Annotated in this window: 174 protein-coding genes and 6 tRNA genes; 80 read left to right on the top strand and 100 right to left on the bottom strand. The window is 70.4% G+C overall.

What is annotated here, in order from left to right:
* On the top strand, positions 1-365 hold a 365-nt coding region (locus FHP06_RS14315; RefSeq protein ID WP_147687470.1), incomplete at its 5' end, for an integrase core domain-containing protein.
* Here FHP06_RS14315 and FHP06_RS14310 read toward each other — a convergent pair.
* Positions 362-805, bottom strand: a complete 444-nt coding sequence (locus FHP06_RS14310; RefSeq protein WP_147687469.1) for a MarR family winged helix-turn-helix transcriptional regulator — start codon at positions 803-805, stop codon at positions 362-364. The genes FHP06_RS14315 and FHP06_RS14310 overlap by 4 nt on opposite strands.
* A 46-nt stretch (positions 806-851) precedes the next feature.
* A tRNA-Arg gene (locus FHP06_RS14305) sits at positions 852-927 on the bottom strand.
* Positions 928-1,115: 188 nt separating this feature from the next.
* Between FHP06_RS14305 and FHP06_RS14300 the strand changes: the two genes are divergently transcribed.
* On the top strand, positions 1,116-2,945 hold the full coding sequence (locus tag FHP06_RS14300; RefSeq protein WP_147687468.1) for a phosphoenolpyruvate carboxykinase (GTP): 1,830 nt from the start codon (positions 1,116-1,118) through the stop codon (positions 2,943-2,945).
* Between the two features lie 116 nt (positions 2,946-3,061).
* On the top strand, positions 3,062-6,889 hold the full coding sequence (locus tag FHP06_RS14295; protein WP_147687467.1) for an SGNH/GDSL hydrolase family protein: 3,828 nt from the start codon (positions 3,062-3,064) through the stop codon (positions 6,887-6,889).
* Here the strand turns inward: FHP06_RS14295 and FHP06_RS14290 are convergent.
* Positions 6,886-7,422: a hypothetical protein gene (locus tag FHP06_RS14290; RefSeq protein ID WP_147687466.1), complete on the bottom strand. Its 537-nt coding sequence runs from the start codon at positions 7,420-7,422 to the stop codon at positions 6,886-6,888. The genes FHP06_RS14295 and FHP06_RS14290 overlap by 4 nt on opposite strands.
* 44 nt (positions 7,423-7,466) lie before the next feature.
* On the opposite strand from FHP06_RS14290, the gene FHP06_RS14285 reads away from it, so the two are divergent.
* Positions 7,467-8,627, top strand: a complete 1,161-nt coding sequence (locus tag FHP06_RS14285; protein WP_147687465.1) for a CDP-glycerol glycerophosphotransferase family protein — start codon at positions 7,467-7,469, stop codon at positions 8,625-8,627.
* On the opposite strand, the gene FHP06_RS14280 is transcribed toward FHP06_RS14285, so the two are convergent.
* The 9 genes from FHP06_RS14280 to FHP06_RS14240 form a co-directional block, all read right to left on the bottom strand.
* Positions 8,624-9,418 (bottom strand): MBL fold metallo-hydrolase, encoded by a 795-nt coding sequence (locus tag FHP06_RS14280; protein ID WP_222706490.1) that lies wholly within the window; start codon positions 9,416-9,418, stop codon positions 8,624-8,626. The two genes, FHP06_RS14285 and FHP06_RS14280, sit on opposite strands and share 4 nt — an antisense overlap.
* 8 nt (positions 9,419-9,426) lie before the next feature.
* On the bottom strand, positions 9,427-9,669 hold the full coding sequence (locus FHP06_RS14275; protein ID WP_147687464.1) for a hypothetical protein: 243 nt from the start codon (positions 9,667-9,669) through the stop codon (positions 9,427-9,429).
* An 82-nt stretch (positions 9,670-9,751) separates the two neighbouring features.
* Positions 9,752-10,870 (bottom strand): glycosyltransferase, encoded by a 1,119-nt coding sequence (locus FHP06_RS14270; protein WP_147687463.1) that lies wholly within the window; start codon positions 10,868-10,870, stop codon positions 9,752-9,754.
* A gap of 46 nt (positions 10,871-10,916) precedes the next feature.
* Positions 10,917-11,705 (bottom strand): class I SAM-dependent methyltransferase, encoded by a 789-nt coding sequence (locus tag FHP06_RS14265; RefSeq protein ID WP_147687462.1) that lies wholly within the window; start codon positions 11,703-11,705, stop codon positions 10,917-10,919.
* 19 nt (positions 11,706-11,724) lie between these two features.
* Positions 11,725-12,942, bottom strand: a complete 1,218-nt coding sequence (locus FHP06_RS14260; RefSeq protein ID WP_147687461.1) for an acyltransferase family protein — start codon at positions 12,940-12,942, stop codon at positions 11,725-11,727.
* Positions 12,935-14,317, bottom strand: a complete 1,383-nt coding sequence (locus tag FHP06_RS14255) for a hypothetical protein (protein WP_147687460.1) — start codon at positions 14,315-14,317, stop codon at positions 12,935-12,937. The genes FHP06_RS14260 and FHP06_RS14255 overlap by 8 nt, the downstream gene beginning before the upstream one ends.
* Entirely contained in the window at positions 14,314-15,417 is a 1,104-nt protein-coding gene (locus tag FHP06_RS14250; protein ID WP_147687459.1) for a glycosyltransferase, read from the bottom strand. Before FHP06_RS14250 ends, FHP06_RS14255 begins: the two co-directional genes overlap by 4 nt.
* Positions 15,410-16,597, bottom strand: coding sequence for a polysaccharide biosynthesis C-terminal domain-containing protein (locus FHP06_RS14245; protein ID WP_187271953.1), 1,188 nt, complete (start codon positions 16,595-16,597; stop codon positions 15,410-15,412). Before FHP06_RS14245 ends, FHP06_RS14250 begins: the two co-directional genes overlap by 8 nt.
* Entirely contained in the window at positions 16,594-17,247 is a 654-nt protein-coding gene (locus tag FHP06_RS14240; RefSeq protein WP_147687457.1) for a YveK family protein, read from the bottom strand. The genes FHP06_RS14245 and FHP06_RS14240 overlap by 4 nt, the downstream gene beginning before the upstream one ends.
* 113 nt (positions 17,248-17,360) lie before the next feature.
* On the opposite strand from FHP06_RS14240, the gene FHP06_RS14235 reads away from it, so the two are divergent.
* Positions 17,361-17,447, top strand: a tRNA-Ser gene (locus FHP06_RS14235).
* A gap of 87 nt (positions 17,448-17,534) precedes the next feature.
* Here the strand turns inward: FHP06_RS14235 and FHP06_RS14230 are convergent.
* From FHP06_RS14230 to FHP06_RS14215, 4 genes are all read right to left on the bottom strand, one after another.
* Positions 17,535-18,131 (bottom strand): hypothetical protein, encoded by a 597-nt coding sequence (locus tag FHP06_RS14230; protein ID WP_147687456.1) that lies wholly within the window; start codon positions 18,129-18,131, stop codon positions 17,535-17,537.
* Positions 18,132-18,161: 30 nt separating this feature from the next.
* Complete coding sequence (locus FHP06_RS14225) at positions 18,162-18,629, bottom strand: hypothetical protein (RefSeq protein WP_147687455.1); 468 nt, start codon at positions 18,627-18,629, stop codon at positions 18,162-18,164.
* Between the two features lie 290 nt (positions 18,630-18,919).
* Positions 18,920-19,591 (bottom strand): VIT1/CCC1 transporter family protein, encoded by a 672-nt coding sequence (locus tag FHP06_RS14220; RefSeq protein WP_147687454.1) that lies wholly within the window; start codon positions 19,589-19,591, stop codon positions 18,920-18,922.
* A gap of 49 nt (positions 19,592-19,640) precedes the next feature.
* Positions 19,641-20,129: a DUF2231 domain-containing protein gene (locus FHP06_RS14215; RefSeq protein ID WP_147687453.1), complete on the bottom strand. Its 489-nt coding sequence runs from the start codon at positions 20,127-20,129 to the stop codon at positions 19,641-19,643.
* A gap of 277 nt (positions 20,130-20,406) precedes the next feature.
* Here FHP06_RS14215 and FHP06_RS14210 point away from each other — a divergent pair, with 277 nt between their 5' ends.
* On the top strand, positions 20,407-21,081 hold the full coding sequence (locus tag FHP06_RS14210) for a BON domain-containing protein (RefSeq protein ID WP_147687452.1): 675 nt from the start codon (positions 20,407-20,409) through the stop codon (positions 21,079-21,081).
* Between the two features lie 64 nt (positions 21,082-21,145).
* On the opposite strand, the gene FHP06_RS14205 is transcribed toward FHP06_RS14210, so the two are convergent.
* The 6 genes from FHP06_RS14205 to FHP06_RS14180 all read right to left on the bottom strand — a co-directional run bounded on the left by FHP06_RS14205 (position 21,146) and on the right by FHP06_RS14180 (position 29,550).
* Positions 21,146-21,478 (bottom strand): cupin domain-containing protein, encoded by a 333-nt coding sequence (locus tag FHP06_RS14205; RefSeq protein ID WP_147687451.1) that lies wholly within the window; start codon positions 21,476-21,478, stop codon positions 21,146-21,148.
* A 20-nt stretch (positions 21,479-21,498) separates the two neighbouring features.
* Positions 21,499-22,227, bottom strand: coding sequence for a respiratory nitrate reductase subunit gamma (gene narI / locus FHP06_RS14200; protein WP_147687450.1), 729 nt, complete (start codon positions 22,225-22,227; stop codon positions 21,499-21,501).
* The gene (gene narJ / locus FHP06_RS14195; RefSeq protein WP_147687449.1) at positions 22,227-22,928 is read right to left on the bottom strand and encodes a nitrate reductase molybdenum cofactor assembly chaperone; all 702 of its coding nucleotides are present in this window, start codon (positions 22,926-22,928) and stop codon (positions 22,227-22,229) included. The genes narI and narJ overlap by 1 nt, the downstream gene beginning before the upstream one ends.
* A complete protein-coding gene (gene narH, locus FHP06_RS14190; protein WP_147687448.1) occupies positions 22,925-24,583 on the bottom strand; it encodes a nitrate reductase subunit beta in 1,659 nt (552 codons plus the stop codon). Before narH ends, narJ begins: the two co-directional genes overlap by 4 nt.
* A 1-nt stretch (position 24,584) precedes the next feature.
* Positions 24,585-28,256 (bottom strand): nitrate reductase subunit alpha, encoded by a 3,672-nt coding sequence (locus FHP06_RS14185; RefSeq protein WP_147687485.1) that lies wholly within the window; start codon positions 28,254-28,256, stop codon positions 24,585-24,587.
* Positions 28,257-28,380: 124 nt separating this feature from the next.
* Positions 28,381-29,550: an MFS transporter gene (locus FHP06_RS14180; RefSeq protein WP_147687484.1), complete on the bottom strand. Its 1,170-nt coding sequence runs from the start codon at positions 29,548-29,550 to the stop codon at positions 28,381-28,383.
* A 241-nt stretch (positions 29,551-29,791) separates the two neighbouring features.
* Here FHP06_RS14180 and FHP06_RS14175 point away from each other — a divergent pair, with 241 nt between their 5' ends.
* Positions 29,792-30,235 (top strand): pyridoxamine 5'-phosphate oxidase family protein, encoded by a 444-nt coding sequence (locus FHP06_RS14175; protein WP_187271951.1) that lies wholly within the window; start codon positions 29,792-29,794, stop codon positions 30,233-30,235.
* 3 nt (positions 30,236-30,238) lie between these two features.
* On the opposite strand, the gene FHP06_RS14170 is transcribed toward FHP06_RS14175, so the two are convergent.
* On the bottom strand, positions 30,239-31,087 hold the full coding sequence (locus FHP06_RS14170) for a universal stress protein (RefSeq protein WP_187271950.1): 849 nt from the start codon (positions 31,085-31,087) through the stop codon (positions 30,239-30,241).
* A 313-nt stretch (positions 31,088-31,400) separates the two neighbouring features.
* On the opposite strand from FHP06_RS14170, the gene FHP06_RS14165 reads away from it, so the two are divergent.
* Entirely contained in the window at positions 31,401-31,814 is a 414-nt protein-coding gene (locus tag FHP06_RS14165) for a pyridoxamine 5'-phosphate oxidase family protein (RefSeq protein WP_147687445.1), read from the top strand.
* Between the two features lie 3 nt (positions 31,815-31,817).
* Here the strand turns inward: FHP06_RS14165 and FHP06_RS14160 are convergent, their stop codons facing one another.
* The 7 genes from FHP06_RS14160 to FHP06_RS14130 are packed head-to-tail and all read right to left on the bottom strand — an operon-like array spanning position 31,818 to position 38,749.
* Positions 31,818-32,630: a universal stress protein gene (locus FHP06_RS14160; protein WP_147687444.1), complete on the bottom strand. Its 813-nt coding sequence runs from the start codon at positions 32,628-32,630 to the stop codon at positions 31,818-31,820.
* Entirely contained in the window at positions 32,627-33,562 is a 936-nt protein-coding gene (gene arcC / locus FHP06_RS14155; RefSeq protein ID WP_147687443.1) for a carbamate kinase, read from the bottom strand. Before arcC ends, FHP06_RS14160 begins: the two co-directional genes overlap by 4 nt.
* Positions 33,559-34,566, bottom strand: coding sequence for an ornithine carbamoyltransferase (gene argF / locus FHP06_RS14150; protein ID WP_147687483.1), 1,008 nt, complete (start codon positions 34,564-34,566; stop codon positions 33,559-33,561). Before argF ends, arcC begins: the two co-directional genes overlap by 4 nt.
* Positions 34,567-34,609: 43 nt before the next feature.
* A complete protein-coding gene (locus FHP06_RS14145) occupies positions 34,610-35,833 on the bottom strand; it encodes an arginine deiminase (RefSeq protein WP_147687442.1) in 1,224 nt (407 codons plus the stop codon).
* Positions 35,830-37,254, bottom strand: coding sequence for an amino acid permease (locus FHP06_RS14140; RefSeq protein ID WP_147687441.1), 1,425 nt, complete (start codon positions 37,252-37,254; stop codon positions 35,830-35,832). The genes FHP06_RS14145 and FHP06_RS14140 overlap by 4 nt, the downstream gene beginning before the upstream one ends.
* Positions 37,255-37,314: 60 nt before the next feature.
* Positions 37,315-37,896 carry a flavodoxin domain-containing protein gene (locus tag FHP06_RS14135; RefSeq protein ID WP_147687440.1) on the bottom strand — a complete coding sequence of 194 codons (582 nt, stop codon included), beginning with the start codon at positions 37,894-37,896 and terminating at the stop codon, positions 37,315-37,317.
* Between the two features lies 1 nt (position 37,897).
* A complete protein-coding gene (locus FHP06_RS14130; protein ID WP_147687439.1) occupies positions 37,898-38,749 on the bottom strand; it encodes a universal stress protein in 852 nt (283 codons plus the stop codon).
* A gap of 171 nt (positions 38,750-38,920) precedes the next feature.
* On the opposite strand from FHP06_RS14130, the gene FHP06_RS14125 reads away from it, so the two are divergent.
* Complete coding sequence (locus FHP06_RS14125) at positions 38,921-40,606, top strand: sensor histidine kinase (RefSeq protein ID WP_147687438.1); 1,686 nt, start codon at positions 38,921-38,923, stop codon at positions 40,604-40,606.
* Positions 40,607-40,608: 2 nt separating this feature from the next.
* Here FHP06_RS14125 and FHP06_RS14120 read toward each other — a convergent pair whose 3' ends face one another.
* Genes FHP06_RS14120 through FHP06_RS14110 form a run of 3 tightly spaced genes read right to left on the bottom strand, consistent with a single transcriptional unit; the run spans position 40,609 to position 44,484 of the window.
* Complete coding sequence (locus FHP06_RS14120) at positions 40,609-41,250, bottom strand: response regulator (protein ID WP_147687437.1); 642 nt, start codon at positions 41,248-41,250, stop codon at positions 40,609-40,611.
* 49 nt (positions 41,251-41,299) lie between these two features.
* Entirely contained in the window at positions 41,300-43,963 is a 2,664-nt protein-coding gene (locus tag FHP06_RS14115) for a cation-translocating P-type ATPase (RefSeq protein ID WP_147687436.1), read from the bottom strand.
* Positions 43,963-44,484, bottom strand: coding sequence for a universal stress protein (locus tag FHP06_RS14110; RefSeq protein ID WP_187271949.1), 522 nt, complete (start codon positions 44,482-44,484; stop codon positions 43,963-43,965). The genes FHP06_RS14115 and FHP06_RS14110 overlap by 1 nt, the downstream gene beginning before the upstream one ends.
* Positions 44,485-44,660: 176 nt before the next feature.
* Between FHP06_RS14110 and FHP06_RS14105 the strand changes: the two genes are divergently transcribed.
* Positions 44,661-45,497: a hypothetical protein gene (locus FHP06_RS14105; RefSeq protein ID WP_147687434.1), complete on the top strand. Its 837-nt coding sequence runs from the start codon at positions 44,661-44,663 to the stop codon at positions 45,495-45,497.
* Here FHP06_RS14105 and FHP06_RS14100 read toward each other — a convergent pair.
* Positions 45,481-45,981, bottom strand: coding sequence for a pyridoxamine 5'-phosphate oxidase family protein (locus FHP06_RS14100; RefSeq protein WP_187271948.1), 501 nt, complete (start codon positions 45,979-45,981; stop codon positions 45,481-45,483). The two genes, FHP06_RS14105 and FHP06_RS14100, sit on opposite strands and share 17 nt — an antisense overlap.
* Positions 45,982-46,112: 131 nt before the next feature.
* Here FHP06_RS14100 and FHP06_RS14095 point away from each other — a divergent pair, with 131 nt between their 5' ends.
* The 8 genes from FHP06_RS14095 to FHP06_RS14060 all read left to right on the top strand — a co-directional run bounded on the left by FHP06_RS14095 (position 46,113) and on the right by FHP06_RS14060 (position 52,961).
* Entirely contained in the window at positions 46,113-46,529 is a 417-nt protein-coding gene (locus FHP06_RS14095) for a hypothetical protein (RefSeq protein WP_147687432.1), read from the top strand.
* A 38-nt stretch (positions 46,530-46,567) separates the two neighbouring features.
* Positions 46,568-47,038 (top strand): GNAT family N-acetyltransferase, encoded by a 471-nt coding sequence (locus FHP06_RS14090; protein ID WP_187271947.1) that lies wholly within the window; start codon positions 46,568-46,570, stop codon positions 47,036-47,038.
* Positions 47,031-47,876 (top strand): universal stress protein, encoded by an 846-nt coding sequence (locus tag FHP06_RS14085; protein ID WP_147687430.1) that lies wholly within the window; start codon positions 47,031-47,033, stop codon positions 47,874-47,876. The genes FHP06_RS14090 and FHP06_RS14085 overlap by 8 nt, the downstream gene beginning before the upstream one ends.
* 20 nt (positions 47,877-47,896) lie before the next feature.
* Positions 47,897-48,799: an ABC transporter ATP-binding protein gene (locus FHP06_RS14080; protein WP_147687429.1), complete on the top strand. Its 903-nt coding sequence runs from the start codon at positions 47,897-47,899 to the stop codon at positions 48,797-48,799.
* Positions 48,796-50,382, top strand: coding sequence for an ABC transporter permease (locus FHP06_RS14075; protein WP_147687428.1), 1,587 nt, complete (start codon positions 48,796-48,798; stop codon positions 50,380-50,382). Before FHP06_RS14080 ends, FHP06_RS14075 begins: the two co-directional genes overlap by 4 nt.
* A gap of 98 nt (positions 50,383-50,480) precedes the next feature.
* A complete protein-coding gene (locus tag FHP06_RS14070) occupies positions 50,481-51,041 on the top strand; it encodes a flavodoxin domain-containing protein (protein ID WP_147687427.1) in 561 nt (186 codons plus the stop codon).
* The gene (locus tag FHP06_RS14065) at positions 51,038-51,922 is read left to right on the top strand and encodes a universal stress protein (RefSeq protein WP_147687426.1); all 885 of its coding nucleotides are present in this window, start codon (positions 51,038-51,040) and stop codon (positions 51,920-51,922) included. Before FHP06_RS14070 ends, FHP06_RS14065 begins: the two co-directional genes overlap by 4 nt.
* Positions 51,923-51,926: 4 nt before the next feature.
* Positions 51,927-52,961 carry an NAD(P)-dependent alcohol dehydrogenase gene (locus tag FHP06_RS14060; protein ID WP_147687425.1) on the top strand — a complete coding sequence of 345 codons (1,035 nt, stop codon included), beginning with the start codon at positions 51,927-51,929 and terminating at the stop codon, positions 52,959-52,961.
* Positions 52,962-52,965: 4 nt separating this feature from the next.
* On the opposite strand, the gene FHP06_RS14055 is transcribed toward FHP06_RS14060, so the two are convergent.
* The 9 genes from FHP06_RS14055 to FHP06_RS14015 all read right to left on the bottom strand — a co-directional run bounded on the left by FHP06_RS14055 (position 52,966) and on the right by FHP06_RS14015 (position 58,908).
* Positions 52,966-54,216 carry an NRAMP family divalent metal transporter gene (locus tag FHP06_RS14055; protein ID WP_147687424.1) on the bottom strand — a complete coding sequence of 417 codons (1,251 nt, stop codon included), beginning with the start codon at positions 54,214-54,216 and terminating at the stop codon, positions 52,966-52,968.
* The gene (locus FHP06_RS14050) at positions 54,213-55,016 is read right to left on the bottom strand and encodes a PRC-barrel domain-containing protein (protein ID WP_147687423.1); all 804 of its coding nucleotides are present in this window, start codon (positions 55,014-55,016) and stop codon (positions 54,213-54,215) included. The genes FHP06_RS14055 and FHP06_RS14050 overlap by 4 nt, the downstream gene beginning before the upstream one ends.
* A 19-nt stretch (positions 55,017-55,035) precedes the next feature.
* Positions 55,036-55,659: a hypothetical protein gene (locus tag FHP06_RS14045; protein WP_147687422.1), complete on the bottom strand. Its 624-nt coding sequence runs from the start codon at positions 55,657-55,659 to the stop codon at positions 55,036-55,038.
* The gene (locus FHP06_RS14040; RefSeq protein ID WP_222706489.1) at positions 55,656-56,060 is read right to left on the bottom strand and encodes a hypothetical protein; all 405 of its coding nucleotides are present in this window, start codon (positions 56,058-56,060) and stop codon (positions 55,656-55,658) included. The genes FHP06_RS14045 and FHP06_RS14040 overlap by 4 nt, the downstream gene beginning before the upstream one ends.
* A 101-nt stretch (positions 56,061-56,161) precedes the next feature.
* A complete protein-coding gene (locus tag FHP06_RS14035) occupies positions 56,162-56,566 on the bottom strand; it encodes a hypothetical protein (RefSeq protein ID WP_147687421.1) in 405 nt (134 codons plus the stop codon).
* A tRNA-Ser gene (locus FHP06_RS14030) sits at positions 56,566-56,657 on the bottom strand. Before FHP06_RS14030 ends, FHP06_RS14035 begins: the two co-directional genes overlap by 1 nt.
* A 20-nt stretch (positions 56,658-56,677) precedes the next feature.
* Positions 56,678-57,727, bottom strand: coding sequence for a hypothetical protein (locus tag FHP06_RS14025; RefSeq protein WP_147687420.1), 1,050 nt, complete (start codon positions 57,725-57,727; stop codon positions 56,678-56,680).
* Positions 57,721-58,500 carry a carbon-nitrogen hydrolase family protein gene (locus tag FHP06_RS14020; RefSeq protein WP_147687419.1) on the bottom strand — a complete coding sequence of 260 codons (780 nt, stop codon included), beginning with the start codon at positions 58,498-58,500 and terminating at the stop codon, positions 57,721-57,723. The genes FHP06_RS14025 and FHP06_RS14020 overlap by 7 nt, the downstream gene beginning before the upstream one ends.
* A 42-nt stretch (positions 58,501-58,542) precedes the next feature.
* Positions 58,543-58,908 carry an antibiotic biosynthesis monooxygenase family protein gene (locus tag FHP06_RS14015; protein WP_147687418.1) on the bottom strand — a complete coding sequence of 122 codons (366 nt, stop codon included), beginning with the start codon at positions 58,906-58,908 and terminating at the stop codon, positions 58,543-58,545.
* An 82-nt stretch (positions 58,909-58,990) separates the two neighbouring features.
* Here FHP06_RS14015 and FHP06_RS14010 point away from each other — a divergent pair, with 82 nt between their 5' ends.
* Positions 58,991-59,608: a TetR/AcrR family transcriptional regulator gene (locus FHP06_RS14010; protein ID WP_147687417.1), complete on the top strand. Its 618-nt coding sequence runs from the start codon at positions 58,991-58,993 to the stop codon at positions 59,606-59,608.
* Between the two features lie 9 nt (positions 59,609-59,617).
* The gene (locus FHP06_RS14005; protein WP_147687416.1) at positions 59,618-60,598 is read left to right on the top strand and encodes an NAD(P)H-quinone oxidoreductase; all 981 of its coding nucleotides are present in this window, start codon (positions 59,618-59,620) and stop codon (positions 60,596-60,598) included.
* Here the strand turns inward: FHP06_RS14005 and FHP06_RS14000 are convergent.
* Positions 60,579-61,622, bottom strand: coding sequence for an acyltransferase family protein (locus FHP06_RS14000; protein WP_187271945.1), 1,044 nt, complete (start codon positions 61,620-61,622; stop codon positions 60,579-60,581). The genes FHP06_RS14005 and FHP06_RS14000 overlap by 20 nt on opposite strands.
* 97 nt (positions 61,623-61,719) lie before the next feature.
* On the opposite strand from FHP06_RS14000, the gene FHP06_RS13995 reads away from it, so the two are divergent.
* Positions 61,720-62,226, top strand: coding sequence for a bacterial proteasome activator family protein (locus FHP06_RS13995; RefSeq protein WP_147687414.1), 507 nt, complete (start codon positions 61,720-61,722; stop codon positions 62,224-62,226).
* 77 nt (positions 62,227-62,303) lie between these two features.
* On the top strand, positions 62,304-62,807 hold the full coding sequence (locus FHP06_RS13990; protein WP_147687413.1) for a helix-turn-helix domain-containing protein: 504 nt from the start codon (positions 62,304-62,306) through the stop codon (positions 62,805-62,807).
* Between the two features lie 134 nt (positions 62,808-62,941).
* Here the strand turns inward: FHP06_RS13990 and FHP06_RS13985 are convergent, their stop codons facing one another.
* Positions 62,942-63,724 (bottom strand): HAD family hydrolase, encoded by a 783-nt coding sequence (locus tag FHP06_RS13985; protein WP_147687412.1) that lies wholly within the window; start codon positions 63,722-63,724, stop codon positions 62,942-62,944.
* Positions 63,721-64,989, bottom strand: a complete 1,269-nt coding sequence (gene serS, locus FHP06_RS13980; protein WP_147687411.1) for a serine--tRNA ligase — start codon at positions 64,987-64,989, stop codon at positions 63,721-63,723. The genes FHP06_RS13985 and serS overlap by 4 nt, the downstream gene beginning before the upstream one ends.
* Positions 64,990-65,054: 65 nt before the next feature.
* Here serS and FHP06_RS13975 point away from each other — a divergent pair, with 65 nt between their 5' ends.
* A complete protein-coding gene (locus tag FHP06_RS13975; protein ID WP_147687410.1) occupies positions 65,055-66,731 on the top strand; it encodes a phosphatase PAP2 family protein in 1,677 nt (558 codons plus the stop codon).
* 2 nt (positions 66,732-66,733) lie between these two features.
* Here FHP06_RS13975 and FHP06_RS13970 read toward each other — a convergent pair whose 3' ends face one another.
* From FHP06_RS13970 to FHP06_RS13950, 5 genes are read right to left on the bottom strand one after another with little or no spacing between them, the layout of a single operon-like run.
* A complete protein-coding gene (locus FHP06_RS13970) occupies positions 66,734-67,315 on the bottom strand; it encodes a dihydrofolate reductase family protein (protein WP_147687409.1) in 582 nt (193 codons plus the stop codon).
* Positions 67,316-67,359: 44 nt separating this feature from the next.
* Positions 67,360-68,361, bottom strand: a complete 1,002-nt coding sequence (locus FHP06_RS13965) for an adenosine deaminase (protein ID WP_230973526.1) — start codon at positions 68,359-68,361, stop codon at positions 67,360-67,362.
* A complete protein-coding gene (locus tag FHP06_RS13960; protein WP_147687407.1) occupies positions 68,358-68,792 on the bottom strand; it encodes a hypothetical protein in 435 nt (144 codons plus the stop codon). Before FHP06_RS13960 ends, FHP06_RS13965 begins: the two co-directional genes overlap by 4 nt.
* A gap of 23 nt (positions 68,793-68,815) precedes the next feature.
* Positions 68,816-71,308 (bottom strand): glycoside hydrolase family 65 protein, encoded by a 2,493-nt coding sequence (locus FHP06_RS13955; RefSeq protein ID WP_147687481.1) that lies wholly within the window; start codon positions 71,306-71,308, stop codon positions 68,816-68,818.
* A 53-nt stretch (positions 71,309-71,361) separates the two neighbouring features.
* Complete coding sequence (locus tag FHP06_RS13950; protein ID WP_147687406.1) at positions 71,362-72,072, bottom strand: HAD family hydrolase; 711 nt, start codon at positions 72,070-72,072, stop codon at positions 71,362-71,364.
* Positions 72,073-72,120: 48 nt separating this feature from the next.
* On the opposite strand from FHP06_RS13950, the gene FHP06_RS13945 reads away from it, so the two are divergent.
* The 5 genes from FHP06_RS13945 to FHP06_RS13925 are packed head-to-tail and all read left to right on the top strand — an operon-like array spanning position 72,121 to position 76,221.
* Positions 72,121-72,651 carry a dihydrofolate reductase family protein gene (locus FHP06_RS13945; protein ID WP_147687405.1) on the top strand — a complete coding sequence of 177 codons (531 nt, stop codon included), beginning with the start codon at positions 72,121-72,123 and terminating at the stop codon, positions 72,649-72,651.
* Between the two features lie 54 nt (positions 72,652-72,705).
* Positions 72,706-73,434 carry a DUF2786 domain-containing protein gene (locus FHP06_RS13940; protein WP_147687404.1) on the top strand — a complete coding sequence of 243 codons (729 nt, stop codon included), beginning with the start codon at positions 72,706-72,708 and terminating at the stop codon, positions 73,432-73,434.
* A gap of 1 nt (position 73,435) precedes the next feature.
* Complete coding sequence (locus FHP06_RS13935; RefSeq protein ID WP_147687403.1) at positions 73,436-74,098, top strand: Pr6Pr family membrane protein; 663 nt, start codon at positions 73,436-73,438, stop codon at positions 74,096-74,098.
* Between the two features lie 9 nt (positions 74,099-74,107).
* Positions 74,108-75,325 carry an arginine deiminase gene (locus FHP06_RS13930; protein WP_147687402.1) on the top strand — a complete coding sequence of 406 codons (1,218 nt, stop codon included), beginning with the start codon at positions 74,108-74,110 and terminating at the stop codon, positions 75,323-75,325.
* Positions 75,304-76,221: a sigma-70 family RNA polymerase sigma factor gene (locus FHP06_RS13925; RefSeq protein WP_230973525.1), complete on the top strand. Its 918-nt coding sequence runs from the start codon at positions 75,304-75,306 to the stop codon at positions 76,219-76,221. Before FHP06_RS13930 ends, FHP06_RS13925 begins: the two co-directional genes overlap by 22 nt.
* On the opposite strand, the gene FHP06_RS13920 is transcribed toward FHP06_RS13925, so the two are convergent.
* Positions 76,211-76,807, bottom strand: coding sequence for a carboxymuconolactone decarboxylase family protein (locus FHP06_RS13920; protein ID WP_147687401.1), 597 nt, complete (start codon positions 76,805-76,807; stop codon positions 76,211-76,213). The two genes, FHP06_RS13925 and FHP06_RS13920, sit on opposite strands and share 11 nt — an antisense overlap.
* A 153-nt stretch (positions 76,808-76,960) precedes the next feature.
* Positions 76,961-77,833: a DUF5926 family protein gene (locus tag FHP06_RS13915; RefSeq protein ID WP_147687400.1), complete on the bottom strand. Its 873-nt coding sequence runs from the start codon at positions 77,831-77,833 to the stop codon at positions 76,961-76,963.
* 79 nt (positions 77,834-77,912) lie between these two features.
* Between FHP06_RS13915 and FHP06_RS13910 the strand changes: the two genes are divergently transcribed.
* On the top strand, positions 77,913-78,512 hold the full coding sequence (locus FHP06_RS13910) for a TetR/AcrR family transcriptional regulator (RefSeq protein ID WP_147687399.1): 600 nt from the start codon (positions 77,913-77,915) through the stop codon (positions 78,510-78,512).
* A 2-nt stretch (positions 78,513-78,514) separates the two neighbouring features.
* Positions 78,515-79,624, top strand: coding sequence for a glycosyltransferase (locus FHP06_RS13905; RefSeq protein ID WP_147687398.1), 1,110 nt, complete (start codon positions 78,515-78,517; stop codon positions 79,622-79,624).
* A gap of 3 nt (positions 79,625-79,627) precedes the next feature.
* Here FHP06_RS13905 and FHP06_RS13900 read toward each other — a convergent pair whose 3' ends face one another.
* Positions 79,628-80,026 (bottom strand): ATP-binding protein, encoded by a 399-nt coding sequence (locus tag FHP06_RS13900; RefSeq protein WP_187271944.1) that lies wholly within the window; start codon positions 80,024-80,026, stop codon positions 79,628-79,630.
* 163 nt (positions 80,027-80,189) lie between these two features.
* Between FHP06_RS13900 and FHP06_RS13895 the strand changes: the two genes are divergently transcribed.
* A complete protein-coding gene (locus FHP06_RS13895) occupies positions 80,190-80,498 on the top strand; it encodes a rhodanese-like domain-containing protein (protein WP_230973524.1) in 309 nt (102 codons plus the stop codon).
* A gap of 59 nt (positions 80,499-80,557) precedes the next feature.
* Here FHP06_RS13895 and FHP06_RS13890 read toward each other — a convergent pair whose 3' ends face one another.
* The 3 genes from FHP06_RS13890 to FHP06_RS13880 all read right to left on the bottom strand — a co-directional run bounded on the left by FHP06_RS13890 (position 80,558) and on the right by FHP06_RS13880 (position 82,597).
* Complete coding sequence (locus FHP06_RS13890) at positions 80,558-80,836, bottom strand: HU family DNA-binding protein (RefSeq protein ID WP_147687396.1); 279 nt, start codon at positions 80,834-80,836, stop codon at positions 80,558-80,560.
* Between the two features lie 103 nt (positions 80,837-80,939).
* Complete coding sequence (gene aat / locus FHP06_RS13885) at positions 80,940-81,587, bottom strand: leucyl/phenylalanyl-tRNA--protein transferase (RefSeq protein WP_147687395.1); 648 nt, start codon at positions 81,585-81,587, stop codon at positions 80,940-80,942.
* Positions 81,584-82,597, bottom strand: a complete 1,014-nt coding sequence (locus FHP06_RS13880) for a phosphotransferase (protein WP_147687394.1) — start codon at positions 82,595-82,597, stop codon at positions 81,584-81,586. The genes aat and FHP06_RS13880 overlap by 4 nt, the downstream gene beginning before the upstream one ends.
* Before the next feature lie 23 nt (positions 82,598-82,620).
* On the opposite strand from FHP06_RS13880, the gene FHP06_RS13875 reads away from it, so the two are divergent.
* Positions 82,621-83,295 carry an EcsC family protein gene (locus FHP06_RS13875; protein ID WP_147687393.1) on the top strand — a complete coding sequence of 225 codons (675 nt, stop codon included), beginning with the start codon at positions 82,621-82,623 and terminating at the stop codon, positions 83,293-83,295.
* 38 nt (positions 83,296-83,333) lie between these two features.
* Here the strand turns inward: FHP06_RS13875 and FHP06_RS13870 are convergent, their stop codons facing one another.
* From FHP06_RS13870 to FHP06_RS13860, 3 genes are read right to left on the bottom strand one after another with little or no spacing between them, the layout of a single operon-like run.
* Entirely contained in the window at positions 83,334-84,260 is a 927-nt protein-coding gene (locus FHP06_RS13870) for a hydroxymethylglutaryl-CoA lyase (RefSeq protein ID WP_147687392.1), read from the bottom strand.
* Entirely contained in the window at positions 84,257-86,107 is a 1,851-nt protein-coding gene (locus FHP06_RS13865) for an acetyl/propionyl/methylcrotonyl-CoA carboxylase subunit alpha (RefSeq protein ID WP_147687391.1), read from the bottom strand. The genes FHP06_RS13870 and FHP06_RS13865 overlap by 4 nt, the downstream gene beginning before the upstream one ends.
* 3 nt (positions 86,108-86,110) lie before the next feature.
* Entirely contained in the window at positions 86,111-87,655 is a 1,545-nt protein-coding gene (locus FHP06_RS13860) for a carboxyl transferase domain-containing protein (RefSeq protein WP_147687390.1), read from the bottom strand.
* A 57-nt stretch (positions 87,656-87,712) separates the two neighbouring features.
* Between FHP06_RS13860 and FHP06_RS13855 the strand changes: the two genes are divergently transcribed.
* Both FHP06_RS13855 and FHP06_RS13850 read left to right on the top strand, forming a co-directional pair.
* Positions 87,713-88,264 (top strand): TetR/AcrR family transcriptional regulator, encoded by a 552-nt coding sequence (locus FHP06_RS13855; protein ID WP_147687389.1) that lies wholly within the window; start codon positions 87,713-87,715, stop codon positions 88,262-88,264.
* A 9-nt stretch (positions 88,265-88,273) separates the two neighbouring features.
* Positions 88,274-88,792, top strand: coding sequence for a hypothetical protein (locus tag FHP06_RS13850; protein ID WP_147687388.1), 519 nt, complete (start codon positions 88,274-88,276; stop codon positions 88,790-88,792).
* Here the strand turns inward: FHP06_RS13850 and FHP06_RS13845 are convergent.
* The 3 genes from FHP06_RS13845 to FHP06_RS13835 are packed head-to-tail and all read right to left on the bottom strand — an operon-like array spanning position 88,789 to position 92,800.
* Complete coding sequence (locus FHP06_RS13845; protein ID WP_147687387.1) at positions 88,789-90,375, bottom strand: FMN-binding glutamate synthase family protein; 1,587 nt, start codon at positions 90,373-90,375, stop codon at positions 88,789-88,791. The genes FHP06_RS13850 and FHP06_RS13845 overlap by 4 nt on opposite strands.
* Positions 90,376-90,420: 45 nt before the next feature.
* A complete protein-coding gene (locus FHP06_RS13840; RefSeq protein WP_147687386.1) occupies positions 90,421-91,269 on the bottom strand; it encodes a hypothetical protein in 849 nt (282 codons plus the stop codon).
* 19 nt (positions 91,270-91,288) lie between these two features.
* Positions 91,289-92,800: an MFS transporter gene (locus FHP06_RS13835; protein ID WP_147687385.1), complete on the bottom strand. Its 1,512-nt coding sequence runs from the start codon at positions 92,798-92,800 to the stop codon at positions 91,289-91,291.
* A gap of 73 nt (positions 92,801-92,873) precedes the next feature.
* Between FHP06_RS13835 and FHP06_RS13830 the strand changes: the two genes are divergently transcribed.
* Entirely contained in the window at positions 92,874-93,401 is a 528-nt protein-coding gene (locus FHP06_RS13830; protein WP_147687384.1) for a TetR/AcrR family transcriptional regulator, read from the top strand.
* On the opposite strand, the gene FHP06_RS13825 is transcribed toward FHP06_RS13830, so the two are convergent.
* Entirely contained in the window at positions 93,398-94,486 is a 1,089-nt protein-coding gene (locus FHP06_RS13825; protein WP_147687383.1) for a pyridoxal-phosphate-dependent aminotransferase family protein, read from the bottom strand. The genes FHP06_RS13830 and FHP06_RS13825 overlap by 4 nt on opposite strands.
* 49 nt (positions 94,487-94,535) lie before the next feature.
* On the opposite strand from FHP06_RS13825, the gene FHP06_RS13820 reads away from it, so the two are divergent.
* A complete protein-coding gene (locus tag FHP06_RS13820; RefSeq protein ID WP_147687382.1) occupies positions 94,536-95,003 on the top strand; it encodes a GNAT family N-acetyltransferase in 468 nt (155 codons plus the stop codon).
* On the opposite strand, the gene FHP06_RS13815 is transcribed toward FHP06_RS13820, so the two are convergent.
* The 4 genes from FHP06_RS13815 to FHP06_RS13800 are packed head-to-tail and all read right to left on the bottom strand — an operon-like array spanning position 95,004 to position 99,069.
* A complete protein-coding gene (locus FHP06_RS13815; protein ID WP_147687381.1) occupies positions 95,004-96,032 on the bottom strand; it encodes a Vgb family protein in 1,029 nt (342 codons plus the stop codon).
* 38 nt (positions 96,033-96,070) lie between these two features.
* Positions 96,071-97,483: an FAD-binding oxidoreductase gene (locus tag FHP06_RS13810; protein WP_147687380.1), complete on the bottom strand. Its 1,413-nt coding sequence runs from the start codon at positions 97,481-97,483 to the stop codon at positions 96,071-96,073.
* A gap of 2 nt (positions 97,484-97,485) precedes the next feature.
* A complete protein-coding gene (locus FHP06_RS13805; protein ID WP_147687379.1) occupies positions 97,486-98,256 on the bottom strand; it encodes a class I SAM-dependent methyltransferase in 771 nt (256 codons plus the stop codon).
* Positions 98,257-98,265: 9 nt separating this feature from the next.
* Positions 98,266-99,069, bottom strand: coding sequence for a crotonase/enoyl-CoA hydratase family protein (locus tag FHP06_RS13800; RefSeq protein ID WP_222706488.1), 804 nt, complete (start codon positions 99,067-99,069; stop codon positions 98,266-98,268).
* A gap of 121 nt (positions 99,070-99,190) precedes the next feature.
* Here FHP06_RS13800 and FHP06_RS13795 point away from each other — a divergent pair, with 121 nt between their 5' ends.
* Positions 99,191-99,475: a WhiB family transcriptional regulator gene (locus FHP06_RS13795; RefSeq protein ID WP_147687377.1), complete on the top strand. Its 285-nt coding sequence runs from the start codon at positions 99,191-99,193 to the stop codon at positions 99,473-99,475.
* 141 nt (positions 99,476-99,616) lie between these two features.
* Here the strand turns inward: FHP06_RS13795 and FHP06_RS13790 are convergent, their stop codons facing one another.
* The gene (locus FHP06_RS13790; RefSeq protein ID WP_147687376.1) at positions 99,617-100,069 is read right to left on the bottom strand and encodes an RrF2 family transcriptional regulator; all 453 of its coding nucleotides are present in this window, start codon (positions 100,067-100,069) and stop codon (positions 99,617-99,619) included.
* 137 nt (positions 100,070-100,206) lie between these two features.
* Here FHP06_RS13790 and FHP06_RS13785 point away from each other — a divergent pair, with 137 nt between their 5' ends.
* From FHP06_RS13785 to FHP06_RS13765, 6 genes are read left to right on the top strand one after another with little or no spacing between them, the layout of a single operon-like run.
* Positions 100,207-101,247 carry a sulfate ABC transporter substrate-binding protein gene (locus tag FHP06_RS13785; protein ID WP_147687375.1) on the top strand — a complete coding sequence of 347 codons (1,041 nt, stop codon included), beginning with the start codon at positions 100,207-100,209 and terminating at the stop codon, positions 101,245-101,247.
* A 1-nt stretch (position 101,248) separates the two neighbouring features.
* Positions 101,249-102,100, top strand: a complete 852-nt coding sequence (cysT, locus tag FHP06_RS13780) for a sulfate ABC transporter permease subunit CysT (protein ID WP_147687374.1) — start codon at positions 101,249-101,251, stop codon at positions 102,098-102,100.
* Positions 102,090-102,905: a sulfate ABC transporter permease subunit gene (locus FHP06_RS13775; RefSeq protein ID WP_147687373.1), complete on the top strand. Its 816-nt coding sequence runs from the start codon at positions 102,090-102,092 to the stop codon at positions 102,903-102,905. The genes cysT and FHP06_RS13775 overlap by 11 nt, the downstream gene beginning before the upstream one ends.
* Positions 102,905-103,879, top strand: coding sequence for a sulfate/molybdate ABC transporter ATP-binding protein (locus tag FHP06_RS13770; protein WP_147687372.1), 975 nt, complete (start codon positions 102,905-102,907; stop codon positions 103,877-103,879). The genes FHP06_RS13775 and FHP06_RS13770 overlap by 1 nt, the downstream gene beginning before the upstream one ends.
* A gap of 25 nt (positions 103,880-103,904) precedes the next feature.
* On the top strand, positions 103,905-104,222 hold the full coding sequence (locus FHP06_RS16060; RefSeq protein WP_187271943.1) for a hypothetical protein: 318 nt from the start codon (positions 103,905-103,907) through the stop codon (positions 104,220-104,222).
* Positions 104,216-105,001 (top strand): HTTM domain-containing protein, encoded by a 786-nt coding sequence (locus FHP06_RS13765; protein WP_187271942.1) that lies wholly within the window; start codon positions 104,216-104,218, stop codon positions 104,999-105,001. Before FHP06_RS16060 ends, FHP06_RS13765 begins: the two co-directional genes overlap by 7 nt.
* Before the next feature lie 6 nt (positions 105,002-105,007).
* Here FHP06_RS13765 and FHP06_RS13760 read toward each other — a convergent pair.
* Positions 105,008-105,093, bottom strand: a tRNA-Leu gene (locus tag FHP06_RS13760).
* 125 nt (positions 105,094-105,218) lie between these two features.
* Here FHP06_RS13760 and FHP06_RS13755 point away from each other — a divergent pair.
* Genes FHP06_RS13755 through pknB form a run of 6 tightly spaced genes read left to right on the top strand, consistent with a single transcriptional unit; the run spans position 105,219 to position 112,326 of the window.
* A complete protein-coding gene (locus FHP06_RS13755; protein WP_147687478.1) occupies positions 105,219-105,947 on the top strand; it encodes an FhaA domain-containing protein in 729 nt (242 codons plus the stop codon).
* Positions 105,947-106,432, top strand: coding sequence for an FHA domain-containing protein FhaB/FipA (locus FHP06_RS13750; protein WP_147687370.1), 486 nt, complete (start codon positions 105,947-105,949; stop codon positions 106,430-106,432). Before FHP06_RS13755 ends, FHP06_RS13750 begins: the two co-directional genes overlap by 1 nt.
* A 3-nt stretch (positions 106,433-106,435) precedes the next feature.
* Positions 106,436-107,698: a PP2C family protein-serine/threonine phosphatase gene (locus tag FHP06_RS13745; RefSeq protein WP_147687369.1), complete on the top strand. Its 1,263-nt coding sequence runs from the start codon at positions 106,436-106,438 to the stop codon at positions 107,696-107,698.
* Entirely contained in the window at positions 107,695-109,071 is a 1,377-nt protein-coding gene (locus FHP06_RS13740) for an FtsW/RodA/SpoVE family cell cycle protein (protein ID WP_147687368.1), read from the top strand. Before FHP06_RS13745 ends, FHP06_RS13740 begins: the two co-directional genes overlap by 4 nt.
* Entirely contained in the window at positions 109,068-110,540 is a 1,473-nt protein-coding gene (locus tag FHP06_RS13735) for a peptidoglycan D,D-transpeptidase FtsI family protein (protein WP_147687367.1), read from the top strand. Before FHP06_RS13740 ends, FHP06_RS13735 begins: the two co-directional genes overlap by 4 nt.
* 52 nt (positions 110,541-110,592) lie before the next feature.
* Positions 110,593-112,326, top strand: a complete 1,734-nt coding sequence (pknB, locus tag FHP06_RS13730; protein ID WP_147687366.1) for a Stk1 family PASTA domain-containing Ser/Thr kinase — start codon at positions 110,593-110,595, stop codon at positions 112,324-112,326.
* On the opposite strand, the gene FHP06_RS13725 is transcribed toward pknB, so the two are convergent.
* Entirely contained in the window at positions 112,323-113,063 is a 741-nt protein-coding gene (locus FHP06_RS13725; RefSeq protein ID WP_147687365.1) for a DUF881 domain-containing protein, read from the bottom strand. The two genes, pknB and FHP06_RS13725, sit on opposite strands and share 4 nt — an antisense overlap.
* 74 nt (positions 113,064-113,137) lie before the next feature.
* Between FHP06_RS13725 and FHP06_RS16055 the strand changes: the two genes are divergently transcribed.
* Positions 113,138-113,605, top strand: a complete 468-nt coding sequence (locus FHP06_RS16055; RefSeq protein WP_187271941.1) for a cell division protein CrgA — start codon at positions 113,138-113,140, stop codon at positions 113,603-113,605.
* Between the two features lie 177 nt (positions 113,606-113,782).
* Here FHP06_RS16055 and FHP06_RS13715 read toward each other — a convergent pair whose 3' ends face one another.
* Positions 113,783-114,646: a rhomboid family intramembrane serine protease gene (locus tag FHP06_RS13715; RefSeq protein WP_187271940.1), complete on the bottom strand. Its 864-nt coding sequence runs from the start codon at positions 114,644-114,646 to the stop codon at positions 113,783-113,785.
* A 7-nt stretch (positions 114,647-114,653) separates the two neighbouring features.
* Complete coding sequence (locus FHP06_RS13710; RefSeq protein WP_147687363.1) at positions 114,654-115,175, bottom strand: peptidylprolyl isomerase; 522 nt, start codon at positions 115,173-115,175, stop codon at positions 114,654-114,656.
* A gap of 99 nt (positions 115,176-115,274) precedes the next feature.
* On the opposite strand from FHP06_RS13710, the gene FHP06_RS16275 reads away from it, so the two are divergent.
* Positions 115,275-115,406 carry a hypothetical protein gene (locus FHP06_RS16275; protein ID WP_269140144.1) on the top strand — a complete coding sequence of 44 codons (132 nt, stop codon included), beginning with the start codon at positions 115,275-115,277 and terminating at the stop codon, positions 115,404-115,406.
* Positions 115,403-116,176 carry an enoyl-CoA hydratase/isomerase family protein gene (locus tag FHP06_RS13705; RefSeq protein ID WP_230973523.1) on the top strand — a complete coding sequence of 258 codons (774 nt, stop codon included), beginning with the start codon at positions 115,403-115,405 and terminating at the stop codon, positions 116,174-116,176. Before FHP06_RS16275 ends, FHP06_RS13705 begins: the two co-directional genes overlap by 4 nt.
* Here the strand turns inward: FHP06_RS13705 and FHP06_RS13700 are convergent.
* The 3 genes from FHP06_RS13700 to glyA are packed head-to-tail and all read right to left on the bottom strand — an operon-like array spanning position 116,173 to position 118,462.
* Positions 116,173-116,508 carry a DUF3817 domain-containing protein gene (locus tag FHP06_RS13700; protein WP_230973522.1) on the bottom strand — a complete coding sequence of 112 codons (336 nt, stop codon included), beginning with the start codon at positions 116,506-116,508 and terminating at the stop codon, positions 116,173-116,175. The two genes, FHP06_RS13705 and FHP06_RS13700, sit on opposite strands and share 4 nt — an antisense overlap.
* On the bottom strand, positions 116,505-117,191 hold the full coding sequence (locus tag FHP06_RS13695; protein ID WP_147687361.1) for an SURF1 family protein: 687 nt from the start codon (positions 117,189-117,191) through the stop codon (positions 116,505-116,507). The genes FHP06_RS13700 and FHP06_RS13695 overlap by 4 nt, the downstream gene beginning before the upstream one ends.
* A complete protein-coding gene (gene glyA, locus FHP06_RS13690; protein WP_147687360.1) occupies positions 117,188-118,462 on the bottom strand; it encodes a serine hydroxymethyltransferase in 1,275 nt (424 codons plus the stop codon). Before glyA ends, FHP06_RS13695 begins: the two co-directional genes overlap by 4 nt.
* A gap of 129 nt (positions 118,463-118,591) precedes the next feature.
* Between glyA and FHP06_RS13685 the strand changes: the two genes are divergently transcribed.
* The 5 genes from FHP06_RS13685 (at position 118,592) to FHP06_RS13665 (ending at position 126,330) form a co-directional block, all read left to right on the top strand.
* Entirely contained in the window at positions 118,592-120,181 is a 1,590-nt protein-coding gene (locus tag FHP06_RS13685; protein WP_147687359.1) for an ABC transporter substrate-binding protein, read from the top strand.
* A 134-nt stretch (positions 120,182-120,315) separates the two neighbouring features.
* Positions 120,316-121,413: an ABC transporter permease gene (locus FHP06_RS13680; RefSeq protein ID WP_147687358.1), complete on the top strand. Its 1,098-nt coding sequence runs from the start codon at positions 120,316-120,318 to the stop codon at positions 121,411-121,413.
* Positions 121,413-124,091 (top strand): ABC transporter ATP-binding protein/permease, encoded by a 2,679-nt coding sequence (locus tag FHP06_RS16240; protein WP_147687357.1) that lies wholly within the window; start codon positions 121,413-121,415, stop codon positions 124,089-124,091. The genes FHP06_RS13680 and FHP06_RS16240 overlap by 1 nt, the downstream gene beginning before the upstream one ends.
* Positions 124,092-124,198: 107 nt before the next feature.
* On the top strand, positions 124,199-125,056 hold the full coding sequence (locus FHP06_RS13670; RefSeq protein WP_147687356.1) for an oxygenase MpaB family protein: 858 nt from the start codon (positions 124,199-124,201) through the stop codon (positions 125,054-125,056).
* A 77-nt stretch (positions 125,057-125,133) separates the two neighbouring features.
* Positions 125,134-126,330 carry an ATP-binding protein gene (locus FHP06_RS13665; protein WP_147687355.1) on the top strand — a complete coding sequence of 399 codons (1,197 nt, stop codon included), beginning with the start codon at positions 125,134-125,136 and terminating at the stop codon, positions 126,328-126,330.
* Here FHP06_RS13665 and FHP06_RS13660 read toward each other — a convergent pair.
* Positions 126,327-129,755: an Ig-like domain-containing protein gene (locus tag FHP06_RS13660; protein WP_187271939.1), complete on the bottom strand. Its 3,429-nt coding sequence runs from the start codon at positions 129,753-129,755 to the stop codon at positions 126,327-126,329. The two genes, FHP06_RS13665 and FHP06_RS13660, sit on opposite strands and share 4 nt — an antisense overlap.
* A gap of 23 nt (positions 129,756-129,778) precedes the next feature.
* Complete coding sequence (locus tag FHP06_RS13655) at positions 129,779-133,576, bottom strand: beta strand repeat-containing protein (protein WP_147687353.1); 3,798 nt, start codon at positions 133,574-133,576, stop codon at positions 129,779-129,781.
* Between the two features lie 237 nt (positions 133,577-133,813).
* Here FHP06_RS13655 and FHP06_RS13650 point away from each other — a divergent pair, with 237 nt between their 5' ends.
* Both FHP06_RS13650 and FHP06_RS13645 read left to right on the top strand, forming a co-directional pair.
* Positions 133,814-134,269, top strand: coding sequence for an SRPBCC family protein (locus tag FHP06_RS13650; RefSeq protein ID WP_147687352.1), 456 nt, complete (start codon positions 133,814-133,816; stop codon positions 134,267-134,269).
* A 34-nt stretch (positions 134,270-134,303) separates the two neighbouring features.
* The gene (locus FHP06_RS13645) at positions 134,304-134,681 is read left to right on the top strand and encodes a protoporphyrinogen oxidase (RefSeq protein WP_147687351.1); all 378 of its coding nucleotides are present in this window, start codon (positions 134,304-134,306) and stop codon (positions 134,679-134,681) included.
* Positions 134,682-134,796: 115 nt separating this feature from the next.
* On the opposite strand, the gene FHP06_RS13640 is transcribed toward FHP06_RS13645, so the two are convergent.
* The 4 genes from FHP06_RS13640 to FHP06_RS13625 form a co-directional block, all read right to left on the bottom strand.
* Positions 134,797-135,279 (bottom strand): GNAT family N-acetyltransferase, encoded by a 483-nt coding sequence (locus FHP06_RS13640; protein WP_147687350.1) that lies wholly within the window; start codon positions 135,277-135,279, stop codon positions 134,797-134,799.
* A 25-nt stretch (positions 135,280-135,304) separates the two neighbouring features.
* A complete protein-coding gene (locus FHP06_RS13635) occupies positions 135,305-136,459 on the bottom strand; it encodes a PP2C family protein-serine/threonine phosphatase (protein WP_147687349.1) in 1,155 nt (384 codons plus the stop codon).
* A gap of 83 nt (positions 136,460-136,542) precedes the next feature.
* A complete protein-coding gene (locus tag FHP06_RS13630) occupies positions 136,543-137,625 on the bottom strand; it encodes a sensor histidine kinase (RefSeq protein ID WP_147687348.1) in 1,083 nt (360 codons plus the stop codon).
* The gene (locus tag FHP06_RS13625; RefSeq protein ID WP_147687347.1) at positions 137,618-138,292 is read right to left on the bottom strand and encodes a response regulator transcription factor; all 675 of its coding nucleotides are present in this window, start codon (positions 138,290-138,292) and stop codon (positions 137,618-137,620) included. Before FHP06_RS13625 ends, FHP06_RS13630 begins: the two co-directional genes overlap by 8 nt.
* 85 nt (positions 138,293-138,377) lie before the next feature.
* Here FHP06_RS13625 and FHP06_RS13620 point away from each other — a divergent pair, with 85 nt between their 5' ends.
* Together FHP06_RS13620 and FHP06_RS13615 are read left to right on the top strand one after the other, a co-directional pair.
* On the top strand, positions 138,378-138,992 hold the full coding sequence (locus FHP06_RS13620) for a M15 family metallopeptidase (RefSeq protein WP_147687346.1): 615 nt from the start codon (positions 138,378-138,380) through the stop codon (positions 138,990-138,992).
* A gap of 24 nt (positions 138,993-139,016) precedes the next feature.
* Positions 139,017-139,595: an LOG family protein gene (locus FHP06_RS13615; protein ID WP_147687345.1), complete on the top strand. Its 579-nt coding sequence runs from the start codon at positions 139,017-139,019 to the stop codon at positions 139,593-139,595.
* A 9-nt stretch (positions 139,596-139,604) separates the two neighbouring features.
* Here the strand turns inward: FHP06_RS13615 and FHP06_RS13610 are convergent, their stop codons facing one another.
* The 6 genes from FHP06_RS13610 to gyrB all read right to left on the bottom strand — a co-directional run bounded on the left by FHP06_RS13610 (position 139,605) and on the right by gyrB (position 145,708).
* Positions 139,605-139,997 carry a hypothetical protein gene (locus tag FHP06_RS13610; protein WP_147687344.1) on the bottom strand — a complete coding sequence of 131 codons (393 nt, stop codon included), beginning with the start codon at positions 139,995-139,997 and terminating at the stop codon, positions 139,605-139,607.
* A gap of 39 nt (positions 139,998-140,036) precedes the next feature.
* Positions 140,037-140,112, bottom strand: a tRNA-Ala gene (locus tag FHP06_RS13605).
* Between the two features lie 156 nt (positions 140,113-140,268).
* Positions 140,269-140,343 (bottom strand) — tRNA-Ile (locus FHP06_RS13600).
* Positions 140,344-140,450: 107 nt separating this feature from the next.
* A complete protein-coding gene (locus FHP06_RS13595; protein WP_230973521.1) occupies positions 140,451-141,065 on the bottom strand; it encodes a DUF3566 domain-containing protein in 615 nt (204 codons plus the stop codon).
* Positions 141,062-143,635: a DNA gyrase subunit A gene (gene gyrA, locus FHP06_RS13590; protein WP_147687343.1), complete on the bottom strand. Its 2,574-nt coding sequence runs from the start codon at positions 143,633-143,635 to the stop codon at positions 141,062-141,064. The genes FHP06_RS13595 and gyrA overlap by 4 nt, the downstream gene beginning before the upstream one ends.
* Positions 143,636-143,710: 75 nt before the next feature.
* On the bottom strand, positions 143,711-145,708 hold the full coding sequence (gyrB, locus tag FHP06_RS13585; protein WP_147687342.1) for a DNA topoisomerase (ATP-hydrolyzing) subunit B: 1,998 nt from the start codon (positions 145,706-145,708) through the stop codon (positions 143,711-143,713).
* Positions 145,709-145,922: 214 nt separating this feature from the next.
* Here gyrB and FHP06_RS13580 point away from each other — a divergent pair, with 214 nt between their 5' ends.
* Positions 145,923-146,723, top strand: coding sequence for a phosphatase PAP2 family protein (locus tag FHP06_RS13580; RefSeq protein ID WP_147687341.1), 801 nt, complete (start codon positions 145,923-145,925; stop codon positions 146,721-146,723).
* Here FHP06_RS13580 and FHP06_RS13575 read toward each other — a convergent pair.
* The 5 genes from FHP06_RS13575 to dnaA form a co-directional block, all read right to left on the bottom strand.
* Positions 146,714-147,220 (bottom strand): DUF721 domain-containing protein, encoded by a 507-nt coding sequence (locus FHP06_RS13575; protein ID WP_187271938.1) that lies wholly within the window; start codon positions 147,218-147,220, stop codon positions 146,714-146,716. The two genes, FHP06_RS13580 and FHP06_RS13575, sit on opposite strands and share 10 nt — an antisense overlap.
* The gene (recF, locus tag FHP06_RS13570) at positions 147,207-148,331 is read right to left on the bottom strand and encodes a DNA replication/repair protein RecF (protein ID WP_147687339.1); all 1,125 of its coding nucleotides are present in this window, start codon (positions 148,329-148,331) and stop codon (positions 147,207-147,209) included. The genes FHP06_RS13575 and recF overlap by 14 nt, the downstream gene beginning before the upstream one ends.
* Before the next feature lie 3 nt (positions 148,332-148,334).
* Entirely contained in the window at positions 148,335-149,270 is a 936-nt protein-coding gene (gnd, locus tag FHP06_RS13565) for a phosphogluconate dehydrogenase (NAD(+)-dependent, decarboxylating) (protein ID WP_147687338.1), read from the bottom strand.
* 23 nt (positions 149,271-149,293) lie between these two features.
* Positions 149,294-150,436, bottom strand: coding sequence for a DNA polymerase III subunit beta (gene dnaN / locus FHP06_RS13560; RefSeq protein ID WP_147687337.1), 1,143 nt, complete (start codon positions 150,434-150,436; stop codon positions 149,294-149,296).
* Positions 150,437-150,788: 352 nt separating this feature from the next.
* A complete protein-coding gene (dnaA, locus tag FHP06_RS13555) occupies positions 150,789-152,261 on the bottom strand; it encodes a chromosomal replication initiator protein DnaA (protein WP_147687336.1) in 1,473 nt (490 codons plus the stop codon).
* A gap of 369 nt (positions 152,262-152,630) precedes the next feature.
* On the opposite strand from dnaA, the gene rpmH reads away from it, so the two are divergent.
* From rpmH to FHP06_RS13515, 8 genes are read left to right on the top strand one after another with little or no spacing between them, the layout of a single operon-like run.
* Entirely contained in the window at positions 152,631-152,768 is a 138-nt protein-coding gene (gene rpmH, locus FHP06_RS13550) for a 50S ribosomal protein L34 (protein WP_147687335.1), read from the top strand.
* A gap of 25 nt (positions 152,769-152,793) precedes the next feature.
* Positions 152,794-153,156, top strand: a complete 363-nt coding sequence (rnpA, locus tag FHP06_RS13545) for a ribonuclease P protein component (RefSeq protein WP_222706487.1) — start codon at positions 152,794-152,796, stop codon at positions 153,154-153,156.
* On the top strand, positions 153,153-153,428 hold the full coding sequence (yidD, locus tag FHP06_RS13540) for a membrane protein insertion efficiency factor YidD (RefSeq protein ID WP_147687333.1): 276 nt from the start codon (positions 153,153-153,155) through the stop codon (positions 153,426-153,428). The genes rnpA and yidD overlap by 4 nt, the downstream gene beginning before the upstream one ends.
* Complete coding sequence (yidC, locus tag FHP06_RS13535) at positions 153,416-154,363, top strand: membrane protein insertase YidC (RefSeq protein ID WP_147687332.1); 948 nt, start codon at positions 153,416-153,418, stop codon at positions 154,361-154,363. Before yidD ends, yidC begins: the two co-directional genes overlap by 13 nt.
* A complete protein-coding gene (locus FHP06_RS13530; RefSeq protein WP_230973519.1) occupies positions 154,360-154,827 on the top strand; it encodes a Jag family protein in 468 nt (155 codons plus the stop codon). Before yidC ends, FHP06_RS13530 begins: the two co-directional genes overlap by 4 nt.
* 9 nt (positions 154,828-154,836) lie before the next feature.
* Positions 154,837-155,454, top strand: coding sequence for a 16S rRNA (guanine(527)-N(7))-methyltransferase RsmG (gene rsmG / locus FHP06_RS13525; RefSeq protein ID WP_187271937.1), 618 nt, complete (start codon positions 154,837-154,839; stop codon positions 155,452-155,454).
* 34 nt (positions 155,455-155,488) lie between these two features.
* Positions 155,489-156,448 carry a ParA family protein gene (locus FHP06_RS13520; RefSeq protein ID WP_147687331.1) on the top strand — a complete coding sequence of 320 codons (960 nt, stop codon included), beginning with the start codon at positions 155,489-155,491 and terminating at the stop codon, positions 156,446-156,448.
* Positions 156,445-157,329 carry a ParB/RepB/Spo0J family partition protein gene (locus FHP06_RS13515; protein ID WP_147687330.1) on the top strand — a complete coding sequence of 295 codons (885 nt, stop codon included), beginning with the start codon at positions 156,445-156,447 and terminating at the stop codon, positions 157,327-157,329. The genes FHP06_RS13520 and FHP06_RS13515 overlap by 4 nt, the downstream gene beginning before the upstream one ends.
* 45 nt (positions 157,330-157,374) lie before the next feature.
* On the opposite strand, the gene trxA is transcribed toward FHP06_RS13515, so the two are convergent.
* From trxA to FHP06_RS13490, 5 genes are all read right to left on the bottom strand, one after another.
* A complete protein-coding gene (trxA, locus tag FHP06_RS13510; RefSeq protein WP_187271936.1) occupies positions 157,375-157,698 on the bottom strand; it encodes a thioredoxin in 324 nt (107 codons plus the stop codon).
* Positions 157,699-157,712: 14 nt separating this feature from the next.
* Positions 157,713-158,687: a thioredoxin-disulfide reductase gene (gene trxB / locus FHP06_RS13505; RefSeq protein ID WP_147687329.1), complete on the bottom strand. Its 975-nt coding sequence runs from the start codon at positions 158,685-158,687 to the stop codon at positions 157,713-157,715.
* Positions 158,688-158,751: 64 nt separating this feature from the next.
* Positions 158,752-160,323 carry a protein kinase family protein gene (locus tag FHP06_RS13500; RefSeq protein WP_187271935.1) on the bottom strand — a complete coding sequence of 524 codons (1,572 nt, stop codon included), beginning with the start codon at positions 160,321-160,323 and terminating at the stop codon, positions 158,752-158,754.
* A 78-nt stretch (positions 160,324-160,401) separates the two neighbouring features.
* Positions 160,402-162,033: a murein biosynthesis integral membrane protein MurJ gene (murJ, locus tag FHP06_RS13495; RefSeq protein ID WP_147687327.1), complete on the bottom strand. Its 1,632-nt coding sequence runs from the start codon at positions 162,031-162,033 to the stop codon at positions 160,402-160,404.
* Positions 162,030-164,051: a DUF6049 family protein gene (locus FHP06_RS13490; protein WP_147687326.1), complete on the bottom strand. Its 2,022-nt coding sequence runs from the start codon at positions 164,049-164,051 to the stop codon at positions 162,030-162,032. The genes murJ and FHP06_RS13490 overlap by 4 nt, the downstream gene beginning before the upstream one ends.
* Before the next feature lie 50 nt (positions 164,052-164,101).
* On the opposite strand from FHP06_RS13490, the gene FHP06_RS13485 reads away from it, so the two are divergent.
* Complete coding sequence (locus FHP06_RS13485; RefSeq protein ID WP_147687325.1) at positions 164,102-165,550, top strand: CCA tRNA nucleotidyltransferase; 1,449 nt, start codon at positions 164,102-164,104, stop codon at positions 165,548-165,550.
* A 103-nt stretch (positions 165,551-165,653) separates the two neighbouring features.
* Here the strand turns inward: FHP06_RS13485 and FHP06_RS13480 are convergent, their stop codons facing one another.
* Entirely contained in the window at positions 165,654-166,469 is an 816-nt protein-coding gene (locus tag FHP06_RS13480) for an oxygenase MpaB family protein (protein WP_222706486.1), read from the bottom strand.
* On the bottom strand, positions 166,466-167,206 hold the full coding sequence (locus tag FHP06_RS13475; RefSeq protein ID WP_147687324.1) for a MerR family transcriptional regulator: 741 nt from the start codon (positions 167,204-167,206) through the stop codon (positions 166,466-166,468). The genes FHP06_RS13480 and FHP06_RS13475 overlap by 4 nt, the downstream gene beginning before the upstream one ends.
* 127 nt (positions 167,207-167,333) lie before the next feature.
* Between FHP06_RS13475 and FHP06_RS13470 the strand changes: the two genes are divergently transcribed.
* The 9 genes from FHP06_RS13470 to FHP06_RS13430 are packed head-to-tail and all read left to right on the top strand — an operon-like array spanning position 167,334 to position 176,675.
* Positions 167,334-168,170 (top strand): MlaE family ABC transporter permease, encoded by an 837-nt coding sequence (locus tag FHP06_RS13470; RefSeq protein WP_187271934.1) that lies wholly within the window; start codon positions 167,334-167,336, stop codon positions 168,168-168,170.
* Positions 168,170-168,997, top strand: coding sequence for an ABC transporter permease (locus FHP06_RS13465; protein WP_147687323.1), 828 nt, complete (start codon positions 168,170-168,172; stop codon positions 168,995-168,997). Before FHP06_RS13470 ends, FHP06_RS13465 begins: the two co-directional genes overlap by 1 nt.
* Complete coding sequence (locus FHP06_RS13460) at positions 168,994-170,208, top strand: MCE family protein (protein ID WP_147687322.1); 1,215 nt, start codon at positions 168,994-168,996, stop codon at positions 170,206-170,208. The genes FHP06_RS13465 and FHP06_RS13460 overlap by 4 nt, the downstream gene beginning before the upstream one ends.
* Positions 170,205-171,224: an MCE family protein gene (locus tag FHP06_RS13455; protein ID WP_147687321.1), complete on the top strand. Its 1,020-nt coding sequence runs from the start codon at positions 170,205-170,207 to the stop codon at positions 171,222-171,224. The genes FHP06_RS13460 and FHP06_RS13455 overlap by 4 nt, the downstream gene beginning before the upstream one ends.
* Positions 171,221-172,180, top strand: a complete 960-nt coding sequence (locus FHP06_RS13450) for an MCE family protein (RefSeq protein WP_147687320.1) — start codon at positions 171,221-171,223, stop codon at positions 172,178-172,180. Before FHP06_RS13455 ends, FHP06_RS13450 begins: the two co-directional genes overlap by 4 nt.
* The gene (locus FHP06_RS13445; RefSeq protein WP_187271933.1) at positions 172,177-173,277 is read left to right on the top strand and encodes an MCE family protein; all 1,101 of its coding nucleotides are present in this window, start codon (positions 172,177-172,179) and stop codon (positions 173,275-173,277) included. The genes FHP06_RS13450 and FHP06_RS13445 overlap by 4 nt, the downstream gene beginning before the upstream one ends.
* An 11-nt stretch (positions 173,278-173,288) precedes the next feature.
* Positions 173,289-174,365: an MCE family protein gene (locus tag FHP06_RS13440; RefSeq protein WP_147687318.1), complete on the top strand. Its 1,077-nt coding sequence runs from the start codon at positions 173,289-173,291 to the stop codon at positions 174,363-174,365.
* Positions 174,362-175,486: an MCE family protein gene (locus FHP06_RS13435; protein ID WP_147687317.1), complete on the top strand. Its 1,125-nt coding sequence runs from the start codon at positions 174,362-174,364 to the stop codon at positions 175,484-175,486. The genes FHP06_RS13440 and FHP06_RS13435 overlap by 4 nt, the downstream gene beginning before the upstream one ends.
* Before the next feature lie 13 nt (positions 175,487-175,499).
* Positions 175,500-176,675, top strand: coding sequence for an acyl-CoA dehydrogenase family protein (locus FHP06_RS13430; RefSeq protein WP_147687316.1), 1,176 nt, complete (start codon positions 175,500-175,502; stop codon positions 176,673-176,675).
* The last annotated feature ends 345 nt before the right edge of the window (positions 176,676-177,020 follow it).

Below are 177,020 nucleotides of genomic sequence, written 5' to 3'. Positions count from 1 at the left end.
AGACCGCTGCAGAGTTCTGGAAACGAGCCCGTGGCTTCTTCGCCGAGGCCGGGATCGAGGTCAAAGCTGTCATGACCGACAACGGCGCCTGCTACCGATCTCACGTCTTCGCCGAAGCGCTCGGAGATGGCACCAGACACATCCGGACCCGCCCCTATCGACCCCAGACCAACGGCAAGGTCGAGCGGTTCAACCGCACCCTCGCCGAGGAGTGGGCCTACGCCGAGGTCTACCTCTCAGACGAAGCTCGCGCAGCAACCTACGGCGCCTGGATCCATCACTACAATCACCATCGACCCCACACCGCTATCGACGGCCTTGTCCCCGCAGCCCGCGTCCACAACCTCACGGGGAAGTACACCTAGCGCTCGGAGGACGCGCGCTCGAGGGCGTCGTTGAACGCCTTCAGGTCGTGGTGCAGCTGCTCGACGCGCTGCGGCCCGAGCTCGGCGAGCGCGGTGCGGAACGCAGCGGCGCGCACCTGCCGGTCGACCCGGTATGCCTCGAGCCCCTGCTCGGTGGCCCGGAGCCGCTGGGCGCCGTCGACCTCCTCGCGCTCGACGAGCCCGTGCTCGACCGCCGCCTTCACCTGCCGGCTGACGGTGCTCTGCTCGAGCTGCAGCTCCTCGCCGATCTCACGGTGCGTGCTCGGCCCGCGCTGGGCGAGCAGCCAGAGGATCCGGAACGCGGAGAGGTCGAGCTGGACGCCCTCCGGCGCCTGCACGCGCCGGCGCGAGATGCGGAGCAGCTCCTCGCCCATGGAGCGCACCAGCTCGTCGTCGAGCTGCTCGTCCTGCTGCGTCATCGGACCTCCTTGACGCGCCCGACTGTAGCGGGGGCGAGGCCCGAGGTGGCGCGCCCGGAGGTATTCGAAACCCCAACCTTCTGATCCGTAGTCAGATGCTCTATCCGTTGAGCTACGGGCGCTCGTCCTGCGATCAGGACCGGTTCATCGTATAGGACGGGTCCACGGCTATCCCAATCGGCCAGACGGTCGAAAACGGGGGGTGGCTGGGGACCTCCGAAACCGGCCGGTTACATTCGATCGGTCCTGGCGCGCCGGTTCCACGGCGCCCCTGGCCACTCGTTTCCCCCCGCGGAAGGCTCCAGAAGACATGGTGGATGTGGCACAGGCTCTCGACGAGGGCGGCCTGACCAACAAGTACGTTCGCGACTACGTGGCGGAGTGGGCTGAGCTCACCGGCGCCGATCGCGTCGAGGTCGTATCGGCCGCCGACGACGCCCGTCTCATCGCCGAGGCACTGGAGGCCGGCGAGATCCAGCCGGCCGGCGAGGGGCTCTACTACTCCCGCTCCTACTTCAAGGACACGGCGCGCTCCGAGGAGCGCACGATCGTCGCCACCAACCGTCCCGAGGACCGCGGCATCTACAACAACTGGCGCCCGGCGTCGGAGATGAAGCCGCTGCTCATGGACAAGATGCGCGGCGCATCGGCGGGCAAGACCATGTACGTGATCCCGTACCTGATGGCGCCTCCCGGGTCCCCGCTCGAGCGGTACGCCGCCGGCGTCGAGCTCACCGACAACCGCTCCGTCGTGCTGCACATGATCCGCATGGCCCGCGTCGACGCGTCGTACATCAACGACCTCGACGACCAGGACAGCTTCGTCCGCGCCGTGCACGTCACCGGCGACCTGGAGAACCTCGGCCAGGGCACGCCCCACGACCAGCGCTACTTCGTGACCGTCGCCGACGAGCGCACGATCCTGCACTTCGGCTCGTCCTACGGCGGAAACGCGCTGCTCGGCAAGATCGCCCACGGCCTGCGCCAGGGCTCGTACGACGGCTGGGCCTCCGGCAAGTTCCTCGTCGAGCAGTTCATGCTCCTGGGCATCACCGACAAGGAGACCGGGAAGAAGTACCACATCTGCGGTGGCTTCCCGAGCGCGTCCGGCAAGACGAACCTCGCCATGACGCTCGCCCCCGACGCCCTCGGCGACCGCTACTACGTCGAGTTCTACGGCGACGACATCGCGTGGCTGTGGGTCGGCGACGACGGCAAGCTCTACGGGATGAACCCGGAGAACGGCGTCTTCGGCGTCGCGAAGGACACCAACGCGGACACCAACCCGACGGCCCTGGACTCCATCGAGCCCGGCACGCAGGCGCTGTTCACGAACGTCGCGTACAACGAGGACACCCACGAGGTCTGGTGGGAGGGCAAGACCAAGAACCCGCCGAGCGAGATCACCGGCTGGCGTGACTGGAAGGGCAACCTGATCTCGGAGCGCTCCGAGGACGAGGCCGACGAGCCCTGGGCCCACCCGAACAGCCGCTTCACCACGACGCTCGCCAACGTGCCGAACGTCGCGAAGGACTTCGAGGACCCGAAGGGCGTCCCGATCGACGCGATCATCTTCGGTGGCCGCACCCGCGACCGCGAGCCGCTGATCCGCGCGATCACCGACGTCGCCGAGGGCGTGTACGACGGCCTGACGCTCGGCGCCGAGGCCACCTTCGCGGCCGACGGCCTCGACGGCCAGCTGCGCTACGACCCGATGTCGATGCGTCCGTTCATGTCGTACCCGGAGGGCGCCTACGCCGCCCACTGGCTGAAGATCATCGGCGAGGCCACCGAGAAGCCGATCTTCGCCCACGTCAACTGGTTCCAGAAGGACCCGGAGGACGGCCACTTCCTGTGGCCCGGCTACCGCGAGAACCTGCGCCCGCTGATCTGGCTGATGCAGCTCAAGAACGGCGAGGTCGAGGGCAACAAGACGCCGGTCGGCATCATTCCGACGCGCGAGGAGCTGAACCTCGACGGCCTGGAGATCGGCGAGGACCTCGACCGCATCCTGGCCATCGACGAGGAGCGCTGGCGCCAGGAGATGGGCTTCCGTGAGGGTCACCTGTCGCAGTTCGACGGGCTCCCCGAGGAGATCTGGGAGGCCCACCGGCGCGTCGCCGGCGACCTCGGTCTCTGAGCACGCGCCACAGGCGCCCCAGCAGCACCAGCTCCGCGACTGATTGCGGAAACTAACCATGCGGGGGGGCGGAAATTGATACGTTCCGCTCACTTCAACTCCCAGAAAGCCCCCGCATGCGACGACTCCCCTTGGTCGCTGTGCTCGTCACCGCCCTCGGTGCCGGCACGCTCAGCCTGACCGTCCCTGCCCACGCGGCGACCGAGCGCACGCTCGAGCTGCACTCCTACGCGGCCTACGCGCAGGTGGGCGCCGAGACGACGTTGATCGGCGACCTGAGTGACTCACCCGACGAGTCGCCGGTGACCATCCAGGAGCTCGACGGCACCACGTGGACCGACCTGGCCACCGTGAAGACCGACGAGGACGGCGAGTTCGACTACTCGTTCGTGCTGACGGAGGCCGGCACGCTCTCGTACCGCGCGGTGTCCGCGGCGTCCGGCGACCTCGCGGCGACGACGTCGGAGACGCAGAAGGTCAAGGTCGCGGCGGCCCCGTCGCCGACCTTCACCACGGCACCCCGGCCGACGATCACCGGGACGATGAGCGTCGGCAGCACCCTCAAGGGTCTGACCGGCACCTACGCCCCCGACCCGAGCCGGTTCACCTACCAGTGGATCCGCGACGGCGTCCCCATCCGCCGCTACTGGTACACGTACACCGTCACCTCGGCCGACGTCGGGCACCACCTCACCTTCGCCGTCGGCGCCGTGCGCAGCGGCCAGACGACGATCCGGGAGAGCAAGCCGGGCGACGTCGTCACGAAGGGCACGTTCACGACCCAGCCGCCGGAGATCCGCGGCGACGTGGCCGTCGGCGAGACCGTGACCGCGGACATCAGCGCATGGTCGCCGCAGCCGCAGACGGTCGGCTACCAGTGGAAGCGCGACGGCACCGCGATCCCCGGGGCCACGCAGAGGACCTACACGCTCGGCGCGGCCGACGGCGGCACGCACGTCAGCGTCATGGTCACCGGCGCGAGCGACGGCTACCCGACCGTCACGCGCACCAGCAGCAGCCTGTTCGTGCCGAGCGCGTCCGCCGTCGCGCGCAGCGTCAGCCTCAACACCTACGCCGGGTTCCCGCAGGTCGGCGCGGAGATGACGGTCGACGGGACGCTCACGTCCTCGCCGACGCACTCCCCGGTCGTGGTGCAGGAGCTGCGCTCCGGCTCGTGGGAGGACGTCGCGACGGTGCAGACCGACGACGACGGCACCTACACCGCCCGCGTCACGCCGACCGTCAGCGGCAAGATCTCGTACCGCGCCTTCGCCGCCGGGACGCCCGACCTGCGCGCCGCCCTGTCGAGCACCAAGACACTGACCGTCGCCGCGGCACCGGCCACCTCGTTCACCACCGCCCCGTTGCCGACCGTCACCGGTTCCATGAGCGTCGGGAGCGTGCTGAAGGGTGACCCGGGCACCTGGTCACCTGCGCCCAGCGGCTTCTCCTACCAATGGGTGCGCGACGGCGTCCCGATCCGCCGCTACTGGTACACGTACCAGGTCACGGCCGACGACATCGGCCACCACCTCACGCTCGCCGTCAGCGCCACGCGCAGCGGCGCGAAGACCATCCGCGAGAGCCGCCCCACCGGCATCGTCAGCATCGGCACGTTCACGACGCAGCCGCCGGTGATCTCCGGCAGCGTCGCGGTCGGCTCGACGGTGACGGCCAACGTCTCGACGTGGAGCCCGCAGCCCACCACGCTCTCCTACCAGTGGAAGCGGAACGGCACGCCGATCCCCGGCGCCACCGCCGCGAGCTACACGATCACCGACGCCGACGGCGGCACGGACCTGAGCGTCATGGTGACCGCCGCCAAGGACGGGTACCCGACCGTCACGCGCACGAGCAGCAACGTCTTCGTGCCCGACGCATCGGCCGTCGCCCGCAGCCTCGACCTGCACCGGTACGCCGCGTATCCGCAGGTCGGCGCGGAGATGACGGTGGACGGCACGCTGACGTCGTCACCGAAGGGCTCGCCCGTCGTCGTCCAGGAGCTCCGCGGCCAGACGTGGACCGACGTCGCCACCGTCAGCACGGACGCCGATGGCGGCTTCACCGCCCGGATCACTCCGTCGATCGCCGGGAAGGTCTCCTACCGCGCCGTCGCGCCTGGCACACCCGAGCTCCGAGCGGCGGCGTCCGACGCCCTCGCGCTGACCGTCGAGGCCGCGCCGGCGACGCCGTTCGAGACCGCGCCGCTGCCGACCGTCTCCGGATCCATGACCGTGGGCAGCTTCCTCAAGGTCGACCCCGGCACCTGGTCGCCGGACGCCACGTTCGCGTACCGATGGGTGCGCGACGGCGTGCCGCTGCCGCGGTACTGGTACACGTACCAGGTCACGGCCGAGGACATCGGCCACCACATCACCGCCGTCGTCTACGCCGACCGCGACGGCTCGCGCACCATCCGCGAGAGCCGGCCCGGGGTCGCGGTGGGCCGCGGCACGTTCACCACGGCGCCGCTCCAGATCACCGGGGACATCGAGGTCGGCGGCATGGTGCACACGGACATCTCGGCGTGGCTGCCCGTGCCCGAGACCGTCACGTACCAGTGGAAGCGGAACGGCACGCCGATCCCGGGCGCCACCGAGCCGATGTACCGGCTCACCGAGGCGGACTCCGCGACGTCGCTGACCGTGACCGTCGAGGCGTCGTCGGAGGGCGTCGACACGGTGAGCCGCACCAGCGACGTCCTGCTGGTGCCCGGTGCGGCCCCCACGTCGTCGACCACCTTCGGCGACCTGATGCACCCGGCGTCGTCGGTGCTGGCCACCTCGCTCGGCGTCGACTTCCAGCCCCTGGGCACGCTGCCGACGTGGGCGAACGACACGCTGACCCGCTGGGACACCGCCGGCGCGTTCACGCACTCCCTCACGCCGCACCCCTTCGGCACCCTCCGGAAGGCGAACGACGACTCGCTGTCGGTGTCGTCGGCGACCGGCGCGGAGTACGTCACCGACAACTCCAACTACAAGAACGCCGACGTCAGCTTCGAGTTCACCGGCACCCGCTTCGCCATCGAGTACCGCACGTTCACCACCGCGGACGCCCAGGTCTGGATCGACGGGCACCCGGTCAGCGCCACGACGGTCGACGCGATCAACAACACCGGGTCCGCGACGCGCAACTACCTGCAGGTCACCCTGCCGCAGCGCAAGACCGTGAACGTCCGGTTCGCCGGGCCGCTGATCTTCACCGGTGTCCACACCCCGGCCGCAGACAACGCCGTGATCACCGCGAGCCCGACGCCCTTCACCCTGGGCGTCGTGTCGGACTCGTTCTTCGAGCCCTGCTACGCGGGGTCGTGCTTCAGCCGCTCCGCGGCGCCGATGCTGCACACGCTCACCGGTTTCCGGGTCTGGGACATGGCCGAGTCGGGCACGGGCTACATCAACGACGGCAGCGGGCTCTACGGCGCGCAGACCGGCGACGGCCAGGGCTTCCCGGGCTACCACTCCTCGCCCTACGGCTCGGACCGCCGCCTGGAGACCCTGAAGGACGCGCCGATCGACGCCGTCCTGATCAACGGCACTGTGAACGACCAGCCGGTGTGGTCACCGGAGCAGCACCGCCAGGCCGTCGACGCGATGCTGACCAAGATCGAGCAGCTGCGGCCCGACCTGCCGATCATCCTCGTGGGCGTCGAGCCGCTCTACTACGCGCGCGCCGCGCCGATCCGCGTCAAGCACTACTCGGCCCTCACGGCGAACCTCGCCGGCATGGTCGGACGCCACCCGAACGTCGTCGGGTTCATCGACCCGTACACCGACCCGTGGTTCACCGGGTCCGGCTCGACGGCGAACCCGGTGGGCGACGGCAACCAGGACCTGTACATCGGCAAGGACGGCATCCACCCGAACGGCGACGGCCAGGAGTACTACCAGGGCCGCGTCGTGAAGGCGCTGAAGGACCTGCCGGTCCCCGACCTGGACTAGGCGGTGCGTCGCCGGGTGGCCAGGAGGCCGCCCAGCACGAACAGCACCACCACGCCGAGCAGCACGAACTTCACCGACGCGAAGCCGAAGGCGAGCGCCGGCCACGGCTGGTCGGGATGCCCGTCGAGCACGACGAGCAGCGCGACGTTCTCCAGCGCGTCGAGCGCTGCCGCGACGACGGCGACCGGGGCGAGCGCCTTGCCCAGACCCTCGAACAGGTCCATCCCCTTCTCCGACGCCCGCGCCGCGACGAGGATGCAGGCCGCGCTGAGCGTCGCGCCGTAGAGGGTCAGGAACAGGAAGTCGAGGTAGATCGACGTTCGCGCCGAGTCGATCCCGCCACCCGCGAGCAGCGCGAGAAGCTCTTGCGCCTTCGACGTGGTGCGCATCAGCTCGAGCTCGACGATGCCGACCGTGCGCTCGTCCATCCGCCCGAGGGCGGGGAGCGCGAACGCGCCGACGCCGAGCGTCAGCACCAGGAATCCGGCGACCTGCAGGCCGCGGCGCGGTTGGGACGGAAGGCTCGACCACATGCGCCTGATGATGGCAGAACGTCACCGCAGATACGCTGACCTCCGTGACGTCGGTGCCGTTGGCGGTGAACTTCCCCGGGCAGCCCGTGCACCCCGACCTGTCTCCACGCCCTGCACGACTCGGCCGACGGCGCGCGCTGAAGGGCGTGGCCGCCGCCATCAAGGCCTACGCGCCCCTGATCGCCGTCCCCTACGCGGGCAAGGTCGGCGTCCACGTCGGCATGTGGTCACCGTGGATCGACCGTGCTGAGGTGCCGTGGTGCGTGGTCGCGCACGACCGGGCGATCTTCGACGAGCTGGCCCGGCAGTACGACGTGCCGATCGTGCTGCGGGAGATCCCGTCGTCGGTGCGCGGTGCGCTGTACCCGCACGGCGCCGGGAAGAACTCGGTGTTCCTCGAGCGCGACGACGTGACGCACGCGTTCCTCGGCCACGGCGACAGCGACAAGCCGCTCAGTGCGTCGGAGCGGGTGCTCGCGTACGACCTCGTGACCGTGGCGGGGCAAGCCGCCATCGACCGCTTCACCGACGCCGGGCTGACGGTGCCGCCGGAGAAGCTGCGCGTCATCGGCCGGCCGCAGACCGAGGGCATCCAGCTGGCGACCGGGCGGGTGCGCTACCCGCCCACCGTCCTCTACGCCCCGACCTGGCGGCACGCGGACGACCTCCTCAACGTCTCGTCGCTCGCCGTGGCGGACCGGATCGTGCAGGCGCTGATCGACCGCGGCTGCACCGTCGTGTTCCGCCGCCACTTCGCCGGCCGCAACCACGAGGAGGCCGAGGCGATGATCGAACGCTGCTTCGCGATGCTCGAGGCCGATGCGGCCGAGACCAACCGGCCGCACCGCTGGGGCGAGGAGGCGATGACCATGCCGCTCGTCGATGCCTTCAACATGGCCGACGCGATGGTCTCCGACATCTCCGGCATCGTCGTCGACTTCATGGCCAGCGAGAAGCCGTACGCGATGTACGCGGCTCAGTTCTCCGACGCCGAGGCCTTCCGCGCCGCCCACCCGACGGCCGTCTCGGCCTACGTCCTCGACCGCGACCTCACCGCCCTCGACGCCGCCCTGGACGCGATGCTCGACGAGGACCCGCTCGCCTCGATCCGCCCGAAGCGCGCCGACTACTACCTCGGCGGCCCCGAGCGCTCCGACCCCGCGGCCCGGTTCATCGAGCTGGTCAAGGAGCTGGCGGGGTCCTAGCGGCCACCGGCGAGGTCGTCGAAGATCCGCTGGTCGTGGGCGGGGATGACGGTGACGTCGGGCTCGGCGTCGAGGCGGGCGAGGGTGCGGTGGTTCTCACGGATGGCCTGGTGGTCGCGTCCGACGCTCCACTCGAAGCCGCGCACCGTGCGGTACTTCCTCAGCGGGCGGCCGGCCGGGGACGTCGAGGCGTAGGCGCTCGCGTCGAAGCAGGCGTCGCCGGCGTGGAACAGCCAGCCGCGGTCGCCGGCGTCGACAGCCACGGCGGCGTGGCCGCGCGAGTGGCCCGGCATCGGCACCAGCACGATGCCCGGCAGGACCTCGTGGCCGGTGAGTCCGTGGTCCCACACGTCGCCGCGACCCTCGTGCGTTCGCCAGACGACGTCGTGCTCCATCTGAGCGTGCCGGTACCGCACCTTGTCGTTCCAGTCCGGGTTCGTGAACGCGGCGGCGTACTCGTCGGCGGTCGTGTGGACCGTGGCGTGCGGGAAGTCCGCGATGCCACCGACGTGATCGATGTCCAGATGGGTCAGGACGATGTGTGTCACGTCGTCGGCCGTGTGGCCGGCACGCTCGAGCTGGCGCACCGCACTGCTCCGGTCGTCCGACCCGGGGCGCAGCAGGTGGCGCATCGGACCGATCCGCCGGCCGGGATCGACGTAGTCCAACGTGCCGAAGCCCGTGTCGACCAGCACCAGCCCGGCGTCGGTGTGGCAGACCAGCACGTGCGCGACGAAGTGCGGCATCACCGGGATGTTCATCTCGGCGCAGTCCAGGTGCTCGACGTGCACGGGACGGCTCAGCCGGCCTGTTCGGCGACGACGTCCTGCTGGCCGATGCAGCGGACGCTGCGGTGGAGACGCGTCAGCCGCGCGACGAGACCTTCCGCCACGGCCGGCGAGACCGTCACGATCACGTAGGTGCGGTCACCGCGCTCAACCCAGCGAGGGGCGTAGCGGTGGGCGTGCGGCACCAGCATCGCGCCGACGACGGACGGGGCGCCGGAGTTCGAGTCCATGGCGAACGTGACCTCTGTGAGCACAGGTCACCTCCACGACAGGATCCCCTCCCACGGAGAGTCTGGCCCAAACCGGCCCGAACTGCAGGTAGTTGACGAGAACGTCTCACCGACCGGCCAGATGCCCCTTCACCAGCTCGCGGATGGACTCGACGAACACGTCCTCGTGGTAGCGCGCGGCGTGCTCGGTGATGCGGTCGGCGTCCCACGGGTGGGCGTCGACCTGGGCGAAGGCCTCCCGCAGGTGCTCGGCGTCGGGCACGTCGACGAACACGGCGGTCTCGTTCTCCACCATCGTCTCGACGAAGCCGCCCCACCGGAGCACGATGCTCGGCTTGCCGAACGACGCGGCCTCCAGCGGGGTGAGGCCGAAGTCCTCGTAGCTGATCGCGATCAGCGACGTGCAGCCCCGGTACAGCCAGGCGAGCTCGCCGTCGGTGATCCCTTGGAGGAACAGCACGTTGGACCCCGCGGCCTCCTGCAGTGCCCGCTTCTCCGGCCCACTGCCGACCACGACGAGCTTGCGGCGCGGCTCCTGGGCGTAGGCGGCGACGACCTGGTCGACGTTCTTGTACGGCAGCAGCCGGGACACGCACAGCTCGTAGCGGTCGCCCGCCAGCCACTGCTCGACCGACGGCATGGGCTCCGACGGGCAGTCGTCCGTGTCGGGGCGCGGCGCCGCGAGCACCGTGGACGGCAGGCCGTAGACCGAGTGCACGCGGTCCTGCACGACCGACGAGATCGTCACGTAGCTCGTGGCGGTCTGCGCGGCTCGGAAGTCCCAGCGCTTCAGCCACGGGCTCATCAGCTTGAGCGCGATGGCCGTGCTGCGTGACGGGTGGTCGCCGAGGTAGCGGTGCTGCTGGTGCAACCAGCGCGCCGGCGAGTAGCAGTAGACGAGCTTCTGCCCCGTGCTCGTGACCCCGTGCGCCCAGCCGCTGCTGCTGACGAGCACGAGGTCGGCGTCGATCCGCATCGAGCTGACCGCACCGGGCAGGAACGGCAGCGCGGCGCGGTGGTGCTTGCGCAGGAAGCCGATGCGGTTGAGCCGCGAGGTGCGGACGTCGAGCTCGGCGTACTCGGGGAACGTCTCGTCGGGGTCGTACAGCGTCGTGTAGATCGGCGCGTCCGGGAACGCCCTGGCCATCGCGAGCACGACCCGCTCGGCGCCGCCGCGCTGGGTCAGGTAGTCGTGCGCGATCGCCACACGCACGTGCTCGGTCATGCCAGGACTCCGTCCACCGGGAATCCCCAGCGTATCGAGGCGCGGTTCAGCGGGAGGTCAGACGGTGGTACAGCCGACGGGCGAGGCTGCTGCGCCGCAGCACGGAGCGCGGCGTGATCGGCGTGCCCCAGAGCACCTCGACGTCGAAGCCGTGGAACACCGTGGTCTTGTGCGCGATGCGCCACCGCTTGCCGTAGGCCCGGCGCACCGCCTCGCGATAGGCGACGACGTGCGCCTCGTCGGTGAAGTAGGTCTTGCCGAACCCGATCGCGAACGGCACCAGGCGGCCACTCGTGCCCAGGTACCGCATGGTGCCGACGGACACGCTCGGCCACTCGTCGTTGAAGACGTCGTCGGCGATGACCACGCCGCCCGGCGCGAGTGCTCCCTCGGCGGTGCGCATGTCGGCGAGCACGGTCTCCTCGGTGTGGCCGCCGTCGACGCTGAACAGGCGGATCTCCCCGTCGGCGAGCCGCATGATGTCCAGACCGGTGAGCAGCGTGGAGTCGGTCTGCTCGACCACGACGGACGACCAGTCGCCCCACCGGCGGACCTGGCGCTCGAAGCGACGTCGGTCGCCGCGGCCGGACTGGTCGACGTTCAAGGTCTGGTCGTCGAACACGTCGACCGCGAGTGCCGTCGCCCCAGGCTCGGCCAGGAGCTGGAGCGCGATGAAGAGCTTGCCGTGGTGCACGCCGATCTCCGCGACCGGGCCGGTGACCCCCAGGCGCTGCTGCTCGTCGCTCAGGACGCGAAGGACCCCGAAGGTGCGCGGATCGACCCACCCCTCGACGGTCCGTCGGCCCACCGCGCGATACATGTCGTACGCGGGCATGGCGCCACGGTACAAGCCATCACTGACGTGCGGGCGACTTCAGGAACGGCCATCGTCCGGTCATGGCCGGCCGCTCCACCAGGGCGAAGGTGATCGCGCCGAGCAGGATCGACGCCGCGGCCACCGACACGGCCGAGCCGACCAGGTTCGCGACGGAGTCCGTGCCGAACAACCCGGCCCGCGACGCCAGGATGATCATCGGGTAGTGCCACAGGTACACGCTGAGCGAGATCTCGCCGATGTACTCGATCGGTCGCCAGCTCGCGATCCGCACGAGCGAGGAGTCCTCCCGCCGGGCTCCCGGGTCGACCATCAGCACGATCACGCCGCCGGCGGCCACCGACGTCGCCGACCCGAGGAACCACGGGTGGACGTCGCGGAGCAGTGCACCCGCGACGGCTCCCACCACCACCAGCGTCCAGGCGACCGCGGTCGCGCGGCGCCGCGTCCACCATGCCAGCTCGCCCCGCTCGGTCCAGACGAAGAGGACCGCGGCGATCATGCCGATCGCGAAGGTGTCGCCGAGGCCGAGCAGGCTGCGGGACAGCACCGCGACGCCGTGGGCGCCGAACTCAGCCTCGAACGTCGACAGGCCGGACATGCCGTCATAGAGGTGCTCGGCCCAGGCGCGGCCGGCGAGCCCGGCGACCAGCAGGATCGCGGGCGGCACCAGCGCCGTCGCGAGTCGATGGCGCGACCGGCCGACGAGCCACACCGCCAACAGCGGCAGCGACGCGTAGAACGTCAGCTCCGTGGTGAGCGACCAGCTCGGGTTGATGCCCGTCTGCAGGTGGTCGGGCACGAACGACTGCAGCAGCGACAGGTTGAGGAGCAGCGCTCCCGGATCGGTCAGCATCCCCGTGCCCGCGTCGGACGCCCGCTCCGACACCTCGACGGCGTTCCGCAGGTACACGGCCTGCAGGACGAAGTTGCAGATCAGGAAGATCACCAGGTACGCGGGGAAGATCCGGAGCAGACGACGCCGCAGGTAGATGCCCACCTTCACCCGCCGCTCGCCACGCGCGATGTCGCGGGCGAACGGGGTGTAGATCAGCATCGCCGACATCGCGAAGAACACCGTGAGCGCCTGGCCGAGCACCTGGGCGATGCCGTTGGGCGTGGACGACGGCGCGAACTGCACGATGCAGTGCGTGGTCAGGATGGCGAGCGCGCCGGCGCCGCGCACGCCGTCGAGCCCGCCGAGGTACTGGCCGACCTGGCTGTTCGGGTCACGCATCGGCACTCCGGTGCGGCCGCGGCGGTGACGCCGTCAGCGACAGCGCGATCAGGAACGAGAAGACCGCCGTGGCCGGCGCCTGGAGGGCGACCGGGAAGTCGAGCTGCAGCGCCACCAGGACGAACCCGATGACACCGCCGCACAGCACGGCACTCTCGAACGACCGCGCCGCGTGGAGCCACGACCGGAGGACCAGCAGGATCAGCAGCGCGACGGCGACCAGGCCGAGCACGATGCCGCCGCGGTAGACCGTGACGAGCGGGACGTTGGCGACGTAGTTGACCACCTGGCCGATGTCCCGGTCGCGGAACTCCGGACGGTCCCAGCCGAGGCCCCACCACCAGTGCCCCTCCATCGAGCCGGGGAACTCCTTGAGGGCGAGCTCACGCGCGACGCTGCCGAAGTCGCTGGGCCCGAACGAGCCGAGCAGTCGCTCGCGGACGATCGGGATCGCCAGCGCGACGACGCCGGCCGCGGCTCCTGCCGTGACGACCGCCAGCCGGCGCGCGGGCGAGCGGAGCACCACGACGAGCGCCGCGACGGCGACCGTCGCGATCGACGCCCGGCTGAGCGTGAGCAGCAGCCCGCCGCTGATGACCAGGACCAGCACGATCCGTGCCATGCCGCGGAAGTAGGCGACGGCCAGCAGCACGCCGACGGCGAGGATCAGGCCGGCGATGTTCGGCTCGAGGAAGGTGCCGCTGAGGCGGGCGGTGTTGGACTCGTCCCCGAAGACGTACTGGACGTTGCGCTCCGGGTCGTAGCCGACGACCGACAGGTGGCCCAGCAGCGGCCCGAGTGCGTCCATCCGGATCAGCACGCCCACGACTGCGCCGACCGCCGTGGCCACCGTGAAGGACCGGACGACGGCGGACCTCACGTCGTCGGGGAGGAACCGGATCGGGATGACGACGGCCGTGGCCACGAGCCAGGCGGCGTACTCGACCAGGGCACGCGGGCTGAGGTCGGACGCGACGACGGACAACAGGGCGAGCGAGCCGAGGACGACGACGGCCAGCTCGAGACCGGCTGTGCGGAACGCGACGCCCGGCACGAAGAGCAGGGCTCCCCACAGCCCGAGCGACAGGACGAGCAGCAGCGGCACCGACGTGCCGGGGACGTGCATGTACGGCACGACGCCCAGCACCACGGCCCAGCCGGCGAACACCAGCCGCGGGTGGACCGCCGCCGCGTAGGCCGCGGCACCCGCCGCCGCCGTGGCCAGCACGATCTCGCGGGTCGTCCGGTCGCCGGTCAGGAACACGACCAGCGGCGCCACCGTGAGGAGGGCGGAGACGGCGAGCAGCATCCAGCGGGTCCGGCCGGAGGCCGAGGGGCCGACGTGAGAGACCGTCGTGCTCGCCATGGTGCTCACGACGTCAGCCACCCGAGCACGGCGTCCTGGGCGACGCGGTCCGACCAGCGCTGCGCGTTGGTGGCGTGCAGCCGCGACCCCTCGGCGCCGGCCAGGTCGGCGTCGAGAAGGAAGGCCCGGCAGCGGTGCACGAAGTCGTCCTCGTCCGCGGCGGGCTGCATGCCGATCTCGGCCTCGATCGAGCCGACCGCCTCCGGGCTGCACACCACGGGCAGTCCGCGCGCGGCCGCCTCCAACAGCTTCACCCGGACCCCTCCGCCGACCTCCACCGGCGCGGTGAGGGCGCGGCACGACGACAGCACGGCGTCGACCTGCTCGACCATGCCGGCGTCCGTGACGCCCGGCGGGAGGTGCCCGGCGGTCTGGTGCAACTTGGGCCCGACCAGCCACAGCTCGGCGTCGGCGATGCCGGCCGAGATGCGCGGCCAGAGCCGGACGATGGTGTCCGCCGCGTCGGCGTTCGGCTTCCAGGTGCGGTTGCCGAGCATGACCAGGCGCGGGGGCGTGTCCTTCACGTCGACCTTCGGCGCGGGCGGCAGCGTCATCGGCAGCCAGTGCGCGCTGACCCCCAGCGCGCGATAGGCGTCCATGTCGTCGCGGTCGTAGCCGCTCACGGCTCGCGCCGACCGGACGACGCGCAGCTCGTCACGGTGCAGCCGGCGTGACTCGATCCGGCCGGCCACCCCGTGCATGCGGCGCCAGATCTTGGACTCGAGGATCTCGGTGCTGACGAACAGGTCCTCGGCGGGCCGGACGTCGGGCGCCCGCAGGTAGGACTCGGCGAGGTGGCAGTGCAGCGCGACGAACCGGTCGGCCGTGGAGGCCGCGACGGCGTCACGCAGCCCGTCGACGTCGAAGCGCGTGTGCAGGAGGCTCCGTCGCTGCACGGCCGAGCGGGTGAGCAACGGCGGCCAGGACAGCGGCGGCTTCTGCACGCGGACGACGCCCGGGTCCTGGCGCTCCGGGTTCTCCGACAGGCAGATGAGCTCCGTCTCGAACTTCTCCGACGCGATGTCGGTGAGCAGGCGGAACATCGTCATGTCGCCGCCCAACGACGTGGCCGGGTCCTTCCCGAGCAGGAAGGCGAGACGCTCAGCCATCGGTGGCCGCCCGCGACCGCCGGGGCGAGCCGTAGACCGTCACCGCGTAGGCCACCGACATGATCGTGTCGGCGGCCAGGAAGGCGGCGGCCGCGCCGGGTGCGCCGTAGGAGCTGAGCACCGCGATCAGGCCGACCTTCACCACGAGGCTGACGATCGTGACCTTGAGGCGGAACAGATCGCGGTGCTGCATGGAGAGCACGACGGTGGAGACGCTGCTCAGGGTGCGCATGAAGCTGACCGGGGCGAGCCAGGCGAACGTGAGCCACAGGGCTTCGTCGAAGCCGGCGATCCACAGACCCACCGACGTGACGGCCACGGCGAGACCGGTGCTGAGCGAGAGGAGCAGCGCGGTGCGCACGGGCGGCCCGCTGCCCACCGCGCCGCCGGACTCCCGGAGACCCTCGTGGAACGTGAACGCGAAGCTCTGGCCGAGGGCGCTGAGCGACAGCACGAGCGTCAGCCCGAACGAGTAGTAGCCCGCGTCCTCCGTGGACGACAGGATGCCGAGCAGGATGACCCCCGCCTGCCCGTAGGCCACGCCGCCGAGCGACTCCCCGAGCAGGGCGGCGGTGCGGGACGTCAGCTCCGGCCGGACCGGCGGGTGCACGACGAGATTGCCGATGCCGCTCAGGATCGGCGAGGCGCAGCCGGCCAGGTAGACCAGCGCGGCGACCTCGATGATCGCGCCCGGGAACAGCAGGACGTACGCGGTGCCGAGGACGATGCCGACGACCTGCCGGACGGCGTCGGCCCGCTGTGCGCGGTCCGGGTGGCCGGCGCGGATCAGCGGGCTGCGCGAGGCCTGGAAGCAGACGTCGATGCCGGCCTTGCCGACGGCGAAGCCGCCGACGAACGTGAACGGCCACAGCAGCCAGCCGAGGAACGCGAGACCGAGGCCGATGAACACCCGCGTGGTGCGCTCGCCGTCGAACACGCCTTGGCTGACGCGGGGTGCGCGGATCGTGAAGTAGGCGTCGATGGGGGTGCCGATGAGGGCGCCGACGGCGAACGCCATGGCGAACGTGCCGTAGTGGCCGATGCCGAACTGGTGGGTGAGAAGCAGTGCCCAGGCGAACAGCAGCCCTCTGGAGGAGTACATCCACGCCGACGCGTGGACGGTGCGCCGCAGGTTGGAGGCGGGTGGCGCGCCGGCGGCTCGCTTTCCGAACTGCATCACGGATCCGTGGCGGATGGCGACCTCACGCTCTCGTTCGTCAGCACCTCGCGGAGCGCGACGACGACCACGCTGACGGCGAGGCCGGCCAGCAGGCCGGCGAGGAGGTAGAACGGAATGTTGGGGTCCGACGGCGACGACGGCTCCGAGGCCTCGCCGGTGATCACGCCCTGGACGGTGGCCGTCGCCTTGTCGCCCTCGCCGGTGTCGGCGTTCTCCGCCTCGAGCCCCTTGACGGTGTTGAGGAGCGCCGCGGCCATCGTGTTCGCGGTGCGCGCCGCGCCCTTGGCCTTCGTGTCGGTGGCCGTGACGGTGGCGACGGTGCTGATCTGGCTGACGGTGATCGAGGTGCGGTCGGCGAGCTCGTCGGTGGTCTCGTCGGTGCCGAGGGCGTCGATGACGGACTCGAGCATGCTCGTCGAGGTGCCGAGGTTCTTGTACGTCTGCATGCGCGACTGCACGTAGTTGCCGACGTACGCGAGGTCCTGCCCGCCCGTCGACGCGTGCCCGGTGAAGAGGACCTGCGCCGACGCCGTGTACTTCGTCGTGGCCGTGAGCGCGAGGACCCCGGCGGTGAGCAGACCGACGGCGACGGTGACGCCCACGATGATCCAGTTCCGGGCGATGACGATCACGTAGTCGCGGAGGTCCACGCGCCGACGTTACCGCAGCGGAACAGCCGTTTCTGGCCAACCGCACGCCGCCTCGGGGACCACTCTGACGTCTCGGTATCCTGTTCCGGTTGCCGGTCGCCGATCGGCGACGGGGAGATGTCGCATAGTGGCCTAGTGCGCCCGCCTGCTAAGCGGGTTGAGGTTCAAACCTCTCGCGGGTTCAAATCCCGCCATCTCCGCGCCCAACGTCCAGGCTCGAACGAGCCGCACCACCCTCCGAACACGAGTACTCCCGGGCCCCCGTCAGGACCCGGGAGCACCGCGGCTCAGGCCGGCTGGGCCACCCGTCGGGTGACGACGCGCTCGGCGGGCTTCTCAACCCGATGGGCGTGCCGGATCCCGAGCCCGGCGAACACCAGCAGGAGGGCGCCGGCTCCGAAGGCTCCGTAGGCGGCGATTCCGGCGATGGTGCCGATCGTGGCGAACGCGTACGCGTTCAGGAGCAGGCCTCGCAGCGTGTTGCCCATGAAGAGCGTCTGCCGCAGCTGACCGAGCTGCTGGCCCTCGGCTGATGCCTTGGCCTGGTCGGACAGCGCGATGAACTCACCGCTGACCTCTTCGTAGGTGCGTCCGTTGCTGGCCGCGTTCATGTGGACGAGGATGTAGTGGTCGGCGAAGGCCTTGGCCTCGGGACCGGTGTCCATGACGCTGCCCGCGTAGGGCTTCAGGGCCTTCGCGTCCGCCTTGGGCAGCGACGCGAGCGCGTCCCCGCTGGGCATGGTGATGTCCTGCATGGTGAGCTGGTGATCGACCTGGTCACCGATGAAGGTGCTGCCCCAGGTCAAGAGGCCGCCTGCGGCCAGGAGGACGGCCGCGAGAGCGACTCCCGTCCACGAGATGAGCTTGTCGAATGCCGAGCGCATGATGACTCCTAAGTGATGGCGGCGAACCGTTCACCGCGTTGACTCCACGTTCGCAACGTGCGCCGGCGTGGCGGCAGAGCAGAACGGCTCGACTACTGCGGGCGGAAGGTCCTCACTCCCAAGGACGTTCCGCCGGGTGGAAGGCGGTCGATGACCGGACCGTGTGACCGGCGCTGCGCGCCACAACGACACCAGCGACAGCACGAGTGGGACGGACCAGAGCAGAAACCACCAGCTGAACGCCACGAGGAGGACGTTGAAGCTCACCAGCATGACCAGGCCGGCCTGCCGAGCCCGCCCCTCGATCAGCACGAGCACCCCCGCGGCCGCCTCGAACGCGATCAGGAGGCCGATGAAGATGCCCTGGTGGGGCGCAACCACGGACCTCCACGCGTCGCGTACGAACGAGGTCCAGGCGTCGTCGGCGAAGGCCGCGTAGTCGTCGCCACGGATGAGGAAGTACGCGTTGACGAAGGCGCCGGCCAGGATCCACAGCACGCCTACCCCCGCGATGCCGATGAGGTAAGCGCGACGGCTCCTGCGCCCAAGGACGCTGCAGGCGGCGACGAGAACGCCGAGCCCAGCCCAGACGAAGGGTAGGAGCCACCCCATGTTCCAGCCGATCATGTGACCTCCTCTTTCCTCTCTTCCAGCCTGGACGTGCCGCCCGTCCTGGCCCAGGGCAGTTCGTCCCGACTTCAGAGGACTCACCACCCGACCGCGACGTCATCAAGTTGAACCAGCCCTGCGCCAAATGGAGGTCAAGTCCGGTGAGGGTCGCCTGTGCGTCAGCTGACGGCCGTCCCGAAGGCCCGCCCGATCGCGTATGTGAGCGCCAAACCCACCGCACCACCCACGACGATGCGCGTCACGGCGACGCGGATCCGGCTGTGGCCGAGCCGAGCACTGACGACGCCGGCTGCGGCAAGGGCCGCGAGGACGATCCCCACGGTGACGGGGACGCGGGATGACGAGGGTGCGAGGAGGATCGCCAAGAGCGGAAGCAACGCACCCAGGGTGAACGCCACCATCGAGGCACCGGCGGCGTGGTACGGGTTGGTCAGTCCCTCGGGATCGATCCTCAGCTCGACGTCGACATGTGCCGCGAGTGCGTCGTGCCGGGTCAGCTCATCCGCGACCTGTCGCGCCGTCGACGTCGAGAGGCCCTTCGCGACGTACAGACCGACAAGCTCCTCGAGCTCGTCCGCGGGCCTGTTCGCCAGTTCCCAACGTTCGAGGGCGAGCTGAGACCTCTCGCTGTCACGCTGGCTGCTGACCGAGATGTACTCGCCGAGACCCATCGACACCGCGCCGGCGACCACCCCCGCGAGACCTGCGGTGAAGATGACCCCTCGGTCTGCGGTGGCGCCCGCGACGCCGACGACGAGACCAGCGGTCGAGACGATGCCGTCGTTGGCGCCGAGAACTCCAGCCCGCAACCAGTTCAGCCGTGATGCCATGCCCGGCGCGTGGGGCTCGTCGCCGTGCCACGGCCGACCGGTGAGCACGTCACTCCTGCGTCAGAGGCATCGACGACATGTTCGTGTCGTTCCACGCCGCCTTCGCGCCGCTGTGGCCGATCCGCGCCACCTGGACGCCGGTGCCGATCGCCGCGGCGATCGCCAGGAACGACACCGCCACGGTCACCGCCTTCGCCGGACCACGGTCGGCCGCCGCTCGCCGCTGCAGCACGTACGCGACGACGGCGAGGACGAACAGGCCGATCATCCACGGAAACAGCCCTTCGGCCATCTCAGTGTGCCGGTGCAGCGCAGCCGTGTTCGCGACGTGTTCCTCCAGCGTCTCGCCGGTGGACGTCGACATCGGCACGAGGATCACCCCGACCAGGCTCAGACCGGCTGGTAGGGGACCGGCCCAGCCGCGGAACCTCGAGGAGACGGCGGCCAGGACGACCGTCAAGGCCGCCAGAGGAATGATGACCACGGTGGCGTGGACGACGAGTGGGTGGAGCGGCAGTCCGTAGAACGTGGTGGGCATGGTCTTCCTCTGGCTCGGTGCGGGGCGAGACCCATCGTCGGGTTCCGTCGCTCATGGGCGGGTCATTGAACCGTCACATCCAGGTCAAGCGGTGCTGCTGGCGTGCACCGCGATCCTCGTACCGTGCAGCAGGCCGGAGGCAGGTGCGAGGGTCCCCGATCGCGGGGACTTGCGACCCTCGGTCTCGTGACCTGCGGCCGTTCTCTCCCACAGCCTCGAGCGGAACCGTGAGTGGTGACAGAGGGCCTCGAGCCCCATCCCACGAAAGGAGGAGAACATGAGCGTCTCCACAGCAAGCAAGACGGACAAGGACGTCCAGGACCGGGTCGAGAAGGAGCTTCGGTGGGCGCGCCAGGTCGACGATGCCGCGAACATCGGGGTCGCCGTCCACGACGGCGTCGTCACCCTCACGGGCGAGGTCAAGAGCTTCGCCCAGAAGGTCGCTGCCGGCAAGGCAGCCCTTCGCACATGGGGTGTCACCGCGATCGCCAACGACATCGAGATCATCTACCCCGGACATCCGAAGACCGACGCCGAGATCGCCGAGAACGCCCGCAACGTGCTACGCCTCAACGCGAACATCCCGGACGGAGCGGTGAAGGTCGAGGTTCGTCACGGTGTCGCCACCCTGACGGGCGCCGTCGACTGGAACTACGTCCGACTGGAGGCCAAGCGAGCCGTCCAGAACCTCGTCGGCGTGAAGGGTGTCGCCAACCAGATCACCCTCACTCCTCGAGTCAGCGGTCTCGACACCGAGAAGATGATCAAGGCGGCCCTGATGCGGAACGCGAGCGTGGACGCCAACAGCATCCACGTGAACGTCATCGGCAACAAGGTCGTCCTGCACGGCACCGTCGGGTCCTACGCGGAGAAGAAGCAGGCCGGCTATGCCGCCTGGTCCTCACCGCACGTGTCCGAGGTGGACAACCAGATCGTCATCCGTACGCACTGACGATCCGCACCGACGTGCCCCGGCCATTACTCGTGGCCGGGGTGCGCCTGTCCCTACCTCCGTCTCAGGCCCGCGTGGCGACGGTCAGGAGCACCGCTGCGTCGGACAGGGCAGTCAGGTCGTGCCGAGCCGCCGGGATGACGAGAAAGTCGCCCTCACTGCCCTCCCAGGAGTTGTCGCCCGCTACAAGACGGACACGACCGACGAGGACGTAGAGCGTCGCTTCACCGGGCGATTGGTGCTCTCCGAGGGAGCGCCCGTGAGCCAAGGCGATGACCGTCTGGCGAAGGTCGTGCTCGTGGCCGCCGTGGACCGTCGTCGCTGCTCGGCCGCTGCTGGCGTCGCGGGCCTGCTCGAGTTGTTCATGCGCGAGTCTCGTCAGGGAGGTGGCGTCCATGGCTCTCTCTCCTGTCGGCGTCAGCCGACCCGGTCCCAGCCGCGCCTGGGTGCGTGGCTGCCGAGCGCCGCGTCGTCGCGGCTGCGGTAGACGATGTACGGACGGGTCAGGTAGCCCACTGGGGCGCTGAAGACGTGGACGAGACGGGTGAAGGGCCACAGAGCGAACAGGCCGAACGCGACGAGGCCGTGGAGCTGGAACCCGATCGGTGCGTCCGCCATCAGATCCGGTTGCGGCTGGAAGGCCAAGAAGGACCGGTACCAGACCGAGACGCCTTCCCGGTAGTCGTAGTGGCCGCCGACGGACAGGACCGAGCCGGCGATCGTGTTCCACATCCCGAGGACGATCACGACGCCGAGGAACGCGTACATCACCTTGTCCATGCGGGTCGTCGCCGAGAAGACGGGACCGACGGTGCGCCGCCGGTAGATGAGGATCGCGAGCCCGACGAGCGTCATCACCCCGGCGACGAGGCCTCCACCGATGGCCGCACCGTGGTACATCTCGGTGGTCACGCCGATGGCGTCGGTCCACGACTCCGGCACGAGCAGACCGATGACGTGGCCGCCCACCACCCCGAGCATGCCGAAGTGGAACAGGGGGCTGCCGATCCGCAGCATCCGGTCCTCGTAGAGCTGCGACGATCGGGTGGTCCAGCCGAACTTGTCGTACCGGTAGCGCCAGAAGTGCCCGACGGCGAACGTGGCGAGGCACAGGTACGGCACGATCACCCACAAGAAGACGTCCATCAGCGCGCCCCCGGGAACGAGGGCATCGGCAGGAGCGTCGGCCCGTCGGGTGTGGCCGGTCCGGGGTCGAAGCCCGGAGTGGCGTACGGCGTCAGGCCGACCTCCTCCTCGGGCGGGCCGTCGGCCGCGAGCCGACGGACGGCCTCACGCTCGTCGCCGTCGAGGGGCGGGAGGGTTGAGCAGACCGCCTCCAACGCTCCGGCCCAGCGCGAGTCCGCGTCGACGAGCGAGAGGCGCAGCAGCTCCAGCCCTGCTCGGTGGTCCAGCAGCAGCTGCCGACCCTTGGTCTGGTCGATCGTCGCCGCATACTCCAGCACGACGCAGAGGTGGTCGGGAAGCTCGTCGTCGGTGACGTCGAAGCCGGCCTCCTGGTACGTCTGCTTGAACCGCAAGAGGGCCACCCCGCGCTTGCGGGTGTCGCCGTGCGCGAAGTAGGTGAGGAACAGGTTGTGCCGGCGACGGGTGTCGAAGGTCTCGACGTACTCGGCCTGCAGCTCGTCGAGCGGCAGCTCGCCCAGCCGCCCGAGACAGGTCCGTAACGGCGCACCCACCGGGGCGGGGAGGACGCCCGACGCGCGTCGGACCAGCTCGTGCGTGGTGGCATGACCCGGGGCGGGGTAGCTGAGCAGCAGCGAGGCGGACTGCCAGGCTGCCGTCAGCTGAGCGGCGTCCAGGCCGGCGCGGCGCGACCGGGCCCTCATGGCTTTTCCGTCTCGTCGGCGCGTGGCGGGAACATCCCGGTCGGGGTGCCCTTGCCGTCCCAGTTGAGCAGGTTGACGCGGGCCGACCTGTCCGACGGAGAGGCGATGGTGTCGGAGGTCTGGCGGTCCTTGAGCATCTGGAAGTTCTCGACCGCGATCGGGTCGACGCCGCCCGAGCCCTCGCCGAAGATCTCCGGGTTCCCACCGCCGTACTCCGAGACCGCGCACTCGGTGGCCAGTTCCTCCAGCGCATGGGCCTGCTCGGCGTGGGCCGGGGGGATCACGTAGCGCTCGTCGTACTTCGCGATCGCGAGGAGCCGGTACATGTCGTACATCTCCTCCTCGCTCATGGCGACTGCCTGCGGGATCGCCCCGTTCGGGTCGCGGCCCATGTTGATGTCGCGCATGTAGGAGCGCATGGCGGCGAGCTTCTTCAGGACGCCGTCCACGGGGGCGACGTCGCCGGCGGTGAAGAGCTCGGCCAGGTACTCGACCGGGATGCGGAGCGCATCGATCGCGGCGAACAGATTGCCCTGGTCCTCGGCGTCCTCACCGGTGTCCTTGACCACGTCGACCACGGGGGACAGCGGCGGGACGTACCAGACCATCGGCATGGTGCGGTACTCCGGATGCAGCGGGAGGGCGATCTTGAACCGGTTGATCAGCGCGTAGACGGGCGACCGCTGGGCGGCCTGCACCCAGTCGCGCGGGATGCCGGCCTTCTCGGCCTCGCGCTGGACGTCGGGGTCGTCCGGGTCGAGGAACACGTCCCGCTGCGCCTCGTAGAGGTCGTGCTCGTCCGGCGTGGACGCCGCCTCGAGCACCTTGTCCGCGTCGTAGAGCATCAGGCCGATGTAGCGGAGCCGCCCCACGCAGGTCTCCGAGCAGACGGTGGGCAGACCGACCTCGACGCGGGGGAAGCAGAACGTGCACTTCTCCGCCTTGCCGGTGCGGTGGTTGAAGTAGACCTTCTTGTACGGGCACCCCGAGATGCACATGCGCCAGCCGCGGCAGCGGTCCTGGTCGACCAGGACGATGCCATCCTCGGAACGCTTGTAGATCGCCCCGCTCGGACAGGAGGCCGCGCACGACGGATTGAGGCAGTGCTCGCAGATCCTCGGCAGGTAGAACATGAACGTCTGCTCGAACTCAAGCTTCACCTTGTCGGCGATCTTGCGGAGCATGGGGTCGTGCTTCTCCGTGGCCGCGGATCCGCCGAGGTCGTCGTCCCAGTTCGAGGACCACTCGATCTTCATGTCCTCGCCGGACAGCAACGACTTCGGACGAGCCACCGGGGTGTGCTCCTGCGCGGGCGCGTCGGTGAGGGTGGCGTAGTCGTACGTCCACGGCTCGTAGTAGTCCGAGATGGACGGCATCTTCGGGTTCGAGAAGATCGTGAGGAGCTTCCTCAGCCGTCCGCCGGCCTTGAGCTCGAGCCGACCTCGCTTGTTGAGCGTCCAGCCGCCCTTCCACTCCTCCTGGTCCTCGTAGCGTCGCGGGTAGCCCTGACCGGGCCGGGTCTCGACGTTGTTGAACCAGACGTACTCGGTGCCGGTGCGGTTGGTCCACGCCTGCTTGCACGTCACCGAGCAGGTGTGGCACCCGATGCACTTGTCGAGGTTCATCACCATCGCCATCTGCGCCATGACCCTCATGTCAGTACTCCACGTCCTGGCTGCGGCGACGGATGACGGTGACCTCGTCGCGCTGGTTGCCGGTGGGGCCGAGGTAGTTGAAGGCGAAGGCGAGCTGGGCGTAGCCGCCGATGAGGTGGGTGGGCTTCACCAGGATCCGGGTCAGCGAGTTGTGGATGCCCCCGCGCTGTCCCGACGTCTCCGCGATGGGGACGTCGATGAGCCGGTCTTGGGCGTGGTGCATGTAGACCGTGCCCTCGGGCATCCGGTGCGACACGATCGCACGCGCCACGACGACGCCGTTGCGGTTCACCGCCTCGATCCAGTCGTTGTCCTCCACCCCGACCTTCGCTGCATCGCGGTCGCTCATCCAGATGGTCTGCCCGCCGCGCGACAGCGACAGCATGAACAGGTTGTCCTGGTACTCGGAGTGGATCGACCACTTGTTGTGCGGCGTCAGGTAGCGCACCGTGACGCCCAGCTCGCCGGTCGACCCGATCTCCGGCTCGGCGAACAGGGCGCCCATGTTCAACGGCGGCCGATACACCGGCAGCGCCTCGCCGAGCTCGGTCATCCAGTCGTGGTCGAGGTAGAAGTGCTGCCGCCCCGTCAGGGTGTGCCACGGCTTGAGCCGCTCGACGTTGATCGTGAACGGGGAGTACCGCCGGCCACCGGTCTCCGAGCCCGACCACTCCGGGGACGTGATCACCGGGACGGGCGCGGCGACGGTGTCGGCGAAGGTGATCTGCTTGCCCTCGTGCTCGGCGGCGAGGTCGTGCAGCGGCGTGCCGGTGCGTTTCTCGAGCGTCTTGAAGCCCTGGGTGGCGAGGTGGCCGTTCGTCGTCCCGGACAGGGCCAGGACGGCCTCGCAGGCGTGGATGTCCTCCACCAGCGAGGGCCGGCCGTCGGCCGGACCACCGCGGATGGGCCCGTTCTTGCCGCGCAGGTACTCGACCGCCCGAGCCACGTCGTAGGTCACGCCCTTGGTGGTCGTGCCGAGCTGTTCCAACAGGGGCCCCAGCGCCCCCATCTGCGCCCCGACCGCGGTGTAGTCGCGTTCGACCTCCACGATCTTCGGCATCGTGACGCCCGGCACCGGGTCGCACTCCCCGAGCTTCCAGTCCCGCACGACCCCGTGCGGGTTGGCCATGGCGTCGGGGGTGTCGTGCAGCAGCGGGACGGCCACGACGTCCTTGCGGATGTCGAGCCGGCCGGCGGCGAGCTCGCTGAACTTCGAGGCGATGGTCTGCCACGCGTCCCAGTCGGTGCGGGTCTGCCACGGTGGCGCGATCGCGGGGTTGAACGAGTGGATGTACGGATGCATGTCCGTGGTGTTCAGGTCGTGCTTCTCGTACCAGGTCGCCGCAGGCAGCACGACGTCGGAGAACAGCGTCGTGCTCGTCTGCCGGAAGTCCAGCGTGAGCAGGAGGTCGAGCTTCCCCTCCGGCGCGTCGTCGTGCCACTCGACCTCCCGTGGCCGCTGGTCCTCGTCGGCCTCGACGGCGCGCAGCGAGCTCTCCGTGCCGAGCAGGTGCTTGAGGAAGTACTCGTTCCCCTTGCCGGACGAGCCGAGCAGGTTGGCCCGCCAGATCGCGAGCACACGAGGGACGTTCTCCGGGGCGTCCGGGTCCTCCGCGGCGAATCGCAGGTCGCCCGACTGGAGCTGGTCGACGACGTGCTCAGCCACCGGACGTCCGGCCTGTGCGGCCTCGTCCGCGAGGTCGAGCGGGTTGCGGTCGAACGTGGGGTAGGACGGCATCCAGCCCATGCGTGCGCTCTTGGCGATGACGTCGGCCGTGCTCAGGCCGGCGAACGCCCCGCTCCCCGTGGCGGCCGCGGTGGCGTCGGCCGAGAACGTGTCGTAGCGGAACTGGTCGGTGTGCAGGTACCAGTACGCGGTCTGGATCATCTGGCGCGGGGGACGCGCCCAGTCCAGCCCGAAGGCGAGCTGGGCCCAGCCGGTGACGGGCCGGCACTTCTCCTGGCCGACGTAGTGCGCCCATCCTCCGCCGTTCACCCCCTGGCACCCGGTGAGGGTGGTCAGGGCGAGGAAGGCGCGGTAGATCGTGTCGGAGTGGAACCAGTGGTTCGTGCCCGCGCCCATCAGGATCATCGAGCGGCCCTTGGACTCCTCGGCGTTCTGCGCGAGCTCACGGGCGACCCGGGCGGCAGCGGCCGCGGGGACGCCGGTGATCGCCTCCTGCCACGCCGGCGTGTACGGGGCTTCCACGTCGTCGTACGACGTGGCGTAGCCGCCGCCGAGCCCGTCCCTGCCGACGCCGTACTGGGCCAGCATCAGGTCGAAGACGGTGGTCACCAACCGGTCGCCGACGCGACGCACCGGGACGTCGCGGGTCAGCGCCCGTGCGGTGCCGTCGACGTCGTCGAAGCGGGGCAGCTCGACCGAGACGGTCTCCGCTCCGGGCTCGAGCAGGGTCAGCCGGGGGTCGACGTCGCCGAGGTCGAGGTTCCAGCGGCCGGCGCCGGCGTCGCCGAACCGGTGGCCGAGTGCTCCGTTCGGCACCGCGAGGTCCCCGGTCCGGGCGTCGACGAGCACGGTCTTGAAGTGGGCGTTCTCCTCGGCGGCGTGCTCGGGGAGGTCCGCGGCGGTGAGGAACTTGGCGGGACGATGGGCGTCGCCAGCCGGCTCGAGGGCCACGAGGTAGGGCAGGTCGGTGTAGCGCTTCGTGTAGTCGACGAAGTACGGGGTCTGGCGGTCGACGAAGAACTCCTTGAGCACGACGTGCCCCATGGCCATGGCCAGGGCTCCGTCGGTGCCCGGGGCGATGGCCAGCCAGTCGTCGGCGAACTTGACGTTGTCGGCATAGTCCGGCGAGACCACGACGACCTTCTGTCCCCGGTACCGCGCCTCGGTCATCCAGTGCGCGTCGGGCGTGCGCGTGACGGGCACGTTGGAGCCCCACATGACGAGGTAGCCGGCGTCCCACCAGTCACCGGACTCCGGCACGTCGGTCTGGTCGCCGAACACCTGCGGTGAGGCGACGGGGAGATCGGCGTACCAGTCGTAGAACGACAGCATGGATCCGCCGACCAGGGACGTGAAGCGCGCGCCCGAGGCGTGGGAGACCATCGACATCGCTGGAATCGGTGAGAATCCCGCGACGCGGTCCGGTCCCCACTTCTGGATGGTGTGCACGTACGCCGCGGCGATCATCTCGGTCGATTCGTCCCAGGTCGCGCGAACCAGCCCGCCCTTGCCGCGAGCCGACTTGTAGGCCTTCGCGCGCTGGGGGTGGTCGACGATGTGTGCCCATGCCTTCACCGGGTCGCCGCCGTGCTGCGCCTTCGCCTCGCGGAACATCGTGAGCAGGACGCCGCGGACGTACGGGTACCGGACTCGCGTGGGCGAGTAGGTGTACCAGGAGAACGCTGCGCCACGAGGGCAACCGCGGGGCTCGTACTCGGGCTTGTCCGGCCCGACCGACGGGTAGTCGGTCTGCTGCGTCTCCCAGGTGATGATTCCGTCCTTGACGTACACCTTCCACGAGCAGGACCCGGTGCAGTTGACGCCGTGGGTGGATCGCACCACCCGGTCGTGGCTCCAGCGATCGCGGTAGAAGGAGTCGGCCTCACGTCCGCCGACCTTGTGGAGAGTGCGCAGGTCGTCGGAGACCCTCGATCTCGTGAAGAACCGACGTGTGCGGACCAGCGCCTCGGTGAGCTCCCCGTCCATCCCCGGTGCCGCTGCGCCAGGAGCACCATCGGGCTGCACGTCAGTCGTCACCCGGACCCTCCTCTGGTCGCCCCCTGCTCGCGACTCAACCACGCGTCGAGTGAGCGGATCAAGGGTGCGCAGCTCATACGTCGTGAGCGCGGGCCGTCCGGCTGACGACCACCACGGTCAGCAGCAGGGTCAGAGCCGCCGTCGCTGCGAGCAGCCACAGGCCTATGGCATAGGAGTCCGTGCGGCCGTAGATGTAGCCCATGAGGAGCGGTGGCACGAAACCTCCCAGACCCCCGGCGGCTCCGACCAGACCGGTGACACCGCCGACGCGCGACGGGTCGGTGGCCCTGGCGATCAGCGCGAACGTGGCACCGCTGCCGGCGCCCAACGCCGCGGCCATGACGAGGAACGCGACCGTTCCGATGCCGTCAAGCGGCGGCGTTCCCGCCGAGACGCCCGCGCAGACCGTGACCACGCCGAGGACTCCAGTGAGCACCGGGATCGGACCCAACCGGTCCGAGAGCCACCCTCCGAGAGGCCGCGAGAGCACCGCAATGATCACGAAGCCGGCCATCCGGTTGGCGGCATCCGCCGGCGTCAGCCCATGTGCCGTCTTGAGGTACGCGGGCAGGTAGACCGAGAAGGCGACGTACCCGCCGAAGGTCACGGCGTACAGGATGCAGGCCTGCCAGGTGATCGGCAGTCGTGCCGTAGCCACCAGGCGGGTCAACAAAGGCGTCGACGCGATCACCCGGCCGGGGGCGTCGCGCAGGACGATCCAGGCGACTGCGGCGTACAACGCGAGAACCGTGGCGGTGATCAGGAACGGTGCGGATTCGCCCGCGTCGGTGTAGAGCTTCACGGTCGTCAGCGCGCTGATGGCGGTACCGCCCATGCCGGCACCGAAGATGCCGACGGCAAGGCCGCGGCGTTCCGGTGGGAACCACGCATTCACGAACGGAACGCCCACGGCGAACGCCGTTCCTCCGATGCCGAGGAAGAACCCGCCGACCAAGAGCAGAGAGTACGAGTCGATGGCGACGAGGCCGACGAACAGGGTCGGGACGATGGTCGCGACCGACACGAGAGGGAACATGACGCGGCCGCCGTACCGGTCGGTCAACGCACCGACGATGATCCGGCCGAGTGATCCGACGAGGACGGGGACGGCGACGAGAAGAGCGACGTCGGACTCGCTGAGCCTCCCCAGCGTTCCCGTGTCGCGGAACATCGGACCCAGGGGACTGATCAGCGCCCAGGCCCAGAAGTTGGCGGCGAACCCGAACGTCGCGAGGGCCAGCATGAGCCACGGGGACCGCGTCCCTTGGTCTCGGCTCGCCTCGGCTCGCTCCGGCATGACCGTGTCCACGATCCCCACCCGTGCGGGTCTCGTCAATGCTGTACGTGCTGGCGACATCACGATTCCTTCGGTCGATCTCCGTCATGTCGATGCTGGTCCGGCCAGGCACGGCGCGCCACGGTCATAGGTCCTGAGTCGGTGGGACCTCCGGGACGACGTCTTAGGCTGGAGACGGAGGTGGCGCGTGACGAACGATGGATCATCTGAGCCTGACGACGGCGGAGGCTCCATCAGCGCCATTCCGCCCGACGTGTGCCTGACGTTGCTCGCAGGTGCGACGGTCGGACGGCTCGCATTTCTGGGCCACGGCGGTCGGATCGAGCTGCTGCCGGTGAACTTCGTCGCCGTCGACCGGGAGATCTACTTCCGTACGAGTCCACGCGGCCCCTTGGCGGCCCTCACCGAAACCCCGACCCACGTCGCCTTCGGCGTCGACCACGTCGACAGCGCCTTCGGTCAGGGATGGAACGTGACCGTCCGCGGTGAGACCGAAGGCGTCACCGACCCAGAGACCATCGAGCGGGCCCAGGCAGCCGGCCTCGCTGTGCCGTGGGCCGGAGGGGATCGAACGCTCGTGATTCGGATCGTCGTGGCGGAGATCGACGGCCGACGCGTGTCCCGGGTCTGAGCGTCAGCGACGGGTGCCGGCGTAGTCGGCCGGGACCACGGCCACAGGTCCCTCGGCAGCACGCACGACGGCGGTGGCCAATGGGCGCATCACGAACGCTGCCTTGACGTGCGGGGCGCCCAGGACGACGAGCTCGGCGCGACGGCTGGCGTTGCGGCACGCCTCGTCGGGCTCGGCGATGCTGAACGTCGTCGTGACACGGACGTCGGGGTAGCGTTCGCGCCATCCGGCGACGACTTCTGCGATGGCGGCGCGGTCTTCGTCAGCGTCGATGCCGGTGTCCCGGCCCGAAAGCGCGTGGAGGACCTCCAGATGGCCGGCACGGCACTGCGCCTGCTCGAAGGCGAAGGTCAGCGGCCCGGTTGCGGCGGTGTCGCCGTCCAATGCGACGACCACTCCACCGCTCGACGAGCGCAGGAATGTTGCCTCAGGGACGAAGATGATCGGACAGCTCGAGGTCTTCACGAGGTGCGACGTCACCGTCCCGCGGATGAGTCGCTCGAGGAAGGAGATCTGGTCGGCCCCGAGCACGAGCAGGCAGGCGTCGCGGCTGGCGTCCTCGAGCGCGTACGGTGCCGAGCCGGGGTCGAGGTCGTACTCGACCGCGACCGGCTGGGCCGGCTCCTGCTCGATCAGGCTGCGGGCGTCGTCCAGCACCTCCTCCCCGATCTTCTCGAGGTCCTCGACCATCCGCGTGAAGCCGCCGAGACCGCTCGCGTAGGCGTAGTCACCGTGGGCGTGAATCACGCGGAGCGGGGCGTTCAGGCGCCGGGCTTCGCGCACCGCGAGCTGCACAGCCGTGGGTTGCTTGTCGATGAGGCCGACGACGACGGGGCGAGTCGTGTGGGTCATGGCTGCTCCTTCACGAGATGGCGTTGCTTCCAGCCTCCTCCGGCACGAACGGGAGTGACATGGGCCAAGGGCGTCTTGCGTGCGGGACCTTCGTCCACGATTCGCGAGGCGTAGGTCTCTATCCGTGGGGTGCTCGCGCGAGCACCGTGAAGGTGACGGACGTGGCGACCGACACGGAGGCCAAGATGAAGACAGCGAGGACTGGGGATCTCCCCCATCCCTCCCTCGATCCGAGTGCGCTCGCTGGGGTGTCCGGGTCGTCCCAGTCGCCACGTCCGTCAAGACTTCCCACGCTTGAAGGGCGGTGGTCGACATGAGCTCCACGCACCACTGGTTCAAGGCGAAGCTCCGAGAGATGCCTCTGGACGACTGCCTCGAGGTTCTGGGGAACAACCAGGTCGGGCGGATCGCCTTCAACGACCCCAGCGGTCCCGTCGTCCTGCCGGTGAACTACTCCGTCACCAACGGGGCGATCCTGATCGCCACCGCGACCGGGTCGAGCCTCCACTCGTACGTCCCCGGCAGCCTGGTCGCGTTCGAGGTGGACGACGTCGACGAGTTCAACGAGGACGGGGCGAGCGTTCTCGTGCGCGGCCGCGCCGCGATCGTGCCGACCGAAGGATTCTCCGACGACGAGCGGCCCTACACGTGGCCGGAGGGACCGCGCGAGGTGCTGCTGCACATCGTGCCGACGCAGATCACCGGCCGTCGGCTCTTCCCCGCCTGACCGTCACCCGGCCGGGACGACGACGACAGGGCACGCAGCCATGCGTGCGCACGTGTCGCCGACCGACCCGAGCGCGCTGTGGATGAGGCCGCTGGTGCCGTGGCGGCCCAGCACCAGGACGTCCGCTCGCGTGCTCAGGTCCACCAGCACCTGGGCGGGCTCGCCCGGGATCGTGGTGCCGGCGACGTCGTCGCCCGCGATCCGACGGGCCGCCCGGATCAGGTCCTGGGCATGGTGCCGGCTCGCGTCGTCGGCGTCTCGCTCGAACGCACACACCAGGCGCAGCTGGTGGCCCGTGCGGTGCGCGTACTGAGCCGCCCACCTCACCGCGGCGGCGCTGCTGTCCGAGCCGTCGACCCCGACCACGACCTCCCCGGACCCCGCGCCGGTCGACACCGGCTCCCGGGCCGCGTAGGACCAGCCCTCGGGCCCGCTGGCGCGGACGAGCTCTCCGTCCTCGTCGACCTCGACGAGCAGGCACCGGGATTCCCGCCGGAGCGTGGCCAGCACGGGGTCAGTGGCGGCCGCGGTCTCCTCCGGCACCTGGACCACGAGGAGGTCGACGCCAGCGCTGACGTCGGTGAGCGCTGCGGCGGGATCTCCGTCGAGGTGCACCGTCTGCAGCGGTGCGCTCGTCGTCATGGCGTCGGAGGTGGCGTAGACGATCACGCGAGCCGGGTCGCGCAGGGCCTCCCCGAGGGCGTAGGCCAGTGCGCCGGTCCCCGAACCGCCGAGCTGGGCGACTGCGATGGTGCGCCGTCGCGCCGGCGTCCGGTGCGTGGTGGTCGATCGATTCTCCGCGTGGTCGATCGTCATGGCAGGGTCTCCAATCCGGAGTGACGCGTGGTGATGACGGAGCCGGCACGGCCGGCCATGATGTCCCGCAGCTGCGTCAGCGAACCGATGACGGCCGTCCCGCCGGTGCCGCGGGCGAACTGCTGCGCGGCACGGACCTTCGGTCCCATCGAGCCGGCCGGGAACGCGTCGGCGTCGATGGCGTCCGGATGGGCCCGGGCGACGCGTCGCCGCACGTTCGTGTCCCAGTCGACGTAGACGCCGTCCACATCGGTGGCGATGATCAATAGGTCGGCATCGATGTCCCGGGCCAGCACGGCGCTCGCCAGGTCCTTGTCGATGACGGCCTCGACGCCGGCCATGAGGTCGGTCTCGTCGTCGACCGTCGTCGGGACACCGCCTCCGCCAGCGCAGATGACGATGCCGCCCTTGCCGAGGATCCACTCCACGGGCTGGGTCTCCACGACGCGCAGCGGGCGCGGCGACGGCACGACACGGCGATACGCGTTCCCGTCCGGCTTGACCGCCCAGCCGTGCTCTGCCGCCAGCCGCTTCGCCTGGTGCTCGTCGTAGACGGGCCCGACGAACTTCTCGGGGTTTGCGAACGCCGGGTCTTCGCGGTCCACGATCGTGCGAGTCACCAGGGTGACGAGGACGCGTTCGTTACCGGTGGCGTTCCCCAGCTCCTGCTCGATCAGGTAGCCGATCATCCCTTCCGTCTGGGCGCCGAGGACATCGAACGGGTAGGCGCTGACCTCGTCGAAGGCCGCAGCCTGAAGGGCGAGCAGTCCGACCTGAGGACCGTTCCCGTGGGACACGACCAGCTCGTGCTGTTGGGAGATCTCGGCGAGCGGCCCGCAGGCCTCGGCGATCGCCGCTCGCTGGTTGGCCACGGTCATCGGCTCGCCGCGGCGCAGGATCGCGTTGCCGCCGAGCGCCACCACGACTCTCATGACCGCTCCAGCGTGGCGACCATCATCGCCTTGATCGAGTGCATCCGGTTCTCCGCCTGGTCGAAGACGATCGACTGGGAGGACTCGAACACGTCGTCCGTGACCTCCAGAGCTGTCATCCCCGTCTGCCGGTAGATCGCGTCACCGACTTCGGTGTGCCGGTCGTGGAACGCGGGAAGACAGTGCATGAAGGCGGTCTCGCGTCGTCCGGTCAGTGCCATCAGCTCGGCGTTCACCTGGTACTCGCGAAGCAGCTCGATGCGCTTGGCCCACACGCTGTCCGCCTCTCCCATGGAGACCCAGACGTCGGTGTAGACGAAGTCGACACCGGCCAGGCCCTTGACCGGGTCGGTGGTCTGGAGGATGGACGCTCCGGTGCCGACGGCGATCTCCGAGGCGGCCTTGACCACGTCGGGGGTGTTCCACAGCGGCTTCGGGCCGACCATGCGTACGTCCATGCCCGTCATCGCGCCGGCGACCAGCAGGGAGTTGCCGACGTTGCTCCGCGCGTCGCCGACGAAGGCGAACGAGAGGCCGTCGATGTCCTCGTCGGCGTGTTCGAGCATCGTGAACATGTCGCAGAGCGACTGGGTCGGGTGCCAGGTGTCGCTCAAGCCGTTCCAGACCGGGACGCCCGAGCTGCGGGCGAGCTCCTCGACGCTGGCGTGCGCAAAGCCGCGGTACTCGATCCCGTCGAACATGCGACCGAGCACCCGGCCGGTGTCCTTGACGCTCTCCTTGTGCCCCAGTTGCGATCCCGTGGGGTCCAGGTACGTGACGTGGGCGCCCTGGTCGTGTGCCGCGACCTCGAACGCGCAGCGCGTGCGGGTTGAGTTCTTCGCGAAGACGAGAGCGATGTTGCGGCCCCGGAGTCGCTGGACCTCACGGTGCCAGCGCTTCTCCTCCTTGAGGTCCTCGGTGAGCTGGAGCAGTCCGCTCCACTCGTCGAGGGTGAGGTCGAGCTCCTTGGTGATGCTGCGGCCACAGAGGCCGAGGTTGGTCATCGGCACGTCGTCGACGAGCGTCTGGTCGAGATGGGTCATGGTCTTACGCCTCTCTGACGATCGGGCAGGTCATGCAGCGCGGTCCGCCGCGTCCACGTCCCAGCTCGGAGCCGACGACGGGGATGATCTCGATGCCGTTCTCGGTGAGGAACTGGTTCGTGAAGGTGTTGCGCTCGTAGCCCATGACGACGCCAGGGGCCAGGGCGAGGAAGTTGTTTCCGTCGTCCCACTGCTCTCGCGCCGCGGCCATCCGGGTGGTCGGGACGCGCAGGACGCGGAGCTTGTCGAGGTCGAGGGCAGCGGCGATCGTGTCGAACAGATCGCCGTTCTCTCGCACGTCGTAGTGCCCGACGCGGCCGACCGGGGTCAGCGTGAACGAGCGCAGCGACTCCGGCAGGTACGGATAGACGCAGAACGCGTCCCGATCCACCATCGTCATCGCCGTGTCGAGGTGCATGAACGCCCTCGCCTTCGGCAGCTCGACGACGATCACCTTGTTCGCCGTGCCGGTCTCGAAGAGCCGACGGGAGAGGACCTCGACGCCCTGCGGCGTGGTGCGTTCGCCCATGCCGATCATCACGACGCCGTGACCGAGCACGGCGATGTCGCCGCCCTCGATCGTCGCCGCCTGGTGCGGCAGCGAATCGTTGCCGTACAGGTCGACGTGCTGGGAGTCGCGGAACATCGGGTGGAACCGGTAGACCACGCGCGAGTTGATCGTCTCGCGCTGGCGGGCGGCCTTGGCCATCGGGTTGATGGACAGGCCACCGTAGATCCAGGCCGAGTTGTCGCGCTGGAACAGGTGGTTGGGGAGGGGACGCAGCAGGAAGTCCTCGTCGCCGAGGTACTCCATCAGGAGGCTGGCCGTGTGGAGCAAGGGGGCCACCTCCCGCTTGAGCACGCCGCCGATGAGCATGTCGGTCAGCTCGACGGCGTCCGTGTGGCCGACGATCGCATCCAGCGGGGCGTCGAGAGCCGGGCCGAACCGGGTGGCCGTGGTCAGCCGGTCCTGCAGGAACTCCCGGGCCCCCTCCTGGTCGAGGGATTCGGCCAGGAGGGTCTCGAAGTGGTGGACGGTGACGCCCCGCTGCCGCATCTGGGCGACGAAGGCGTCATGCTCCTCGCGGGCCCGTTCGGCCCACATCACGTCGTCGAACAGTAGGTCGTCGACGTTGTCAGGGGTCAGGCGCGAGAGCTCGCTGCCGGGACGATGCACGATGACCTCGCGCAGCGTCCCGACCTCGGAGTCGACGTGGAACATGCTCATCGACCCGTCTGCCCGTAGTACGGAACCGGCGCCGGCTCGGTCATCCGACCGCGCTGGGCCAGGTAGACCGGCACGCCGATGGCGAACGCTCCACCAGTCATCAGGAACGGACCCCAGACCACGTACCAGGAGCTGCCGGTGTTCCGCGAGTAATAGACGAACGCGATGGACGCAGCGACTGCGGCGACAGCGACGAGGACGTCCCGGACCACGTGGGCGTCAAGACCCATGCGACGGTCACGCACGCGCCACGCGATCTGCGCCAACGCCGAGAATCCGAACGGGATCGCGGCCGTGATGCCGGTCATCAGCACGAGGGTCGTGAACACGGTCGAGCCGTTGGTGCCCCAGAAGCTGATCAGCACGGCCAGCGACGCGAACAACGTCGAGGACACGATGCCGAAGGCGGGCTCACCGCGGCCGTTGACCGACGCGAACCGAGCCGGAAACAGGCCGTCCTTGGCAGCAGCGCGCGGCATCTCGGCGCAGATCATCGTCCAGCCGTTGAGCGCCCCGATGCCGGAGATGATCACGGCCGCTGCGACGACGTGTCCGGACCAGGTCCCGCCGAAGATGGTGTTCGAGGCGACGGCGTACGACGCCTTGTTCTCGTCCAACGCCAGTGCGTCTGTCGACAGGATGCCGAACACGGCGACCATGGACATCAGGTACACAACGGCGCTCGCCAGCGTCCCCAGCACGGTGGCACGGGGCACGTTGCGCTGCGGGTCGCGGACCTTCGCGGCGGCGACTGCCGCGGTCTCGACGCCCAGGTAGCTGAACAGGCAGATCGCCATCGCCCCGCCGATCGCACCCCAGGTCGTGTCACCGCTGGTGTTCCACGGCGTGAAGTTGGCCGCACTGATGAAGAACAGCCCGATGACAGCCATGAAGAGCAGCGGCACGAACTTCAGGACGGTCGTCACGACCTGGAAGGCACCGATGTTCCGGAGACCGGACAGGTTGACCGCGGCCGGGATCCACAGACCCGCGAGGGCAATGAGGATGCTGAAGGCCTTGGCTCCGTCCTTGTTGATGAAGTGCTCGACGTAGTAGACCCACCCCACGGCGATCGCCGCGTTTCCGGCCCAAGCGGTGATCCAGTAGGACCACGCGTTGCCGAAACCGACGCCGTTGCCGAAGGCACTGCGCGAGTAGGCGTAAGGTCCGCCGTCTGCCGGCATGCGCCGGCTGAGGGAGGCGAAAAGGAGCGCGAAGGCGAGAGCCGCCACGCTGGCGATGCCCATGGCAACGAGGCTGATGGGCCCGTATCCGGCGAGGGAGTACGGAAGGCTGAAGATGCCGACGCCGATGATGCTGCCCACGATGAGGGCGGTCGACTGCGACAGCCCCATGCGGTGCACCACAGCGGCGTCGTGCGCGTGGGCGCCGTGGTGACGGCGCTCGAGCAAGGTGGCCATGATGTTCTCCTGAGTCGTGAATGTGGTGATTCCACCGTCGTTTCACGGGGTGGTCCCGGGTCAGAGGCCGATGCCCTGACCTCGGGTGTCTTTGGTCCCGCCGGTCGGGACCTCATGTCCCATGAGCACGCCGGCGATGTGCTGCGCCCATCGGTCCACCGCCTCCCACCTGCGATGGTCCTCGCGCAGCCCGCGGAGCACCTGGACGACAAGACGCTCGCCCGCCGACAGCTCGGTGTCGTCGAGGTCGCCTCCGAAGACGACGTGCTCGTCGGCCTCGCCGTGATCGACGAGAGTGTCGGCACAGAGCATTCGCTCGTCCTCCGTCCTCGTCTCCGAGACCGGGGCGTTGCTGAACAGCCAGACGTCCGCCGGCGGGTTCTCGCGGAGGTGCTCCAGGGCCCTCGCGGCCCCGTGCATCCAGTGCCCGTCGTAGACGGCACTGCCCAGCACGACGGCATCGGCGCCGTCGAGTGCGCGCAGGTCCGACAGCTCCACCCGGGACACGGCCCAGGTGCGTGGCAGGGCGGCGGCGAGCTCACGCGCGATGCGGTCGGCGATCCCGCGGATCACGCCATGACGACTGGCTGCCGCGACCACTACCGACCGGCTGGCGACGAGCGTCAGAGCCGGCCGGCTCATGTCAAGCGCCCCGGTAGTCGGCGGGGACCACGGCTACAGGGCACTGAGCCCGCAGCAGGACCCGCATGGCGAGCGGGCGGGTGAGTGCCAGCGGCAGCAGAGTGTCGTGGGGTCGCCCCAAGACCGCCAGCTCCGCGCTGCGCGTCGCCCGGATCAGGGCGGCCTCCGGATCGTCGCTCGTGAAGCCTTCCAGCACGGCGACGTCGGGGTAGGTCACTCGCCACCCGGCAAGGACCTCGCCGACCCGCGCTCGCGCTGCCTCCTCGTCCGCCTTGAGCGTGCCGAGGGGCGTCGCGTGCAGGACGTGGAGCAGGCAGTCGCGCGCATTCGCCTCCTCGAAGGCGAATCGCAGCGGGCCGGTTGCCGCGGTCCGGCCGTCCAGCGTGAGGACGACCTCACCGTCAGGCCCTGGGGGAAGCTCCCGCTCCGGCACGACGACGACGGGACACGGGGCGTGCTTGGCGAGGTGTCCAGCGATCTTCGTCCGCATCAGACGCTCGAGCCAGGGCACGTCATCGGCTCCGACCACGATGAGTGCGGCGTTCTCGGCCTCGTGCATGAGGACGTCGATCGGTGTGCTCGGTGTGAGGACGTACTCCACGTCGGCACCGACTCCCAGGTCCTCGAGCACGTGGCGGGCGCCGTCGATCACCATCTCCCCAGCTGCCCTGAACTCCTCCGGCATCGTCATCACATCACCGGCGAAGAGCTCGGCGACCTGCAGCGGCACGTTCGTGGAGTGCACGACGCGGAGCGGCGCGCGACGGCGACGGGCCTCGTCGACCGCGAAGCGCAGCGCCAGGGGCTGTTTGTCCGCGACGGCGATGACGACGGGTTGGGGGGTGTGGTCCATGGGTCCTCCGATGTCCGGTGGTTCCACGATCCGCCGAGGCAGCACCCGCGGACCACGGGCGGCGGGCCCCACCTGCGGTGACGAAGGTCCCTAGAGCGCGCGAACGTCTTTCCTTCCGTCCGCCACCACACGGGAGTAGCGTCTTCGCGGGGAGTTTCTTGGGAGGGGCACGTGAACGACGCCGAACCGGGAGCCGCTGGGCCGATCCTGGAGTTCGAGGCGCTGCTGAAGCAGTTCGTCGAGCGTGCCCAGGACACGATGGCCTCCCACTCCCGCCTGCGTGACCTCATCCGGGTCAACAACGACCTGACCAGCAACCTCGACCTCCCTACGGTCCTGCGCCGGATCGTCGAGATCGGTCTTGAGCTGGTCGGCGCGCGGTACGGAGCGATGGGCGTCATCGGGGACGAGCGGCGGCTCGAGCAGTTCATCCACGTGGGCATGGAGGAGGAGATCGTCGCGCAGATCGACCACCTGCCCGAGGGCAAGGGGCTGCTGGGCGCCCTGATCGACGACCCGCAGCCGGTGCGCCTGGCCGTCATCTCATCGGACGCCCGTTCCAGCGGCTTCCCTGCACACCACCCGCCGATGGAGAGCTTCATCGGCGTCCCCATCCGCGTCCGCGACAAGGTGTTCGGCAACCTCTACCTGACCGACAGCAAGAACGGCGAGTTCTCCGTCGACGACGAGGAGCTCGCCCAGGCCTTGGCCGCCACGGCCGGCATCGCCATCGAGAACGCGCGCCTGTTCGAGGATGCCGAGTACCGCGCCCGCTGGTCGACCGCGCTCGTCGACGTGTCCCGTCGACTCATCACGGCCGACGAGACCGACGAGCTGGACACGCTGATCGAGCAGCTCCGCGAGCTCGCCCAGGCCGATCTGGTCTCGGTGTCCCTGGTCTCCGCCGATCGCGAGCACATGGTGGTTGAGCGGGCGACGGGTCTCGGCGCCGACACTTTGACCGGGATGTCCTTCGCGATCGCCGCGTCCTCGGCCGCCGAGGCGATCCGATCCGGCGAACCGAGCATCGTCACGGACGTCAGCGCCTACGAGGCCGACGGCTTCGAGGAGCACTCGCTGCTCGGCAACGCCATGGTCATCCCGTTCAGTGCGGGCGAGACGTTGTCCGGCGTCGTGGGCGTGGCGAGGAAGCGCGACAGCATGCCCTTCGCGGCCCGCGACCTCGACATGGGGGTCTCGTTCGCCGGTCACGTGAGCGTGGCGCTCGACCGCTACGAGGCGCGCCTGACCCGCCGGCGCGTGGCACTGCTCGAGGACCGGTCCCGCATCGCCCGCGACCTGCACGACCACGTCATCCAGCGGCTCTTCGCGACCGGTCTCAACCTGCAGGCCACCGCGGCGGCCGCGGACGAGGCGACGGCCACCAAGATCATGGACCAGATCCAGGAGCTCGACGGCGCCATCGCCCAGATCCGGCAAAGCATCTTCGCCATGCGTCAGGACTCGGAGGCGACGTCGACCAGCCTGCGCGCCCGCATCCTGGAGATCGTCGATCGCTCCGGCGACCAGCTGCCGTCGAAGCCGCGGGTCTCCTTCCTCGGGCCCGTCGACCTCATGGCCGACGCCGCGCTCACCGACGACGTCGCGGCCGTGGTCACCGAGACGTTGTCGAACGCGGTGCGCCACGCCCAGGCCCAGCACGTGGACATCACCGTCTCGGCCGCTGCCGGACGCGTGACGATCGAGGTCATGGACGACGGGGTGGGACCGGGCGAATCACCCCGCCTGAGTGGTCTGGCCAACCTGCGCGACCGGTCCGACGCACGAGGCGGACTCTTCGAGGTCACCCAGGGCTCGAGCGGCGGGACGCGGGTGACCTGGTCGGTGCCGGCCTGACGTCATTCCCTCTCGAGCATCTTGCTGGCGAAGACGGCCGCCTGCGTCCGTCGCTCCAGCCCGAGCTTGGCCAGCACGTTCGACATGTAGTTCTTGACCGTCTTCTCGGCAAGGAACAGCCGCTCGCCGATCTGCCGGTTCGTCAGGCCCTCCGCGACGAGCTCGAGGATCCTGCGCTCCTGCGCGGTGAGCGACTTCAGCTCCTCCGGCTCGTCCGGCTCGCCGTTGCGGAGCCGCTCCATCACCTTGGCCGTGATGCTGGGATCGAGCAGAGACCCACCCGCTGCCACGTGGTGGACGGCGGAGACGAGGTCCTGCCCGGTGACCTGCTTGAGGACGTATCCCGCTGCGCCGGCCATGATCGCGGCGAACAGCGCCTCGTCGTCGTCGTACGACGTCAGGATGATCGCCTTCGTCTCGGGCCGGCTGGACCGGATCTCCCGACAGACGTCGATGCCGCTGCCGTCGGGCAGTCGGGCGTCGAGGATGGCCACGTCGGGCTTGAGCGCCGGGATGCGGGCCAGGGCTGCCGCCGCGGTCCCGACGTCGCCGACCACCTCGATGTCGCCGCTGCTCTCCAGCAGGTGCTTCAGTCCGGTGCGGACGACCTCGTGGTCGTCGAGCAGGAAGACGCGAGTGGTCATGGTTGCTCCTTCGTGCGCCGTGGGCGCCTCTGTCGTATCAAAGCACGGGTCATGGCCAGAACCTCCGGACACGACGCCGTCGTGCCGCGCGCCAGAGCTCGTCGACGCCCCAGACGATCACCGGGAAGGTGAGCAGCGGGAGGATGTCCGTCAGGGACAGAGCAGCGGTGCCGAACGCCTCCTGGGCGGCTGGCAGGTAGACGACGCCTGCCGTCACGACGAGCTCGAAGGCGATGCCCCACAGCAACGGGCGGTTCGAGAGGACGCCGATGTCACGCAACGACGCCCACGACGTCCGGGCCGCGAACGCCGTGCCCACCTGGCACAGGACGATCCCGAGGAAGGTGATCGTGGTGGCCTCCCGGTACGTCTGGTGGAGCGGCGAGCCAGGACCGGTGTCCATACCGGGTGACCAGCCACCAAGGTGGAGGTGAAGGAGGTAGGCGCCCCCGGTCAAGACGGCAGACACCCCTCCCAGAAGCAGCCACGACCTGATGAGCAGACCCTTCGTGATGATGTGCTCCGACGGCGCGCGCGGCGGGCGTTCCATGGCACCGGGTTCGGCCCTCTCCTGACCAAGCGCGAGTGCCGGGAGAGTCTCGGTGCCGAGGTCCACGGCCAGGATCTGCATGCCCGTGATGCCGAGCGGGACGGCGCCACCGGAGAGTGCGAACACGATGAACGGCACGACCTCCGGGATGGCGTGCGCGAACACGTAGACGATGAACTTCCGGATGTTCGCGTACACCTGACGGCCGGACTCGATCGCCGTGACGATCGTGGCGAAGTCGTCGTCGGCGAGGACCATGCTTGCGGCCTCGCGAGCCACGTCGGTGCCGCCACGGCCCATGGCGATGCCGATGTCGGCGTACCTCAGGGCCGGCGCATCGTTGACCCCGTCACCGGTCATCGCGAAGACCGAGCCGGTGGCCCGGACGGCCCGGGCGATGCGCAGCTTGTCCTGCGGGGACGATCGCGCGAAGACGACCTCGCCCTCCTGCACCGTGGCTCGCAGCTCCTCGTCGGTCATCGCGCTCAAGGCGTCGCCGTCGACGACTCGCGTGGTCGCGATGCCGACCTCTCGTGCCACCGCGGCCGCGGTGCTGGGGTGGTCGCCGGTGATCATGTGCACCCTGATGCCCGCGGTGTGGCAGCGGGCGACGGCGTCCTTGGCGTCGACGCGCGGCGGGTCCATGAGACCGACGAGCCCGGCGAACCGCAGATCCGTCTCGTCGACGCTGCGCTCGGCACCCGCCATGTCGGTCGGCTTCGTCGCCAGGGCAAGGACCCGGCAGCCCGACGCGGCGAGCGCCTCGGCGGCTGCCGTGATCGCGTCGCGGTCGCCCTGCTGAAGCGGGGAACCGTCCGGGAGGTCGGCGCACCGCGGCAGGACCGCTTCCAGGGCGCCCTTGGTCAGGACCTCGAGCACCCCGTCGGTCCGTGCGACCACGGACATCCGCCGGAGGCCGGCGTCGAACCGGTGCCGCGTGACGATCTGCGCGTCCCGCTCCACGAGGTCGAACGGTCCCGTGAGCACCTGGGCGTGCTCCACCAGCGCGATCTCGGTCGGGTCTCCGAGCAGGGCTTCGTCCTCCTGGTGCACGGAGTGGCACCACCCCATCACCCGGGCAGCCGCTGCAGTGTCGGTACCGGGGGGCGTCCAGAGCCGACGCACGGTCATGCGGTTCTGAGTCAGGGTCCCGGTCTTGTCCGTGCAGATGGTCGATGTCGAGCCGAGCGTCTCGACGGCGGAGAGCCGCTTGAGGACGGCCCCATGACGCGCGAGCCGCCGCACGCCGCCCGCCAGCGCCAGCGTGATCGTCGGCAGCAGGCCTTCGGGGACGTTCGCGATGAGCAGGCCGATCGCGAACACCGTGGCCGCCTTCCACGACAGGCCGGCCAGGATGCCCACGGGCAGGAAGACCATGCCGATCGCGACGGCGATCACCGAGATCACCCACGCCACGCGCCGGACCTGCCGCTCCAGGGGACTGGGTTCCGGCCTGATGCCGGACGTCAGCCGCGCGACCTCCCCGATCTGGGTGCGCTCACCGGTGGCGAACACGACGGCCTTGACGTCTCCGGCGACGACCGACGTCCCACGCAGGATCAGCTGCGGGGCCTGCAAGAGGGGTCCCACGACGGGGTCGGCAACCGGGACTCGCTCGACCGTCGCCGACTCCCCCGTCAGCATGGAGGCGTCGACGCTCGCGCCACCGTCGACGATCCGCGCGTCGGCCGGTGCCTGATCACCCTCGCCGACGATGATGACGTCGCCCGGGACCAGGTCGGACGCCGGGACAGCCGTGAAACGTCCGTCCCGACACACCCGCGCCTGCGGCGGCAGGGCGTCCTTGATCGCGTCGACGGCGTGCTCCGCCTGGCTCTCCTGGACGAAGGCGAACGCGGCGTTGATCCCGAGGACCACGACGATCGCGACGGCGAGCGTGGTCTCGTGCGTCAGTGCTGCGAGGGCGGCGGCGGCCCAGAGCAGGATCGCCAACGGGTGCACGAGCTGGGCCACCAGCACGCTGACCCAGGACGAGCGCTCGGCGTCGGGGAGGTCGTTCGGTCCGACTGCCTGGAGGGCGACCGTCGCCTCGCGGGACGTGAGGCCGCTCCAGGTCCGGCCCGGCAGCAAGGTCTCGAAGGCGAGTGCCGCACCGTCGGGATCTGCGGGTGCACGACCGGTCTCGGCGGTGGTCGTCGACATCAGCGGTCGAGGTGGAGCTCGCTGGCGAGCGCTGCCTCGAGACGCTGCTCCTCGTCCACCTCGGCCGCAGTGGCGGCGGCCTGAGGATTGACGACGAGAACCGGGCACCGCGCGTGGCTGGCGAGCCGGCCGCTCACCGAACCGAGCAGGAGACGCGAGACTCCGCCACTGCCGCGCCTGCCGACGACGGCCATCGTGGCCGTGCCGGACGCCAGGACGAGCTGGCCCGCCGGGTCCCCATTGACCACTGCGGTCTCGATCGGGACGTCAGGGTGCTCCTCGCGGACCGGCTCGACGTCACGCTCCAGGTTCTTGCGCGCCTCGGCCGCGTACTCGTCGAGCGGCGGGACGTACCCGAACTCCGCGTTGGCGGGACGCCCCATGGTCGTCACCTGCCAGGCGCGCACGACCGTGACGTGGGTCTTCAGCGCGCGGGCGATCCGCACCGCCTCCTCCAGTGCTGCGTGCGCGTCCTTCGATCCGTCGTGTCCGACGAGGACGCCACCGCCGACGTCGATCATGATGAGCTCCTTCGCTCGTGCTGACTTCTCCTCGAGCATCGCCACCGGAGCCGTCCCAGGTCAGAGGACGGAGTCCGTGATCGGGGGGCCGAAGGTCCCCAGGGCAACAGGGACACCGACTCTCGTGCGAGCCCCCCGTCGACCGAGACGCTGGTTGCCAAGAAGGAGGCGCACCCATGCACGTCGGAGCCACCACATCCCAGCCTGCGACGACCCGAGGCTTTCGCATCGCCACCCAGGCTGCGGCGGAAGGCGCGATGTTCGCCGCGCTAGCGGCCCTGATCGACCGAGTGGGGGTGTACGGCTCCGAGACCGAGGAGCTGGCGGACGCTGCCATGGCGCAGGACGTCATCACTGCTGTGATCGCGGTGCCGGCGCTGGCTGTGGCATCGCGCCGCGCTGCTCTCGGCTCCGCCCGCGCGCACCTTGTCTCGGTCGGAATCCTGGCGTTCCTGGCGTACAACTACGCGATCTACTGCTTCTCGGTCACCTTCGGACCGCTGTTCCTCTTCTGGACAGCACTGCTGGGGCTGACGACTGTGCTCAGCGTCATCGGGCTGTGGCGCGCAGAACGTCTGCACATGGAGCGCCTCGTCCAACCAGGGCTGCTGCCGTCCATCGTCCTGTGCACAGTGGCTGTCCTGTTCGCCACCCTCTGGCTCCTGGAGATAGTGCCGGACCTCCACGACGGCACGGGCTCGACGAGCGCGCAGCAGTGGGAGGTCCCGACGAACCCCGTGCACGTGCTGGACCTGGCGTTCGCCCTCCCCCTGGCGTTCCTGGCCGGTTGGGGCATGCGCGCGCGACGCCGGTGGGCTGTCCTGCTAGCCCCGGTGATGCTCAGCTTCTTCGTCGTGATGTCCCTCCCGATCGTCGCAACCCCCTTCGTCGCTGCGCTGCGCGGGCACGCCGTCGCATGGGGTGTCGTCCTCCCCATCACGTCGATCGCCATCCTGTGCGCGATCGCGCTGATTCAGTGCTTGAGGGTGCCGACCGTCACGACGGATCGCTAGGCAGAGGACCCGCGACATCGGCGTCAATGATGCTCGGCGTCCGGCGCGGGCTGCGGCGCATGGCGACCTTGCGCCCGCTGATCTGGCGAGGCGTCAGGACGATCATGAGCGGCCGCTCGCCTGGCGCCCACGGGCCCAGGCGTCCTGTGCTCCTGAGTGCGCGCTCCGCCTCGGTGATGCCGGCGACTCGCGCCGTGCACTTCACCAGGACGTTCCATCCGGACTGGTTCAGGTCGTCGTGATAGTCGACCTCGAACGCGACGTCGTCAAATCCCTCTGAGAGGGACGCGATGGTCGAGCCCGGCTCGGTGCGTACATAGATCCGTCGGTCGAGCTCGATGAAGTTGACCGGCAAGATCACGATGCCGTCGTCCGTCGCGAACGCGAGCCGCCCGACCGTCGTCGTGCTGAGAAGCCTCCAGCAGCGGTGCTCGGGGATTGAGGACATCGTGGAGACGCCCGGAGAGCGGGTGGTCGGAATCATGCGACCCATCGTGGTGCTCGACGACGCTCCGGACCACGGCCGAAGGTCCCGTCACTGCCGGGACCAGGGGCATTCGCATCGAGGCGCATCGGCACTGGGTGCGTCGTGGCTCCCAGCCCGACGATCGACACATGACCAACGACCTCACCGTCACGGTGGCGCTACCCCCGCGGGGTCGCGAGGAAGCGACCCTGCGCGTGGCTGCCGAACATCACCCGAGCGTGTTGCGCATCGTCGCCGCGGTCCCCGCCCCGAACTTCCACGAACCACACCCGCTCGACCGCTTCTTGCTGCGCCGGGGGCGCGCGCTCGAGCGGCTCGCGGACGTGGCGAGGCTCGCCTGTGGTTTCGTCGGGCCCGAGACCCGCGTCGAGTGCGAGCTCATCCGCGGTTCGCTCTCCAGCCTCGCTGGTCGTCGCACGGACCCCCATGACGTTTTGCTGGTCCCGGCGCGAGAGTCCTCCGATCCGGCGGTGTGGAAGTCGTCCCGGTCGACCGGCCTCGAGAGGCTGGCTCCGCCGCCACGACCGATGGTGGCCGCAGGATGAGCCCCGCCGCTCTCACGACCGTCAGCCAACCCGCTCGGGTGGACGTCTGCGTCCGCCTGATGCGTGCTGAGGATCTCGACCGGGTCGCGGATCTCTACTGCGAGGCCGCCACCGAAGACATCCACGACCGCTTCTTCACCATCGGCAGACACATCGTCGAGACACACCTGGCGGACCTCGCGTCGGTGGACGGGCCCCGATGCCTCGTCGCCGTCGGCCACGATGACCAGATCGTTGGCGTCGTGGAGATGGCCTCAGTGGGCGACCACGCCGAAGAAGTCGCTCTCCTCGTCGCGAGCAGCCTGCACCACCACGGTGTCGGAACCACGCTGTTGGCCGCAGCCGTCGAAGACGCGCGCGCTCGTGGGGTGTGCCTGCTCGTGGCCGAGGTGCTGGCTTCCAACCACCTGATGCTGGACGTGTTCGCCAACGCCGGCGCCACACTCGCCCGGGACGGCGGCGAGGTCACGGTGACCTTGCCCATCACGCAGGGAGACGTCCATGCGTGACGCTGCGCCGGTCGTGGCCGGCATCGCCCACAAGGATCGTGCAGTACTCGAGCTCGCGCTGGACGAGGCCGAACGGTCCCACGCCCCGTTGCACCTCGTCCACACCTACGTCGTGGCGCCCACGGCTTTCGGCTCGCTCTACGGGCTCGACATCCCGGCGATGTTCCGGGAGTCCGCCGAAGAGGTGATGAGCGAGGCGAAGGCACTCCTGGACGATCGTCACCCCGCCGTGCCGGTGGAAACATCCGTCGTGCGGGGCACGGCGCCCGACACGCTGGAGCGACTCAGCCGGTCCGCACGTCTCATCGTCATCGGCCCGGATCTCGAGAAGCCCTGGCCCTTGCGGTTGTTCGAGGGACGCACCGCGCGTCATCTCGTGCGCCACGCGGCCGGCCCGGTGGCCATCGTCCCGAGCACGTGGTCGCTGCACCCGGACGAGCGGCCCGTGGTCGTCCTCCTCGACGGCATCAGTCTTCCCGATGGACCGCTGCACAACGCCTGCGAGACGGCCAAGCTGCACGGCCGACGCGTGCGCCTGGTCCAGGTCGACCCACCACTCGCCAGCGTCGCCGAGCTGGAGCAGCACGAGGAGCGGTTCGCCGACCAGCTCGAGCGTTGGCGCATCATGCACCCCGATGTCCGGTTCGAGCACCGAGAGCTGACCGGCGACGCAGCGAACGTCGCGGAGGTCTCGGAACTCGGCGCCTCGGTCCTCGTCGTCAGTCGCTCGCTCACCCGCCCCCACGCGTGGTCCACCTCGTCGACCGCCCGCGCCATCGCCCAGTCGGCGACCTGTCCGGTCGTCGTCGTGCCGCCGACCTACGGCACCGAGAGCTGAGACCAGAGATGTCGAGCGGTATGGATCCCGTCGTCGAGGTCGCCGGCCTGGTGAAGCGTTTCGGGCGCCTGCGGGCGCTCGACGACCTCGACCTGGTCGTCACCCGCGGGCAGGTGCACGGGTTCCTCGGACCCAACGGCGCGGGCAAGTCGACGACGATCCGTGCGCTGCTCGGACTCATCCGTGTCAACGCCGGCAGCGCCACCGTCTTCGGGCTCGACCCGTGGCGTGATGCCGTCGCCATCCACCGGCGCCTCGCCTACGTCCCGGGCGACGTCGCCCTGTGGCCGAACCTGACCGGTGGCGAGATCATCGACCTCTTCATCCGCCTGCGCGGCGCCGACCCGCAGCGGTCTCGCCGGGCCGAGCTGATCGACCGGTTCGAGCTGGACCCGACCACGAAGGGACGGGCCTACTCCAAGGGCAACCGGCAGAAGGTGGCGCTCGTCGCGGCCTTCGCCACCGACCCGGAGCTGCTGGTCCTCGACGAGCCGACCGCCGGCCTCGACCCCTTGATGGAGCAGGAGTTCAACGACTGCGTCGCCGAGCATGTTCGACGCGGCGCGACGGTGCTGCTGTCGAGCCACATCCTGAGCGAGGTGGAGCGGCTCGTCGACCACGTGACCATCGTCCGCGCCGGCCACGTCGTGGAGTCCGGTGCCCTGGCGGACCTGCGCCACTTGCGTCGCAACAGGGTGCGAGCCACGGTCAAGGAGGCCGTGCCTTCGCTCACGACCATGGCCGGCGTCTTCGACGTGCAGACCGACGGTGATGATCTGTCGTTCACGGTCGAGCCCGACGCGCTCACCCCGGTCCTGGCTGCACTCACCGGGGCGGGCGTCAGGGACCTGACGATCACGCCGCCGACGCTCGAGGACCTGTTCCTCGACGCCTACCGCCAACCGCACGACGACCGGCCATGACGGGCACCCTGCTGCTGACGCGACTGGCGCTGCGCCGGGACCGTGTCCTCGTGGCGATCTGGCTGCTGCTGCTCGTGGGGGTCTGCTACGCCTCGGCCGAGGCGACGACCTCCCTCTACCCCAGTCTCGCGGAGCGGGTGCGCGCTGCGGAGGCGATCAACTCCAGCCCGTCAATCGTGGCGCTCTACGGCCCGGTCGTCGACGTGACGAGCATCGGCGAGCTGGCGATGACGAAGCTCACCGTCCTGTACGCCGTCTTCGTGGCGGTCTTCATGGTCGTCGTCATCCGCCGGCACACCCGCACCGACGAGGAGTCGGGACTCACCGAGCTGGTCGGTGGGACCGCCGTCCGCAGCACCGCTCCGCTGGCCGCCGCCGTCCTCCTCGGCTGCGGGCTGAGCCTCGTCCTCGGCGCCCTGGCCGGTCTCGCCGACCTCGCCGGCGGTCTGCCACTCGAGGGCTCGCTCGCCTTCGGCGCCTCCTGGGCCGGCGTCGGGCTGGTCAGCGTTGGACTCACCGCGATCGCGTGCCAGCTCTCCGCCAGCTCGCGGACGTGCGCTGCGTTCTCCGCCGGCGCCATCGCCGTCCTCTACGCGTTCCGGGCGGTCGGCGACACCAGCACCGGACCGCTTCACGCCTTGCGCTGGGCCTCGCCGTTCGGCTGGTCCACCCAGCTGCGGGCCTGGTCCGAGCCGCGTTGGTGGGTTCTCGCCCTGTACGCCCTGACCGCCGTCGGACTGATCACGTCAGCAGCCCTGGTCCGCGGCCGTCGCGATCTCGGTTCCGGGCTGGTCGCGGAGCGCACCGGGCCCGCGCAGGCCTCCCCACGCCTGCGTTCCGTGCTGGCAGTGACGGTGCGAGGACACCGGGCGTCGCTGCTGATCTGGACCGTCGCCGTGGCCGCGCTGTCCGTCTTCTTCGGCACCGTGGCACCGGACATCAGCGACATGCTCGACTCCAGCAGCGCCCGGGAGATGATCGAGCGACTCGGGGGCGTCGGCGTGATCCAGGAGACTCTGCTCGCCGCCGAGCTGTCCGTGTCGGCCGTCGTCCTCACCTGCTTCGGCATCAGCGTCATCGCGCAGGCCGGCGAGGACGAACGGTCCGGGCGCACTGACGAGCTCATGGCTGCCGAGGGGTCTCGCGGCGCGATCATCGGGTCGCACCTCGTCGTGGCCCTCGCCGGTTCGCTCTGGCTCCTCGTCGTCACCGGCGTCTGCATGGGCGTGGGCTTCGGGGCGGAGGAAGGGACCCTCACGTCGAGCGTCCGCAGCCTGGTGGCGGCGGCGCTCGGCCAGGCGCCCGCCGTCTGTCTCGTCGTCCTGCTCACCGCGGTGGCGTGGTCGTGGCGCTGCACCTGGCACCACGTCGGCTGGGTGTTCTTGGCCGCCTTCGTCACCGTCGGGCAGCTCGGCGAGCTGCTCCGCCTGCCGGACTGGGTGGTCAACCTGTCCCCGTACTCGCACGCCCCCGCGATGCCGGTCGAGCCGTTCGACCCGGCAGCGGCCACGGCGCTACTGGCTCTTGGCGTCGTGGCGCTCACGGCGGCCGTCGCTCGGTTCCGGGTGCGCGACCTCGGCTGAGACCGGGACCTTCGTCCTCCGAAGTACCGCCGAGCGGCCGTGTCGGGCTGGCCGGTCCCCGACCGATCCTGAAGACCCCAGCAGCACGAGGAGCAGCCATGGGCACCACCGACACACCGGCCGAGACTTACACGTCGGTCGAGGTCCACCGCAGCCGCATCGTCGTCGCCGCCGCCTCCCGGCACGGCGCGACCGCGGAGATCGCCGACCGCATCGCCACGCGACTGCGCACCGACCTTCCCAGCTGGTCGGTGGTCCACGCCGACGTCCTCGACTGGCCCACGATCGACGACGCCGACGTCGTGATCCTCGGGAGCGCGATCTACCTCGGCCGCTGGCTGCGGCCCGCCCGCGAGGCGCTCGACCGCCTGGACCCGAGCATGGAGATCTGGTTGTTCAGCAGCGGACCCATCTCGGGTGTCGCCGGCGAGGACCGCGACCTCATCACCGCCGACCGACGCGTCAAGCCGCTCGGGGTCCGGGACCACGCCGTCTTCGGCGGGCGGCTCGACTCACGCCTGCTGTCGTTCTGGGAGCGCTGGATCGCGCGCGCCGCCAGGGCACCCGAGGGCGACCTCCGTGACTGGGCCGCCATCGACGCCTGGGCCGACAGCATCGCGCAGGAGCTCGATGCCGCCGTCACCAAGGACAAGTCATGAGCACCCGCGACACGACAGGACCCGTCCTCGTCGCGGTCGAGGCCGACCAGCCCGCGGTCGTCACCTTCGCGGCCCAGGAGGCGATCCGCAGGGGTGTTCCGCTCATCGTCCTGCACGCCTACGGGACGGCGGACGTGGTCGCCGGCGTGGTGCCGTCGCAAGCCTTGATCGCGGCTGCGGCAGAGGACGCGAAGAACGTCCTCAGCGACGCCGAGAGCGTCGTCACCCGGCTCAGCGAGCGCCCTTCAACTCACTACGTGGCCGAGCTCGGTTCCGCGGTCGAGGTCATCGACGCGTTCGTGAACGACGTGCAGCCGCAGCTGCTGGTGCTCGGGACCGACGACGTCTCGTGGTTCGAGCGAGCGTTCGGAGGTGCCGTGGCACGTCACCTCGCTCTGCACGCTGCGTGCCCCGTGGTCGTCGTGCCTCCGGTCCATGACCTGTCGACGCTCTACGGCGGCGTCTGCGTCGCCATCGAGTCCGACCACACGGCCGCGGGCCCGCTGCGCTTCGCGTTCGAGACGGCTGCGGCCCGGCACGCCACGCTGCTCGTGCTCCACGTCGTCCCCGAGGGCTTGGACACTGCCGAGACCGAGTCCGGACGGCGCGGCCTGGCCGAGGTGCTCGCCGGCTGGCGGTCGGAGTTTCCCGACGTGGTCGTCGCCACCAGGGTCGCTGCTGACGACTACGTCGTGGCGAGCCTGGCCGACCTCTCCGAGCGGTCCGAGCTCATGGTCGTCGGCCGGCCCCGTCACGCCGACCTCTTCGGCCGCGGTGTCGCGTACCGCCTCACGACGGTGGCCCAGTGTCCGCTCGTCGTCGTCGACCCCGCCTACGGAACCACCCACGCCGGCGCCGCAGGCGTTCGGTCGGCCCACTGACGTCATGCGCGCCCTGCAGTACCGCGCGATCGGGAAGCCACCCGAGGTGGTCGAGGTGCCGAAGCCGGTCCCCGGACCGGGACAGGTGCTCCTGGAGGTCACGGCCGCCGGGATCTGCCACTCGGACCTCTTCATCATGGGACTGCCCGAGGATCACTACGTCTACGGTCTGCCGCTGACCCTCGGCCACGAGGGCGCCGGTGTGGTCGCCGAGCTCGGCCCCGGCGCCGCGGGCGTGGAGGTGGGTGACGCCGTCGCCGTCTACGGCCCTTGGGGGTGCGGCCGGTGCGACGCCTGCCTGAGGGGCGCGGAGAACTACTGCACCCGCGCCGCGGCTGCCGGGATCATGCCACCTGGACTCGGCGTTCCCGGCGCGATGGCCGAGCTCATGATCGTCGACGACCCCCGGCACCTCGTGCCGATCGGTGGGCTGGATCCGGTCGAGATCGTCGCCCTGACCGACGCCGGCCTGACCCCGTACCACGCCATCAGCGGCGAGCTCAGCCACCTTGCACCGGGCAGCACCGCCGTGGTGATCGGGGCCGGCGGCCTCGGGCACCTCGCCATCCAGATCCTTCGCGCTCTCTCGGCGTGCCAGGTCATCGCCTTGGACGTGCACCAGGAGAAGCTCGACATGGCGGTCAAGGTCGGTGCTCATGAGGCCCTGCACTCCGACGCGGACGCCGCACACAAAGTCCGCCACCTCACCGGCGAGGTCGGGGCGGACGTCGTCCTCGACTTCGTCGGATCGTCCGCCACGCTCGAGACGGCGCGCACCTGCGTCCGGATCGACGGATCGATCGTCATCGTCGGGATCGGCGGCGGCGTGCTTCCCGCGGGGTTCTTCTCGACCCCGTTCGGTGTCCGGGTGCGCAACACCTATTGGGGGACTCGGCCCGAGCTCGAGGAGATCATCGCGCTGGCCCGCACGGGCCAGGTGTCCGTGGAGACCGAGCGGTTTTCGCTGGACGAGGCGTCCGAGGCCTACCGGAGACTGGGTGAGGACGACATCCGCGGTCGAGCGGTCGTCGTCCCCTGAGGCCTCAGAGCGAGATCGACAGCAACGCCGCGATGCAACCGCCGACAAGCGCGATCGTCCCGACGTGCAGGAGGGCGAGGCCCCGGCCCACGACGAAACCGCCCATCAGCTGACCGTCGCGGGAGAGCCGGTGCATGAGCACCATCAACGGCAGCAGCAGCACGGCGTTGAGCACCTGCGTGAGCACCAGCAGCGGGACGAGCGAGACACCGGGAAGAAGCACCAGGGTCGCGGCCAGGCCGACGAGACCGACGTAGGTCGAGTAGAAGTAAGGCGCCTGACGGAACCCGTCGTTCAGCGCGCCCTCGTGACCCACGTACTCGCAGACGGAGTATGCCGTGGAGAGCGGCAGGATCGCCGCCGCGAGCACGGCGGCGCCGAGCAGGCCGATCCCGAACAGCGCCCGCGCGTACGTGCCGGCCAGCGGCTCGAGCGCCTCGGCGGCATCAGCCGCGGAGTCGATCGAGACGCCTTGGACGTGCAGCGTGGCGGCGCAGGTGACGACGATGAAGAAGCCGATGACGCCGGTCAGCACCGAGCCGACGACGACGTCGATCCGCTCGTAGCGCAGGTCGCTGGTCCTCAGCTTCTTGTCGACGGCGTACGACTGGATGAAGCTCAGGCCCCACGGCGCCAGCGTCGTTCCCACGGTGGCCGTCACGACGAGGATCGCGTCCTCGGTGAGCGGCATGCGGGGTGTCACCAGTCCGCCCGCCGCCTGACCCCAGTCCGGGTGGGCGAAGAACCCCGCGGCGAGGTACGAGACGAACGCCGCGGCCAGCGCCATCAGGATGTGCTCCACCCGGTGGAAGGCGCCCTTGAGGACGAGCAACGTGACCACGGCGGCGACCAGCGGCACGGAGATGTATCGGCTGACTCCGAAGAGCTCGGAACCTGCGGCGATCCCTGCCAGCTCGGCACAGGTCGTGCCGAGGTTCGCGACGAGGAGCAGGACGAGCGCGAGAGCGCCGACCCGTACCCCGTACCGGTCGCGCACGAGCCCGATCAGGCCCTGGCTCGTGACGACACCCATGCGCACGGCGAGGGCGTGAAAGACGATCAAGGCGCACGTCGACAGCAGCAGAACCCACAGCAGCTCATACCCGTAGTCCGCGCCGAGGACGGAGTACGTCGTGATGCCCGGCGGATCGTCGTCCGACAAACCTGCGAGCAGTCCGGGTCCGACCACCGCCACGAGGGCGAGCAGCCGAACCCGCCACCCACGACCGACCGCCTCTCGCGTCGCGGACGTCATGACTCCTCACCCGTGCCATGGGGAGATCGGTGGACCCGCCACCCGGCCGTCCGTCGCGAACGACGCAACCGCGGTGACGGCTCCCCCACCAGCTCGTCGCGGAGCCGTCGACGGTGCACGGCGTGACTGGCCCGAAGGACGCGGTCCGCGTGCTCCGGGCCGATCGCGCGCAGGACGTCGGTGGCTGGCTCCGTCGGCATGCGGGTCACGACCGCGCTCAGCGTGGCGGCGTCCAGGCGACGAAGTTGTTCTGCCGCCGTGGCCAGCTGCACGCTGTGGCCCCGCGGCGAGGCCAGGTGCAGGTCCTCCCACGCGACGACTACCGGTGGCAGCCGCTCGCCGAGCCGACGAAGCCCGAGGCGCGCCAGCACGGCCCCGATGCCGAGGTCGACCGCAGCGACCCAGACGCCGTCCTCCGCGGTCTCGAGCAGCACGTCCGACACCCGCGAGAGCCGGAGCCCGGCGAGGTCGACCACCTGGCTGTCCATGACGTCACGGCCGAGCAGGATCTCCTCCTCGCTCAGCGCGCGATCGGTCAGTCCTCCGCCGCCGATCCGGTGGTCACGATCGAGAGCCTGTGCCGGGCTCGACAGTCGGACCATCCCGGCGTCGACCGTCTGCACCGACGACCACGGGACGAGGTATTCCGCTCGCCGCCGTGTGCCAACGGCGAGCCGTTCGACGCGCGGCGCTCCACCCGGCAGGCGCGCCGTGAGGTCGGCGACGACTCCGGCCCGGACCCCATCGGCCGTGACCACGGGACACCCGAGCACGCGGCTCAGCTCGAGGTGGGCAGTCATGCCTCATGCTCCCAGCGCGTTACTCGCGTGCACCAGCATGCCGACGGCGAATCTCCGCCACGACGATGGCGGCGGTGAGCGCACCGATCCAACCGAGCGCGAGATCACCCACGGTGTCGGCATACGCGTCGGGGTGCTCCGGCGACCGCGTGACGAAGGCGAAGTACTCCCAGACCTCCCAGACCAGGGACGTCGTCATGCCCACGGCCACGGATCTCTCCAGGAGTCGGCCGAGCGTCGCGCTGGTGGTCGTCAGCAGCAGGACGGCCGCAGCGACGAAGCCGGTGTTCATGACGTGCATCCAGTCGTCGAACCACCGGATCCGGTCGTAGAGGTCCAGCCGGTTTCCCAGGATGTCGGAGAAGCCGGCGAGCGTGACCAGCAGGTCGGCCGCCCACGGGTACGGCTCAGCACGGTTTCGGACCAGGTGGAGCAACGGCACCACAGCCCCGAGGCACGGATACACGATCGCTCGGGTCAGCGGCGCCTTGCCCTCCATGTGGCCCCACGCCCGATCCACGCTGACGCGCACCAGGAAGAGGACCAGGATCAACTTGGCGAGCAGGTCGATGGCTGCCACCACCTGCAGGTCCGAGCTGGGCGTGACCCTCTCCGGAGCCCGCTCCGCCCGCGCGACACTCATGATGCGCCCGCCACAGCCGGTCGGTCGTGCCGCATACCGGCGGTCAGGATCGTGATCGCCGGAACGCTCCACAGCCAGAAGCCCCACCCGAACGTCATCAGGGCGACGTGGAAGACGATCGCTGCGGCGTAGGCGACTCGACGCCACCACCCCGCCGCGAGGAACGCGAAGCCGACCGCGATCTCGCCGGCGGCGAGCAGCCCGATCCACACCTCTGGATGCGCCATGACGATGTCGCGCCAGCCGCTGCGCACGAACGGGAACAGGCCCTCGTCCGCGAAGTGTCGGTATGTCTGAGAGTCAGCGACGGTCAGCCCGATGTTGATGCCGGCCATCACCAGGTAGAACGCACCGAGATACCAGCCCCAGCCTCGCGGCGTGGTGACGGAGGCGAAGGGCACCGGCGCCTGTGCACTCGTACCGTTCACACGTCCACTCTCGTCGCTGACCGAGACGCAGGGCACCGGCGAAGGTCCCGGCGGGCCAGGACTTGTGGAAGCAGTCAGCCCTCGAAGCGTCGATACCCGTTGGCGGCGTTGAGGTGCTCGTGGACGTCGCGGAGCAGGGCGAGGCGGGAGGCGCCGGCGAAGCCGAGGGGCAGACGCTGCTCGGTCCCGTCGGTGCGGCGGAGGCGGAGGACGTCGTCGGAGAACGTGACGTCCTCGACATCGAGCCAGCGGCCGGTGGCCGACCGGGACCGGTAGCCGTCGGCGTCGAGGCGGAGGACCACCGGTGGGCGGAGGGCGAAGCGGAGAGCGACGAGCACGGCCACCGCCGCCACCACCGCGGCCAGCACGCGGAGCCAGTCGGACGCCACGAACGCGACGAACACGGCGACCGCGGACACGACGAGGCAGACGCCCACGGTGACGAGGGCGACGCTGCGGTCCAACCGATAGCTGCTCATGGCAGAGGGGGCGGGATTCGAACCCGCGGCTGACATCGCTGCCAGCGACCGCTTTCAAGGCGGTTCCGATCGGCCACTCCGGCACCCCTCCAAGGGTAGGTCCAGTGTCCCTTACTTCAGCGCGGCGAGGCGAGGCGGCTCGACGCGGCGCTGCTGTTCCACCGCGCGGGCCGCCCGGGCTGATCGATCGCGCATCGTGAGGTGCCGCGCGACGAGGCCGACGCCGAGGCCGAGGATCGCCGAGTACAGCGTCGACAGCGCGATGTAGGTGGGGAACGCGCCCGGCGAGACCAGCGACGTGGTCACGAACCCGGTGCCGAGCACGGCGAAGACGAGGATCCACCAGCCCTCGCGGTTCCTCGAGCGCATCGAGACGCCGACGACCAGCGCGGGGAACCCGATGACCACCTCGACGGGTCGTGGCACGCCGCCGAAGACCTGGCGCATCCAGATGATGAGGTCCTCGATGCCGTCGGTGATGGTCTCGGAGCCGTGCGTCCGGACGAAGCTGCTGTAGGCCACCACGATGACGACGAGCGCGGCCACACCGGCGAGGACGGCGAGGTTCTGCCGCTGCAGTCCGTGGAGGCCGGCGCCGAGGTTCCAGACGAGGATGATGGCGAGGCCGAGCGACGCGGCGAGCACCGACAGGCCGAACCGCTGGTAGGTCACCGGCGCGTTCCAGGCCGCGACGGCGACGGTGCCGCTCAGCGCCAGGCCCAGCGACAGCCCGTACTCGACGAGCACGCCAGGCAGGTTGGTGGCCGGTCTCGTGATCATCACCGCGCCCACGGCCGACAGCACGGCCGTCGTCGTGGCGGCGCCGGCGAGGAGCACGTTGGTCTCCATCACCACGGCGGCCAGCCCGAGCACGCCGGCGAGCGTCGCCCAGATGCGCATGTGACCGCCGGAGCGGTGCGTGAGCCCGACGGCGAAGACCAGCAGGAGGATCGCAGCGCCGGGCCGCTCGATCCAGGTCGGCGCGCCGATCGCGATGACCGACGTGGCCGACATCGCGGTCCCGATGGCCCAGGCGGTGAAGACGCCCGCGTTCGCGAGCCGCACCGACGCGGGCGAGACCAGACGCGGCTCACGCGTCGGGACCTCGTACTCCGGGGCGGCGGTGTCGAGGCGTCGTCGGCCGGCCGGAGCGGTCACCATGCGGATCGCATCCTTCGGTTGGCCAACGAGGGGTTCACGTCGCGGGCTCGTGCGACGTCGGCGGGGTCGAGGTCGGCCTGCAGCAGATCGTCGTCGTCACCCGCCTCAGCCACGATAGAACCCCACGCGTCGACGACGAGCGAGTGTCCGGTGTAGCGCCGTCCGCCCTGCGCCGCAGCCGCGAACGCGACCGTGTTCTCGATGGCCCGGGCGGTCAGCAGCGTCCGCCAGTGGTGCAGCTTGTGCTCGCCGGCCACCCACGCGGCGGGCAGCGCGACGAGCTCGGCGCCGGCGTCGACGACGGCGCGGGCCAGCTCGGGGAAACGGAGGTCGTAGCAGGTCATCAGCCCGACGCGCGTGCCCCCGACCTTCAGTGTCACGGGCTCGATGTCACCGGCGCGGAGCCTGTCGGACTCCTGGTACCCGAACGAGTCGTACAAATGGATCTTGCGGTACGTCGCCAGCAGGCTGCCGTCCGGACCGACGGCGACCAGGGTGTTGAACGGCAGGTCGTCGGTCTGCTCGAACATCCCGGCCACCACCACGCTGCCGAGGCGCCGGGCCTGCGCCGCGAGCAGCGAGACGAACGGACCGTCGAGCGGCTCCGCGGCCGACGCGAGGTCGTGCTGCGGGTCCCCGAAGTCGTGCATCGTGGCCTCGGGCAGGAGGACCAGGTCGGCAGCGCCGTCGAGCCCGCCGAGACGGGTCTCGACGAGCTCGCGATTGGCCGCCGAGTCCGTGCTCGACGCCAGCTGCACCAGGGCCACCTGCATCCGCCCATTGTCTCAGGAGGGTTCTGAGAACGACCTGAACTCTCAGGGCATCTCTCCCTCGGCGACGACGGTCTGGAACAGCACCGGCTCGCTCGGGAACTCCTGCCACTTCTCCTGGGAGACGAGGCGGCGGAAGTCGTCCGTCGAGTGCGCGGCGCGGAAGGCCTGCTCCGACTCCCACACGGCGACGTTGACCCAGCGATGGCTGGCCTCGTCGTTGACCGCGCGGTGCAGCCGCAGCGAGATGAAGCCCGGCTGGACGACGAAGTAGCGACTCGTCTCGTACCAGGCGGCGTGGAAGTCGTCGTCGCGCTCGGGGGCGACGACGAAGCGGTTCATCAGGGTGACGCGGCCGGCGGCCTGCTCGGCGCCGGCGGGCGCCGTCCGGTCCTCGGGGGTGATCGTCATGGGTCTTGTCCAATCTTGCACAACTGTGTATTGACTGCACGATGGTGTACTATTGAGCCGAGCCTGTCAAGAGAGTGAGCGCATGACCGACGAACCGACCGCCGCCGTCGCCGGGAAGGCCCGCCAGAAGCGCCGCACCCGCACCGCGATCCTGGCCGCCACGCAGCAGCTGCTCGCCGACGGCGCGACCCCGTCCATGGCGGAGATCGCCGAGGCGGCCGACGTCTCGCGCCGCACGCTCTACCAGCACTTCCCGACCCTCGACCAGCTGTTGCTCGACGCGATGCTCGGCGAGCTCTCCGAGCGCGAGGTCGACACCGCCATCGCCGAGGCCGACCCGGGCGGCACGGACGCGGGGAAGCGCGTCGAGGCCATGGTGCGCACCCTGTCCACGATGAGCGAGGAGACCCTGCGGCTCGGTCGCTCGATGGTGCGCCTCACCCTCGCCCAACCCCCGGCGCCGGGCCAGCGCCGCGGCCACCGACGCGTGGGCTGGATCGAGCAGGCCCTCGAGCCGCTGCGTGACGACCTGGAGCCGGTGGCCTTCGAGCGGCTCGTCTCCGCGCTGGCCATGGTGGTCGGCTGGGAGGCGCTCATCGTGCTCGACGACGTCCGCGGCCTCGACGCCGACGACCGCACGCAGACGTCGCTCTGGGCGGCACGGGCCCTGATCGACGCCGCCCTCCAGGAGACGTCGTAGCGTGCAGGCATGCGCGCAGTGGTCGTCCCGGAGCCCGGTGGAGTCGACGCCCTGAAGGTGGTGGACCGGCCGGATCCCGAGCCGGGTCCCGGGGAGGTCCAGATCGCGGTCCGCGCGGCCGGCATCAACCGGGCCGACCTGCTGCAGCGCCAGGGCTTCTACAACCCGCCGCCCGGCGCCACCGACATCCTCGGCCTGGAGTGCTCGGGTGTCGTCTCGGCGCTCGGCGACGGTGTGACCGGTTTCGACGTCGGCGACGAGGTGGCCGCCCTCCTGTCCGGCGGCGCGTACGCCGAGACGGTGGTGGCGCCGGCGGGCCAGGTCGCCCGGGTGCCGGCAGGCGTCGACCTCGTCGACGCGGCCGGCCTGATGGAGGTGGCGTGCACCGTCTGGTCGAACGTCGTCATGGTCGGCCGGCTCCAGCCCGGCGAGACGCTGCTCGCCCACGGCGGCGGCAGCGGCATCGGCACGATGGCGATCCAGGTCGCCAAGGAGCTCGGCGCCCGCGTGGCGGTCACCGTCGGCGGCCCCGAGAAGGCGGAGGTGTGCCGGCAGCTCGGTGCCGACCTCGTCATCAACTACAAGGAGCAGGACTTCGTCGAGGTGCTGAAGGATGCGGACCTCCGGCCCGACGTCGTGCTCGACATCATCGGCGCCAAGTACCTCGAGAAGAACGTGGACGTGTTGGCCACCAACGGCCGGCTCGTCGTCATCGGGCTCCAGGGCGGCACCAAGGCGGAGATCGATCTCGGCGCCCTGCTCGCCAAGCGCGCCTCGGTGTCGGCCACCGCACTGCGCGCCCGGCCGCCTGCGGAGAAGGCGGCGATCGTCGCCGCCACCGTCGAGAACGTCTGGCCGATGATCGAGGCCGGCGCCGTGCGGCCGATGATCCACACGACGTTCCCGCTCGACGAGGTGGGCGCGGCCCACCAGGTGCTCGAGGACTCCTCGAACGTCGGCAAGGTGCTGCTCACGACTTCGGCGAGCTGAGCTCCTCGTGCGGGCGCAGCGCGTCCGGGACGACGACGTCGGCCACTGTGCCGGCGGTGGTGCGCACCGCGCGGTCGAAGATCGGCAGCCGCAGGACGCTGAGCGTCGCCACCGTCATGAGCACCGCGATGCCGGACGCCGGCCACATGGCCAGGCCTGCGTGCTCGAACCAGGCCTGGGCGAAGAACACGACCGGGATGTGCAGGGCGTAGACGCCGAGGCTGCGACGACCGAGTCCCTCGACCAGGGACAGGTGCTTCGGCACCAGCGTCAGCACCGCCCACGACAGCGTCACGGCGGCGACGAGCGAGACCACGCGAGCCAGCACGGCGGTGACGTCGTTCTCGTTCATCGTGGCGGCGATCGAGTCGCCCCGGTACCAGTTCGGGTCGAGCCCGGAGAGCATCACGCCGCCCGTCACGGCAGCGCCCACCACGGCGGCGGCGAGCATGCGCAGCACACGGGTCGGCGCGGTGCGGCGCAGGACCTGCGTGCCGTAGAGCTGGCCGGCGACGAAGAACGGCCAGTAGCAGATCGCGCGCGACCACGCGCCGATGTCGGTGTCGGAGAACGGCGCGACGACCGCGGCCAGGGACACGACGAGCGCGACCGGCAAGGCCCAGTGGCCCAGGCGGCGGACGATCGGCAGCGACGCGAGCCACCACCCCATTGCCAAGAGGAACCACAGGCCGTAGACGGGATGGACGAACGTGTCGAGCGTGAGCGTGTACTGCGGCCGGATCAGCAGGTAGGCGACCTGGAGCACGGCGTACAGGCCGACCATCTGCACGACGCGGTGCACGAGGTCGCGCTCCCGCGCCGTGATTCCCGCCAGGAAGATGAACAGCGGCATGTGGAACAGGTAGAGGAACGTCAGCACGGTGCGCTGAGGCTCGTGGTCCCAGCCCGGGTAGAGCCCGCTCGGCGGACCTCCGCCGGAGGTCTCCAGGAAGTGCCCCAGGACCACCCCGGTGATGAGCAGGCCCTTGAGCACGTCGAGTCGTCGGTCACGTGTCTTCGGCATATCTCTTCCACGGTGCCACCGCCGGCTGAAAGCCGCATGAGGAGAGCGCGTGCACCGTGACCGAGCCCACGTCGCGACGCCCTCGTAGGCTGGAGGCATGACCGAGACCGAGTCCAACCCCGTCGTCGGACCCGACGGCTCGCCCGTCACGCCGGCCCGACGCGAGTCCGCCCTCTCCGACCTCGTCGAGCAGCCCGCCAAGGTCATGCGGATCGGCGGCATGATCCGCCAGCTGCTCGAGGAGGTGAAGGCGGCGCCTCTCGACGAGGCCAGCCGTGTCCGGCTCCGCGAGATCCACCAGCAGTCCATCAAGGAGCTGGAGGACGGTCTCGCCCCCGAGCTGGTGGAGGAGCTCGAGCGGCTCAGCCTCCCGTTCGAGGAGGCCGCACCGAGCGAGGGCGAGCTGCGGATCGCGCAGGCCCAGCTCGTCGGCTGGCTCGAGGGGCTGTTCCACGGCATCCAGGCCGCGCTCTACGCGCAGCAGGTCCAGGCCCAGTCGCAGTTCCAGAACATGAGGCTGGCGCTTCCGTCGTCAAACGACGACAAAGGTGACGATTCGGCTACTTCGGACGATTCGACGCACAGTGGGGGCATGTACCTCTAGAGTGTGACCAAGTGCACGGTATGGGAGTTCCGTGCACCAGTGGGAAGAGGGAGCCCATGTGGTCCACTGATAGTGCTATGCCTCCGTGCGCTGCGGCGCCGGACACGTATCTCGACGAACGTCTGAACGACCCGTCCGTCACCATGATCGGCACCGTCCGATCGCTGCACCGGCAGTGCGCCGGATGTCCGGTGATGTTCGACTGCCTGTATCGCGCGGTGGTCGAGGTCGACATCTCGGGCTACGTCGCCTGCACCACCGAGTCCGAGCGGACGGCCATGCGCCGGCAGCTCGGCATCGAGGTGGCGCAACCGAGTCTTGCGCCGTTCGGCGCACCTCGGGTCGGCGGCGGTCCGGTCAGTCACGAGGCGGTCATCGCTGCCCGGCAGGCGCACCCGAAGGACACCTGCCAGCAGCTCGCCGAACGGCTGGGGTGCTCGACGTCGACGATCAAGCGGCACCTGCGGCGTGAGCGTCAGAAGGCGGCCACGGCCGTCGACGACGCGACGTCCGAGAGCCGGCCGACGCTCGAGCAGGTGCTCGACGCGTTCGACCAGCTCTCCACGGCGCACGTGGCCTAGACCCAGTCACCGGTGGTCGAGTAGCCGCGAGGAACGAGCGGCGTATCGAGACCACGCGAGCCTTCATACCTGCGTGTGGTCTCGATACACCTCACTCGCTGGCGCTCGCGAGGCACTCGACCACCGAGCGGCGGCTAGAGGTAGCGGGACAGCTCGGCGACGAGGCCGTCGTCCTCGACGACGGCGGTCACGTCGTCGGCTGCGGCCTGCACCTCGGGCGGCGCCTGGCCCATGGCCACGCCCCGCCCGGCCCACTCGAGCATCTCGACGTCGTTGAAGCCGTCGCCGACGGCGAGCACGTCGGCGGCCGCGACGTCGAGCCGCGCGCACACCATCTCCAGGCCCGACGCCTTGGAGACGCCTTGCGGCGCGAGGTCGAGCCACGCGGTGTAGCCGATGTAGTAGTTGATGTCGTGCAGGCCGAGGCCGTCGACGAGCGACGCGAACTCGTGCGGGTCCTGGTCGACGGCGCGGATGATGACGCGGGTGACCGGCTCGGCGACGAGTGAGTCGACGTCCTCCACCGTGATGCGCCCGCTGACCTCGCCTTCGGGGAACGGCTGGCTCACCCGGTAGCCGACGCCGACCTCCTCGACGGCGACGAGGGCGTCGGGCACGTGCTCGAGCACGCGACGGACCGCCTCGGACGCGTCGAACGTGACGCTCTGCAGCACCTCGAACGGGTGATACCCGGCGACGATGGCGCCGTTGCTCGTGACGACGAGTCCGTCGTCGAGGCCGAGGCGGTCGATGACCTCCATGGCGCCAGGAGCGGCGCGGCCGGTGGCCACGACGATCTCGACGCCGGCGTCGGCGAGCGCGCGCACGCTCTCCCGGACAGCCGGGCTGAGCCCGTTGTGGTTGTCCACCAGCGTGCCGTCGACGTCCAGGGCGGCCACCCGCGGGTGGAACGTCACGTGATGGGCTCCAGGACCTCACCGATGAAGGGGTGCAGCGCGGCGGGCAGGCGCACGGAGCCGTCCGCCTGCTGGCCGTTCTCCAGCAGCGCGACGATGGTGCGCGTCATCGCGCAGAGCGTGCCGTTGAGGGTGGCCAGCGGCGAGACGGAGTCCCCCTCGCGCACGCGGATGTCGAGGCGCCGGGCCTGGAACTGCGTGCAGTTGGAGGCCGACGACACCTCGCGGTAGCGCTCCTGCGTCGGGATCCAGGCCTCGCAGTCGAACTTCCGGACGGCGGACAGGCCGAGGTCGCCGGCCGCGACGTCGATGACGCGGTACGGCAGCTCGAGCGCGTCGAGCCAGGCGCGCTCCCAGCCGAGCAGCCGCTCGTGCTCGGCGGCGGCCTCCTCGGGCGTGGTGAAGACGAACATCTCGACCTTGTCGAACCAGTGGACCCGGAAGATGCCGCGCGTGTCCTTGCCGTACGAGCCGGCCTCGCGCCGGTAGCAGGGGCTGAACCCGGCGTAGCGGCGCGGGAGCGAGTCGGCGTCGAGGATCTCGTCGGAGTGGTACGCGGCGAGCGGCACCTCGGACGTGCCGACGAGGTAGAGGTCGTCCTTTTCCAGGTGGTAGACGTCGTCGGCCGCCTGGCCGAGGAAGCCGGTGCCCTCCATGGCGCTCGGCTTCACGAGCGCCGGCGGGATCATCGGCGTGAAGCCCCACTCCGACGCCGTGTTCATGGCGAGCTGGGTGAGCGCCAGCTCGAGCCGGGCGCCTGCGCCGGTGAGGTAGTAGAACCGGGCGCCGCTGACCTTGGCGCCGCGCTCGGTGTCGATGGCGCCGAGGATGCGGCCGAGCTCGAGGTGGTCGCGCGGCTCGAAGCCCTCGGCGGCGAAGTCGCGCGGGGTGCCGACGGTGTCGAGCACGACGAAGTCGTCCTCGCCGCCCTCCGGAGCGTCGGTGGACGCGGGGTTGGGCAGCGCGCGCAGCAGGGCGTCGAACGCCTGCCCGGCCTCGGCCTGCGCGGCCTCGGCCTCCTTGACCTTCGCGCTGAGCTCCTTGGTCTGCGCGAGCAGCGCCTGCTTCTCCTCGCCCTTCGCCTTCGGGATCAGCTTGCCGAGATTCTTCTGCTCGGAGCGGACCGCCTCGAACGCGGCGATGGAGTGGCGGCGCTGCTCGTCGGCGGCGATGAGCTCGTCGACGAGATCGGGGGACGCACCCCGTCGGCGCTGGGCCTCGCGCAGGGTGTCCGGGTCGTCGCGCAGCAGCCGGGGGTCGATCACGAATCCACCTTATCTGCGCAGTCGACTAGGCTTGAGCGACCCTTTCGCCGGAGCCCGGGAGTGCCGTGCCGTTCGACCTGCGACGCGCCGAACCGACGCGACCCTCGCTCTTCACCCAGGCGATCGCCGTCCCGGTCGTGCTGTGGGTGGTGCTGGCCGTGCTGGTCGCCGTGGGGGCCACCCAGGGCGTCGACGACGACGTCGCCGACTGGGGCTACGACATCGGCAGCAGCTCCGACCGGATGCTGTCGTTCCTCGACGGCGTGGCCATCGCGTTCTCGAACCTGCCGGTCATCGGCGTCCTCCTGCTCGTCGCGGCGTACACCGCCTGGCGCGGGGAGCGGCGGCTCGCCGGCTGGGTCGTCGTCAGCGGCACGCTGGCGCTCGGCGGCAACGCGTTGCTCAAGCTGATCTTCCGCCGGGACCGGCCGTCGTTCGACGAGCCGCTCCGCGAGCTCGTCTCCTACTCCTTCCCGAGCGGCCACTCGGCCGCGGCCGGGCTGCTCGTCACCGTCGCGACGCTGCTGACGATCGTCCTCACCGGGCGCGGCTGGCGCCGGCGGATCCTGATCGCCCTCTGGGTGCTGATCGGTCTCGGCGTCGGGCTGAGCCGCATCCTGCTCGGCGTCCACTACCTCTCCGACGTCATCGCCGGGTTCTGCGTCGGCGTCGCCGTCACGCTCGCGGCCTGGCACGTGCTGGTGCCCGCGGCCGCCCGGCTGCCGCACGAGCTCGCCGTGCTCACGGGCACCGGCCGCAAGCGGTTCGCGGTGGTGGTCAACCCGTCGAAGGTCGGCGACCTGAACGAGTTCAAGGCCCGCGTCCTGGCCGTCTCCCGACCGGCCGGCTGGCGCGAGCCGCTGTGGTTCGAGACCACCATCGAGGACACCGGTCGCGGGCAGACGCAGGCCGCCCTCGAGGCCGACGTCGACCTCATCGTGGCGGCGGGCGGCGACGGCACCGTCCGCGCCGTGTGCGAGGAGGCGGCCCGCACGGGCATCGCGGTCGGGATCATCCCGCACGGCACCGGCAACCTGCTGGCTCGCAACATCGGCATCCCGCTCAACATGCGCGATGCCCTCGAGGTCGCGTTCGGCGGGCAGGACAAGGCCGTCGACCTCGCGACGTTCCGCACCGACGCCGTCCTCCAGGACCCGGCGGCCGAGACGGACGACGACCGCGAGGACGCGGACGAGAACGAGACCCCCACCGGCACGGAGACCTGCTTCCTCGTGATGGCCGGCCTCGGCATGGACGCCGCGATCATGACCGGCGTCGACGACAACCTGAAGCAGAAGGTCGGCTGGTTCGCCTACTTCGTCTCCGGCGTCAAGGCCCTGCGGTTCCCCGCCATGCGGGTCGAGATCAGCGTCGACGACGGCGAGTTCAAGAAGTTCCGCGCCCGCACCGTGGTCATCGGCAACGTCGGGTTCCTGCAGGCCGGAATCCCGCTGCTCCCGGACGCGCAGATCGACGACGGCCAGCTCGACGTCGTGGTGCTCGCGCCGAAGCGGTTCATCGGCTGGCTCGCCATCGTCGTGCGCGTCATGGGCCGGCAGCGGCGCACCAACGAGCGGCTCGACCGGCTGGCCGGCAAGAAGGTCGTCATCCGGGCCGAGAAGCCGATGCCGATGCAGCTCGACGGCGACCCGGTGGGCGACGGCACGGAGATCACCGCCGAGGTGCAGCACGGCGTCCTGCTGGTGCGAGTCCCCATCGCCCCGGCCCCCGCCCCGGCCTGAGGTCAGTCCCGGCGGACCCGGTACGCCAGGTGGGTTGCCCGCTTGCCCTCGACGACCGTCGGGTCCTCGAACCGGTGCGGCGCGGCCCCGAGCCTCGCGAAGTACGGGATGCCTTCGCCCATGAGCACTGGCACCAGGCTGACGTGCACCTCGTCGACCAGCCCCAGGTCGAGAGCCTGGGCGGCGATGTCGGCGCTGGCGATCGTGACGTTTCGATCCCCTGCGACGTCCTTGGCCCGCTCGATCGCGGCTTCGACGGAGTCGACGAACGTCGTGCGCGGCCACCGGTCCGCGTCCTCGGGCGGACGGTGGGTGACCACGACGACCGGCGCTCCGACAGGGTGCTGATCGCCCCAACCGTCCGTGAGGTCGAACAGTCGGCGGCCGCAGACAAGTGCGCCCGCGGTCATGTAGCTCGCGAGCATCTCGGCCGAGCGCTCGTCGACCGACAGCGAGACGCCCTCGTTCGCCGACGGCACCGCGACGTCGCCGGCCCCGTACCAGCCGAAGAGCTCCTCGATGCCGTCGTCAGGATCGGCGATGAAGCCGTCGAGCGACATCGTCATGTGCGTGAAGACGGTCATCGGGTTCTCCTGGTGAGCATTGCTGGTGTCGAGCCCGTGCCGGGTCAGCCCGCGTAGGCGTCGATCTCGGCGAGGATCGCCGACTTCACGTCGACCGGCGCGAACGAGGCACGGACCGACGCACGAGCGAGGTCGGCCACGCCAGCGTCGTCGAGGCCGAGCAGCTCCCGCGCGACCTCGTACTCGGCGTTGAGCGTGGTGTCGAACATCGGTGGGTCGTCGGAGTTGATGGTGACCGGCACGCCGGCCGCGACGAGCGTCGGCAGCGGGTGCTCCGCGAGCGACGGCACCGAGCGGGTGCGGACGTTCGACGTCGGGCAGACCTCCAGCACGATGCCCTCCGACGCCAGGTGCGCCATCAGCTCGGGGTCCTGCGCGGCGGCGATGCCGTGGCCGATGCGCTCGGCGCCGAGGTGCCGCACCGAGTCCCAGATGCTCTCCGGGCCGGTGGACTCGCCGGCGTGCGGGACGCTGTGCAGCCCGGCGGCGCGGGCCTGCTCGAAGTGCGGTGCGAACTGCGGCCGCGGGACGCCGACCTCCGGGCCACCGAGGCCGAAGCTCACGAGTCCGTCGGGCTTGAGCCGCAGGGCGGTGTCGAGCGTGACGTCGGCCGACGGGACGCCCGACTCACCGGGGATGTCGAAGCACCAGCGCAGCGTCAGGTCGAAGTCGGACTCGGCCGTGCGGCGGGCGTCCTCGATGGCCTCGCAGTACGCCTCGGCGGCGATGCCGCGGACGATCGACGTGTACGGCGTCATCGTCAGCTCGGCGTAGCGGACGTTCTGCGCGGCCAGGTCACGCGCGACCTCGTGCGTCAGCGTCCAGATGTCCTCGGGCGTGCGCAGCAGGTCGACGACCGACAGGTAGACCTCGATGAAGTGGCCGAAGTCGGTGAACTCGAAGTACCGGGCCAGCTCGGCCGGATCGCTCGGCACCGAGGTCGAGCCCTCATGCCGTGCCGCGAGCGTGGAGACCGCCTCGATCGACGCGGATCCGACGTGATGGACGTGCAGCTCGGCCTTGGGCAGGCCCTCGACGAAGGTCACGCCTCCGATTGTGCCGCGACATCTGCCGCCTGCGGCCCGGCACCCCCGCCGGGTCGCTGCTGCCGCTCGACGACCGACCCGCGCTCGGCGAAGTCGACCTCCAGGGTGAGCACCTTCTCGTCACCCAGGTAGAACTCGACGCGACGGGCCTCGTTCGTGAAGTGCCCGGCGGTGCCCTCCTCGAGCCAGGCGGTGCTGCCGTCGTTGGAGATCAGGCCGACACGGGCCTGCTCGCCCCGCTGACCGCGGAAGACGACGGGCCCGGGACCGCTGTCGCGGATGACAAGGGCGGTGCGGCTGATGCGGCGGTCGTCGACGGACACGGTGGGAACGTCGTCACCCCCGCCGCGGCCGAACGACCACTTGTCGTCGCCCACGACGACGTCCTCGCCGGACTCCCCCGAGCTCAGGCGGTACTTCACGATCAGCACGCCATCGAGTGTAGGTCGGAGGGTCAGGCTCCGGGCACGATCGCGGCAATCACCGTTCCGTCGGCCCGCTCGCGGCCGGCGACCGGCGGCGGAGCGCCCTCGATGCGTGGGCCCTGGCCGTCCAGCGGCACCGTGACCGGCTCCGACGCCTTGACCGTGACGCTCTCGCCGCGCACCCCCAGGGTGGCCTGCTCGCCGTCCTCGATCTCGAGCTCGAGCTCGTCCTGCCGCACCGTCGCCCGCACTCGCGCACCCTGCAGCGTCAGCCGGAACGTCAGCGACGTCCAGTCCTCCGGGAGGCGCGGGTCGAGCGTGAACTCGCCGTTGTAGTCGCGGAAGCCGCCGAACCCGTAGACCAGCGCGCTCCAGACGCCGCCCGTGGACGCGACGTGCACGCCGTCGGACGTGTTGTGGTGCAGGTCGGCGAGGTCGACGAACAGGGCGCCGCGGAAGTAGCGCAGCGCGAGCTCGTCGTAGCCCACCTCGGCGGCGATGATCGACTGCACGACCGCCGAGAGCGAGGAGTCGCCGGTGGTGATCGGGTCGTAGTACTCGAAGTCGGCCCGCTTCTCCTCGTCGCTGAACAGGTCGCCCTGCAGGAACAGCGCGAGCACGACGTCGGCCTGCTTGAGCACCTGGAACCGGTAGATGACCAGCGGGTGGTAGTGCAGCAGCAGCGGCCGCTTCTCCAGCGGGGTGTTCTCCAGGTCCCACACCTCGCGCTCGAGGAAGTGGAAGTCCTGCGGGTGCACGCCCATGTGCTCGTCGAACGGGATCGACATGCCGGCGGCCGCCCGCTCCCACTCCTCGACCTCGCTCATCTGGAGCTCGAGGCGGGCGACGAGCTCGTCGTACTCCGGGCCGTCGCGACGCTGCAGCTCGCGGACGGCGTCGGCGGCGCGCTGGAGGTTGAACCGCGCCATGACGTTGGTGAAGAGGTTGTCGTTGACGACGGTGGTGTACTCGTCCGGGCCGGTGACTCCGTGGATGTGGAACTCGCCGTCGTCCTCCTCCCGGCGGAAGCCGAGGTCGGCCCACATGCGCGCGGTCTCGACGAGCACGTCGATGCCCTCGCGGACGAGGAAGTCGAGGTCGCCGGTGGCGGCGACGTACTGCATCAGCGCGTACGCGATGTCGGCGTTGATGTGGTACTGCGCGGTGCCCGCGGCGTAATAGGCGGACGCCTCCTCGCCGTTGATCGTGCGCCACGGGAACAGCGCCCCGGACTGCGACACCTCGTGCGCGCGGCGGCGGGCCGCATCGAGGAGCGAGTACCGGAACCGCATGGCCGCACGGGCCGCTGACGGCCGCGTGTACGTGAGGAACGGCAGGACGTAGATCTCGGTGTCCCAGAAGTAGTGGCCGCCGTAGCCGGAGCCGGTGAGGCCCTTGGCCGGGATGCCGCTGCCCTCCGCGCGGGCCGCGGCCTGCGCGATCTGGAAGAGGTTCCAGCGCATCGCCTGCTGGATCTCCAGCTGGCCCTCGACCTCGACGTCGCTGCGCTGCCAGAAGTCGTCGAGCCAGGAGCGCTGCTGCGCGAACAGGGACTCGAGCCCATCGGCGGCGGCCCGGTCGAGCGTGCGACGGCACCGGTCGAGCAGCTCCTTGGGCGGCACGCCGCGCGACGTGTGATAGCTGACCAGCTTGGTCAGCGTGATGGTCTCGCCCGGCTGGGCGTCGATCCGGTAGACCAGCTTCGCGAGGTCCTCCTCGACCTGCAGGTGCGTGGTGAACCGGTTCTTCGTCTCGATCGTGTGGTCGGCCGCGACGGCGAGCGTCATGCCGCTGTCCACGCAGCGGAACCCGAGGGCGACCCGGCCCGCGTCCGCGTCGCCGGAGTGGTGGATGGGCGCGAGGACCCGGCGCTGGACGCGCGACGCCTTGCGCGGGTCGACGCCTTCGCCCATCGCCTTGTCGGCGACGTGGTACTCGTCCTCGCCGTCCTGCCGGTTGAGGATCTGCGACGAGACGGCCACCGGCGCGGCCTCGTCGAGCATGGTGACCTCGAACGTCATCACCGCCAGGTGGCGCTGGGTGAGGGAGACCATCCGCCGCGTGCGCACCCGGACGCGCTTGCCGGCGGGCGTGCGCCAGAGCAGGTCGCGGTAGAGGTAGCCGTCGCGGAAGTCGAGGCCGCGCTCGTACTCGTTCAGGTCGGCCACGGGCAGGAGCAGCGGCTCGTCGTCGACGTAGAGCCGGATGACCTTGGCGTCGGGGACGTTGACGATCGTCTGGCCGACGCGCGCGAAGCCGTACGCCTCCTCGGCGTGCTGGATCGGCCAGGTCTCGTGGAAGCCGTTGATGAACGTGCCGTGCGAGTAGGACTCGCGGCCCTCCTCGACGTTGCCGCGCATGCCCAGGTAGCCGTTGGCCACCGAGAACAGCGACTCGGTGGTGCCGAGGTCGTCGGCGCCGAAGCGCTGCTCGACGAGCCGCCACGGGTCGAGCGGGAACCGGCTGCGGTCGAGGAAGTCCTCCTGGGCGGGCGCCTCGTCGGACGGGCCGGCGGCGTGCATCTCGCCGTGCGTCGCCGATCCGGCGGCGCCGGGGAGCCGCTCAGGGTTCTCGCTCACAGCAGCTCCTCCAGGTCGCCGACGACCGTGTCGGCGCCGTTCTCGGTGAGCGCCTCGCCGCCCGCGCCGCGGTCGACGCCCACGACGAGGCCGAAGCGACCGGCGCGGCCGGCAGCGACCCCGCTCAGCGCGTCCTCGAGCACGACGGCACGCGACGGCTCGGACTGCACCTGCTGGGCGGCGAAGAGGAAGGTGTCGGGCGCGGGCTTGCCGGCGAGATGGCGATCCTCCGCCACGGCGCCGCTGACCACGACCGGGAAGAAGTCGGCGATGCCCGCGGCGTCGAGCACGTCGGGCGCGTTGCGCGAGCTGGACACGACGGCCATGGAGACGCCGCGGTCGCGGAGCGACTCGATCAGCCGGCGAGAGCCGGGGTACGGGTCGACGCCGTCGCGCTCGAGCACCTTCTTGAAGGCGGCGTCCTTGCGGTTGCCGAGACCGCACACGGTGCGCTCCGTCGGGGCGTCGGACGGGTCGCCCTCGGGCAGCTCGATCCCGCGCGACTCCAGGAACGAGCGCACCCCGTCGTAGCGCGGCTTGCCGTCGACGTACCTGAAGTAGTCGTCGTCCGTGTACGGCGCCTGGCCGTCCTCGCCCTCGAGGAACTCGGTGAACATCTCCGCCCAGGCGCGCATGTGCACCTCGGCGGTCGGCGTGAGCACGCCGTCGAGGTCGAACAGGGCCGCGTCGTAGTTGCTCCAGTCCACGTCACGAGGGTATGCCTCCGGGGAAGAGACGGTGCGACGATGGGGCCCATGACGCGCACCGTCTACTACACCGCCACCAGCCTCGACGGGTACATCGCCGACGAGCCGGACGCGACGCTCGACTGGCTGATGTCGCGCGAGCAGGACCAGGCCGGCGCCCTCAATTACGAGGAGTTCATCGCGACGATCGGCGCGATGGCCATGGGCCGAACCACGTACGAGTGGGTGCTCGACCACGAGAAGGGCAGCTGGCCGTACGAGCTGCCCACCTGGGTCTTCAGCCACCGCGACCTGACGCCGGTCACCGACGACGTCCGGATCGTCTCCGGCGACATCGCGGAGCATCACGCCGCGATGGTCGAGGCCGCGGGCGGCAAGGACGTCTGGATGGTCGGCGGCGGCGACCTGGCCGGTCAGCTGGCCGACGCCGGGCTGCTCGACGAGGTCATCGTCTACATCGCCCCGGTCTTCCTCGGGTCCGGCGCACCACTGTTCCCGCGCCACCAGGAGCTGAAGCTCGTCGAGCTCGCCCAGAACGGCGAGTTCGCCGCCGCCCGGTACGAGCTCGTGCGTTCCTGACGTTGTCGGTACGCGGTGGAAGCGTGATGGACCCACCGACCCGAGGAGCCGCCCATGAAGTCCACCGACCCGATGCTCGCCAAGATCCGCAAGCTGCTCGCGAAGGCCGAGGACCCCGGCATCACTTCCGCCGAGGCGGAGCTCTTCACCGCCAAGGCCACCCAGCTCATCGCCTCCTACGGCATCGACCAGGCCATGCTCGCCCACGAGCAGGGCGACCGCGCCGCCATCGGCAATCGTCGGGTCGTGCTGGACCCGCCCTACGCGGCCGACAAGGCCGACCTCCTCGCCACGATCGCCGTTCGACTCCGCTGCGCCTGCGTGCGCGGCAGCTGGGGATCCGACGGCAGGCGCGAGATCTCGGTCCACGTCTTCGGTCATGAGTCCGACCTCGCGCGCGTCGAGATGCTCTTCACCAGTCTGCTGGTCCAGTCCGCCACCGCCCTCGCCCAGGTGACGGTGCCGGCCCACGAGCACAAGGCCGCGTTCCGACGCTCGTGGATGGCCGGCTTCCGTCAGGCCGTCAGCACACGGCTGCTGCAGGCTGAGCGGCGGGCCGAGCAGGCAGCGCAGGCACAGCACGACGGTGGAGCGTCCACGTCCCTGGTGCTATCCGATCGGTCGGCGCGAGTCGACGAGGCGATGCATCAGGCGTACCCGCACCTGCATCGTGGACGCCCACGAACGTTGTCGGGCCGCGGCGGTGCGTCCGGCTACGCCGCGGGAAAGCGCGCCGACCTCGGGGGTGCCCGCGTCGGCGGGCGTCAGGCCATACGCTCCTGACATGCGTCGTGACGCCACGTCGGCCCGCCTGTTCCACGGCGTCACCGCGGCCGTGGCGCTCGGGGCACTCGTGCTGCAGCTCGTGCTCGTCGTGCAGGGGCACCAGCACCTCGGCGAGGCGGAGGGCTCGGTCGGACGCCCCGACCTCGACGTCCGTCTCGTCCGGTTCTTCAGCTACCTGACCATCTGGTTCAACATGCTCGTCGCCGGCACCTCGCTGACGCTGGCGATCGACCCCGGCCGCGACGGGCGCGTCTGGCGGGCGCTCCGGCTCGACGCGCTCGTCATCGCCGTCGGCGGCGGCATCGTGCACTGGGTGGCGCTGCGGCCGCTGCTCGACCTCGACGGCGCCGACCTGGTCGCCGACAAGCTGCTCCACGTGGCCGTGCCGATCCTCGTGCTCGTCAGCTGGCTCGCCTACGGTCCGCGGCCACGGGTGGAGCCGCGCGACGTCGCGGCCTTTCTCGTCGTCCCGGTCGGTTGGCTGGTGTACACGCTGGTCCGGGGCGCGTTCGTCGACTGGTACCCGTACCCGTTCATCGACGTCGGCGAGCACGGCTACCCGACGGTGCTGCTCACCTGCGTCGTCGTCGCCGCGCTGATGCTGGCGCTGGCGTGGGGCGCACGACTGCTGGACTCCCGGCTCCCGCCCACCGACGCATAGGGTGGCGGGATGACCAGCCTGGGAGCCTGCAGCGAGGTCGGCAGACTGCGCACCGTGATGTTGCACCGGCCCGGTCCGGAGCTGGCCCGGCTGACACCGCGCAACAACGACTCGCTGCTGTTCGACGGCATCCCGTGGGTCGGGCGGGCGCAGGAGGAGCACGACGCGTTCGCCGACGCCCTGCGCGCCCACGACGTCGAGGTGCTCTACCTCGTCGACCTGCTCACCGAGACGCTCGAGAATCCCGACGCGCGCGAGGAGATCATCGACAGCACCACCACCACGCTGCACCTCGGCGAGGGGCTCCGCGCCTACCTCGCGTCCGCCATGGCGGACCTCGCCCCGGCCGACCTGGCCACCGTCGTCACCGCCGGGCTCCGCAACGACGAGGTCAAGCACCGCAGCATCGTCACCAGCCTGTTGCGGCCCGACGACTTCCTCGTCGACCCGCTGCCCAACCTGCTCTTCACGCGCGACTCGTCGGTGTGGCTGCCGCCCGGCGGGGGTGCCGGGCCGGGGGCGGCTGATGTGCAGCGAGTGGCTGTCACGAGCCTGGCCATGCCGGCACGGATGCGGGAGACGCAGCTGACGAACCTCGTCTACGAGCACCACCCGCGGTTCGCCGGCGTCGAGCGGCTGCACGGCCCGCACCTGGAGCACCTCGAGGGCGGCGACGTCCTGCTGCTCGCGCCCGGCGTCATCGCCGTCGGCGTGGGCGAGCGCACGACCCCCGCCGGGTTCGAGCGGTTCGCCCGGCAGGTGCTCGCCGCCGGGCTCGCCGAGACGGTGCTGGCGGTGCCGATCGCACAGGAGCGGGCCACCATGCACCTCGACACGATCGTCACGATGGTCGACGTCGACACCGTCGTCATCTACCCGAACGTCGCCGACCACCTGCGCGCGTTCTCGGTGACGTCGGACGGTGACGAGCTGGTCGTCTCGCCCGAACGGTCGTTCTTCGCGGCCGCCGCCGAGGCCATGGGCATCGACACGCTGCACCAGATCGACACCGGCCTCGACCCCGTCACCGCCGAGCGCGAGCAGTGGGACGACGGCAACAACACGCTCGCGATCGGCCCGCGGCTCACCGTCGCGTACGAGCGCAACGAGCAGACCAACGCCCGCTTGGAGGAGCACGGCATCGAGGTCGTGGCCATCCGCGGCTCCGAGCTCGGCTCGGGCCGAGGGGGCCCGCGCTGCATGTCGTGCCCGATCGTGCGGGACTGACCATGACGCTCGTCGACGACTTCCAGGTCGAACGGCCCCGACTGCTGCGGATCGCGTACCGAATGACGGGCAGCGTCGCCGACGCCGAGGACGCCGTGCAGGAGGCCTGGCTGCGGCTCGACGGACAGTCATCCCCCATCGACAACCTGCAGGCCTGGCTCACCCGGGTGGTGAGCCGGCTGTGCCTGGACCGACTCGGCTCCGCGGCCAAGCGGCGCGAGACGTACGTCGGTCAGTGGCTTCCGGAGCCGGTGGTCCGGCCGCTCGGCGTGGTGGCCGAGCCCGACCCGCTCGACGTCGTCGTGCAGGACGACGACACCCGGATGGCCGCGATGGTGCTGATGGACACGCTCACGCCGCCGCAGCGCGTCGCGTTCGTGCTGCACGACGCGTTCGACGTCCCGTTCCCGGAGATCGCGGAGATCCTCGACGTCGCGCCCGACGCCGCGCGTCAGTACGCCTCACGAGCCCGGCGCGCGATGGCCGACGCCCCGCCACCGGTGACGAACCGCGAGCACGACGAGGCGGTCGCCCGCTTCCTCGAGGCGATGGCCACCGGCGACATCGAGGCCATCGTCGCGACGCTGCACCCGGACGCGTACGTCATCGGCGACGCGAACGGCACCACCGGCACCGCGGTCAACGTCATCCGCGGGCCGGAGAAGTTCGCCCGGTTCTACCTCGGTCTCCTCCGCCGGTACGGCGACGCCGCCTTCGAGTCGCTGCTGCCCGTGCAGGTCAACGGGCAGCTCGGCTTCTACACGTCGGGCTGGCGGGGCGCCGACACCCGGACGAGCTCCCCCGCCCGGGTGGCCGGCTTCACCGTCCGCGATGGTCTGGTGCTCGCCACGTACGACGTCGCGAACCCGGAGAAGCACACCGGCGTCAGGCTGTAGCGGGCTCCGCGGCGTCGGTGAGCCACGGGACGCGGCAGGTGTCGCCGGAGCCGAAGCCCTGGTCGGTGATGCCGAGCGAGTGGTTGAACCGGGCGCGCTGGTTCTCCAGCGAGATCTGGTAGGTCAGCTCGACGACGCCGGCGTTCCCGTACCGCTCGACGAGCGCGGCGACCTGCTCGTCGGTGACGGTCGTCGGGGTGGCCGTCACGGCGTCGGCGTAGCGGATGACCTCGCGGTCCTCCTCGCTGAACGCGTCCGACGTCTCGAAGTCGGCGATGTTCTTGAGCCGGTCGACGTCGAGGCCGTCGAGGCGCTGCAGCATCGTGCCGAAGTCGACGCACCACGAGCAGCCGACGGTCCAGGCGGTGCGGTAGACGGCGAGCTCGTAGACGGCCTTGGGCAGCACGTGCGTGGCGCGCTCGACCATCAGCTCGTGCGTGGCCGACGCGCGGAACAGGCGCGGGTGGTGGGCGGTGACCGCGAACGGCTCAGGCACCTCGCCGAGGCGGCGCTTGGCGAACCAGTAGCCGATGCGGGTGAGCAGGCTGGCGTCGCGCGGGGCGACGGCTGGAATGCGGGTGGTCATCGTGTCTCCTCAGGTGGACTTCACCCTGCAGACGACGCACCCCCGCGGATCGTGACACCCCGGGTCCTCGAGAATTGGCCGGTTGCGCACCGAAATTGCGCCGGAGGCGCTCGAAAAGGGTGGCCAAACGGCCACATCTCGTGGACCCGGGGCTCAGCGGACGGTGAGCTGGCGGTGGGCCAGGCTGTTGCGGACGGCGCGCTGCTCCGACGTGAGGTCGGACGTGTCGGCCAGGGCCTCCTCGAGGCGCTTCCCGAACGCGACGGCCGGCTCCTCCAGCGCCTCGGCGCCGTCGGTGACCGCGGGATCCATCTCCCAGACCGGCACGAGCAGGCCGTGGGCGCGGAACGAGCCGAGCAGCCGCGTGCCCTCACCCAGTCGGTCGTCGCCGCGCTGCTGCAGCCGGGCGAGCGCGTCGAGCATCTTCGACTCGTCGTGCGGGAGCACCCAGCGAAGCCAGCGGTGGTCGCCGACGCGGGTCCAGTAGGCGCCCTCCACCGACGTGAGCCGGGTGGTCGGCGCGATGCCCTCGTTGGCCTGGGCGATCGCGTCGGAGCCCGAGGATGGGGGCACCTCCCGCGAGCTCTGCGAGTGGGGGACAGTGCCCTCGACCCAGAAGTCGAAGCCCTCGTGCACCGTGACGTCGAACGACGAGGCCGGGTCGACGAGATCCTGGAGCCGCGGGCCGACGCCCGGGTCGTCCATCGTGATCGGGGTGCCCGGCTCGGTCTCCGCGGCGAGCTCCAGCACGTGGGCGAGGTCGCGGCTGATGTCACCGAAGTTGTGCTGCACCTGCAGGCCGAGCCACACCTGGCCGTCCGTGCGCACCAGCCCAGCGCCGGCGCCCGGCAGCAGCGAGCACACCCGCACGCTGGAGCCGTCCTTCAGCGTCACGTCCGCGGTGCCGGCCGGGACGAACTCGCGCAGCGCGATCCAGTCGGCCTCGCCGGGCAGCCCCTCGAACGTGCGGGCCACGAACGGCATGCGCTCCTTGGCGGTCTTCTTGCGTCGCGACTTCTTGCCCATGGGGCGCCACTCTAGGCGAGTAGATTTCATGTGACTCCCCCTTGACACGAAAATTGATTTGGTGTCAACTGTCACTGACATGAATCAGAAGCGCACCTACACCATGGGAGCCCGGGCCGAAGCCGTCCAGGCCACCCGCCGACGCATCCTCGAGGCCTGCATGGAGCTCTCGGCGGACCGGCTGATCTCCGACATCAGCCTCGACGCCGTGGCCGCCACGGCAGGCGTCAGCGTGCAGACCGTGCTCCGGCAGTTCGGCTCTCGCTCCGATCTCTTCGAGGACGCGGTCACCTTCGCGAACGAGGTCATCGCCGCCGAACGACACCTCCCCGAGGCCGACGACGTCGACGCCGCCGTCCGCAGCGTCGTCGACCACTACGAGAAGCGCGGCCACACCGCGCTGATGATGCTGGCTCAGGAGTCGAGCGACGCGATGGTCGCCGACTGGACCGAGCGCGGCAAAAAGATGCATCGCGGGTGGGTGCAGGAGGCGTTCGCGCCCCAGCTGGCCGCCGCGGAGGATCCCGAGCTGACGACGAACCTCCTCGTCGTCGCCACCGACGTCTACACCTGGAAGCTGCTCCGACGCGACCGCGCCCTCAGCCGGGCCCGCACCGAGCAGCAGATGGGCACCCTCGTGGCCGCCGTGCTGGCCGCCACCACCCGGAAAGGGGCCTGACCATGGCCACCATCCTCGTCGCCACCTGGGACGGGGGCGGCAACGTCCCGCCCGCCCTGCTCATCGCCGCCGAGCTGCAGCGGAGAGGCCACACGGTCGTCGTGCTCGGCCACCCGCGTCAGCAGGTCGACGTCGAGGCGGCCGGCCTCGCCTTCGAGCCGTACGCCACCGCCCGCCCGTTCTCCGCCGTCGACGAGAACTCCGTCCCGCGCCTGATCGGCATGTTCGGCGACCGCGCGATGGGAGCTGACGTCGTCGACTCCGCCCAGCGTCACGCGGCCGACCTCGTGGTCGTCGACTGCCTCCTCGCCGGCGTCGCCGACAGCGTCGCCCGCACAGGCCTGAAGTACGCGGTGCTCGAGCACTTCTTCGACGCGTACCTGCGGAAGGGCTGGCTGCGCGGCCCGCTCGGTCTCGCGATGCGCCTCAAGGGGCTGCGGCCGTCGCGCCGCATCGACGAGGCGGCGGTGTCGATCGTCGCCGCGCCCGCGGAGCTCGACCCGTCCGCCGCGGGGCGGCACCCGGAGAACCTGCGGTTCGTCGGCCCGGTGCTCGACGCGCCCGCGCCGCGAGCGACCGACGCCCGCGGCATCCTCGTCAGCCTCAGCACCTACCGCTACTCCGGCATGGCCCGTGTACTCCAGCGCGTCATCGACGCGACCGCCGACCTCGACACCCGCGTCATCGTCACCACCGGCCCGGTCGTCGACCCCGCCGAGCTGCGTCCCGCGGCGAACACCGAGCTCCACCGCTTCGTGCCGCACGACGAGCTGATGCCGCACGTCGAGATGGTGGTGGGTCACGGTGGGCACGCGACGACGATGCGAGCCCTGGCGCACGACTTGCCCGTCCTCGTCATCCCGATGCACCCGCTGCTCGACCAGCCGATGGTGGGCAAGGCCGTGCAGAAGGCCGGCGCCGGCCGCGTGCTCAAGAAGTCCGCGAGCGTCGACACCCTGCGCCCGGTCATCGCCGAGCTGCTGGCCGACGGTCCGCACCGAGCTGCGGCTGCGCGCCTGGGTGCGGCGATCCGGGAGGCGGACGGACGATCAGCGGCGGCCGACCTCGTCGAGGCCGCCGTCAGGAACGGGTCGGCGCTGCCTCAGACCTGAGGGTCAGCGGTACTGGCCGAGCGCCAGCTCGGCGTTCACCCGGGTGCCCTGCGACATGTCGACCCACCAGCGGTCGGCGACCCGGTTGATGATCGAGAGCCCACGACCGCTGAGGGAGTCCTCGTCGAAGTCGATGGGCTTGAGCGAGCCGCCCTGGCCGGCGTCGTGGACGCTGATCTCGAGCAGGTCGTCGGTGATGGTCCAGGAGATCTCGATGGTGCCGTCCGCCGTGGGCACGCCGTGGCTGACCGCGTTGGCGATCATCTCGCTCACGACGATGAGGGCGTTGTCGATGACTCCGGGCGCCGCGCGGTTGATCGTGAGGAACCCGGCCAGCTTCGTGCGCGCGATGCTGGGCGTCGAGGACGCGAAAGGAAGACGGATCGTGTCGTGGGCGCGCATGTCAGACCCCCGCGCCATGGTGCTCGGGAGCGCACTCGTGGACACCGAGGGCTACTCGCATATAGTCCAAAATAACCATGCGGAGTGGTTCTTGACTACTCCCGCGCCGCACCCGTAGCGCAGATCACATGTGCCACGGCCGTTTCAGATCCAGGGAGCTCCCGTGAACGTGCCCAGCATCGGCGTGGACGAGGCGCCCATCCGGGCCACCGACGAGTGGGTCGTGCTCGACGTCCGCGAGCCCCACGAGTGGGCCGCCGGCCACATCGACGGAGCCCTCCACATCCCCCTCGGCGACCTGCCGGGCCGCGTCGACGAGCTCGATCCGCAGACCCGCACGCTCGTGGTCTGCCACGTGGGCGGACGCTCCGCGCGCGCCACGGCCTGGCTGGTGCAGCAGGGCCACGACGCGGTGAACCTGCACGGCGGCATGGACGCCTGGGAGGACGCGCAGCGCCCGATCGTCCGCTAGGTCCGGGAACGACAGCGCCCCCGGAGAATCCGGGGGCGTCGCCGTTGGTCTTGGGTGCCTTACTTGGCGGCAGCCTTCAGACGCGAGCCGGCGCTGACCTTCACGCCGAAGCCGGCGGGGATGTTGATGGTCTCGCCCGTGGACGGGTTGCGACCCGTGCGCGCGGCACGCTTGACGCGCTCGACCGCGATGATGCCGGGGATGGAGACCTTCTCGCCCTTGTTCACGGCATCGATCAGGATGTCGCTGAAGGCCGAGAGCACCTTGTCGGCGTCGGTCTTGCTGGTGTCGGCCTTGTCGGCGAGGGCCGCGACGAGGTCGCTGCGTGAGATTGCCACGAGAGCTCCTTGAGAGAAACGGATGGATTCCGTCGGTCAGTCTAAGGAGCGCCTGCCCACAATCTCCGCAACCCCCCGCCGTACGGCGGGTTACGTCTCGCTGTCATCGCAGGTCGAGGGGTGGTCGGTCGACCAGCGCGGGCAGCGCAGCGAGGTACCGGGAGCGGTCCCACTCGACGACACCGAGCGACGCCAGGTGCGGCGTCTGCCACTGCACGTCGACCAACGCATCGGGCCCGACCCGCTCCACGAGGGCGAGCAACGCCACCTTCGAGGCGTCCGTCTCGGAGTGGAACATCGACTCGCCCGCGAAGAGGCCGCCGACCGCCAGGCCGTAGAGACCGCCGACGAGCCGGCCGTCCAGGCGAGCCTCGACGCAGTGCGCCCAGCCGAGCTCGTGGAGCCGGACGTAGGCGTCGCGCATGCGGGTGTCGATCCAGGCGCCGGGCCGTCGGGGGTCGGCGCACGCGTCGATGACCTGCGCAAACGCGGTGTCGACCGTGATCTCGAACCGACGGGCCGAGCGGCGCAGCGAGCGCGACACCTTCATCCCGCCGGGCTCCAGGACGCCGCGCCGCACCGGCGACCACCACAGCAGCTCGCCGTCGTGCGGCATCGGGAAGGCGCCGTGCCGGTAGGCGTCGACGATCGTGGCCGGCTCGAGATCGGCGCCCACGGCGACGCAGTCGTCGGCCGGCCAGCTCGCCGGGTCGAACACCCACGGCGACGGCGGGAGGTCGACCGGAGTCATGCGTCGAGGACCCGGCTGAGGTGCTGGAGGGGGTACGAGCCGAGCTCGGCGACCTCATCGTCGGTGGCGCCGGCGATCGCGTCCCACCACGTCTGCGTCCGGTTGACCGGCTGCGTGAACGCGGTCGCCTCCCAGAGCGCGTGCATGGTGCGCGCGTCGGCGACGTCGGCCCACCGCTCCACGTAGGCGTCGCGCACGGGCTCCCACGGCAGCCGGCCCTCGTCGGCGATCACGCCGTACGGCACGGCCAGGGCCTCCATCACCGGCGCCCACTGCACGTCGCCGAAGTCGAAGACACGGAGTGATCCGCCGACGGCGAAGACGTTCCAGGGATGGAGGTCGCCGTGCTGGATCGAGCACGGCACGGCCGAGGCGTCGATCTGCTCCACGGCCTCGACGATGCGCGGCCGAACGGCGGTCAGGCGAGCCACCAGGTCGGCGTCGGTGTGCGTCGGGTGGTCGGCCGGGAGGGTCGCGAACCGCTCGAGCAGCACGTCGAACCGGTGCGGCACGGTCGACGGCGAGCAGTCCGGGACGCCGGTGGCCAGCACCTCGTCGCGGTGGTCGGCGGCGACGCGCTGCAGGTGCGCGGTCGTCGTGACCACCGCCTGCCAGTCCTCGAGCGTCGGCTCGTGGCTCTCGCCCAGGGTCGTGCCGCGGTCGGTGGTCATCATCCAGCCGCGGTCGGCGTCGATCGCGAACGGCCGGTCGACGTCGTCGGGTGTCAGCGTGGCCAAGAGGTCGTGCAGCGCCGGCTCGAACGCCATCGGCGGGCAGTTGGCCTTGAACCACAGCGGCCCGGCATCCGTGGGCACCACGATCTGCGTCGACCACGGACGGATGCGGCGCTGGTCCAGTGGCCCGGTGATGCGACGGCCGCCCTCCTCGACGCGGTCGTGGACCCACGCATCGACCTCCGCACGCCAGGCGTCCGAGGCGACGAGCACCGAGAACGGCTGGGCGGGTGCGGGGCCCGGCGGGGGTGCCGGGCCGTGGGCGGCTGATGACATCGGGCTCAGCGTAGGGTCGCCGCATGGGTGTGCGCAGGACGGTGGCGACCAAGGCCGGCACGCGGATCGCTCCGTCGGTGGCCTCGGGCTACGTCCGCACGGTGCTCGACCGCGCGATCGACGGCATCGGCCCGCTCCGCTCGGCCGCCGCCACCGCCGACACCAAGCTCGTCGACGCGAACGGCGACGTCGAGGCGGCCGTGACCTCGCTGGTGCGCCTGCACGTCGGTCTGGCCGGCGTCCAGGGCTTCGTCACCAACCTCGGCGGCATCGCGACGCTCGCCTGGTCCGTGCCCGCCAACGTCGTCGGCGTGACGCTCGTGCAGTGCCACCTCGTCGCCGGCATCGCCTACCTGCGCGGCTACGACCTCGAGGATCCCCGGGTCCGGAACGCGATCCTGGCCTGCATGCTCGGCGAGGACTCGGTGAAGGACCTGCTGAAGTCCAACGCGTTGCCGGTGCCGCCGATGGCGCTGGCCACGTCGCCGGTCCACGACCCGGAGATCGACGAGCGCATCTCGCGTGAGGTCACCACGGAGCTGGTGGCTCGTACCGCCGGCCGTCGCGCCGTGACGCTCGTCGGCCGCCGCGTCCCGCTGCTCGGCGGTGCCGTCGGCGGCGGCAGCGACGCCTTCGCCACCTGGCAGATCGGCCGCTACGCGCAGGATGAATTGAAGAACCGCCGTCACGGTCCTTGAGCGTGTCGAAAGGACGTTTCGACAAGCTCAACGATCACTCAGCCGAGCGCTCGGACCACGGCCGACGGCGACGGACGGCCGAGCTGCCCCGCCATCCACACACTCGTGGCGACGAGGGCGTTCAGGTCGACGCCGTGCTCGATGCCGAGGCCGGTGAGCATCCAGACGAGGTCCTCGGTGGCGAGGTTGCCGGTGGCGCTCTCCGCGTACGGGCAGCCGCCGAGGCCGCCGGCCGACGCGTCGAACGTGGTGATGCCGTGCCGCAGCGCGGCGTGCGCGTTGGCGAGCGCCTGGCCGTAGGTGTCGTGGAAGTGCATGGCGAGCCGGTCGACGCCGACGCCCGCGGCGCCGAACGCGTCGATCAGCGCGCCGACGTGCGCGGCGGTGCCGACGCCGATGGTGTCGCCGAGCGAGAGCTGCGTGGCGCCCATGTCGAGCAGGCGGCGGCCGGCGTCGACGACCTGGTCGATCGGCACCTCGCCCTCCCACGGGTCGCCGAAGCACATGGAGACGTAGGCGCGGACGTCGAGGCCCGCCTCGAGCGCGCGCTTCACGACCGGCTCGAACATCGCGTACTGGCCGTCGAGCGTGCTGTTCAGGTTCTTCTGCGCGAACGTCTCCGTGGCGCTGCCGAAGATCGCGACGTGAGTGCAGCCGGCGGCGAGCGCGCGGTCGAGGCCGCGCTCGTTGGGGACGAGCACGGGCAGCGGCACGCTGGCGTCGGCGAGGTCGAGGAACGTCAGGAGCTCCTCGGCGTCGGCGAGCTGCGGCACCCACTTCGGGTGGACGAAGCTGGTGGCCTCGACGATCGGCAGCCCGGCGGCGGCGAGCCGGTGCACGAACTCGGCCTTCACCTCGACCGGGACGATCGCGCTCTCGTTCTGCAGGCCGTCGCGCGGGCCGACCTCGTAGATCGTGACGCGGTCCGGGAACGACGGATCGGGGACGACGGCGGGCAGGGTCACGACTCGCTCGCCTCGACGGTCAGGAGGTGCTGGCCGAGCTTCACCTGGTCGCCGGTCTTGGCCTCGACCTCGGTGACGACGCCGTCGTGCGGCGCGGTGAGCGCGAGCTCCATCTTCATGGCCTCGACGGTGCCGAGCCGCTGACCGGCCGTGACGGTGTCGCCCTGCACGACATCGATGGACAGGACAGTCCCCGGCATCGGGGCGGTGACCTCGGCGTCGCCGGCGAGGCTGTGGTCGCGGCCCTGGCGCATCGGGTCGGGCGGGGTGAGCACCCACGGCTGGCCCTGCCAGACGACGGTGACGGCACCCGACGCGTGCTTGTGCCAGAGCGCGTGCGGCGTCTCGACGACCGCGTCGACCCAGTGGCTGACGCCGTCGAGATCCATCAGCGCGACGCGCCGGGCTGCCGACGGGCCGGCCGAGCGCCAGCCGTCGGCGAGCGCGAAGGGCGACGGGTCGGCCGGGCCGGCGGCGAGGACGTCGGCCGCCACCCGCATGGCCTCCACCGGGAGCGGGGGCGGCTCGAGCAGGGCGGCGGCCTCGTCGCCGTCGAGCCAGCTGGTGTGCACCTCCCCGGCCGCGAACTCCGGCGACGCCACCAGCCGGCGCGCGAAGCCCAGGTTGGTGACCAGCCCGAACACGGCGGCCTCGTCAAGCGCGTCGATCAGGCGGAGCCGGGCGGCCTCGCGGTCGGCGCCGTGCACGATGATCTTGGCCACCATCGGGTCGTAGGACGTGGTGACGACGCCGGGGCCGTCGAAGGCGGCCTCGATGCGGGCGTCGTCGGGCCAGACGAGTCCGTCGATCGTTCCGGACTGCGGCAGGAACCCGGCGTAGGGGTCCTCGGCGTAGACGCGCACCTCGATGGCGTGGCCGCGCACCTCCACCTCGTCCTGCGTGACCTGCAGCGATCGGCCCGCGGCGACGTCGAGCTGTGCCTGCACGAGGTCGATGCCGGTGACCTCCTCGGTGACCGGGTGCTCGACCTGCAGGCGGGTGTTCATCTCCAGGAAGTAGGCGTTGCCGTCCGGGGTGACGAGGTACTCGACGGTGCCCGCGTTGGTGTAGCCGACCTCCTTGCACAGCGCGATGGACGCGTCACGGAGCTTGGCATGCACGGACGCGTCGAGGAACGGCGCGGGCGCCTCCTCGACGATCTTCTGGTGGCGCCGCTGGGCCGAGCAGTCGCGATCGGCGAGCGCGACGACGTTGCCGGCGGCGTCGGCGAGCACCTGCACCTCGACGTGCTTGCCGCGCTCGACGTAGGTCTCGATGAGCAGGGTGTCGTCGCCGAACGCCGACGACGCCTCGCGACGGGCGGTGGCGATGGCCGCCTCGAGGTCGGCGGGGTCGCGCACCACATGCATGCCCTTGCCGCCACCACCGGCCGCGGCCTTGACCAGCACCGGGTAGGCATCGGCGGGGACGTCGCCCTCGTCGAAGCGCGCGGTGACCGGGACGCCGGCGCGCTCGGCGAGCTCACGGGCGCGGTCCTTGCGTCCCATCACCTCGATGACGTCGGCCGACGGACCGATCCACACCAGCCCGGCGTCCGCGACCGCGCGGGCGAAGTCGGCCCGCTCGGACAGGAACCCGTAGCCCGGGTGCACGGCCTCGGCGCCGGACTCCTTGGCGGCGGCGAGGATGCGCTCGACGTCGAGGTAGGAGTGCAGCGGCGACGCGGGCCCGATGAGCACGGCATGGTCAGCCTCACGGACGAACGCCGCGTCGGCGTCGGCCTCGGAGTAGACGGCGATGCTGCGCAGCCCGCGCTCGGAGCACGCGCGGATCACCCGCCGGGCGATCTCGCCGCGGTTCGCGATCAGGACGGAGGAGAAGCTCATCGGCTACATCCGGAAGACGCCGAACTGCGGCATCGGGATCGGGGCGTGGGTCGCGGCGGCGAGACCGAGGGCGAGGACGCGGCGGGTGTCGACGGGGTCGATGATCCCGTCGTCCCAGAGCCGGGCCGTGGAGTAGTACGCCGAGCCCTGCTCCTCGTACTGCTCGAGGATCGGTGCGCGGAACGCGGCCTCGTCCTCCTCCGACCACTCCTCGCCGCGGGCCGCCATCGCGTCGCGACGCACGGTGGCCAGCACGGAAGCCGCCTGCTCGCCGCCCATCACCGAGATGCGGGCGTTGGGCCAGGCCCAGAGGAAGCGCGGGTCGTAGGCGCGGCCGCACATGCCGTAGTTGCCGGCGCCGTACGAGCCGCCGATGACGACGGTGAACTTCGGCACCACCGACGACGTGACCGCCGTGACGAGCTTGGCGCCGTCCTTGGCGATGCCGCGGTTCTCGTACTCGCGGCCGACCATGAAGCCGGTGATGTTCTGCAGGAACACCAGCGGGATGCCGCGCTGGTTGGCCAGCTCGATGAAGTGCGCGCCCTTGAGCGCCGACTCGCTGAACAGGATCCCGTTGTTGGCGATGATCGCGACCGGGTGGCCCCAGATGCGCGCGAAGCCGCAGACCAGGGTGTCGCCGTAGAGCGGCTTGAACTCGTGCATGCGCGAGCCGTCGACGATGCGGCGGATGACCTCGCGGACGTCGTACGGCTGACGCGGGTCGGACGGCACCACGTCGTAGATGCCGGCCGGGTCCTCAGCGGGCTCCTCGACCGGGTGGACGTGGATGCTCGACGGGGTGGGCCGCTCGAAGGTGTCGACGATGGAGCGGACGATCTGCAACGCGTGGTCGTCGTCGTCGGCGAGGTGGTCGACAACGCCGGACTGGCGCGCGTGGACGTCGCCGCCGCCGAGGTCCTCGGCCGAGACCTCCTCGCCCGTGGCCGCCTTCACCAGCGGCGGGCCGCCGAGGAAGATCGTGCCCTGGCCCTTCACGATGACGGTCTCGTCGCTCATCGCCGGGACGTAGGCACCGCCGGCCGTGCACGAGCCCATGACGGCCGCGACCTGCCCGATGCCGGCCGCCGACATCTGTGCCTGGTTGAAGAAGATGCGCCCGAAGTGGTGACGGTCGGGGAAGACCTCGTCCTGCATCGGCAGGAACGCGCCGCCGGAGTCGACGAGGTAGATGCAGTGCAGGTTGTTCTGCTTGGCGATGGTCTGCGCGCGGAGGTGCTTCTTGACGGTGAGCGGGTAGTACGTGCCGCCCTTCACCGTGGCGTCGTTGGCGACGATCATGCAGTCGCGCCCGGAGACGCGGCCGATGCCGGTGATGATGCCGGCGCTCGGCACCTCGCCGCCGTACATGTCCCACGCCGCGAGAGGGGCGATCTCGAGGAAGGGCGAGCCGGGGTCGAGGAGGTGGTCGACCCGGTCGCGCGGGAGCAGCTTGCCGCGCGAGACGTGGCGATCGCGGGACTGTTGGCTGCCACCCTGTCGCACGACGTCGAGCCGCTCGCGGAGCTCGTCGACCAGTTCCTTCATGCGGGCAAGGCTAGCATTCACGGTTAACGATCGTTAACTTGTGGATACACTCGTCCTGTGACCCAGCGTCGTCAGCAGATCCTCGACACCGCGGCCGAGCTGTTCGCGGCCCGCGGCTTCCACGGCGTCACCGTGCACGAGATCGGCTCGGCCTGCGGCATCAGCGGCCCGGCGCTCTACAAGCACTTCCGCAACAAGGACGAGCTGCTGGCCGCGTCGCTCACCGACATCAGCGAGACGCTGCTCAAGGAGGGGACCAAGCGGGCGAAGGCCGCGGCGTCGCCGGAGGAGGCGCTCGCGGCGCTCATCGACTGGCACGTCGAGTTCGCCGTCACCCACCCGTCGGTGATCCTGCTCCAGGACCGCGAGTGGCCCAACCTCCAGGCAACGGCTCGCAAGGCCGTCCGCGCGGCACAGCTGGAGTACATCGACGTCTGGGTCGACACCGTCCGCGCCCTCCGCCCGGCGCTCGACCACCCCACCGCCCGCGCCGCCGTCCAGGCGACGTTCGGCCTGCTCAACTCCACGCCGCACAGCGCCCGCATCAGCGCCCCGGCGATGCGCCGGCTCCTGGCCGACATGGCCCAGCGCTCCCTCTCTGCCCCCTAGACTCCGGGGATGGTGGACCTGGGCAAGATCCTCGGGGCGGGGACGGACGTGAAGCGGCTTCAGGAGGTCGTGGACTTCGTCCTCAGCCGCAAGGACGACCTGATGGTCAGCGCGCAGCTGGCGGCGGAGCTGCCGGCGCTGCTCAAGGTGCTCGCCACCGGGCTCGCGGAGTCGGGCAAGCACGCATCGAACGCCGGCACTGCGCTCACCGGGGCGTCTGGTGCCACCGGGCGGCTGAGCGACGGGACCAAGGCGATGGCGTCGATCTCGACGAGCCTGACGGTCATCGCGAAGCTCGTCGGCGACGCGGCGGACGACGTCGCGAAGGTGCCGCTGATGAGCGGGCCGGCGAAGGAGCTGGCGTCGGCCGCCCACGCGCTCGGCGACACCAAGGCCAACCTCGACGCGCTGGCTGGGAACCTCGACGAGGTGTCCGCCGTCCTCAGCACCGTCGGCAAGGCGCTCGAGCAGCTCGGCACGAGCCTCGGCGCCACCGGCGGCGAGGCGGCGAAGCTCGCTGGCGCCTAGACAGGGTCGAACGTCTTGGGTGACGCGGCCTTCCAGTCGCGCCGCCAGTGCTCCGGGACGTCGGACAGTAGCTGGTCGGGCTCGAGCCACTCGAACAGGTCGTAGTACGTCTTCGTGACCTGCGGGTCGACGCGGCGGAACAGCTTGCGCGGATTGAGCTGGTCGAACGAGTCCAGGCCCATCGACGCGACGATCTGCATCGCGCTGTTCACCGTCTTCTCCTGGAACTGGTGGACCCGGTGCCGCTTGTCCTCGACGACGAGGGCGCGCGAGCGCCACGGGTCCTGCGTCGCGACGCCGACCGGGCACGTGTTGGTGTGGCACGTCTGCGCCTGGATGCAGCCGACGGCGAACATCATCGCCCTGGCCGCGAGGGTGAAGTCGGCGCCCTGGCAGATGCGCTTGACGATGTCGATGCCGGTGGCGACCTTGCCGCTCACGCCGATCTTCACGTTCTCCCGCAGCCCGCAGCCGACGAGCGAGTTGTGCACGAACATCAGGCCCTCGGTCAGCGGCATCCCGACGTTGTCCTCGAACTCGACGGGTCCGGCACCGGTGCCGCCCTCCGACCCGTCGACGATGATGAAGTCCGGCCCGTTGCCGGTCTCGATCATCGCCTTGCAGATGGCCAGGAACTCGCGACGCGAGCCGATGCAGAGCTTGAACCCGACGGGCTTGCCGCCGCTGAGCTCGCGCAGCTGCTGGATGAAGTCGATCAGCCCGAGCGGCGAGTCGAAGGCGTTGTGCGCCGGCGGGGAGATGACGGTCTGGCCGATCGGTACGCCGCGCGCCTCGGCCACCTCGGCGTTCACCTTCGACCCCGGGAGCAAGCCGCCGAGCCCGGGCTTCGCGCCCTGCGACAGCTTGATGTTGATGGCCTTCACCTGGTCGAGCGTCGCCCGCTCGGCGAACCGGTCCGGGTCGAAGTGGCCGTCCTCGGTACGGCAGCCGAAGTAGCCCGACGCGACCTCCATGATCAGGTCGCCGCCGAACCGGGTGTGGTGCTTGCTGATCGAGCCCTCGCCGGTGTCGTGCGCGAACCCGCCGAGCGCGGCGCCGCCGTTCAGCGCCTGGATCGCGTTGCCGGACAGCGACCCGAAGCTCATCGCCGAGACGTTCAGCAGCGCGATGTCGTACGGCTTCGTGCAGTGCGGCCCGCCCACTCGGACGCGCGGCGCTCCTCCGTCGGGCTTCGGCTTGGCCCGCAGCGAGTGAGCCACGAACTCGTAGCCGACGGCCGTGACGTCGCGCTTGGTGCCGAAGGGCTCCTCGCCGTGGTTGCCCTTGGCGCGGTCGTAGACGAGGTCGCGCACCTCGCGGTCGAACGGCTTGCCCTCGGTGTTCGCCTCGATGAAGTACTGCTGGATCTCGGGCCGGATGTGCTCGAGCAGGAACCGCGCGTGCCCGAGGACCGGGTAGTTGCGCAGGATGCTGTGCCGCTTCTGCACGACGTCGTAGACGCCGAGGACGGCGAAGAACACCAGCGGCACGGCGATGATCCAGGCGGCCTTGAACGCGAAGGCGAGCGAGGTGGCCATCCCCGCGATGACGAGGAGCATGAAGACGGTGAACCACCGGACCATGGCGTCATCGTCGCACCGGTCGTGGCGGGTGTCACTCGGATCGGATCAGGGCGCGTTGAGCGGGTCCTGCACCTTGCCGAAGCCGCAGCGCTCGGCCAGGTAGTCGAAGATCTGCGCCTTCTGCGGCTCCTTGAAGCGCAGGTAGATCGGCGACGACCCGAACGCCTTGGACTCCAGTCGCAGCGGCACGATGCCGCCGGTGCGGTCCTCGGCGACGACGTGGACGTCGCACCGGTTCGGGATGAACGTGACCTCGGCGTGCAGCGGCTCGCCTCCGGGCTCGGTGGTCCGGTCGATCGTCGTGGCGGCATCGCTCTCCGGCGCCAGCAGCGTGGAGCCGTCGACGCGGACGAGGTGGACGGGGTCGCCCTTCGCCGGCGGGGTGACGGTGAAGCCGACGGAGATCGTCGCGTTCTTGCCCTTTCCCCGCACGGTCAGCCGGTCATCGATCACGAGCTTCCCGAGCGTGCGGGCCGCGCAGTCGCGCTTCATGAACCGGCCGACGCTGCCGAAGTGATCGGTCGGCTTCACGGTCGACTCGACGGTCTTGCCGTCGTCGACGGAGTACGTGAGGCGCACCGTCGCGTCGAGGCCGCGACCGCAGCGGGCGGGTGGCATCTCCGTCGTGAGGTTCACCTCCGTGCCCGGCTCGATGACCGCCGGTCCGGTGTAGACGGCCGCCTTGGGCAGCCGGCCGGACTCGAGCCGCGCCTTCTCCACGGTGATCGACGTCGTGCCGTGGTTGACGACCTGCACCGAGAACTTCCGGTTCTGCAGGTCCTGGCGCACCTGCTCAAGCCGGACGGTGACGCCCTTCGGGACGTCGACGGTGTCGTCGCCACCGCACGAGGTGAGTGCGGTGGCGAGGAGGAGCAGGACGACGAGGCGGCGCACCGTCCGAGACTAGATCGGATCAGTCGACGGATGCACCACGCAACGTCCGCCAGCTGACGACCGCGGCGCCGAGGGCGACCAGGATCGCCACCGCCGACGTGGTCTGCACCGCGAGGTCGAACGCCTGGTGGGCGGACCCGATCAGCTCGTCGCCAAGCGAGTTCGGGAAGTTCTTCGCCTGCTCCATCGTGCCGCCGAGCGTCTCGAACGCGGAGTCGTGGCTGCCGAAGCGCGCCACCGCCGGAATGGTCAGCTGCTCGCGGTACGTCATCGTCAGGACGCTGCCGAGCACGGCGGTGCCCAGCACGGCGCCGATCTCGTAGGCGGTCTCGGAGATAGCCGACGCGGCGCCGGCCCGGTCGACCGGGACGCTGGACAGCATCACGTCGTTGGTGAGCGTCTCGGCGAAGCCGATGCCCAGGCCCATGACGGCGAACGCGATCATCACCGTCCAGACCGTGGGCGTGCCGATCGCGGCGATCGCGTAGCCGGCGGCCGAGAGGCCGAAGCTCACGCTCACCACGACGCGCACCGGTGCGTGCCGGACGATGCGCACGACGACGAGGCCGGCGACGATCGTCACCAGCAGCCCGGGCACCAGCACCGCGGCCGCCGACATCGGGCTCAGGCCGGCGACGAGCTGCAGGAACTGCGCCGCGAAGAACAGGAAGCCTGCGTAGCCCATCAGGCTGAGCAGGTTCGCGACGATCGCACCGGTGAAGACGCGGTCGGAGAACAGCGACAGGTCGATCAGCGGGTTGGCCGCGGTGGCCTGGCGGTGCACGAAGAGCGCGCCGCCGACCGCACTGATCCCGAGCGCCATCAGCACGTGCTGGCCGACGCCGTGCTCGGCGATCTGCTTGATGCCGTAGACGAACGGCAGCATCGCCGTCATCGACCAGACGATCCCGGGGACGTCGATGCGGCCGGGGTTCGGGTCGCGCGACTCGGGCACGAGCAGGACGGCCGTCGCGAGGAAGACCACGATGATCGGCACGTTGACCAGGAACACCGAGCCCCACCAGAAGTGCTCGAGCAGGTAGCCGCCGACGACCGGGCCGAGGGCGGAGCCGCCGGCGAACGTCGCAGCCCAGACGGCCACGGCGACGCGTCGGTCTGCGCGATGAGCGAAGACCGTGCGGATGAGCGAGAGCGTCGACGGCATGAGCGTCGCGCCGAAGACGCCGAGCAGCGCGCGGGCGCCCAGCAGCGCCTCGGCGGACGGGCTGAACGCGGCGAGCACCGACGCGGCGCCGAAGCCGGTGGCGCCGATGAGCAGGAGGCGGCGACGGCCGATGCGGTCACCGAGGCTGCCGGCGGCCACGAGCAGGCCGGCGAGCATCAGCGGATAGATGTCGACGAGCCACATCAGCTGCTCGCCGGTGGGACGCAGGGCGACGCTGACCTGCGGCAACGCGAACGTGAGCACCGTGTTGTCGATGGACGTCAGCAGCACGGGCAGCACGATGACCGCGAGGGCGAGCCACTCGCGGGGACCGGCCCGGTGCGGGCGAACGTCGATCAAGGTCACCCGCTCAACTATACCGTCCAGACGGTACAGTTCAAACGCCGACCACTGTGATCTCGGACGCTATGCTCACCGCATGCCGGCCACGGAGCGATCGACGCGTGACCGGCTGCTCGACGCCTTCGAGACGCTGCTCGTCACCGCCGGCAGCCGGGCCGCCACTCTCGACGCCGTCGCCGCCGAGGCCGACGTCTCCAAGGGCGGCCTGCTCTACCACTTCCCGAGCAAGGACGAGCTCGTCGACGCCATGCTCGAGCGGCTCCGCGAGATGGGGGCGGCCGACGCCGAGCGGATGGCGGCTGCGAAGAACGGGCCCGTCGCCTACTACCTCGAGACGTCGGTGAACAACGGCAGCGACTTCGACCGCGCCCTCACCGCCGCCGCCCGCATCGCGCAGGAGAACGACTCGCGCGCCGGCGCCGCGCTGGCCGACCTCCGCGACGGCTGGTTCGCCGTCCTGCGCGAGCACCTCGGCGACGAGGCCCTCGCCCGCACCATCCAGCTCATCGGCGACGGCCTCTACTTCGACGACACCACCGGCCTCGCCGAGAAGAGTGCCCTCAAGCACGTCCGCGCCGTGCTCAAGCGGCTCGACGTGCTCTAGGCGAGCACGTCGTCGAGGGCCGCGAGGATCAGCTCGACGGACTCCGGCGTGGCGTTGGGGCCCATGAGGCCGATGCGCCAGACGGACGACGCGTAGGCACCGGCACCGGCACCGATCTCGATGCTGTGCTTCTCGAGCAGCGCCTTGCGGACGGTGGCCGAGTCGACGCCGTCGGGCACCTTGACCGTGGTGAGCTCGGGCAGGCGGTGGCCCTCGGCGGCGAACAGCTCGAGGCCGCGCTCCTCCAGGCCGTCCTGGAGCAGCTTTCCGGCAGCCGCGTGCCGCTCCCAGACGGCGGGCAGGCCCTCGTCGAGGATCCGCGCGAGACCGGCGTGCAGGCTCGCGACCATCGCCGTCGGCGCCGTGTGGTGGTAGGTGCGGCCGCCCGAGCCGGACGCCTCGCCGACGTAGCCACCGAGCAGCCCGAGGTCGAGGTACCAGGAACGCGGCTTCTCGACCCGACGCTCGAACGCGCGGTCGTTGATCGTGAACGGCGCGAGCCCCGGCGCGACGCCGATGCACTTCTGCGTGCCGGCGTAGCCGACGTCGATGCCCCAGTCGTCGGCGCGCAGCTCGATGCCGGCGATGCTCGTGACCGCGTCGACGAGCAGCAGCGCGTCCCCCTTGTCGGCGCCGAGCGCCGCGATGTCGGAGCGCACGCCCGTGGAGGTCTCGGCGTGCACGGCCGCGATGATCGCCGGCGACGGCTGGGCGGACAGCACGCGGTCGACGTCGACCGGCTGGCCCCACTCGTGCTCGACCGGCACCACCTCGGCGCCGCAGCGGGCCGCCACGTCGCACATGCGCTGGCCGAAGAGTCCATTGACCGCGACCACCACGACGTCGCCCTCGTGCACCGTGTTCACGAACGCGGCTTCCATGCCCGCCGAGCCGGTGGCCGACAGCGGGATGGTTCGGGCGTTGTCGGTGCCCCACACCTGGCGGAGCATCGCGCACGTCTCGTCCATCAGCTCCAGGAACACCGGGTCGAGGTGCCCGAGCAGGGGATCGGCGAACGCCGCCGTGGCCCCCGGGTACGGGTTCGTGGGGCCGGGGCCGAACAGGTGGCGGTGGGGGATCTCCATGCCCGCGACGCTACCGGGCGCTGTCAGAGCGCCGTGACACGATTCCGTCGTGATCGAGCTGCGCAAGATCGAGGCCGCCGACCTCCCGATCTTCTGGACCCACCTGCGCGACCCGGAAGCCCAGCGCATGGCCGCCTTCACCCGGCCGTACCACTACGACCGCGACGCCTTCGACGTCCACTGGGCGAAGATCCTGGCCGACCCGAGCATCCTGCCGCGCACGGTCGTGGCCGACGGGGCGGTCGCCGGGAACGTCGCCACGTTCGGCGACCCGGACGAGCGGGAGGTCACCTACTGGATCGACCCGCAGCACTGGGGCCGCGGCGTCGCCACCACCGCGCTGACGCTGCTGCTCGAGCTGGACGGCACCCGCCCGATGCACGCCCACGCGGCCGCAGACAACGCCGCTTCGGTCCGGGTGCTCGAGAAGTGTGGCTTCCAGGTCGTCGGTCACGACTCGGGGTACGCGCTCGCGCGCGACGGGGAGATCGACGAGGTCGCGCTCGTCCTCGCGTAGCTACGAATGCTCCTCCAGGTCGGCCGGGTCGTAGCGGGCCACGCCGCCCTTCGTGGTGAGCCACCACGAGCCGAAGGCCTCGACGGATGAGTAGCCGGTGGTGTCCGTGGGCACGCTCGCGACCTTGCGGCCGGCTGGGTCGACCGCGACGAAGAAGCCGCCGCTGCGGGTGAAGTCCGGTGGCGTGTGCTTGCCGGACAGCCAGAGGGTCCTCCCGCGCGCGAGGAACCCACCGGCCCAGCCGCCGAGGTCGTCGCTCACGGTGACCTTCCCGGACGCGAGGTCGATCCGCGCGACGCGCTCCACCTCGAGGCAGCCCGTCACCCAGAGCGCGTCGTCGACCACGCGCATCGGGCCGCACGCCACGAACGGCTTCGGCATGGCGAACGTGCGCACGACCGTCGCGCTCGTGGGGTCGACCTCGGCGATGCGGTTGTCGTCGAACATGTCGACGTAGAGACGGTCGTCGTGGGCGAGCACCCGCATGGGGCCGCCGTTGCCTGGGGTGCCGACCTTCACGCGGCCCGCGACCTTCTCGGTCTTCGGGTCGATGCGCGCCACCGTCCCCCCGTGGTGCTCCGCCACCCACACCTCGTCGGTGGTGGCCGCGAGCCCGATCGGGTAGTCCTCGATCGTGACCTTCGCGGTGATCTTCCCCGTCGCGCGGTCCAGCCGGTGCACCACGCCGCCCTCGCCGTCCGACACCCACACCGAGCCGAACGCGTCCACCGCGTCGTAGGCCGGGACGTCACGCCGCCAGCGCAGCCGCTCCCTCTCCGGGTCGACGCTCACGACCGACGTGTCGGACCCGACCAGGATCGAGTCCTTCCCGGCGAACACGTCCGCCTCCTCGAGGTCGGTGGCGACCCACGACGCCGGCTGAACGTGCGACGGCAGCTTCGAGTAGGTGGAGGTCGGCGACGGAACGGGCTCGGGTGAGCTCGCGGCCTTCGGCTCGTCGCTGCCGCTGCTGCACGCGGTGGTGGCCAGCACGAGGCTCACGACCAGGGAGCTCAGCTTCGCGACCATGGGGACCTCGCTCGTCCCCGATCACCCCACTGTAGACCTCAGAGCACCGCGCCGGGATTGAGAATTCCCTGCGGATCCAGGGCTTCCTTGACCCGGCGGTTCAGGTCCATGACGTCCTCGCCGAGCTGGTCGGGGAGGGCGGACTTCTTGGTCCGGCCCACGCCGTGCTCACCGGTGATGGTGCCGCCGAGCCTGATGGCGGCCTTCATCACGGCGGCGAACGCCTCGGCCGCACGGCGCACGGAGTCGGGGTCCTTCTCGTCGAACACGATGATCGGATGGGTGTTGCCGTCGCCGGCGTGCGCGACGACGGGGATCTCGACGTCGTGCTCGGCCGCGATGGCGGCGATGGCGGCGAGCAGGTCGGGCAGCAGCGGGACGGCCGCGCCGACGTCCTCGAGCATGAGCGTGCCGCGGGCCTCGATCGCCGGGAACGCAGCGCGCCGGGCCTCGACGAACTGCTCGCCCTCGTCCGGGTCGTCGGTGACGAAGACCTCGGTGGCGCCCGCGGCGGTGCACGCGTCGCGCATCAGGCCGATCTCCTCCGGCCGCGCCGACGCCGGCGCGTCCGACTGGGCGACGAGCAGCGCACCGGCGCTCCGGTCGAGCCCCATCGGCCGATAGTCCTCGACCGCGTTGATCGACGCGGCGTCCATCAGCTCGAGCATCGACGGGCGCAGCGTCCGGCGCATCGCCACGACCGCGCGCGCCGAGGCGTCGACCGTGGGGAACGTCGCGACGAGCGTCGACCGCGCGGCCTGTTCCGGGACCAGCCGCAGGATCGCCCGCGTGACGATGCCGAGCGTGCCCTCCGATCCGACGAACAGCTTGAGCAGGCTCAGCCCCGCGACGTCCTTGATGCGCTTGCCGCCGAGCGTGACGAGCCGGCCGTCGGCCAGCACGACGTCGAGGCCGAGCACGTAGTCGGTGGTGACGCCGTACTTCACGCAGCACAGGCCGCCGGCGTTGGTGGCGATGTTGCCGCCGATGGAGCAGATCTCGTACGACGACGGATCAGGCGGGTACCAGAGCCTGTGCTCCGCGGCGGCAAGCTTCACCTCGCGGTTGAACGCGCCCGGCTCGACGACCGCGACCTGGCACTCGGTGTCGATCTCGATCGCCCGCATCCTCTCCAGGCTGAGCACGATGCCGCCGTCGACGGCGCTCGAGCCGCCGGACAGCCCGCTGCCCGCGCCACGCGGCACCACGGGCACACCGTGCTCGGCGGCCCACCGCACCGTGGTCTGCACCTGCGACGCGTCCTCCGCCCGCACGACAGCGATCGGCGTCCCGGCGTTCGGGTCCTGCGACCAGTCGAACCGGTACCCCTCGACGACGTCGGGGTCGGTGAGGACGACGGACTCCGGCAGCAGCTCTCTCAGGTGGTTGAGCTTGTCGAAGCCACGTCCTTTCGCTCCCCCACTCGCAGAGCTCGTGGGAGGTGCCCCCATGCTCAAGAACCGTTCTTGCGCAGCTCGAGGAAGATGCTCGGGCCGAAGTCGCGTGAGGCGAGGCGCCGCTGCGCGGCCTTCTCCGCGGCGAGCATGACGCTCATGGGCAGCATCTTCTTCAGCCGCTCGCTGCGCAGGTTCGACACCGACAGCTTGTCGACGAGGTGCAGTCCGGCCGACGACAGCTGGCCGACCACGGTGTCGATGTTGTGGTTCACGAACGCGATCGCGTCGGGCTCGTCGGCCGGCGCGGTGCGGATGCTCACCGGCTCGGTGGGCAGCGGCTTGCCCTCCTTCTTGTACCGGCGGCGGTTCTTGAAGTGCCCGTAGTTGGCGACCTCGATGAGTGCGGTGGCGCCCGGCTTCAGCACGCGGGCGATCTCCGCGAACTCCGCCGACGGCTCGGGGATGTGGTGCATGACGCGCACCATCGTGAGGAGGTCGAGCGAGGCGTCGTCGAACTGGAGGTCGTCGGCCTGCATCTGGATCTGCTCGACGTCGGTGCCCGCGAGCACCTTCTTGGCGGCCTCGAGCTGGGTGAGGCTGGGCTCGGCCAGGGTCACGTGGTCGGCGTACTCACGCAGCAGCAGGCAGAGGCGCCCGAACCCGCCGCCGACGTCGGCGGCGCGGCCGAAGTGGCGTCCGTCGAGCAGCCGCCGGATGGCGATCTCCTCGGCCGCGTGCTCGTAGTCGCGGTTGTCCCAGTACTTGGTGTAGTCGTACCCCCGGTCGTACTGGTCGGCGACCTTCTTGCTGGGCTTCTCGTCCGTCACCCGGCAACCCTAACGGAATCGACGAGGCCCGAAATTCGGCTCCGTCTTGGTCATTCCGGCCTTGCGGGCGACCTTCGTGTTGGGCGAGCGGAACATGCGCAGCTGGTAGCGGCGCTCGCGCCCGAACGCACCCCGGAGCCCGCCGCGACGGGAGCGGTTGAGCAGCTTCTTCGACGCCGAGACCGAGTCCGGCGACCGCGCGACCAGCGCGTCCACCAGCTCCATGGCCGGCTTCATCGGGTCGTCCGCGACGCCGGTGGCGAGGCCGTGGTCGGCGGCCTGCTGCCCGGAGAACACCTCGCCGGTCATCACCAGACGCTTGGCGACGTCGGCCGGGACGAGCTCGGACAGCGGCACGGTGCCGCTCATGTCGGGCACGAGGCCCCACTTGGCCTCGAGGATCGACCACTGGCAGTCGGGGGTCGTGAACCGGAAGTCGGCGGCGACGGCGAGCTGGAAGCCGCCCCCGAACACGTGACCGCGCGTCACCGCGATGACCGGGACGGGCAGCTCGCGCCACGTCCACAGCGCCTGTTGGAACAGGTTGGTTCCGCGGAACGGGTTGGGCACGAAGAACCGGACGACCCGCGACGGCTTCTTGCCGGCGGCGGCGAAGTCGAGGCCCGCGCAGAACGACTCCCCAGCGCCCTGCAGGATCACGACGCGCACGTCACGGTTGCGCTTGATGGCCGCGGCGGCGTCGAGCAGGCCCTGCAGCATGTCGAGCTCGATGCCGTTCAGCTTGTCCGGCCGGTTCAGCCAGACGTACGCGATCGGGCCCTCGATCTCGGTACGTACACGGGGTTCGGTCACGTACCGAGGGTATCGGCGGCCCGTGCGCCCGTCCGCCGGGACCGCTACGTTGCTGAACAGATCAACGTTTCGGGGCGGGACCAAGCGACAACCCCTTCGGGGGTGGACGGAGAGGTCGACGATGGTGAACGTGAAACGGCTGCCGATGCCGATCATGGAGTCTTACGACTGGCAGAACGAGGGAGCGTGCCGGGACGTCGAGCCCGACGCCTTCTTCTCCCCCGAGGCCGAGCGCGGCCTGCGGCGGGTGCGCCGCGAGGAGGCCGCCAAGGCCCTGTGCGCCCGGTGCCCGGTGCTCGACGTGTGCCGCGAGCACGCGCTCACCGTCCAGGAGCCGTACGGCGTGTGGGGCGGGCTCAGCGAGTCCGAGCGCCACGAGCTGTTGCAGTCCACGCGAGCCGCCTAGTACCGCGCTCCGTCCTGGCGCCCCCCGGTCGTCAGGCTGGAGCGCGGCACCGGCAACACGACCACGGTCGCCCGCCCGGCAGTGCCGGGACGAGGGCCCGTGGGCCCGAGCTCGGCCCAACCGGGGCCTAGGACGAGGGGCCTAGCGGGTCTGCCAGGCGTCCTCGTCGACCGTGCGCGCGACGACGTCCTTCGGGAGGTCGCCGGCGGCCAGGTGGGCGAGGGTGGTGGTCTCGAAGACCTCGCGCAGGCTGCTGCGCGCCGCGATCCAGACGGTCTGCAGCACCTCGGCGGACTCGTTGTACTTCACGTTCTCCGGCCGCAGGCCGTAGACGCTGAGCAGCGGACCGTCGACGGCGCGGATGACGTCGGCGATCGCGACGGACGACGGATCGGCGGCCATCCGCCAGCCGCCCGCCTGCCCGCGCTGGCTCGCGACGATGGCGGCTCGCCGCAGGTCGGCCAGGATCGCCTGGAGGAACGTCGCCGGGATGTCCTGCTTCGCCGCGATGCGCTCGGCCGAGACGACGTCGTCGGAACGGGCGATCTCGATCAGCGCCCGGAGCGCATAGTCCGACTTCGTCGACACCCGCATGCGCCCACTATCTCAGAGCGTGCGTGGACCGATGTCTCAGTTCCCGAGACACCATCTAAGTCGATCAATATAGTTGTTTTACTTGATCTAGACGGGTTTGGCACCCCCAGCCGCCCACCAGCACAAGGAGAAGCTCCATGCACAGGACCGTTCCGTTCCGACGTCGCCCCGCGGTGGTGACAGCCCTGCTCCTGGCAGCGTCGGTGATCCTCGCGTCCTGCGCGGACACCTCCGGCGACTCCGACTCCGCCAAGGGCAACGTCAGCATCGTCGGCTTCTCGGTCATGCAGACCGCGAACAAGAAGGTCATCGCGGACTTCAAGAAGACCGACGAGGGCAAGGACATCAGCTTCAAGGAGTCGTACGGCGCGTCCGGCGACCAGGCCCGCTCGGTCATCGCCGGCCTGAAGGCCGACGAGGCGCACCTGTCGCTCGAGCCCGACGTCGCGAAGCTCGTCGACGCCGGCCTCGTCGCGGACAGCTGGAAGGACAACGCCAACAAGGGCATCCTCACCCAGTCCGTGGTGGTCTTCGTGGTCCGCAAGGGCAACCCGAAGAACCTCAAGACGTGGGCCGACCTCGCCAAGCCGGGCGTCGAGATCGTCTCGCCGAACCCCGGCTCCTCCGGCTCCGCCAAGTGGAACATCCTCGCGGCCTGGGGCTCGGCGGGCCTCGGCGCGGACGACGGCGACGCCTCGGCCACCGCGTTCATCACGAAGCTGCTGAAGAACATCGTCGCCTTCCCGGGCAGCGGCCACGACGCGACCACCGCGTTCCAGGGCGGCACCGGTGACGTCCTCCTCTCCTACGAGAACGAGGCGATCCAGGCCAAGCAGGCCGGGCTCGACGCCGACTACGTCGTGCCGGACACCACGCTGCTGATCCAGAACCCGGTCGCGCTGACCAAGGACGCGAGCGAGGCGTCGAAGACGTTCCTGGAGTACCAGCTCAGCGACGCGGCCCAGAAGGTCTACGCCACCTTCGGCTTCCGTCCGCTGAACCCGGACATCAAGGTCTCGGTGAAGGGCGCGAACAGCGAGTCGGACCCGTTCCCGCAGCCGACGACCCTGCTGACGATCGACGACGACTTCGGTGGCTGGAGCGAGGCGAACAAGAAGTTCTTCGACGAGAAGAACGGCATCATCACCAAGCTCCTGGCGAAGTCCGGGAAGAGCTGACGTGGTAGCCACGTCGGGTGCGGCCAGGCTCAGACCTGGTCGCACCCGGCGGACTCCCGCTGCCGATCAGCTGCAGGCGGGGTCCGCCCTCGCACTCGGGATCTCGACGCTCTGGTTCAGCCTGCTCGTCCTGATCCCTCTCGCCGCCGTGGTCGCTGCCGCGGCGGCTGACGGCTGGTCGGACTTCTGGAACGTCCTCACCAGCTCGCAGACCGCCGCCGCGATCGTCCTCACCGTCACCCAGGCGCTGATGGTCACGGCGGTCAACGTCGTCATGGGCACCGCGCTGGCGTGGGTGCTCGTCCGCGACCGGTTCTGGGGCCGGCGCGCGCTCGACATCGTCGTCGACGTGCCGTTCGCGCTCCCGACGATCGTCGCCGGCCTCGTGCTCCTGGCGCTGTACGGGCAGAACAGCCCGGTCGGCGTCAACGTCGCGAACACCCGGTTCGCGGTCTTTCTCGCGCTCGCGTTCGTGACGCTGCCGTTCGTCGTGCGCACCGTGCAGCCCGTGCTCGAGGCGCTCGAGCCGGAGGTCGAGGAGGCCGCCCAGTCGCTCGGCGCGAGCCGCGTGACGACGTTCCGGCGCGTGATCCTCCCCGCGCTGGTGCCGGCCATCACCGCCGGCGCCGCGCTCTCGTTCGCCCGCGGCATCAGCGAGTACGGCTCGCTCGTGCTGCTGTCCGGCAACCTCCCCAACCACACCGAGGTCGCGTCCGTCCGCGTGCTCACCTACATCGAGAACGGCAACCGTGCCGCGGCCGCGTCGGTCAGCGCCGTGCTGCTCGTCGTGGCGCTGCTGGCAATCATCGCCCTCGACCTGCTCCAGCGGAGGCTGAGGCGTCATGAGGGCTGATCGGAGGACCGGCGCCGGAGGCTGGGTGCTGCGTGGCGTCGTCGTCACCTACGTCGTGCTGCTGGTCGCCTGGCCCACCGGCCTGGTGTTCAAGCGCGCGTTCCAGGACGGCATCGACACGTTCTTCAGCTCGCTGACCTCGCCCGACGTGCAGCACGCGCTCGCGCTCACCGTGACCGTCGCCGGCTGGGCGGTCGTCATCAACCTGGTGTTCGGCGTCGCGATCTCGCTGCTGCTCGTGCGCTACCGGTTCCCGGGCCGCCGCATCCTCTCCGTCCTGATCGACGTGCCACTGTCGGTGTCGCCGGTGGTCGTCGGCCTCGCGCTCGTGCTCGTCTACAACGCGCGCGACGGGTGGTTCGGCACGACCCTCGCCACCTGGGGCTTCCAGGTCATCTTCTCCACCCCCGGCATGATCATGGCGACCGTCTTCGTCGCCCTGCCCCTCGTCGTCCGCGAGGTCACGCCGGTGCTCGAGGAGATCGGCACCGACCAGGAGCAGGCGGCGCGCAGCCTCGGCGCCGGCGGCTTCCAGACGTTCTGGCGCATCACGCTGCCCGGCATCCGCTGGGCGATCGTCTACGGTCTGGTGCTCGCCGTCGCGCGCTCCATCGGCGAGTTCGGCGCGGTGAAGATCGTCTCCGGCAACATCACCGGTCAGAGCCAGACCGCGACGCTCGCCGTGGAGCAGACGTACCAGAACTTCGACCACCAGGCGGCCTACGCGATCGCCGCCCTCCTCGCCTTCACCGCGATGCTCTGCCTGATCGTCGTCGCGATCCTCCGTCCGAAGGAGCAGCACTGATGTCCATCCGCGCCACGAACGTGACCAAGACGTTCGGCGACTTCGTCGCCCTCGACGACGTCACCGTGGACCTCCCCACCGGCCACCTCACGGCCCTGCTCGGCCCGTCGGGCGGCGGCAAGTCCACGCTCCTGCGGATCATCGCCGGCCTCGACACCGCCGACTCCGGCACCGTCGAGATCGAGGGCGTCGAGGCCAGCCACCTGCCGCCGCAGAAGCGCAACGTCGGCTTCGTGTTCCAGCACTACGCCGCGTTCAAGCACATGTCGGTGGCCAAGAACGTCGCGTTCGGTCTCGAAATCCGCAAGCGCAAGAAGGCGGACATCGACGCCAAGGTGAAGGAGCTGCTCGAGCTCGTGCACCTCAGCCAGTTCGCCGACCGGATGCCGTCGCAGCTGTCCGGCGGCCAGCGCCAGCGCATGGCCCTGGCCCGCGCGCTCGCGGTGGAGCCGTCGGTGCTGCTGCTCGACGAGCCCTTCGGCGCGCTCGACGCCCAGGTCCGCAAGGAGCTGCGCGACTGGCTGCGCCGCCTGCACGACGAGATCCCGGTGACCACCGTCTTCGTCACCCACGATCAGGAGGAGGCGCTCGAGGTGGCCGACGAGATCGTGGTGATCAACCACGGTCGCGTCGAGCAGGTCGGCACGCCGGACGAGGTGTACCACCAGCCGGCCAACGACTTCGTGATGAGCTTCCTCGGCCCCACGACCACGCTGAACGGCTCGGCCGTCCGCCCGCACGACATCGACGTCTTCAACCAGCCGGTCGCCGGGCCCGCGGTGGAGGGCACGCTGACCGAGCTCAAGCGGATCGGCTTCGACGTCCGGGCCACGATCGACACCGCCGGCGGCGAGCACGTGACCGTCCACCTGACCCGCACCCACGCCGACGAGCGCGGTCTCGACGTCGGTCAGCGCGTCTGGATCGTGACCTCGGCCGAGCGGAGGCCCGTGGCGCAAACCGGCCTCGCCTGACCCTCTCCGGCGCGACGATGGTGCCGTGCGCACGTCATCGCCGCCCCGGTGGGTGGTCCTCGCGATCGCGGTCCAGGTCCTGGTGCCGCTCGTCGCGCTGTTCTCCCCCGACCTCCCCAATCGCGGTGGGTTCCAGATGTACTCCGCGCTCGGGACGGTCCGGATGACGGTGCTCGACGACGACGGTCACCGGCTCCGGGTCGACCCCGACCTGTTCGCCGGCATCGTGCGTCCGGAGCTGTCCTGGCTCGACGCGCTGCCGGACTACCTCTGCAAGCACGTCCCGGACGCCGCGACCGTGGAGGTCAGCCAGAACGGCGACACGCGGAGGGCGACGTGCTGACCGCCGACCGCGCCACCGCGCTGGCCCGCATCGGGCTCGGCCTGGCCGGTCTGCTGAACGCCGCGGAGGGGTGGACCCTGCTGACCCGGATCGCCGACGGACGCCTCGCGCTGCCGGTGACCGACGCCGCGCCCCCGGTGCAGACGTGGTCGGTGGCCGTCCTCACCGGCGCTGCGATGCTGGCGGCTCTCGCCGTGGTCCTCGGCTGGCGGACCCGCGCCGCGGCCCTCGTCCTCGCCGGCACCGACGTGCTGGTCCTGCTGTGGGACCAGCAGACGTACAGCAGCCACCGGCTGCTCTCGACGATCCTGCTCGTCCTGCTCGCGTTCGCCGGCTCGGACCGCACGTGGGCGGTGCGCCGCAGCGAGGCCGAGCCGCCCCCGTGGCCGCGGCTGCTGATGATGAGCCAGCTGTCGGTCTGCTACCTGTTCGCCGCGCTCAGCAAGCTGAACACGACGTTCCTGACCGGCGCGCCCCTGCACGCGTGGCTGCGGTGGGACCTGCCGGTGCTGCTCACGTTCGCCATGGCGATCGGGGCCGTCCTCACCGAGCTGTTCATCGCGGTCGCGCTCTGGTCGCGCCGGTTCCGCCCCCTGGCCGTGGCCCTCGGCGTGCTGCTGCACGTCTCGATCGTCGTCGGCCTCGCCGACCAGACCTGGCCGCTGGTGGCGTTCGCTCTCACCTGCGTGCCGCTCTACGGGCTGTTCCTCACCGAGGCGTCGGGACGCTACGCCCCCAGACATGCAGCAAGCCCCGGCATGATCCGCACCGGGGCTTGACTGCTGTGGTGCGCGAGGGGGGAGTCGAACCCCCACGCCCTTGCGGACACTGGCACCTGAAGCCAGCGCGTCTACCATTCCGCCACCCGCGCAGTGGCCCCGAAAACGTTCTCCAGGACCGGAGGACGAGTCTAACAGCCGCGCCAGGTCGTCATCTCGGCCAGGGCCGATACGATCGCAAGGACGCCGAATCGATCGAGGAGAGGGGGTGGAAGCGATGGCCGGAGTCCTGCAGCGGTTCGAGCAGCGGCTCGAGGGCGCCGTCACGGGTGCGTTCGCGCGCGCGTTCCGCAGCGCCGTGCAGCCGGTGGAGATCGCGGCCGCCCTCCAGCGCGAGGTCGACAACTCCGCGCACATCCTGTCCCGTGAGCGACGCCTGGTGCCCAACGACTTCACCGTCGAGCTCGCCCCGACGGACCACGAGCGCCTGACCCAGTTCGGCGACACCCTGGCCGCCGAGCTCGCGAAGCTGGTCGAGGAGCACGTCAAGGAGCAGCACTACACGCTGTCCGGGCCGCTGGCCATCCGCTTCGTCGAGGCTCCGGACCTCGGCACCGGCCGCTTCCGCGTGAAGGGCCGCACCAACGCCTCCGTCCGCCCGGTCGAGGGGCAGCGGATGACCGAGACCGCCATCCGCTCGTCGGACGTGGTGATCGAGGTCAACGGCATGCAGCACCCGCTCACGCCGCCGGGCGTCGTGATCGGCCGCAGCTCCGACGCCGCGCTGCGCATCGACGACCCCGGCATCTCCCGCCGGCACGCCGAGATCTCGGTCCACGAGGTCGACGGCACCACCGTCGTCACCGTGAAGGACCTCGGCTCCACCAACGGCGTCATCCTCAACGGCCACCGCGTCGACAAGGCCCCTGTCCGCGACGGCTCGGAGATCCGGCTCGGCAACACGGTGATCACGATCCGCATCTCCACCTCGGAGGCGCCCGGCTGATGTCCGAGCTCACCCTCACCCTCATCAAGCTCGGCTTCCTCGCCGTGCTCTGGCTGTTCGTGCTCTCGGCCATCTCGGTCATCCGCTCGGACATCTTCGGCACCAAGGCACCGGCCCCGGCCGGCCGGCCGCAGGCGAAGCCCAAGAAGCAGCCGGCCAAGCCCCGCCAGAAGCAGCGCAAGCCGTCCCGCGGCGTGCCCACCAAGCTGCAGATCGTCGGCGGGCCCAACAGTGGACAGAGCGTGCCGCTCGGCGAGGACCCGATCCTGCTGGGCCGCGGCACCGACGCCACCATCCGGCTCGACGACGACTACGTCTCCACCCGACACGCGCGGTTCGCCAGCAACGGTGAGCAGTGGTTCGTGGAAGATCTCGGCTCCACCAACGGCACCTACCTCGGCAGCCAGCGCATCACGTCGCCGGTCGCGGTGGGCCTGGGCATCCAGGTCCGTCTCGGCAAGACGATCGTCGAGCTGCGGAAGTAAGCGATGACCTCACTGAAACTTCGATACGTCGCGCTCACCGACACCGGTCTGCGCCGGTCGACCAACCAGGACTCCGGCTACGCGAGCGACCGGCTGATCGCCATCGCCGACGGCATGGGCGGAGCGGCCGCCGGTGACCTCGCGTCCGCCTCGGTCATGAACGTCATCCGCGAGCTCGACCGCGACCTCAGCGACGTCGACCCGCTCCAGGCGCTCGGCACCGCCGTCCAGGCGGCCAACGACCGGCTCGGCGAGCTGATCGTCGACGACCCGGCCGTCGAGGGCATGGGCACCACGCTCGAGGCGATGCTGTGGGACGGCCACCGGTTCGCCCGGGCGCACATCGGCGACTCCCGCGCGTACCTCCTGCGCGACGGCGAGCTGACGCAGGTCAGCACCGACCACACGTTCGTGCAGAGCCTCGTCGAGGAGGGCAAGCTCACCAAGGAGGAGGCGCGGATCCACCCGCACCGCTCGCTCCTGCGCCGCGTGCTGCTCGGCCGCGACGACAACGCCCCCGACCTCGACTACGTCGAGGGCCGGCTCGGCGACCGGTTCCTGCTCTGCAGCGACGGCCTCAGCGACATGGTCGAGGACGACGTCATCGCCGAGGCCCTGGCGGCCGAGACCATCGACATGGCCGCCACCGAGCTCGTCCGGCTCGCGCTCGAGGCCGGCGGCTACGACAACGTCACCGTCGTCATCGGCGAGCTCGTCGACGCGAGCGAGGACCCGGACGAGCACCTCTCCTCCTCCGACGGCCGGCCCCAGCTCGTCGGCGCGGCGGCGGGTGGCCCGCGCGGGCGCACGGGTCACGAGGCCGGGCACGGCACCGAGGGCCAGCACCTCGCCGTCGATCCCGAGGAGCTGCGCTACGCCCCCCGGCCGCCCGGCCGGATGCGGTGGTTCCGGCGGATCCTGGCGATCGTGGTGATCATCGGGGCCCTCGTCGTGGCCGGCGTCTACGCGTACAGCTGGAGCCAGGACCAGTACTTCGTCGCCGCGCACGACGGCAAGGTCACCATCTACAAGGGTGTCGAGGCCGACCTGCCGGGCATCACGCTCAAGCACGTCGACGCCGTCACCGACGTCTCCGTCGACACGCTGCCCGGCTACCTGCAGAAGCAGGTGCGCGAGGGCATCGAGGCGTCCAGCCGCGACGACGCCACCACGATCGTCAACGACCTCCAGCAGCTCGCCACGCCCAAGCCCTCGCCGTCACCGTCGCCCTCGCCGTCCGCGTCGCCGACGAAGAAGAAGTCATGACCGCCCAGCCCACCTGGGTACCCCGCAAGCGCCGCGGCGCCGAGTTCTTCCTGACCATCCTCGCGGTGCTCATCGGCATCGCCGCGTACTGCGCCGTGGGCCTCGGCGTGAAGGGCAGCATCCCGGCCGGCGTCGTGAAGCTCGCCGTCGCGCTCATCGCCTTCGCCGTCATCGCGCACATGCTGGTGCGTCGGGTCGCCCCGTACGCCGACCCGGTGCTCCTGCCGCTGGTGCTCGCGCTCAACGGGCTCGGCCTGGCGATGATCTACCGGCTCGACCTCGGCCGCACCGAGATCGACGCGAACCGCCAGCAGTTCGCGAACTCCCAGCTGATCTGGACCTTGCTCGGCATCGGCGCGTTCGCGGTGGTGCTCGTCGTCATCCGCGACCACCGCCGCCTGCAGGCGCTCACCTACACGTTCGGGTTCGCCGCCATCGCGCTGCTGACCCTCCCCCTGCTGCCGGTCGTCGGTCGCACCATCAACGGCGCCCGCATCTGGGTCAACTTCGGCCCGTTCAGCTTCCAGCCCGGTGAGGCGGCCAAGATCTGCCTGGCCATCTTCTTCGCCGGCTACCTCGTGGTGAAGCGCGACGCGCTCGCGCTGGCCGGCCGCCGCGTGCTGGGCGTCGACCTGCCCCGCGGCCGCGACCTGGGCCCGATCCTCGCGGGCTGGCTGGTCAGCGTCGGCATCCTCGTGTTCCAGCGCGACCTCGGCTCGTCGCTCCTCTTCTTCGGCCTGTTCGTCGTCATGCTCTACGTCGCCACCGAGCGGCCCGGGTGGCTCGTCGTCGGTGCCGGCCTGTTCGCCGCGGGCGCGTGGTTCGGCTACCTCGCGTTCTCGCACGTCCAGGTGCGCTTCGACGCCTGGCTCGACCCGTTCGGCGACCCCGACCGCAACGGCCAGATCATCAACGGCCTGTTCGGGCTCGCGCACGGCGGCATCCTCGGCCGCGGTCTCGGGCAGGGCAGTCCGCAGCTGACGCCGTACTCGTTCTCCGACTTCATCGCCGCGTCCATGGGCGAGGAGCTCGGACTCACCGGCCTGATGGCCATCCTGGTGATCTACGGACTCATCGTCGAGCGCGGCCTCCGCATCGCGCTCACCTGCCGCGACGCGTTCGGCAAGCTGCTCGCCGCCGGCCTCGCGTTCTCGTTCGCCCTGCAGGTGTTCGTCGTCATCGGCGGCGTCACCCGGCTCATCCCGCTCACCGGCCTCACCACGCCGTTCATGGCGCAGGGCGGGTCGTCGGTGCTGATGAACTGGGCCATCATCGCGCTCCTGCTCCGCATCAGCGACCAGACGCGTCGTCCCGCCCCCGAGATCTCCACGTTCGAGCACGACGAGGAGACGCAGGTGGTGAAGATGTCGTGAACCGCCCCATCCGCGCCCTCGCCATCGCCTGCCTCGTGATGTTCGTGGCGCTGCTCGCCAACGTGAACTACGTGCAGTTCGTCGAGGCCGACAGCCTGAACGCCAAGAACGGCAACAAGCGCGTCATCAACGAGGAGTTCTCGCGCGACCGCGGCGCCATCCTCGTGAAGGGCGACCCCGTCGCCGAGAGCGTCAAGAGCGACGACCAGTACAAGTACCAGCGGCGCTACCCGAACGCGAAGCTCTACGCCCCGCTCACCGGCTACTTCTCCTACATCTTCGGGCGCAGCGCGCTGGAGAACGCACAGAACTCCGTGCTGTCCGGCAGCGACAACCGGTTGTTCGTGAACCGCGTCGTCGACCTGCTGTCCAACAAGCAGCCCAAGGGCGGCAGCGTCGAGCTCACCATCGACCCGTTCGCGCAGAAGACCGCCGCCGCCGGGCTCGCCGACCTCGGCAAGGACACCAAGGGCGCCGTCGTCGCGCTCGATCCCAGCACCGGTGCCGTGCTGGCGATGGTCACGCAGCCGTCGTACGACCCCAACCGGCTCGCCGCCCACGACTTCAGCAAGGTGCAGAAGGCCTGGGACGACCTCCGCAAGGACAAGGACCAGCCGATGCTGAACCGCGGCACGCAGCAGATCCTGCCGCCGGGTTCGACGTTCAAGCTGGTCACCGCCGCGGCCGCGCTGGAGGACCTCGACCTCGACCCGAGCGACAAGATCAAGGCCGGCCGCACCCTCGGGTTCAAGGGCGGCATCACGTACAAGCTCGTCAACGAGAACGGCAGCAACTGCGGCGGCGACCGCATCACGTTCGAGCAGGCGCTCAACGTCTCCTGCAACGTCGCCTTCGGCGGCCTCGCCCTCAAGCTCGGCCAGGACAAGCTCGCGGCACAGGCCCGGAAGTTCGGCTTCGGCACCGACCCGCTCGCCGGCATCGCCGCCAACCCGAGCCGGTTCACCACCGAGGGAACGGACATCGCCGGGCCGCAGCTGGCGCAGTCCGGCATCGGCCAGTTCGAGGTGGCGGCCACGCCGCTGCAGATGGCGATGGTCGCGGCCGGCATCGGCAACGACGGCGACGTGATGCGTCCCTACGTCGTGAAGACGGTCCGGTCGCCCAACCTGCGCGTGCTCGACCAGACCGAGCCGGAGCGGCTCAGCCAGGCGATGTCGTCCGGCAACGCCGCCCAGCTCCGCGACATGATGGTCAGCACCGTCGAGCGCGGCACCGCCACGTCGGCCCGCATCCCGGGCGTGAAGGTCGGCGCCAAGACCGGCACCGCCCAGTCCACGGCCGACCGGCCCCCGTACGCCTGGTTCGTCGCCCTCGCGCCGGCCGACAACCCCAAGGTGGCCGTGGCCGTCGTGGTCGAGTCGAGCAACACAGCGCGCGACGAGATCGCCGGCGGCCGGCTCGCCGGACCGATCGCCCGCTCCGTCATCGAGGCGGTGCTCGGGAAATGACCCCACGAACAGCCCTGAACCGTGATCCACAACCCTTTGGGAGACTGAGACCATGACCGACGACGAGACCATTCGCCTCGGCGACCGCTACGAGCTCGGCGGACTGCTGGGCCGTGGTGGCATGGCCGACGTCCGAGTCGGACGCGACCTGCGGCTCGGCCGCACGGTGGCCATCAAGCAGCTGCGGTCCGACCTCGCCTCCGACGACACGTTCCAGGCGCGCTTCCGCCGTGAGGCCCAGTCGGCCGCCGCGCTCAACCACCCCTCGATCGTCGCCGTCTACGACACCGGCGAGGCCACGGACGCCCAGGGCAACCACGTGCCGTACATCGTCATGGAGTACGTCGAGGGCCAGACGCTGCGCGAGATCATGCGCGACGACCGCAAGATCCTCCCCGAGCGGGCGCTGTCCATCACCGCCGACGTGCTGAGCGCGCTCGACTACAGCCACCGCAGCGGCATCATCCACCGCGACATCAAGCCGGCCAACGTCATGCTGACCCCCGAGGGCAAGGTCAAGGTGATGGACTTCGGCATCGCCCGCGCCATCGCCGACGCGTCGTCCGCCATGACCCAGACCGCCGCCGTGATCGGCACCGCGCAGTACCTCTCCCCGGAGCAGGCGCGCGGCGAGACCGTCGACGCCCGGTCCGACATCTACTCCACCGGCTGCCTGCTCTACGAGCTGCTCACCGGCCGCCCGCCGTTCGTCGGCGAGAGCCCGGTGTCCGTGGCCTACCAGCACGTCCGCGAGGACGCCCGACCCCCGTCGCAGCTGAACCCGGACGTCAGCACCGCGGTCGACCACATCGTCGCGAAGGCCCTGGCCAAGCGCACGGACGACCGCTACCAGAGTGCCGACGAGATGCGCCGCGACATCGAGCGCGCGCTCGCCGGTCACCACGTCGACGCCCCGACCATGGCCGTCGCCGGTCTCGGTGCTGCCGCCGCCGGCGCCACCGCCGTCGCCCCGGCCGCCGGAGGCACCGGCACCATGCCCCCGGTCAGCCACCGCGACGACGACGAGGCGCCCGACCGCAAGGCGCTCTGGATCGGCCTGGCCGTGCTGGCCGTCATCATCCTGGGCCTCGTCGGGTGGGGCATCTACCAGGCGTCACAGCCCGACGACGTGACGCAGGTGAAGGTGCCCGACGTCGCCGGCCAGGACGTCGAGACCGCCACGCGCGCGCTGGAGAACGCCAAGTTCGTCGTGGGCGAGACCACCGAGCAGACGTCGGCCGACGTCGACAAGGGCCAGGTCATCTCCACCGATCCCGAGGCGGGCAGCGAGGCGGACGAGGGCTCGACCGTCGACCTCGTCGTGTCGTCCGGTCCGGAGCAGGTGAGCATCCCGAGCCTCGACGGGTACTCCTACGACCGCGCCAAGAAGCTCCTGGAGAGCGACCAGTACGGCTTGAAGGTCAAGAAGGCCACGCAGGACAGCAACGAGCCCAAGGACTCCGTCCTGAACAGCGACCCGCCGGCCGGTCAGTCGGTCGACAAGGGCTCCACCGTGACCCTCATCGTCTCCAAGGGCCAGGCCACCGTGCCGAACGTCGTCGGCGCCGACCAGGCCACGGCCACCAAGACGCTCGAGGACGCCGGCTTCAAGGTGAAGGTCACCGAGGACCCGAACGCGCAGGGACCGGAGGGTCAGGTCACCGCGCAGTCGGTGCCCGCCGGTGAGCAGAGGTCGCCCGGCACGACGATCGAGATCACCGTCGTCGCCAAGCAGGACCAGGGCGACACTGACGGCGGCGACGTCCTCGGCGGGGACGACGGCTAAGACTCGTCCGGGTCGAGCGCCGTGGCGTACGACAGGCTGACGGTGCCCGCGTAGGCCGGCGCCTTCATGCCGTCCACGGTCTCGACCTCGAGGCCCAGCTGGTACCGGTCCACGTACTCGCGATATGTGATGACCTCCGGCGACGTCTGGAGCGCCGCGTTCATCGACCCGACGTCGCCGATCGCCTCGATGACGTAGGGCGGCGAGTAGGGCACGCCGTCGAGCACCACCGTGTTGCCGACGCACTTGATGCCCGTGGTGGAGATCAGCCGCTGGCCCTGCAGCGTCAGCGCCTCGGCGCCGCCGGACCACAGGGCGTTCACGAACGCCTGGATGTCCTGCTGGTGCACGACGAGCACGTTCGGGTCGAGGCCCGGCACGTCGACGGAGCGCGGGGCGTCGGTGAGGGTGACGCGCACGCCCGGGCCCTTGACCGCCGTGAGCCCCGTGGCCTGCTGGAGACTGGCCACCCGGTCGAGGAGCTTGTCGAGGGATCCGCCGGTCTCGCGCTTGGAGAGCGCGTCGATGTCGGCCTGCAGCGACCGCGCCTCGGCGCGCCCCCGCTCCACCCGCGCGGCCCGCTCCTTCAGCAGGGACCCGACGTCGCCACCGGCCGGACGCAGGTCGGTGCCCTCCGACGTGACCGACGCGGCAGCGAACAGGCCGCCGGCGAGCGCACACACCACCAGGACCGACAACGGCCAGCGCACGCGCGCGTGGGACCCCGGCAACGCCATGCGCCCCACCTCTCGTTCGCGACCCGGTCTAGGCTAGCCCGGAAAACTCAGCCCCGAACGTGTGAGAGGTCATCGTGGCGAAGAACAAGACCAGGCGGAAGCTGGACGCGCCCAAGACGGGTGGCGGCTGGAAGCACCCGCTCGCCATCGTGCTGCTGCTGGCCGGCATCGCCTGGGTGGTCGGCACCGTGTTCGCCACCACCGACAACGACTTCCCCGGCGTCGGCGAGATCCCCGGGCTCTTCGACCTCGGCAAGTGGAACTACGCCATCGCCGCGGTCCTCGGCTTCCTCGCCATGACCGTGGCCGACCGGACGCGTCCCGAGCCTCCGCCCGGCGGCCCGCAGAAGGTCGGCAACCGCTGGGCCGGTCCCGCGATGATCGCCTCGGCCGTCATCGGCCTGGTGTGGATCGTCGTCTTCTACGTCATCAACGGCACCGACACCGACATCCCGGTCTACAGCGACCTGGGCCAGTGGAACATCGTCATCGGGATGGGCTTCATCATGGCGGCCTTCGGGTTCGCTATGAAATGGGAATAGCCCGCGCCTCGTTCCTCGGCGCTCAAAGCTGTGGCGCGCCAGAGCGCACCACAGCGGCTCTCCGGCGGGACTTCGTCCCGCCCTATCGTGACGACGCGTGCTTGCGAGGTCGAGCAATCCACTTTTCCACAAGTGTGTACACATCGGGGGATAACTACAGCCGTGTGATTACCCAGGTCATGACAGCTGAGCGGTGCGGAGGAGCACGGCGATGAGCATCGCCACCCAGACCACGACGAAGCCGCCGACCTGCCAGGTCGTGCGGTTCTCGCGCGGGGCGTAGGCGAGGACCGCGCCCAGGACGACGCCGACGACGAAGCCGCCGAGGTGGCCCTCCCAGCTGATGCCGGGCCGGAGGCTGTAGAAGGCGTTGATCGCGAGCAGCACGAGCAGGCCGCGCAGGTCGTTGCCGGTGCGGATCAGCAGCACGAGGGTCAGGCCGAGGACGCCGAAGACCGCGCCGGACGCGCCGATGGTCGGGGTCAACGGCGGCGACAGCCAGTACACGAAGACCGACGAGCCGATGGCCGTGGTGAGGTAGGCGGCCACGAACCTCCGGACGCCGAGGATCTGCTCGACCATCGGGCCGAACAGCACCAGCGTGAACATGTTGAAGATCAGGTGGCCGGCGCCACTGTGCAGGAACGCCGCGGTGAGCAGCCGCCAGTAGCCACCGTCGGAGACACCCGTCAGCACGTTGCCCGAGGCGTCCTGCGCGGTCTGGGCGATCATCGCCCCGCCGTCGAACAGGGTGCCGCGCGTGCCGCCCCACGCCAGGGTCAGCAGGAACACGACGACGTTGACGCCGATGATCGTGAACGTCGCGACACCGGGCCGTGCCGACACGATGCCGCCGGCGATCGTGCGCGGGGTGCGGACGGAATTGGCGCCCTCGGCGATGCACGACGGGCACTGGAACCCGACGGACGCGTCGCGCATGCAGTCGGGGCAGATCAGCCGCTCACACCGCTGGCAACGGATGTAGGCCTCGCGGTCGGGGTGCCGGTAGCAGCGCTGCTCGACCGACGAGGACTCGGACACCTCAGAGCTACCGGTTGATCGTGACCTTGGAGATGGTCACGGGCTCCACCGGACGGTCGAAGCCGTCGGTGGGGGTGGCGGCGATCTCGTCGACGACCTTGCGGCTGGCCTCGTCGACCACCTCGCCGAAGATCGTGTGCTTGCGGTTCAGCCAGTCGGTGGGCACGACCGTGATGAAGAACTGCGAGCCGTTGGTGCCGGGGCCGGCGTTGGCCATCGCGAGCAGGTACGGGCGGTCGAAGCGCAGGTCGGGGTGGAACTCGTCCTCGAACTGGTAGCCGGGGCCGCCGGTGCCGGTGCCGAGCGGACAGCCGCCCTGCAGCATGAAGTTGGAGATGACCCGGTGGAAGGTGAGGCCGTCGTAGAACGGCTCGCCGGAGACCTTGCCGGTGGCGGGATCGAGCCACTCCTTCGTGCCCTCGGCCAGGCCGACGAAGTTCTCGACGGTCTTGGGCGCGTGATCCGGGAACAGCTGGATGACGATGTCACCTCGCGACGTCGCGAGGGTGGCGGTCAGGGGGGCGGCCACGGGCGTCCTTTCATTCGACTGCGACCCATCGTTTCATGCGGACCCAAGGAGTGCCGGGCAGGCAGGCGGTGTCGCCGCAGGTCGGAGTACCTTGGGCGGATGTCCAAGAAGAAGAGCCACCCGCTGCGACGCCTCGGGGTGCTCGCGGCCGTCGCCGTCGCCGTCCGCGCCGTGATCCGCGCCGCCACGTCCGATCGCGGCGGCAGCTACGACCCTGCCGACGAAAAGTGACCGTCGAGGTCGTCCGCGACCAGGGGGTCGCGGTGCTCACGTTCGCCGAGCCGCCGGTCAACCTCTACAGCCTGCAGATGCACGCGGACCTCGACGCCGCGCTCGACGACGTCGAGGCCGACCTGCCCCGGGCGCTGCTCATCCGCGCTGACGGGAAGATCGTCTCCGGCGGCGTCGACGTCTCGCAGTTCCACGCGCAGGGCACCAAGGACGACACCAAGGCCTTGTACGACCGGATGATCCAGCTGCCCGAGCGGGTCGCGGCGCTCGACGTCCCGACGTTCTTCGCCGCGCACGCCCTCACGCTCACCTGGGCGTTCGAGGTGGCGCTGGCGTGCGACGTGATCCTGGCGGCCGAAAAGGCGACGTTCGGGCTCGTGGAGCGGGTCATCGGGCTCACCCCGACGATGGGCGGCACCCAGCGCCTCGCCGGTCGCGCCGGCGTCGGCCGCGCGAAGGAGCTCGTCTTCACCGGCGAGCTCTTCGACGCCGCCACGCTCGAGCGCTGGAACGTCGTGAACCGCGTCCTGCCCGACGACGGCTTCGAGGACGCCGTGATGGAGATCGTGCGTCAGGTGGCGGTGGGCCCCACTCAGGCGTTCGGCGCCGCCAAGCGCATCCTGCGCGAGTTCGAGGCCGGCGGTGTCCCGCAGGCGGTCGAGCGCACCACGGCCATCGCGGTCGACCTGTTCGACACCGAGGACCTCCAGCACGGCATGGCGTCGTTCCTCGAGAACGGCCCCGGCAAGGCGACGTTCCAGGGTCGTTAGAGGGTCTCCGGGTGGGCGGCGTGAACCGCGCGGGTGGCACGTCGCTCGGCCCAGAACGTCAGGATCGGCACGGTGCCGGCGAGCAGCGTGGTGACCGTGAACGGGATGGTCCAGCGCGCCTTGCGGGCCAGCAGAGCGGCCATCACCAGGAAGATCATGTAGAGCCAGCCGTGCGCGATGCCGAGGTACGTGGTGATCGCCTCGCCGGCGTCGTGGGCCGCCGTGCCGTCGTCGGACAGGTACTTCAGCGGCACCCCCACCAGCACCAGGACGATGAGCAGGACGCCGACGACGTTGGCCATGACGCGGTACCGGAGCAGGGCGGTCTTCACGGCGCCAGGGTAGCCGCGCGCTCCTCGCGGGCCTCCGCCACGTTCTCCGACGCCATCCGCCACCACATGAACACCGCGAAGGCGCCGAAGATCCACCACTGCAGCGCGTAGGCGAGGTTCCGCAGGCCCTCGGTCCACGAGACCCCCGGCTCGGGCGGCTCGACGAGCGGCAGCCCGGTGTCGGTCAAGGAGATCGCGTAGCCGGCGTACAGCCGCTGCGGCAGGTCGTTGAGCAGGACCGGCACGGTGATCGCGTTCGTGCTGCGGTCCGGGGAGAGCGCGGTGCCGCCGGGCTCGCTCGGCCGGAGCACGGCCTCGAGCGTCGTGGCGTCGCTGCGGGGCGCCTCGGCCCCTTCGCCGCGGACGACGAGCAGCGCCCGGTCACCCACGACGAACGGGGTGACCAGCCAGGTGGAGCCGTCGTCGCGCTTCACCACGACGTCGTCGGTCGCGAAGTGCCCGGTCACCGTGACGCGCTGGTCCTCCAGGTCGGACCGGAACGGCTGGCTCGGCTTCCACACCTCGGCGAGCGGCGCGACCTCGTGCAGCGCCCGCTCCTTGGCGTCGCCCTGATGGCCTTCGTACACGCCGAGCTGCCACAACCCCATGAGGACGCAGAAGCCCACGGCGACGACCGCGAACGCGTGCAGGCCGAGGAGCGCCGGCCGGAGCCAGAGCCTCACGACATGAAGCGCGGCAGGTCCGGGTAGAGCGGGAAGCGCTCCGCCAGGACCGTGGCCCGCTTGCGCAGGCTCTCCACGTCGACGTCACCCGGCTTGAGCGCCTCGGCGATGATGTCGGCGACCTCGGCGAACTCGTCGGGACCGAAGCCGCGGGTGGCCAGGGCCGGGGTGCCGATGCGCACGCCGGAGGTGACCATCGGCGGACGCGGGTCGTTGGGCACCGCGTTGCGGTTGACGGTGATGCCGACCTCGTCGAGGCGGTTCTCGGCCTGCTGGCCGTCGAGCTCGCTGTTGCGCAGGTCGACGAGCACCAGGTGGACGTCGGTGCCGCCGCTGAGCACCTGGACGCCGGCCTCCTTCGCGTCGTCGGCGAGCAGCCGCTCGGCGAGGATGCGCGCGCCGTCGAGGGTGCGCTGCTGACGCTCCGTGAACTCCGGCTCGAGCGCCATCTTGAACGCGACGGCCTTGGCGGCGATGACGTGCTCGAGCGGGCCGCCCTGCTGGCCGGGGAACACGGCCGAGCGCATCTTCTTGGCGACCTCCTCGTCGTTGGTGAGGATCGCGCCGCCACGGGGGCCGCCCAGCGTCTTGTGCGTGGTGGTGGTGACGATGTGCGCGTGCGGCAGCGGGCTCGGGTGCAGGCCCGCGGCGACGAGGCCGGCGAAGTGCGCCATGTCGACGAAGAGCTTGGCGCCCACCTCGTCGGCGATGGCGCGGAAGGCGGCGAAGTCGAGGTGCCGCGGGTAGGCCGACCAGCCGGCGAGGATCACGGTGGGCCGGTGCTCGCGGGCGAGGGACGCGACCTCCTCCATGTCGACGATGCCGTCGTCGTCCACGTGGTACGGCACGACGTTGTAGAGGCGGCCGGAGAAGTTCAGCTTCATGCCGTGCGTCAGGTGACCGCCGTTGGCGAGGTCGAGGCCGAGCACGGTGTCGCCGGCCTGCGCGATCGCGTGGTACGCGGCGGCGTTGGCCGTGGCGCCGGAGTGCGGCTGGACGTTGGCGAACTGGGCGTCGAAGAGCTGCTTGAGGCGCTCGATGGCGATGGTCTCGACCTGGTCGACGACCTCGCAGCCGCCGTAGTAGCGCTTGCCCGGGTAGCCCTCGGCGTACTTGTTGGTGAGGACGGTGCCCATGGCCTCGAGGGCCGCGACGGGGGCGAAGTTCTCCGAGGCGATCATCTCCAGCGTCGTCTGCTGGCGGGTGAGCTCGGCGTCCAGGAGGCGCGCGATCTCGGGGTCGAACGCAGACAGGTGCTGGTTGTGATCCATGGCCCCAGAGTAGTGGTCGGTATGGGTAACCAAATCGCAACCTCCAAGCCCGGCAGCGCAACCGTCCGCGCGGTGTAGCGTGCCAAGAAGTTGTGTCCGGCATGCGGACACCAGCCGGGAGGTTTCTGAATGAAGAACATCCGACGAGGACCGATCGTCCTCGCCTCATCGGTCCTCGCGACCATGGCCCTGGCCGCGTGCGGCTCGAGCGACAGCGGTGGCGGATCCGGTGACTCGATCGTCATCGGCACCACCGACAAGGTCGTCGCGATCGACCCCGCGGGCTCGTACGACAACGGCTCGCTCACCGTGCAGACGCAGGTCTACCAGTACCTCATGCAGTTCCCCGAGGGCACCACGGACCTGACCCCCGACGCCGCCGAGAAGTGCGACTTCAGCGGTCCGAAGGAGTACACCTGCACCCTGAAGGACGGCCTCAAGTTCGCCAACGGCCACGCGCTGACCGCGTCCGACGTCGCCTTCTCCTTCAACCGCATCGTCAAGATCAACGACCCGAACGGTCCCGCCTCGCTGCTGGGCAACATGGACTCGGTCGCGGCGAAGGACGACAAGACGGTCGTCTTCACGCTGAAGGCCGCGAACGACCAGACGTTCCCGCAGATCCTGGTCACGTCCGCCGGCCCGATCGTCGACGAGGAGACCTACCCGGCCGACAAGGTCATGAGCGACGAGGAGGCCGTGAAGGCCAACGGGTTCTCCGGTCCGTACACGATCGCCAAGTACGACAAGAACCAGCTCGCGCAGTTCAAGGCGAACCCCGACTACGACGGCGCCCTGGGCAAGGCCAAGGTCAAGACCATCACGCAGAAGGTCTACTCCGACGCCAACAACCTGAAGCTGGACATCCAGAACGGTGACATCGACGTCGCGTACCGCTCGCTGACGCCCACCGACGTGGACAGCCTGAAGAAGGCCAAGGGCGTCAAGGTGCACACCGGCCCCGGTGGCGAGCTCCGCTACATCGTCTTCAACCTGAAGACCATGCCGGGCGACGACGACGACCAGAAGCTGGCGATCCGCCAGGCGATGGCCTCCTCGCTCGATCGCCAGGAGATCTCGGACCAGGTCTACAAGGGCACGTACACGCCGGCCTACTCCGCGGTCCCGCAGGGCCAGCCCGGCGCGACCGAGCCGTTCAAGGACATGTACGGCGAGAAGCCGGACAAGGCCAAGGCCGAGAAGTACCTCTCCGACGCCGGGGTCAAGACGCCGGTCTCGCTGAACATCGAGTACAACACCGACCACTACGGCGGAGCCTCCACCGAGGAGTACAACGCGGTGAAGCGTCAGCTCGAGGCGACCGGCCTGTTCAAGGTCAAGCTGGACTCGACCGAGTACGACACCTACAGCGAGGAGCGGGTGAAGGACACCTACCCGATCTTCCAGCTGGGCTGGTACCCGGACTTCCCGGACCCGGACAACTACCTGACGCCGTTCTTCGCGCCGAACAACTTCCTCCAGTCTCACTACGAGGACGACGCGATGACCGCGCTGCTGAAGAAGGAGTCGACCGACAGCGACAAGGACTCGCGACTCGCCACCATCGGCGAGGCGCAGAAGATGGTCGCCGAGCAGGTCCCGATCCTGCCGCTCCTCACCGGCGCCCAGGTCGGAATCGGACGCGACGACATCCAGGGCATCGAGAAGACCCTCGACCCGTCGTTCAAGTTCCGCTTCACGTCCCTGTCGAAGGGCTGACATCGACGAAGGGGGCGGGTCCACACTGGACCCGCCCCCTTTCGTCCGTTCAGGTGGTTGAGCCTGTCGAAGCCACCTGGCCCTCTAGCAAGGTCCTTTCGACAAGCTCAAGGACCGGAATGTAGGAAGGCCCGATGGCCAACGCCGAGATCCTCGCCGCCGAGCCGTACCCGGACGCGCCGCATCCTGACGAGCCGGGGCGCAAGCGGGGTCCGCTCAGCCCGCTCGCCCGCTACCTCCTGACCCGTCTCGCGCTGGTCCCCGTGATGATGTGGGTCCTCATCACGATGGTGTTCATCCTGATGCGGGTGATCGGCGACCCGATCACCGCGGCGCAGGGCGGGCGCCTCAACGCGGAGCAGATCGCCGAGCGCAAGGAGGCCGCCGGCCTCACCGCGCCGCTGATCAACCAGTACTGGGACTACCTCCGCAACCTCCTGCACGGCGACCTCGGCGTCACGCTCACCGACAAGCGCGAGATCTCCGACATCCTGCTGCAGAACGGCGCCGCGACGCTCGAGCTGTCCTTCTGGTCGCTGATCGTCGCGTTCGGCGTCGGCATCCCGCTCGGCCGCGTCGCCGCCCGGTACCGCGACCGCTGGCCCGACGTCGCGCTGCGCCTCTTCGCGATCCTGTTCTACGCGGCGCCGGTGTTCTTCGTCGGCCTGCTGCTCAAGCTGGCGTTCACGCCGTTCGGCTGGCCGTCGTCAGGACGGGCCACCACCAGCACCGAGCTGGCCCTGCAGGACGTCCACCCCCACACGAACATCATGATCGTCGACGCGCTGATCTCCGGCGACGGCTACTACATCCGCGACGTCCTGCAGCACGCCGTGCTGCCGGCCATCGCGCTCGGCCTGCTGACCGGTGGCGTCTTCCTGCGCCTGGTGCGCGTCAACCTGCTGCAGACCCTGCGGGCCGACTACGTCACCGCCGCGCGAGCGCGCGGCGTCTCCGAGCGACGAGTGCTGAGGAAGCACGCCTTCCGCACCGCGCTCGTGCCCGTCGTCACCGTGATGGGCATGCAGATCGCCATCCTGCTCGCCGGCGCGGTCCTCACCGAGACCACGTTCGAGTGGAAGGGACTCGGCTACCAGCTGGCGCAGTACCTGATCGACCGTGACTTCGTCGCCGTCCAGGGCATCGTCACGCTGATCGCCCTGGTGGTCTGCATCTCGAGCTTCCTCATCGACGTCATCGTGGCGTTCGTCGACCCGCGAGTGAGGTTCTGATGAAGCGCTTCGTTCCTAGCGTCGTCCGGCAGTCGCACGGCCTGCAGCGCTTCATGCTGCTGCTCGGCTTCGTGATCATCGCCGCGTTCGTCCTCATCGCGATCTTCGCGCCATGGCTCGCGCCGTACGGCTTCAACGACAACCGCGGCTCCGACGGTGTCCTGTTCGCGACGCAGCAGGCGCCGTCGTCGGCGCACTGGCTCGGCACCACGGTCGGCGGCACCGACGTGCTCTCGCGCGTCATCTTCGGCGCCCGCACGGCCATCGAGGTGATCGTGCTCGCCGTGATCCTGTCGGCGGTCATCGGCATCCCGCTCGGCCTGATCTCCGGCTACCTCGGTGGCTGGCTCGACCGGCTGCTGGTGCTGATCATGGACGCGCTCTACGCGTTTCCGTCGCTGCTGCTGGCGATCGTCGTCTCGATCGTGCTCACCACCAAGCACGAGGGGTTCGTCGGCTGGATCCTGCCCGACCCGAGCGGCGGCGCGCTGAGCGGCATCCTGGCGGCAGCGATCTCGATCACCGTCATCTTCATCCCGCAGTACTACCGCGTCATCCGCAACGCCACGATCGCGGTGAAGGTGGAGCCGTACGTCGACGCCGCCCGCGTGGTGGGCGTCCGGACGCCGCGCATCCTGGGCCGGCACATCTTCTCCAACGTCGCGCAGAACCTGCCGATCATCGGCACGCTCAACGCGTCGGAGGCGGTGCTCACGCTGGCCGGCCTCGGCTTCCTCGGCTTCGGCATCGAGCCGTCCGACGCGGCCGAGTGGGGCTTCGACCTGAACAAGGCCCTGCCCGACGCCACCAACGGCATCTGGTGGACCGGCACGTTCCCGGGTCTCGCCATCGTGCTGATCGTGCTCGGCGTGACGCTCGTGGGCGAGAGCCTGAACGACATCCTCAACCCGCTGCTCCGCACGCGTGGAGGTGAGACCACCACCGCCGACGAGGAGGAGCTGGCCGAGGCCATCGGCACCGGCGTCGAGGAGCCGGTCGTCGCGGCGAGTGGCGAGCGACGGGTCGCGGCTCTGTCGTTGTCCGACCTCTCGGTCACGTTCCGCACCGACAGCGGACTGGTGCGTGCGGTGCGCGACGTCAGCTTCGACGTCGCTCCGGGCGAGGTCCTGGCCGTCGTCGGCGAGTCCGGGTCCGGCAAGTCGGTCAGCTCCCGCGCGGTGCTCGGGCTGCTCCCGAACACCGCGTCGGTCGAGGGTGAGGCCACGCTGACGAAGGACGGCAAGGAGCAGCAGCTCATCGGCCTGCCCACGTCGAAGCTGCGACCGATCCGCGGCGACCAGGTCTCGATGGTGTTCCAGGAGCCGTCCACCGCGCTCAACCCGGTCTACACCGTCGGGTGGCAGATCGCGGAGGGCCTCCAGGCGCACGGCGAGGTCAGCAAGAAGGACGCCCGCGCCCGCGCGATCGAGCTGCTCGACCTGGTCGGCCTGCCCGATCCCGAGCAGCGCGTCGACTACTACCCGCACCAGCTGTCCGGTGGTCAGAAGCAGCGCGTGGTCATCGCCATGGCCATCGCGTGCGACCCGGACGTGATCATCGCCGACGAGCCGACCACCGCGCTCGACGTCACCGTGCAGGCCGCGATCCTGGAGCTGCTGCTCTCGCTGCGCGACCGGATCGGCACGGCGATCGTGCTCATCACGCACAACATGGGCGTGGTGGCCGACATGGCCGACCGCGTCGTGGTGATGTACCGCGGCCAGGTCGTCGAGGAGGCGCCGTCGTCGCAGCTGTTCTCGTCGCCGCGCCACCCGTACACGCGGGCGCTGCTCGACGCCGTGCCGCACCTCGGTCGCGAGAACGGGCCGCAGCCGGTCGCCGAGTCCGCCGAGGTCGTCCTCGACGTCGACGACCTGGTCGTCGAGTTCGCCGGCCGCCTCGGGCAGCCGACGTTCCGCGCCGTCGACCACGTGTCTCTGCAGGTCAGGCGGGGTGAGGTGCTCGGCCTCGTGGGCGAGTCCGGGTCCGGCAAGACCACGGTCGGCCGCGCCACCGTCGGGCTCCAGCAGCCTACGGGCGGCCGGGTGTCGGTGTCGGGCACGGAGATCTCGGGGCTCAGCGACCAGCAGCTCCGGCCCCTGCGGTCGCGGTTCGGGTTCGTCTTCCAGGACCCGGCCGCCTCGCTCAACCCGCGCATGTCGATCGGCGACTGCATCGGTGAGCCTCTGCGCGTCCAGACCGAGATGAGCGACCGCGAAGTCGAGGCGAAGGTGCGCGAGCTGCTGGAGAGCGTCGAGCTGCCCGGCTCGTACGCCGAGCGGTTCCCGCACGAGCTCTCCGGCGGCCAGCGCCAGCGCGTCAGCCTGGCGCGGTCCCTGTCGCTCGACCCGGACCTGCTGATCGCCGACGAGCCCACGTCCGCGCTCGACGTCTCAGTGCAGGCGCGCGTCCTCGAGCTGTTCACCGAGCTGCAGCAGCGCCTGCAGTTCGCGTGCCTGTTCATCAGCCACGACCTCGCCGTCGTCGACTCGCTCGCCAACCGCGTCGCGGTGATGCAGCACGGCAAGCTCGTCGAGGTCGGCCCGCGCGAGCAGGTGCTCGGGTCGCCGCAGGAGGAGTACACGCAGCGCCTCATCGCGGCCGTCCCGGTCCCCGACCCCGAGGAGCAGCGCCGCCGCCGGGAACAGCGGGGCCACCTCCTCACCGACATCTCCTGACCCTCCGGTCCTCGAGATCTGGCCGCTTGGTCACCCTTTCGGCGCCGACGGCGCCGGATTTCGGTGGGCAACCGGCCAAATCTCGGAGACCCGGGGACAATGGTGCGATGAGCAGCACCCTCGAGCCGGTCAGGCAGCGCGTGGCGGCGGCGATCTTCGCGCGGATCGCGGGTGACGAGGGGCCGGAGCGACGCGACCGCATCCACGGGGCGCCTGGGCCGCGGCGGTTCACGGCCGACGACCCGATCTGCATCGTGCACTCCGACGCGTCGATGTTCGTGGGCGGCATCCGGGCGCTCCTCCTGCAGTCGCTGCACCCGCTCGCGATGGCGGCCGTCGACCAGCACTCGGGCTACCGCGGTGACCCGTGGGGACGCCTGCAGCGCACCAGCACGTTCCTCGCCGAGACCACGTTCGGCACCGTCGAGGACGCCGACCGGGCCGTCCGGATCGTCCGCGCCGTCCACAAGCGCATCACCGGCACCACCCCGGACGGACGTCCCTACGCCGTCGCCGACCCGCACCTGCTCCGCTGGGTGCACGTCGCCGAGGTCGACAGCTTCCTGCGCGCCCACGACCGCTACGGCGACGTGAAGCTGACACCCGAGCAGCGCGACACCTACGTCGCCCAGACCGCCGTCATCGGCCGCGCCCTCGGAGCCACCGACGTGCCCGAGACCGTCACCGAGCTCGACGCGGCGCTGGCCGCTTACCGGCCGGAGCTCGAGTCGACGGCCGCCGCCCGCCGCGCCGCGCGGTTCATCCTGGTGCACCCGCCGGTGCCGCTCGCGATCCGCGTCCCGTACTCGATGCTCTCGGCCGCCGCGATCGGCTTGATGCCCCGGTGGACCCGACTGGCACTCCGGCTGCCGTACCTCCCCGTCGTCGAGGGCACGGCGGTCCGGGCGAGTGGCGTCGTCGTCACCTCGGCCATCCGCTGGGCCATGCGCCCGCCCGTCGGTTGAGCTCGTCGAAGCCCGACACGATCGGCCTGTATCTCGAAATATCGGGCTGACGCTAGACAACGCCATACGGTCGTAGCGTGGACCCGATCCGGAACCCCTACGCTCCCGGCGCCGGCCAGCGCCCGCCCGCGCTCGCCGGCCGCGACGAGCAGCTGCGCGCCTTCGAGGTCGTCCTCGAGCGCGTGGCCCGCAACCGGCCGGAGCGCTCGCTGGTGCTCACCGGCCTGCGCGGCGTCGGGAAGACCGTGCTGCTGAACGCGTTGCGGTCGTCGGCGGTGCGCGCCGGATGGGGAACCGGCAAGCTCGAGGCCCGCCCGGACCAGCCGCTCCGCCGCCCGCTCAGCTCCGCGCTGCACACCGCCGTCCGCGAGCTCGGGCACCCGCAGGGTGAGGACGTCGACCACGTGCTCGGCGTGCTGAAGTCGTTCGCGCAGCGCGACGCCGGGCCCGACGCCAAGCTGCGCGACCGCTGGAGCCCTGGCATCGACGTGCCGGCCGTTCGCGGCCGGGCCGACTCCGGCGACATCGAGATCGACCTCGTCGAGCTGCTCACCGACGTGGGCGGCCTGGCCGGCGACGTCGGCAAGGGCGTCGCGATCTTCGTCGACGAGATGCAGGACGTCGGACCCGACGACGTCTCGGCGCTCTGCGCGGCGTGCCACGAGATCGGGCAGGCGTCGCTGCCGGTCATCGTCGTCGGCGCCGGTCTGCCGCACCTGCCGTCCGTGCTGTCGGCGAGCAAGTCGTACAGCGAGCGCTTGTTCCGCTACCAGCGCATCGACCGGCTCGACCGCACGGCCGCCGACCACGCGCTCACGGCCCCGGCGGAGGAGGAAGGCGCGGCATTCACGCCCGACGCGCTCGACGCGATGTTCGCCGCCACCGGTGGCTACCCCTACTTCATCCAGGCGTACGGCAAGGAGGTCTGGGAGCAGGCGCCGCGCAGCCCGATGACCGCCGAGGACGTCGCCGTGGCCGCACCGGCTGCGGAACGGGAGCTCGCCGTCGGGTTCTTCGGCTCGCGCTACGACCGCGCCACGCCGGGCGAGCGGGAGTACCTGCGCGCCATGGCCGACGTCGCCCACGTGCTCGGCGACGACACCGACGCAGTTCCTACCGCATCGGTCGCCGAGCACCTCGGGCGCAAGCCCCAGTCGCTCTCACCGGCGCGCGACACCTTGATGAAGAAGGGGCTCATCTACTCCGGTGAACGCGGTCGCATAGCGTTCACCGTGCCCCACTTCGGCCGGTACCTGCGCGAGAACGCCTCCTAAGGGTTCACCTCGTCGGTCGCGAACTCGTTGCCGTGATCCGTCGACGGCTGGTAGTCGGCGTTGCCCTCGAACGTGGCCTCGTAGCCCTGGCCGAGCAGCACCAGCACCGTGTGCGGGAGCGCCGACTGGCAGCTGGCGGCACCACGCTCGTTGGTGACGGCCTGGCAGACCGGCAGCACCGCGCCGTTCGGACCCGGCTCGTGGGTCGTGAAGACGATGGTCTCGCCCTGGAGCGGCTCGCCGTCCAGTCCGGTGAGGACCGCCTTCACCACGCCGATCCGGACGTTCGCCTCACCGCCGGTGAAGCTGGTCAGTCGCTCCGCGTGGATCGAGCTCGCCGCGCGCTGGACCGTCAGCGTGTAGTCCGCCGACGTGCTCGCGTCGAACAGTCCGCCGCCGGAGTACTGCGCCGTCAGGACGTGCTGACCGCCGTGCAGGCCGGAGACCTCCAGCGTCGCGTGCTGATCGCCGTCGAGCGTCACCGTGCCGAGGACCGTGGATCCGTCGCGGAACGTGACCGTCCCGGTGGGCTCGCCCGGCGTGCCCGGAGCACCCGCGACCGTCGCCTTCAGGGTGACGTCCTGGCCGAACGACGCCGGGTTCGGCGTCGCCGAGATCCCGGTGACGGTGCCTGACGGCCCGATGTCCTGTGACGTGCTGGCCGTCGCACCCTCGAAGTTGAAGTTGCCGACGTACTCCGCGCGGATCGAGTGGGCGCCCGGCGACAGCGTCGACGTCACGAACTGTGCCGTCGAGGTGCCGCTGGCCTCCGCCGCCGCGAGGTTGCTCGCCCCCAGGAGCTTGTTGCCCTCCCAGAAGCGGACGACGCCGGACGGACGGCCCGTGGCAGGAGCCACGGCCTTCGCCGTCGCCGTGAACGTCACCGGCGCGCCGTAGCCCGCCGCCGGGTCCGAGGACTCGAGCGTCAGCGAGCTCGCGCCCTTGACCACGTTGAGCCCCGCACCCTGGTCGAGACCGCCGGTGCTGCCGACGAAGTGTCCGTCGCCGCTGTAGGTGGCCGCGATCGTGTACGTGCCCGGGGTGAGCGTGGCGAACGCCTCGCTCGTCGCGTTCCCGTCACTGTCCACCATCACCGCGTTGCCCAGCTGGGCGCCGTTCACGGTGAAGACCACCGTGCCGAGCGGGTGCCCGGCGCCCGGGGCCACCGGGCTGACGTGCGCGGTGAACGAGATCGGCTCGCCGGAGGCCGCCGGGTTCGCCGACGACGTGACCAGCGTGGACGTCTGCGCGCGGTTCACCTTCTGCGCCACCGAGCCGTCGCTCTCGAGGAACGAGTCGTCGCCGCTGTACGTCGCGACGATCTGGTGCTGCGCGACGGACAGGGTGTCCACGACGATGGACGCCTGCTCACCGGTGCTCGAGCTCACCGGCGCGGAGCCGAGGACCGTCGAGCCGTCGGTGAAGGTGACCGTGCCGCTGGGCGAGCCGGCGCCAGGCGAGTCCACCGAGATGGTCGCGGTGAACGTGACCGGCTGGCCCCAGACCGAGGTCGGCGAGGAGCTGGTGACCTCGGTCGAGGTCGCCGCCTTGTTCACCTGGTGCGACGCCTCGGGGGACGTGCTGGTGACGAAGTTCGGGTCACCACTCAGGTAGGTGGCGACGATCGAGTGGTCACCGACCGCCAGGCCGGTGATCGTGGCGTCCGCGGCACCGTCCTCGATGTTCGCGTAGTACTCGTCCTCACCGTCGACGACGAACTTCACCGCGCCGGCCGGGTGACCGGTCGCCGGGCTGACCGGCGTGACCACGGCGTGCGCGGTGACCGGCTGCCCGAAGACCGACGGGTTCGGCGAGGTGGAGACGGCCGTGTGCGTCTGGGCCGCGTTCACCTCCTGCTCGATGGTCTTGGTCGAGCCGGCGAAGTTGGTGTCACCGGAGTACGTGGCCACGATCTGGTGCGTGCCGGCCGCCAGGCCGACCGCGTCGGACGTCGCCGAGCCGTTGGAGCCGACCGGGACCGGGTCGCCGATCTGGTCGCCGTCCGCGAAGAACGTGACGTCACCGGTGGGCTCACCGCCACCGTCACCCGTCGGGGACACCTGGGCGGTGAACGTCAGCGGCTGACCCGCGACGGCGCTCGGGTCGGACGACGTCAGGGCGACCTGCGTCTGCGCCTGGTCGACGCCGTGCACGATGGCCGCGGAGTCGCTCTTCTTCAGGTCGCCGTTGCCGTTGTAGGTGGCGACGACGTCGTGGTTGCCAGCCGCCAGGTCGGACACCTGGAGCGTCGCCTGGTTGCCGGTGAGCGGACGTGCGGCGCCCTTGGGCTGGCCGTCGATGGTGAACTGCACGTCACCGGTGATGGTGCCGTTGCCCGGGCTGACGACGCCGACGGTCGCGGTGAACGTGACCGACTGACCGTGCACCGTCGGGTTGATGTTCTGCGTCACCGAGGTCGTCGTGTCCGCCTTCGTCACCGTCTGCGTGACGGGGGCCGACGTGCTGTTCTCGTACGACGTGCTGCCGCTGTAGACCGCGGTGATGTCGTGGTCACCTGTGGTCAGGGTGCTGATCGACGGGCTGGTGGCCACGCCACCGGAGACCGCGACCGCGGACCCGATGTTGGTGCCGTCCTGCTTGAACTGCACGGTCCCGTTGCCGACCGTGCCGGTGCCCTGGGTCACCGCGACGTGCGCGACGTAGCTCGCGGGCTGGCCGTGCACGACGTCCGCCGGCGGGTCGACGGTCGTCGCCGTGTCCTGCTTGTTCACCGTGAAGGTGGTCGCCTTCGAGCTGGCCTTGAAGAACGTGTCGCCGGCGAACGACGTCGTCAGCGTCGCGGTGCGTGGCGCCCCGCCGATCGGCATGCTCGTGCTGGCGATGCCGCTGCTGTTCGTCGTGGCCGAGACGGTGGAGCCGCCGGACAGGGCGAACGAGATGACCTTGCCGGAGAGCTCCTGCGGGTTCCGGTTCGGGTCGATCAGCTTCGCGCTCACCGTGACGGACGTCGTCGCGACGCCCGACGTCGCCCCGGTGTACGTGATCTCGCTGATGTTGTCGATCGTCACCGCGCGGTTCGACGTCACCGTGTCGGTCTTGCAGCCGAGGCCGCCGAAGCCGCTGTTCTTGCGGATCTCGATGATGCCGCGCACGGTGTAGGCGCCGTTCGGGTAGTTGTGCGTGTCGATCGTGACGCTGCGGGCGCCTTCGCCCTCCCAGTGCTGCTCGAACTTCACCTGGTTGGCGGAGTTGATCAGCTGCAGCGTCGTCGAGCCGTCGTCACCGAGACCGGCCAGGCCGCAGTGGTTGAGGGACGAGTCGTCGTAGCCGCCGGTCTCAGCCAGGGTGGCGTTGCCGCGCAGCACGGCGTTCACCGCGGGCGAGGTGATGGACGCCTCCGCCGCGACCAGGGTGAGCCCGAAGGCGAGGGCGACGGTGCTCAGCACCGTGATCAGTCTGCGCACGGGAGTGCTCCTTCTGCGGGTGGTCATCGGAGGATCGCGCCGTGGGCCGACGAGCCTTGGAAGTTGGCGTTGCCGGCGAACGTGACGTCGTAGCCGCCGTGGAGGATCAGCTGCACCAGCTGGCTGGTCGCGCTCAGCTGAGCCACGCCGTTGACGTCGGTGGTGACGGTCCCGGCGACGTTGTTGCCGATCGTGAACACCACCGGAACGCCGGCCAGCGGGCCGAGCGTGGAGCTGACCTTGACCTTCAGCTGGCCGAGCGGCAGGCCCAGCGGCAGCAGCTTCACCACCGCGGGGTCGGCGGAGATGCTGGTGGCTCGCTTCGCGATGCTCAGCGTCTTCGCCGCCGACGTGCTGGCGGCGAACACCGGCGAGCCGGAGTAGACCGCCTTCACGGAGTGCGATCCCGCGCCGATGTCGCTGCGCGTCAGCGTCGCCTTGCCGTTGGCGTCGACCGCCACGGTGCCGAGCGACGTCGATCCGTCGATGAACTCCACGGAGCCGACCGGGGTCCCGGCCGACGACTGCGCCGGCGAGACCGTCGCGGTCAGGGTGACCGCGTCGCCGTAGGTGCTCGACGCCGGCGACGCGGTGAGCGTCGTCGTCGTGCCGACCTTCTGGACCTCCTGCGTCAGCGCGGTGCTGTCGGACAGGAAGTGCTCGTCACCGGAGTACAGCGCGGTGACCGCGTGGTCGCCCGGTGCGAGGTCGTCGATCGACGGGCTGACGGCCGTGCCGCCGCTGTTGATCTCGACCGCGTCACCGAGGGCAACGCCGTCGACGCTGAACTGGACGTAGCCGGTCGGCGACGCCGTGCCGGCCTGCGCCGAGGTCACGTGCGCCGTGAAGTGGACGGCCTGCCCGTAGTCGCTGCTCGGGTCGGACGAGGCCAGAGCCAGGTCCACGTCGGCGTCCGTCACGGTCTGCGTGAAGATCGCGCCGTTGCCGGAGTAGCCGGCGTCGGGCAGGAACGTCGCGATGACCGTGTGGTCACCCGGCTCGGGTGCGTTCAGCTGAGCGCTCTGGGCCTCGCCGTCGCCGTTGATGGCGACGGGTCCGCCGATGTTCGTGCCGTCCACGGAGAACTGGACCGAGCCGGTCGGCGAGCTGCCGTCCTGCGCGGAGACGTGGGCGGTGAAGCGGATCAGCTTGCCGTAGGTCGTCGGGTTCTCCGTCGAGCTGAGGTCGACCGAGGTGCCGATGATCGCGGCGCCCTCGATGACCGAGTGGGTCACCGTGTCGCTGGCGCTGCCCGTGTAGTCGGAGCTGCCGCCGTAGGTGGCCTTGATCTCGTGGTCACCCGGGGTCAGCGAGTCGATGGAGATTGACGCGAGTCCGTCGCCGTCGATCGCCGCGGCGCCGATGGACTCGCCGTCGGCGGTGAACGACACCGTTCCGGTCGGGGTGCCCGAGCCGGGGGAGCTTGCGGTGACCGCGGCCGTGACCGTGACGTTGGAGCCCTCGTTCGAGGTCGACGGCGACGTGATCACCGACGTGCTCGTGGCCGCCTTCTCCACCGTCTGGGTGATGGAGTCGTCGTCGCCCAGGAAGCTGCCGCTGCCGCTGTAGACGGCCTTGACCGTGTGGGGGCCGGCGCCCAGCGAGGTCACCGGGTCGAACGACGCGACGCCGCCGACCAGGGCGACCGGGGAGCCGACGTCCGAGCCGTCGACCTGCAGCTGCACGGTGCCGGTCGGGGTGCCGGCGCCCGGGGCGACGGCGCCGACGGTGGCGCTGAAGTCGACGGCCTCGCCGGTCATCGTCGGCGACTGCGAGGACTGCAGCGCGACCACCGAGGAGGCCTTGTTCACGACCGCGCTCTGCGGCGTGGACGTGCTGCTCTTGTACGTGCCGTCACCGCCGTAGACCGCGGTGATCGTCCCGGAGCCGACCGCCAGCGAGCCCGTGTCGAGCGTCGCGTGACCGGAGGCGTCGAGGTCGGCGTGGCCGATCGTCGTGGCGCCTCGCTTGAAGGTCACCGAGCCGGTCGGGGTCGCGCCCCCACCGTTCGGGGAGACGTCGGCCGACAGCGTGACGGTCTGGCCGAACACCGAGGTCGAGGGGCTCACCGACGCAGTGGTCGTGGTCGGGGCACGTGGTGTGGTGACCTCGAAGATCGTCGTTGCCGACGAGCTGCCGTTGAAGCCGGCGCTGCCGGAGTACACGGCCTGGACGTCGTGCTGGCCGATGTCACCCGTGCTGAACGCGGCGCTGGTGGCCGAGCCGCCGGACAGCGGCACGGCGGCACCGAAGTTGTTGCCGTCGATCTTGAACTGGACCGTGCCGTCGGCGTCACCGACACCGGACTGGCCCGGGGTCACGTCGGCCGTGAAGGTCACCGGCTCGTTCGCCTCGACGCTCGGCAGCGAGGGCGAGACGGCCGTGATGGTGTCGACCTTGCCAACGGTGAACGCCGCCGCGGCGTTCGCGGCCTCGATCGTCGAGGACCCGGCGTAGCTGGCGCGGACGGTCGTGCTCCGCGCGGTGGCGCCGGTCGGCAACGACGCCGTGGCGACACCGCTCGCGTTCGTGACGGCGTTCACCGACGCGCCGCCGTCGAGGCTGAACGTGATGGTCCGGCCGCTGGCGGATCCGCCACCGAGGTTCGTGAGCTTGGCGCTGACCGCCGCGTTCGTGCTGCGCGGCGCCGACGTGACGCCGGTGTAGTCGAGCGTCGTGCAGTCCTTCGGGGTGACGACGATCGTCGTCGCCGCGTTGGAGGTGCCGCTCGAGGCGTAGACGCCCCAGCTGCCGCGGGCACCGTTCTTGGCGAAGCCGTCGCTCTCGACCGGCGCCGTCACCGTGGTGGAGAAGTTGCCGTTGGCGCCGGTGGTCGTGTTGGCCGCGATCCGCTGGCTGGTGTTGATCGGGGACTTGTCGAGGTAGATCGCCACCGGGACGCCGGACGCGTTGCCGACCTTGCCGGAGATCGCGACCTCGCCGCCGGCACAGGTGAGCGACGGGGAGGCGAGCAGCGTCATCGGCGAGCTGGGCGCCGGGGTGGACGACGAGCTGAGGTTGCGGTCGATCGTCAGGGTCGCGCCGTCGAGCGGGAGCTGCAGGTGCTCCTTCGCGTCGTTCATCCGGGCGGCGGACCACCAGATGTCGTCGACGGCCGTGCCGTCCTCGGTCGCGGCCTGGGCGTGCACCTTGTTGGTCGCGAGGGAGCCGGCCGGGACGGAGATCGTCTCGTTGGTGACGGTCGAGGTGCCGTCGAAGTCGAAGCTGCCGTCGAACGGCTCGTTGCCGTCGGCCAGCGAGCTGGAGTAGCTGAAGCCACCGTGGTAGGTGATGCCCTCGTCGTTCTGCCACGAGTCGCCGGCGTTCAGCGGGAAGTCACGGGTGCGCCAGCCCGGGCTCGGGGTCAGCTGGAGGTCGATCACGGCGTCGACGCCGATCGAGAAGATGCTGTACTTCGCCGTCGCGTGCGCGGTCTGGTGCTGGTTCTCCTGCAGCAGCGCGAGGTCGGACTTGCGCACGATGCGCGTGCCGCTCACCGAGCCGGAGAAGCTGGACAGGTTCACCGTGCCGGTGCCCTCGATCACGGCCTTGCCGCTGCCGCCGGTGATGGAGCCGTTGATGTTCAGCTGGTAGGCGTCCTGCCCGTTGAACGTGGTGGAGCCGCCGACGGTGTACGTGACGTTCTCGTTGATCGTCGCGTCAGTGCCGCTCTCCGCGTCGACGTACTTGAACGTCGTCTGGTACGTCCAGGACCAACCGGTCGACCAGGCGGCCACGTCGTTGCCCGGAGCCTGCGCAGCGTTGGCCGCGGGCCCCTCGGCGACGACCAAGGCGCCGGCGAGCAGTGCCAGGGATGCCACAAGGGCTCGCCGGGTACGGCCACCCTTGCGACCGAGGCGAGATGAGCGAACGGGAGTGTTTTCGCGCATGGGACCTATCCAGTTGGTTGTGATGACCCCGATGACGCGGCAAGGGCACACCGCGCTGCGGAGTTTCTATCAGTTGGGTTATGGAACGACGTGGGTTTTCTGAAACTTGTTGCAGAAGCACCCTGTTCGCAGGAGAAATTGGTCGTCGATCCGTCGTAGGTTCGAGGCATGACGGACGCCGACGAGACCCGGGTCGCGATGGCCGAGCGGGAGGTCGCCGCACCCGCCGACCGCATCTTCGAACTCATCGCCGACCCCGAGCAGCAGCCGCGCTGGGACGGCATGGACAACCTCGTGGAGGCCGCGCCCGGTCAGCGCGTGCACGCCGTCGGCGACGTCTTCACGATGCTCGTCCACACCGGCTCGGTCCGGGAGAACCACGTCGTGGAGTTCGAGGAGGGCCGGCGCATCGCGTGGCGGCCTTCGGAGGTCGGCAAGCCGCAGCCCGGACACCTCTGGCGCTGGGAGCTCGAGCCGCTCGGACCGGGGAAGACGCTGGTCAGGCACACGTACGACTGGACCGACCTCACCGACGAGAACCGCATCCCGCGGGCCCGCCGCACCGGGGCCGAGGCGCTCATGGCCTCCATCGACCGGCTCGCCTCGCTGGTGGAGGCCTCCTAGGATCAACACCAGACATCGACAGGGAGTGGTCCACGTGAAGAAGCTGCCCATCCTCGTCGCCTTCGGAGCCGGGTACGTCCTGGGGGCCAAGGCGGGACGCGAGCGGTACGAGCAGATCCAGCGCCAGTCGTCGAAGGTGTGGAACTCCGGTCCCGTGCAGCAGGGGGTTCAGGAGGCCGAGACCGTCGCGAAGCAGGCCGCGTCGGCCGCGGGCGAGAAGGTCGTCGACGCCGCCACCACCGCCGGGTCCAAGGTCGCGGCCAAGGTCAAGGGCGACGACGCACCGGCCGACCCGGTCGCCGAGCCCGGCCCCACGCCCGACGCCGTCCACGGCGACCCGCTCGACGACGCCGCGAAGAAGAAGCCGGCCAAGAAGGCCGCGAAGAAGGCTCCGGCCAAGAAGAGCAGCTGAGCCCCACCTCCGCTGCCTCGACCACCGGTCATTGAGCTTGTCGAAATGACGTCTGTCCTTTCGACCAGCTCAAGGACCGTGGCTCGCTCCAGCCTCAGTGGTCGAGCGGCGTGCGTCAGGTGAGGGCGCGCTCGAACGCCGAGGCCGGCTGCCCGTCGACCTCGGTGGACCCGACCCGGACGAACCCGGCCTTCTCCAGGACGCGCCGCGAGGCGACGTTGGAGTCCGAGACCTCGGCGGTGAGCCCGGTGAGCGCGTGGTCGTCGCGGGCGATCCGGCAGAGCTCGAGCGCCGTCGAGGTCGCGACCCCGCTCCCGGCCACCGACGCGGCGACGCGGTAGCCGACCTCGGCGCTGCCGTCGGCGAGGTCGTAGAGGTTGAACCGGCCGACGACGGACCCGTCGTCGTCGACCAGGACGTGGAAGGCGCACACGCCGGCGACCTGCTCGATCAGCAGCGCGCGGTGCCGCTGGGAGTAGTGCTCGAAGTACTCGTCGCCACGGTCGGCGATGAGCTCGCGGAAGTAGTCGCGGTTCTCGAGCTCGAAGGCCAGCACGGCCTGCTCGTGCTCTGGCCCCAGCGGCCGCAACGCGTACACCCCGTGACCGTACGCCCCCGGTCCGTCAGCGTTCGTGACGGACGACCATGAGCGCCACGTCGTCGGTGAGCTCCTCGTCGCCGAGGGCCACCGCGACCATGCGCGAGCAGATCGTCTCCGCGTCCTGGTCCGCCTTCATGCGCCCGCAGATGGCCTGCATCCGGTACGCGCGTGGCGTGACCAGCTTGGTCCCGGGCCGGAGGTCGATCAGTCCGTCGGTGTAGAAGCCGAGCGCCGTGCCGACCGGGAACGGGATCTCGACCTGCGTGCGCGGCGTCTCCGGGTCGACGCCGAGCATGAGGTCACGCTCCTCGACCTCCAGCTCGGCGGGTTGCTCGCCTGGCCGCGCGAGGACCGGCGCCGGGTGCCCGGCGAGGGACAGCGTGACGGAGTCGAACGGCGGACGGGTGATCGCCAGCGCCACCGTGGCCAGCGTCCCGGTCTCGAAGTGCGTGAGCTTGCGGTCGAGCCGGCGCAGGATCTCCGCCGGCTCGTGGGTCTCGAGTGCGTAGGCGCGCAGCGCGCTGCGGAGCCGTCCCATCACCACGGCGGACCGGAGTCCGTGGCCCTGGACGTCGCCCATCACGAGCGCGACGTCGCCGCCCGGCAGCGTGAAGATGTCGTACCAGTCGCCGCCGACGTCGCCGGCGGACGGCAGATAGCGGACCGCCACGTCGAGCCCCTCGATCAGCGGCGGCGCCGCGGGCAGGAGGCTGCGCTGCAGCGCGAGAGCCGCGGTGTGGTCGTCGGCGCCGTTGGTCCTGGTGAGCCGCTGGGCGATCTCGGCAGCGGCCTTCTCGAGGAGCTCGCGGTCGTGGTCGTCGAACCTTCGCGGGGTCTTGCTCCCCACGTGCAGGACGCCGAGCACCAGGTCGCCGTGCTCCACCGGGACGCCGAGGAGGCTGTGGACGCCGGAGTCGCGCAAGATCGGGTTCAGGACCGACTCCGGGGTGATGTGGTCGAGAAACACCGGCTGGCCGGACTCCGCGACCCGCCCGGCGAACCCGCGGCCCAGGCGGACGTGGGTGGCGCCACGCCACTGGCCGCCGAGGCCGGCTGATGCAGCCGGCTCGAGCACGGTGCGCGACTCGTCCATCAGCAGGAGGGACGCGGTGTCGGAGCTCAGGTTCGAGCGAACCTGTTCGACGAAGTCGGCAAAAGAGAGCGATCTCTCGGACATGGGAGGGGCAACTTCCTGGAGATCGTGCGAACAGCCGCTCTTTTGCAGCTGCCAACCATCTTTTCACACGGGGTGAAGGATGCCTACGCGGGCTGGTCAGGCAGCCGCACGGTGACGCTGAGCCCGCCCTCGTCGCGTGGCGCGAGAGTCAGCGTGCCGTCGTGGGCCTGGACGATGCTCCGGACGATCGCGAGTCCGAGCCCGACCCCGGCGTGGTCGGAGTGCACGCGCTGCGTGCCGCGCTGGAACGGCTCGACGAGCGTGGCGACCAGCTGCGGGGTGAGCCGCTCGCCGGAGCTCTCGACGGTGAGCCACGCGCGCCCGGACCGCGTCCCGGTCCGCACCCACACGGCGCCGTCGGCCGGGAGGTTGTGCACGATCGCGTTGTGCACGAGGTTCGTGGTCATCTGCAGCAGCAGGGTCGGCGAGCCCAGCGTCGGGGCGGCCTCGCCCGACGTCTCGAGCACCACGCCGCGCTTCTCCGCGAGGGCGAGCAGGGTCTCGGTCGCCTCCTCGGCCAGCAGGGACAGGTCGACGTGCTCGCGCGTGAACGACCGTTGGTCCGTGCGGCTGAGCAGCAGCAACGCCTCGGTCAGCTCGATCGCGCGCGCGTTGACGGCGTGCAGCCGCTCCACGAGCTCACGGGAGTCGTGGTCCGGGTCGGTGCGGGCGACGTCGAGCAACGTCTGGGTGACGGCGAGCGGGGTGCGCAGCTCGTGCGACGCGTTCGCGGCGAACCGCTGCTGCTCCGCCACCTGCGCCTCGAGCCGGGCCAGCATGGCGTCGAAGGCGTCGGCGAGCTCGCGGAGCTCGTCGTCGCGCCCCTCCATCTCGATCCGGTGCGACAGCGAGCCGGCGGCGGCCCGCCGGGTGGCGTCGGTGATCTTCCGCAGTGGCGAGAGCATCCGGCCGGCCACGATCCAGCCGCCGACGACGCTGAACACGAGCAGGAACCCGAGCGCCTGCGCGGCCCGCGGCGTGAACGCGTCGAGGAGGTCCGAGCGGGTGGGGTTGAACGGGCCGTTCCCGAAACCAGGGCCGTCGGGGACGTAGCGGAGGAGGAAGACCCACACCGTCGCGAGCAGCAGGGTGCCGGCCACCATCAGGAGGCCGACGTAGCTGAGCGTGAGCTTGAGCCGGACGCTCAGCCCGGGCTGCCTAGCCATCGTCGCTCGGGGTGTCGATGCGGTACCCGACGCCGGGCACGGTGGCGATCAGCCAGGGCTCGCCGAGCCGCTTGCGGAGTGCGGACACGGTGATGCGCACCGCGTTGGTGAAGGGGTCGGCGTTCTCGTCCCAGGCGCGCTCGAGCAGCTCCTCCGCGCTGACGACGCCGCCCTGCGCTCCCATCAGCACCTCGAGGACCGCGAACTGCTTGCGGGTCAGCGCGACGTACCGCCCGTCGCGGTAGACCTCCCGACGGAACGGGTCGAGCCGCAGTCCGGCGACCTCGAGCACGGGCGGCCGCCGATGGCCGCGCCGGCGGTCGAGTGCGCGGAGCCGGAGCACGAGCTCGCGGAGGTCAAACGGCTTGGTCAGGTAGTCGTCGGCGCCGAGCTCGAAGCCGGACGCCTTGTCGTCGAGCCGGTCGGCGGCCGTCAGCATCAGGATCGGCATGCCGCTGCCGGACGCGACGATGCTCTCGGCAATCTCGTCGCCCGACGGGCCGGGGACGTCGCGGTCGAGGACCGCGATGTCGTACGCGTTGACGCTCAGCAGCTCGAGCGCGGTGTCGCCGTCGCCGGCGACGTCGGCCGCGATCGCCTCCAGGCGCAGGCCGGCCCGGATGGCCTCGGCCATGTAGGGCTCGTCCTCGACGACCAGCACGCGCACCCCTCGACTGTACGAGTCCGGGCATATCGTCCGTGTACCGAAACCGCATACGGCCTGGCAACGCGGGATCTCGTGGACTCGAGCCATGAATCGCACACCCTGGCTCCTGCTCATCGCCCTGGCCGTCGTCGGCACCATCACCGTCGTCTCCCTCGACCACGGGACGGCCTCGTCCTCGTCGTCGGCGTCGGCGTCGGCGGACGACGTCCCGTTCGGCGAGCTCCTGAAGGACAACTCCAGCGGCGTCCTCTCCGCGCGGGACGGCGTCATCCCCGAGACCGCCTCCGTCTTCGACGACGGCATCCCCGCCGTCGCCAAGCTCGACGACGACCTGCTCGCCGCGCTGCGCCGTGCCGCGACCGACGCCGACCAGGCCGGCGTGACCGTCCGGATCACCAGCGGCTGGCGCTCACCCGAGTACCAGGACCAGCTGCTCCGCGAGGCGGTCGGCAAGTACGGGTCCGTGGCCGCGGCGTCACGCTGGGTGGCCGCGCCGGACAAGTCCGCGCACGTCTCCGGCGACGCGGTCGACGTCTCGTCCAATCGCGCCGCACAGTGGCTCCAGCGCCACGGCGCCCGGTACGGCCTGTGCCGCACCTACGGCAACGAGGTCTGGCACTTCCAGCTCCGCCCCGACGCCCCGCAGCAGGGCTGCCCCGCCATGTACGCCGACCCGACCGAGGACCCGCGGATGCGATGAGGCGCCCGCCTAGACTTCGTCGTCGTGGACCAACCCCTCGGACGTGTCGCCGTCTTCTGCGCCTCGAGCCCCGGCGTCGACCCTGAGCTCGGCCGCGCCGCCTACGAGGTGGGTCGCGGACTCGCCGAGCGCGGCATCGGCCTCGTCTACGGCGGTGGCGGCCACGGCCTGATGGGCGACGTCTCGCAGGGCGCGCTGGACGCCGGCGGCGAGGTCATCGGCGTGCTTCCGCACGTGATGATCGAGCGTGAGTGGGGCCGCGACGACCTCACCGAGCTGCACCTCGTCGACGGCATGCACGAGCGCAAGGCGATGATGGCCGACCTCGCCGACGCCTTCCTCTGCCTGCCCGGCGGCCTCGGCACCCTGGAGGAGATCTTCGAGGTCTGGAGCTGGCGTCAGCTCAAGCTCAACCCGGACCCCGTCGCGTTCCTGAACACCGGAGGCTTCTGGACGCCGATGCTCGACGCCCTCCAGGGCATGGTCGACGCCGGCTTCCTCCGTCAGGACATCCTCGACGACCTCGTGGTCGCCGAGACGCTCGACGACGCACTCGCCGGCCTCGCCGCTCGCATCGGCACCGAGCTCCGCGACAAGCTGTAGCGGACCGCGTCAGTCGGTCGGACAGAGGCCGCTGACGGGTTCTGTGACGCTGAGGTCCTCCGGATCGACGACCACGTGCCGTGGCTCAGCGCTGGCCATCTCCACACAGATCATGCCGTCCGGCCCCGGGTGAGTACGGAGGTCGGCGTTCGCCTCCAGGTCGCCAAACCTCGCCAGCGCCGCCGACTCCACCCGGGAGCGGGTCCCCAGCTCCTTGGCTCGCTCCTCGGTCTTCGCCGCCAGCTCGGCGAGGGCGCGCTCACGCTGCTCTGCGTCCGCGCGCGGCGACGGCGATGGGCTCCCTAGCGTCTCCTTCGGAAAGGACTCCGACGTGCATCCCGACACCACGGCCAGGGTCAGAAGTACTGCCGCCAGCCAGCGCGCACGTCGCGGATCAGTCACTCCGAAAGGATCGACCCGCTCCTGAGTGAGGTCAACCGATGGTGGAGCTGAGGGGACTCGAACCCCTAACCCCCTGCTTGCAAAGCAGGTGCGCTACCAATTGCGCCACAGCCCCGTGGTGGAACGGGATCAGACCGGGTCGGAGGCCCTCGCCCAGACGTCGGGAGTCGGCTCGGACTTCTTGCGCCCGAGGGCCCAGACGGCGCCGGCGACAGCGACCCCCAGCAGCAGGATCTTCTTCATCGCAGCCTCCGCTCATGAGTCGGTCCGGTGGGCCTAGGAGGACTTGAACCTCCGACCTCTTCCTTATCAGGGAAGCGCTCTAACCAGGCTGAGCTATAGGCCCGCAACAGCGCGAAACATTACCGCACGCCCCACGCTCCGAACGAATCGGCCGGGGTGGTCTCGATACACCGGCTCGTTCCTCGCCGGCACTCGACCACCGAGTGGTGGTCAGTCCTCGCGGAAGGTGACCTCGATGCCCCCGAGCAGCTGGGCAGCGAGGTTGTACAGATGCGCCGCGACGGTGGCGAGGACCGTCATGACGACGACGTTGATCGCCGACAGCAGGAGGGTGAGCCCGAACAGGCGGCCGAAGCCGAGGTAGTCGGTGATGTCGAAGCTGTTCTCGCTGTCGCTGAGCACCGACGTGACGCTGTCGTTGACCTGTCCCCACACGCCGGTCATGTCGAGCACCAGCCAGAACAGCGACACCGCGACGACGGCGACGATCATCATCGCCACGGACACGACGAACGCCAGACGGGTGACGGACCACGGCTCGATGTGGGCCAGCCGGAGGCGGGCGCGTCGAGCGGACGCCGGGGCGGCGGCGGACGAGACCGCGGGCGATGGGGCCGCCCGGTCGTCCTTCACCGGCGGGATGATCGCCGTGGTGTCGGCCCCGGCGGTGGTGCGAGGGTCCGGTCGCGTGCCGGCCTTCACCGGCTCGACGACGTGCGGCTTCGTGGCGTCGTTCTTCACGTCCGACGGCTTGGCGTCCGGCTTGGTGGCCGTGCTCGCGACAGGCTTGTCCGACGCGGACTTGCCCGGCGTGCTGTCGCTCACTCGCTCGGCTCCTCGTCGGTCGGGCTGTCGTCGGACACTGCTTCGTCAGTCTCGGGAGCCTCGTCGTCGCTCGGCAGCTCGGCGTTGCGGGCGATGGTGACCACGCGGTCGTCCCCCTTGAACTTGACGAAGCTCACCCCCATCGTGCCACGACCCTTGGCGGGCACACCCGAAACGAGGCTTCGCGTGACCTGACCGCCCTCGGTGACCGAGATGACGTCGTCGGTGTCCGTGAGCACGAGACCGCCCACCAGCTCGCCGCGCTTCTCGGTGATCTCCATGGCCTTGATGCCGATGCCGCCGCGGCCCTGGAGCCGGTACTGGTCGATGGTGGTCTTCTTGGCGAAGCCGCCGTCGGTGACGGTGAAGACGTACAGCTTCTCCTCGTCCGGCACGTCCTCGGTCTCGAGCTCGCTGTGCCGGGCGCGGATGACGGTCATGGAGAGCAGCGAGTCGTCGCCGCGGAACTTCATGCCGGTGACGCCCGACGTGGCGCGGCCCATCGGGCGCAGCTGCTCGTCGTCGGCGCGGAACCGGATGGCCTGCGCCTTGCGCGAGATGAGCAGCAGGTCGTCCTCGGGGTTCACCAGCTCGGCGCCGATGAGCTCGTCGTCGTCGGTGCGGAAGTTGATGGCGATGACGCCGGCCTGGCGCGGGCTGTTGAAGTCCTCGAGCCGAGTCTTCTTGACCAGGCCCTTGCGGGTGGCGAGCACCAAGTACGGCGCCTGCTCGTAGTCGCGGATCGCCAGCACCTGCGCGATCTCCTCGTCCGGCTGGAACGACAGGAGCCCGGCGACGTGGCCGCCCTTGGCGTCGCGGCCGCCCTCGGGCAGCTGGTACGCCTTGGTGCGGTAGACCCGGCCGGCCGTGGTGAAGAACAGGATCCAGTGGTGGCTGGTGGTCGGGAACAGGTGCTCGACGAAGTCGCCGTCGCGCAGCTGCGCACCGCGCACGCCCTTGCCGCCGCGGTTCTGCACGCGGTACAGGTCGGTCTTGGTGCGCTTGGCGTAGCCGCCGCGCGTGATGGTGACGACGACCTCCTCGTCGGGGATGAGGTCCTCCATCGAGAGGTCGCCGTCGGCCGCGATGAGCTGGCTGCGGCGGTCGTCGCCGTACTTCTCGACGATCGCGGCGAGCTCCTCGCCGACGATCTGGCGCTGCCGGTCGACGCTCTCCAGGATCGCCTTGAACTCGGCGATGTCCGCCTCGAGCGCGGCGAGGGCATCGATGATCTTCTGCCGCTCGAGGGCCGCAAGCTGGCGCAGCTGCATCTGGAGGATGGCGTTGGCCTGGAGCTCGTCGATCTCGAGCAGGTTGATCAGGCCGGTGCGCGCCTCGTCGACCGTGGGGCTGCGGCGGATGAGCGCGATGACCTCGTCGAGCGCGTCGAGCGCCTTCACCAGGCCGCGGTAGATGTGCGCCTGCTCCTCGGCCTTGCGGAGGCGATACTCGGTGCGCCGGCGGATGACCGCGATCTGGTGGGTGATCCAGTTCGTGATGAAGCCGTCGAGGGTGAGCGTGCGCGGGACGTCGTCGACGAGCGCGAGCATGTTGGCGCTGAAGTTCGTCTGCAGCTCGGTGTGCTTGTAGAGGTTGTTCAGCACGACGCGGGCGACGGCGTCCTTCTTCAGCACGATGACGAGGCGGCGGCCGGTGCGCGACGAGGAGTCGTCGCGGACGTCCGCTATGCCCTGCACCCGGCCGGAGTCGGCGAGCTCGGCGATCTTGATGGCCAGGTTGTCGGGGTTCACCTGGTACGGCAGCTCGGTGACGACGAGCTGCATGCGGCCCTTGGTGTCCTCCTCGATGCTGACCACCGCGCGCATCGTGACCGAGCCGCGGCCGGTGCGGTACATGTCCTGGATGCCGTTGGTGCCGACGATGAGGCCGGACGTCGGGAAGTCGGGGCCCTTGATGCGCTCCATCAGCGCCTCGAGCAGCTCCTCGCGGCCGGCGTCGGGGTGGTCGAGCGCCCACTGCACGCCCTCGGCGACCTCGCGGAGGTTGTGCGGCGGGATGTTGGTGGCCATGCCGACGGCGATGCCGGCCGAGCCGTTGACCAGCAGGTTCGGGATGCGCGACGGCAGGACCGTGGGCTCCTGCGAGCGGCCGTCGTAGTTGGGCTTGAAGTCGACGGTCTCCTCGTCGATGTCGCGCACCATCTCCATGGCGATGGGCGCGAGCTTGCACTCGGTGTACCGCATCGCCGCGGCGCCGTCGTTGCCCGGCGAGCCGAAGTTGCCCTGGCCCGACACCATCGGCGCGCGCATGACCCACGGCTGGGCCAGGCGGACCAGGGTGTCGTAGATCGCCGTGTCGCCGTGCGGGTGGTACTGACCCATGACGTCACCGACGATGCGGCTGCACTTGCTGAAGCCGCGGTCGGGGCGGTAGCCGCCGTCGTACATCGCGTAGAGCACGCGGCGGTGCACGGGCTTGAGGCCGTCGCGCACGTCGGGCAGGGCTCGCGACACGATGACGCTCATGGCGTAGTCGATGTACGAGCGCTGCATCTCGACCTGCAGCTCGACCGGCTCGATGCGGTCCCGTTCGATCGGGGTGTCAGTCACGTGTCAGTCCTGTCTGTGTGGTCTCGATACACCCGCTCGTTCCTCGCGGGCACTCGACCACCGGTGGCTGGGTCATCAGATGTCCAAGAACCTGACGTCCTTGGCGTTGCGCTGGATGAAGTGGCGCCGCTGCTCGACGTCCTCGCCCATGAGGATGGTGAACATCTCGTCGGCCATGGCGGCGTCCTCGAGGGTCACCTGGCGCAGGATCCGGGCGTCGGGATCCATCGTGGTCTCCCAGAGCTCGTGGTCGTTCATCTCGCCGAGACCCTTGTAGCGCTGGATGGGCGCCTCCTTGGGCAGCCGGCGACCGGCCTCCTCGCCGGCCTTCTGCAGCGCGGCGAGCTCGCGGTCGGAGTACGCCAGCTCGTGCGCGCCGTTGGACCACTTGATCTTGTAGAGCGGCGGCTGCGCGAGATAGACGTACCCGCCGTCGATGAGCGGCTTCATGAACCGGAACAGCAGCGTCAGCAGCAGCGTGGAGATGTGCTGCCCGTCGACGTCGGCGTCGGCCATCAGCACGATCTTGTGGTACCGAAGCTTGTCGATGTCGAAGTCGTCGTGCACGCCGGTGCCGAGCGCGGAGATGATGGCCTGCACCTCGGCGTTCTGCAGGATCTTGTCGATGCGCGCCTTCTCGACATTCAGGATCTTGCCGCGCAACGGCAGGATCGCCTGGGTGCGCGGGTCGCGACCGCCCTTGGCGGAGCCGCCGGCCGAGTTGCCCTCGACGATGAAGATCTCGCACTCCTCCGGGTCGCGCGACTGGCAGTCGGACAGCTTGCCGGGGAGGCCGCCGCCGCCGAGCAGGCCCTTGCGGTTGCGGGCCAGCTCCTTGGCCTTGCGGGCGGCCAGGCGCGCCGACGCGGCGTCGATGGACTTGCGGACGATGGTCTTTCCGTCGCTGGGGTTGCGCTCGAACCACGCGGCCAGCTCGTCGTTGAGGACGGTCTGGACGAAGGAGCGCGCCTCGGTGTTGCCGAGCTTGGTCTTGGTCTGACCCTCGAACTGCGGCTCGGCGAGCTTGACCGAGATGATCGCCGTGAGGCCCTCGCGGATGTCGTCGCCGGTGAGCGCGTCTTCCTTCTTCTTGATGAGGCCCTGCACCTCGGCGAAGCGGTTGACGGTGCGGGTGAGCGCGGTGCGGAAGCCCTCCTCGTGGGTGCCGCCCTCGTGCGTGTTGATGGTGTTGGCGAACGTGTGCACCGACTCGGCGTAGCTGACGTTCCACTGCATCGCGATCTCGAGCGACAGGCCGTTGCCCTCGTCCTCGCGCTCGAGCGCGATGACCTCTCGGTGCAGCGGGGACTTGGCGCCGGAGTTGATGTGGTCGACGTAGTCGACGAGCCCGCCGTCGTACCGGAACGTCACCTCTCGCTCGACCTCGTCGACGCCCTCGTCGTCGTCGGCGTGCGGGCGCTCGTCCTTGAGCACGAGCTCGAGACCCTTGTTGAGGAACGCCATCTCGCGGAACCGCGTCTTGAGCGTCTCGTAGGAGTAGTCGGTGGTCTCGAAGATGTCGCCGCTGGCGTAGAACGTGGTGGTGGTGCCGGTCTCGTCGGTCTTCTCGTGCCGCTCGAGCGGGGCGTCCGGCTCGCCGAACGTGAAGCTCTGCGTCCAGCGGTAACCGTCGCGCTTGACCTCGACGTGCAGCTTCTCGCTCAGCGCGTTGACCACGGAGACGCCGACGCCGTGCAGGCCGCCGGAGACCTTGTAGCCGCCGCCGCCGAACTTGCCGCCGGCGTGCAGCGAGGTGAGGACCAGCGTGACCGCGGGGATCTTCTCGATCGGGTGCTCGTCGACGGGGATGCCGCGGCCGTCGTCGACGACGCGGACGCCACCGTCGGCCTGCAGCGTGACCGCGATGTGCGAGGCGTACCCGGCGAGAGCCTCGTCGACCGAGTTGTCGACGACCTCGTAGACCAGGTGGTGCAGGCCGCGCTCACCGGTGGAGCCGATGTACATGCCCGGCCGCTTGCGCACCGCTTCCAGACCTTCGAGGACCTGGATGTTGCTGGCGTCGTACGTGCTGCCGTCGGTGGTCTCGGTCGGATCTGAAGTTTGGGTCACCATTCCAGTATACGGGGCATTCTGTGGCTCCCAGCGTGTTGGTCCCCAGAAAAAGCGACGTGTCCGGCCGCTCCGATGGCTCTCAGCGCCTCAAAAGCGCCGCTGAGACGCCTCCGCAGGGGCCCGCCTCATGCCCTGTACGTCTGACGGCTCTCAAAACGGCTCAGAACGGCGTCCCGGTCGGCGGCCGGTTGAGGCCGTCCGTCATCGTAGTGTCATGACCTCGACGGCCGTCCGACGTGAGGCCGCCGTGCGGTCGCTGCCCGTCGCCGTCCTCGCCGCCGTCAGCCTCGCCGTCCTCGCGCAGGTCGCCCTGCACACCGCCGCGGGTCAGCGCATCGACGACCGCGCGCTGCGCACCGTCGTCGCCGGACGCGACACCGAGCTCGCCGTCCTGAGCCTGCTCGGCCACGTCTCCGCCACCGCTGTGCTGACCGTCGCGATCGTGACCGTCGGCATCGCGCTGCTGCGCGGCCGCGCCCGGCTCGGCGTCGCGGCACTCGTCGTCCTGCTCGGTTCCAACATCACCACGCAGGTCCTGAAGCACGGGATCCTCGACCGCACCGCGTTCGACGTCGTCGCGCCCAACAGCCTGCCGAGCGGTCACACCACCGGCGTCGCCGGCGCAGTGTGCGCCCTGATCATCGTCGCGCCGCGGTCGTGGCGTCAGCCCGTCGCGCTGCTCGGCGCCTTCGCCGTGACCACCACCGGCACGTCCACCGTCGTGGCCGGGTGGCACCGCCCGGCCGACGTCCTCGCCGCGCTGGCCGTCGCGCTGCTCTGGTCCGCCGGCGCCGGCATGGTGCTCGGCAGCACGCACGACGTGACCGAGCTGCCCAGCACCGGCTTGTCGGCACTCGTCGGTGCGGCCGGTGGCCTGCTCCTGCTCGTCGGCATCGGCGTCCGCCCGTCGTACGGCTGGGTCGGGTTCGTCGACGCCGCCGGCGTCCTGGGCGTGCTCGCGCTGGCCACTGCCCTCATTGTGACCCTGGCCGACCACGTCTCGGCTCAGCCGTAGGTGTCGCGGGGGCCGCGAGCGTTGCGAAGCGTCCGCTTGCCCTTCGTCCACGACGGGGCCTGAGGGCCGCGGACGTCGATGCGGAGCACGGAGCCGTGGCCGAGCTCCTCGTTTAGCTTTCTGACCAGGGTCGCCGCGAGGAACTGCAGCTCGCGGGCCCAGGCCGTGGAGTCGGCCTTGATCTCGACGATCCCGTCGGCGTAGCCCACGACCTCGCTGTGCTCGGCCACCTCGGGGCCGACGATGCCGGCCCAGTCCGTGTAGATGCGCTGGGTGGAGAGACGCTCGTCCCAGCCGCGCTCCTTGAGCATGTCGCCCATGACGTCGGCGAGGGGGACAGGGTCGTCGCGCTGGCCACGGCGGGGTGACGGTCGCGCACGGCGGCGGCGCTTGCGCGGGTCGGCCGGCGGACCACCGCGGTACGAGTCCGCGATGTCCCGCGCGAGGCCGAGGCTGTCCGGCTGCTCGTCGGGGGTCGGGTCGTCAGGCTCGGTCATGCAGGACCTGCCCATCGTGCACCCGGAAGCGACGACCGAGCAGGGCCTTCGGCACGTCGTCGGCGACCGCGGCCGTGACGAGCACCTGCTCCGCGTCAGCCACCAGGGTGGCGAGCTGCTCGCGACGTCCCTGGTCGAGCTCGGCGAAGACGTCGTCGAGGATCAGCACCGGGTCGTCGTCGTCCTCGCGCAGCAGCGCGAACGACGCGAGCTTCAGTGCGAGCGCCAGCGACCACGACTCGCCGTGGCTCGCGTACCCCTTGGCCGGCAGCGTGCCGATCTCGAGCAACGCCTCGTCGCGGTGCGGACCGACGAGGCTGACTCCGCGCTCGAGCTCGTCGCGACGGCGATCGGCGATGCCGGCGAGCAGCGCATCGCGCACCGCCTCGGTGCTGGTGCCGTCGAGCTGCACCGACGGGACGTAGGAGGCGCGGACGTCGCGACGGTCGGGCGCGGCCTCGGCCGCGACCTCGAGGTAGGCCTTGCCGAGGTGTGGCCCGAGGTCCTCGAGGAGCTGCAGCCGCTGCGCGACGAGCTCTCCGCCGAGAGTGGCGAGCTTGTCGTCCCAGATGTCCAATGTCGACATGTCTACATCACGTCGTGTGCGGGCCGACTTGAGCAGCGTGTTGCGCTGCCGCAGCACGCGGTCGTAGTCGGACCGGACGCCGGCGAGCCGCGGGGTGCGCATCGTCAGCAGGGTGTCGAGGAACCGGCGGCGGTCGGACGGGTCGCCCTTCACCAGCGCAAGATCGTCCGGCGAGAACATCACCGTGCGGAGCACGCCGACGATGTCGCGGGTCCGGCTCAGGGGCGACTTGTTGATGCGGGCGCGGTTGGCCCGGCCGGGCGTGATCTCCACCTCGAGGAGCGCGGTCCGGTCGATGCGTCGCACCTCGAGCCGCACCACCGCCTGATCCGCGCCGGCGCGCACGAGGGGAGCGTCGCTGGAGACGCGGTGCGAGTCGAGTCGCGAGACGTAGTCGACCGCCTCGACGAGGTTGGTCTTGCCCTGACCGTTGGCGCCGATGAACGCGGTGGGCCCGGGCTCCAGCTCCAGCTCGACCTGCGGGTACGACCGGAAGTCGTGCAGCCACAGCCGGACGACGTGCATGGGTCAGGCCGACGGGTTCGTGGGCTCGTCGGGGTCAGGAGCGGCGGGGTCGACGCCGGTCTCCTTCGCGGCCTGGACGGCGTGGCCACCGAACTGCTGCCGCATCGCCGCGACGGCCTGCATCGCCGGCGACTCCTCCTGCCGCGACGTGAACCGGGCGAACAGCGAGGCCGCGATGGTGTGCATGGGGACCGCGTTGTCGATGGCCGCCTCCACCGTCCACCGACCCTCTCCGGAGTCCTCGGCGTAGCCGCGGATCTTGGACAGGCCGGGGTCGTCCTGCAGCGCCTTGACCAGCAGGTCCAGCAGCCAGGACCGCACCACGGTGCCCGTGCGCCAGGAGTTGAACACCTCGGTGACGTCGTCGACCATGTCGACCTTCTCGAGCAGCTCGAAGCCCTCGGCGTAAGCCTGCATCATGGCGTACTCGATGCCGTTGTGGACCATCTTCGAGAAGTGCCCCGCACCCACGCGGCCGGCGTGCACGAAGCCGGACTCCTCGTCGGGACGCAGGGCGTCGAACGCCGGCTGCACCTTGGCGATGTCGTCGGCGTCGCCGCCCGCCATCAGCGCGTACCCGTTGTCGAGACCCCAGACGCCACCGCTCACGCCGCAGTCGACGTAGCCGATGTTCTTCTCGGCGGCGATGGCGGCGTGCTTCTCGTCGTCGGTCCAGCGCGAGTTGCCACCGTCGACGATGACGTCGCCCTCGCCGAGCAGCTCGACGAGCTCGGTGACCGTGGCGCGGGTGGGCTCACCGGCCGGCACCATCACCCACACGACCTTGGGCTCCGGGAGCTGCTGGACCATCTCCTCCAGGGAGCCGACGTCGGAGACGTCGGGGTTGCGGTCGTAGCCGACGACCGTCAGACCAGCGTTGCGCATGCGGGTGCGCATGTTGCCGCCCATCTTGCCCAGACCGACGAGGCCGATGTGCATGGCAGTCCCTCCCGTGATTGACGTCAGTTCTGCAGGCGCACCGGCATGATCAGGTACCGGAACGCGGCGTCCGGCTCTGCTCCGACCTCCGGGACACCGGAGATGGCGGCCGGCTTGGTGTGCTGGGTGAACGACAGGTGGACGACCGGGTCGCTCATGACGCTCAGGCCCTCCAGCAGGTAGTTCGGGTTGAAGCCGATCGAGATGTCGGCGCCGTTGATGGTGGCCTCGATGGACTCCGACGCCTGGGCGTCGTCGCCGCTGCCGGCCTCGAGGAGCACGTGGCCGTCGGAGAACGTCAGGCGGACCGGGGTGTTGCGCTCGGCCACGAGCGAGACGCGCTTGACCGCGTCGACCAGCTCGGGCGTGGAGACGTACGCGACGGTCTCGGCCTGCGCCTGGAACAGCTGGCGGACCCGCGGGAAGTCGCCCTCGAGCAGGCGGGTGGTGGTGCGGCGCGAGCCGTTGCCGACGGTGCCCTCGAAGCCGATGAGCCCGTCGCCGGACTCACCGGCGGAGACGGCGATGGTGATGTCGCCGCCGGCGACCAGGGACCGTGCGGTCTCGCCGAGCACGCGGGCCGGGACGAGGACCTGCGCGGACAGGCTGCTGTCCTCGGGGTACCAGGAGAGATCGCGGAGGCTGGCGCGGAAGCGGTCGGTGGCCATCAGGGAGATGGCGGAGCCCTCGAGCTCGAGGCGCACGCCGGTGAGGAGCGGCAGCATCTCGTCGCGGCCGGCCGCGGCGCTCGCCTGCGCGACGGCGGTGGCGAACTCGTCCGCCTTCACCGTGCCGGTGGCCGTGGGCATCTCCGGCAGCTGCGGGTACTCCTCGACGGGCATCGTCTGCAGGCTGAACCGCGAGCTGCCGCAGGTGACCTGGACCTTCGTGCCGTCGAGCGCGACGTCGACCGGCTTGTTCGGCAGCGCCTTGACGATCTCCGACAGCAGGCGGCCGGAGACCAGGACCTTGCCGTCGTCGGCGACCTCGGCCGGCAGCGTGGCACGGGTGGAGGTGTCGTAGTCGAAGCCGGAGAGCGTGAGGCCGTCGGAGGACGTCTCGATCATGAGGCCGGCGAGGACGGGGACGCTCGGCCGGTTCGGCAGGCTGCGTGCCGTCCAGGCGACGGCGTCGGCGAACGTGTCGCGATCGATGCGGAACTTCACGGACGGGGACCTTTCGAAAGGACGGATGCCGACGGGATGAATCCTGCCACGCGAGGGGAGATCCACACACAGGCCCCGAGGTGACCTTGACGAACCTTCGTGATGCATAGATGGATCGTCGTTGTCGTAGGTGGTGTGGAAACCGTGGACAAGCGGTGTTCGTGCTGGTGGGACGCCATGACGGCCCGTGGACGAGCTGTGGTTCCACCCGTGGGCGAGCTGTCGTTCCCTGTGGATGTCCATCGGGCGTACACATCGCGTTCACACGGACGTCGCGGCTTTCCACGGCGTGCGGGGACTTTCCCACATGCTCGTCCCCAGGTGTGAATCACGGGTTGAGGGTTCGCCACGGCTAGGACTGCCGGGCCTGCTGCTTGATGCGGTTCGTCAGCTCCGTGACCTGGTTGAACACCGCGTGCTTCTCGGCCATGAGCTTGCGGATCTTCCGCTCGGCGTGCATGACGGTGGTGTGGTCGCGGCCGCCGAACTCCTGGCCGATCTTCGGCAGCGACATCTCGGTGAGCTCGCGGCACAGGTACATCGCGATCTGGCGGGCGAGCACGAGGTTGCGGCTGCGGTTCGTGCCGCAGAGCTCGTCGATGGAGAACTCCGAGTAGGCCGCGGTCTGCGCCATGATCATGCCGACCGTGATGTCGGGCTCGACGCCCTCGGCGACCAGGTCCTTCAGCACGATCTGGGCCAGCTGGAGGTCGACGGTGGTGCCCTGCAGGTTCGCGAACGCGGTGGCACGGATCAGCGCGCCTTCGAGCTCACGGATGTTGGTCTGCACCTTGCTGGCGATGAACTCGAGCACGTCGGCCGGCGCGGTGAGCTTCTCGTTGGCGGCCTTCTTGCGGAGGATCGCGATGCGGGTCTCGAGGTCCGGCGGCAGTGTCTCGGTGAGCAGGCCCCACTCGAACCGGTTGCGCAGGCGCTCCTCCAGGGTGCGGAGGGCCTTCGGCGGCCGGTCCGACGTCATCACGATCTGCTTGTTCTCGTTGTGCAGCGCGTTGAACGTGTGGAAGAACTCCGCCTGCGTCGACTCCTTGTTCTCCAGGAACTGGATGTCGTCGACAAGCAGGACGTCGACCTCGCGGTACTTGCGCTTGAGCTCCGCGGTCTTGCGCTCCTGGATCGCGTGGATGACGTCGTTGGTGAACTCCTCGGTGTTGACGTACCGCACGCGCGAGGAGGGGTAGAGGTTCAGGACGTAATGGCCGATGGCGTGCAGCAGGTGGGTCTTGCCGAGCCCGGACTCGCCGTGGATGACGAGCGGGTTGTACGCCTTGCCGGGCGCCTCGGCGACGGCCACCGCGGCGGCGTGGGCGAAGCGGTTGGACGAGCCGATGACGAAGTTCTCGAAGAGGTACTTGGGGTTGATCCGCGCCTCGGCGATCGATCCGTTGCGGGGCGGCGAGGGGGTCTGGCGCTGGGCCCAGCTGGGGACGAACCCGTCATCCTCGTCGTCGAGGTCCTCGTCCAGCGACTCCATCTCACTGTCGATCTGTCCATTTGTCGACAAGTCGTCTTGTGGTTGAACGGCCAGATCAGGGACGTCGGAGAGGGTGGGCTCGATCGTGACGACGAGCCGGATCTCCTCGTCGAGCCGGGCCGACAGGGCGTGCTCCAGAGCCGGCCGGACGCGCGACTCGAGCTGGGCTCGGGTGAGGTCGTCCTGGACCGCGACGATGAGGATGCCGCCGTGAAGGCTGAGGGGGGTGGCGGAGTAGACCCACACCTTGGCGCCGGGGGAGAGCGTGTCGACCGCTTGGCTCCAGATGCCGTGCAGATCGATGTCTGTGCCCGGCTCCGACGCCTCAGCCATTCGTGGTACCTCCAGTTGCTCCACATGGTTTTCCACACAATGTGCATCGGCACCGGGGGGGAGTAACCCACTGTGGAAAAGTCGCGATACCGCGGCGACGCTAGCAGCGTGCCAGACCCAGTTCAAGCGGATTTCCCCACCCGGGGAACATCGCTCGGCGTGTCGGATGGACGGGTGGTCCTCGATGGCATATAGAGGTCGGTTTGACCCTTGTTGACCGGCCCCCGTACCGTGGTCTGGTCGTGCAAGATCCGACACCTGCCGCGTGCTCACAGCGGTCAGATTCTGTGAGCGAGCGGTGGCCGTCGACCCGGCCGCACCTTGACCGATCCGGTCACCTGTCACCGCCCGATTCGTGAGGAACCAGTCGTGAGCAAGCGCACCTACCAGCCGAACAACCGTCGTCGTGCCCGCAAGCACGGCTTCCGTCTGCGCATGCGGACCCGCGCCGGCCGGGCGATCCTGTCGTCGCGCCGCCGCAAGGGCCGCGCCAAGCTGTCCGCCTGAGCCGTTGCTCGAAGCGGTCCATCGCATGCGCAGCAGCGAGGACTTCCGCGCCACCGTCCGAGGCGGTGTGAAGGTCGCCCAGCCGACCCTGGTCACCCATGTCCTGCCCCCGTCGGCTGACCACGCGCCGGCGTCCACGTCGGTCGGGTTCGTGGTGAGCAAGGCCGTCGGGTCGGCCGTGGACCGGAACCGGGTCAAGCGCCGGCTCCGGCACCTGATGCGGGACCGCCTCGACCGCGTCCCCGCGGGCTCGCGTGTCGTCGTCCGTGCCCTGCCGTCGGCGGCCGCGGCCGCGTCGTCCACCCTGGGCGAGCAGCTCGACTCGGCGCTGTGGAAGGCTGGCGGGGGTGCCGGGCCCCGGGCGGCTGATGTGCGGGGTGCCCGGTGAAGCACCTGCTCATCTGGGCTCTGCGCGCGTATCGCTTCGCGATCAGCCCGCTGTACGGCCAGGTCTGCCGGTACCACCCGACGTGCTCGGCGTACGCCCTCGAGGCCGTCGAGACGCACGGTGCACTGCGCGGCACCTGGCTCGCCGCGCGTCGTGTGGCTCGCTGCCACCCCTGGGCCGCCGGTGGTCTTGACCCGGTGCCTCCTCGTTCCGCTCGTTCCCGTCGGTCGTCAGCGGCCGTCACCACCACAGGAGAAACATGGGCTTCCTAGGCGACATCGGATCGGCGATCATGACGCCGCTCTACTACGCCGTCTCCGGCGTGCTGCTCGCGTGGCACAAGCTGTTCTCGACGTTCCTGTCGGAGGACAGTGGCTGGACCTGGGCTCTGGCCATCGTCGGCCTGACCGTCACCATTCGTGCGCTGCTGATCCCGCTGTTCGTGAAGCAGATCAAGTCGAGCCGCAACATGCAGCTGCTGCAGCCGCAGATCAAGGAGCTGCAGAAGAAGTACGGCCACGATCGTGAGCGGCTGACGCAGGAGCAGATGAAGCTGTGGAAGGAGACGGGCACCAACCCGTTCGCCTCCTGCTTGCCGCTCCTCCTGCAGATGCCGATCTTCTTCGCGTTGTTCCGCGTGATCGACCAGGCCGCCAAGAACGGTGCCGAAGGTGCTCGCGGGTTCCTGTCCGGTGGCGACGCGGAGTCGTTGTCGCAGGCCAAGCTGCTCGGCGCCAAGATCGCCGACACCTTCGTCAACACCGATCTCACCCAGACGCGCGTCCTGACGATGGCGCTCGTGGTGGCGATGTGCATCACCCAGTTCACGACCCAGCGTCAGCTGATGAGCAAGAACATGCCGCCGGACGCGATGAGCGGTCCGTACGCCCAGCAGCAGAAGATGCTCCTCTACGTCCTGCCGATCGTCTTCGCCGTGGGCGGTGTCGCGTTTCCGCTCGGCGTCCTCTTCTACTGGACCACGTCGAACCTGTGGACGATGGGTCAGCAGTTCTACGTCATCCGGAACAACCCGGCGCCGGGCACGCCGGCGTTCAAGGCCAAGCAGGAGCGTGACAAGAAGCATGGCAAGGCGGTGACGGCCGATCCGCTCAAGGAGCTGGAGGAGCCGCACCCGAAGCCGCCGGTGCGTCAGCAGCCGAAGAACCAGTCACGCAACCAGCGCAAGAAGAAGGGCAACCGCTCGTGACCGATTCCACCAAGCTCGAGGCCGAGGGCGACATCGCCGCGGACTTCCTGGAGGAGCTCCTCGACATCGCCGACCTGGACGGTGACATCGACATGGACGTCGACGGCGACCGTGCCGCGGTGTCCATCATCGGTGGCGACCTGAAGCACCTGGTCGGCCGTGACGGCGAGGTGCTGGAGGCTCTGCAGGAGCTCACCCGCCTGGCGGTCTACCGCGAGACCGGCGAGCGCAGCCGGCTGATGCTCGACGTCGATGGCTTCCGGGCCGCGCGCCGCCTCGAGCTGGAGGCCGTCGCCGCTGGGGCGATCGAGAAGGTCAAGGCCGAAGGTCAGCCGGTCGCGCTGGACCCGATGTCGCCGTTCGAGCGCAAGGTCGTCCACGACGTCGTGGCGGAGGCTGGACTCACCAGTGAGTCCGAGGGCGCCGATCGTCAGCGCCACGTGGTGGTCCATCCCGCTTCGTAGGCTTCGCCCATGTCTGTTTCACGTGAAACACCCCCGTCGTCCGCGGCGGGGGTGTTTGCTGATCGGCTCGAGCTGGCAGAGCGATATGTCGACATGTTGGCGACGGCGGGAGTCGAGCGCGGACTGATCGGCCCCCGCGAGGTCCCTCGGCTGTGGTCCCGTCACGTCCTGAACTGCGCAGTGGTCGTGCCGCGGATCCCCGAGAGCGCCACCGTGGCCGATGTCGGGTCCGGAGCGGGACTGCCAGGGCTCGTCTGGGCGATCGCGCGGCCCGACCTTCAGGTCACCCTGATCGAACCGCTGTTGCGCCGGACCACCTTTCTCGAGGAGGCCGTGACGGACCTCGGGCTCGACTCGGTGACCGTGCTCCGGGCGCGGGCCGAGGAGGTCGACGAGACCTTCGACGTCGTGACGGCACGGGCCGTCGCGTCGCTGGAGAAGCTCGGCTCGTGGTGCCTGCCGCTGGTGCGTCCCGGCGGAGTGCTGCTGGCCCTGAAGGGGCAGAAGGCATCGGAGGAGGTCAGAGCATCCAGAGGGGCTCTACAGAAGCAGGGTGCTACCGATATCGTGGTGACCTCGTACGGGGATCTGGACGTGCCGACGACGGTCGTGGAGGTATCGCGGTGACTAGGTGGGATGTTCCACGTGAAACAGGCCGGCCGTGACCGCGACCCCCGCGCAGTCCGCCGGAGCCATCAGCGAGGAACGTTCCCCGGAGCTCAGTGACGACTCGACGCCGTTGGCCAGCGAGGCCCAGGAGCACGTCGAGCTGGCCCGCCGGGTGGAGGCCACCCGAGAGCTGGAGCGGCCCGCGGACACCCGGATCTTCGTCGTGGCCAACCAGAAGGGCGGCGTCGGCAAGACGACCACCGCGGTGAACATCGCGGCCGCGCTCGCCCTCAAGGGACTGCGCGTGCTGGTGATCGACCTCGATCCCCAAGGCAACGCGTCGACCGCCCTGAACATCGACCACACCGAGGGCACCCCCGGTGTCTACGAAGCCCTCGTCGACGGCACCGACCTGGACGAGCTGATCCGGCCGTGCCCGGACATCCCCGGGCTCACGGTGCTGCCGGCGACCATCGACCTCGCCGGTGCCGAGATCGAGCTGGTGTCGCTCGTCGCCCGCGAGACGCGTCTGGACAAGGCGCTCCAGGCGTACCTCGCCGAGTGCAAGGACGCAGGGGACCGGATCGACTACGTGCTGATCGACTGCCCGCCGTCGCTCGGCCTGCTGACGGTCAACGCTCTGGTGGCCGGCCGTGAGGTGCTCATCCCGATCCAGTGCGAGTACTACGCGCTCGAGGGTCTCGGCCAGCTGGTGCGCAACATCGACCTGGTGCACCGCCACCTGAACCCGAACCTGGCGATCACGACGATCCTGCTGACGATGCACGACGCCCGTACGCGACTGTCGTCCGGGGTGGCGGACGAGGTGCGGAACCACTTCGGCGACAAGGTGCTCCGCACCGCGATTCCGCGTTCCGTGCGCATCTCCGAGGCCCCCAGCTACCAGCAGACCGTGCTCACGTACGATCGCACCTCGTCGGGCGCGCTGTCGTACCTCGAAGCGGCCCGAGAGATCTCCGAAGCGGCACGAAAGGCCAGGTCAGCGGGATGAGCACACGACGAGGACTCGGGCGCGGGCTGGAGGCACTGATCCCGTCGTCGCCCGCCGAGGCGGAGGAGTCCGGCCTGCAGGAGGTCGCCGGCGCACGGTTCGCCGAGGTCCCGCTCGACCAGATCGTGCCCAACCCGCGTCAGCCGCGGCAGGTGTTCGACGAGGCCGACATGGCCGAGCTGGTGCACTCGATCCGCGAGGTCGGGCTGCTGCAGCCCGTCGTCGTGCGGAGCACCGGCAAGGACGAGTACGAGCTCATCATGGGGGAGCGCCGCTGGCGCGCCAGCCGCGAGGCGGGGCTCGACACGATCGGCGCCATCGTCCGCGACACGTCCGACGAGGACCTGCTCCGCGACGCGCTCCTGGAGAACCTGCACCGGTCCCAGCTGAACCCGCTCGAGGAGGCGGCGGCGTACCAGCAGCTGCTCGACGACTTCGGCTGCACGCACGAGGAGCTGGCCGACCGGATCGGCCGATCGCGCCCGCAGATCAGCAACACCCTCCGGCTGCTGAAGCTCTCGCCCGCGGTCCAGCGCCGCGTCGCCGCCGGCGTCCTCTCGGCCGGCCACGCCCGCGCGCTCGTGTCGGTGTCGAACGCCGAGATCCAGGACCGGCTGGCCCAGCGCGTCGTCGCCGAGGGGCTCTCGGTCCGGGCCCTCGAGGAGATCGTGACCGTCGGCCCCGAGGGCTCCCGCCGGCCGGCTCGACGGCCCGGCGGCCGGGCTCACTCGCCCCGGCTGGCCGACCTGGCTGCGCGGCTGTCGGATCGGTTCGACACGCGCGTGAAGGTCGAGCTCGGCCGGAGCAAGGGCAAGGTCATCGTCGAGTTCGCGACCGTCGAGGACCTGGAGCGGATCGTCAAGATGATGGATCCACAGTAGTCACTTTGTCGACAAAGCGACTAATCAACAAGTAGTCGGATCGACTCAGGCGAACTCGGAGAGCTCGTTGAGGATCGCGCTCTTCGGGCGCACGCCCACGATGGAACGGACGAGCTCGCCGTTGTTGTAGAGGTTCATCGTCGGCAGGCCGACGACGCGGAACTGCGCCGGGGTGACCGGGTTCGCGTCGGCGTCCATCTTCACGATGGTGAGCTTGCCGTCCTTCTCCTGAGCGATCTCCTCGAGGATCGGGTTCAGCTGGCGGCACGGACCGCACCACGCTGCCCAGAAGTCGACGAGCACAGGACCGTCGGCCTTGAGGACCTTCTCCTCGAAGTCGGCGTCGGTGACGGCGGTGATCTCAGCCATGCGAATCTCTCCTGTTACTCGGTCAGTGCTTCGGCGGGTGCGGGCTGGCCGGCATGCTCGATGTCGGCGAGGAAGCGCTCGGCGTCCAGGGACGCGGCGCATCCGGTGCCGGCCGCGGTGACGGCCTGGCGGTAGGTGTGGTCGACGAGGTCGCCGGCGGCGAACACGCCCGGGAGGTTGGTGGCGGTGGAGCCGGGCTGCACGAGGACGTAGCCCTCGTCGTCCAGCTGGACCTGACCCTTCAGCAGCTCCGAGCGCGGGTCGTGGCCGATCGCGATGAACAGGCCGGTGGCGTCGATGCGCCGAGTCTCGCCGGTGACGGTGTCGCGCAGCGTGATGCCCTCGAGGCGGTCGTCCCCGTGCAGCTCCGCGACCTCGGAGTTCCACGCGAACTCGATCTTCTCGTTGGCGAACGCGCGGTCCTGCATGATCTTGGAGGCCCGCAGCTCGTCGCGGCGGTGCACCAGGGTGACCTTGGAGGCGAACCGGGTGAGGAACGTGGCCTCCTCGACGGCGGAGTCGCCGCCGCCGACCACGACGATGTTCTGCTCGCGGAAGAAGAAGCCGTCACAGGTGGCACACCAGCTGACGCCGTGACCGGAGAGCCGGTCCTCGCCCTCGATCTCGAGCTTGCGGTAGCCGGAGCCCATGGCGAGCACCACCGCGCGGGCGCGGTACGTGGTGCCGTCGGCGAGCGACACGGTCTTGATGTCGCCCTCCAGCTGGACGGCGGTGACGTCGTCGGCGATGAGCTCGGCGCCGAAGCGCTCGGCCTGGGCGCGGAGCTTGTCCATCAGCTCGGGGCCCATGATGCCGTCGGGGAAGCCCGGGAAGTTCTCGACGTCGGTGGTGTTCATCAGCGCGCCGCCGGCGGTGACGGACCCCTCGAAGACGAGCGGCTCGAGGTTGGCGCGAGCTGCGTAGACGGCAGCGGTGTACCCGGAGGGGCCGGAGCCGATGATGATGAGGTTGCGGACGTCGTCGCTCATGAGTGCTCTCTGACGAAGAATCGGTGCTGATGGCTGCAACGCAGTCTAGGTCGTCAGAATTCCCTCACGAGGCACCCTCGACGGTGACCTCGCGGATCTCTCCACGGAACTCCCCGTCGCCGATCTCGGGCAGGCGGGTCAGCCAGATCACGACGTACCGAGTCAGGACCCCGGAGCGCACCTGGATGCTGGCATCCTGGCCCGCGCGGTCGAGCATCGCGACCTTCCGGAGCCCCTTCAGGCTGCGTGGCGGATCGGCACCGGCGGTGGACGCGTAGACCGAGATGTCGGTGGGCCGGCCGGCCAGCCGGACCCGCACGGCCGAGAGCTCACGCGGACCGCCGAGGTCGAGGACCACGCCCACGCCGTCCTTGATGCCGCCGAGCCTGGCCTGGCCGAAGTAGGTGGCGGTGCGCCAGCCGGTGCTCAGGCGGCCGTCGATGACCCGCTTGACCGTGCTGCGGTTCTCCTCCTTGTCGTCGCCCTGCGGGTCGAGGTCGCGCACGCCCTGGATCGGCAGGGCGCGGACGTCGGAGGAGGTGCCGTCCGGGCCCGAGTCGTCGTCGCCACCGGTGTTTCGGCCGGCGAGGAACGCCAGGATCGAGACGATGACGATCGCGACGAGGATGCCGGCGAGCACCAGGCCGCGGTCGCCCTTCGTGGTGGCGAGCGCCCGCGCCTTGCCGCGCTCGAAGGGAGTGGGTGGCGCCGGCTCGTAGGCCTTCGGCCGCCGACGTGGCGGCTCGAGCCCGGGAGGCGGACCCTGCGGCTGGACGACAGGGTCGAGCCGCAGGAGGTCGGGTGACGAGGCGCGGGTCAGGGTCGTGGGACCGTCGCGGCGGACGTCGTCGTCGCCGGCGAGGTGCAGCGCCTGCGCGATGTCGGCGGCGGTGGTGAGCGGCGGACGGTGGTGGGCAGGCGGGGTGCCGAGGATGCGGTCGCAGATCGTGTCGAGCTCGCGGGAGACGCCGGCCTTGACCTGGCGCGGCCGCAGGAGGCGGCCGTGCTCGGTGGGGGCGGCGCGGAGCTGGTCGATGTGGGCGCCGGGCCACCGGCTGGTGACGCAGGCGTAGAGCAGCTTGCCGAGCGCCTGGACGTCGAGTCGCTCGTACTCGTGGATGTCGTCGAGCGTGTCGTGGTGGCCCGCCGGCGCCAGGGCCGAGGCGACTCCGAGCCCGACGACACGCACGGCGCCGGACTGCTTGAGCAGGACGTGGTGCGGCGTGAGGCGGCGGTGGTGGACGCCACGCTCATGTGCCTCCGCGATCGCCTCGGCCACCTCGGCGACGACGCGCGCGGCCCGCTGGCTCGGCAGCGGCGACTCGGCGAGGACCTGGTCGAGCGGGAACGCCTTGGCCCACTCCCGGACGACGAGGTGCTGTCCGTGGTCGTCCTCGATGAGGTCGAGCACGCGCAGGAACCGCGGGTCCGTGACCGACGTGGACAGGCGTGCCGCGTCGAGGAACTGGTGGGCGCGCGGGTCGGTGCTGGGGAGCATCTCGATGCCGACGTTCCGGTTCAGGACCCGGTCGTTGGCCCGCCAGGTCGTGGAACCGAGCCGCTCGGTCACGAGGTCCTGGAGCTCGTAGCGCTCGGCGAGCACGTCGCCTGAGGCCAACGCGCGCCTGTCGCTCATCGCCACCCCTTCTGTGACCGTCTCCATGCTAGGACGGTGCCGGGTCGCGGCGGGGGTGCCGGGCCGTGGGCGGCTGAATCAGCGCCGCTTGAGACTGCGGACCACGTACGTCAGCTGGTCCATGTGCATGAGCCGGGTGGCACCGAGGTAGGCGGCCACACCGAGAACGCCGGCGAGGACCAGCACGACGAGCGACTCCAGGGCCGACGAGGTGTCCAGGCCGATCCGGTCGAGCAGGGTCACGGCACCGAGCATGACGGCGGCGGCTGCCGCGCACGCGACGGCGAGCTGGGCGGCGAAGCGGGTGGTCTCGGCGTCGATGACCGGGCCGATCGAGCGGGAGAGCAGCGTGGTCGAGACCGTGGCGCCCACGACGTACGCGAGGCCGAACGACAGTGCCAGCATCGCCGCGACGTGTGCCGGCTCGACGGCGTTGGTGAGCAGGACCGCCGCCACGATGTTCACGGCCGCGATGAGCAGCTGCACGAAGAACGGGGTGCGGGTGTCTTCGTCGGCGTAGAAGCCGCGCAGCATCAGGTAGTGGACGGTGAACGCGATCATCGCCGGGGAGAACGCGGCGACGGTGCTGCCGATGACGTCCGCGTTGCCGGAGATGCCGCCGTAGGCGATCGCGTGCGCGGCCGGCTGCCCCAGGCACGCCGCGGCGACGGCGAGCGGCGCGATGATGCTCAGCGCCAGCCGCAGCGTGCGCCCCAGCTCGCGCCGCATCCGGTCGTGCTGCCGGTCGGCGGCCAGCGACGACAGCAGCGGGATGACCGCCGTCGCGAGGGACACCGTGATGACGCCGTGCGGCACCTGGCTGACCAGGAAGCCGATCTCGTACACGGCGGCACCGGCCGCCTGCTCGCCGGTGTCGGCGCCGGCCAGGGTGCCGCGGGTGCCGAGGCGCTGGATGACGATGAACGCCACCTGGTTGGCCAGGATGAACGCCAGTGTCCAGGCGCCCAGCCGCAGCGTGTGCCCGAGCCCGACGCCACGGAAGTCGAACCGGGGCCGGTAGTGGAACCCGGCGAGCCGCAGGTACGGCAGCAGCACGAGCGTCTGGACGACGATGCCCGCGGTGGAGCCCAGGCCGAGCAGCAGTGCCTGGCCGGTGGTGAACCCGTCGGTGCCGGCGGACGCGCCGAACACCGCGAGGTAGATGCCGAGGACGACGCACGCCACGACGTTGTTGGCGATCGGCGCCCACATCATCGGGCCGAAGCGGCCGCGCGCGTTGAGCACCTGACCGACGAGGACGAACGCGCCGTAGAAGAAGACCTGCGGCATGCACAGCGCCATCAGCAGCCGGGCCGAGCGGCGCTGCTCCTCGAAGCCGGCGTCGAAGAGTCGCTGGTCGAAGACGACGTGCACGAGGGCCGGCACGACGAGCACCAGCACGACGGTGGCGGCCAGCAGCACGAGCAGACCGAGTGTGATGACGCGCTGGGCGTAGGCCTCGCCGCCGTCCTCGTCGCGCTTCATGGTGCGGACCAGCTGGGGCACGAGCACGACGTTGAAGACGCCGCCCGCCACGAGGATGTACAGCGCGTTGGGGATGGTGTTGGCGTTGTTGAAGATGTCGGCGTCGAGCGCGGTGCCGATCGTGGCGGCGATGAGCAGCAGCCGGACGAAGCCGGTGACGCGGGAGCCGATGGTGCCCAGCGCCATCCAGGCGCTGCTCCGGGCGATGTCGGGGTTCTCGGTCACGCGGAGCGTCCTCGGAAGCGGCGCACGAGGGCGACGACGACGAACGCGGCGGCCAGGCCGATGGCGATCCACAGCGCGGTGCCGACGTGGCTGGAGCGCACGTTGAAGACGGCGGGGTCGCCGAACGTGGTGCCGTCGGGCGTGGTGAGGTGCGCCGAGAGGGTGGCGGAGGTCTGCCGGCCCATGTCGACGGTGACGGTGACGGTGCGGCGCTCCCCGGCGGCCACCTCGACGCCACGCAGGTCGGGCACGTCGAGGGCCGGGTTGCTGGAGTCGATCGAGACCGCGACGCGCACGGGGTTGTCCGTGCGGTTGCTGATGGTGAGCGGGAAGCTGCCTTCCGAGCTCGACAGGGTGACCGCGTCGGGGCCCTCGACGGTCAGCCGGGTGATCTGCTTGCGGATGGCCGACGCCTGGGCCTCGGCCGCGCGCAGGCCCTCGCCGCGGTGGTCACGCCAGCGGACACCGAGCACGGAGGCGATGCCCCGCGCCGCGGCCGCGTCGACCGCCTCGCTGTCCGGCACCACCGACGCGAGCAGGTTGGCGGTCTGGGCAGCCGTGGCGGCCTCACCGATCTGCACGGGATCGACCGGCCGGACCGTGGCCTTCGCGACGCGGTCGTCGTACTGCGTGAGGCGCCCGGTGATGAGGTCCTCGAGGCTGGCGCCCGACACGAACGGGGCGGTGAACACCGGGTCGAGGACGGTGGGGGCCACCTGTCCCGGGTCCCAGCCGGGGTCGACGATCGTGACCGCGTCCGCCCGCGAGTCCGGGTCGGCGCCGCGCTGCAGCGACGCCAGGCCGGCCTCGCTCAGCACCCGCTGCCGCAGCGTGACGGCGCTGGTCCGGCCAGGCACGCCGGCGTCGAGCGAGTCGTTCACCAGGAGCGGCACCGGACCTCTGGTGGACGTGTACTGGATCAGGGACCCGTCGCGCCGCTCCCAGTCCGGCAGGGCGCCCGGGGTCACGAGCACCGGCTGTTCCCCGGTGCCGCGCACGGCGGCGAGCAGGTCGGCGGAGACGCCCTTGCGGGTGGGCCATGCGACGCGCCGGCCGGTGAGCTGGAACGTGGCCAGCGTGGTGGCGGTGGCACGCTCGACGACGCGGAGCAGGCGCTGCGTCGCCGAGGAGCGAGTCAGTGCCAGCACGTCGGGCCGGTCGAAGCCCAGCACCCAGACCGCGTCGCGACGCGCGAGGGCGACGAGGTCGTCGCGGAACCGGGTGGCCGAGGCGCGGCCCGCGTCGCTGACGGTGAAGTCGTCCGGGAGGTGCCGGCCGTGCGCGAGGTCGTCGACGCCGACGAGCAGCGCCGGGTCGAGGATGACGGTGGTGGCGCGCGCCGGGCCGGCCGAGGCCAGGTCGAGCTGGTTGCGCAGCCGGCCGCCGGTGGAGATCAGGTCAAGCAGGTGGTCGGGTGCGGCGTAGGTGCCGTCGGGCTTGCGCCGGTCGGGCATCAGGAACGGCCACACCAGGCCGGCCGACACCGCCGGGTGCTCGCTGCTGGAGATCAGCGGCAGGAACGTGGTGGCCCGGGCGATGGCGTTGGAGGCGCGGGTGCCGTCGGTGTCCGTGGCAAGGATCTGCACCCCGACGGGATACACGCCCTCCGCCCCGGAGATGCCGAGCGCGCCGTACCGGACGCGGACGCGGAACGACGTGGTGCTGCCGGGCTTCAGGTCGCCCATGTCGTCGATCGTGTCGAGCTCCACGACCCGCTGACCGGTGTAGCCCGCGTCGTCGGCCACGGCGTCGTCGAGCTGCTTCCGCGTGGTGAACGGCGTCGCCGGGATGACGAGGTACGCCTGGGCGTCGGACCACACGTGGTCGTCCTGGTTGGTGACCGTGCCCGTCATCGTGACGGTGGCACCGGCGCTCAGCCGGCTCGGGGTGAGTCCGGTGATGCGGACGTCGAGGTCGGGGTTCTTGTCGGGCGCCGCCGACGCCGGGGCGACGCTCGCGACCGCCGGCAGGAGGAGGCTCACCACGGCCGTCCAGATGACGGCACGACGGGAACCCACCTGCACATCGTAGTGGCGGGTGCTCGCCCCACCCGGCCTCCGTAGACTGCATGGTCGTGTCCACCCCGCCCACCGTCGCGCTGACGCCGGAGCAGCGCGCGCGCCTCGACCGTCTCGTCACGGCCGAGCCGGCGCTCGTCGAGCTGGGCCGGCGCTTCGCCGAGGCAGGGCACGAGCTCGCGCTCGTCGGCGGCCCCGTGCGCGACGCCCTGATGGGACGCCCCGGGCAGGACTGGGACCTCACCACGGACGCGCGTCCCGAGCAGATCGAGGCGCTCGTCTCCGGCTGGGCCGACGCCCTGTGGGACGTCGGCCGCGAGTTCGGCACCATCGCGCTGCGCAAGGGCGACGCCCACGTCGAGATCACCACCTACCGCTCCGACGAGTACGACCACACGTCGCGCAAGCCCCAGGTCCGATTCGGCGACTCGCTCGACGGCGACCTGTCGCGCCGCGACTTCGCCGTGAACGCCATGGCGGTGCGGCTGCCGTCCGGCGAGTTCGTCGACAAGTTCGGCGGGCTCACCGACCTGGAGACCGGCCTCGTGCGCACGCCCGTCGCGGCCGGCATCTCGTTCGGCGACGACCCGTTGCGCATGATGCGGGCCGCGCGATTCGTCGCGCAGCTCGGCTTCGTCGCCGACGAGCAGGTCGTCGTCGCCATGCAAGCGATGGCCGACCGCATCGACATCGTCTCGGCCGAGCGCGTGCGCGACGAGCTGGTCAAGCTGCTGTGCGCCCCCGCCCCCGTCGACGGGCTGAGGCTGCTGGTGGACACCGGCCTCGCCGAGCACGTGCTGCCCGAGCTGCCCGCGCTCATGCTCGAGCGCGACGAGCACCACCGGCACAAGGACGTCTACGAGCACTCGCTGACGGTGCTGCGCCAGGCGATCGCGCTGGAGTCGCGCCTCGAGCAGCAGCCCGACCTCGTGGTGCGGCTCGCCGCGCTGCTGCACGACATCGGCAAGCCGCGGACGCGGAAGTTCCAGGAGGGCGGCACGGTCACCTTCCACCACCACGACGTCGTCGGCGCGAAGATGGCGCGCAAGCGGCTGCGGGCGCTGCGGTTCGACAATGCGACCGTCGACCAGGTCTGCCTGCTCGTGGAGCTGCACCTCCGGTTCCACGGCTACGGATCCGGCGAGTGGACCGACTCGGCGGTGCGGCGCTACGTCCGCGACGCCGGCGACCAGCTCGAGCGGCTGCACATCCTCACCCGCGCCGACTGCACCACCCGCAACCGGCAGAAGGCCGCCCGCCTCCAGCGCACCTACGACGAGCTGGAGGAGCGCATCGCCGTGCTCGCCGAGCAGGAGGAGCTCGACGCCATCCGGCCCGACCTCGACGGCAACCAGATCATGGAGATCCTCGGCGTCGGCCCCGGCCGCGAGGTCGGCGAGGCCTACCGGTTCCTGCTCGAGCTCCGCATGGACGAGGGACCTCAGTCCGAGGAGGCCGCGGCGGAAGCGCTCAAGCAGTGGTGGTCGGAGCGTCAGTGATCTCGATACGCCTGCTCGCAGAGCTCGCAGGCACTCGATCACCGAGGAATCACGCTGGTCGAGTGCCCGGCGAGCGCCAGCGAGTCGGGTGTATCGAGACCAGTCAGACGACGGTCCAGCCGCGGCGGGCGCGGAGGCGGACGTCGCGGAGCAGGACGTTGAACGGCAACTCGCGCACGAACCGGGGGACGACGCGGCTGACGAAGCCGATGGTGCGCATCAGTCGGTCGAAGCGGCGCTGCTGGCGGTCCGTCCACGTGTAGTGCATCTCGTCGCGGAACCGCTGCGGCAGGAAGCCCGTGGTGACGAACTGGTTGAAGCCGCCGATGATCCACGGGATGGGACGCGGCAGGAACTTCGCCCGCGTGATCGCGTGCAGGTACGCGCGCACCGTGTCGTCGATGTGGACCTGGTCCATCATGTCGTCCCAGTACTTCTGGAAGTCCTCGCGCGTGGCCGGCCACATCTCGGGGCGGACCTGGAGCGTGGTGCCCAGCGGCGCCGACGCCTGGTAGACGCGCTCGGCCTCGGCCGGGTCGAGCTCGCCGATCAGTGCGGCGTAGGTGTCCTCGAACCCGCGGTAGAGGCAGGCGGCGACCCAGAGCTGCAGACCGGGATCCATCGCGTGGTACTTCACCGGGCTCTCGTCGGTGGAGAAGACCTGGGCGTGCGCCTTGTTGACCGCGCGGCGGTACATGGCGCGGTCGTCGTCGTCGCCCAGGACCGCGACCGCGAGATAGGTGAGCGTCGTGCGGGTGCGCTTGTACGGGTGGTCGAAGATCCGCCCGCTCTCCACCCGGCTCTCCACGACGCCGTGGCCGACGCCCGGGACGCCGAGCTGCATGATCACGTTCGCCGCGCCGGCGAGCAGGCCGGCGCCGTTGACGGTGTCGACGAGGGTGGACGCGCTGCGGGTCACGGTGCCTCCTGCTGCGAGCGGTCGAACGTGCGGGTGATGAGGTCGTGGGTGGCGCGCTGGAAGCCGGTGACGACGGCCTGCACGCTGAGCGCCTGGAGCCGCTTGATCGTCTGCTCGACGTCGGGTCCGCCGGACGCCCGGTTCGGCAGCATGACGCCGCGCCGCATGATGTCGCTGAGGTCGTCGGCGAGCGCCGTCATGTGCTTCTCGATGGTGGTGGCCGCCTCCACGACGACGTCGACGCCGAGGGTGAGGTCGAACAGCTCGACGCCCACCTCGAAGCCGGGCAGCGGCTCGAACTCGTCCCCGTTCGACCCGGCACCGTGGCGGACGAGCACGCCGCTGCGGACGAGGACGTCGAGCTGCTCGTCGTCGAGCGCCCGGCCGGCGTGGGCCTCGAGGCCGGCGCGGTCGAGCCGAGTGTGCTCGGCCGGGGCCCAGGCCTGGAGCACCGCTTGCTGCATGGCGAGGTGACCGGGCGTCGTCGACTCCGGGATGCGGCGCACGTAGGACTCGATGGCCGCGAGGGTGAAGCCGTTCGACTGCAGGGTGCGGATCAGCGACAGCCGGGCCAGGTGGCCCTCGTCGTAGTAGGCGAGGCGGCCACGACGCGTCGGCGGCGGCAGCAGGCCGAGGGACGCGTAGTACCGCGTGGTGCGGACCGAGAGGCCCGCCTCCGCGGACAGCTCGTCGACGGTCATCAGCTCGTCGGCTGCGGGCTCCGTGACGATGGACATGACTGGCACAGTACAACTGTCATCGTCGCTCAGGCAACCGAGGGCGGGCGGAATCCCGCCTCCGTAACCTTGACGCCCGGCAGCCGTTCACTGTTACAGTCCGACTGTCATTCGAGAGGGGATGGATGTGTCCGAGTCCGTCCGGCTGACGGGGGGCGGCCCAGGCACCGTCAGCGCCGCCGATCGGCTGCGCACACTGCGTCCCGTCGAGGACGTGCTCGGACTGACCGACCTGGCGGTTCGGATGGCCATCCGGCTGCCTCGCTCGATCCTGCGCCGGACGTTCCCGGCCGAGGAGTACGTGCGCCAGACCTGGTTCATGATCACGGTCTGCACGCTGCCGGCCCTCGCCGTCTCCATCCCGTTCGGCGTGATCCTGGCGCTGCAGGTCAGTGTGCTCGCTCAGGAGGTCGGGGCCACCGGCTTCACCGGCGCCGGCAACACCTTAGCCGTCGTGCGGCAGGCGGCCCCGCTCATCACCGCCCTGATGCTGGCGGGCGTCGCCGGCTCGGCCATCTGTGCCGAGCTCGGCTCGCGCCGCATCCGTGAAGAGCTCGACGCCCTGGAGGTCATGGGCGTCGACGTCACCGAGCGCGTCGTCATCCCGCGCGTGCTCGCCGCCACCACCGTCGCGCTGCTCCTCAACGGTGTGGTGATGTTCTTCGCCATCATCACGACGCTCGTGGTGAGCACCGTCGTGCAGGACCTCTCGGCCGGCGGCTATCTCGCGTCCGTCGCCCTGCTCGCCCAGCCGTCCGACCTCGTGCTGTCGTTGGTGAAGGCCGGGGTCTTCGGGGTGATCTGTGCGTCCGTCGCGGCGTACCGCGGGCTGCACGTGGAGGCCGGTCCGGCCGGGGTGAGCGACGCGGTGACGTCCGCGGTCGTCCTCAACTTCGTCGCGCTGTTCGCGGCCAACTTCGTGATCTCGCAGGTCTACACCGTGCTCGTCGGGGGGCCGATCTGATGGCGATCACCACGACGCCGGCACCCAAGGTGATGCGCCCGCTCGTGTCCCTCGGCGACCAGCTGCTGTTCTTCGCGCGAGCCATCGGCCAGGTGCCGCTCGCGATCCGGTACCACCGGGTGCAGGTCGGGCGGCTGCTGGCGGAGGTGAGCCTCGGCGGCGGTGCGCTCGTCGTCGGCGGAGGCGCGATCGGCGTCGTGCTGCTGATGTCGACGCTGACCGGCACCGAGGTCGGGCTCGAGGGCCACCAGGGACTCGACATCATCGGCCTCGCCCCGCTGGTCGGCTTCATCTCCGGCTACGCCAACACCCGGGAGCTCGCGCCCATCGTCGTCGCGCTCGCGTTCGCCGCCCGCATCGGCTGCGGGTACACGTCGCGGCTCGGCGCCATGCGCATCAACGAGGAGATCGACGCGCTCGAGGCGATGTCGATCCGGCCCGTGGCGTACCTCGTGTCCACCCGGCTGATGGCCGCGCTGGCCATGGTCGTCCCGCTGTACCTGCTCGGCCTCGTCGGCACGTACGTGACCACGGACTGGGTGGTGACCCACTTCTTCCACCAGTCCGCCGGCACGTACGACCACTACTTCACGACGTTCGTCAGCCTGCGCGACGTGGTGTGCTCCGCGATCAAGGTCACCGTGCTCACCACGATGGTCACCCTCGTGCACTGCTACCACGGCTTCCACGCGAGCGGCGGACCCGAGGGCGTCGGCCGCGCGACCGGCCGGGCCATCCGCACGAGCATCATCGCCATCACCGTCGTCGACATCGTGCTGACGCTGCTGCTCTGGGGTCCCGGCCAGAAGGTGACGATCTCCGGATGAGTCAGGACGCGCTCCGCAAGGTGGCCGTGGCCGTGGTCGGGCTGCTGGTCTTCGGCGGTGCCGCCGCGTACCTGGGGCTGTCGTACCTCGGCGTCGTCAGCCGCGACGTCCGGGTCGAGGCGACGCTGCCCGACCTCGGCGACGCGCTCGGGCCCGGCGCCAAGGTCAGGTACCACGGCATCATCGTCGGTCGCGTCGTGTCGGTCGACCGTGGCGGCGACGGCTACCGCGCCGAGCTCCTGGTCCAGAAGCAGCACGCCGAGACCATTCCGGCCGGCGCCACCGCCCGCGTGCTGCCGAGCACGCTGTTCGGCTCGGAGTACGTCGAGCTGCTGGGCCGGGGAGTGAGCGCCGGCCGGCACCTGGAGTCCGGCGACGTCGTGAAGGCGGACACCACGGCCGCGTCGGTGCGGCTGATGGAGTCGTACGACACCGCGGACCGGCTCATCCGTTCGCTCGACGTCGAGCAGCTGACCACCGCCACCAGCCGGGTCGCCGCAGCCATCGACGGGCACGGCGAGGACGTCGGGCGGTTCGTCGAGCGGGCGAACGAGGTCCTGGCGGCGATGCAGGACGACGAGGACCTGTTCTTCGGCACGCTGCGTGGCGCCACGCGGGCGATGGCCGTCATCGACAGCATCGAGCCGGACGCGGTCTCGGGAGCGAGGCACACAGCCACCACCGCCGACACCCTCGTCGCGAAGAAGGCGACGATCGACCGACTCCTGGCCGGCAGCGCGGCGGTGGCCGACCGCGCCGGCCGGCTGCTGCACCAGCACGCCGACACCGGCGTCGCGCTCGCGACCACGTCGGCGGGACCGATGCGGACGTTCGCCGCCCACCACGCCGACCTGCGCGTGATTCTCCAGCGCGTGCCGAACGTCCTGCACAACGGCGCGACGAGCATCAGCGACTCCGCGATCGTGCTCGAGGGCCAGATCGGGCTCGACCCGATGAACCCGTACACGTCGGCCGACTGCCCGCGCTACGGCGCGCTGAAGGGCGACAACTGCGACGACGCGCCCGCCGCCACCGGGTCCGACGTCGACACGGTCGGCACGATCGAGAGCCTGCTCGGGAAGCTCGCGCCGACGGAGAAGAAGGCCGCGGCGGCGCAGCCGAAGAACGCCCCCGCGCCGTCGCCGTCCGCCGACGCTCCGCAGCCGCGCGGCCTGGACCGCCTCCTCCGCCTGATCGGACTCGGGCGATGAGGATCATCAGGAGGCATCCGCTCGAGGTGATCGGCGTCGTCGCGTTCACGGTCCTCTCGCTGTTCCTCACGTCACTGATCGCGAACACGTTGCGCCAGACCGGCGGCGGCGACCGCTCGACGTTCGTCGCGGACTTCATCGACGCCTCCGGCCTGCAGGTCGGAGACGAGGTCCGGATGGCCGGAGTCCGCGTCGGGCGCGTCGACGGACGGACGCTCGACGGGGACCACGCCCGGATCACGTTCTCGGTGGCGTCCGACCAGCCGATGCGTACCGACACCCGCGCGCGGATCTCCTACCTGAACCTGCTCGGTCAGCGGTACATCGCGCTCGAGCCCGGGGCGAAGCCCGGCCGCGCCATGAAGGAGGGCGACGTCATCGGCGTCGACCGCACCGCCCCCGCGCTCGACCTCACCGAGCTGTTCAACGCGTTCAAGCCGCTCTTCGACGCGCTCGACCCCGACGACGTCAACGTGCTCGCCCGCGAGATCGTCGACGCGATGCAGGGCCAGGGCCCGGTCGTCGCGCACCTCACCGCGCAGACCGCGGACCTCACCGCGCACCTCGCGGACCGCGACGAGATCGTCACCCGCGTCATCGACAACGTCTCCGTGGTCATGCAGTCGATGTCCGACCACCGCGACGAGATCAGCGGCGTCATCAGCGGGCTGCACGACCTGGTCGGCGGGCTCGCCGACGACCGCAAGGACGTCGACGCGGCCATCACCAGCATGGACCGGCTCACCACCGGCGTCCGCGGCCTGCTCGACGAGACGGCCGACCCGCTGACGTCGTCGGTGCGGTCGATGCAGTCGGTGGGCACGGAGATGGTGGACCAGCTCGACGAGTTCCGCGGCGCCACCCAGAAGCTGCCCACGATGCTCGACGCTTACGCGCGGTCGATGAGCTACGGCAGCTGGCTGAGCATCTACCTCTGCCACGTCAGCATCGCCCTGCCCGGCCTGCCGATCTACACGGACAAGACCGGGAAGCTCGCCTCGGGGGTCTGCCGATGACGAGCAACGCCTTGCTGAAGATCGCGGCGGCCGTGGCGGTGCTCGCGCTCATCGTCGTGGGCCTCGCCACCACCGTGCTGAGCGGCGGCACCGAGCACCAGGCCCGGTTCGTGCACGCCTCCGGGCTCCGGGCGGGCGACGCCGTCCGCGTCGCCGGCATCCCGAGCGGACACGTCACGTCCATCCGGCTGGACGGCGCGGACGCGGTCGTGTCCTTCGAGCTCGACGGCGGCGTCGAGCTGCACGTCGACTCCACCGCCGCGGTGAAGATGGCGACCCTGCTCGGGCAGAACTACCTGGAGGTCGTGCCCGGTCACGGGCCCGTCACCGACCAGCCCATCCCGACCAGCCGGACCACGCCCGCGTACACCGTCTCCGACGTCGTCACCCAGACCAACGAGACCGTCGGCTCGCTCGACCTCGACGCCATCGACCAGGCCGTCGGCGCGATGGCCACCACGCTCGACCAGGACCCGAAGCAGACCGACGCCGCGCTGCGCGGCGCCACCCGGCTGGCCCGGACGATCGGGCAGAAGGACGAGCAGGTCGACCGACTGCTCACCCACGTGCACGACGTCACCGCGATGGTGCGCGCCCAGCAGGACGACCTCGACGAGCTGCTCGGCGACGCGGACACCGTCGCATCGCTCGTCGCTCGCCGGCGCGACACCGTGAAGCGGTTGCTCACCACGGCCGAGGACGTCACCGCCGGACTGGAGCGGCTCGCGGCCGCCAACACCGAGGGCGTCTCCGAGGTGCTCGACCAGTTCCACGCCGTGCTCGGCGTCCTGCGGGCGAACGCCGACCAGCTCGACCGCTCGCTCGAGCGGCTCGCTCCGATGGCCCGCTACTTCGCGAACGCCACCGGCAACGGCCCGTGGATCGACGTCTACGCGCCCTTCTTCCTCCTGCCCGACAAGGCCGTCTGCGCCCTCGACCCGAAGAGCTGCCAGTGAGGCCCGGGCTGGTCCGCGGACTCCTCCCGCTCACCGTGCTGGTGGGTGCGGCGCTGGTCGTCGGCGCCCTGGTGTTCGGGTCGCGGTCGCCCGACGGCACCGACCTCACCGTGCAGCTCACGGACACGACGGGTCTCTACGTCGGCAACGACGTGCAGGTGGTCGGCGTGCCGGTCGGGACGGTGAAGGCCATCGAGCCGCACGGCACCCGCGTCGACGTGAAGGTCCGCATCGACGCCGACGTGCCGGTGGCGGCGGACACCGGCGCCGTGGTCATGCAGTCCTCGCTGGTGACCGACCGGTTCATCGAGCTCACCGAGCCGTGGACCGAGGGCGCGCAGCTGCACGACGGTGCCGTCATCCCGCTGGCCCGCACGAGGAGCCCGGCGAACGTCGACGACGTGCTGGCCGCCGTGCACGACCTGGTCGTCGCGCTCAAGGACACCACCGGCGCCGGCAAGGACGTCGGCGACCTGGTGGCCGTGAGCGCGAAGGCCCTGGACGGCACCGGACGGCAGATCGCGGATGCCCTTGACGCCACGTCCGACGCGCTCGGCACCGTCGACGGGCGGGAGCAGGACCTCGCCGACGTCGTCCGAGACCTCGACTCGCTCACCACGATGCTGGCGAAGCGGGACTCGACGGTCCGCAGCCTCAGCGACTCGGTGGCCGCGTCCAGCACGCTGCTCGCCGAGCAGCGGAAGGACCTGACGGCCACGCTCGAGTCGTTGCGGAGGCTCAGCGCGACGACGTCGGCCTTCATCCGCGAGAACCGGTCGCGGGTGAGTGCGGACCTGGACCAGGCGGCTGCCGTGCTCGCGCAGGCGACGAGGCGGAAGGGATCGATCGCGGAGGTCTTCGACGTGCTGCCGACCGTCGCCGAGAACATCACCCGCGCGTACGACCCGAAGACCCGCAGCACCCGCGTCCGCGTCGACGTCCGCAACACCGGTCCGGTCTCCCGCGTCGGCCGCTCCGAGCTGTGCCGCGTGCTGCGGGTGATCCCGGACTGCGACGCGGTCACCAACAAGAACGGCACCGGAGCGCTCGACCCGCTGTTCCAGTGGATGACGGATCTGTTCCCGGAGGACCTGTGAAGCGCGCGTGCATGGTGGTCGTCGCACTCCTCCTCGCGGGGTGCGGCAAGAGCCTGTCCGACGTCCCGCTGCCGAGCGAGGTCTCCGGGCCCACCTACGAGCTGGACGCCGTCTTCGACAGTGCCCTCAACCTCCCGCGCCAGGCGCCGGTGAAGGTGGACGGGCGCACGGTCGGGCAGGTCGAGTCCGTGAAGGCCGTGGACTACACCGCTCACGTCCGGATGACCGTCTCGAAGGACACCCGGCTGCCCGTCGGCACGCGCGCCGAGGTGCGACTGAGCGCGCCGGTGGGTGAGGCGTTCGTCGCGCTGACGCCACCGGCCAAGGCTTCGGCTCCAGTGCTGAAGGACGGCGACGTCATCCAGCGCGACGACACCGGCACCGCGCCGGACACCACCGACCTGCTGACCGGACTCTCGACCGCCGTGACCGGCGGCAGCTACGCCGACCTCAAGGTCGTCGTCGAGGAGCTGGTGAAGGCGTTCGACGGGCGCGGCAAGGACGTCCGCACGTTGGTGAAGCGCCTGGACCGGTTCGTCACCACGGTGAACGACCGGCGCGACGAGATCGACGCCGCGCTCGACGGACTCGACCGGCTCTCGGCGCACCTCGCCGCCGACACCGACTCGCTCGCCGCATCCACGGCGTCCATCGCCCCGGCGGTGCGTCAGCTCGCTGCGCGGCAGGACGACGCGATGCGCATGGTCACGTCCCTCACCAAGCTGGGCGACGCCGGCTCCGACGTCATCGAGCGCACGCGCAGCACCATCGGGCAGCAGGTGCGCGACCTCGACGCCGTGCTGAAGGAGATCGTCGCCGCGCAGGAGAGCATCGGCCCGATCCTCACCGGCGTGCAGGCGTTCGCCGACGGGCTCGACCGCGCGACGCCGGGCGACTACGCGATGTTCGACCTGACGATCCTCGCGAACCCGTACCTGGGTGGCGACCTGCCGCTGACCAACCTGGTCAAGGGAGCCGGCCCGGACCCGGGACCGCCGCCGCTGAAGCAGCTCGCCGAGGACCTGACGAGCCCGGCCGGACCGCTGTCGTCACTGCTCGGGATCCTCGGGAAGGGAGCGCAGCGATGACCGACTGGGCGGAGCTCCCGGAGACCACGGCGAGGGTGCGGAGGTCGCGACGTCGCGTCCGGCTCGCCGAGATCCTGGTGCTGGCGATCACGATCGCCGGCGTCGTCTACCTGGGCGACTCGGTCATCCGCGGCGGGCTGTTCTCCTCGTCGCGCACGGTGACGGTCGAGCTGCCGTCGGGCGGCGGCCTCTACCCGGGCTCGACGGCCACGTACCGCGGGAACCGCGTCGGCCTCGTGAAGCACGTCGACCTCGAGGGCGACCACGTCCGCGCGACGGTCCGGCTCGACGGCGACGCGAAGGTGCCGGTCGACACCGAGGCCGTCGTCGCGAACCTCTCGGCGATCGGCGAGCAGCACCTCGACTTCCGGCCGCGGGTCGACCACGGCCCCTACCTCGACGACGGCGACGTGGTGCACCTCGCCGACACCCGGGTGCCGCTGCGGTTCGACACGCTGCTCGCCGACGTCGTCGACGTGGCACGGCGGATCGAGCCGCGCGACGTGCGCACCATCACCCGCGAGCTCGGTGAGGCCACCGACACCTCCACGGACCTGAAGACCATCGGCCACCGCGCGAACACGACCCTCGCGCTGCTCGCCCGGCTCCAGCCCACGCTGCACCACCTGATGGAGCAGGCGCAGGCGCCGCTGCGCACGGTGGACGCGAAGGCGGACGAGCTGCGTACGTTCGCGTCGAGCGTCGACGACCTCAGCGCCGAGCTGGAGCGGTCCGACGGCACGATCCGCGGTCTCGTCGACGAGGCCGTGAAGGCGGCCCCGCTCGTGGACCGGCTGCTGGCGGACATCACCCCGACGCTCGGGCCGCTCCTGGACCGCAGCCTGACGATGGCGACGCTCGCGAACGACCGGCTGCCCGGACTCGACCACTGGCTCGAGTGGGGACCGGCCCAGATGTTCGGCATGGCCGACAGCACGCGCGGCCGCAAGGGACACGTCCTCCTCGTGCCGAACCCGAGCAAGACGTGCGACTACGGCACCCCGAACCGCAGCCCGCTCGACCCCACCCGCACCCCCGCACGCACTGACGCGCACTGCACCGTCGAGGACCCCCTCGTGCAGCAGCGCGGGGCCCAGCACGTTCCCGGGCCCACCCGCTGACGAGAGGACGACCATGGACTTCACGCTGCCCGACACCGCCGCAGCGGTGAGAGACGGCGTCACCCGCGCCGTCAGCGGCTTCGACCATGCGTACTGGTCGCGCTGCGACGAGGAGCACCGCTTCCCGGAGGAGGCCTGGGCCGCGCTGGCCGAGGGCGGCTGGCTCGGCATCGGCGTGCCGGAGGAGTACGGCGGCGGCGGCCAGGGTCTGCTCGAGGTGGCGATCGCGAACGAGGCGCTGGCTGCGAGCGGCGGCACCCAGGGCACGTTCCTCTACATCCTCACGCCCGGCTTCGGCGCCATGACGATCACGCGCCACGGCACGCCGGAGCAGAAGAAGGAGCTGCTGCCCGGGCTGGCGGCCGGCGAGACGCAGTTCTGCATGGCGCTGACCGAGCCCGACGCCGGCAGCAACGCACTGGAGATCTCCACGCAGGCGCGTCGCGACGGCGACGACTTCCTGATCTCGGGCCAGAAGATCTGGATCTCCGGCGTGGACCGCGCGGACTGGATGCTGGCCATCACTCGGCAGCCGCCCGCCGACGGGGCACCGCGGACCTCGGGCTTCACGCTGCTGCTCGTCGACGTGAAGGAGGCGCTCGCCGCGGGCACGCTGACCTTCCAGCCGATCCCCAAGCTCGGTGGCAACATCGTCACGTCGAGCCAGGTGTTCTTCGACGACGTCCGCGTGCCCGCCGACCGGGTCGTCGGTGAGGTGGGCGAGGGCTTCGGCGTGCTGTGGGACGTGCTCAACCCCGAGCGGATCCTGGCCGCCGCCGGTGGCGTCGGCTCCTCGGACGCGGCCCTCGACCTCGCCTGCGACTACGCCCGGCAGCGCGAGGTGTTCGGCCGGCCGATCGGCGCGAACCAGGCCATCCAGTTCCCGCTCGCGCAGATCAAGGCGAAGACCGAGCTGGCCCGGCTGATGACGTACAAGGCGGCCTGGCTGTTCGACCAGGGCCAGCCGTGCGGCAACGAGGCGAACGTCGCCAAGCTGACCGCCGCCCAGGTCGCGTGGGAGTCGGCGAACCAGGCCTTCCAGACGTTCGGCGGCATGGCCTACTCCAAGGAGTTCCCCGTCGAGCGCCTCTTCCGCGACGCCCGCATCGGCAAGAACATCCCCGTGGCCGAGGAGCTCGTCCTCGCCCACATCGGCACCCAGATGCTCCGCCTCCCCCGCTCCTACTGAGGCATTCGGTCGCTAGCGGCGGAGCCGCGGGAGGGAGCGCCAGCGACCGAAGCGACAGACGGCAGTGTCCATGCGGAGTCGTGATGGTGGCGGCTGGCGTCGCTTCGGTCGCAGAGCTCCCTCCCGGGCCTCCGGCCCTAGCGACCGTGGGGTCGGGTCACGCTCGAGCCGCCCGGGGGTGTTCGTGGTCGCGACCGCGGGTCGGGTCACGCTCGAGTCGCCCGGGGGTGTTCGTGGTCGCTAGCGGCGGAGCCGCGGGAGGGAGCGCCAGCGACCGAAGCGACAGACGGCAGTGTCCATGCGGAGTCGTGATCGTGGCGGCTGGCGTCGCTTCGGTCGCAGAGC

It is taken from the genome of Aeromicrobium terrae, assembly GCF_008039565.1.
Lineage (GTDB): Bacteria > Actinomycetota > Actinomycetes > Propionibacteriales > Nocardioidaceae > Aeromicrobium > Aeromicrobium terrae.
The sequence above is the reverse complement of the archived record's forward strand: the minus strand, read 5'-3'. Positions and strand labels throughout refer to the sequence as shown.

What these genes read in the sequence shown, in the direction of transcription:
- FHP06_RS14310 (WP_147687469.1), bottom strand. Translation starts at nt 805, where the DNA reads ATGACGCAGCAGGACGAGCAGCTCGACGACGAGCTGGTGCGCTCCATG.
- FHP06_RS14300 (WP_147687468.1), top strand. Translation starts at nt 1,116, where the DNA reads ATGGTGGATGTGGCACAGGCTCTCGACGAGGGCGGCCTGACCAACAAG.
- FHP06_RS14295 (WP_147687467.1), top strand. Translation starts at nt 3,062, where the DNA reads ATGCGACGACTCCCCTTGGTCGCTGTGCTCGTCACCGCCCTCGGTGCC.
- FHP06_RS14290 (WP_147687466.1), bottom strand. Translation starts at nt 7,422, where the DNA reads ATGTGGTCGAGCCTTCCGTCCCAACCGCGCCGCGGCCTGCAGGTCGCC.
- FHP06_RS14270 (WP_147687463.1), bottom strand. Translation starts at nt 10,870, where the DNA reads ATGACCGAGCACGTGCGTGTGGCGATCGCGCACGACTACCTGACCCAG.
- FHP06_RS14265 (WP_147687462.1), bottom strand. Translation starts at nt 11,705, where the DNA reads ATGCCCGCGTACGACATGTATCGCGCGGTGGGCCGACGGACCGTCGAG.
- FHP06_RS14260 (WP_147687461.1), bottom strand. Translation starts at nt 12,942, where the DNA reads ATGCGTGACCCGAACAGCCAGGTCGGCCAGTACCTCGGCGGGCTCGAC.
- FHP06_RS14250 (WP_147687459.1), bottom strand. Translation starts at nt 15,417, where the DNA reads ATGGCTGAGCGTCTCGCCTTCCTGCTCGGGAAGGACCCGGCCACGTCG.
- FHP06_RS14230 (WP_147687456.1), bottom strand. Translation starts at nt 18,131, where the DNA reads ATGCGCTCGGCATTCGACAAGCTCATCTCGTGGACGGGAGTCGCTCTC.
- FHP06_RS14220 (WP_147687454.1), bottom strand. Translation starts at nt 19,591, where the DNA reads ATGGCATCACGGCTGAACTGGTTGCGGGCTGGAGTTCTCGGCGCCAAC.
- FHP06_RS14215 (WP_147687453.1), bottom strand. Translation starts at nt 20,129, where the DNA reads ATGCCCACCACGTTCTACGGACTGCCGCTCCACCCACTCGTCGTCCAC.
- FHP06_RS14210 (WP_147687452.1), top strand. Translation starts at nt 20,407, where the DNA reads ATGAGCGTCTCCACAGCAAGCAAGACGGACAAGGACGTCCAGGACCGG.
- FHP06_RS14205 (WP_147687451.1), bottom strand. Translation starts at nt 21,478, where the DNA reads ATGGACGCCACCTCCCTGACGAGACTCGCGCATGAACAACTCGAGCAG.
- narI (WP_147687450.1), bottom strand. Translation starts at nt 22,227, where the DNA reads ATGGACGTCTTCTTGTGGGTGATCGTGCCGTACCTGTGCCTCGCCACG.
- narJ (WP_147687449.1), bottom strand. Translation starts at nt 22,928, where the DNA reads ATGAGGGCCCGGTCGCGCCGCGCCGGCCTGGACGCCGCTCAGCTGACG.
- narH (WP_147687448.1), bottom strand. Translation starts at nt 24,583, where the DNA reads ATGAGGGTCATGGCGCAGATGGCGATGGTGATGAACCTCGACAAGTGC.
- FHP06_RS14185 (WP_147687485.1), bottom strand. Translation starts at nt 28,256, where the DNA reads ATGGACGGGGAGCTCACCGAGGCGCTGGTCCGCACACGTCGGTTCTTC.
- FHP06_RS14180 (WP_147687484.1), bottom strand. Translation starts at nt 29,550, where the DNA reads ATGCTGGCCCTCGCGACGTTCGGGTTCGCCGCCAACTTCTGGGCCTGG.
- FHP06_RS14170 (WP_187271950.1), bottom strand. Translation starts at nt 31,087, where the DNA reads ATGACCCACACGACTCGCCCCGTCGTCGTCGGCCTCATCGACAAGCAA.
- FHP06_RS14165 (WP_147687445.1), top strand. Translation starts at nt 31,401, where the DNA reads ATGAGCTCCACGCACCACTGGTTCAAGGCGAAGCTCCGAGAGATGCCT.
- FHP06_RS14160 (WP_147687444.1), bottom strand. Translation starts at nt 32,630, where the DNA reads ATGACGATCGACCACGCGGAGAATCGATCGACCACCACGCACCGGACG.
- arcC (WP_147687443.1), bottom strand. Translation starts at nt 33,562, where the DNA reads ATGAGAGTCGTGGTGGCGCTCGGCGGCAACGCGATCCTGCGCCGCGGC.
- argF (WP_147687483.1), bottom strand. Translation starts at nt 34,566, where the DNA reads ATGACCAACCTCGGCCTCTGTGGCCGCAGCATCACCAAGGAGCTCGAC.
- FHP06_RS14145 (WP_147687442.1), bottom strand. Translation starts at nt 35,833, where the DNA reads ATGAGCATGTTCCACGTCGACTCCGAGGTCGGGACGCTGCGCGAGGTC.
- FHP06_RS14140 (WP_147687441.1), bottom strand. Translation starts at nt 37,254, where the DNA reads ATGGCCACCTTGCTCGAGCGCCGTCACCACGGCGCCCACGCGCACGAC.
- FHP06_RS14135 (WP_147687440.1), bottom strand. Translation starts at nt 37,896, where the DNA reads ATGAGCCGGCCGGCTCTGACGCTCGTCGCCAGCCGGTCGGTAGTGGTC.
- FHP06_RS14130 (WP_147687439.1), bottom strand. Translation starts at nt 38,749, where the DNA reads ATGGACCACACCCCCCAACCCGTCGTCATCGCCGTCGCGGACAAACAG.
- FHP06_RS14120 (WP_147687437.1), bottom strand. Translation starts at nt 41,250, where the DNA reads ATGACCACTCGCGTCTTCCTGCTCGACGACCACGAGGTCGTCCGCACC.
- FHP06_RS14115 (WP_147687436.1), bottom strand. Translation starts at nt 43,963, where the DNA reads ATGTCGACGACCACCGCCGAGACCGGTCGTGCACCCGCAGATCCCGAC.
- FHP06_RS14110 (WP_187271949.1), bottom strand. Translation starts at nt 44,484, where the DNA reads ATGATCGACGTCGGCGGTGGCGTCCTCGTCGGACACGACGGATCGAAG.
- FHP06_RS14105 (WP_147687434.1), top strand. Translation starts at nt 44,661, where the DNA reads ATGCACGTCGGAGCCACCACATCCCAGCCTGCGACGACCCGAGGCTTT.
- FHP06_RS14100 (WP_187271948.1), bottom strand. Translation starts at nt 45,981, where the DNA reads ATGATTCCGACCACCCGCTCTCCGGGCGTCTCCACGATGTCCTCAATC.
- FHP06_RS14095 (WP_147687432.1), top strand. Translation starts at nt 46,113, where the DNA reads ATGACCAACGACCTCACCGTCACGGTGGCGCTACCCCCGCGGGGTCGC.
- FHP06_RS14085 (WP_147687430.1), top strand. Translation starts at nt 47,031, where the DNA reads ATGCGTGACGCTGCGCCGGTCGTGGCCGGCATCGCCCACAAGGATCGT.
- FHP06_RS14080 (WP_147687429.1), top strand. Translation starts at nt 47,897, where the DNA reads ATGGATCCCGTCGTCGAGGTCGCCGGCCTGGTGAAGCGTTTCGGGCGC.
- FHP06_RS14075 (WP_147687428.1), top strand. Translation starts at nt 48,796, where the DNA reads ATGACGGGCACCCTGCTGCTGACGCGACTGGCGCTGCGCCGGGACCGT.
- FHP06_RS14070 (WP_147687427.1), top strand. Translation starts at nt 50,481, where the DNA reads ATGGGCACCACCGACACACCGGCCGAGACTTACACGTCGGTCGAGGTC.
- FHP06_RS14065 (WP_147687426.1), top strand. Translation starts at nt 51,038, where the DNA reads ATGAGCACCCGCGACACGACAGGACCCGTCCTCGTCGCGGTCGAGGCC.
- FHP06_RS14060 (WP_147687425.1), top strand. Translation starts at nt 51,927, where the DNA reads ATGCGCGCCCTGCAGTACCGCGCGATCGGGAAGCCACCCGAGGTGGTC.
- FHP06_RS14055 (WP_147687424.1), bottom strand. Translation starts at nt 54,216, where the DNA reads ATGACGTCCGCGACGCGAGAGGCGGTCGGTCGTGGGTGGCGGGTTCGG.
- FHP06_RS14050 (WP_147687423.1), bottom strand. Translation starts at nt 55,016, where the DNA reads ATGACTGCCCACCTCGAGCTGAGCCGCGTGCTCGGGTGTCCCGTGGTC.
- FHP06_RS14045 (WP_147687422.1), bottom strand. Translation starts at nt 55,659, where the DNA reads ATGAGTGTCGCGCGGGCGGAGCGGGCTCCGGAGAGGGTCACGCCCAGC.
- FHP06_RS14035 (WP_147687421.1), bottom strand. Translation starts at nt 56,566, where the DNA reads ATGAGCAGCTATCGGTTGGACCGCAGCGTCGCCCTCGTCACCGTGGGC.
- FHP06_RS14025 (WP_147687420.1), bottom strand. Translation starts at nt 57,727, where the DNA reads ATGGTGACCGCTCCGGCCGGCCGACGACGCCTCGACACCGCCGCCCCG.
- FHP06_RS14020 (WP_147687419.1), bottom strand. Translation starts at nt 58,500, where the DNA reads ATGCAGGTGGCCCTGGTGCAGCTGGCGTCGAGCACGGACTCGGCGGCC.
- FHP06_RS14015 (WP_147687418.1), bottom strand. Translation starts at nt 58,908, where the DNA reads ATGACGATCACCCCCGAGGACCGGACGGCGCCCGCCGGCGCCGAGCAG.
- FHP06_RS14010 (WP_147687417.1), top strand. Translation starts at nt 58,991, where the DNA reads ATGACCGACGAACCGACCGCCGCCGTCGCCGGGAAGGCCCGCCAGAAG.
- FHP06_RS14005 (WP_147687416.1), top strand. Translation starts at nt 59,618, where the DNA reads ATGCGCGCAGTGGTCGTCCCGGAGCCCGGTGGAGTCGACGCCCTGAAG.
- FHP06_RS14000 (WP_187271945.1), bottom strand. Translation starts at nt 61,622, where the DNA reads ATGCCGAAGACACGTGACCGACGACTCGACGTGCTCAAGGGCCTGCTC.
- FHP06_RS13995 (WP_147687414.1), top strand. Translation starts at nt 61,720, where the DNA reads ATGACCGAGACCGAGTCCAACCCCGTCGTCGGACCCGACGGCTCGCCC.
- FHP06_RS13990 (WP_147687413.1), top strand. Translation starts at nt 62,304, where the DNA reads ATGCCTCCGTGCGCTGCGGCGCCGGACACGTATCTCGACGAACGTCTG.
- FHP06_RS13970 (WP_147687409.1), bottom strand. Translation starts at nt 67,315, where the DNA reads ATGACCGTCTTCACGCACATGACGATGTCGCTCGACGGCTTCATCGCC.
- FHP06_RS13955 (WP_147687481.1), bottom strand. Translation starts at nt 71,308, where the DNA reads ATGCACGCCGCCGGCCCGTCCGACGAGGCGCCCGCCCAGGAGGACTTC.
- FHP06_RS13945 (WP_147687405.1), top strand. Translation starts at nt 72,121, where the DNA reads ATGACGCGCACCGTCTACTACACCGCCACCAGCCTCGACGGGTACATC.
- FHP06_RS13940 (WP_147687404.1), top strand. Translation starts at nt 72,706, where the DNA reads ATGAAGTCCACCGACCCGATGCTCGCCAAGATCCGCAAGCTGCTCGCG.
- FHP06_RS13935 (WP_147687403.1), top strand. Translation starts at nt 73,436, where the DNA reads ATGCGTCGTGACGCCACGTCGGCCCGCCTGTTCCACGGCGTCACCGCG.
- FHP06_RS13930 (WP_147687402.1), top strand. Translation starts at nt 74,108, where the DNA reads ATGACCAGCCTGGGAGCCTGCAGCGAGGTCGGCAGACTGCGCACCGTG.
- FHP06_RS13920 (WP_147687401.1), bottom strand. Translation starts at nt 76,807, where the DNA reads ATGACCACCCGCATTCCAGCCGTCGCCCCGCGCGACGCCAGCCTGCTC.
- FHP06_RS13915 (WP_147687400.1), bottom strand. Translation starts at nt 77,833, where the DNA reads ATGGGCAAGAAGTCGCGACGCAAGAAGACCGCCAAGGAGCGCATGCCG.
- FHP06_RS13910 (WP_147687399.1), top strand. Translation starts at nt 77,913, where the DNA reads ATGAATCAGAAGCGCACCTACACCATGGGAGCCCGGGCCGAAGCCGTC.
- FHP06_RS13905 (WP_147687398.1), top strand. Translation starts at nt 78,515, where the DNA reads ATGGCCACCATCCTCGTCGCCACCTGGGACGGGGGCGGCAACGTCCCG.
- FHP06_RS13900 (WP_187271944.1), bottom strand. Translation starts at nt 80,026, where the DNA reads ATGCGCGCCCACGACACGATCCGTCTTCCTTTCGCGTCCTCGACGCCC.
- aat (WP_147687395.1), bottom strand. Translation starts at nt 81,587, where the DNA reads ATGACTCCGGTCGACCTCCCGCCGTCGCCGTGGGTGTTCGACCCGGCG.
- FHP06_RS13880 (WP_147687394.1), bottom strand. Translation starts at nt 82,597, where the DNA reads ATGTCATCAGCCGCCCACGGCCCGGCACCCCCGCCGGGCCCCGCACCC.
- FHP06_RS13875 (WP_147687393.1), top strand. Translation starts at nt 82,621, where the DNA reads ATGGGTGTGCGCAGGACGGTGGCGACCAAGGCCGGCACGCGGATCGCT.
- FHP06_RS13865 (WP_147687391.1), bottom strand. Translation starts at nt 86,107, where the DNA reads ATGAGCTTCTCCTCCGTCCTGATCGCGAACCGCGGCGAGATCGCCCGG.
- FHP06_RS13860 (WP_147687390.1), bottom strand. Translation starts at nt 87,655, where the DNA reads ATGAAGGAACTGGTCGACGAGCTCCGCGAGCGGCTCGACGTCGTGCGA.
- FHP06_RS13850 (WP_147687388.1), top strand. Translation starts at nt 88,274, where the DNA reads ATGGTGGACCTGGGCAAGATCCTCGGGGCGGGGACGGACGTGAAGCGG.
- FHP06_RS13845 (WP_147687387.1), bottom strand. Translation starts at nt 90,375, where the DNA reads ATGGTCCGGTGGTTCACCGTCTTCATGCTCCTCGTCATCGCGGGGATG.
- FHP06_RS13830 (WP_147687384.1), top strand. Translation starts at nt 92,874, where the DNA reads ATGCCGGCCACGGAGCGATCGACGCGTGACCGGCTGCTCGACGCCTTC.
- FHP06_RS13825 (WP_147687383.1), bottom strand. Translation starts at nt 94,486, where the DNA reads ATGGAGATCCCCCACCGCCACCTGTTCGGCCCCGGCCCCACGAACCCG.
- FHP06_RS13815 (WP_147687381.1), bottom strand. Translation starts at nt 96,032, where the DNA reads ATGGTCGCGAAGCTGAGCTCCCTGGTCGTGAGCCTCGTGCTGGCCACC.
- FHP06_RS13810 (WP_147687380.1), bottom strand. Translation starts at nt 97,483, where the DNA reads ATGGGGGCACCTCCCACGAGCTCTGCGAGTGGGGGAGCGAAAGGACGT.
- FHP06_RS13795 (WP_147687377.1), top strand. Translation starts at nt 99,191, where the DNA reads ATGGTGAACGTGAAACGGCTGCCGATGCCGATCATGGAGTCTTACGAC.
- FHP06_RS13790 (WP_147687376.1), bottom strand. Translation starts at nt 100,069, where the DNA reads ATGCGGGTGTCGACGAAGTCGGACTATGCGCTCCGGGCGCTGATCGAG.
- FHP06_RS13785 (WP_147687375.1), top strand. Translation starts at nt 100,207, where the DNA reads ATGCACAGGACCGTTCCGTTCCGACGTCGCCCCGCGGTGGTGACAGCC.
- FHP06_RS13775 (WP_147687373.1), top strand. Translation starts at nt 102,090, where the DNA reads ATGAGGGCTGATCGGAGGACCGGCGCCGGAGGCTGGGTGCTGCGTGGC.
- FHP06_RS13770 (WP_147687372.1), top strand. Translation starts at nt 102,905, where the DNA reads ATGTCCATCCGCGCCACGAACGTGACCAAGACGTTCGGCGACTTCGTC.
- FHP06_RS13755 (WP_147687478.1), top strand. Translation starts at nt 105,219, where the DNA reads ATGGCCGGAGTCCTGCAGCGGTTCGAGCAGCGGCTCGAGGGCGCCGTC.
- FHP06_RS13750 (WP_147687370.1), top strand. Translation starts at nt 105,947, where the DNA reads ATGTCCGAGCTCACCCTCACCCTCATCAAGCTCGGCTTCCTCGCCGTG.
- FHP06_RS13745 (WP_147687369.1), top strand. Translation starts at nt 106,436, where the DNA reads ATGACCTCACTGAAACTTCGATACGTCGCGCTCACCGACACCGGTCTG.
- FHP06_RS13740 (WP_147687368.1), top strand. Translation starts at nt 107,695, where the DNA reads ATGACCGCCCAGCCCACCTGGGTACCCCGCAAGCGCCGCGGCGCCGAG.
- pknB (WP_147687366.1), top strand. Translation starts at nt 110,593, where the DNA reads ATGACCGACGACGAGACCATTCGCCTCGGCGACCGCTACGAGCTCGGC.
- FHP06_RS13725 (WP_147687365.1), bottom strand. Translation starts at nt 113,063, where the DNA reads ATGGCGTTGCCGGGGTCCCACGCGCGCGTGCGCTGGCCGTTGTCGGTC.
- FHP06_RS16275 (WP_269140144.1), top strand. Translation starts at nt 115,275, where the DNA reads ATGTCCAAGAAGAAGAGCCACCCGCTGCGACGCCTCGGGGTGCTCGCG.
- glyA (WP_147687360.1), bottom strand. Translation starts at nt 118,462, where the DNA reads ATGGATCACAACCAGCACCTGTCTGCGTTCGACCCCGAGATCGCGCGC.
- FHP06_RS13685 (WP_147687359.1), top strand. Translation starts at nt 118,592, where the DNA reads ATGAAGAACATCCGACGAGGACCGATCGTCCTCGCCTCATCGGTCCTC.
- FHP06_RS13680 (WP_147687358.1), top strand. Translation starts at nt 120,316, where the DNA reads ATGGCCAACGCCGAGATCCTCGCCGCCGAGCCGTACCCGGACGCGCCG.
- FHP06_RS16240 (WP_147687357.1), top strand. Translation starts at nt 121,413, where the DNA reads ATGAAGCGCTTCGTTCCTAGCGTCGTCCGGCAGTCGCACGGCCTGCAG.
- FHP06_RS13670 (WP_147687356.1), top strand. Translation starts at nt 124,199, where the DNA reads ATGAGCAGCACCCTCGAGCCGGTCAGGCAGCGCGTGGCGGCGGCGATC.
- FHP06_RS13650 (WP_147687352.1), top strand. Translation starts at nt 133,814, where the DNA reads ATGACGGACGCCGACGAGACCCGGGTCGCGATGGCCGAGCGGGAGGTC.
- FHP06_RS13635 (WP_147687349.1), bottom strand. Translation starts at nt 136,459, where the DNA reads ATGTCCGAGAGATCGCTCTCTTTTGCCGACTTCGTCGAACAGGTTCGC.
- FHP06_RS13630 (WP_147687348.1), bottom strand. Translation starts at nt 137,625, where the DNA reads ATGGCTAGGCAGCCCGGGCTGAGCGTCCGGCTCAAGCTCACGCTCAGC.
- FHP06_RS13620 (WP_147687346.1), top strand. Translation starts at nt 138,378, where the DNA reads ATGAATCGCACACCCTGGCTCCTGCTCATCGCCCTGGCCGTCGTCGGC.
- gyrB (WP_147687342.1), bottom strand. Translation starts at nt 145,708, where the DNA reads ATGGTGACCCAAACTTCAGATCCGACCGAGACCACCGACGGCAGCACG.
- FHP06_RS13580 (WP_147687341.1), top strand. Translation starts at nt 145,923, where the DNA reads ATGACCTCGACGGCCGTCCGACGTGAGGCCGCCGTGCGGTCGCTGCCC.
- FHP06_RS13575 (WP_187271938.1), bottom strand. Translation starts at nt 147,220, where the DNA reads ATGACCGAGCCTGACGACCCGACCCCCGACGAGCAGCCGGACAGCCTC.
- recF (WP_147687339.1), bottom strand. Translation starts at nt 148,331, where the DNA reads ATGCACGTCGTCCGGCTGTGGCTGCACGACTTCCGGTCGTACCCGCAG.
- gnd (WP_147687338.1), bottom strand. Translation starts at nt 149,270, where the DNA reads ATGCACATCGGCCTCGTCGGTCTGGGCAAGATGGGCGGCAACATGCGC.
- dnaA (WP_147687336.1), bottom strand. Translation starts at nt 152,261, where the DNA reads ATGGCTGAGGCGTCGGAGCCGGGCACAGACATCGATCTGCACGGCATC.
- rnpA (WP_222706487.1), top strand. Translation starts at nt 152,794, where the DNA reads ATGCGCAGCAGCGAGGACTTCCGCGCCACCGTCCGAGGCGGTGTGAAG.
- yidC (WP_147687332.1), top strand. Translation starts at nt 153,416, where the DNA reads ATGGGCTTCCTAGGCGACATCGGATCGGCGATCATGACGCCGCTCTAC.
- rsmG (WP_187271937.1), top strand. Translation starts at nt 154,837, where the DNA reads ATGTCTGTTTCACGTGAAACACCCCCGTCGTCCGCGGCGGGGGTGTTT.
- FHP06_RS13515 (WP_147687330.1), top strand. Translation starts at nt 156,445, where the DNA reads ATGAGCACACGACGAGGACTCGGGCGCGGGCTGGAGGCACTGATCCCG.
- trxA (WP_187271936.1), bottom strand. Translation starts at nt 157,698, where the DNA reads ATGGCTGAGATCACCGCCGTCACCGACGCCGACTTCGAGGAGAAGGTC.
- trxB (WP_147687329.1), bottom strand. Translation starts at nt 158,687, where the DNA reads ATGAGCGACGACGTCCGCAACCTCATCATCATCGGCTCCGGCCCCTCC.
- FHP06_RS13500 (WP_187271935.1), bottom strand. Translation starts at nt 160,323, where the DNA reads ATGAGCGACAGGCGCGCGTTGGCCTCAGGCGACGTGCTCGCCGAGCGC.
- FHP06_RS13485 (WP_147687325.1), top strand. Translation starts at nt 164,102, where the DNA reads ATGGTCGTGTCCACCCCGCCCACCGTCGCGCTGACGCCGGAGCAGCGC.
- FHP06_RS13475 (WP_147687324.1), bottom strand. Translation starts at nt 167,206, where the DNA reads ATGTCCATCGTCACGGAGCCCGCAGCCGACGAGCTGATGACCGTCGAC.
- FHP06_RS13465 (WP_147687323.1), top strand. Translation starts at nt 168,170, where the DNA reads ATGGCGATCACCACGACGCCGGCACCCAAGGTGATGCGCCCGCTCGTG.
- FHP06_RS13460 (WP_147687322.1), top strand. Translation starts at nt 168,994, where the DNA reads ATGAGTCAGGACGCGCTCCGCAAGGTGGCCGTGGCCGTGGTCGGGCTG.
- FHP06_RS13455 (WP_147687321.1), top strand. Translation starts at nt 170,205, where the DNA reads ATGAGGATCATCAGGAGGCATCCGCTCGAGGTGATCGGCGTCGTCGCG.
- FHP06_RS13450 (WP_147687320.1), top strand. Translation starts at nt 171,221, where the DNA reads ATGACGAGCAACGCCTTGCTGAAGATCGCGGCGGCCGTGGCGGTGCTC.
- FHP06_RS13440 (WP_147687318.1), top strand. Translation starts at nt 173,289, where the DNA reads ATGGTGGTCGTCGCACTCCTCCTCGCGGGGTGCGGCAAGAGCCTGTCC.
- FHP06_RS13435 (WP_147687317.1), top strand. Translation starts at nt 174,362, where the DNA reads ATGACCGACTGGGCGGAGCTCCCGGAGACCACGGCGAGGGTGCGGAGG.
- FHP06_RS13430 (WP_147687316.1), top strand. Translation starts at nt 175,500, where the DNA reads ATGGACTTCACGCTGCCCGACACCGCCGCAGCGGTGAGAGACGGCGTC.